Origin of the sequence: Brasilonema sennae CENA114, from assembly GCF_006968745.1 — a bacterium.
GTDB classification, from domain to species: domain Bacteria; phylum Cyanobacteriota; class Cyanobacteriia; order Cyanobacteriales; family Nostocaceae; genus Brasilonema; species Brasilonema sennae.
Genome location: NZ_CP030118.1, coordinates 4,218,653 through 4,449,338, shown reverse-complemented (window position 1 = coordinate 4,449,338; position 230,686 = coordinate 4,218,653). Strand labels below are relative to the sequence as shown.

The window sequence follows — 230,686 nt, the reverse complement described above, 5'->3', positions numbered from 1 at the left end:
TGGCGTGCGATCGATTTTTCTAAATATTTTCCCACAGGATGTTTGACCAGAAAAGAAAGCGATCGCCTTGAATCCAAACTTGGACAAATGACAGCAGCACCTCCAATCTCGCTATCTTCTAGCCCTAAATCCGCATCTTCTTTGACGAGTTCCACCGCAGCCTTAACTGCCCATAGCGCTAATTGTCCACCCAGAGAATACCCCATAAACCAAAATTTTCCTGGGCATCCCATTGCTTTGGCAGTTGCTGCGATGCGAACAAAATCTTCTCCCTCGTACAACCCGTCACTTGTTAACGTTGGCGACAACAGAGCTGTCTTACCATGAGCACGCCAATCAAACAGTACTACAGCATACCCTTGAGCATATGCTTTACGTCCCAATAGCTTGAGGTACCATTGGTTGTCCAAATCGCCTGTAATGCCGTAAGTGGCGACAATAGTGCCATGAGCATTGTCAGGGATGGCTACCCAGCCAAAGATAGGAACCCCTTTGGCACCCACAAATATTTTTTCTTCATAAGGCGGCTCTGGATTTTGTGTTGTACGTTCCCAATCACGACTAGCCCACAAAGCGGTGTAGACAGTCTGGACGGTACCGTCTTGCAAAAACCACGGTGGACTGTAAGAGCAGTAACACATTAGGACAGTTTTTTAGTATAGTTTGGGTTTAGCACCACAATCATTTAATTTTAATGTTTATATTAGATTTAAAATATTTTTTATAATCAATACAGCAATCTTTGTATCTACCAAAGGTTCTTAATTATCCTTAATCAGTAGTAATAAATTTTTAATAATGCCGAGGATTCTTGTCATAGACGATGATGCCGCAATTTCAGAACTCGTTGCCGTCAACTTAGAAATGGCTGGTTATGATGTCAGCCAAGCTGAAGATGGCATCAAAGGTCAGGCGCTTGCTCTCCAGCTACAGCCAGATTTGATTATGCTCGACTTGATGCTGCCTAGGGTAAATGGATTTACTGTTTGCCAACGCCTGCGGAGGGATGAGCGTACTGCCGAGATTCCCGTGTTGATGTTAACGGCTTTGAGCCAAACTCAGGATAAAGTCGAAGGCTTCAACGCTGGTGCAGATGATTATCTGACAAAACCCTTTGAGGTTGAAGAAATGTTGGCACGGGTGCGAGCACTCTTGCGACGTACGGATCGAATTCCTCAAGCTGCAAAGCACAGTGAGATTTTGAACTATGGACCGCTAACCTTGGTTCCAGAACGCTTTGAGGCGATATGGTTCACTCAGACCGTAAAATTGACTCACTTGGAGTTTGAACTTCTACACTGCTTGCTGCAACGCCACGGTCAGACAGTTTCTCCAAGTGAAATTCTTAGGGAAGTTTGGGGTTATGATCCAGATGATGATATAGAAACCATTCGCGTACACATCCGCCACCTGAGAACCAAACTAGAACCTGATCCCCGCCATCCCCGTTATATCAAAACGGTCTATGGTGCAGGTTACTGCTTAGAGTTGCCCAGTTTACCTCAGTCAACTGAAGGTGCTTCTGCAACATCAGGAGTTCAGTAACAATAGCCAAATAAGCGAGATACTGATTCTGCACAAAGCTGATAGATTAACTTGCCCAAAGGTGTCTTTAGATATCGCTTTGGAAGCGAGTCCAAAGGGGGGCGTGGTTTCAGTAGATAGAGGATAAACTCATTCTTGCGCTCCCAAGATAGATTGTTAGCCTCAATTGACTTATCACTTGAGTTGTTCACTCAAAAAATTGACACTCTACGCTACGGAAAATGAGAGAGTGTCAATAGTATGTGGTGTAACCAATTCGTTTGACTCTGCGCGTATCTCCTCTACAGACGCTACTTTGTTAGTCCCAAACGGACACACAGCACGCTTAATCACCGCAAGGCGCTGCTGTAGGCACTCCAGAGAACGGACTATTCACCAAAAGAAGCAGGCGGGAAGGGAGTAGGGCTTCGGCTTCCGCTCAGCCGAACGGAGCATGGGGAAAAAAGAATGATCGTCTATTAACTCTTATTTCCCCCCTGCTGCGGAACGAAGTGGAGCAAGGGTTTGAGGCCCCGTCCATATCGCCAAAGTTGGACGCTTTTAATCAGTCGTAGGTTCAAGCCCCGACTGTATTCCTCTCCCTTGCGCCCCTTCGGGTATCTCCTGCGGAGACGCTACGCGTTCGCCCTCTGGGCGTGCGCTTACGCTTACGCAGTCGCCTGCGGAGGAGCCAGTACTGTAGGAGGGTCTCCCGACAGAGGTATCTGGCGTTGGAAACCCTCCCGCAGCGCTGTCTCACCTACGCCCTGGCCCTGTTGTTAACTTTCCCAAAATCAATAGCCAGGGATGTAAAGCCCTGGCTATAAATGAGGTAAATTACGTGTGAATTTACCTTAGCCTATTCTTTTTTTTACACCCAAGGATTTCTTATGAGTCACAAGGTAGATGCCTAAAACTGATAATCCAACAATACCTGCTGGCTCAGGAGTTTGTTTTGCTGGTGTTATCCGAGTCATTCTGGCATAAATGCCTGCTGTAGTTCTATCACCTTCTAAAACGCTAAATTTGTTAACAGGTGTATTTCCACCGTTTTGGCTAAAGCCAATTAAATTCAGTTGATATTCGTTTCCTTCAAAATTGAAACTGCGAGTACTAAAGTTGTCCTTTATATACACAATATCTGCATCGTCCTCAGGATTGAGTCCTAAGTTCGGTGTATTCACTAGCTGAAAGCCGAAGTTGAAAACTTCCCTGAAAGTACCAGGATTAGTGAATGATAGAGTGAGATTTAAAGGCACGGAATCAACACTCGTGCTTTCCTCAACCTTGCCATTGTAGTACTCTAGATCGCCCACCTTAAACAGCGAACCAACATCGTCTGCCCAAAAAGGATTTCCAGTAAAGGTTAGCTGATTTGCAGGAGTTCCATAGTTGTTTTCAAAATCATCTGGATGAGGACGTCCCCAAGTAAATGAATTCATTCCCACACCGGAAAAAACCGGGTCAGTATTGCTCCCTGGATCAGGTGTTCCCCAGATACCACTCGAGTTGCCTAAAATAGTTAGACCCTGAGCTTGATTGGGGAAACCAAGTGCTGTGATCAAAGTCACAGCAAAAGTAGACAAAGTAGCAGCAAAAACTGAACTTAGTTTCATGGCTAGGCTTTCACTCCTATACAGGAGCTTTTTTCAAATAAGTACCCAGTCTACCTTAATAAATTTATAGAAATTTTGCCAATAGATTAATAAAGTTTTTGTGAAATCTTTGCATAACTTTTTCAAATCTTATCAAAGCAATTTTGTTGGAGTCTTGGTTAGAATTACGAATCGATAAGGGTTTGACAAAATAATTAGTATTAAGAAGAAATCATCCAGCTTCGATTTTATTACTTTGTTATGAAAGAAAATTAAAAATCATACTCAGATAATAGTGAACAGTCATCTGTTATCAGTTCAATCAGCCTTTTTTTTTATAAAAAAATAATTTGTGAGCACTGATTGGCATTTTCCTGTATCCATTAAGAGGATGACATGATAACTACTTGCTGATAACAAATAACTGTTCATTGTGAAAGTGACGCAGTCGTCTTTGTCACAACTTTCTCGTGTTGCTTTTAGGGAGCAAGAGCGTTACCGCGAAGTAAGCTAGCAATTGTCTTAGCTGTAATTTTCATCTGAGTGATGGGATTGGCTGGGACAACTGTCTTATAGAGATAGCTGTCAAAAGTGAGACGTTGGACATCGCGATCATCACACATTTCTACAAAAGCTTCACGGGTGGCGTCAGAACGATAAAATACGGTTTGTAGGAGATCCAGCACCTTGTAGGTGAGTCCGTATTTGCGATCCCAGCGCTTCAAGTACAGCTTCAGATCCGCTTCTGTAGGAATGCGGCTACCACCGTTGGATGTCTCTACGATAGTTTCGGCACACATCCGTCCGGACTTAGCAGCAAAATAAATGCCTTCACCAGACGATTTGGTCACGTAACCAGCAGCATCACCTATCAAAGCGATTCTTCCGACAACGCGACGAGGACGAGGATGTTCCGGAATGGGGTGTGCTTCTACTTTAATAATTTGACCACCAATCAGCTTACGGGCAGCACGGGCACGGATACCAGCTTGCAATTGTTTGATGCGGGCTTTATTAACCTGCATCGTACCAGTACCCACTGCTACGTGGTCGTATTTGGGGAACACCCAAGCGTAGAAGTCAGGAGACACATCGTCGCCGACATACATTTCCGCGAGGTCTTCATAGTAGACCATTTTGTCTTTGGGTAGACGAATACGCTCTTGGAAGGCGATCGCATAATTATAATCCCCAGCATCCATTTCCTTCGCAATGCGGGAATTCGCCCCATCTGCCCCAATAATCACATCTACTTTCAGAGTTTTAGAAATACCCAGAGCACCACCTTCTGTATGATCTAGGTAATGAATGGTATAGGCGTCTGTACTATTGGTGGGAAAATCGAGTTTATGAACAGTGGCATTAATGAGATTTGCCCCTAGTTTTGCCGCACGATCGCGCAGGTAACCATCCAGCACCTCACGGCGGCACATTCCTATATATTCATCTTCATTTACTAGATTGATATCAACCTCACGATTTGAGGGTGAAATCATTTTCATCTTGCGCACTTGACGATCAATGATATTCGGCGGCAGGTCAAATTCACTCACCATGCACAGGGGAATTGCACCTCCACATGGCTTAGCATTGTCTAGCTTGCGCTCAAAGAGGTAGGTTTCAATTCCGGCTTTGGCTAGCGTTTCTGCAGCTGACGAACCAGCTGGACCGGACCCAACAACAGCAACCCGTAGTGTCAAAGGTCTTCTCCCAATCTTGACATTCACCGAGAGAATGGTATCACGCTCTTTTGGCTAATTTCGCGCTATGGTTTCCAGATTTGATAGAAACGCAATGTTCCTTAATATTTCGTAAGAGTTTCAATGCCCTCTGGGCAGGGTGTAAGGGCAAAACAAGTCAAAAGTATCAAGTCATATGTCACGTATTCATCAGCAACAATTGCGTTTTTTCTCAGTTGATGGACAACTTATCCCCACGCCAGAGGAAGCTGCAGCAGAAGCGGAGGCGTTGTTAGCTCGTTATCGCGAACGCTTTGGTGAATTACCTCAGAGTTAGAAGATTATGTTATTTCCTTGGGAAATGAACACTCAACGGTAACCTTCAAGTTACTTTTAGCAGTCCCTTTTGTCACATAAGGTATGCCTGCTTCTCCACCCAATTCGATACCAAACTCTAAAGTCACTTTGTTGACTCCTGGGATGGGAAGTTGCTTAAATGCATTCAGGCTACAAACCGTGTAAGCACGAATCGTGGTATGAATGATCTGAAAATTTTGCACAATTTGCTTGCGCACAGCTTCCGGACTGATTCCCTTGTCAATCAGTGCTTCTTCCTCTTCCTCTGCGGGTTCTTCAGCGATAACTAAGGGAACGTTCACGTCGTCTGTGGCTTCAATATAAATAATCGTGTTGTCATCTAACTGGATGGGTGTAAGTTTAGTCATAGCAAGAATTGCTAATTTCAAAGAATAAAATAAATTATCATAATACTACTGTATTTATACTGAAAAGATTGACTCGATATCGTACAGCCTTCCTGAATAGGATGTAAACACCTTCTTCCTCTTCTCTTTCTTTTCTTGGCGTCCTTGGCGTCTTTGCGGTTCGTTTTTCTATTTTTTGTTCATGATCTATCTAGGATTGCTGTATCTGTTTAATAACTCTATAAAACTGGAGCGAAGCTGTCTTCTATGAGCCGAGACGCTTTGGTAGTTGCAATTAATACTTATAGTTATGAGCGTTTAACTGCTTTGACAGCACCTGCACAAGATGCGGAGGCGATTGCCACTCTCTTACAAGATTACGGCGAATTTAACGTCAAACGCCTACCTGGTGTTAAGGATAAGCAGAATAACACAATTCGCGTTGGTCAGAAAACCCAAGTTACATTAACTCAACTCGAAGAAGCGATCGTCCAACTATTTAAGCCAGAAGGCAAAAATATTCCAGATACTGCGCTGCTATATTTTTCTGGTCATGGATTGCGTAAAAATAAAGGAATTCAGGAAGGCTTTCTCGCTACCAGCGATGTCAACCCAGATTTGGGAAACTGGGGAATTCGCTTGAAATGGCTGCGCGAACTACTGCAAGAAAGTCCAATCAGACAGCAGATTATCTGGTTGGATTGCTGTTACAGTGGTGAGTTGCTGAATTTTGCCGAAGCCGATCCGGGGGATAGGGGAAAAGGAAGAGATAGGTGTTTTATCGCTGCATCAAGAGAGTTTGAGGTTGCTTATGAGACGATTAGTAGCAATCATAGTGTGCTGACAGACGCTTTACTGCAAGCACTTGACCCCAAACGCAATTCCGGCACGTGGGTGACAAATTACACTCTCATTTCTATTCTCAATCAACGTTTACAAGCATTCCCCCAGCGTCCCTTGTTTGCTAATTCCGGTGGTGCAATTAACCTAACACGCATTTGGAAAGCGCCAAATATTGAGTCTAGTCATTCAGTTGTCACGAGTATTTGCCCTTATCGGGGGTTGCAATACTTTGATTGCACTCCAGAAGATGCTCAGTATTTTTACGGTAGACAAGCGTTCACAGACCAACTCATAGAAAAAGTGCGAGCAGGGAATTTCCTGGCAGTGCTGGGAGCATCTGGCAGTGGCAAGTCAAGTGTCGTTAGGGCAGGATTACTTTATCAGTTGAAGTCGGGGCGGCGGTTGTCAGGCAGTGAGACTTGGCAAATCAAGATTTTTCAACCAGGTGAGCATCCACTGCAAAGTTTAGCACTTGCCTTTGTGGATTCGGAGTTATCAGGGATTGATCGGGCATCCCAGTTAGCAAAAGCAGAGGAATTGATTGCCAAGAACGCTGAGGGGTTAAAATATTTGATTGACACTGCGGACAGCAAGCGAGTGCTGCTGGTAGTCGATCAATTTGAGGAAGTTTTTACCCTGTGCAAAGACACAGAACGACAGCAGTTTTTTGAGTGCCTGTTGGGTGCTTTGGAGAAGACAGGCGATAAACTCTGTTTGGTGCTGACGATGCGAGCAGATTTTTTTGGCAAGTGCGCCGAGCAAGAGTATAGCGGACTGGCACAGCAGATTCAGCAAAATTTGGTGACAGTCACGCCCATGAACTCAGAAGAGTTGAGACAGGCAATTGTCGAACCTGCTAAACAGGTAAATTTGGAAGTTGAGCCAGAACTCGTTAACCAAATTCTTGCTGATGTGGAAGGTTCACCAGGAAGCTTGCCGTTGTTGCAATACACACTCAAAGAAATTTGTCAACAACGAGAAGACGAAAAATTAACGCTCTCCACATATACGCGGCTAGGTGGAGTCAAGGGAACGCTGCAAAAACGTGCGAATCAGGTTTATGAGTCTTTATCAACTGAGGAGCAAGTGACAGCAAAGCAGATTTTTCTGGAACTGACACAGCTAGGAGAAGGAACAGAAGATACTCGCAGGCGGGTTTTACAACGAGATTTAGTCACATCGCAGCGATCGCCGACTTTAGTGGAGGAGGTGATTCAAAAGTTAGCTGATGCAAAGTTAGTTGTCACCAGCACCTTAATTGAGAAAGGGGCGAACTCCGGTAAGGTTGCGGTGGTTGATGTTGCCCATGAAGCACTGATTCGCCATTGGTCGCTGTTACGAGCATGGCTCGATGAGAACCGAGACAAACTCAGACAAAAACGCAAAATTGAGACGGCGGCTATTGAGTGGCGAGAGAGGGGAAAGGCGAAGGATTATTTACTGCAGGGAAAACCATTGAAGGAGGCAAGGGCATTTCAGCAAGAGCAAGTTGGAAACTTGACGTTATCGGATTTAGCTCAAGATTTTATTCAGCGAAGCTTGAGACATAAACGGAATAATCGATTCAAGTTTGTTGGACTGGGTTTGATTATTCCCCTGAGTTTAGCTATTTACCTGGGAGTTGTGATTGCAAGAGAGATAAAGATAAACCAACTTCGGGCAACCATCGATGCTGCTGAGGGACGCCCCAATAGTCCGGCAAGAATCCAGGCACTTCAAGAAATGGTAAACCTTGGTGTCTCCCTAGCCAATATCAACCTCAGCGGTGCCAACCTCAGCGGTGCCAACCTCAACCGTGCCGACCTCAGCCGTGCCAACCTCATCAATGCCAACCTCAGCGATGCCAACCTCATCAATGCCAACCTCAGCGATGTCAACCTCATCAATGCCAACCTCATTGGTGCCAACCTCATTGGTGCCAACCTCAGCCGTGCCGACCTCAGGGGTGCCAGCCTCAGCAGTGCCAACCTCATCGGTGCCAACCTCATCGGTGCCGATCTCGGGGGTGCCAACCTCATCGTTGCCAACCTCATCGGTGCCGATCTCAGCGTTGCCAACCTCATCGGTGCCAACCTCAGCGTTGCCGACCTCAGGGGTGCCGACCTCAGGGGTGCCGACCTCAGGGGTGCCAACCTCAGCGTTGCCAACCTCAACGATGCCAACCTCAGCGTTGCCAACCTCATCCGTGCCGACCTCAGGGGTGCCGACCTCAACGATGCCAACCTCAACGATGCCAACCTCAGTGCCAAAAACCTGACTCCTGAACAAGTTAAACTTGCCAAGAATTGGGAAAAGCCGAAATACGATGATGAGTTTCGTACCAAGCTGGGTTTGCCACCGCAGAAGTAGGGACAAAGAACACAGAAGCGATGCCAAAATAGCTATGTCATACGCGCGTTGCATTTATACAGAGAATTTTCTCTCTCCCTATCTCTTTGTCTGTTTCTCTGCGGTTTTTTTTCCCCCTGTTCGCGTTCGCGCAGCGTGTCGCCTTGCGACTCAGCGTGTCCCCTTGGGACATAGGCAACTTAGTATCACAATTGAGGAAAAGTTATTTTATGAGCCGAGACGCTAAGGGAGGAAGCTTGAAACACAGACGGAATCATCGAATCAAGTTCATTGGACTGGGTTTGATTCTTCTGTTGAGTTTAGCTCTTTTCCTGAGAGTTGTTGTTGCAAGAGAAATAGAAGAAATAAACCAACTTCGGGCAACCATCGATGCTGCTGAGGGAAAGCCCAATAGTCCGGCAAGAATTCAAGCACTTCAAAAAATCGTAAGCCTTGGTATCTCCCAAGCCAATGTCAACCTCAGTGGTACCAACCTCAGCCGTGCCATATAGGGGCGATCGCTTGTCATCAAAATCGTCACACCTCAGTCATGGATTTGACATAGCATTTACAAAAGTGTGTTATATCCTAACATTCTATATATAAGATCCCTATTTGATTTTTGCTCAGCTAGGTACAGTTTATGTTAAGCGTTCCCTGTTCCCTATTCCCTGTTAAGCGTTCCCTGTTCCCTACCTCAACGAGTTCGTTTATAAACCAAACCCAATTCCTATATTTGACATTTTGCAAATACGATCAAGCAGATATTAAGTTGCAAACATGATCAAGCAGATGTTAAGTAGCTTAACCTAATTAAACGTAAAATGTCATTAATTCGCTCCACGCTTCGGGTCGAGCTAAGTAATCGCAAAGACTCTATTTTACGCTTTTCAATGTGGCTTTACTTATCAGAATGAATTTAGTGCATAAGTCACTCTTGCTTTCAGCTATGAGATAAGTAGAGGTGTATTAAGAAAATCTTTTTAATATTGTTTTACCCCTGATCACTCCCATGATAACTCATCATTGCAAGTCAGTATCTGTATCACTTATGTCCGCAGATCTACCAATTTGGTCTGTTGTGGAAACTCCGGTGACACTGCATCAGAAGGATCGTAATCGATTCCAGATAGTACTGACTGCACCACCTGTCACAGATTGTGAAATGACAAACTTTTTCAGTCCAGAGAGTATAGGTAGCCAAGAGCAAAGTAATGCTGATGTCAACACCAGTCGCCGAATCTTGTGGTTTGAGATTTCTCCAAAACGAGTCGTCATGACTATGCAAGGTAACGCTCAAATGAGTTACCGTCACATTTGGCAACAGGGCGTTTCTGGCACCACTTACTATTGGTTGCCAAATGATTTGCAACAACAAAATTCACAACAACCAAATAAACCTATTCGCTTGCGGAATTTTACTCGTCATCTAACAGTGAGCGGACACCCTTTACCAGAGAATTTATCTATCGAATATGAATTGTGGGTGGGAGATCTCCTAGTGGGAAGTTATGTTCTAAATTTGAATATTAAACATTAAATCAGTGCACAGTGAACAGTAAACAGTGAACAAGGGGTGGACGAGTCCGTTTCCTGCCTGATAACTGGTAACTGATAACTAATAAAAACAGCTATAACAGGGGCATCTTATAAAAGCATTCACATATTGCCAGATTAGTTGTATATTATAACTCACTAACTTCAAGTGTGAAAACGAATAACTTGACTTAAATGCACTAAAAAAAATATAAAACAACCAGTTAGTGACTTATATGAATTCTGCTATTTCTACTATTTTTGCCATTAGCTTAGGAGCAATCCCAGGTGCCCTAAGTCGTTATTATCTTACTTTATTTTTTGCGTCTCGCTTCGGGACAGCATTTCCTTATGGAACCTTTTTTATTAATATAACTGGAGCTTTTTTGATGGGTTTTTTTACTACCCTTACATCCAAGTTTGGGATTTCTCAGGTTGTGCAATTATTCGTAGCCGTGGGATTTTTAGGTTCATACACTACTTTTTCTACTTATGCCCTAGACACCTCAAATGTGTTACAAGCTAGGGGCTATAAAACAGCTTTACTTTATTGGTTGGGTAGCCCGTTATTAGGATTTATTAGTATAGAACTGGGAATTTGGTTAGGAAGACTAATATAAATTTTGATTCTTTTTAGATTTGGATGTCATTTTTTCACAAGTCTCTTTGCAGATCTCCTGATGAATTATCATTCGTTTCTAATCTGGAAAAAATTAGCGCAGATGACTCCTAACTGAAAACATACCATTCCTAATACAGCACTACAAAACCAGTAGAGCAAACCAATTTCTAAGCTACCTTGTTGAAGCAGCTTGGCTGTATCTAACTCATAAGTTGAAAACGTAGTATAAGACCCTAAAAAGCCGGTGGTGACTAGCAGTCGGGTATCAAGAGAAATTGTTCTTAATGCTCCTATTAACAATGTGGTAAACAAACCCATCACAAAACAACCACTGATGTTAATAATCAGTGTGCTGTAGGGAAATTCTGTACCAAAAAGCTGATTGAACCATAAACCGAGATAATAGCGCGAAAGCGCTCCAGCAATTGCGCCAAGACTGATTGCAACAGCGGCGCGAATGACAGGATTTTGCAGCATAGGAATACATTCAGAATCATAGAATGCTTTTTCATGTTATACAATTTTGTTGCTCAATCCGATACTTGTATTCATGACTGCAAAAATAGCTAAGGAGCAGTGAAGCTCCTGAAATCAGAGGAAAAGCTTCACTACTCCTATACATTTTGTGATTTCGCATCAGAATCCTTCTTTACTGACTATGAAGGATTAGAAGCGGTAACCAACCCCGGCTTGTAAGCTAAGGGCGTCAGAATCACTGCCCCTATAAGCGTCAATACCCCACTTGGCATCACCATAGAGAACGGTGTTTTTCGCAACTTGTGTTTCTGCACCAACAGTTAAGACAGGTGCATTCTTATTTCCCAATTGGCTTGCATAACCTTCATTAGTCTGAAAAGCGTAACCACCACCGATGTAAACGTTAGTGTTTTTCGCGATGGGGGCATCGTATGTTAATGTTGGTATAATTGCCGTTGAATCACCACCAAACAAAACAGAACCGCGAACAGAAACAGGCGCATTAGGAACAGCGTACCGTCCTTGAACATTTCCACCTAATGTAGCTGCATCATTTTGTCTTCCGCCATTGGTGACGCCAGCAGAAACACCAGCACCAACGTAGCTACCGTTCATACCACGTGCTGCAGTTTCTTGAGTTGGAACGTTTTGAGCTGAAGCAATACCTGCAGAAAGAACAACGGAAGCAACAGCAATTGTAGAAGCGAGTAATTTTGTAAGTTTCATAGGTTTCTCTTAACTAGAGTGAATTAGTGCAATCAATGCTTTCTAGTACTAGAATCCCTTTTTTAACAAAATTTAACCTCACGCACTTAGGCGATCCAAGTGGGTGAAACTGTTTCACCCAGCCAGATGAGCTTAAACTCACATATTTGAGGTATAATAGAGAGCAATATTGACACCGTTTCTTTGTGATAGCTTGCGTGGTATAGCGATAGCTGCAATATATTTTACCCCCCCGCTAACGCCGTCCCCGTTATCAAGGCTACGGTGTACACATATCTCGTTCAAAACCTCACCCTCGCTTGAATCGGCGCTAAAATCTTTCCCTCTCCTTAGTAAGGAGAGGGATGCCCGATAGGGCAGGGTGAGGTTTTGCGCGAATGAGTGGGTAATTCAAGAACTTGTGGCTTTTTCCTTTCCCCTTTATAAGGGGAAAGGTGCCGGAGGCGGATAGGGGTAAAGCACGACTATAACAATATTTATCTTCTCAAAAAGCGCTCACGCAGACGAGATACAAAAATCTCGATCTCTGGTAATTTCATCATGGCAACAATCACAGCAAAAACGCCGATGCCAACTAAACCAGCAATAGATATTTGCACCAGTTGAATTTGTAAAGCATCTTCACCTAAAAACTTCTGCAAAACCTCAAGAGTGCCATAGCTTGCTCCTCCACCTACCAAGCTTGCAGTAGCTAAACCTAAAATTGGCAAACTCCACTCGCGCCAACGTAAACCATCCAGCCTGCGATCAAGCAACCATAACAACATTAATAGCGAGATGAAATTCACTCCAACTGTTGCTAGTACCAAACCCGGCGCACCAAAAGGCTTAAACAAAATCCAATCTAGCAAAGCGTTGAATATGATGTTAATCATACTAACGCGAAATGGTGTCTGACCATCGCCCAAAGCATAAAACACGCGCACCAAAACATCTCGCCCCAAATAGACGAACATTCCCAAACCAGAAGCAACTAGTATGGAGGAAACCAGGGCTGAGTCTGTTTGGTTGAAAGCACCACGTTCATAAACCACTCGTACAATGGGGTCAGACAGCGCCATCATTAGCGCTCCCATTGGTAGCATGGTGAAGGCAGTAAGTATGAATCCTTGGCGAATTCGCAATTTTAACTCTGTCCAATTTTCCGGTGCGGCTAGTCGGGAAAATATTGGTAATAAAGGTAACAAAATAATATTAGAAATAATTCCTAAAGGAGTTTGCACCAAGATATTGGAATAACGCAACCCAGAAGGAGCAGAGGGGATGAACGATGCAAAATACATATCTGTATACAGATTAATTTGCAACATCCCAGAAGAAAAGGTTGCTGGTCCCATAATTTTAAGTACATCGCTCACCCCTGGCTGCTTAAAATTAAATCGCAGGCGCAATGTACCTAACCCTGCTCGTGCTTGGGCAATTTGCTGGATCAACCATTGCAGGAATGCTCCGGCTAAGGTACCCCCCGCTAAAACCATTCCGCCTAAAATGGCATATTCAGGAGAGCTAATTTTGCTACCTAGTTGCAGAGCGAGTACACCCAAACCAAGAATTAGAATAATGCTGGAAAATAAAGGACTCAGAGAAAGTAGCCAGTATTGATTCGCTGTGTTGAGAGTCCCAAAACCAATACCAATCAGTCCTGCTAAAACTGCCATTGGTGCCATTATCCGCAGTTGCACAATGGCGCTTTCTTTAATGAATGCTCCGTCACGAACAGTATCCAAACCTGGTGCTACTAAGTCAATCAAGTTAGGAGCAAATATCACCAGGAAAATCGTTACCAAAAGCAGCAAACCACCCACAAGGGTTGTCATTGTTTCCACCAAGGGAGCAGCTTCTTCTTGCTTGCGCCTGGCTAGAACGCTGACGATCGCACTATGGAATGGTCCATTAACCCCACCTAGCAATATTAGCAGAAAACTGGGGATCATGTAAGCGAAGTTATAAGCATCGACAACACCCCCCGCACCAAAAGCGGCGGCGATCGCTTGTTCACGTACCAGCCCAAAAAATTTGCTGATTAACGTAGCAACGGCGATAATGCCAGCAATTCCGGCAAAAGAACGAGAGGTTTTTTGTTCTTGTGTCACAAACAGTACCTGACCACTTTCTGAAGGGGCATATCTTGAAATATTTAACTTGAAATTTAGCAGTTTGTCAGGGTAGTTTGGCAAAAATTAGAAATCTCAGTGTGTGAAATAATTTCTTAATTGACACCAAGCTTGAGGAAAGATAATCCACTTGCCAAAGCGTATTCTAATTTAATGGTACTGTGTAATACGTTGATATCGATGGGAGGCTTGGGATTCGGTCTTCGCGGTTGCAGAGATAGCTCATACCACACAACATCATGCCACGCACCACACTTGTATCCTACACTTTGATATATCCCTATGAACTGGAATCCCATCAGTTTATGAAGCCTTTCACTGGCTGTGTTTGGGAGAGTGACACCTGCGTAGGCGCTGTAGTAACCTTGAAGTACCAGAATTTTAAACAGGGATGTATATAAAGCTCGTCCTATGCCGGAACGACGCACTGCATCATGGATATAAACAGATACATCAACAGCCCACTGATAGGCAGTTCGGTCTCTATGAGGTGTAGCATAAACATATCCTAGAACTTCTCCATCACGTTCGCACACCAGCCAAGGCAACTTCTCTAGGACTTTTGCAATCCGCTGCTGCATTTCATCTAGAGTTGGTGGTTGAACTTCAAAAGACACAGGTGAATACTCGCAAAAAGGGGCGTAAATTTCCAGAACTTGCTCAGCATCCTGTTCAGTAGCAAACCTGATGATGGATGACATAGAAACCACACTCCCTTCTTCTGTTCTTGTTGGAATTATATGGACAGTGTACGATGCAGCAGTAGCAATAATATAAATACCCACCTCCTCCTAAAGTGAGATTTAAAAGTTAGCAAGCAATTAGAGGGTGTATGCATAAAGTCATACCGTTTCACTTTAACGTTGATACATATGGGGAAGTAGGGGGAGTAGGGGGAGTAGGGGAGGCAGTGCGGTCTTGGGGTTTCCCCAAGTGGAGCAACTGCCGTGGAGTGAAATGTATCAGGATTTTCGTGAAAGGGTATCAGTCAAAAACCAAACTGCTATTTTTTCCAAGGTAACTTTGTGCCCATTTCAGTTAACGCAGAGAAGATGAGATAGAGGATGAAAACACTGGCGCTGACAAGAAAAAGAACAACCTCGTTATCCATAATTGAGTCAGAGGGGGTGATGACTAGTACTGATCAAATGACATTCTACCAAAATGAATGCAACTCGGGATTAATAAAAAAATAAGTCAGAATTCAGAATGAACCCGGCCCATTCTGAATTCTGACTCCTGAATTGTGCATGTTCACAAAATTGCTTACACTCTTTGGGTGTGACCTTCAAGACTAGCTTCTAATCATTTGCTGCACTTTTTGCTGAAGCGCCGGATCTTGGCTGATCGCTACTTGAATTTGATTGAAACGTTCTAGCCCTAGCCCTTCCTTTTGCAAAACTTGCTGCATGTTTGTATCAGCTTGTTCCTGAATTGACTTTAAACTTGTGAAAGCTTTTTCATATTGTTGTTTTTCTTGTGATGTCATTGCTCGTTTTAGCTTCTCTGGGGGATTTTGCTGTGATTTATATATTTCCAAAAATCGTTCTTGAGTCAGACCAGACTTATTTATAACGTCCGCCATCTGCTTAACTGCTCCCTGCTTTATCGCTGTGAGCTGTTTTATGGAGTTTGCAAATTTCTGAAGTTCCTCTGGACTAACTTTGGTTTGGGATGTTCCTGGAACTTGAGGGGATGGAGATGAAGATGGAGATGTAGGTTTTGGTGCTTGTGCATGAGCCGACAGGCTGCTGACAAGAAGAAAAACAAAAATATAGCTACCTGTCAGAATTTGCTTAAACACGTTGAGTTCCTCCTTTACAATTTCGGTGTCCGGTGTCAGAAGAGTTTGTTGAATTTCCTCAACTGAGCCTCGGTTTCCATCGATTTTTCCGGCATATCTTTAGGCAGCATTTAGACAGCAAACAAGAGTTACTGTTTATCGCTAACGACTCTGGGTATGCTCTATCCTGGTAAGCGGGTGAAGTACCTACCAATAAAACGGAGCTCAAAGCACTTCTCTTGCGAGATGTTTAACTAGCCGCGACAGGGCAAAAGACTAGCAAATCTTAAGGTGTCATGATTTGGATAACGTCTCCTAACCGAAGTTAGGGGTTTGGTTCACATTCACTCCGTATCACTACGTTTGCGAATGATCCCTGTCTGTTCAATACGGTCAGATAGGTCATTGAGCAATACCATTATACAAAAATGACCTGCAACATTCCGGAAAGATTGACGACTTGTCGAGCTTATATCCTACCACGCCCACGGAGTACCTCTTAGGCTGATCACCCGCTACGAATGGAAAAAACACTCTTTTCACGCCAGAACAAGCGTGTTCAAAGTAGCGTCTGGGTCAGGAGAGGGAGACCCTCATCAAGTACTGGCTCACGCCACATGCACGCCACTTGCTACAACGGGGGGAACCCCCGCACGGTGAGACAGCGCTGCAGGAGGGTCTCCAACGCCAGATACCTGGCTGTCGGGAAACCCTCCCGCAGTACTGGCTCCTCCGTAGGCGACTGCGTAAGCGCAAGCGCACGCTAAGAGCGTTCGCGCAGCGTCTCCGTAGGAGATACGCGTAGCGTCTCCGCAGGAGATACCCGAAGGGCAGTGGCTCCCCTACACCCCTGTGTTTGTTGAAAGAATAACCAAATAACTCCCAAACAGTGCCCACCAAGCTCTTATAAATGCCATCATAGTTATGATTAGAACTCATTGGAGATAAGACAACGGTTTACGCACGCCCTCTAGCACGTTTAATTGAACAACTCCAACGCTTACCTGGAGTCGGTCCTAAAACTGCCCAGCGTCTGGCATTACATATTTTAAAGCGACCAGAAGCAGAAGTTGAGGCTCTGGCGCAAGCTTTGATTGAGGCAAAAAAACAAGTCGGTTTGTGTTCTGTTTGTTTTCACCTATCTGCTGAACCAGTTTGTGAAATTTGCCGCAACCCAAACCGTGACAACACGACTCTGTGTGTGATAGCAGATTCCCGTGACCTGATTGCCTTGGAAAAAACCCGTGAGTTCAAAGGCAAGTATCATGTCTTAGGTGGGGTGATTTCTCCAATTGAGGGCATTGGTCCAGAACAGTTGACTATCCAAGCTTTGGTGCGAAGGGTGAGTCAGCACAAGCCTCAAGAAGTGATTTTGGCAATTAGTCCAAGTGTGGAAGGTGAAACAACAACACTGTACGTTGGTCAATTACTAAAGCCATTTACCAAAGTGACGCGGATTGCTTTTGGTTTACCTGTGGGTGGGGATTTGGAGTACGCCGATGAGGTGACTTTGGCAAGAGCTTTGGAAGGTCGAAGAGAGTTAGATTATTAACCTGTTAAAAACATTCGTTGTGATGCCCTCTTTGAGCTCATCAAAGCCCCTTCTAGCGTTATGAATACAAAAGCGCTTGGGGAACGGTGATAACTCAAATCCTCATTTTCTCAGCATTGACCAAAACGTGGTCACATCAAGATGGCTGACCGCTTTTTCTCTGATTTAGTTCCAACACGCCTGAATGCGTGCAAGCAATCTATCCAAATTGATGGGCTTACGGATAAAATCATCAAACCATATATCTAACTCTTGCATACTACTCATCTGTTGAGTACCTGTAATCAGCAAAATAGGAATGAAAGGTAACTTCTCATTTTGGCGGATACATCGGGCTAACTCATAACCGTTCATTTTAGGCATGATCACATCTGACAAAACTAAATCAGGTGGCGAAGCCTCTATTTTTGCTAAAGCTATATTCCCATTGTTGGCTGTATCAACGTCGTAGCCCTCTTCTTCTAAAGCAGTTTGAAGCAAAGCCAGATTGAGTTCACAATCGTCCACTACTAATATTCGACGACGCCCAGATGATTGCATAGATGCATACCCTTAATTCATGGAATTACAAGATTGTAGTATTTATACTCATAAGATTGAGCTTGACAAAAAATCTTAACATCTAAATCATTTTTTGGATAGGTGGCTAAAGTTTGATCACTTCCGACAAAGTCCAGAGTCAAACTAAAACAACAACAAGTAAGGAGCATTAAATGAGTGACCAGCTACCTACGCAGTTATCAAGGTTACATAACGAGATTTGTACGCCAACTGAAACACACCGGTTTTAGAAGTGAGAGACTCTGACTCCCTTAATACCGTTCACTTTAAGGTTAATACAAATAGCCAGCACCGAAAGCAGAAATTTATCTGGCGGGGGTAAATAATTGTAAAAAAATCATTTGTATCAGGCATATCATTAATTTTTGTATTAAAAATCACAATAAAACTTGACAACTGATAACTGATAACTGTTGAGTAGTGTGTTCAAAATAAACTTGTTTATTGATTGTTAATCATGACGGTGATCACTAGAAAATATGCAATTTATACGTGTCTTCGCTTAATTATTCCTTTTGATAGTTGCAAAAATACTTCTGTAGTCAGATTTGTGATCATAACTTTAATTTCTCCACGAAGATTACAGCATCTTACCCTATTTTCTCGCTATAGTCGTTTTCAGTATTGATGATGCAATTACAGTGGAGCAGTCACGTTGATCAAAATTCACAAAAAGTAGTTCCACCAAACATGACAATTTCCAGTAACATAATTTTGTATTGTTTGAAAACCAATTTAAACTTATTTGACTCAGCCTGAGAAACTGTAAATTGCTAATTTAATTACCCACTTTAACTAACAATACTGGTAACGAGTATGACGCGCTCTCCAAATTCAGAAAATGAACAAGAGCCTAAGAATCGTCGTTTGTGGCTCCTTCTGTTAGGACGTACTAGTATTGTTTTCGGAGTGATTTTATTAGCTGGAATTGCAGGTGGTGTTTTGTGGGCGAGGAACTATGTGTATAAAGATTTGGCACCATTAGTAGAAAAAAATCTTCAGCAACTGGTTGGAAGACCAGTGAAAATAGGAGCAGTTGAGCGATTTTCCCTTTCTAGCCTGAGATTTGGCTCGCTTTCAATACCAGCAACTCCCACAGATCCAGACACCGTTGCAGCAAAAGCTGTGGAAGTAGAGTTCTCCCCCTTGGAAGTTATCTTCAAACGGACATTGGGGTTAAATGTCACTTTAGTTCAACCTAATGTCTACCTTGAACAAGATAAGCAAGGGCGTTGGGTGACAACTCAAATTAAGACAGGAGAAGGAAAAAGTGTTATTCAAACTGAGTTGCAGACACTAAAAATTCAGAATGGGGATGTGGTGTTAGTGCCAAAATCAACACCAAATACACCCAAAGGTTCAGTTGCTTTAGATCAAGTGAGTGGAACTGCTCGATTTTTGCCGAAAAATGAAGGAGTTACCTATGACATTGGTGCTCAACCAACCAGCGGAGGGACAGTTAAAATAAGCGGAGACACACGACTGAAATCACAACAAACGAACCTCAAGGTACAAACGCAGAATTTTCTAGCATCTGATGTTAGTCGATTAATTGAGTTACCAATTGTTTTGGAAGCAGGTCGTGTGGGTGCTGACTTAACGGTACAATTACAGCCGGATCAGCAACAACCCAATAAGCAGGAAATAGCGATTAATGGAACGGCTGTTGCGAATCAAGTCACGGCTCAAGTTCAAAAGGTTCCCCAAAAGTTTATCAATTCCAATGGCAAATTAACCTTCCAAGGGCAGACAATTACTCTAGAAAATCTCAGCACGAACTATGGCAAAGTTCCGACTTTGGTCAATGGATCTCTCAATACTCAAACAGGTTTCAACATTTCAGCTCAGGTAAAGCCGGTTAGTGCGAAAAATGTTCTCGATTCGCTGAAAGTGAATTTACCCGTTCCGGTTGCTGGAGAAATACAATCAAACATTCAGTTGCAAGGATCAATTCAACAGCCAATTTTGAGCGGAACAGCAAGCAACACAAAACCCATTCAAGTTGACCGCGTTGTATTTAAGACTATTAGCACTGGCTTTCGTCTGAGTGTATCTCAAACTGCATCTACTCTTGCCGTTTCTAACCTGCAGATAATTCCTGCAACAGGTGGACAAATTACAGGTGGCGGTGAAATTCCACTCGCAGCTAATCCCCAACAAGGTGGAGCGAAATTTAACATTCAAGCTGAAGGGATTTCAGCAGATGCACTGGCAACTTCGTACGGCTTTACTCCCCCCACAACTATTGGTAATGTATCAGCGAAAGCTGCAATTTCTGGTTCACCAAGCGGTGGTAAACAACCTTTGGTGCTTGATATTGCCAGCGTTCAAGTGACGCCACCAGCCGGAGGACAAGTCACCGCAAACGGTCAAGTTCAACTTGTCCCTCAAGGTAACGTTTCGTTAAATGTTCTAGCTCAAAATTTACCAGGAAATGCGATCGCCCAAGGTTATGGCGTTTCAGTTCCCTTCAATATTGGTGGTATATCCGCCAACGCCAAAGTCTCTGGTTCTCTTGGTTCTGGTTCACTTGGTAAGCAGCCGTTACAAGTCAATATTGCCAGCGTTGAAGCCACGCCAGAAATCGGAGGCAAAATTACAGCAAACGGTCAAGTTGAGTTGGCACCAAAAGGCAGAGTTTCGTTAAATGTCCTAGCTCAAAATTTACCAGGTGATGCCATAGCCAAAGCTTACAAAGCTTCACCCAATTTTACCATTGGTAATATATCAGCAAACGCTAGGACTTTTGGTTCACTTGGCAATCTCCAAACAGTCGCACAGGTGCAAGCACCCACAGCCACTTATCCCACCACTGGGCAAGTTGTTGTAAATCAACAGGGTAATAGTATTGTCTTGCGAGATGCTGTTGCGAAAGTGGCAGGTAGTACAATTAGGGCGAGAGGTCAGCTAACACAAGGTCGCTGGCAAGCTTTTGTTAATGCACAGCAAATTCAATTGAGTCGTTTTGCACAGGTACCACCCCAGCTTCAAGGGGGAGTCTTAAGCAGTGAGTTGAATTTATCGGGAACCACCGCTTCCTTTCAACCGTCAACGATTCGAGCTTCTGGACAAGCAAACCTCAGTGGTGTGGCAGGAGGTACGGTTAACGTCAGAAATATTAATCTTGATAACGGTCGCTGGCAAGCTTTTGTTAATGCACAACAAATTCAATTAAACCGTTTTGCACAGGTACCACCCCAGCTTCAAAAGGGAGTCTTAAACAGTCAATTGAATTTATCGGGAACCACAGCTTCCTTTCAACCATCAACGATTCAAGCTTCTGGACAAGCAAACCTCAGTGGTGTGGCAGGAGGTACGGTTAACGTCAGAAATATTAATCTTGATAATGGTCGCTGGCAAGCAGCTGCTAATATTTCTCAAGTTCAACTCAACCGTTTCTCCCAACAACTGCAAGGACGACTTAATAGCAACTTACAGTTAGCAGGAACAACTGAATCTTTTGCGCTTTCAAATATTCGAGTTGCAGGACAAGTCGGCTTATCACAAGGGTTATCGCTGCTTGCACAACCAATCACAGCACAAGTTCAGTGGAATGGACAACAGATTATTCTTCAACGCGCAACTTCTCCCGGATTGAGTGCTAACGGTGTTGTTGCTGTTCAAGTACCAGAAACGGGTACACCTCAAGTGACTGGTTTCAATCTCAATGTCCAAGCGCGGAATTACAATCTCCAGAAAGCGAGCGGTAATCTTCCTGGTAAGATAGCGCTGAAAGGACAACTTGATTTTACAGGACGAGTCACAGGTACTCCAAGTGCACCATTGCTTGGTGGAAACATCCGGTTGGAAAATTTAAATGTCAATGGTTTAGCGTTTGACCCGACTTTAGCTGGAAACGTAAGATATCAGGGAGGACAAGGAGGACAATTGCGACTGGCAGGTAGGCAAGACCAAGTTGCAGTTGATATTAGTCCGAACAATCGCCCAACTTCATTTTTATTCAAACGTGGTGAGGCAGTTGCAACTGGTAGAACAGAGGGAGACAACTTGCTCGTTAATGTGCGAAGTTTTCCTATAGCTCTTGCTGAGGGATTCATTCCTAACAATACGTTAAAACCTCTAGCAGGACAAGCATCTGCCAATTTAACGGTTAATCTTAATAACTATAGCGCGGCGGGAGATGTGGCGATCGCCGAACCTCGCGTTGGTCGAGTCACAGCAGATGAATTTCGAGGTAACATCAGTTATGCTAATGGTGCTGCTAGCTTAACAAATGGTCAATTGCAAATCGGAGATAGCAGCATTGCCCTGAGTGGAAATGTGCAAACAGGAAACAACCCTCAATTTAAACTCCAAGCTAACTTTGACCAAACGAAAATCCAAAGACTCTTAGAAGCATTCAAAGTTTTTGACTTTGGGGATTTTGGTGGAGGGTTGCAAGGTCCACAATTGGCGGGTTCAGGAGTTTTGCAAACAAAGCCTGTTAGTTTGCCAGATGCAGATTTGCTCACACAGCTAGAGTTTTTCTCAAAAATTCCCACCCCAGTTGCACAACAGCAACAACAGCAAAATCAACCAACAACTTTGCCCACACTAGCAGAATTACAAGGTACTCTTAGTGGAGGAATTGAAGTTGCTGGTTCTTTACAGTCAGGGTTGAATGCTAGCTTTAATTTTGAGGGCAATAACTGGAAATGGGGTGAGTACTCAATAAAAGATGTCATAGCCAGAGGCACTTTTGCAAATGGTATTGTGACACTATTACCCTTGAGTGTGGACTTGAATCCAGGACTTGTAGCTTATTCCGGGCAGTTAGGAACAGAACAACTGTCCGGACAGGTGCGCGTGACAAATTTACCTTTATCACTTGCACAGCCTTTCATAGACAAATTACCAGTTGATGTTACAGGGAATGTGAGTGCTGTCGCTACATTGGGTGGTAATTCAAAAGACCCCAGCGCGATCGGAGAATTGACACTGGTGGATGGTACTATAAATCAACAGCCAGTGCAAACAGGGCAATTAAATTTCAACTATGGCAATGCTCGTTTGAATTTTGGTAGTACCTTGTTGTTAACTGGGACAGAACCTGTTAATCTTACAGGAAACATACCTTTTGCTTTGCCCTTCGCTTCAGTTCAACCAGATAGCGATCAAATCAGGATCAACGCCAAAGTGCAGAATGAAGGATTAGCTCTGTTAAACTTGTTTACCAATCAACAAGTCAGTTGGGTGGATGGTCTAGGGGAAGTTAATGTAGATATTCAAGGAACTTTAAAGCAGCCAATTATTAACGGAGTCGCCAGAGTCGATAATGCGACAATTGAAGCTCAAGCCTTAACCGAACCCTTGACAAATGTAACAGGAACGCTGCAATTTAATGGCGACACACTATTGGTTGAAGGTCTTCAAGGGCAATACAATAAAGGTAACGTGACTGCTGCGGGAATTCTGCCCATTTTTGCAAATCAAGCAGCACAGCAGCAAGCTGCAACAAATCCTCTGACTGTATCGGTGAACAATCTGAATTTCAAGCTTCAAGGGTTGTATGAAGGGGGTGTCACTGGTGATGTTGTCATTGGTGGAACAGCACTATCTCCTAATGTTGGTGGAAAAATTACCCTAAGTGATGGTCAAGTTGTGATTGGACAATCGAATACAGCGAGTACAAAACCATCAGGTACAAAAAAGACAACCGATAATGCAATAAAGACTTTCACCATCCAACAAACACAAACGGGACAAGCTACAACACCTGATAGTCCAACAACAACATATGGTCTTGAACCAGAAAATACACAAGGTAACACCGCAGCCAGTGCCACTCCACCAAATTTACCTATAACGTTTAATAATTTACAGCTTGTTCTAGATAAAGATGTTCGTGTCTCCACTCAGCCTATACTCGGCGGCTTTGTACCAGGAGGTCAACTGAGTCCTTCTATACTCAGCTTTGATGCAAAAGGTGATCTGACTATCAATGGTTCATTAGCCGAACCTCGTCCTCAAGGAGTTATTCGTCTGACGGGAGGACAATTTAACTTATTTACAACTAAGTTTACCTTAGAACGAGGTTATGAACAGACTGCGGAGTTTACGCCCAGTGGAAAACTCGACCCCGACTTAGATGTGCGGCTTGTGGCAATTGTATCGGAGACATCAGGGGGAAGAGGTAGTCGCATTTTGAGTTCTCCTTTTTCTAGCGAAATTAGTATTAGTGATGATGATGAAGATAAGCCTGGAACTTTACGTACCATTCGCGTTCGCGCCAGAGCAACAGGACCAGCGAGTCGATTGTCAGCTGGTAATCTAGAATTAACTAGCGAACCGAACCGCAGTGAGGGAGAAATTATTTCCCTATTAGGCGGTTCTGTTATTAATAGCTTCGCTCAATCAGACGCAACAACTGGAATTGCGACCCTCGCTGGTTCTACTATATTTGGTAGCTTACAAGGAAGTATTACTGCGATCGGACAGGCGATCGGCTTTAGTGAATTTCGTATCTCTCCTACCTCTGTTTCCAAGCAGAGCAAAAATGAATCAGTTCTCGGCTTGACAGCAGAAGGTGTATTTGATTTAAGTAAGAATTTCTCTGTTTCCCTATCACGGGTTTTCTTAGCCGATGAATCTTTCCGTTATAACGTTATCTATCGAGTCAATGATGATGTTCTTGTGCGAGGTTCAACTAGTTTCTCAAGCGACAGTGACAGTCGTTTGCAAGTTGATTATGAGACACGGTTTTAGCCAAGTTTTGGCTCAGGCCCGATCGTGAAATAGTATGCTAAAGCCACAAGGTTTTTAACTTACTTTTTCACAAACATGACAATCACAGTTTCATCGTTGGTACAGCTGTCTTTGGGGAGTATCCCACCAATTTTGCAAGAACATCTTTGTCTGCAGCGAACGAAAGTCTAAACTCCACAGATAAACAATCAACTACTTTCTCCCAGTAGACCTCTCCAAAAATGATTTTTAGTGCAAGCGCGGTAAAGGTTTCATAGCCATTTTTGGAGAGGTCTAGTATAAAAAGTAGTTGAGTCCAAAACTGATGGGGATAACCTCAAAAAGATTATCGGTTAACTTCCTTGCAATTACTATTTTATTTTTGTGCCAATAATTGATTCCTCTTTATCCATTATTAAAAATTTAGAACTATTAATTCTCATAATTTCATAAATTTCTGGCATAAACACAGAACCTAAAGTGGCTACTATATCTGCTATATAAATTTTAAAAGCTAGTGGTATTCTTAAATTCAAATATGATTTTGGCATACTTCTAACATTTAAATACAATTTTTTTTGATTCACGTACCATACCCCAGTAAATTTATTACCTGTTAGAAGTTCTTTAGGTTTAGAGAAAAGGAATGTTTGAATCTTGGTTTGTTCATAAGTCATATCATCTTTAAATTCAATAGTGACTTTTTCCGAAGACGTATTAAAACGCCATTTTCCCAAAAGTAAAATTTCTATTTCTACATCAGAATGCTTACTATTATTCATGTCTATCCTCAAATGAGCTTTGTTTTACTTATCGGTATTATTAAGAAATGTGCGATTAACGGATAAGTACAGTTCAGTTACAAATTTTGACACGAGAAAAGAATAAATGCATCTGCCAAACTAACCAAGATCCGACTCGCCATGCTCCCATAGAAAGGTGTTCTGCAGATGACTTTGGGGATAAATCCAAGGTTGAATGCTCATAGTGCAACCATTGCGCTGGTAGATGTCCTATGGGTGTTGTGGGGGATAATTCAAAAGTTAGTTGATCATAATCTAACCAGTTTCCCTGTTTTCGCCAACCAAGGCGATCGCCGAGTCTCTTTTCTGCTTCATAGTCTACTTGACTACCCATTTCGCTCCAAATAGTTTGCTGAACACTGAAGCCGAAATAACCATGACTGTATTCTTCCCACAGTTGATCAATAGTCTGGAGATCTTTACAAGAAAAGTTATCAATATCTTCCTTATAAACTTCATTCCAATAACTTTTACCTATGACTTTTAGCATTAATGTAGTGGTTTCAATGTCAGCTTCTTTCCACTTCTGCTGGGCAAGAAGACTTTGCAATTTGGTATAATCGATGTTATTTTTCTTTTTAACCCACATTCCGCAGGTGCGATCGTCATTAGTCAGTCTTGTTAATCCAGTACCTTGAGCAGTAGGGAAAGACGTCATAGGAACAAAATTTGTTTCTGCTATCCCTATCTCTTTTCTTCGTTCGGTAAATTGATTGGAGATATAGTTAGATATTGAATTAATGTCTTTGTTTATAGAGAAGAAATTATCGGCTGAATCAAAATTATGAATTTGCCAATCTAGTAATTGACATTGAATAAAAGCATCTTTTAATCTTTCTTTTTTTTCATAACTTGATACCATAAAGTCTAGAAACGTTTCAGAAATTGCGTCAGTTTCTTTTGGAATTAACAAATTAGACTGAGACTCGAAAATATTATCTGCCAATTTTTTAATTTCTCCAACAGTTGAGTAAAAATCTTCATCTACTTTTACGACTTCATCTATTAACGATTGAAAGGGATTAAAGTAATCTTGTAAATATTTTTCAAAATTGATTGCAGTCTCCGCTATTTCTACTATTTCTTTACGAACTTTCTGGGCTTTTCTTTGATATTCGTAAATTTCTTGATAAACTTCCAAATCTTTGGCTACTTGTTGGACAATTTGCTTTTGATTTTTGGTATCTTCTGCCAGAGTTTTCAGTCCTTCACTAAGCAATTTTATTTTTTCTAACATCAAAAAACAAGCATTACTCAAGAGTAAAACTGCTTTAAGATTCTCTTGTCTTTCCCATTTTAATTCATCGAGTATTTTTTGATTTTTATAATTTTTGATTTCTAGTTTTTTTATTTCCTTCTCTAAATTTTCTATTTCAAGGTATTTTTGAATAAACAGTTTTTTCAAATCATCAGTCAGCTTAACCAAAAAAAGTTGATAAGTTACCTTATATTTTTCTAGAAAATAAATAAGATGAGTATAATCTTTTATTAATAGTTGGCTTTCTTTAAAAATTTTATCCTGACTAATTTTTTCTTTCAGCTTAATTATTCCCCAAAGCTGATGATGTCGAACACCTTCTTGAATTAATCTTCGACGTTCTTTAATCTTTTTTTGAATAGCTTTTAATCTGCTATTTTTTATAAGAGGTAATTTGTATGTTCGTTCATAAATCGTAATTTTTTTGTAAGTAACTAGTTGTCTTTGCTGTTTAGTAAGCATGACCTTGATTCTAAAAAAGGTTCTATGGCAAAAATTTGAAGTTCATTTAGAAGCTTGCCATTCAACATGAGCATCACCAGTTTTACTTCTAACAGATTGCAAAGAGTTTTTGCAACAGAACCCTAAACTCTGATCCATTTCAATACGTTGGGATCTTTGTCATAGCGGTAAGTCACGCCATCCTTGGTTGTGATAGTCTTGCCAAGGCTTCCCTTGCTTCTAATGGTGTTTACATTAATGCCTGTTAATTGTTGCATTTCCTGATGAGAAAATCCTGAAATTGTGCTGGTTTCTGGTTGACTTAATGATTGGTCTTGTAGTGAAACATCTATTGTAATTTGAGGGTTGTCGGGAGAGTTAGTAATGATTTCGTTGACTTCTGTAATTTGAGGGTTGTCGGGAGAGTTAGTAATGATTTCGTTGACTTCTGTAATTTGAGGCTTTTCGGGAGGGTTAGTAATAATTTCGTTGGCTTCTGTAATTTGAGAGTTGTCGGGGGAATTAGTAATAATTTCGTTGGCTTCTGTAATTTGAGAGTTGTCGGGGGGATTAGTAATGATTTCGTTGGCTTTTTGAAGGCGATAATCCTGAACAGTCAAAAGTCGCCAACTGGAATCTTGTGAAAGTTCTAAAACCCATTGATGGTAATTAAACAAACTCTCTCGATGTCCGACACTGATAAAAGTTGTTTGAGTTGATTGCAATTGTTCATATAAATTGCCTTCATTTGTCAAATCTAAAGCACTCGTTGCTTCATCTAAAATAGTAAAGCTGGGATGAGTAATCAACAATCGTGCAAAAGCCAAGCGTTGTTGTTCTCCCAGCGATAAAATATTCTCCCAAGCGACTTCTGTATCAAAGCCTTCGACTCGATTTAGCAAGTTTTGCAAGTTGACTTGTTGCAGAACTTCTTCAAGTTCTTGATCGCTCATTTGACGAGTTGTATGAGGATAGAGTAACTGTTCGCGTAAAGTTCCCAAAATTATATAAGGACGTTGGGGCAGAAATAAGAGAGATTCTAGGGGAGGACGTACCAAACGACCAGTTCCTGCGTTCCACAAACCAGCGATCGCTCTCAACAGAGAACTCTTACCTCGTCCACTCGGTCCAACAATCAATAAACCTTCTCCCGGTTGAACAGTAACTGACAAATCTTCGACGATCACCTGTTCATAGTTTGGTGTTTGTAAGGTAACATTCTCAAAAGCCAGACGGTTTTCTTCTATTGTTTGAATGGTACTCACATTCTCTGGCTGTTGCGTAACAGCTTTCAACGCACCAGACAACTCAGCTAAACGTTCAACATAACTGGAAAATCGTCCGGAAGTTGCAAATTCTCTAATTAATTCTGCCATAGCACTGGCAAACAGATTACAAGCTAAACTGGCTTGACCAACTTCTCCAAAATCAATTTCATCTCTAATGTGTAAAGGTCCGAGTACTATAAATGGAAAGATTTGGATAATAGCCTGATATCCTCTGTTAAAAATATCCTGAGTTCTCTCCCAATTAATCTTGCGTTTAGAACTTTGAATAATTTTAGAAAATCTTCGCTGAATGATATTTAATTCTTTTTTTTCTCCCTGAAAAAAAGCTATTGATTCACCATGATTACGAATATGAGTCAGACTGTAAGTATAGTCTGCTTCAAATTCGAGTTCCTCTTGATTAATCTTATTCAATTCTTGAGCCAAGTAAACAGCAATTAAATTGCCTATTATCGTATAAGCAACCAATACAATTGCAACAAATTGGGAAAGAGACCAGAGAATTATTAAAAAAGTAGCCATTTCTAGCACTTTTTCTAGGAAAGTAGCGGAAAACGAGAGAGCATTTCTGGTCAGAGGTTCAATTTCTTGGGAGATTCGTTGATCTGGATTATCAACATCGGATTTAAAGTTGATTTTATAATAAGCACGATGGCTCAAATATTTTGATAAAATATGATTATTTAGCCATTGGTACCAATCAAGAGCGATTTGTTTTCTAACAAATTTAGAAAATCCTACTAAGAGCGTTACGCAGACAAGGGCAGCACCATAAACCAATAACGTATCAACAAATTTCGTAAAATCTTTTTCTTCAACGATGACATCAACCAAATAGCGACTAACGAAGCTATTAAAAGCAGTTACGCCCACAAGTGCGATGATTAATAATATCAGGATAATGAGCATTACCCATGAACGAATCACATCTGAAAATGCTCTTCCTTCTGCCTCTGTTGGATACCAGTAAGCTCCTGTGAGCGCTCTGACATTCTGCCAAAATTGATTAAAACCCGGAGAAGAATCATTCGTTGAAGTTTTCTTAACAAAAGTTGTAGATTGCATATTTTAAAAATTAGTTTAGGCTCAATACAACGATAATTTCCATTAGTTCTTTGGTAAAATTATTTTATGGTGTTTAATAATTCTCTGGCTAAGATTTTTACATTGGGTTCATAAAGCATTCGACCGTGGTTTCCAGGTACAGATATCACCTTGACAGGGTTTTGAGTGTATGCTAGCCATCCCCAATCGGGTAAATCGTAATTGGAAATAGCTTGCAGTTCTTGTAAAACAATTTCATGAATTTCTTGAGCGCGAAATAAAATAATAGGAGCAGAAATTGGATACTTGGGCTGATAATTTGCGTAATTAAGCGTCAGAGCTTTCATCACTTTCATATTAGTTTTTAGTAAAGAAAGAGTTGAGTTTTCCGGTAGAACGTTATGTCGGTATAAATACTCCGCCGCCAAATCCCAACGGGCTTGATCGTCGCTTTGAGCAGCTAAATCATCGTATTTCAAACCTAAAGAAACGCCCTTTAATGCTTCAATTCTTTGAATCAATTGCCAAATCCAATCAATATCTGCTCTATCAGTTATATACTCAGGGTGAGAAACGAGTCCGGCGTCAAAGATAGCCAGTAAACCCACCTTTTCACCTTGCTGTTCTAATTGAGCAGCCATTTCAAAAGCAACAGCACAACCTGAAGAGTATCCTGCTAGTATATATGGACTTGTCGCTTGCTGCTGACGTAATAGCGAAATCAGTTGAGTGGCATGGGCTGGTACTGAATCAGGGAGTGCATTCAGTCCGTCTCTTCCTGGAGTTTCCAGTCCATACACTGGTCGTTCATTTCCTAAATGAATTGCCAAATCTCTAAAATAGAAACCGTGTCCGTTTGCGCCAGGAAGACAAAATAGAGGGACGGCATCTCCTTGAGGTTGGAGTGAGAGTAAATCGGGATGGGACTGTTGAACTTTAGTATTACAAAGTTGTTCTGCTAGTTGAGCAATAGTAGGATTTTGAAATAAACTACTCAAGGAAAGTTCTTGTTCAAACACCTGTTGAATGTTATTGAGTAATTTCATCGCTAATAAAGAATGACCACCCAAGTCGAAAAAGTTATCATGAATGCCAATTTCTTGACGTTCGAGTACAGCAGACCATACTTGTGCTAGCTGTTTTTCCACTTGATTGCGCGGGGCTGTATATGAGCTTCCAACTTCAAAATTGGGAAGAGGTAAAGCTTTACGGTCAATTTTGCCATTGGGAGTTAAAGGCAATTCATCTAGTAAGATGATCTGAGCAGGTACCATGTAATCAGGTAGACGGGATTTGAGGTGATTTTTTAGTTGGGTAGACAAATCAGTGGTCATTCCCGTTACATAGGCAATTAAACTCTGGTTATTCTCAGTTTTATATAAGGTGACAACTGCTTCTTTAACTAATGGATGTTGTAACAAAATTGATTCAATCTCAGCGAGTTCAATTCTAAAACCTCTTAGTTTAATTTGATCGTCAATGCGACCGAGATATTCTAGGTTGCCATCATCTCCCCATCTTGCCAAGTCGCCAGTTTTGTAAATTCGCTCAGTTTTACCAAACAATTCAACTTCAAGAAATTTTTCGGCGGTAATATCAGGACGATTGAGATAGCCTCTTGCTAAACCCACTCCAGCAATACACAACTCGCCAGGTATTCCTGGAGGTAATAGTTGATTATTTGCATCTAAAATATAGATGCGGATATTGGGCAAAGGTTGACCGATGGGCGGTTTTTTGCCATTGGGTTCAACGAGAGCGATACTTGCACAAACCGTAGATTCCGTTGGTCCGTAGGCATTAAAAAAACGCCGTCCTTTTGCCCACCGAATAACTAATTCTGTTGGACAAGCTTCACCAGCAGTAACTACGGTTTGCAAATTAGGTAACGTCGCTTGAGGTAATAGGGATAAGACTGAAGGAGGTAACGTGACATGGGAAATTTTGCGATCGCCTAAAAAATTCACTAAGTCTTGACCAGATAACAAAGTTTCTTTTTTAGCAAGATATAAACAAGCCCCTGCTGCAACTGCAGTAGCAATTTCCCAAATTGAAGCATCGAAGCTGAAAGAAGCAAACTGAAGCAAACGGCTTTGGGGTTGAATTTGCAAAATTTGCTCAACTGCCAAAGTCATATTGACCAGTCCTCGATGCGAAATCATTACCCCCTTCGGTCTTCCAGTAGAACCAGAGGTATAGATCGCATAAGCCAAATCTAGTGGTGTACTTTGAGGACTGGGATTCTGGGTTAACTCTTCGCTAAAAGTTTCCTCATCCAAACAGATAACTTGACAAGTGTGTTCCAGTTGTGATGTGGGTAATTGGTGTTTGAGGAAACTTTGGGTTAGTAACACCGATATCCCAGAATCTTCTAACATGAACCCAATCCGTTCTTGTGGATAATTGGGGTCAATCGGTACATAAGCCCCACCTGCTTTAAGGATACCGAATACACCAATAATCATCTCACTACAACGTTCAACAGAGATACCAATTAAAGTGTCTGGCTTTATTTGGTAATTTTGAATTAAATAATGAGCAAGTTGGTTTGCTTTTTGATTTAGTTGTTGGTAAGTTAAGCTTTGGGATTCAAACACCAAAGCGAGATTATCAGGGTTTTTTTCAACTTGTTGTTCAAATAAGTCAACTAAAGTTTTATCCTGAGGATAATCGGCTTGAGTTTGATTCCAGCATTGTAGTTGCAGCAGTTCCGCCACTGTCATCAAAGGCAAAGTGTTGATCGGTTGGTGCGGATTATCAAGAATTCCCTTCAGTAGAACTTCAAATTGTTCTGCCATCCGTTGGATAGTACTCTTCTCAAAAAGGTCGGTAGAGTATTCCCAAGAGCAATTTAACTGATTGTCATATTCCATGACCAAAAGTGTTAAGTCAAACTTAGCGATCGCACCCTTCACTCCCAGCCATTGAATCTCTAATCCTGGTAAACTCAGGTCTGGACTTTCATTATTTTCCAGCGCGAACATAACCTGGAATAATGGATTATGACTCGTACTGCGTTCTGGTTGTAACTTTTCTACCAGAAACTCAAAGGGGATGTCTTGATGAGCATAAGCATCTAAACAAGAGGAGCGAGTTTGTTGCAGGAACTCGATAAAACTTTGCTCAGGCTTGATTTGAGTACGCAACACAAGGGTATTGACAAAAAAGCCGATTAATGATTCAGTTTGGCTATGGGTACGGTTGGCAATAGGAGAACCTATACACAAATCGTTTTGGCGACTGTAACGATAAAGCAGAATACTCAAAGCTGCCAACAAGGTCATAAATAGACTTGTCCCTTGTTGTTGACTGAAAGTATTAACGGCAGCACTTAATTCCGGCGTGAGAGAGTAGAGATAGCGATCGCCTCGGTAACTTTGCTGTGCTGGGCGAGGATAATCGGTTGGCAATTCCAGTAATGGAGAAGCATCCTTAAGTTGATGTTTCCAATAGTCGATTTGGTTTTCTAATACCTCTCCTTGTAACCAGTTTCGTTGCCAAGCTGCATAGTCGCTGTATTGAATCGGTAAGGGAGGAAGGTTTGGGGTTTGACTTTGGGTAAATGCGGTATAAGCTTGCCGCAACTCACGAACAAATACGCCCATGGACCAGCCATCACTGATAATATGGTGCATATTGATGAGCAAAACATATTTCTGCTCTTGCAATTGCAGCAGTTTTGCTTTAAACAAAGAACCAGTATTTAAGTCAAACAGTTCTTGAGCATGAGCATCGATGAAACGCTGGACGGTTGGGGAACTCGGGGCCCCCTCTGGGGATAAGGGGCAATGAGGATGTTCATCAAGGTTTTGCCAGTCTATTACTGTTAGAACTTCGATTTTATCTAAATCTTGGATCAGGACTTGCGGTTGTCCCGCCACTGTAGGAAAATACATCCTCAGACTTTCATGACGGTTAAGCAGATAAGCCAAACTAGAGTGCAGGGCATCAATATTAAGGTTGCCTTCCAATTGTAAAGCCATCGGCATATTATAAGTAGCTGATGGTCCAGTCAGTTGTGCTAATAGCCAAAGGCGTTGTTGAGCAAAGGAAAGAAATTTCGGGGCATCAGCGCTTAAAGTGGGAATTTCCTCTGCCATAACAGTTTTGGCTTTGGCAGTTTTTAAAAATGCTAATATTTCTGCTTTGTTGTTTTGAATTTCCTGCTTGAGTTCAGGAGTGAGGGCATTTTTGCTAGTACGAATCCGTAACTTATCATCTTCAGCCCAAATTCGGCAGCCTATATTCTGCAAACGAAGCATTAAAGCAACTACTTGCTCTTGTTGTGTCATATGTTGCTAGTGGCGATCGCGTCGCGTACTTTGTTAACTGTTTACCCTTCGGGTTCGCCCTATGGCTAACGCCACGCCTTACGGCTATCGGGTGTGCGCAGAGCGCACGCCTTACGGCGAACGCCAGTCGCCTGACGCCACATTCTTCAACGGGGGGAACCCGACAGCCAGTCGCCCGGGGGGAACCCCAACGCCAGATGCCTGCGACGGGAAACCCGTCTTCAGCACTGGCTCCGCAAGGCGCTGCTCTCCGCACAGAAGTGGCTCCGGAGGGAAACCCTCCCGCAGCGCTGGACTCACCAGATGCCTCTGTCGGGAAACCCTCTGGGTTTGCGTAGCGCCCCCTATGCCTGCGGCACGGCTACGCCTATCGGGGCTAGTTGCACGCCAGTCCCCTGGCTCGGGGGGAACCCGACAGCCAGTCGCCACAACGGGGGGAACCCCAACGCCAGATGCCTGCGACGGGAAACCCGTCTTCAGCACTGGCTCCGCAAGGCGCTGCTCTGGGCACGGGGCTGGCTCCACAACGCGCTTAACCCGACGCCCTTCGGGTTCGCCAGTCGCCTACGGAGGGAGACCCTCCTGCAGCGCTGGTCTCACCAGATACCTCTGTCGGGAAACCCTCATCAAGTACTGGCTCCGCAAGGCACAACTCTTGGCAGCACTGGACTCACTGATAACTGTTCACTGAAAAGCCCCATTTTTCCATAACTCCAATACTTCGTTCGCTGTGAAATAACGTTCTTGTTCTGTAGCCAGTGATTTGATCACAGAGCGCATTTTCTCGTATTGCTCTCTGGGTTGGGGATTGTGTAGTTGTTTTTCAAACAAATATTGGAAATTACTTGCTCCGCTCCATTTGCCGAAAATAACGTTTATGGTGCTGTGAGCAAAAGCATCATAGCTTTTAGGATCAGATAAAAAAGAATTGACGTGAACACCGGTTTCATGGCGTTGAGCAGCTTGAGAGTAGGGGGGAGCGGGACGAACTCCCAATTTTTCAATAAAATCAGTTACAGGGGCGATCGCATCATAGTTTATCCCCTCAACTTCTATACCAAAACGGACTCGCAACCCATTTAACACCTGCTCGATGGCAACATTTCCGGCTCGCTCTCCAATACCGGCAAATGTACCCGATACGAAACTAGCTCCGGCCATCACAGACTGGAGGGTATTTTCGAGAGCCATACCCATATCATTGTGGTAATGTACCCCCAATGTCACTCCTGTAGTAGATTGAAGCAGGTCATTAACCCAGATATAGCTCTTTTCTGGAGTGAGAATTCCCACTGTATCGCAGAGAAAGAAGTTTTCAATGTAAGGGCTGCATGAGCGGATACATTGTACTAAAAAGTCAAAATCAGCTCTTGAGGTATCTTCGCCTGCGAAGTCTACGGTCAGTCCCGCAACCTTTGTGGCATAGTGCAAATGTTCGACAATTGAATCAATAGCATTTTGGCGAATTCTATCGATTACTTTGGCTGGGATGTCATCATCAATGGTTTTTCCTTTAAACTCGCTCATCTGACGAATCTCGGGGTCTCGCAGAAACAACAGTCGGTCAGAAAGAGCATAGAATAGGACGATACGCTTAATACCGCAGTCTTTTACTTGATCGATGAACTTCTTGTTCATCAAAGTAGCCGAAAAAATTAGACTATCCAATCCCTTTGAGATTAATGTTTTAGCTAGTTCAGCTTCTTGCTCACAGATAAAGGGCATAATATCGATTCCATGAACCCCAGTTTTGGCAATTAAATGGGCGAGTTGATGTTTAGTTGGATAAGAGAAAAAAACGCCCGCTTGTTGTTCTCCATCGCGCAGGGTATCATCGTAAATTTTGATAGGAAGGGTTTCCATTGTTTTATACTCCTTAAGAAAGAAAAGATTCAGATTTAGTTTTACTAAACACTACTAGGCCTCTCCTAAAATGGTTATGAAACCTTTACGGGGCTTGCACTAAAAATCGATTTTAGGAGAGGTCTACTGCTGTAATTGGCAATTAATCCTTTTTTAGGTGATACTTCGTCATAGTTCAATTTCCTCTTCGTCTGAGTTTAAAGGTTGCATATCTACGGCGGCGGAATTAATCCAAATGCAGGTATCGAGATAATTCGCTAAATCACTGAGGGTGGGGTACTCAAATACCTTACGCAAAGGTAGTTCTACTTTGAAGGTGTCGCGGATGCGGTAGCATAGTTGGGTGGCTAATAGAGAATGTCCCCCCAAGTTGAAGAAGTTATCATGCCGGGCGATTGCTGCATATTTCAGCAGCTTTGCCCATAATTCGGCAAGTAATTTTTCTGTCGATGTTACAGGCAATTCAATGTCTGTTGATGAAACTGCTGTATTTGGTGCAGGTAAAGCTTTACGATCTACTTTGCCATTCGGTGTCAGTGGTAGTTTTTCTAAGACAGTAAAATGGTTAGGAATCATATATTCAGGGAGATTCTTAGCCAGAAAATCTCGCCATTCGGCTAACAAACCTGGATCTACTTGATTGATGCGATATTGCAACGGTTGGTTAGCGTAATGTTGCCAGGGCTTAAGTTGCAAATTTTGCTCTTGATTAAACCGTGGCAGTGTCACCTGTCCAGGAATCTTCCTTTGAAACACAATATCGTAATAAGCAAACCCTGAGTCACTATATTGTATAAAAGGTGTATAGGGTAAATCTGGTACTAAAGCTCGGAACGCTTCGGGTTCTATCCCTAACTTGGCTTGTGCAACAGCCGCTTTCAAGTCCCAAACAGTACCATTTAATTGAGCAATTTGTTCTAACAGCACCATTTCTGAGGTCAGACGTGCATTGGGAATATCCTTAATGCCTAGTAAATCTGGTTGCTGAGTTATTAAAATTTTCTCGATTTTTTCTAGATTCAACTGTTGGTCTTGCCAATTTAACCATTCAGGTTCTGCAACGGGAGTATCTGTCCGATCCAAGTGTAAAACAACGTCATAACGAAAACGGCTCATTTCCGTTTGCGCATAACCCCGTTGCAATTGAATTTGGACATGACTAATTCGAGGAAATCTTTGTTTGAGGGCGATAAAGAAATCAGGATCAATCAGTAATTCGCCTTCGGTGCGGATGCTTTTTTGAATCTGTTGATGCAAGTCCTTGATTGATAACTCATCCGGGGCACGATAAAACTCAACTGCCGTATGAAAAGCTTCCAGCAGATTGAGATTTCGCACATCCCCAATAAAGATTGCTCCTTGAGTCGTCACAGCGTTAACAGCTCCTTGCAAAACTTCCAAAAAGTAATCCAAGGTGGGAAAATACTGGATGACGGAATTCATGATGACTAAGTCATAAGCATTTGTCTCAATGCCGTCAAACTGGTTAGCGGCACTTTGTTTTAAGGTGACTTTCTCCTTGAGAGATTGCTGTTCTAAATTTTGTTCAATATACTGCAATGCGCCCGCAGAAAAATCTGTACCTAGATAATGCTGACAATGAGGCGCGATTTTAAACAATAACATCCCTGTACCGCAACCAATTTCCCAAACCCGTTTCGGTTCAAGTTCCAAAATTTGGTCAACTGTTGTATCTCGCCATTCCTGCATCGCCGCTTGGGGAATGGGTTCTCCTGTGTAGCTATCATTCCAACCAGCTAAATTGAGAGTTGGATCATCGCTTGGGGCTTGTTGCTGAGAGTAGCTATCATTGAAAACTTGCTGCCACAGTTCAACTTGTTCAGTTTGCAGAGTATTATCTTCAAGGTTGTTATGTGTTGGTGTGGGTACAATATAAGCTAGCAAGCGTTGAGCGATAGCTTCGCTGCTGCGCGGAGCGCAGATCGCATCTTCTGCTGCTTCTACAATCACAACTGCTTGCTGAATTTGGGGATGTTTGGTTAACAAGGCTTCAATTTCACCCAATTCGATGCGAAAACCGCGCAGTTTTACTTGATTATCCATCCGCCCCAGGTATTCTAACTGCCCATCGGGCAACCATCTGGCTAAATCTCCGGTTTTGTACACTCGTTCTGGTTTACCAAATAAGTCCAGAGAAATGAATTTTTCCGCTGTGAGTTCGGGACGGTTGAGATAGCCACGGGCTAAACCAACACCTGCAATACAAAGTTCCCCAGGAATGCCAGCAGGTAGGGGTTGGTTGTGGTTATCTAAAATGTAGATACGTACATTGGCAATTGGCTGTCCTATCAATAAATCGCCCACCAGATCCCTTTTTCCAGTTGCTTCATAGACGCAACACCCCACAACCGCTTCTGTAGGACCATATTCGTTAATCAGGCGGGTATCGCGGGCATGAGTCAACCACGGAATTATTTGGTTGGCGTGTAATGCTTCACCGCCTAAAACAAAGGCATTGACCCGATTTGGCATGAAATCAGGATGAATTTGCTGATTGAGTATTTCCAGATGCGAAGGTGTAATTTTGACTAAGGATAGATGATTGTTTTGTTTGACGATATTTGCTAAGGATTCAATTTCTTGTTTTTCTCTTACCAGGATGGTGGTACGCCCACAAATTAGAGGTAGGTACAGTGAGGTAATCGTTGCATCAAAGCTAAGAGAAGACTGCACAGGTGTACCTTGCCCCTGTGCTACTGCATAGTAGTCTTTAGCCCAGTGTAAATAGTTAGTTAAACCACAGTGTAGTATTTCTACGCCTTTAGGTTGCCCAGTAGAGCCTGAGGTGTAAATCACATAAGCTAAATCATCGAGTTGACTTTGGCAACTAGGGTTATCTGTAGATTGTTTGGCAAAGTTATCCTCATCTAAACATAGTACTTGGTATTGGCGATAGCGAAGCGCTGCGCCCAAGGGGCGATCGCCTTCTTGAATCTCCAATTTATCTTTAAGTTGACTGTGGGTGAGCAATACCTTTGCCCCACAGTCTTCGAGCATAAAACGAATCCGCTCTTGTGGGTAGTTGGGATCAATGGGTACATAAGCCGCACCTGCTTTGAGAATGCCAAACAAGCCAATCACCATTGAGAGCGATCGCTCGACGCAAATTGCGATCAATGGGTTGTCAGACAATTGTTGTTCTGTTTTGAGTTGCAACAAATAATTAGCCAGTTGATTAGCTTTCTGGTTCAGTTCTTGATAACTCAGGCTTTGCTCTTCAAACACCACCGCAATATTATCGGGCGTTTGTGCTACTTGTTGTTCAAACAGAGTCACCAGTGTCTGGTCTTGAGGATAATTGATATCAGTTTGATTCCAAACTCGCAGTTGCTGGATTTCTGGTGTTGTCATCAAGGACAGCTTGCTGATCGGCTGTTGGGGATTTTGAGTAATCACTGTCAGCAAAACTTCAAAGTGTCCCGCCATGCGCCTAATTGTTTCTGCCTCAAATAAATCTGTGGCATATTCCCACATACAGTGCAGTTGGTCGTCTCTTTCGCAAAGATCCAGTGTCAAATCAAACTTAGCAAATGGGAAACTTTGTTCCAAGTATTGAATATCAAGCCCTGGTAAACTAACATTCTTCCCCGCCCCTTCCGCGTTTTGCAACACTATCATCACTTGGAATAAGGGATTATGGCTGAGACTGCGTTCTGGTTGTAATTGTTCTACCAAATACTCAAAGGGAATATCTTGATGAGCATAAGCATTTAAGCAAGTTTGGCGGGTTTGTTGAAGTAACTCGCTAAATCCTTGCTCTGGTTTGACTTGACTCCGCAATACCAAAGTATTGACAAAAAAGCCGATTAACCCTTCTGTGTAGCTATGGGTGCGGTTGGCGATCGCCGTACCAACACATAAGTCTTCTTGACGGCTGTAACGAGATAGTAAAATATTAAAAGCCGTCAACAGGGTCATAAACAAACTAACCCCGTGTTTTTGACTCACTATTTTGAGTTTCTCAGTCAGTTCATTGCTTAAACGATATTCCTCGCGTCCACCTTGGTAAGATTGTTGCGCTGGACGGGGATGATCGGTTGGTAACTCCAGCAAGCGGGGCGCATCGCCTAGTTGTTGTTTCCAGTAATTTTCCTGATTTGATAAAATCTCCCCTTGTAACCAACTGCGCTGCCAAGCCGCATAATCAGTATACTGAATCGGCAATGGTGACAAATTCGGAGCAGAACCCGCAGCATAAGCAGCATAGGCCTGTTCCCATTCACGCTTAAACACGCCCATTGACCAGCCATCACTGATTATGTGATGTATATTAATCAACAGAATATTTTTTTGTTGGCCCAGTTGCAGTAGTTTGGCTTTGAACAGAGAACCAGTATTTAAATCAAAGGGTTCTTGGGCATGGGTATCGGCTAAATGTTGTATAGTTTGTATTTGCGTCTGCGAATCGAGTTCTTGTAAATCTGCGATTACCAGTACTTCTATATCTTCTACATTTTTAACTACTACTTGCGGTTCTCCCTCCAAGGCAGGGAAATAAGTGCCTAAACTTGTATGACGTTGCAGCAAATAAGTTAAACTTGACCGCAGAGCCTCTACATTGAGGTTGCCCTCAAGTTGGAATGCGATCGGCATATTGTAGGTAGCCGAGGTTCCTGTACCTTCAAGTTGGGCTAAAAACCAAAGTCTTGATTGAGCAAAAGACAGAGTTTTAGGTTCATTTTCTGGCTGGGGTGTGATCGCAGGTAAAGCGACACTCGAACCGGCTTTGTCAATTTCCCACGCCAACTCAGACAAAACGCTTTGCTCAAATACCTTGCGAACAGGTAATTCTACCCCAAAACTGTCACGAATCCGAGTGATCAATTGAGTCGCCAACAGCGAATGTCCACCTAATTCAAAGAAGTTGTCTCTACGACCAACAGACTTAACTTTTAACAAACCTTGCCATAAACTAGCCAGTAGTGTTTCTGTAGGAGTGACTGGCATTTCAAAGTCACTTGAAGCGGCTGTATTTGGTGTTGGTAATGCTCTGCGATCTAGCTTACCGTTAGGAGTAAGGGGCAACTTATCCAACACCATAATTTGGCTAGGAACCATATAATTCGGCAGGCGAGTTTTGAGATAGTCCTTAAGTTCACTCCCTAAATTGAAAGATTTTTCCTCTGCCGTGACATAGGCTATTAACCTGGGATTACTATCAGTTTCATATAAAATAACAACAGCTTCTTTAACTGATGGATGTTGCAATAAGAGTGATTCGATTTCACCAAGTTCAATCCGAAAGCCTCGTAATTTAACTTGCTCGTCAATGCGACCTAAGTATTCCAGGTTGCTATCATCACCCCATCTTGCTAAGTCGCCAGTTTTGTAAATTCGCTCGATTTTACCAAATAAATCAATTTCAATAAATTTTTCAGCAGTTAAATCAGGACGATTAAGATAACCTCGTGCTAAACCAACCCCAGCGATGCACAATTCTCCTGGAATTCCAGGCGGTAACGGTTGATTGTGAGCATCTAAAATATAGATACGGATATTTGGTAAAGGTTTACCAATCGATGGTTTTTTGCCATTAGGTTGACAAAGTGCGCTCGCTGCACCAACCGTAGATTCCGTTGGCCCATAGCCATTGAAAAAACGTCTTCCTGGTGCCCATTGTGCCACTAATTCGGCTGGGCAAGCTTCACCACCAACAACTATGGTTTGCAAATCCGGCAAAGGAGCTTGAGGTAATACCGATAACACCGAAGGCGGTATAATCATATGCGAAATCTTGTGATTAATTAAAAAGTCAACCAAGACTTGACTTGGTAACAAAGTTTCTTTTTTCGCAAGATATAAACAAGCACCCACAACGAAGGTAGTAGCAATTTCACCAATAGAGATATCAAAACTAAAAGAAGCAAGTTGAAGGAAACGGCTTTGGGGTTGAACTTGAAAAGTATTCGCTGATGATAAAGCCAAATTGGTCAGTCCACGATGTTCAATCATGACCCCCTTGGGACGTCCCGTCGAACCAGAAGTATAGATGACATAAGCTAAATTATCAGGCGTACTTTGGAGACTGGGATTATTTGTTAACGCAAAAGAAAAATCTGTCTGATCTATACAAATTACTTGACAGGGATGTTTGAGTTGAGTTGTTGGTAATTTCTCTGTTATAAAACTTTGGGTTAACAACAGCGAAGTTCCACTATCTTGTAAAATCCATTGAATCCGCTCTTGAGGATAATTCGGGTCAATCGGTACATAAGCTGCACCTGCTTTGAGAATACCGAGTACCCCAACAATCATCTCCAAGGATCGTTCAACACAGATACCAATTAATGTATTTGGCTGGATTTGATGATTTTGAATCAGATAATGAGCTAATTGATTCGCTTTTTGATTCAGTTGTTGATAAGTTAGATGTTGAGATTCAAAGACTAAAGCAATATTATCAGGGTTTTTCGCAACTTGAGCTTCAAACAGGTCAACCAAAGTTTGATTGAGGGGATAATTAGTTTGAGTTTTATTCCAGATTTGCAGCTGCTGACATTCATCCTCTGTAAGCAACGATAGGGTATTAATAGGTTGGTTCGGATTATCGACAATTCCCTTCAGGAGAACTTCAAAATGTCCCGCCATCCGTTGAATAGTTTTAGCTTCAAACAAATCTGTTGCATATTCCCATTCTCCGATCAATCCCTGAGGTGTTTCTCGAAAAATAAGCGACAAATCAAATAGAGTCGTCGTGTTTTCCCACTCAAAACGAGTCAGAGTTAATCCAGGAATTTCTAATTTCTCTTGAGTTGCATTTTGCAAGCCAAAAGCGACTTGAAATAGGGGATGATGAGAAAGCGATCGCTCTAGACCCAATTCATCAACCAATTTCTCAAAAGGTAAGTCTTGATGGTCATAAGCATCCAGGGTGACTTGCTTCACCCGTTGCAATAATTCTAAGAAAGTTGGATTTCCTTGCAGGTTGGTACGCAAAGCTAAAGTATTGACAAAAAAGCCAATTAGTGGTTCTATTTCTCGACGGTTGCGATTGGCGATCGCAGAACCAACAACAATATCCTCTTGTCCACTGTAGCGCGACAATAACAGCGTAAATGCTGCAAGTATTGTCATAAACAGGGTGGTTCCTGACTCCTGACTTAAACGCTTCAGCTTCTGTGTTAAATCTTGATTGAGTTGCAAAAACTCGCTACGTCCCCTAAAACTTTGCACTGATGGGCGCGGTTTGTCGGTGGGCAATTCTAACAGAGGCGGGACTGCGGCTAATTGTTTTTGCCAGTAATTAAGTTGCTTTTGGAGAACCTCCCCCTGTAACCATTGTCTTTGCCAGTGGGCGAAATCGGCATATTGTAGGGATAATTCGGGTAATGGAGAGGGTTTTCCTGTGCAGAATGCGGTATAAAAGGTGAACAATTCCCGGCGGAATATGTCCATTGACCAGCCATCACAAACGATATGATGGATGACAAGCAACAACAAATGGGATTGGTCAGTTAGTTGCAACAACTTTACGCGCAGCAAAGGTGGATTTGATAAATCAAAGGGTTGTTGCAATTCTTCTGTAGCTAACTGCTGCGCTTTCTTTAACTGGTCTTTTTCTGTTAATTGTCGCCAGTCTAGCACTTGTATTGTCAGCTGAGGATTAGCGTGAATCACCTGTATTGGCGATCCATCGACAACTGAGAAACTAGTACGTAAGACTTCATGACGTTGAACAATTTCTGCGATCGCTTGTTCTAAAGCAGCTCTATTAAGAAATCCGTTAAGTTGCCAGAAAAACGGAACATTGTAGACACAATTTTCGCCCTCTAGTTGATCAAGAAACCATAATCTTTGTTGAGCAAAAGAGAGAGCAAGAGGTTGTTCCCGCGATACGGGTATGAGGGGAGGTGGAGATTGCTGTTGCTTTTTCAGTTTTTGTAGGACTAATTCTCGCTTTTCTGGTGAAAGGGCTTCTAGACGTTTTAGTATATCGCTCATAATGTTATTTCTGAAATTTTAGATTAAAATCATCTTACGAGAATGATCCGATAGCCAAAGATGGGTTTTTAAAACTACTACGTTGGTAAACTTGTTGAATGACCTCAGCTAAACGTTTCATAGCAGTTTCGATTTGTTGCTCGCTTGCTGTCAGGCTAATACGAATACATTGATATTTGTGTGACCAATCTTCCTTTAACCCTGGAAAGAAAAACCTTCCAGCCACAACAATGACACCCACTTGCTTGAGTTCTTGATATAAATCTAAGTCACTGATAGGTAAATTATTAAACCACAACCAAGCAAACATTGCTCCTTCACCACAATGTAGAAACCAAGGTAAATTTTTGGGCATTTCTTGGTCAAGTTTGGCTTCGATGAGTAAAATTTTATTTTTGTAAAAGGGTCTTATAACTTCTGTTGATATGTATTCAAGAGCACCAGAATTAATCGCGCGAGCAGCAATTGCTTGTCCATAACCAGAGGGGTGAAGACATAGATTTGCCTGGAAAGATTCTAGAACTTGAATGATTTTAGAATCTCCAATCGCAACGCCAATCCGCTCTCCTGGCAAACCCGCTTTTGAGAAACTCATGCAATGTACAATATTTTCACCAAAGACGAGTGTCATATCTTTAAAATTTATTGCTGGAAAGGGGGGACCATAGGCAGAATCTATGAACACGGGGATATTGTAGGGTTTAGCAAGAACTGCAATTTTTTTAATTTCATCGTTAGATAAGATATTGCCTGTGGGATTACAGGGGCGAGAGAAGAGGATACAACCCGTATTTTCTGTAATAACTAAGTTGTTGAAGTCAGGGTGATACTTGAACCTGTGAGCTTTGGTATCAATATCTAAAGTTGGTTTATATGAGATTAATGCCTCTGGTACTAAACAAATTCCACCGTAACCTGTGTAGTCAGGACTTATTGGTAAGACAATTTGCTTTAAATCTCCTTTGCTTGTGTAGCCGCCAAACGCATTAGCTGCATAGAAATAAAGCATTTGACTACCAGGAGTGATCAAGATGTTGCTTTCATTTAAAGAAAGTCCGTAGCGACGATTAAAATCTTTGGCGATCGCTTCAATTAATGGAATGTAACCCTGACTTGAACCATAACGACAAACTACTTCGCCATACTCAGAGCTAGCTAAAAGTTCTGCGGTACAGTCACGCCACATCTGCTCAACTTTTGGCAAAAGCACTGGATTTCCAGCACTTAAATTAATAAAATCTTGCTTTTGCTTAGTTTGTAATGTTTCAATAATATCTTTCGATATCGCCTTAATGCCTGTCAGGCTCGACATTTGCACACCAATTTTAGATAAGTTAGGTATCATAATTTTTCTTGTATAATTTATACTCTTCCAAACAGTAATTGCTGTGTAACTTATTCTTCTGATAACTGCTCAACTTCTCCTAAAATCCGTGTTAGGTCATCATTTTCTGCTTGTTCAATCTGTTCCTCAATTATTTTTTGGGCGAGTTCAGCAATTGTTGGATTTTCAAACAAGTAACGCAGAGGAAAATCCAGACAAAAAGCTTCTCGCAATCTAGAAATTACTTGTGTAGCTAGTAAAGAATGTCCCCCCAACTCGAAAAAGTTATCGTGAATTCCAACCTGTTTTAATTTAAGAACTTCAGCCCAAATTGTGGCTAATTCTTGTTCAGTAGGCGTGCGCGGAGCAACAAAATCAACCTCTAGATTTCTTTGGGAAGCATCTGGAGCAGGTAAAGCACGGCGATTTATCTTACCATTAGGAGTCAGAGGGAATTCCTCAAGAAATACGAAAGCCGCAGGAATCATATAATCTGGTAACTTTTCCTTGAGGAAGTTTCGCAGAGTGCTAGCAGTTGGTGGGTTGTCCGTGGTTAGGAGATAGGCAACTAAGTATTTGTTTCCAGGTTCATCTTCCCGTGTAATGACAACAACTTGTTTTATGTCAGAATGTTGATTGAAAACTGCTTCAATTTCTTCTAATTCAATGCGAAAACCGCGAATTTTTACCTGTGTATCTATTCGACCTAAAAATTCCAGATTTCCATCCGGAAGACGGCGCACTAAATCTCCAGTTTTGTAAAGTGTGTCACCCTCAATAAAAGGATTAGGAATAAATTTTTCATGGGTTAATGTTGGTTGATTTAAGTAACCTCTAGCAACACTCACCCCGCCCACAGAAACTTCGCCCGGAACGCCAATCGGAACTCTGTGTAAATCTCTATCTAGTAGATAAACTGTCCTGTCACCGATGGGTTTTCCAATGGGAATTGAATGAACATTTTCAGCAAGTTGTTTGGGAATCGGATAACAACAGGTAAAAACTGTACATTCCGAAGGCCCATAAGCATTAATTATTTGGGTTTCCGGTAATAGTTCTAAAGCGCGACGAACATGAGGCACAGAAACGGACTCTCCGCCAATTAATAGTTGTTTAACGCCTGACAACCCTTGGGGTATGGTATCAATTATCAGATTAAAGAAAGCGGAAGTCAGCCAGAGGATATTAACTTTTTGTGCTTGGATAATCTGACTTAAGCCAACAGGTGTGGGAATTTTACCAGGGTAAAGTATACAACGTCCCCCGTAAAGCAAGGGCGGCCAAAGTTCTAGGGTTAATGCATCCCAGGAAATTGATGAATGTTGTAGCCAAATCTGTTGTGCATCAAGGTGAATGTAATCAACCCCAAACATAAAACCAAGAATGCTACGATGGGGAACTTCTGTTCCTTTTGGTGTTCCCGTTGAGCCAGATGTATAAATTATATAAGCTAAATTTTCTGGATTAACTTCATTGCTTAAATTGTCTTCTTTGTATTGGGCAATGATTTCCCAATCTGAGTCAAGATTCACTACAGTTTGATTGTGGATTGGCAGTAGCTGCTCGCACAAATGAGTTTGTGTTAGTAAGATGGATGCCTGTACATCTTTTAACATAAACTCTAGTCTTTCTGAAGGATAAGCTGGATCTAACGGAACATAAACCCCACCCGCTTTGAGAATAGCGAGTATTCCTATCACCATTAAAAGCGATCGCTCGACACAAATTCCCACCCGTACTTCGGGTTGAACTCCTAGTGATTGTAGGTAATTGGCTAATTGATTGGCACGGTTATTTAACTGCCAATAAGTTAAATATTCTTTTTCATACACAACTGCTACTGTGTCGGGGGTTTTTGCTACCTGTTCTTCAAATAAAACATGAATACACTTGTAATCAATAGAATCTATCTTTGGTTGATTTTCTAGCAGAATTAATTGTTTTTGTTCAGCTGCACTAAGCAGAGATAATTGGGAAATATCTTGTTGTAGATTGGCTGCCATTCCTTGTAGTAATGTCTGGAAATGTCCAATCATGCGCTCAATTGTTTGTTCCTCGAAGCGACTGGTATCATAGATAATCCTGCCAGACAATTGTGATTCAGGATTAACCACTATCGTTAGAGGATAATTCGTGCGTTCAAAACAACGAAGATGACTAATTTCTAAAGTGTTTTTATTTTTCTGTTCAGCAGAATCGAGCGGATAATTTTCAAATACTAAAAGGCTCTCAAACAATGGCATTCCTGGGGGAACATCACTTAGGTGCTGAATTTCCGCCAGGGAGTAGTAGGCATACTGTTCCTGCTCAAATGCTTGGGTTTGTAAATGCTTGAGCCAGGGTAATAATTCTGTCTTTGCTGTAACTTGTACCCGTATGGGGAGAGTGTTGATCAATAGCCCAACCATTGAATCGACTCCCGCTAGGTTCGGTGGGCGACCGGATACAGTTGCACCAAAGACCACATCGCTTTCCCGACTGTAGCGGGAAAGTAGCAACCCCCATGCTCCTTGCACCAAATTATTCAAAGTTAAATGGTGCTGTCGCGCCTCATATTGCAGCTTGTCAGTTACTGTTTTAGATAATTGGAAAACTTTTTCATCATAGGTTTGTTGTTGCCCTGACTTGTCAAAAGTCAATTTATCTACCCTAAAATGGGTAGGAGTTTCAAACCCCTGGAGAATTTGTTGCCAAAAGTTCTTTGCCTGAGCAATATCCTGTTGTTGTAACCAATCAATATACTCTCGATAGGGACGAGCGGGAAGTAGGCGGAAATGTTCGCCTCGTTGATTAGCTTCATACAAAGCTAAAACTTCTTTTAGGACAATCTGCATCGACCAACCATCGAAGAGAATATGATGATGACTCCAGATAAATTGATAAGTTTTTTCCCCAAGTTGGATAATGGTGAAGCGCATTAGGGGAGGTTGAGAAAGATCGAATTCTTTTTGGCGATCGCCTTCTAAAAAATCCTCTAAATTCTGTTGTTGTTCATCGGCTGTTAAATTCCGCCAGTCCAGTTCCACCCACGGGAGTTCCACTTGCTTACTCACCATTTGCAAGGGCTTTTCTATCTCTTCCCAATAAAAGGAACTGCGTAAAACTGGGTGTCGCGCCACAACTTGCTGCCAAGCTTGTTGAAAGCCAGGAAAATTCAATTCTCCAGAAAGAATACAAAGCAATTGCTCAAAATAAATTTCCGATTCTGGTGCATACAGGGTATGAAAAAGCATGCCCTGCTGCATGGGTGAAAGTTCATAAAGGTCTTCGATATTATCCACGAAACTACCTCTTCTTGGTTTTGTCTTTGTTGATTTTGGCTAAGAATTTATCTAACTGTTTTTGACTCAGTTTGGCTGCTGAGAAGTCAGAAGGAGTATGACCGATCGCATCAGGTGATTGACAGTGACCAATCAGGGTTTTTAATGCTTCCATAAACCCCAAAGCCAAACGCTCAATGGTAGTTCTTTGATGAACTTTCTTGCTGTAAGCCCAAGTCATTTCTAATTTTTCTGCGCGAATCAAGCCGCTTATTCCTAACAGGTGGCTGCGCTTATTGAGTAAGCTTTGTTCAGCTTTCAATTCTTTAGCCAAACCCAACACGTCAGATGTCCTAAGCTGATTGAACTGACCAAGGTAGTTAAAACTCACTTGTGCTTGGGGTAGCGCTTGTAGTTTTGTACGTATTGCGGCGTTTTCGTTCAGATATCGCAGTACACCATAACCAATGCCCCGGTTGGGAATACGCCGCAGTTGTTCTTTGACTGACTTTAAAGCCTCTGCTGGATCGTCACTTTCTTCTAGCTGTAACCGAACGGGAAATGAGGTGGTAAACCAGCCTACAGTGCGCGACAAATCCACATCCTCAAATAAGTCTTCTCGTCCATGACCTTCAAGATCAATCAGCAGAGAACGTTCTCCCGTCCATTGGGCAAAGCTTTGTACTAGGGCAGTCAAAAGCACATCATTAATTTGAGTATTGTAGGCAGAGGGTACATCTTGCAATAGGGCGCGGGTTTGTTCTTCAGTTAAAGAAAGTGACACAGAAGCGGTTGAGGCTACGGTGTTATCTTCTTTATTTGAAGGATAGTCAACTGGCAAGGCAGTAACTTTAAAATTATACTCACTGAGCCAGTAATCTAATTCCGTGGCGAGCGCCTCTGATTGTCCATATTCTGTTAGGCGATCGCTCCAATATTGGAAGGAAGTTGTCTTAGGTGGTAGTTTAATAGCTTCACCACGGCTGATTTGCTGGTAAGCAGTAGCTAAGTCTTCGAGCAAAATTCGCCAGGAAATGCCATCTACTGCTAAGTGATGGACGATGAACAGCAACCGACCTGGTTGATTCTTGCCCAATATAAACAGTGCCACTCGGACGATTGATCCAGTAGATAAATCCAAACTAGCCTGTAGTTCAGCATCTTTAGCTTTCATCGCTGTTTGCTGTTCTTCTGGCGAAAGGTGCGACAAATCGATGACGCTCAATGGTACACTTTCCTGGGTAGCGGCGTAAATTTGCTGCCAGTTTTCCCCTTGTTGCACAAACCGCAAACGCAGAGCATCATGATGTAGTAACAATTGTTGTATAACTTGCTGCAATTGCTCATGTGTCAACTCTGGCGGCACTTCCAACATGGTGGACTGGTTAAAGTAATGAGGTTCAGGCAACTTCTGCTCAAAAAACCACTGCTGGATAGGTGTCAACGCCACTAATCCTGTTACTAACCCAAGTTCTGCTTTAACTTGGCGAGTTATACCTGCTACGACAGCTAACTCAGCAATGGTTTGGTACTTGAATAGCTGTTTAGGAGCAATTTGGATACCCGCCTGATTGGCACGGGAAATTATCTGAATGCTGAGGATAGAGTCTCCGCCCAGTTCAAAAAAGTTCTCGTGGATGCCGACTTTTTCTAGTCTTAAGACTTCCGACCAAATCGCCGCTAATTTTTCTTCTGTAAGTGTGCGAGGGGCAATAAATTTCTCTTCGACACTGCGCGAAAAATCGGGCACTGGTAAAGCGCGGTAGTCTACCTTTTGGTTGGGAGTCATCGGCAACGTTTCTAGCAACACAAACGCCGAAGGCACCATGTAATTTGGCAGTTTCTGTTTGAGAAAATGGCGCAATTCATCGGAGGTTGGTTGCGGTTGGTGCGGTACGACATAAGCCACAAGCCGCTTTTGTCCGGGAATGTCAACGCGTGCAATGACGACAGCTTGCAATACTTGTGGATGTTGACGTAGTACCGTCTCAATTTCTCCCAACTCAATGCGGAAGCCACGAATCTTCACCTGATTGTCAACTCGACCGAGATATTCCAGGGTGCCATCTGCTCGAAATCTTGCTAAATCTCCTGTTTTGTAGAGTCGGTCACAGGTTGCATAAGGAATCGGATTCTGAATAAATTTTTCTGCCGTAAGTTCAGGACGCTGCCAATACCCTCTAGCTAAGGAAACTCCACCAATGTGCAGTTCTCCAGGAACTCCTACAGGTACAGGTTGCAGATATTTATCTAAAACATAAACCTGAGCATTGCTTATAGGTCGTCCAATCGAAACGGAAGTAACTGCTGAGGAATTGAGGTACTGTAGGGTGGTGATAACCGTTGCTTCAGTTGGTCCGTAACTATTAAATAATTGCGGTGGATGGGGGATATGAGCCACGCAACTATGCCAATGCTTCACTTTTTCCTGTTGAACTTCTTCTCCCCCAATAATCACAGTTCTCAAACTTTCAGGAACTCGGGAGTCTTGAGGAGTAAGTTCCGCTACCAACTGATGCCAGTATGCTGTAGGCAGATCCAAAACAGTTAACTGCCATTGGTCGCAACATCGCCAAAATTCGTCGCTGGAGTGCAGTATTTCTTCGGTGCGTAGCACTAAGGTTGCACCGACACACAAACAAGGAAAGATTTCTTCAATAGATGTATCAAAGCAAACAGACGCAAATTGGAGAATGCGGTCAGCCGCATTAATTCCATATTCATGAGTAGCGGTCATGACAAAATTCAACAATGACCGATGTTCAATCATCACTCCTTTGGGTTTACCCGTAGAACCAGAGGTATAAATAATGTAGGCAAGATTATTAAGTTGAACGTCACTAATCGGGTTGGCTGTACTGTGTGGCGCGATTACTGGCCAGTCCGTATCCAAACAAACTGTTTTTCCGGTATAATTTAGCAGTTTATTTTGGAATTTATCTTGCGTCAGCAAAATGCCTAGTTGCGTATCTGCGAGAATGTCAGCTAGTCGCTCTTTGGGATAAGCGGGGTCAAGGGGAACATAAGCACCACCCGCTTTGAGAATGCCGAGTAAGCCAACAATCATTTCAAGAGAACGGTCAACGCAGATACCAACTAGGGTTTCTGGTTTGACTCCCAAAGTTTGCAGATAGTGGGCTATTTGGTTAGTGCGATCGCTCAATTCGCGGTAGGTTAATTGTTGACCATCCTGCTCTACAGCTACAGCATCGGGCGTTAACTCTACCTGAGACTCAATCAACTTATGAATACACTCTGTTTGAGTATATTCCCTATAAGTCTGATTCCATTCCACCAGCAATTTTTGTTGATATTGCGTTAACAGAGGTAATTTACCAATCTGTTGCTCTGGATTAGCTACAATCTCTTCTAGCAATTTTTGATACTGCTCTAGCATTTGTTGGATTGTGGCAGCATCAAAAAGGTCGCTGTTATATTCTAAGACTAGGGTAATTCCCTTAGCTCCCGTTTTAGCACCGTTCTGCACGCTTTGTTCAAAACGCGGTATGACCAGGAAATCCAGATCAAACTTGGCGGATTTGTTGCTGATGGGTTCATGCAAGCTGATGTCCAAGCCTGGGAGACTCAAATCCGGCATTGGGGAATCATGGAAGCTGAACATCACTTGAAACAGGGGATTGTGACTCAGGTTGCGTATTGGCTTGAGAACTTCCACCACTTTATCAAAGGGTAGGTCTTCGTTAGCGTAAGCTTCCATTGTCACTTGGCGCACTCGGCCGAGTAACTCCCGAAATGTGGGATTACCGGACAAATCGGTGCGTAAAACCAAGTTATTGACAATCATGCCAATTAACTTTTCTATCTCATGCATCCGTCGATTGGCAACAGCAGTCCCAACGCAAATATCATCTTGCCCAGTGTATCGGTGCAACATGACAAGAAAAGCTGCCAGCATCGTCATGAATAAGGTCACCCCCTCTCGACGACTGAGAACTCTGAGAGATCCACACAAGTCGATGGGAAGTTCCATCCTAATTTGATCGCCTTGGTAAGTTTGCTCTGTCGGTCGCGGGCGATCTAATGGTAATTCTAACAGGGGTGAACTGCCTGATAACTTTTGTTGCCAGTAGGCTAATTGGGCTTGGGCTGCTGCGGTTTTTACCCATTCACGCTGCCAATGGGCAAAGTCCGCAAACTGCAAGCGTGGTTCATTTAGTGGGGAGGGTTTACCCGCACAGAAGGCTTGATACAGTTCCACTAACTCACCCAAGAACACGTTGAATGACCAGCCATCATGAGCCATGTGATGCTCAATGTGGATCAATAGATGTTCTTGATCGCTCAACTTTAATAAAACCCACCTCACAAGGGGTAGTTGATTCATGTCAAAGGGCTGCTGCACTTCTGCCTCAACTAGCTTTTGAGCCTCAGCTTCTTGCTCAGATTCCGGGAATGACTGGAGGTCAATCACTGTGAAACTGATTGGTTGGTGTGGGTTGATGACCTGAAATAGCCGCCCATTTATCGCTGGATAAGTCGTGCGAAAGATTTCATGACGCTGTACAATCTCGTTGAGGCACTGTTGTAAGACTGTGACATCAAGCCGACCTCGAAATCGCATCGTTGCCTGGAATTGGTAGGCACTATTTTCCGGCGCTAATTGCTGGATAAAATACACTCGCTCTTGAGCAAAGGAGACGGGCAAGAGTCCTTCATGGGGAATTCGTTCTATGGCAGGACGTTGCCACTGTTCCTCTTTTTGACCCTGTTCGATGAGTTGAGCTAAACTTTCTATGGTGGGGTTTTCAAAGATTTGGTGAAAGGATAACTCGACCGGTAAAACTTCGCGCACGCGAGAAAGCATCTGAGTTGCAATTAGGGAATGACCACCCAGATGGAAAAAATTATCATTGACTCCAATCTGTTCAAGTCCTAGTAACTCCGCCCAGATGACCGCTAACTTCTCCTCAATTGGGTTACGAGGTGCCACAAAGGTTGCTTCCAAATCGGGGCGTGTGCGATCAGGGGCGGGCAGGTTCCGACGATCCACCTTGCCATTAGGCGTGAGGGGCAAGGAGTCCAAAATCACAAAGGCTGCTGGCACCATGTAATTGGGCAGCTTTTCTTCCAGGAAGCTTTTTAAAGTAGTAGCGTAGGCAAAGCCCGCCGCAGGCATCGCTTCCAGTTTTTGATTAAGGACAATATAAGCAACAAGCCGCTTATCACCAGGTATGTCTTCACGGACGATTACCACTGCTTGAGATACGTCCGGGTGTTGACTCAAAACCGCCTCAATTTCTAAGAGTTCAATACGAAAGCCACGAATCTTTACCTGATGATCGACTCGACCCAAAAACTCAATATTACCATTTGGTAAATAGCGGCCTAAGTCACCTGTTTTATATAATTTTGAATTGCCAAAGGGATTGGGAATAAATTTTTCTTCGGTTAAATCTGGGCGATTTAGGTAACCTCGTGCCAAACCGTCGCCACCAATATATAATTCACCAGGAGTACCAATAGAGACTGGTTGAAGTTTGGAGTTTAATATATATATTTGTGTATTAGATATCGGGCGACCAATTGGGAGATTTGTTGCCCCTTCTGGTACATTTTGCACCAGATACCAACAAGAGAATGTTGTACTCTCAGTCGGGCCATAAACATGTAGCAATCGTTGTGGCAATCCATTTCTCAGAACTGCTTGAACTGACTTGGGATCTACAGCTTCACCACCAAATAGCAAGTATCGCAGGTCTTTAAATACGTGAGGGACAATACTCGCTAACTGATTAAATAAGGCTGTGGTCAAGAATAATACACTGATTTTTTGTTCGTGGATGGACGCGGCAAAATCCTCGGGCGAAAGCACAACATTCTGAGGAATCACCACCAGCCTAGCCCCGTGCAGGAGAGAACCCCAGATCTCGAAAGTGGCTGCATCAAAGGAAGCATTTGAGGCTTGGGCAATGCGATCGCTAGCTGTAAACTGCACGTAATTGGTATTGCATACTAGCCGATTGACAGCCCGATGCGGTACAGCGACTCCCTTTGGTGTTCCTGTAGAACCAGAGGTATAAATCACATAAGCCAGGTTTTCAGGCGTCACATCGCTAGTAGGATTTTCTTGACTCTGGCGGCTAATCGCTTCCCAATCCCTATCCAAACAAACCGTCTTCACCCCGCTTTCAGAAAATTCTTCAACAAACTTTTGCTGGGTTAACAGTACTTGCACTTGTGAATCTGACAGCATAAACGATAAACGCTCTTTGGGATACGTTGGATCTAGCGGCACATATCCTCCACCCGCCTTGAGAATTCCCAACATTCCCACTACCATTTCCCAAGAACGTTCAACGCAAATCCCTACTAGTACTTCTGTCCCTACACCCAAAGATTGCAGATAATGTGCTATTTTGTTGGCTCGGTGATTCAACTGTTGATAAGTAAGTTTCTGCTCATCGAAGACGACAGCAATATTGTCTGGAGTTTTTTCTACTTGTGCTTCAAATAGTTCATGTATGCACAAATGTTTAGGATAATCTACCGTTGTATCATTCCATTCCACCAATATTTTATGTCGCTCCTGCTCAGTTAAGGCAGAAGAATCATCAACAGAATGAGTATAGCCAACCACTATTTCTTGCATAAACTTAATTCAATGGACATCAATATTTCATCTTTGGGATCAAGCAGCAGACAGAATCATTTGAGATTTGAGATTTGAGATTTGCAATTGTTCAATTCAAGTCTACCAGTAATTCACTTAACTCCTGGTTTTTTTCTGTTGATTTTGGCTAGGAATTTGTCAAGTTGTTGTTGATTGAGTTTGGCAGCAGCAAAGTCAGAAGGCGTATAGCCTTGGGACTCTTTTGACTGACAGTGAGTTATTACGGTTTTTAATGCTTCCATGAATCCAAAACTCAACCTTTCAATACTGGATCGTTTGTGAATTTTCTCACTATAAGCAAACTCCATTTCTAACTTTCCTGAGTGAATTAATCCGCTCACTGCCAAGAGATGGCTGCGATTTCCGCGCCTACTCTGTTCTGATTTCCATTCTTTAACGGATCCGAACATCGCAGAAGCAGACAGAACTTGGTCAAATTGACCTAAATAATTAAAACTAACTTCTGCTTGAGGTAAATTCCGGAATTTCTGTTTAACTTCCGGATTTGGATATAAATATCGCAAAATACCATAACCAATACCATGTTTAGGTAGGCGACGCAGTTGTTCTTTAACTAATTTTAAAGTTTCTTCTAACTGTTCAACAGAACTCAGTTTTAATTGCACAGGGAACAAAGTAGTAAACCAGCCTACGGTACGGGATAAGTCTACATCCTCAAATAAGTCTTCTCGTCCATGTCCTTCTAGATCAACAACTAAGGAATTTTCTCCTGTCCATTGGCTAAAGCTTTGTACCAACGCAGTCAACAAAATATCGTTAATTTGTGTGTTGTAAGCAGAGGGAACATCTTGCAACAAGGCGCGGGTTTCATCCTCATTTAAAAAGAGAGTTAGAGAATTAGTTGCAGCTATGGTATTTTCTTCTTTAGCTAAGGAATAATCTCTAGGTAAATAAACAATATTACCCTCAAACTGAGATAACCAATAATTAATTTCTGTGGCAAGAGTTTGTGATTGACTATACGCTTGTAGCTGATTTGCCCACTCTTGAAAAGAAGTTGTTTTCGGTGGCAATTTGATGGCTTCGCCACGGTTAAGCTGCTGATAAGCGGTTGCTAAGTCTTCCAACAAAATTCGCCATGAGATGCCATCTACCGCTAGGTGATGGATAATAATTAGTAGTTGACTTGGTTGATTGATTCCCAGGTTAAACAACGCGACTTTTATAATTTCTCCTGATGACAAATTCAGGCTGGCTTGAAGTTCAGCATCTTTTGTTTTGATTGCGGTTTGTTGTGCTTCGGGAGAAAGTTCGGACAAATCCACAATGGTGAAAGGCACTGTTTCTGGGAGTGGATCGTTAATCTGTTGCGGAGCAACGCTTTTTAGAACAAATCGCGATTCTCCCAAGGGGAGACGTGCAAAGCACGAACGCAAAGTATCGTGATGCGATAATAATTGTTGCACCGCTTGTTTTAATAACTCTGGTTTTGTCCCTGATGGAATTTCTAGTAAAGCTGACTGGTTAAAGTAATCAGCATCCGGAAAATTCTGCTCGAAAAACCAATGCTGGATGGGTGTTAGCGGTACTGAACCCGTGACTACCCCCTGGTTGGCTTTTATTTGACTGGTTGTGCCTACAACAGTGGCTAACTCGGCAATGGTTTGATGCTGAAATAGTTGTTTTGGAATTAGTTGTAACCCGGCTTGATTTGCTCTAGAAATCATCTGAATACTGATGATCGAATCGCCACCCAACTCAAAGAAATTGTTGTGAATGCTGATATTTGGTCGTCTTAATACTTCAGCCCAAATAGCGGCTAACTTTTCTTCTGTGGGAGTTCGAGGAGCAACAAATCCTACCTCTACATTTCTATCAGCAGTATCTGGGGCAGGCAAAGCACGATAGTCTACTTTACCATTAGGGGTCATCGGTAACTGATCCAAAGGGACGAAGGCAGAAGGAACCATGTAGGGAGGCAACTTCTGTTTGAGGAATTGGCGGATCTCGTCAATTTGTACTTGTCCTTGATTTCCCACCATATAAGCTACAAGACGCTTATTGCCAGGATTTTCTTCATGGGCAATGACAACAGCTTGAGCAACCTGCGGATGTTGATTTAAAACTGTTTCAATCTCACCAAGTTCAATCCTAAAACCGCGAATCTTCACCTGAGAATCCATCCGCCCTAAATATTCCAGATTCCCATCAGGTCGATAACGGACTAAATCTCCTGTTTTATATAATTTTGAATTTTGAGATTGCGTCGCTTTGCTCGCAACGCTACGCAATTTTGAATTGTCAAAGGGATTGGGAATAAATTTTTGCAATGTCAATTCTGGACGGTTCAAGTAACCCCGCGCTACACCTGCACCGCCAATATGGAGTTCCCCTGGTACTCCGATAGGAACGGGCTGCAAGTATTGATCTAACACATAGATTTGAACATTATTAATGGGTTTGCCAATAGGAACTTCCTGATGATTAAGGACGTTGTCTGACAACTTAGATAAAGTTGCAACCACACTGGTTTCAGTTGGGCCATAACTATTAACTAACTGCGGATAATTGCCCACCACTTGATGCCACATTGCAACTTTTTCTGGTAGCACTCGCTCTCCACCAAGAATTACCAGTCGTAATGATTCAGGTAATAATAAATTTCCACTGGTTAATTCACTTACCAATAAATGCCAGTAAGCTGTTGGTAAATCCCATACTGTCAATCCCCATTGTTGAGACTGTTGTATAAACGCAGACACAGACTGCAACATTTTCTCGGTACGCAGCACGAGTGTCCCACCGCAACTTAAACAAGGGTAGATTTCTTCTGCAGCGGTATCAAAACTAATTGAGGCAAATTGAAGAACGCGTTCGCTTGCTGTTATTTTATATTGAGCGATCGCTGCTTGCGTAAAATTAACCAAGGATCGATGTTCAATCAGCACCCCTTTGGGCTTGCCTGTGGAACCTGATGTATAGATAACATACGCCAAGTTACTGGGTGCGACCTCATGTACAGGATTTTCTTGACTCTGGTTCGCAGCAATCAAGTCCTTTTGAGTATCTAAACAAACCATTTGTAGGGGATGTTCAGCTTCCAGGGTTGCCCATTGCTGCATTGTCACCAAAATTGGTATTTGAGCATCGTTGATGATTTCAGTCAATCGTTGTGCTGGATAGGCGGGGTCTAAGGGTACATAAGCACCAGCCGCTTTGAGAATTCCCAAAAGTCCCACTATCATCTCTAAGGAACGCTCAATGCAGATTCCGACTAATGTATCAGGTTTTACTCCCAAGTTTCTCAGGTAGTGAGCAAGTTGATTAGCTTGTGTATTTAATTCCTGATAAGTAAGTTTTTGGTTCTCAAATACCACTGCTACTGCATCAGGGGTCAAAACTCCCTGTTCTTCCACTAGCTGATGAATACATTTCCCTTCAGGATAGGCTGTTTTCGTCTGGTTCCACTCAACCAATAATTGCTGCTGCTGTTCGGACGTTAGTAAGGGATACTGCGAAATGGGTTGATCAGGGTTAGCCACAATCCCTTCTAGCAATATTTGATACTGTGCCATCATCCGCTCGACGGTGGCAGCATCAAAGAGGTCGCTGTTATATTCCCACACAAGAGTTATGCCCTCTGTTTCGATTCCCTTGGCTTTGTCTTGGGAATTACGTCCTACTCGTTGTTCAAAACGGGGAATAACAACAATATCCAGATCGAATTTGGCTGATTTATTGTTGAGTGTTTCATGCTGTTTAATGGTCAACCCTGGTAAACGCAATTCAGGTAGGTGAGCATCATGGAAGCTGAACATCACCTGAAATAGGGGATTGTAGCTGAGATTTCTCTCTGGTTTTAGAATCTCTACAACCTTATCAAAGGGTAAGTCTTCGTTAGCATAACCTTCTAAAGTTACTTGACGCACTTGAGCCAGAAGTTCTCGAAAGGTGGGGTTTCCGGAAACATCTGTGCGGAGAACAATATTATTGACAATCATGCCAATCAACCCTTCTGTTTCCCGCCAACGTCGATTAGCGACTCCAGATCCTACACAAAGGTCTTCTTGTCCCGTGTAGCGGTAGAGCATGGTCACGAACACCGCAAACATACTCATAAATAAAGTTACCCCTTCTTGACGACCCATATTTCTTAGGGCTTCGCAGACATCAAGAGGAAGCTCCATCCGCAGCATTCCGCCTTGGTAAGTTTGCTCGACTGGTCGCGGGCGATCTAATGGTAATTCTAGTAAAGGAGGACTGCCAGATAATTTTTGTTGCCAATAGTTTAGTTGGGCTTGTGCTTCCTCCGTTAACACCCACTGTCGCTGCCAATGGGCAAAATCTGCAAACTGAAGCGAGGGTTCAGCTAGGGGTGAGGGTTTTCCTTCAGAAAAGGCTTGATATAGTGTTAATAATTCCCGCAAAAATAAATTGAATGACCAACCATCATGAACCATGTGATGTTCAACATGAACTAACACATGTTCTTGGTGATTTAATTTTAATAATGTCCAACGAATTAAAGGTAATTCACTAATCTTAAATGGTTTTTGAACTGCGATGTCTGTTAATCTTTGAACTTCGGCTTCCTGTTCAGATTTGGAAACACTTTGGAGGTCTATAACTTCTAATTTGACAGGTTGCGGAGGGTGAATGACTTGTACTAGCTTTCCTTCTACAGCCGGAAATGTGGTGCGAAAAATCTCATGACGGCGTAAAATTTCGCTGAGACTTTGTTCAAGAATAGGTATATTCAAATCTCCCTGAAAGCGCAAACTCTCTTGAAATTGGTAAGCAGTCATAGAGGGTGCTAATTGCTCAATGAAATATACCCGTTCTTGGGCAAAGGAAACTCTTAAGTAACCCTTTCTGGAAATTGGCGTAATTTTAGCTTGGGGTGATGGCTGTTTTAATTGTTGTTGTTTAATGACCTGAATTAAGTCATTGATCGTCGGATTTTCCAAGAGTTGCTTAAAGGATAGCTCAACTTGAAAAACGTCTCGTATCCGAGACAGAATTTGTGTGGCGATGAGAGAATGACCACCCAGTTGGAAAAAATTGTCATTGACTCCGATTTGTTTCCATCCGAAAACCTGACACCAAATTTCTGCTAGAGTTTCTTCTTGGGCGTTACGCGGGGCGAGAAAGGCTTCTTGGAGGTGGGGACGTATGGGATCGGGGATGGGAAGTGCCTGACGATCAACTTTCCCATTGGGAGTAAGAGGTAAAGTCTCTAAAGAAATCAAGACGCTTGGTATCATGTAACTGGGTAGCTTGTATTTAAGGAAGCTTTCCACAGTTGTGAGAGTATTCTCCATCAACAGATGGAGAACAAGATAAGCTACCAAACGTTTGTTTCCAGGGGAATCTTCGCGAACAATGACTACGCTTTGAGATACTTGGGGATGTTGATTGAGGACAGATTCTATTTCTCCTAGTTCAATTCTGAAGCCGTTAAATTTTACTTGATAGTCAATACGTCCTACAAATTCTAGGTTGCCGTCTGGTAGATACCGTCCTAAATCACCAGTTTTATATAACTTGGAATTGTCAAAAGGATTTTCAATAAATTTTTCTGTAGTCAATTCTGGACGGTTGAAATAGCCCCTTGCTAATCCAGCACCACTAATGTATATTTCTCCAATTACTTCCGTCGGGACTGGTTGCAGATTTTGATCTAATACATAGACGTGGATATTCTCTCCCATTGGCTTACCAATAGGTATTGCTGTTCCCTCAAGTTGCGTGGTGCTCAAACTTGATAAAGAGCAAAGTGTAGCTTCAATGGTAGTTTCGGTAGGTCCATAGGCATTAATCAACTCAGGAAATTTGCCTACACACTTGAGCCACATCTTAACTTGTTCTGGCAGTACCGGTTCTCCACCAATAATCACCAAGCGTAATGATTCGGGTAATGTTATTTGACCAGTAGCTAATTCATTGACTATTAAATACCAGTAAGCTGTGGGTAAATCCCACACAGTGATTTGCCAATCTTGAGATTGCTGTACAAATGAGGCGACCGAGTTTATCATGTCCTCAGTTCGTAGGACTAAAGTTGCACCACAACTCAGGCAAGGATATATTTCTTCGGCGGCGACATCAAAACTCATCGAACTGAACTGGAGAATGCGTTCGCGAAGCGTACCCGTAGGGTTCTCACACTCAGATATCTTGTATTGTGCGATCGCCATCTGGGTAAAATTCACCAACGAGTGATGTTCAATCATCACTCCTTTTGGTTTTCCAGTTGACCCTGATGTGTAGATGACGTAAGCCAGATTATGAGGTTTTACTGTATTAACAAGAGGGCGATTCCTGCGGAACGCTACGCGATCGCTGTGGTGAAAAATTTCATCTTGTTGGCTATCTAAACAAATTACCTGTCCTGAATAATCAGATATTAAAGTAGACCATTTTTCTTGCGTTACTAACACAGAAATTTGAGCATCTTGTACCATGTAGCTCAATCTTTCTGCTGGATAAGCAGGATCTAGAGGAACATATGCTCCTCCAGCTTTGAGAATCCCCAATAAACCCACTATCATTTCTAAGGAGCGATCTAGACAAATTCCGACTAGTACCTCAGTTCCTACCCCTAGTTCTTGTAGATAATTAGCGAGTAGGTTAGCTTGAAAATCTAATTCCTGGTATGTCAGTTCCTTCTGCCCAAATACCACAGCTATTGCTTGCGGAGTTCGCGCAACTTGGGCTTCAAATAACTGATGAATACATTGTTTCAACATAAGCCAGATATTTTTGCAATAAGGTTCTTCTACTGACCAGAATGCACTCTCCAAGGTAAGCCTAAAAAACCGGGTTTCTGAACGAAATATTAATGTTTTTAGGCTGAGTGATTTGCAAGAAACCCGGTTTTTATTTATCCTGACTTGATAATAGCTTAGTATTTAATCAAGATTGTGACTGATTTTGCCGAGAACAGCAGAGATCGCCACCGTTCTCGGGGAGGCCAAATAGTTTTTGCCTGTTGGATCGCCACTGCGTCCTTTAAAATTGCGATTGGTTGCATAAACTCCTGTTTCTTCTTTGTCCAAAACCCCAAGTCCAGAATTGATACAAGCCCCACAACCTGACTTGAGAATCTGTGCGCCTGCTTGTTCAAAAATCTCAAGATAGCCTAATGCTTCAGCTTTTTCACGAATCTCCACGGAAGCAGGTACAATAAACAAGTTGACTTTGTCTGCTATTTGACGACCCTGCAAAACTTCCGCAGCCTGAGCCAAATCGTAGAGTTTGCCCCCCGTACAAGAGCCAATAAAAGCTTTGGTAATCGGAATCTCCTCTAACTGACTAATCGGGACTACCTGATCGGGTTTCGGGGGGCGGGCGACTTGCGGTTCTAAATCACTGAGGTCAAATTGATACACTCTTTCGTACTCAGCATCTGGATCGGCAAGAATTTCTTCAAATCCTTGTGAAGATCGGCTTCTCACATAGTTCCGAGTCGTGTCATCAGGAACAATCAAGCCACACATAGCACCACACTCAATGGCCATATTGGCTAGAGTTAACCGTTCATCAAAGGGTAGTTGTGCAAGAATTGACCCTCTAAACTCCATGACCTTACTGGTAGCGCCAGCACAGCCGATTTGCCCCAGAATAAACAGGATAATATCTTTAGCGCTGATTTGGGGAGGTAGGGTTCCAGACAACTCGAATACTAGGGTTTGCGGAACACGAATCCACATATCACCCATAGCATAAATATTCGCCATATCCGTCGTGCCTACACCCGTGGAAAAGGCTCCCAATGCCCCATATGTACAGGTATGAGAATCTGTACCAGCAATTATCATTCCTGGTCGGACAAATCCTTTTTCTGGTAGTAGAACGTGGCAGATGCCTGCTGCTTCGCCTGGAGAAACTATATCAAATAAATGGCATGCTTGGTCGTGGGCAAACTGAACCATCTGTTCATACATGAGATGGGCTTTGTTATCAGGACGGATGTCATTAACTTGAATAAAGTGATCTGCTACCAAAACCACCCTTTGAGAATCCCACAACTTTGCCCCTTCTCCATAGTGTTTATAAAATGTCTTGGCTACAGGCGCAGCGACAGCATCGTGGGATAAGGCTAAATCAACCTGGGCAAAAACCACTTCTCCTGGCTGGACGTAGGAATTACCAGAGGCTTTAGCCAAGAGTTTTTCGACTAAAGTCATGGATCGTTCCGGAGTCAGGCTGGGAGGAACGGTAATTTTCCCCTGACGACGCATCTGATTAAAAGGTATCAGCCCACCAACAGCTGATATCGCATCAACTACTGGATTCTGCTGTTTTTCCCCCAGAATTTCTAGGGATAGTCCAATATTAATGCTATTACGGTAAAAAATTTCGGCGAATGATCGCGCCCGAATCTTCTCAATTCCAGCGGCTTTGAGGGCAATAGGGGCAATTTCTCGACTAGAACCACACCCGAAATTTTCTCCGGCTTCAATCACATTATATTTTAGTAGTTCCCCTACTCCAATGAGATGTTCTAAGGCATACTGTTTTAAGTGATCAGGATCATCTGTTGTTCCTCGATTAGCAGGAATAATATCATCGGTATTGATATCATCTCCTAAATGTAAAACCTTATTTGCATGACTCATGAAGTACTCCTAATTCAGAATGTTGCACGGTGGAAAGTTCTTCGAGCAAAAGGTCAACTAAGGTTTCAGTCTTGACAGAAATTTCTGCTCCTTCGGGAGACAAATCAGCTGTTCGATATCCTTTAGCTAAAATTCGGTCTTGTGCTGCAATAATCCGTTGGGCAGCCCCCACTTTTCCCCATTGCTGAAGCATTAAAATACACGCTGCGAGAGTTCCGAGAGGATTCGCAATTCCTTTGCCAGCAATGTCTGGGGCTGTGCCGTGAATCGCTTCGTACAGCCCAAATCCATCAGCATTCAGACTGGCTGATCCTAATAAGCCGATAGAGCCAACTAAGGCACCGCCAATATCGCTCAGAATATCTCCAAACATATTGCCCGCCAAAATCACATCAAATCTCTGAGGATTTAGAACCATTTGCATAGCTAAGTTATCCACCAGCATTGGCTCCACGATAACACCTGGAAACTGTGTAGCTTCCTCTTGCACTAGACGAGTCCAGGGCAAGTGGGGTAAGGCGTTTTCTTTGTGGGCTACGGTGAGTAATCCTCGTCGTTGTTGGGCTTGCTGTAAGGCTTTGCGAGCAATTCGCCGAATCTCTTCATCATAATAGCGCATGGTATGATAGCCATAAGCTCCGTTATCATCGCAAGACCGTCCAGCTGGTCCAAAATAAATCCCACTGACCAGTTCTCGAACGATTAGCATATCGAGTCCTTGAACTTTCTCTGGTCGGAGGCTAGATTTATGTAGCAGACTGTTAACAATACGAATCGGGCGAAGATTGCAAAAAAAGTCGAAGTGCTTTCGCAGTTCTAGCAGTCCTCCAACACTTGTCGCGCCAAATACAATTCCATCAGATCCATCGCATAGTTGGGCAGTAGCTTGAGGGAAGTAAGTACCAAATTGCTCTTTAGCTGCTGCACCAAGCCAACCATAGTCTACCTGCAAAGTAAATCCTTCAAGTTTAGCAACGTGTTGCAGAATTTCTAAGCAAGCTTCCACAACTTCTGGTCCAATCCCTTCCCCAGGAATGGCGACGATCCGATAAGACGGCTTATTTAAAGACCCCATTGTTCCATAACTCCAACACTTCGTTCACTGTAAAATAGCGTTCTTGTTCAGCTTTGGGATTTTTATTGAGCGATCGCTAGCTATTGCTTGCGGAGTTCACACAATTTTGTTTTCAAATAACTGATGAATACGTTGTGACATGAGCTAGAGATTTTTCAAATAAGGGTTAAAGGATGAAAAGTATCAGGGTATAAGATAACCATTGTTTGAGAAACTACTGGAACACTATCAGTTAGATAATTTTGAGTAATGACCTTTGAGTATTTAATCCAGGATAGTTGGACTCAAAGGTCATTATTTTTCAAAAAATGTCGTAGATTAAGTTTTTCTAAACTCTACATCTACATAACTCTACCTTCCTGTACAAGAAAGTTACAAATTGAGCTAACACCTACATAGTGACATTTTAGATGAAGCATCACCGAATTTAATAGTGAAATTATTCTTCAACAATTTCAACTGTCCTTGGTTCATCAGATGGCACAGTATAAGTATTAGTTTCTGAACTAATATGATTTTTCAGTTTGAGTTTTAGTTCGTCTGAAATGGGTAAATCATTAATTTCTTTGAGGAGAAATCTCACGGATTCCGTTTTGCTACGTTCTGCATAAACTGCCTTGAGAATAGCTTCAATTCCATATCCTGCTATAGTATCTCCCAAAACTGTTATTAGACCAAGCAATCCTATACCTCCTACGATGCCAAACGGTCCTCCCACCGCTGTGAGGGCAGCAGCAACAGCAGCTGAACTCCCTCCTGCTGTGGCTGTTAGAATCACGAGAATTATGCCAGGAAGACCCAGACCGGCAAGTTTTTTAACGATTTCATCCATTGGAATTACCTCAAATTTTAGGTTTTGGTTCAAACATTACTCAGGGTATCAAACTGGAGTCTTTGTAAACAAAGAAACCCATTATTAAATCTAGACTAAGCGAGAATAGAGTGACTTACGCTCAGATAGAGTTAAGATTTTAGAAAATTTTCTCTATTTACCCTTACTTGATAGCTTAGTCTTTAATCAAGATTGTGACTGATTTTCTCGAAAAAAACTGAGATCGCCATCGTTTTTGGGGAGGCGAAATAGTTTTTGCCTGTTCGACCGCCACTGCGCCCTTCAAAATTGTCATTGGTTGCATAAACTCCTGTTGCTTGCTCTGATTAAGACTCATACTGTAGTTGAGAACTCTTGTAAAATATGGAATTTAAGACTCAAAGCCAAACCTAGAAACTGTTTTACCTCTGAATTCTGAATTGTTCTATAAAATTTAGTTTGATAAAACACTACACAACTCATCGATGTCTTGGCTCTTTTCGGCAATCAATCGATGGGCTATAACTTCTAGCTTCCGGAGATTCTCCAGTTTTGCATTATCTATTTCTTCCAATTCAGGAGTTAAAAATGTTTGGAAGCGATAATAACTTTTCGTTTCCTTGTTATTAGACTCAAATAATCGTTCTAATTCTCCGGCTACTACTTCACTACCACCGTCCAAAACAATATTTAAAAGCGGTTTTGCCCATTGCAAAAGTCCCCAATTCTTGACATCGTTATAAGGGTAAACACTCGTCAGGGAACCTGTACCTAAGGAAACGACTAAAATATCCTCTGTATTGAGGAGTTGTGTTTTGTCTTGTCTACTAATTTGTGCTTCCACAATCGCCAAATTTGCTGGATTATTAGCTACTAATCCTCCATCAACTAAAGTATAGAAGTTATTGGAATTATGATAACTAGGAATACGATGGGGAGCAAAATAAGTGGGAGTAGCGCTAGTCGCTAGTGCCGCGTCTGTAAGGGTAAAACCTGCGCATAACTTGCGAAAGTTTCGAGATACTGTCTCTTGTTTGTCCAGCTTATTTGTAAAAAATATAGGAATTCGCTGCTCAATATCGTAGCTAGTGACGAAAACTTCTTTCAAACTTTTTTCTAAAGGAGTGTCTCCAAAATATTGCCGGAAAATTTCCTCTCTGCCGTCAGAAGAATATTTTGGCTGGACAAATATATCCTCTAGCTGACCGAGTATTCTTTCAAATAATGGCTCGTAAAAGATTTCACATCCATATTCAAGAAAGATTTGTACAAGTTCCTCTGCACTGTATTGGGCGACTGACAAGTTTTCAGATAGATCTGGTGGAGTTAATCGAGGTTTAGTTAGTCCGAGTGCAAGAATTCCTCCGCTTGAAGTGCCAGCAATTAAATCAAACAAACTAAAAATTGGCTTTTGTGTCCGCTTTTCAATTTCTGCCAGTATGAGTGCTGGAATAATGCCTCGAATACCGCCTCCATCAATGGCAAGTATTTTATATTTGGAATTCGCTGCCGTATTCATGGTTTCTTGAGATTCTTCCTGAGTTAATTTTTGTGCTTGTTTCTGCGGTTGAATAGTGACTAAAACTCCGCTTTGATTCGTTTGGTTTATTTTGATTTCCCCCTCTTTTGGCAAGGAGGTTAGAGAGGTTTGGGCGTTAGTAGATTTTTTCTCTGTCTCTTTTTCTTCCTTTGGTTGATCCTCATCCCCTACCACTGGCGCTAAATCAGTCATCGCTTGAGTGGAGGAATCTTCCTGTAGTACTGCAATTTCTGTTAGAGGGGAAGTGTTCTCTAGACTTGCCGTTTCACCTTGTTTCTCGCCTTCACTGGAGGACTGTGCAAGCGTAAATGGAAGTTCTGCTAAATCCCAAGTGGGATTACCATGCAGCTTTCCATCATAGCCATTTCCAGTTTCGTCTCGGATAGTTGTCCCTTCTGCTTCATTTAATGTCCAGTAAGCTACTAATCCTTCTTCATTTCCAACTAGAGGCTGATAGCGTTGCGTTTGAATTTCTGTTTGGGAACAGGGGTAATTCCAGACGCTAATGTTAGCTAATTGACCTGTGAAAAATATGTTGTTGTGTAAAGTCGCGCCAAGAGTTACAGAACTAGTTGCTTTGTTTAAAAAGGTACCTGTTAAAGAGCCAGCATATTCATGGTCATCAAGATGTATGGTTAGTTGACCTTGATTAAAAACAATAGCAAAGAAGTGCCATTGTCCGACACTTAATTCCCCATTGCCAAAGGTTTTGATCACATTGTCAACTTTCTCATCAATGTATAGATCTAGATTTCCTGACTCACTTATGCCGAACTCAAAATTATCACTGTATCTATCTGAAGAACGGGCAAAAAAAACATTGCGCGTCCCATAAGTGCTGGCTTTGTTTGTTAGTTGATGAGGATTAATCCATCCAGAAATCGTAAAAGCTGAACTCCCCTCAGCAAAAACACCTCCAATATCACTCTTACCAAAATCTATGTAACTCTCCTGACCATCAAATCTTAGAACTAATCGGGTCTCTACTTTGTTTATCACGAGATTTTTTCTCCAAATATGAGTCTATTTTATAGGTTTATCAAATCTAATTTTAATGTTAAATCATACTCTTCAATTGACTCAACTAGTTCCGTTGTATAGCTACACGATAGGAAAAGCGCGTTAAAAACTTCCTCGCTATGTGAGCAATTGCAGCCATTCTACTATAGTTGCGACTTTGCAGACCGGCTCTAGCTGCAAATCAGTTATGGTTTGTAACTATTCTTGTCTTGATTCACTGTTTTAATTATTTTTTAATTCTTTTAAATATCTGCTTAACTGTCTTAACTGTCTTAACTGTCTTAAGTATTGGTACAGTTTTTTTGTGAAGCTCAGGAATTTGTAAGCTGAAGTTGAAAAGATGTTTTAAAATGAGGGGTGTCGTAAGAAACTTCACAAGGGTAATCGTATAAATTTGTAAAATAACAGTTTAGATGGAGGAGAACGAGGGAAAAACTTTATGCGAACGCTTATACTGAGCGCTATGTGCTATCACTAAACACATTGTGATGGTCAGTAACTATTTGAGGTTTTCACGATGAATGTATTTGTTTCATTCGTTAGCAGGCCTGTAATCGCGCCCCTTTTGCGCTCATATTTTGCACCTCTAGGTAAAAATCCAGGCAATGTAAAAAGTGCGCGATAAGGCAACCTGATTTTTCTTGGTTTTTATCGCGTTCATCAAGAATTGTAGTTTAATGACTCAATCTTAAATTACAATTACATCTTTAATATTGGTGCAAAATGTGAGCGATCGCCTTGCTATAAATGGAGAAAATCCAGAGAAGGGTAATTTATAAAGTAAATATAAAGAGATGGCTTTAAAGAAGATGCAATACACCTTTTGGTGTTTGCTTTCCTTTGGAATAGCCCATCATACTTTGTGTGTACAAGATAGAGTGTAGATGACAATAAAAGCCTATAAGACGAATTTGAATGACAGGAAAGGGCAAGTGATAGAACTGCTAATTCTGCTAAAATGGTGGCTGAAAAACTGTGGATATGTGTGAGGTTTAAATGTCATCTCCGACGTTATTCGTACTGTATGGCAGTTAGGTAATCTTAATTTTCAAAGAACGGACTTTAAGAAGGATATACAAGTTAATGCAGTTAGAGAATTCTAATCAACTTTTAGTCAATTTCAGTCAAAAAAGTTTTACAGATAAGGAAATAGAAGTTGCTATCCGAGCCAGTTTGACTATTAATGATTGTGTAGTAATAGAGAGACAAACAAAAAAAAGAACACACGAGTTAGTTGCTTATGTAGTTCCATCAGGTTTATTTGTACCAGAACAATTGTTGTCTCACCTGCAAACAATTCTGCCTACCGAATTGATACCTACAGCATTCGTACCAGTTTCCACCATACCCTTAACAGATGCAGGGCAGGTAGATGAAGTTACTCTAGCTTCTTTAGAAGTGATTGACTCTGACTTAATGCGTCGCATAGAGGAGCAATTAGAGTCATTGTCAGAAATTGAACGTGTTGCAGTGGTTGTTGAACCCCACGTTAAAAGAATTCCTCCCGTACATTTAGAAGATTTACTACTCGAAAATCACGCACTCGCCTCTGAAGATAACCAGCAAAAAGTACAAGCAATTATACCTAGTGAAAAGGTAGAAAATCAAAACTCTGACTCGTCACAAAAGCTAGCTATTAGTCACGGAGAATTACAACAATCCTTCCAAAACACTCCCAAAACTTTAAAAGAAGTACTGCAACGTGCTGCTCAAAGTTTAACTAAAGGTATCATCTACGTTCAAGCTGATGATACTGAAAAAGTTCAATCTTATCGGGAATTATGGCAGGATGCTCAACGGATTTTAGCTGGATTGAGAAACCTAGGACTAAAGCCCCAAGACAAAGTCATTTTTCAACTGGAGGATAATCAAGATTTCATTTGTGCTTTTTGGGGTTGCGTGCTGGGGGGCTTTGTTCCAGTGCCAATCTCCATCGCCTCAACTTATGAGCCAACCAACAGTATCGCAAGCAAACTACAAAATACTTGGCAGATGTTGGGTAAACCTCTTGTACTGACGAGCGCTTCTTTAGCTTCCAACATTGATGATTTATCTAAACTTTTAAATTTAAAAAACTTTCAACTTGCAACTATTGATAAGTTGCGTGAGTACGAAGCAGATTTTAATTTATATCAAAGTCAACCAGAGGATTTAGCAATATTGTTTTTGACTTCTGGTAGCACTGGTATACCTAAGTGTGTGATGCTAAATCATCACAATATATTAAGTATGACGGCTGGCTTAGTTTTAATGGGTAACTTCTCCAGTCAGGAAAGCGTTTTAAACTGGATGCCTTTGGATCATGTTGGGGCGCTAGTGTCTCTCAGTATTATGGCTGTTAGCCTTGGTTGCCAACAAATTCATGCGCCTACTAGTTTGATTGTGCAAAATCCGCTCAAGTGGCTAGATTTGATTGACAAACATCAAGCTACGATTAGTTGGGCACCTAATTTTGCCTTTTCCTTAATTTGTGACCGCGCTTTCGATATCAGTTGCAAAAACTGGGATTTATCTTCAATAAAGTTTGTGATTAATGCTGGCGAGCCGATTGTAACTAAAACAGCGAGGAATTTTTTAAAACTGCTCAAAGGTTACGGTTTCCAAACTAATGCTATTCACCCAGCCTTTGGGATGTGTGAAACTTCTTCTGGTATTACTTATTCTGACAGTTTTTCTCTAGAATATTCATCAGATGATACCTCATTTGTAGAACTTGGACTTCCAATTGCTGGTGCTTCACTGCGTATTGTTGATGAACACGAACAAATAGTTATAGAAGGTAAAATTGGGCGTTTACAAGTAAAAGGTGCATCTGTGACTTCTGGTTACTACCAAAATCCACAAGCAAACCAAGAAGCTTTCAGCCCTGATGGTTGGTTTAACACCGGGGATTTAGGATTTCTCCATCAAGGGCGTTTAACTATTACTGGGCGGCAGAAAGATGTCATTATTATCAATGGGTTGAACTACTATTCCCACGAAATCGAAGCCGCTGTTGAAGAAGTTAAAGGAGTAGAAGTTTCTTATACAGCTGCTTGTGCAGTGAAAGAACCCGGAATAAATATTGATAAACTAGCTATATTTTTCAATACTTCCCTCTCTGTTGATACCAGTTTAGTAGCTCTACTTCAGGAAATTCGCACTTCCGTGATCAACAAGGTGGGAATAAATCCAGATTATCTAATTCCAGTAGCTCAAGAAGTTGTTCCTAAAACCGCCATTGGTAAAATCCAACGCTCTCAATTGAGTCAGCGCTTCAAGAGAAACGAGTTTAAATCCATTATTAAACGAATTGATATATTACTGGGTAACACCAATACCGTTCCTAACTGGTTCTACCGTCAAGTATGGAAGCCCAAATCTCCTATTACTTTTAGTTCTTCTTTAATTGTTATTAATCCTACTCTAGTATTTCTAGATTCTTTCGGGTTGGGGACATATTTATGTCAAATCTTGTCAGAGCAGAACCTGCCATACATCACTGTTTCAGCCGGAGAAGATTTCAAAAAAATTAATCACTCAAGCTACACAATCACTCCAGAAAAACCCAAGGAATACCAACTTTTAATCGAATCCCTAGCAGCAGATAACATTATAATTGGTCAAATTCTTCACCTATGGACTTATGACCAGTATATTGGGGAAGTCGAAAATCAAAAAGCTCTCGAACAAGCACAAGAGCATGGAATATACAGTTTATTGTTTTTGGTTCAAGCTCTAGCCAAAGTTCAGGGTTCTGATAATTCTATTCAATTACTATTTATTTCTTCCCATATTCAATCTATTTGCTCAGATGACCCAACAGCCTATGAAAAATCAGCAGTATTAGGGCTATTGAAAACCATTCCTCAAGAATTACCTTGGTTGAACTGTCGCCATATCGATTTGCCTTTCGCTGAAGTGAAAACAAATGGAGCTTATATCTTACAAGAGATGCAAGTTTCCTCAAAAGAACGAGAGGTTGCCTACAGAAATGGGCAGCGTTTCATTCCTCGTCTAGAAAAAGTTGAATTTACCAGCAAACAGAAATCCTCAATTCCTTTTAAGCAAGGAGGAACTTATTTAATTACCGGAGGACTCGGTGGTATAGGTATTGAAATTGCCCAATACCTGCTGAAAAATTACCAAGCAAGACTAGTGTTGGTTGGCAGAACTGCAATACCTGAAAAAAGTACCTGGAATACCTATTTAGAGAAAGAAGATTCTATTGCACAACGCTTGAAAGCATATCAAAAATTAGAACGGCTGCAAGGAGAGATAATTTACGAAGCTGTTGATATTTGTGACTTAAAACAGTTACAGATAATAGTTGAAAAAGCTAAATCCCGATGGGGTAAGAATCTGGATGGGATAATTCATTTAGCCGGAACTTTCCATGAGCAGCTTGTATTGGAAGAGACTCAAGAGAACTTAGCAGCAGTACTGCGTCCCAAGGTGTTGGGTGCTTGGGCATTGCATCAACTGGTGAAAGACAATAAAGGCAGCATTTTCATCAACTTTTCTTCGGCACACGGTTTTTTTGGTAGCACTGCTGTCAGTGCTTATGCTGCTGCCAATAGTTTTCTTGATCGCTTTTCTCATTACCAAAATTCCAACAGTGAATTAGCGAGCTATTGTATGAGTTGGAGTATGTGGGATGAGACAGGGATGAGCCAGGGATATCAGATGAAGAATCTGATCCGTAGCAAAGGTTTTTATGTGATGTCTTCTTCTCAAGCAATATCTTCGATGCTTACGAGCTTACAACATCAACAACCCCATCTATTGATAGGTTTGGATGGCAGTAACCAAAACATTCAACGTTGGCAATCGTCAGCTTTGAATTTACAGAAGTTAACTACCTATTTCACTGCCAGTAGTAACGAGGTTGTTCAATTACCAGACTTTCAGGTTCAAGACTGCTTTGGAACTGCTTGCAACTATAAATTAGTACAACTGCCCCAAATGCCTTGTCTTGAAAACGGCGAAATTGATCGCGTTCGCCTAATTGGGGGAATTAACACTCAAGAAATTAGGGAGCGAATAGAACCACGCAACGAGATAGAGCTCAAAATTGCTCAATGTTGGCAGGAAGTAATGAGAGTGCCACCTTTAAGCATTCACGACAACTTTTTTGAGTTGGGGGGAAATTCCCTGCTAGCTGGTCAAGTGATTTCTCGATTACGCGAACATTTCTCACTAGAATTGTCTTTACAGCGTTTATTTAAAGCGCCTACTATCGCGACTTTAGCCCAAAGTATTGAGGCGATTCGAGGAGTAACTCAGGACAAGAGTGGATCTATTGAGGCACTTGAAGAAGAATATGAAGAGGTAAGGATATGATCACAGAAGAGTTTTTAGCTAACCTGCAAACAAAAGGTGTAAAAATCTGGATTGACGGAGATCAACTTGGCTGTCGCGCCCCTAAAGGAGTGATGACAGCAGCCATACAGCAGGAACTGCTAAAACGAAAAACAGAAATCCTTGCTTTTCTTAAAGAAGCTCAAACAGCCACACAATCTACCTCTTTCCCCCTAATACCAGTTTCTAGAGATGGGGAGTTGCCTTTATCTTTTGCTCAACAGAGGATGTGGTTTCTTCATCAGTTGGATAAGGAAAGCCCATTCTACAATGAAAGTCTCCAATTACGGATTAATGGCAAGCTTTCCGTGACAGCCTTAGAACAGAGCATCAACGAAATAATCCGCCGTCACGAAGCCTTACGGACTACCTTTACTGTTATTGAGGGCGTTCCTTTTCAAGCGATCTCGCCCACCTTTACCATCACCATACCAGTGGTGGACTTACAAGGTTTAAAAGAAGCTGATATTCAACAAATAGTCACTCAAGAAGTTCGCCAACCCTTTGACTTGGGTATCGCTCCTTTGTTGCGAGCTACTCTACTGCGCCAGGAAGCAGAATCTCACTTGTTAATCTTGACCATGCACCACATCATTACTGATGGCTGGTCAATGGGGATATTCTTCAAAGAGTTAGAAGTCCTTTATGACGCTTTTAGTAAAGGTGAACCAAATCCCTTACCAGAGTTAACAGTACAATACGCGGATTTTGCGCTTTGGCAACGCCAGTGGTTAACTAAAGAAGTTCTAGAAAAGCAACTTGATTACTGGAAACAACAGTTAGTTAATGCACCGCCTTTATTGGAGTTGCCAACGGATTATCCTCGTCCACCAGTGCAGACTTTCTCTGGTGCTACTAAAAAATTTCAACTCCCAGAGCATTTAACTTTCGAGCTGGTAACCCTCAGCCAAAAGTCTGGTGTCACCTTGTTTATGACGCTGCTGGCAGCTTTTGCAGTTTTACTCCATCGCTATAGTGGTGTAGATGATATTTGTATCGGTTCGCCTTTTGCTAACCGCAATCGTCAAGAAATTGACCCACTAATTGGCTGTTTTGTCAACACTTTAGTGTTGCGTACTCAAATCGAAGATAATCCTAGCTTCTCTCAATTCCTCCAACAAGTCCGCTCTGTTGTCTGGGATGCTCACGCACAGCAAGACATACCATTTGAGCAAGTGGTAGAAGCACTACAGCCAGAACGTTCTCTTGGCTACAACCCCCTGTTTCAGGTGATGTTTGTTCTGGAAAATTTCTCGCTCGATACTTTAGAGTTACCTGGTATTAGTCTGACTCCAGAGATGGTAGAACGAGGTACGTCTCAGTGCGATTTGAGCTTGTCGATTTGGCAGACACAAGAGGGATTAATTGGCTCATGGGAATATAACAGCGATTTGTTTGAGGCAGATACAATTGCTAGGATGACAGGTCATTTTCAGACTTTGTTAGAAACAATAGTCAGCGATCCCAATCACAGAGTTGGAAAATTACCTTTGCTAACTGAGTCAGAACGACATCAGTTATTAGTGGAATGGAATAATACTCAGGTAGACTATCCTCAAGATAAGTGTATCCATCAGTTGTTTGAGGAACAGGTAGAGCGCACTCCAAATGCTGTGGCGGTGGTGTTTGACAATCAACAACTCACTTATCAACAATTGAACACCCAAGCTAATCAGTTGGCACATTACTTGCGCTCACTGGGTGTGAAAGCCGATGTGCTGGTGGGTATTTGTGTGGAACGCTCAGTAGAAATGATTGTGGGTATACTGGGCATTCTCAAGGCGGGTGGGGCTTATGTGCCACTTGATCCAGAGTATCCCCAAGAGCGTTTAAGCTTTATGCTTGAAGATACTCAGCTATCAGTGATATTGAGTCAGGAAAAGTTAGTTAGTAAGCTGGGCGATCGCGAAGCGCGGCAGCTATTCGCTGATTGCAAAGCTAGTGTCATTTGCTTAGACTCAAACTGGGATATCATCAATCAACAAACAAAATACAACCCGACTACCAGCATCAAACCTGATAACTTAGCTTATGTAATGTACACAAGCGGTTCTACAGGTCAACCCAAAGGTGTTAGTATTATCCATCGAGGTGTAGTTCGATTAGTCAAACAAACCGACTATATCAGCATTTCTACTCAAGATGTCATTGCACAAGCCTCAAATTACGCCTTCGACGCTGCGACTTTTGAAATTTGGGGAGCCTTACTAAATGGAGCGCGGTTGGTAGGGGTGAGCAAAGAGTTAGCAATTTCGCCCAAAGATTTCGCAGCCTTTATTAAAGCGCAAACTATCAGCGTTTTATTCTTAACAACCGCGTTGTTCAATCAAATTGCTCAAGAAGTACCCTCTGCTTTCAATTCACTACGGCATCTTTTATTTGGAGGCGAGGCTGTCGATCCTAAATGGGTGAAAAAAGTACTGGACAATGGTGCGCCGCAGCGACTACTGCATGTTTATGGACCGACAGAGAATACAACATTTACTTCCTGGTACTTGGTGCAGGATGTTCCCGAAGACGCTACAACTATTGCTATTGGTCGTCCAATTGCTAATACCCAAGTTTATATCTTAGATAAAAATCTCCAGCCCGTAACTGTAGGTGTACCAGGAGAGTTACACATTGGTGGTGCTGGATTAGCACAAGGCTATTTTAATCGTCCTGAAACTACTGCCGAAAAATTTATTGAAATTGAATTATTTAATAAAGTTGAACGCCTCTACAAAACTGGGGATTTAGTACGCTATTTACCAGATGGCAACATTGAATACGTAGGACGCATTGACAATCAAGTAAAAATTCGGGGTTTTCGCATCGAATTAGGCGAAATCGAAACAGTTGTGAGTCAATATCCCCATGTGCAGGCATCTTGTGTTATCGCCCGCGAAGATACTCCTGGGGACAAACGCCTAGTCGCTTACATTGTGCCTCAAAAAGAGCAGACTTGTACTTCGACTTCGCTCAGTACACTTACAGTTAGCGAACTGCGTAGCTTCCTGAAGCAAAAGTTACCAGAGTATATGGTGCCAAGTGCAATAGTGATCCTAGAAGCTCTACCGCTTACTCCCAACGGCAAAGTAGATCGCCACGCCTTACCAGTACCCGATTTCTACAGTGAAGTAGCAGACAAATATGTAGCTCCGCGTACCTCTATTGAAAAAACGTTGGCACAAATTTGGGCGCAAGTGCTAAAAGTAGAGCAAGTAGGCATTCACGATAATTTTTTTGAACTAGGGGGACATTCCCTACTCGCTATCCAAGTCCTGTCAGAGATCAACTCAGCTTTTGGACTTGACCTATCTATACAGATAATGTTTGAGTCTCCCACAGTAGCTGGGATAGCAGCGTACATAGAAGTAGTGGATTTGGTAACACAAAATTTATCAATTAAAGAAGTCGGTAGTGAGGTAGTGGAGTTTTGAGCATGACTAACAGCACCCTTGAATTCATTCGTCACCTGACAAACTTAAGTATTGAACTAGAGGTCGATGGCGAGCGCTTACGTTGTCACGCACCAGAAGGGGCGTTAACTCCAACACTACGTCAGGAAATAGCTGGGCGCAAAACAGAAATTGTGCTGTTTTTACAACAAGCAAAGCAGGTTAAAGCTGCTCATCAGTTGTCGATTCAACCAGTGCCACGCGACGTTGAACTACCGCTATCTTTTGCACAGCAGCGGCTCTGGTTTTTGCACCAGCTCTCACCCGATAGTCGTTCTTATAATATGCTACTCATTCTGCGGCTAGAGGGGTCGCTGAATATAGTTGCACTAGAGCAGAGCCTGGGTGAACTCGTTTGTCGCCACGAGATTTTAAGAACAAATTTTCCCACAGTAGACGGAAAACCTGTTCAGCGAATTGCCCCTTTTACTGCCTTAACTTTACCAGTCTATGATTTGCAGGGGTTGTCAGTTCAGGAACAAAGCGATCGGATTCGGCAAATGGCCAATTCTCAGGCATCTGACCCTTTCGATCTAGCTGTTGGGCCATTAGTGCAATTCACTTTACTCCAACTGAGTAACCAGAAGTATGTACTGCTGTTGAAGATGCACCACATTATCTATGATGGCTGGTCTTTGAACATCTTCAACCGTGAGTTATCGCAGCTATATGCAGCTTTCACTCAAGGATTGCCCAATCCACTACCTGAATTACCTATCCAATACGCTGACTTTGCAGTTTGGCAACGCCAGTGGCTGACAGGCGAAGTCCTAGAACGCCAACTCAACTACTGGCAAAAACAGTTAGCGGGTGTCCCTGGTGTACTAGAACTGCCTACTGATAAACCACGTCCCCCAGTTCAAACCTTCCGAGGTGGAGTTGAGCGTTTTCAACTGGATCATCACCTCACACAACGCCTCAAGCAGCTGAGCCAAGAGTCAGACGCAACTTTATTTATGACTCTACTGGCAGCTTTTTTGGTATTAATTTCTCGTTATAGTGGTCAATTAGATATTGTTGTTGGCTCGGCGATCGCTAACCGCAACAACAAAAGCGTCGAGCAGCTCATGGGATTTTTTGCTAATACCCTAGCATTAAGGGGCGATCTCTCTGGCAACCCCAGCTTTGCTGACTTTTTAGTGCAAGTACGGCAGACAACTTTGTCAGCATACTCCCATCAGGACTTACCCTTTGAGATGTTGGTTGAAAAATTACAGCCTGAGCGAGATTTAAGTCGTAATCCTCTAGTACAAGTGATGTTTGCCCTTCAGAATGCTTCACTGTCTTTTGGGGATTTGCCAGGTTTAACCATCCAGAACATGTCCGCGCCAATTGATGAAATGGTCAGGTTTGACCTGGAAGTGAACTACTGGGAAGTTTCAGGAGGTTTGGAGGGTGTTTGGAGTTACAGTGCTGATTTATTTGATGCAACGACAATTACTCGCATCGCCCAAAATTTTCAAACTTTACTACAAGCAATTGTTGCCAATCCTAAAGAGCGAATTGCAGAATTACCACTGTTGACGACCGCAGAGCGTCATCAATTGTTGGTGGAGTGGAACAACACTCAAGTAGACTATCCTGGTGAGAAGTGTATACATCAGTTATTTGAGGAGCAAGTAGAGCGCACCCCGGATGCTGTAGCAGTTGTATTTGAAAATCAAAAGCTTACCTACCGAGAGTTAAATCAACGCGCTAACAAAATCGCCCATTATCTCAAAACTCTAGATGTGAAACCAGACGTATTGGTTGGGATCTGCATGGAACGCTCTTTAGAGATGGTAATTGGGATATTAGCAATTATTAAAGCAGGTGGTGCTTATGTACCTTTAGATCCCACTTATCCCAAAGAGCGTTTAGCATTTATGTTGGCAGATGCTCAAGTGTCGGTGTTGTTAGTGCAACCACATCTAGTCCCAGAACTACCGCCACACCAAGCGCAAGTAGTATGTATAGACAGCGCCTCTCAAGAGTTTGCTGCTTACAGCCCTCAAAACCCAATTAATGAAGTTACAACAGAAAACTTAGCTTATGTAATTTACACCTCCGGTTCTACAGGAAAGCCCAAAGGTGCAATGAACACTCATAAAGGCTTGTGTAACCGTCTATTATGGATGCAAGATACATATCAACTAACAGCAACCGATAAAGTTTTACAAAAGACACCCTTTAGCTTTGATGTTTCAGTTTGGGAATTTTTCTGGCCTTTATTCACAGGTGCGAGTTTAATTATCGCTAGACCAGGTGGACATCAAGATAGCCGTTATTTAGCCCAACTAATTGCCCAAGAAAAAATTACGACAGTTCACTTTGTTCCCTCAATGTTGCAAGTGTTTCTAGAAGAAACCGAACTAGAAAAATGTGGTAGTATCAAACGGGTAATTTGTAGCGGAGAAGCTTTATCTATTAATTTAGAAAAATGCTTTTTTGAACGATTAAACGCTGAATTACACAACCTTTATGGGCCAACTGAAGCGGCAATTGATGTAACTTTTTGGGCTTGTCAACCCAATAGTAATGAGAAACTTGTTCCTATTGGTCGTCCAATTGCCAATACACAGATATATATCTTAGATAAACATTTACAACCTGTTCCCATTGGAGTTAGTGGTGAGTTACATATTGGTGGTGTGGGATTAGCACGTGGTTATTGGAATAAACCCCAATTGACTCAAGAAAAGTTTATTTCTAGCCCCTTTGAAGCAGGAAAATATTTATATAAAACGGGTGATTTAGCACGTTATCGTTCTGATGGAAACATTGAATATTTAGGCAGAATTGACCATCAAGTAAAAATTCGTGGCTTCCGCATAGAGTTGGGAGAAATTGAGGCATTACTGGCTTCTCACCCAGATGTGTGGGAAAGCGTGGTGATGCTACGAGAGGATGAACCGGGCGACAAACGTTTAGTAGCTTATGTAGTGCCGCAGATTGAACAATCTCCCACAGTCACAGAACTGCGTCAGTTTCTGAAAGCAAAGCTACCAGAGTACATGATACCAAGTGCTTTTGTGCTGCTGCAGTCCTTACCTCTGACTCCCAACGGCAAAGTAGATCGCCACGCCTTGCCAAAACCGGAGTTAGACAGCACACTGCTAGAAAAATTTGTCGCCCCGCGCACACCCATTGAGGAAATGCTGGCACAAATTTGGGCGCAAGTCTTAAAAGTAGAACAAGTTGGCATTCATAATAACTTCTTTGAATTGGGCGGACACTCGCTACTAGCAACACAACTGGTTTCACGCATCCGCAACATTTTCAAAGTAGAACTACCATTGCGTAGCTTGTTTGCCGCAGCCACAGTTGCTGAATTAGCACAAGAGATTGAGCAGTTACAGCAACAAGACTTAGAACTAACTGCCCTACCCATTTTAAGGCGGGCAAGAGATGCAGAATTGCCACTATCATTTGCCCAAACACGGCTGTGGTTTTTAGACCAGTTCGAGCCGAACAGTGCTTTCTACAACATACCCTTTGCTTTGCATATAGTCGGAACTCTGAGCGTGACAGCCTTAGAACAAAGCTTACAAGAAATAATTCATCGCCACGAAGCCTTACGCACCAACTTCATCACAGTTGATGGACAACCAACGCAAATTATTCAAAAACAGACGAATTGGACAGTATGTGTTGTTGAGTTGCCACATTTGCCAACCAGTGAACAAGAAATCGCCACACAGCAATTAGCAAAAAAACAAGCTATTCAACCGTTTGACCTGGCAAACCAAGCATTAGTCAGAGCAACATTAGTAGTGCTGTCCGAGACAGAACACGTTTTATTACTGTGTATGCACCATATTGTCTCAGACGGCTGGTCAATGGGTGTGTTTATCCAAGAACTAGCGGCACTGTACAAAGCTTATTCTCAAGGTCAGCCGTCACCGTTAGCACCACTACCTCTGCAATACACAGATTTCGCCATTTGGCAAAGACAGTGGTTGCAAGGAGACGTATTACAAAGTCAATTGAATTACTGGCAACAAAAACTGGCAAACGCACCAGCTTTATTATCGTTACCCACAGACCGACCCAGACCTGCTGTGCAGACTGACAACGGAGCATATCAAGAGTTTGCACTCTCACAGAAGCTAACTGGTGAACTGACACAACTGAGTCAGCAACAAGGAGTCACCTTGTTCATGACGCTGTTGGCAGCGTTTGATACGCTACTTTATCGTTACACAGGACAAGAAGATATTTTGGTGGGTTCGCCAATTGCTAATCGCGATCGCAGTGAAATAGAAGGGTTAATTGGCTTTTTTGTCAACACTTTGGTCATGCGTTCTAACTTGGCAGGCAACCCCAGTTTTAGCGAATTACTAGGTCGTGTTCGTGAAATGGCAATGGAGGCATACTCTCATCAGCATTTGCCATTTGAAATGCTGGTGGAAGCATTGCAGCCAGAACGGAATCTGGGCCATACACCACTGTTTCAGGTAATGTTTGTCCTCCAGAATGCGCCCACATCCGGAGTAGAACTGACTGGGCTAAGTGTCAGTCCATTCCCAATCAAAGGCGCAAATGCAAGGTTTGATTTAACTTTAATCATGCATAACGCTGCCTCTGGGTTGGTAGGGATTTGGGAGTACAACACTGACTTGTTTGATGCTAGTACCATAGAGCGAATGACGGGTCATTTTGTTACCTTGCTTGAAGGTATTATTGCTAACCCAGAACAGCAAATCTCCCAGTTGCCCCTATTGACACAACAGGAGCAACAAAAGTTACTTGTCGAATGGAACGATACAGGGGTGAATTATCCTTCTGATAAGTGCATCCATCAGTTGTTTGAGGAGCAGGTGGAGCATACACCCAATGCAGTGGCAGTGGAGTTTGAAAATGAACAGCTTACTTACTATGAATTAAACTACCGCGCTAACCAGTTGGCGGACTACTTGCGCTCATTGGGTGTAGAAGCTGATGTCCTGGTCGGTCTGTGTGTAGAGCGTTCTTTAGAGATGGTCATAGGACTACTGGGGATTCTCAAAGCAGGTGGTGCATACCTGCCACTTGATCCTGAGTATCCGCCTGAGCGTTTGAGCTTTGTTTTAGAAGATGCTCAAGTTTCAGTTTTGCTGACCCAGCAGTCACTCGTTGACCGACTGCCCCAGTGTGAAGAAGCAGGGGGGCTCTTAGCAGGGGGCAGGGGGAAAGAGGGGGCCTTGAGTTCTCCTGCCTCTTATCAAGCACAGCTTGTTTGTTTGGATACTGACGCTGAACTGATTTCCCAGTGCAGTCAGGGTAATCTTATCTCCGACGGACAAGCAAATAACTTAGCTTATATAATTTATACTTCTGGTTCTACAGGTCAACCTAAGGGTATAGCCATGAATCAGGTTGCCCTTTGCAATTTGATTATGTGGCATAGGGACAATCTGAAAATTGCTCGTGGAGCAAAAACCCTGCAATTTGCTTCGATTAACTTTGATGTCTCCTTCCAAGAAATATTCACCACCTGGTGTTCTGGAGGCACATTGTTCCTAGTTGGGGAGGAATTACGCCGAGATGCCTCAGCTTTGTTAGGTTTTCTTCAACAAAAAGCTGTTGAAAGACTATTTGTTCCCTTTGTTGCCTTACAGCAACTAGCTGAAGTTGCTGTTGGTAGCGAATTAGTTAATACTCATTTGAGAGAAATCATTACCGCTGGGGAACAGTTGCAGATTACTCCCGCTATTTCTCAATGGTTAAGCAGATTAAATGATTGTACATTGCACAATCATTATGGACCGTCAGAGACCCATTTAGCCACTAGTTTTACTGTGAATAATTCAGTAGAGACTTGGCCGCTACTTCCTCCGATTGGGCGACCTATTGCCAATACACAAATCTATATACTAGATAAATATTTACAGCCTGTACCCGTTGGTGTACCAGGAGAATTGTATATTGCTGGTGTCCTTTTAGCGCAAGGCTATTTCAACCGAAGTGAGTTAACACAAGAAAAATTTATCCCTAACCCCTTTAAAAGAAGCAGGGGAGCAGAGGAGCCAGTGCGTTGCGGAGAGCAGCGCCGTGCGGGGGTTGCCCCAAAGTCTGCCGGGGGAAGCTTCCCCCGGCGAGCTTTGACCCTTGAGGCGACTGCGGAGGGTTCCCAAGGCACGTTTTCGGGGGAAGTTTCCCCCGAAAAGCTGCCGCCCCGTTGTAGCACCTGGCGTGAGCAGAGGAGCAGAGGGGAAACTTTTAATTCTGACCGCCTTTACAAAACAGGAGACTTAGCACGCTATTTATCTGACGGTAATATCGAATACTTAGGACGCATCGACAATCAAGTTAAAATACGCGGTTTCCGCATTGAGTTGGGTGAAATTGAAGCAGTACTAAGCCAACATAGTCATGTGCAGGCATCTTGTGCGATCGCCCGCGAAGATATTCCTGGAAACAAACGCCTAGTCGCTTACATTGTGCCTCAAAAAGAGCAGACACTCACAGTTAGCGAACTGCGTGGCTTTCTGAAGGAAAAGTTACCAGAGTATATGGTGCCAAGTGCAATAGTTATCTTAGAAGCTCTACCGCTTACCCCCAACGGTAAACTAGACCGTCGCGCTTTGCCAGCACCTGATTTACACAGCGAAATTACAGACAAATATGTTGCCCCACGTAACCCAATCGAAGAAATTCTGTCACTAATTTGGGCGCAAGTCCTGAAAATAGAGCAAGTGGGTATTTATGATAACTTCTTTGAACTTGGAGGACATTCGTTACTAGCAACGCAACTAGTTTCACGCGTGCGTACGAGCTTGAAAGTAGAACTACCATTGCGTAGCTTATTTGCTGCACCAACAGTTGCTGCAATTGCGCAATCGATTGGGCAATTGCAGCAACAGGATTTAGAACTCACAGCATCACCCATCGTACCAAGAGCACAGAATGCAGAATTACCACTGTCCTTTGCCCAAACACGGCTATGGTTTTTAGACAAGTTAAACCCGAGCAGCGGCTTCTACAATATACCCTCAGCTTTGCGTCTAGTCGGAACTCTTGAAGTTGCAACGCTACAACAAAGTTTACAAGAAATTATTCATCGTCACGAAGCTTTACGCACCAACTTCATCACAGTTGATGGACAACCAACGCAAATTATTAGGGAACGCTTAACTCTTAACAGGGAACAGGGAATAGTAAGAACTTCAAACCCTCTAGCATTTATACCTTGGACAGTCTCAATTATTGACTGGCAACATCTGCCAACAAGTGAACAAGAAGTTGCTTTGCAGCAATTAGCGCAAGAACAAGCGCAACGACCTTTTGATCTGACAACTGAAGCATTAATCAGGGCAACATTAGTAGTGCTGTCCGAGACAGAACACGCCTTATTAATGTGTATGCATCACATTGTCTTTGATGGTTGGTCAATGGGTGTGTTTGTTCAAGAACTAGCAGCACTGTACAATGCTTATTCTCAAGGTCAGCCGTCACCTTTAACATCACTGGCTGTGCAGTACGCAGATTTCGCAATTTGGCAAAGAGACTGGTTGCAAGGGGATGTATTACAAAGCCAACTGAATTACTGGCAACAACAACTAGCAAACGCACCAGCTTTATTGTCGTTACCCACAGACCGACCAAGACCTGCTGTGCAGACTTTCGCTGGGGCATATCAACAGTTTACACTTTCAGTTGAGTTAACTGATAGATTAGTAAAACTGAGCCAGGAGCAAGGTTGTACTCTGTTTATGACGCTGTTGGCAGCTTATGATACTCTGCTTTACCGCTACACAGGACAAGCAGATATTTTGGTAGGGACACCAATTGCAAACCGCGATCGCAGTGAGATAGAAGGGCTAATTGGCTTTTTTGTCAACACTTTAGTCATGCGTTCTAACTTGGCAGGCAACCCCAGTTTTAGCGAATTACTGGGTCGTGTTCGAGAAGTCGCTTTGGGAGCGTATGCTCATCAGAATTTGCCTTTTGAAATGCTGGTAGAAGCATTGCAGCCAGAACGGGATCTCAGCTATACACCACTATTCCAGGTGATGTTTGCCCTCCAGAATGCGTCCACATCTCAAGTAGAGTTGACTGGGTTGACTGTCACTCCATTGATAACGGAAGGCACAACGGCAAAGTTTGATTTAACTTTAATAATGCAGAACACTGCCACTGGGCTGGTGGGTTTTTGGGAGTACAACACTGACTTGTTTGATGCTAGTACCATTGAGCGACTGACTGGTCATTTTGTGACATTGCTTGAAGGAATTATTGCTAACCCACAGCAGCAAATCTCACAATTGCCACTGTTGACAGCAGCTGAACAACAGCAGTTATTAGTGGAATGGAATGATACTCAAGCAGATTATCCTTCTGATAAGTGTATCCATCAGTTGTTTGAGGAGCAGTGTTTGAGCACACCAGATGCTGTGGCAGTTGTGTTTGAAGATCAACAACTAACCTATGAGCAGTTGAATAGTCGTGCTAACCAGTTGGCACACTACCTCAAGTCTTTGGGAGTGGGAGCAGATGTGCTAGTAGGCATTTGTGTGGAACGCTCAATAGAAATGGTGGTGGGACTACTAGGTATTCTTAAGGCGGGTGGGGCATATCTGCCACTTGACCCTGAGTATCCCACCGGACGGTTGCACTTTATGCTAGAAGATGCTCAAGTTACAGTGTTGCTAACTCAGCAAAAACTCGTTGACAGACTGGCTCAACATCAAGCAAAGCTTATTTGTTTGGATACTGACTGGCAGCTTGTTTCTCAGTCAAGTCAGGATAATCTCATCACTGAAGCACAAGCGAATAACTTGGCTTATGTAATTTATACTTCCGGTTCTACGGGTCAACCCAAGGGAGTGCTGATTGCCCATCAAGCATTGCTGAATTTGGTGTTCTGGCACAAAAGAGCTTTTAACATCACTTCATTAGATAAAGCTACTCAATTAGCAGGAACAGCATTTGACGCTGCGGTCTGGGAATTATGGCCTTACCTAACGGCAGGAGCAAGTATCCACCTAGTCAAACCTCAGCTCCTTAGCTCCCTAGTGAAGCTACGAGACTGGTTGATTTCAAAGAAAATTACTATAAGTTTTCTGCCAACACCATTGGCACAGGAATTATTGTCTTTGGAATGGCCGACTGAAAATTTGGCTTTGCGAACCATACTGACTGGAGGAGATAAGCTTAATCAGTATCCATCAGATTTAATCCCCTTCCAAGTCGTAAATAATTATGGCCCGACTGAAAATACTGTTGTCACAACTTCTGGGCTGGTAGTTGCTAAGGAGCAAGATCAAACTTCACCGACCATTGGACGAGCGATCGCCAATACACAAGTTTACATCTTAGACGAAAATTTGCAACCAGTGCCTGTGGGTGTGCCAGGAGAATTGCACATCGCTGGTGTTGGGTTGGCAAAAGGTTATCTCAACCGTCCCGAACTAACTCAGGAAAAATTTATTACCAACCCCTTTTACAATTCAAAATTCAAAATTCAAAATTCAAAATTATATAAAACAGGAGATTTAGCACGCTATTTACCGGATGGCAATATTGAATACCTGGGACGCATTGACAATCAGGTAAAAATTCGGGGATTTCGTATCGAATTGGCAGAAATAGAAACTCTATTGGGTCAACATGGTGATGTGCAGAACTGTTGTGTCATAGCCCATGAGGAAATTCCAGGGAATAAGCAGTTAGTCGCCTACATAGTGCCACAAAAAGAGCAGACTTGTACTGAGCGAAGTCGAAGTACACCAACCAAGGACGAACTGCGTCAGTTCCTTTCCAATAAACTGCCTGGGTATATGGTGCCAACTGCTTTTGTGATGTTGGAGTCCTTACCCCTGACACCTAATGGTAAAGTAGACCGTCGCGCTTTGCCTGACCCAGATTTACATCAGGAACTGTCAGATTACGTAATGCCAAATACAGAAGCAGAAAAAATCATCGCTGGCATTTGGCAAAAAGCACTACAAGTAGAAAAGGTGGGAATTTACAATAATTTCTTCGAGCTAGGAGGTCATTCGTTACTCCTAGTAAAAATTAATCAGCAATTGCAAGAAGAATTGGGTTTAGAACTATCCATTGTTGATATGTTTAATTACCCAACTATACATAGTTTAAGCCAATACTTAAGTACTAAACTCAAAAAAGAAGATACAATGAATGAAAAAAAATCTCGTAGTCAATCTTATAGTGAAAGTAAAACTTTAAGAAACCAACAATTACAATCCAGGCAACAATATCGCTCTCAGAGAAAAAGGTAAAAATGACAATAAATTCAGTATATAGTAATGAATTTAACAATTCTGAAATAGCAATAATTGCTGTTGCTGGTAAATTCCCTGGCGCAAAAGATGTTGAATCGTTTTGGCAGAATTTACGAGAGGGTGTAGAATCTATATCCTGGCTAACAGATGAAGAATTGACAAAATCTGGTGTTTCTCTCGATTTGCTGAGTAACCCTAATTATGTAAAAGCTAGTGCTGTTATATCAGACATTGAATTGTTTGATGCAAATTTGTTTGCTTATAGTGCCAAAGAAGCTGAGTTAATAGATCCACAACAACGCCTATTTTTAGAATTGGCTTGGGAAGCCGTAGAAAAAGCTGGTTATGATCCACAAACTTATCATGGTTTAATAGGGGTTTATGGTGGTGTAGGGATGAGCAGGTATTTGCTCAATAACCTTTACCCTAATCATCAATTATTAGAAACAACTGATCCGATCCAATTAGGATTTTCCAACGATAAAGATTTTTTACCTACACGAGTTGCATATAAACTTAACTTGACTGGTCCCGCAGTAAATGTACAAACAGCCTGTTCCACTTCTTTGGTTGCTGTTCATGTAGCGTGTCAAAGTCTCTTAAATGGTGAATGTGACATAGCTTTAGCTGGTGGAGTTACTCTCAGCATTCCCCAAAAAATAGGTTATTTACATCAAGAAGGAATGATTCTTTCTCCTGATGGACACTGCCGTGCTTTTGATGCTAAAGCACAAGGAACAATTGCCGGTAGCGGTGCTGGTATTGTGGTGTTGAAAAGATTAAAGGATGCGATCGCCGATCGCGACTACATCCATGCCATTATTAAAGGTTCAGCGATTAATAATGATGGTGCAATGAAAGTGGGCTTCACTGCTCCTAGTGGTAGCGGTCAAGCAGCAGTAATTGGCGAGGCTCAAGCTATAGCTGGTGTAGATGCTGAAACAATTTCTTATATCGAAGCTCATGGTACAGCTACACCTATAGGAGATCCGATTGAAATTGCAGCTTTAACTCAAGCTTTTAGGCAAACTACCGACAAAAAAGGTTTCTGCGCTATTGGTTCGCTAAAAACCAACTTAGGACATTTAGATACAGCAGCAGGTGTCGCAGGTTTGATTAAAACTGTATTAGCACTGCAACATAAAATGCTGCCTCCTAGTTTGCACTTTGAGACACCTAATCCCAAAATTGATTTTGCCAACAGTCCTTTTTATGTCAATACAACCCTGACTGAATGGAAAACAAATAACACCCCTCGCCGTGCTGGAGTTAGTTCTTTTGGTATGGGAGGTACTAACGCTCATGTAATTTTAGAAGAAGCACCTTTGTTGAGGCAGGGGGCAGGGAGCAGGGAGCAGGGGAGAAATTATCAATTGTTGGTAGTTTCGGCTAAGACTGCTACGGCGCTTGAGAAGGCAACAGGTAATTTAGTCGCGCATTTAAAGGAGCATCCTGAGCTTAACTTGGGTGATGTTGCTTACACGCTTAATAGTGGTCGCCGGGGTTTTAATCATCGACGGATGTTAATTTGTCAAGACTTAGAAGATGCTGTCAATGCTCTCAGTAGTTTAGCAGCCCAACAAGTTTTTACTGATTATACAGAGATTACAGAACGGTCTGTTGTCTTTATGTTTCCTGGTCAAGGTTCGCAGTATGTGAACATGGCACGGGAAATTTATCAGACTGAGACAGTATTTAGAGAACAAGTTGATTATTGCTCAGAAATTCTTAAATCCCTATTAGGGGTAGATTTACGTCATATTCTTTACCCCAACAACGAAAAGATTGACGAGGTATCAAAGCTACTTCAACAGACAGCCATTGCCCAACCTGCGCTTTTTGTGATTGAGTACGCTCTAGCTAAATTATGGCAGTCATGGGGAGTCGAACCTGTAGCTGCGATCGGTCATAGTATTGGCGAATATGTAGCAGCAACTCTAGCAGAAGTTTTTTCCTTAGAAGATGCCTTATCTCTGGTAGCAGCACGCGGGGTGATGATGCAGCAACTTCCCACTGGAGCAATGCTTTCTGTTCCTCTGCCCGCAGACAAGATAAAATCCTTATTAGGGCAAGAACTTTCTGTTGCAGCGATTAATCAACCATCGCAGTGTGTAGTTTCCGGTTCAACAGCAGCAATAGATGCACTACAAAATCAGCTTGCTACTCAAGGTATTGAATGTCGCCGTTTGCATACTTCCCATGCTTTCCATTCGCACATGATGGAACCAATCTTAGAGGCTTTTGCAGAGCGAGTCAAAAAAGTTACTTTAAATCCTCCAAAACTTCCTTATATTTCCAACCTTACTGGCACTTGGATTACAGTCACCCAAGCAACAAATCCTGAGTATTACGCTCAACATCTGCGTTCCACAGTGCTGTTTGCCCAAGGTGTAGAGAAATTACTGGCAACACCTGAGCAAATATTACTAGAAGTAGGACCAGGACATACACTAACTACATTAGTCAAAAGACATCCAGACAAAGCATCTGCACAAACGGTCTTAACTTCGGTACGTCATCCTCAAGAAAAGCAATCCGATATTCATGTTTTATTCAACACATTAGGTCAACTCTGGTTGACTGGGGTCAAAGTAGATTGGTTTGGATTCTATACTCACCAAGAGTACTATCGTCTTCCCCTACCGACTTATCCCTTTGAACGCGAACGATATTGGATTGATCCCCCACAAAAAACAGCTTGGGGACAGTTGCAAACTTTACCCACAACATCACAATTATGGACATCGCTTACACAAGCAGGTCAAAAACAAGCGAATACTAGAAATGCAGAACTCAATGAGTTAACATATCAAGAGAACAGACAGTGGTTGGATCGTTTATGCACAGCCTACATTAACTCTGCATTCCAGCAATTAGGAGCTTTTAACAATGCCAAAGAAAAGTATTCTTTGGAGAATTTATTGGCGCAATGCCATATTTCTCCCCGCTATCAGCAATTGTTGTCTAGATGGTTGCAAATATTGGTGGAACAAGGACAACTAGAGCAACAGGAGGAATTATTTACTCGATTAGTGCCATGTTCACAACATTATATTAATGAACATTTAGAACAAGTCCGAGCGAGGTTCGCTTCTACATCTTTAGTAGATTTAGATTTAGTGCAACGCTGTGGTGAAAATTTAGCTGCTATTGTTGTTGGTGAACAAGAACCATTAGAGATTTTCAATGAACTAATTTATCAAAAAGAAAACAACGGTTCAAATATAGAAGGGGAAAACAACGGTTCACATCCAGAATCTTTCTTAAATACTTACTACAACTCTATCTTGCGCTCAAGTTTGGAACAGGTGGTCAAGTCATTACCATCATCTGTTCACCTGAGAGTTCTAGAAATTGGTGGGGGTACAGGTATGTCTACGCAAGCATTATTACCTGTGTTGCCGCCCAAACAAACCAACTATACTTTTACTGATATTGGTAGCGGCTTCCTAACTCAAGCCCAACAGAAGTTTCAGGACTATCCATTTGTCGAATATCGATTACTAGATATAGATAAGTCGCCAACTGAGCAAGGGTTTGAGAAGTATAGCTTTGATGTAGTCATAGCTTCTAATGTGTTACACGCAACTCGGAATATAGATCAAACACTCCACCATGTACGCTCTTTATTAGCTCCTGGCGGCTTCCTCTTAATGTGGGAAATAATTCAGCCGAAAATAGACTTTGATATTAGTTGGGGTCTGCTGTTGAAACCTTTAGACGATAAAAGACGCAGCCCAGGTCAGCCTTTTATCATTAAAGAACAGTGGTTTGAAGCACTACGCGCTCAAGATTTTGTTCAAGTTGCTGCTTTTCCTGAAACTGAAACGTTTGAGCATAAGATTATTATGGCTCAAGCTTCTGCATTAGCTGCATTTAGTACTAAATCTGGGCAAAAAGAAACTGACACCAAATCAGAGGCTTCATTACAAACAAAGCCGGATGTTTTTCAGCCAGAAAAATTGTCTGCACTTCACTCAAGACCTAATTTGCCCAATTCCTATATAGCTCCACGTGATGAGAGTGAGCAAAAAATCGCTGAGATTTGGCAAGAATTATTAGGAACTAAACAGATAGGAATTCATGATAACTTTTTTGATTTAGGAGGAGATTCTTTAATAGCTGTTCAGGTTATATCCCGATTACGCAAGACTTTTTCTATTCAATTAACTGTAGCACTTTTCTTTGAATGTCCCACCATAGCTGAAATAGTACCAAAGCTAGAAAAACAATCAGAACTAGATACCAACTTAGATGCAGATGAAAGAGAAGAAATCGCAATATAAATAAGTAGGTCAACATTGAAAAACGTAAGATAGAGTTTTGGCGATTACTGAGTCCCAAGGGGACACGCTGCGCGAACGCTCTTAGCGTGCGCTTTGCGCTTACGCTTCACTCCATTACGCTCGTAATGACATTTTATGTTTAATTAGGTTGACCTACTTAACAAATAATTTTTTATGACGAATTAAGCTGTTTGGAGGTAAAGTTTCTGTGAATATCAAGCAATGGGTAGCCGACCTTACTAAACAAGGTGTGAAGTTGTGGGTTGACGGTGAGCAGTTACGTGTTAATGCTCCCAAGGGAGTATTGACACCAGAAACTCGTGACTTATTAGCTAAAAATAAAGCAGAACTAATTTTATTGCTAAAAGAACAAAATGCAGACACTGCTACAGATTTACCCCTAATTAAAGCCGAACGTCCTCAGAACTTAGCTCTGTCTTTTGCCCAAGAACAACTGTGGTTATTAAACCAGTTAGAACCAGACAACCCCTTCTACAACGAACAAGCAGCTCTAAAACTTCACGGTCACTTGAACATTGTGGCGCTAGAGCAAAGTTTCAACAAAATTATCTCTCGCCACGAAGCTTTACGTACCAACTTCCGCACCTTCAATGAGCAGCCAGTCCAAGTCATTGCTGACAGCTTAACATTAAGTGTGCCAGTAGTAGACCTTACAAAACTACCTGAAAGTGAAAGAGAAATTGCTTGCCAACAATTAGCGACAAAAGAAGCTAATCAACCCTTTGACCTGGCTAATTCGGCGTTAATCCGAGCTTATGTGGTTAAAATCACTGAGATAGAACACGTCTTTATACTCACAATACACCACATTGTTTTTGATGGTTGGTCAATGGGTATAATCATGCGGGAATTGGCAACCATTTACTCAGCGCTCTGCAATAATTTGTCCCCAAAGCTACCGGAACTACCACTTCAGTTTGCCGACTTTGCGACTTGGCAACGGCAATGGTTGCAAAAAGAAGTACTCCAAACGCAGCTGGATTACTGGAAGCAACAACTCAAAAACGCTCCCACCTTATTAGAATTACCCACAGACAGACCAAGACCAGCGATTCAAACTTACCGGGGTGCAACTCAATATACAAAATTTTCCAATGAACTGGGTGAAGCACTTGCCAATTTCAGTAGGCAAGAGAGAGCCACTCTATTCATGACGCTGTTGGCAGCGTATGTTACCTTACTTTATCGCTATACAGGCTCGGATAACATTGTAGTAGGAACGCCCCTTGCTAACCGCGATCGCTTGGAGCTTGAAGGGTTAGTTGGTTTTTTTGTCAATACTTTGGCATTACATACCGATTTATCAGGCAACCCCAGTTTTCAGCAATTGCTCCGTCGAGTGCGGCAGGTGACACTGGAAGCTTACGCTCATCCAGACCTACCCTTTGAGGAGTTAGTCAAAGCATTGCAGCCACAACGAGACCTCAGCCATACGCCACTGTTTCAGGTGATGTTTGTTCTCGAAAATGCACCCACGTCTGAGGTAGAGATGAGTGGGTTAACTGTCAGTTCATTTGCAACAGAAAGGACAACTGCCAAGTTTGATTTAACTTTATTTATTAAAAACACGACCAGTGGGCTGGTAGCTGCGTGGCAATACAACACTGACTTATTTGATGCGTCTACCATTGAACGAATGGCAGATCATTTTGTGACGTTGCTCGAAAGTATTATTGCTAACCCACAGCAGCAAATTTCTCAATTGCCCCTGCTGACACAAGTTGAGCAACAACAGTTGTTAGTAGAGTGGAACAATACTCAGGTAGATTATCCCCGTGAGAAATCTATCCCTCAGTTGTTTGAGGAGCAAGTGCAGCGTACACCAGATGCTGTAGCTGTGGAGTTTGGTAATCAACAACTTACTTACTACCAATTAAACTGCCGCGCTAACCAGTTGGCGCACTACCTTAAGTCCTTGGGTGTAAAAGCTGATGTATTGGTTGGGTTGTGTGTCGAGCGTTCCTTAGAAATGGTCGTGGGACTGTTAGGGATTCTTAAGGCAGGTGGGGCTTATGTGCCACTTGACCCAAACTATCCTACTGAGCGTTTAGCTTTCATGTTAGAAGATGCTCAAGTTTTAGTGTTGCTCACCCAGCAGCCACTCGTTGACAGACTACCCCAGCATCAAGCACAACTGGTTTGTTTAGATACTGACGCTCCACTAGTTTCTCAGTTGAGTCAGGAAAATGTCATCACAGATGTACAAGCGAATAACTTAGGGTATGTCATTTATACCTCTGGTTCTACAGGTAAACCCAAGGGTGTAGCCATGAATCAGCTTGCCCTTTGCAATCTCATCTTGTGGCAACTTCAAAATCATACTATTTCTACTGGAGCAAAAACATTGCAATTTGCTCCTATCAGCTTTGATGTCTCCTTCCAAGAAATGTTTTCTACTTGGTGTTCTGGAGGCACATTGCTGTTGATTACAGAGGAATTGCGCCGTGATGCCTTGGCTTTATTAGGTTTTCTCCAACAAAAAGCTGTTGAAAGATTGTTTCTTCCCTTTGTTGCTTTACAACAACTAGCTGAAGTCGCTGTTGGTAGTGAATTAGTTACTAGTCATCTACGAGAAATCATTACTGCTGGGGAACAGTTGCAGATTACTCCCGCCATTTCTCAATGGTTTAGCAAACTCAGTGAGTGTACTTTGCACAATCATTATGGGCCATCAGAAACCCATGTAGTCACTACTTTTACACTAACTGATTCAGTGGACACTTGGTCGTTACTTCCTCCAATTGGGAAGCCAATTGCCAACACACAAATTCATATTTTAGATAAATATTTACAGCCTGTACCTATTGGTGTGCCAGGAGAGTTGTACATTGGTGGTGTTTGTTTGGCGCGGGGCTACCTCAACCGTCCAGAGTTAACACAAGAAAAATTTATCTCCAATCCGTTTGAGAAGGTAGGAGAGAGTAAATTTTATAAAACAGGGGATTTGGCACGTTATCTGCCAGATGGCAACATCGAATACTTAGGACGGATCGATAATCAGGTTAAGATACGCGGTTTTCGGATTGAATTGGGCGAAATTGAAGCAGCATTAAGCCAACATAGCGATGTAGAAACATGTTGTATCATTGCCCGCGAAGATACCCCAGGTGATAAACGCCTAGTTGCCTACGTGGTAGCACATCAGGACTGTACACCCACTTTCGGGGGTGAACTGCGGCAATTCCTAAAAGCAAAGCTGCCAGAGTACATGGTGCCAAATGCTTTTGTGATGTTGGAGTCCTTGCCACTAACTCCTAGCGGCAAAGTAGATCGCCGTGCATTAAGAGCACCAGATTTACACAGCGAAATTACAGACAAATATATTGCCCCACGTAACCCAATTGAAGAACTCCTAGCACAAACTTGGGCGCAAGTGCTGAAAGTAGAACTAGTGGGGATTTATGATAACTTCTTTGAACTAGGCGGACACTCGCTACTAGCAACGCAACTGGTTTCACGTATCCGCAACATTTTCAAAGTGGAACTACCATTGCGTGAGTTGTTTGCAAGAGCAACAGTAGCTGAATTGGCGCGATCGCTTGATCAATTACAGCAACAAAACTTAGAACTGTCCGCACCGCCCATTCTACCAAGAGCCAAGAATACAGACTTACCACTGTCATTTGCTCAACAGCGTTTGTGGTTTTTAGATCAATTTGAACCGAACAGCCCCTCTTACAACATTCCTTTGGCTTTGCGTCTAGCAGGAACTCTCAATCAAGCAGCCTTAGAGCAAAGTTTACAAGAAATTATTCATCGCCACGAAGCGTTACGTACCAATTTCGTCAGCGTTAATGAACAACCAACGCAAATTATTAGGGAACGCTTAACAGGGAACAGGGAACAGGGAATAGGGAATAGGGAACAGGAAATAGTAAGAACTTCAGAGCCTCTAGCATTTATACCTTGGACAGTTTCAATTATTGACTGGCAACATCTGCCAACAAGTGAACAAGAAAGTGCTTTACAGCAATTAGCTCAACTACAAGCTATTCAACCGTTTGACTTGGCAAGTGAACCATTACTCAGGGCGAGATTAGTAGTGCTGTCAGAGACAGAACACGTCTTGTTAGTGTGTATGCACCACATTGTCTCTGATGGTTGGTCGATGGGTGTGTTTCTCCAAGAACTAGAAACCCTGTACAATGCTTATTCTCAAGGTCAAACTCCATCTTTAGCGCCACTGCCGATTCAATACGCAGATTTTACCATCTGGCAAAGAGAGTGGTTGCAAGGGGATGTACTGCAAACTCAACTAAGTTACTGGCAACAACAACTAAAAGATGCACCAGCCCTGTTAGTGCTGCCCACAGACCGACCTAGACCTGCTGTACAGACTTTTGCTGGCTCACATCAAGAGTTTGCACTGTCGATTGAGTTAACTGAGAGATTGGTAAAACTGAGCCAGGAGCAAGGTTGTACTCTCTTTATGATACTGTTGGCAGCTTATGATACCTTGCTTTACCGCTACACAGGACAGGAAGATATTCTGGTGGGTTCGCCAATTGCAAACCGCGATCGCTTGGAAGTTGAAGGGTTAATTGGCTTTTTTGTCAATACTTTAGTCATGCGTACCAACTTGGCAAGTAATCCGAGCTTTAGTGAATTACTCACTCGTGTTCGAGACATGGCAATGGATGCCTACGCTCATCAGGATTTGCCTTTTGAAATGCTGGTGGAAGCATTGCAGCCAGAACGGGATCTGAGTCATGCACCATTATTCCAAGTGATGTTTACACTTCAGAATGCGCCCATGTCTCAACTAGAGTTGACTGGGTTAAGTGTCAGTTCTTTTCTAATAGAAAGCACAACAGCCAAGTTTGATTTGAGTTTATCAATGCAGAACACTGCTACTTCGACTACGCTCAGTACAAGTACTGGACTAGTGGGTGTGTGGGAGTACAACACTGACTTGTTTGATGAGCGCACTATCGAACGGATGGCAGAGCATTTTGTGAGATTGCTTGAAGCTATTGTTACTAACCCGCAGCAGCAAATCTCACAATTGCCGCTGCTGAGTGAAGTTGAACAACGACAGTTACTTGTTGAGTGGAACAATACTCAAGTTGACTATCGCATTGACAAGTGTATCCATCAGTTATTTGAGGAGCAAGTGCAACGCACCCCGGATGCTGTGGCTGTGGTGTTTGGCAATCAACAACTGACTTATCACCAATTAAATTGTCGCGCTAACCAGTTAGCACATTACTTGCAGTCCTTGGGTGTAAAACCAGATGTGCTAGTCGGGTTGTGTGTAGAGCGTTCTTTAGAAATGATAGTAGGACTACTGGGTATTCTCAAGGCAGGTGGGGCTTATGTGCCACTTGATCCAGACTATCCTCAAGAACGCTTGAGCTTTATGCTTGAAGATGCTCAAGTTCCAGTGCTGCTGACTCAACAGCAACTCCTGGAAAAGTTACCTGAGCATCAAGCGCAAGTTGTATGTTTAGATTCTGACTGGGAATTTATTTCTGAGTCAAGTCAAGATAATGCGAACGCTGGTGTGCAAGCAAGTCACTTGGCTTATGTGATTTACACTTCCGGTTCTACAGGCAGACCCAAGGGGGTTATGATACCACATGGGGCGATCGCCAATCACTGCGGTACTATTCAACAAGCTTACGCACTTGGAAAGAGCGATCGCGTACTCCAGTTTGCCTCAATCAACTTCGATGCCTCATTAGAACAGATATTTCCTACACTCATAGTTGGCGCTACCTTGGTACTCCGAGGTTCGGATGTATGGACTCCGACAAACTTCCAAAAAATCATATCGGATTTTGGACTTACTGTTGTTAATCTGCCAACTGCCTATTGGCAACAATTAGCCCAAGAGTGGGTCAAAACACAAGTGTTAGATACCAACAGCCAACTGAGACTTGTGGTTGTTGGTGGAGATGCAATGTTGCCCGAAGATGTTGCCATTTGGCAACGAAGCCCAATGTCTTGTGTTCGTCTGGTCAACGCTTATGGTCCGACAGAGACAACCATCACCGCAACCTTGTTTGAAATTCTTCCCCAGTTGCGTGAAGAAATCAATCTGAAAAAAATACCTATTGGTCGTCCCTTGCCTAACAGAACTGTATATATTCTAGACAAGTATTTACAGCCTGTTTCCATTGGTGTACCTGGAGAATTGTACATTGGTGGTGCGTGCTTGGCAAAAGGCTACCTTAACCGCCCAGAACTCACCCAAGAAAAATTTATCCCAAATCCTTTTTCTGATGCTAAATCAGAACGCCTTTACAAAACAGGAGACTTGGCACGTTACCTGAGTGATGGCAATATCGAATACCTTGGTCGCATCGATAACCAAGTGAAAATTCGCGGCTTCCGCATTGAACTGGGAGAAATCGAAGCAGTCCTCAACACCCATCCCCAAATCCAACAAGCCGTAGTCATTGTAAGAGAAGATATTCCAGGTAACAAACGCTTAGTTGCTTATGTCGTTTCTAGTGATGAATCACTCACTATCAACCAACTGCGTCAATTCCTCAAACAACACTTACCAGAATACATGGTGCCCAGTAGTTTTGTCATCTTAGACAAACTACCACTAACACCCAGCGGCAAAATAGACCGCAAAGCATTACCAACACCGGATGGGGAAATTAGCCGGGAACATGAATATGTTGCGCCACGTACAGTTATAGAACAAACTTTAACCAATATCTGGCAACAACTGTTACTTAAAGAAAAAGTCAGCATCCACGACAACTTCTTTGAAATTGGTGGCGACTCAATTCTGAGTATTCAAGTCGTTTCTCGTGCCAAAAACTCAGGAATACAAATCACTCCCAAACAAATATTCCAAAATCAAACCATTGCCGAACTTGCTCAGGTTGCTAATACAACAGTGAGTGTTGAGTGTAAACAAGGAATAGTGACTGGAGTTGCATCCTTAACACCGATTCAACACAGATTCTTCGCACAAAATAAGCAAGAGGCGCACCATTATAACCAATCAGTTTTATTGCAAGTTCCAAATCATCTGCAAAGTGAATTAATTGCAATAGCCGTGAAAAAATTATTAGAGCATCACGATGCTTTGCGTTTAAGATTTACATCCGTTGCAGATGAATATAAACAAATCAATCAAGGGTTAGATGATAACGTACCATTTACCGTAGTTGACTTATCATCAACGCCTAAACAGGAACAACCACAAGCCCTAGAAACAATCGCCACAAAATATCAAGCAAGTTTAAACTTGTCAACAGGGCTGATAATGCAAGTAGTGATGTTTAACTTGGGTGATGAAAGTGATGCCAGGTTACTAATTATTATTCATCATTTAGCAGTAGATGGTGTAAGTTGGCGAATTTTATTATCAGATCTACAAAAAATATATCAACAATTAATTACTCACAAACCGACTAAACTAAGTCCGAAAACAACAGCATTCATTGATTGGGCAGAGAAGTTAAACGATTATGCACAATCAGATCTTGTAAAACTTGAGTTAGACTATTGGCTGAACCAACCTTGGTCTAAGATAACGCCACTACCATCAGATTCTGCTGACATCAAATCAGAAAATACAGTCAGTAATACTGGTCGTGTGTCAGTGAAATTAAGTCAACAAGAAACTCAAACTCTTCTGCTATCAGTAAACGAAGCTTACAACACACAAATTAACGATATACTGCTAAGCGCATTAGTCATTTCAATAGCACAGTGGACTAGAAATTCAACGGTACTAATTGACTTAGAGGGACATGGCAGAGAAGAACTATTTTCAGATGTAGACTTATCACGGACTGTAGGTTGGTTGACCAGTTTGTTTCCCGTATTATTGCAACTACCTGCAATCAACCAACTAGGAGAAATCATCAAATCAATCAAAGAACAATTACGAGAAATTCCTAATCGTGGCATTGGCTACGGTATATTGCGTTACTTGTGTAAAAATACGACTGTTAAGGAACAAATACAGACAATTCCTGCTTCCGAAATTAGTTTCAACTACCTGGGACAATTTGATCAAATACAATCAGAAACAGGTTGGAAATTTGCAACTGAATCTGCAGGAGATATTCACAGCTTAAAGCAAAATCGTGACCATCTCTTAGACATTAATGCTCTAGTAGTAGCAGGTGAATTACAAATTGATTGGACTTACAATAGTCATGTTCATACTCGTGTCACAGTAGAGAAATTGGCACAGAGCTATCTTCAAGCGATCGCGTCAATAATAGAACATTGTCAGTTAGTAGAAAATAGAGAATATACTCCGAGTGATTTTCCAGAAGCACAGTTGAATCAATTACAACTGGATGAATTATTAACTCAGTTCCAAACTAAAAATCTTGAATCAATTTATCCGCTTTCTCCTTCACAACAGGGAATGCTCTTTGAAACTCTAGCTGCTTCTGAGTCAGGGATACATCTTGAGCAGTGCATTTTAAACTTGCAAATTGAAGAATTTGACACCTTAGCTTTTGAAAGAGCTTGGCAGCGAGTCGTTGATCGCCACTCGGTTCTCAGAACAGCCTTTATTTGGGAAAATCAAAATGAGCCACTACAAGTTGTACTGAAGGAAGTGGAGATTTCACTTGAACTACAAGATTGGCGTGGACTTTCTCTGTCCCAGCAGCAAGAAAAATTAGAAACCTATCTTAGTGTAGATCGACTGCGTGGTTTCGAGATGACTGAACCACCGCTAATGCGTTTGGCGCTTTTCCAAGTAGACTCGAATGCTTATGAATTCATCTGGACTTCTCATCACATTCTTACAGATGGCTGGTGCGTGCCTCTCATCTTAAAAGAGGTTTTCGCATTCTACGAGGCATTCAGCAAAGGTCAAGATTTATTACTAGAACCCAGTCATCCCTACAGAAATTATATCGCTTGGCTAAAACAGCAAAATTTGTCGCAAGCTGAAGCATTTTGGCGGAACAAACTTCAAGGTTTTAAAAGCCCAACACCATTAGGAATAGAAGCTGAACCTATTAATTTTTCTGCTGAGGAAAAACGCTACGGTGAACAAACAGCCAGCTTACCAGCTTCGGCAACAGCAGCTTTACAGTCTTTGGTGCGGCAACATCACTTGAGCTTAGGTATTTTAGTTCAAGGCGTTTGGGCTTTGCTGTTGAGTCGCTATAGCAGTCTCGAAGATGTGGTATTCGGCGCGACTTTCTCTGGTCGTCCTCCAGAATTGGTAGGGGCTGAATCGATGTTAGGTTTATTCATTAATACCCTACCAATGCGACTTAAGGTTTCTTCCCAAGCATCACTTTGGTCTTGGCTTAAAGATATCCAAGATCAAAACTTTACGCAACGCGATTATGAATACTGCTCTCAAGGACAAATTCACGAATGGAGTGAAGTACCTGGCTCATTACCCCTTTACGAGAGTCTTCTGGTTTTCCAAAACTATCCAGTCGATTCATCAGCAAAACAGTCTGCAAACCATGACAGAAATCAACCTCAGTCTCGTGCTATTGGCGCACAAACGAAATATGCTCTCACCATTCTAGTTAGCCCAACTTCACAGCTAGAGTTTCGCATTATTTATCAGCGATCGCGTTATGATAATCCAGCTATAACCTTTATTTTGGAACATTTTCAAGCTTTATTGAACAGCATTGTTGACCTTCCAGAGCAGAATCTTGAAACACTAATAGAAAGGATTTCAGCAGAGCAAATTCCGCAAGTTAGACTGCCTGAGAAACTTGTTCAAAAAGAACCGCGAAATGGCTTTAACGAACCTAAAAATCTCTGTGAATTTCAACTGCTACAAATTTGGGAAAACATTCTAGGCATTCATCCTGTCAGCATACAAGATAACTTCTTTGAACTTGGGGGTCATTCCCTTCTGGCTGTGCGTCTGATGTCCCAGATTCAAAAACACTTCCAGATAAATTTACCTTTATCTATTTTGTTCCAATATCCCACCATTGAACAACTAGCACATTTTCTGGATTCTTCAACAGATTCTTTACCTTGGTCTGCCCTAGTTCCTATCAAAACTAATGGTAATCAACCACCTCTATTCTGTGTTCACCCTGGTGGAGGAAATGTTCTTTGCTATCACCATCTTGCCTATTATTTAAATTCAGACCGCCCATTCTATGGACTACAATCTGTCGGTTTAAATCCTGAAAATCCACCTCATACTAGCATTGAACAAATGGCGAGTCACTATATCCAAGAGTTACAAACTGTTCAACCTCATGGTCCTTATTTTCTCTCTGGCTGGTCTTTTGGTGGTTTAGTAGCTTTTGAGATGGCTCAACAACTTTCTCATCAAGGTGAAAAGATAGCTTTGTTGGCTCTACTAGATACTACTCCTCCTTCTCTCAGTTATAAAGGAGAAGTAGACTATGCTTTTCTATTAGTAGAGTTATTTAAAGATAAACTAGACCTCTGTTTAGAAGAACTGCGGCAATATGAACCAGAGAAGCAAATCTTTTATGTTATAGAACAAGCTAAACATAAAAATATATTCTTAGAAGGTGTTGACTTTGATCAAGCTCCTCATCTTCTAAAAATTTTACAGATCAACGCTCAAGCCTTACAAAATTACAAGCCTCAATTTTATTCAGGATCAATTGTTCTATTGAAAGCTAGTGAGACTGATGAAGACTTTGAATATCACTGGAGTGAACTAGTGAAAGATATAGAAACTGTTGTAGTTCCTGGTAATCATCTAAACATGGTGTCACCACCTCAGGTTCAAACCTTAGCTCAAAAACTCGAAAATTTTATTGAACAAGCAAGAAATAAATCAATAGACATTTCGTGAAAAAAATCCAAGAAAGCATTCAATCACTCTCAGATATTTTGGGTGAAATTGAAAATGGTTCAGTTTATTTGAAATTAAATTGTGAGGAACTGCAGTATGGCTACTTCTAATCAGATGAAATCCAAGGTGTGGGAAAACAAGCAAGAGTATTCCTTAAATACAGAATCTTTAAGAATGCTCTTAGAAAACCGAATTCCTTTAATTCGGCTAAAAGAATTTGCTACACCACAAGAGTGTGAGAGTTTAGTAGCTCAAGCTGAATTGTTCAACTTTGACTGCTATCAAGATGTGAATCCCAAGATTGAGCGGATTGGCATCACAGTATTTGAATATAATCGCATTAGTAAAACAGCTTATTTTCAAGCAGTAGAACGCACAACTAAATTAAGAGACTGCATTATGGCAGCGTCTTTCAATCCATTAGAACGCTTAATGGTAAAAATTCGACAGTGTACAAGCGCGACTGTGCGAATTGCTTCAGAACCCTTCTATGGTAGTTATTATGCAGGACTGATCAGAAAAATAGAGCAGGGTACTCAACTTCATATTGATTATGCCCCGTTAGAACAATCTGAATGGGAAGTTGGTACAGTTATTTCTCAGCTTTCCTGGAATTTGTACTTAAAATTTTCTCCTAATAGTCATGGCAAAACACGCGTTTGTGATCGCCAGTGGCAACCAGGAGATGACCAATATAAACTCGATTCCTACGGCTATAGTGATACAGTAATTGCAGATGCAGATACGATCGCTTTCCAACCTTATGTAGGAGATGTATTCATTTTCAATACACGCAATTTTCACACTGTTGAGCCGATGGATGGACAACGTGTGACTTTCACTTCCGCGATTGGATTACTACCTAACGGTGAAATTATTTTGTGGTCTTGAAGCTGGTAAATAAAAAGTAGGAAGCAATTTGGTAAACATAGTGAGGAAGTGATTCATGCCTTTAGCAGCTGTGATGACTGCGCCTAACCACCCAGTTGAAGTGCAACAATTACCAGACCCGATTATAGAAAAGGGTGGAATCATTATTGAAACCTTATATAGTGAAGTTTGTGGAACTGATGTACATTTACTACGTGGGCATCTACAGGGAGTACCATATCCAATCATCCCTGGACACTTCTGTGTTGGTCGTGTGGTAGAAACAGGTGGACTCCTTTGTGATGTCAATGGTAAGTTAATTCAGCCAGGAGACTTCGTCACCTTTCTGGATGTCCACGAAACCTGTTACAACTGCTGGTATTGTCTAGTAGCCAAAGCATCCACTCGCTGTCCACAACGCAAAGTTTATGGTGTCACCTACTCAGCCAAAGAGGGGTTATTGGGTGGTTGGTCTCAACTGATTTACCTTAAACCAGGGGTTAAAGTTCTAACTTTACCCGAAGAAGTCTCACCAAAGCAATTCATTGCTGGGGGATGTGCTTTACCAACTGCACTACACGCTATTGATCGAGCGCAGATTCAAATTGGCGATGTTGTTGTGGTGCAGGGTTGCGGACCTGTGGGTTTAAGTGTGGCAATTTTAGCTTTGCTTTCAGGTGCGGGCAGAGTGATTGTCATTGATAAATTTGAGAGCCGATTAGTAGTTGCCAAATCCTTCGGTGTAGACGAAACTCTTGTAATTAAGGGTGATGAGCCACAACAACATATTGAGCGGGTTTTGGAATTGACGCACGGACACGGTGCTGATGTCACTATTGAAGCCACAGGTATTCCCATTGCTGTCAAAGAGGGCTTGAATATGACCAGAAATGGAGGTCGCTATGTTATTGTCGGGCATTACACTAATACGGGTGAGATTCTCATCAATCCACACTTGGAAATTAATCTCAAACATATTGATATTCGCGGAACTTGGGGAATTGATTTCAGCCATTTTTACAGAATGATTGAATTACTAAAACGCCATAGTGATTCCAGTAAAAATTTTGTTTGGGAAAGCATAATTACTCGTTCATATACATTAGAAGAAGTTAATCAAGCACTGACGGATGTAGAGCAAGGCTCTGTATTAAAAGCTGTGATTCAGCCTAATATTTAAACGTTTATATCATCAATCAACATGAGGAGTATCTATGAATATCACTGTAGAAACTAAATTTAATCAAACTTCAATCAGTCACATTGAACGTATTCATAAACCTTCGCTAGAGAACTTTAAACACACAGTTCTCTCTTATAAATATCCTGTAATTTTTACGGGTATAGTAGCTGAATGGAAAGCATTTTCTTTATGGTCATTGGATTATTTGAATAGCGTTTTAGGTGAAAAAAAAATTAATGCTCGCGTTTCTGATCATCAAATATTTACCTATGATTCAGAGGCGGGAATATACCCTAGCAAAAAAATGAAGTTTACTGACTTCACGGATTGGATTGTGAATAAAAAAAAAGATAACCAATACTATTACATTCAGCAGTATCCAATTCATACTACCTTCCCTGAACTATTTCCAGATATTACAATTCCAGATTTGATTGATAAAAACTTATCCATCGATACTGCTCGTTGGTTGGGTATTACAGAGAAGGAAATTTCAGATTATATTGATAAATACTTATCTCTGAGTACTATTTTCTGGATGAGTACCAATGGCAATATCACGCACTTACATCACGATCCAGTAGAAAGTGTGTTATGTCAAGTGCGTGGTCGAAAGCGAATTTTACTGTTTGAGCCAAAACAAAGTTCGTTTCTATATCCTTTTCCTAAAAATTCAAAAGTACCATTTATGAGTCAATTAAATATTGACCAACCTGATATTGATAAATTTCCTCAATTCAGAAATGCAAAATATATAGAGTGTATCCTAGAACCAGGTGAAATACTATTTTTTCCGTCTTTTTGGTGGCATCAAGTCTACTCTCTTGATGAGCTAAATATTTCTGTTAGTTTCGTTTGGAATACAAAATTGAAAAAGTTTTTTAGACGAAAGATTTTTAAAGAAAACAAATAAATTCAAAAAACTTAGTTTTCATCGATGAGAAAGGTATCAGAAACTACTATTGGCTTGAATAACAGGGAGAAGATATGCTCACAGATTTAAAAATTGCCTTTATCGGGGGTGGCACGATGGGCGAAATGATAATTAATAGATTGTTATCAACAAAAACTGTTGAAAAATCTGAGCGAATAATTGTCAGCGATCCACTGTCTGCACAATGCCTTCATTTGGAAAAAGAATATGGAGTACGTACTACCAACTGCAACATAGAAGCGGTACAAGGCGCATCTATTGTGATATTGGCGGTGAAACCGCAGGTTTTGGCAGAGGTTATGGCTATGCTGAAGGGTAAAATTCCACCTGATGCTTTAGTAATTAGTATTGTGGGTGGAGTGAGTATTTTATCTCTGTGCCAAGGGTTGAATCATGCTGCTGTTGTTCGGACAATGCCGAATATTGCAGTACAAGTTGGCCATGGGACTACGGTGTGGAGTCTATCATCAACTGTGACGGAGATACAGCGATCGCATACTCAAGTCATTCTACAAGCATTAGGCAAAGAATTTGCGACTCAAAATGAACATTACCTTGATATGGCAACGGCGCTGAGTAGTGCGGGGACTGGATTTGTGTTTCTGTACATCGAAGCGATGATTGATGCTGGGGTGAGGATGGGTTTAACTCGGACACAAGCCCAAGAACTAACATTGCATACGATTGCTGGTAGTGTAGAACTTATGTTTCACACGAGTGAACATCCAGCAGTCTTACGAAACAAGGTAACTAGTCCTGGGGGAGTGACTGCTGCTGGTCTTTATGAGTTAGAAAAAGGTGGTATGCGAACTGTCATTTCTAATGCGGTGCTTGCTGCTTTGAGCCGCACTCAAGAATTAGGTAATATGAGTTGAAAAAGTATGCTCGACTAGCAAAGATAAATTTGAGTTGCAAGTGCTGAGTGGAGGTTTCTCATTCCCTACTTGTTACTGATTATTCAGCAGAAAAAAGTAATAAGATTGATAAAAGATTTTAGTTGAATTCCAAAATATGCCAACCCAAGTTGTTCAAGCCCAATCCTCAACAAATGCTTTTACAGATTTTATTCGATTCTGGAAAGATGTAGCAGCCATTGCCCTCCCTTATTGGTATCCAACCAAGCCAGGGGAAAGAGCTTTTTCAGACGTAATTCGTGCTTGGGGAATGCTTCTTCTTCTAATATTGCTAATAATCGCCCTTGTAAGTGCAAATACTTTTAATAGTTTTATTCATCGCTACCTTATCGATGTCATCATTCAAGAGAAAGATTATTCTAAATTTACTTATACTATATCATTTTATGCTGTAGGACTTGTCTTGATAACGCTTTTAGTAGGATTTTCTAAATGGATTAGAAAACAAATTGCCGTTGATTGGTACAAATGGCTTAATAATAAAATTTTAAATCAATATTTTAACAACCGTGCTTATTATAAAGTTAATTTTAAAGCCGATATTGATAACCCAGATCAACGTTTATCCCAAGAAATTGAACCAATTACCAGTAATGCTCTCAGTTTTTCAACTACTTTCCTAGAAAAAATACTGGAAATGACGACTTTTTTAATAATTGTCTGGTCAATTTCCCAACAAGTAGCTGTTGCTCTGCTTGCCTATACAATTATAGGTAACTTAATTGCTATTTACTTAAATCAAGAATTGATTAAAATTAATCAGGCGGAACTCGAATCTAAAGCCGATTATAGTTATTCTCTGACTCATGTTCGCAATCACGCTGAGTCAATAGCTTTTTTTCAAGGAGAAAAACAGGAACTGAATATAATAGAACGCCGATTTAGTAATTTCATAAAAAATACTAAAAACAAGATTAATTGGGAGAGAAGTCAGGACATTTTTAACAGAGGATATCGGGCTGCTATCGAATTTTTCACACTCTTAGTACTTGGACCTTTATTTATTAGAGGTGAAATTGATTTCGGACAAATTGGACAAGCTACTACAGCTTGCTATTTTTTTGCTGGCGCTTTGGAAGAATTAATACGTGAATTTGGCACTTCTGGAAGATTTTCTAGTTACGTTGAGCGTTTATCTGAGTTCTCAGAGGCGCTAGAAGCAGTGACGAAACAACCAGAGAATGTGAGTATTATTAAAACAATAGAAAATAATCATTTTGCTTTTGAGAATGTCACATTACAAACGCCTAACTATGAGCAGGTCATTGTCGAAGATTTATCACTCGCTGTTCAACCTGGAGAAGGTTTATTAATAGTGGGACCTAGTGGTCGAGGTAAAAGTTCTCTGTTAAGAGCGATCGCTGGTTTGTGGAACGCAGGAACTGGTCGTCTGGTAAGACCATCGTTAGAAGAAGTTTTATTTTTGCCCCAACGTCCTTATATAATCTTAGGAACTCTGCGCGAACAGTTACTTTATCCTAATACAAATCGTCAAATGAGCGATGCAGAACTCAAAGAAGTTTTGCAACAAGTCAATCTGCAAAACTTACTTAGTCGAGTCGATGGCTTTGATACAGAAGTTCCTTGGGAGAACATATTATCCTTGGGAGAACAACAACGTCTAGCATTCGCACGACTAATAGTTACTCATCCTAGTTTCACGATATTAGATGAAGCAACAAGTGCTTTGGATTTGAAGAATGAAGGACACTTGTATCAACAGTTACAAGAGACCAAAACAACTTTTATCAGTGTTGGACATCGAGAAAGTTTATTTAATTATCATCAATGGGTTCTAGAACTTTCACAAGATTCTAGTTGGCAACTTGTGACCGTGCAGGATTATCGAACTCAAAAAGCACAAGAAATTGTCACTAATTCCCCTGAAAAAGCTCAAATCACAATAGATGATTCTCCCAAGAATGAATCCCAAATCCAGCAAGAAATAGCAGCAGAAATAGGGACAATTGAAGGGCTTTCTCATAAAGAAATCCAGATATTAACAAACTATTCACTTAGCACCGTTAGAAGCAAGGCAAGCAAAGGTCAATCCATCACTACTAAGGACGGCTTAACTTACTACTATAATAAAGACCCAAAGGTCTTGAAATGGGTGAGAGTTTAGTACCATACTTAGCAGCAACTTCACCAGTGGCATGTTTCCTTAACCCGCTTTTGTCAATAATTAGGGGTGTAAGGGGAGCCAGTGCACAGGCTAAGTTTCCCGCAAAGCGAACCTTCGGTTCGCTTTGCGACTTGTTGCAAGAGCGTCTGGGCAGGAGTTAGCACAAGCGCGTTGTAGGGGGAGTAATTGGTAGGAGTTCAAAATCTTATCTAGCGCAATATTTTCAATAGTGATACCAAATCCGGGTCAATGACCCCCTTTTCCATTAGTCCGCGTAGGCGGTGAGTAAGCGCGCTCTTGGTAGGGTTTCCAACGCACGTTTTCGGGGGAAGCTTCCCCCGAAAAGCTGCCGCCCCGTTGTAGCAACTGGCGTGCGACTTCCAGTCGCCAGGATCAAAAGGGGGTTACAAAAGCGGATTTAGTATGAATGATTAGTCAAGCAATTAGACAATCTCCTCGCTTAACGAGCACCCGCTACATACCAGGCTTGATATGATTTGTCGTTTTGTTAAGAAAGGTTAAAATCTCAGGCAAGAGAGTTACAAAAATTCACAGTGTATTTTGAGAAGAGTTTGCAAGAAGTCTGATACGATAGACCCAAAGATAATTGAGATTATTCTTCATTAAGACAGATGCGTATTCCAGTTGTTTTGACAATTTTTCAGGAGAGAAAGTCATGACTAACATGGCTGTTCAAACTCCTATGTTGATTCCTTGGTGGTCAGCGAATACCTGGTTCACCAACCTCTCAGGCCGACTTTTAGCTGCGGATATTGCTCATGCAGGCAAGATTTGTCTTATGGGCAGGAGCGATAACCTTGTTTGAACTGGTTCCCTTCAATACTGCACAACCAATGTACGACCAGAGCTTGATTCTCTTTTTGCCGCACCTGGTAAGCCTAAGTTAAGGAGCCACTGCCCTTCGGGTATGCCTCCGGCACGGGCTTTGCCGAACGCAGTCGCCTAGGTCGGGAGAGCCGTCATTCGCGCTGTCTCACCGTGCGCGGGTTAAGCGCGTTGAGGAGCCACTGCGTTGCGGAGAGCAGCGCCTTGCGGAGCCAGTCCTGCAGGAGGGTTTCCCTCCGTAGGGATCTGGCGTTGGGGTTCCCCCAAAGTCTGCCGGGGGAAGCAACCCAAGCGGCGAGCTTTGACCGTTGTGGCGACTGCGGAGGGTTCCCAAGGCACGTTTTCGGGGGAAGTTTCCCCCGAAAAGCTGCCGCCCCGTTGTAGCAAGTGGCGTGCATGTGGCGTGAGCCAGTTAGGTGGTGAGCCAGTCGTGCCCGAGAGCGGGAAACCCTTTCCTCAACTCAAAAGCCAACTGGCAATCAACAAAAAAGGTTGATGATTATTAGCAACAACTTATCAAGATAAAAGCAATGCAAACATACGGTAATCGAAACGTCAAATATGATTGGTGGGCTGGTAACGCTCGCTTCGTTAATCTCTCTGGCTTATTTATCGGCGCACATGTGGCGCAAGCTGCACTAACAACTCTCTGGGCGGGTGCATTTACTTGGTTTGAACTCTCTCGATACAACCCTGCGGTACCGATGGGTGAGCAAGGGCTGATTTTGCTGCCCCACTTAGCGACTTTAGGCTTTGGTGTGGGAGAAGGCGGTCAGGTAGTGAATACTTACCCCTATTTCGTGATTGGGGTTTTGCACCTTATCTCATCTGCTGTTTTGGGTGCAGGTGCGCTCTTCCATACCTTCAAAGGTCCTCGGAACTTGAAAGACGCCTCTGGTCGCGCTCGTAAATTTCACTTTGAATGGGATGATCCCAAAAAACTCAGCTTTATCTTAGGACATCACTTGATTTTCTTGGGAGTAGGGGCTTTACTACTCGCGGGGAAAGCAATGTTCTGGGGAGGACTCTACGACTCCACAATTCATGATGTCCGACTCGTGAGTGAGCCTACCCTCAACCCATTTGTTATCTACGGCTATCAAACCCACTTTGCCAGCGTTAACAACTTAGAAGATTTAGTTGGCGGTCATATATATGTGGGTTTTCTGCTCATTGGTGGAGGTATTTGGCACATCCTTACACAGCCTGCTGCTTGGGCGAAAAAGCTTTTAATCTTCTCTGGTGAAGCCATTCTTTCCTACTCTTTGGGTGGTATTGCCTTAGCAGGATTTGTTGCAGCTTACTTTTGTGCGGTGAACACCTTAGCCTATCCCGTGGAATTTTACGGTCCTGTTTTAGAACTCAAATTCGGCGTAACGCCCTATTTTGCCGATAGCGTCAAGTTGGCGAATGGCGCGTACACGTCTCGTGCTTGGTTGGCAAACGCCCACTTCTTCTTAGCTTTCTTCTTCTTGCAAGGACATCTGTGGCACGCACTGCGAGCCATTGGCGTTGACTTCAAACAAGTTGAAAAAGCATTAAATGCTGTTGGTAGTGATACTGCTAGCAGCGAATCGTAAAACTTTATAGATTGTAAGATTTTGGTAGTACTGGTGGGCATTGCCCATGCCCACCTTACTTCACTTCAACAGGTAATTTTTGGGTCAGACACCAGTCATTTAGATTCCCAAAATCTCAGAATGTTCACAAAGGAATTTAATTGTGGCAATTTCTACTGATAAAACCTTTGCAGCATACACAGATTCCCCCTGGTTAATTGGTAATGCTCGTTTAATTGACTTATCTGGTCTGCTTTTGGGCGCTCACGTGGCTCACGCAGGCTTGATTATGTTTTGGGTAGGATCAACGACCATATTAGAAGTGGTACGGTTTATCCCAGGCATACCAATGTATGAGCAGGGACTCACTTTGTTACCCCACTTGGCAACTTTAGGGTGGGGAGTAGGTGCTGGGGGTGAAGTTGTCGATACTTATCCTTACTTTGTCATTGGAATGTTGCATTTAGTCGCATCTGCTGTTTTGGGCGCAGGGGGACTTTTTCATGTGTTTCGCGCCCCAGCTATCTTGAAGGATGCTGGAGGACGGGCAGCAAAATTTCATTATGAATGGAACGATCTCAAGAAATTGGGTTTCATCTTAGGTCATCATCTGATTTTTCTAGGTTTTGGTGCATTGCTACTGGTGCTCAAAGCAATGTTTTTTGGTGGAATTTATGACACCAACATTGGAAATGTCCACCTGATTACCAATCCTACTCTTGACCCAAAGACAATCTTCGGCTACTTAGTTGGCATAAAAGATAGCACCAGGACACTTTTAGGAATGGCAAGTGTTGACAACTTAGAAGATGTTATCGGTGGTCACATTTGGATAAGTTTAATTTTAATTGCGGGTGGTGCCTGGCACATTCTTGTGGCACCTTTTGGTTGGGTTCGGCGAATTTTCCCAATTGCAAATGGTGAAGAAATTCTTTCCTACAGTTTACTAGGTTTGGCTTTGATGGGTTTTATTTCTGCCGTGTTTGTTGGGTATAACACGACAGTTTTTCCGCCAGAGTTTTACGGTAAAGACCGTCTTGGTTCAGCAGATATCCAGTTCTTTTTGGGTGTATTGGCGTTTTCAGGTTTTGTTTGGCATTATTGGCGATCGCGTCAGCAACTAGGGGTGTAGGGGGGTAAGGGTATAGGGGTGTAAGGGATACAATCAGTGGGGGCACCGGATCCTTTCGGTTCCGAGGTAGGGGTGCACCACAAAGAAAACCCTTCCTTCTCCACGCCACATGCCTCAAGTCGCAAAGCTCGCCGGACGGAAGATTCCGCCCGGCAACGCCAGACGCCTCAACGGGGGGAACCCCCGCACGGCGCTGGCTCGACTTTGCGGGAAACCCGCCCACGGTGAGACAGCGCGAATGACGGCTCTCCCGACCTAGGCGACTGCGTTCGGCAAAGCCCGTGCCGGAGGCATACCCGAAGGGCAGTGGCTCCCCTACACCCCTACACCCCTATACCCCTTCTTGGTCAAGCGTGACCTTAATGGATTTTTTCTCAACTACAGCTAAATAAATGTTTCATGCCTGTAGTTACCAGGAGTTAGCTGCAGGCAATTTTTTGAGGTTATTTTTGGGGCTTTACAATTATGCTTACACTTTTTTGCGCTGTATCGGGATGGGCTATTCTGATGTTCTTGATTTGGAATGTCTGGATAACTTTGAAAACAGGAGCAAGTCATCTCAAAACTTTGCACCAAATTCCTTGCTCTGGTTGTGAATATTTTACCAATGACTACCGCCTCAAGTGCACAGTTAACCCAGTGAAAGCATGTTCCCTAGAAGCACTCGGCTGTCTTGACTTTGAACCAAAGACGGATTGTTGTAATGCTAACCAAAAGCGACCCAGAAAGCTGTGTAAATAGCAAAAATCTTAAAAGATGCCAAGTAAATACGCCTTAGCTTACCGGGACTGTCAGGATTGGGAAGTAAAGAGTAAAAGATAATTTCTTTTGACTTTCTCCCTTTGTTTAGTCTCCGATAACAGGAGGTTTCATCTTGACTAGGCTAAAAGTTGGTATTAATGGATTTGGTCGTATTGGGCGTCTTGTGTTTCGCGCTGGGATCGACAACCCTAACATTGAGTTTGTCGGGATTAACGACTTGGTACCACCTGATAATCTCGCTTACCTACTAAAGTACGACTCAACTCATGGAACCTATAAGGGCAATGTTGAGGCAAAGGATGATGGTATCGTTGTCAATGGACAGTTCATTCCTTGTGTCTCAATCAGGAATCCAGCAGAATTGCCCTGGGGTAAATTGGGTGCAGATTATGTAGTTGAATCTACAGGTCTTTTCACTAACCATGAAGGAGCTGCTAACCACCTCAAAGCAGGAGCAAAGCGGGTTATCATTTCAGCTCCCACCAAAGACCCAGACCGAGTTCCTACTTTACTAGTAGGTGTTAATCATCACCTATTTGATCCCGCAAAAGACACCATCGTTTCCAATGCCAGCTGTACCACAAACTGCTTGGCTCCCGTCGCTAAAGTCATCAACGATAACTTTGGGTTAACCGAAGGGCTGATGACCACAGTTCACGCCATGACCGCCACTCAACCTACTGTAGACGGTCCGAGTAAAAAGGACTGGCGAGGAGGTCGCGGTGCGGCGCAGAACATTATTCCTTCCTCTACAGGCGCAGCAAAAGCCGTAGCACTTGTTTTGCCAGAGTTAAAAGGTAAGTTGACTGGTATGGCATTTCGGGTTCCTACCCCTGATGTTTCGGTAGTCGATTTAACCTTTAAAACTGCCAAAGCTACTAGCTACAAAGACATTTGTGCTGCGATGAAGGAAGCTTCGCAAGGAGATCTGAAAGGTATTTTAGGCTACACAGAAGACGAAGTTGTTTCCACAGATTTTCAGGGCGATGTTCGTTCTAGCATCTTTGATGCGGGTGCAGGTATTGAACTCAACTCTAACTTCTTTAAGGTTGTTGCTTGGTATGACAACGAGTGGGGTTACTCGAATCGTGTTATTGACCTCATGTTGTCCATCGCACAGAAGGAAGGTCTTTTGGAGCGTGTGCTTGCTACTGTTGCTTAACAGTTAATAGTTAACAGTTATCAGTTATCAGTAACAACTAATAACTGATAACTATCATTAATCAGCACTGGAACTCGCGACAACAACGGAAAGCAAAAATACCGGGCGAAGTGTAGCGGTTCCTCTTAGGAACGTCCGATTGGCAGCGATGCTCCGGAGGAGCCACCAAAGGCGATTGCGCAAAGCGCAGACGCCAGAGGCGTATCGCCACCCATTATGAATGAAAGAAACATTCTTTCCGTGTTAAGCGTTCCCTGTTAAGCGTTCCCTATTCCCTATTAAGCATCTTTCTTGAAAACTAGTGCCACACAATTCACTCATGAAAATACTATTTTTTAACCAATTTCCAAAGCTGTAACTTTTTCGGGTAAATATTCTCCTCTATCTTGTAATTCTGCTCGTTCTCAAGCTTGGATCGCACTGCTTCCAGGTAAGAATTGTGGGAAGGGTTGTATAGAAACACATCTCTGAAATTATTAGGAATTTGCGGTACCTTTGATTCATTGATCAATTCAAAGCGTACTTTTGGATCAATTTGGTCAATCAGAGAGAATTTATCAGCTAGAAGAGACCAACTTCCCTGACAGGAACTCATCACAAGTGGCTGACTAGATTTGTTGATAATGTCAACCACTTGGGGAGTATAAATGTTTTGATACTTAAGCCACCAAGTTTTTGCTTCAGAACTACTTACACAGGATAGGACTCCAGATGTCAGCAGCACAACCATAACAACTTGCCAAAGCTTTTGTTTCCAGATGTTAACAGAGATGGGAATAATTTGAGTGGCTAGGAGATAAGCAACAGCTAGCTGAATACCTAAATAGAAAGGGATTAAATACCGGGGGGTTTGCGATCGCACCCCTCCAAGAATTAAATCCGGTATTGTTAAAGGTAGCGCTGTCACGCCAATCAATGTTAAGACAAACAACCAAACCCGCTTTGGAGTTTTAAGACAAAGAAAAGAAATCGAATATCCTACCAAAATTAAGATAAAAGGAATCAATAATTTGGTTAGAATTTTCAATTTAGGTTCATGCTCGTAACTGCCTAAATCGTAGCCAAAATCTATGAAAAAATAACTAAGGTTAATAATCCAGTTTTTCATTAAAGTTAACTGGGAAACTTTATCAGATGTCCAGCGTGTTGTATTCTGAGCTTGTGCAAAATTAATAATAATAACCAAAAGCCAGGGTGTGAAGGCTAAAAACCCTAATAAAGAGGCAAGCAGATAAGCAATAACCGTCTTAGTGAATCGAAACTTTTCAGTTGCAACTACATAGATACCATGAGCAATTGTCACCAACGCAGAAAACACAAATGTATACAGCCCTAATACCATACTAACTGCATACATTGCCCAACTGAGCTTTGTTTTTAGTCGCATTGCTCGTAATAATGTTGCGCTTGACAGCAAAATTGTTGAAGTCCACAAACTGTACTCTCGCGCTTCCTGTGCGTATAGCACATGAAATGGCGACACAGCTACCAGTGCAATCGCTACCCATCCCACAAGCGACGAATCAAATAATTCCAGACATAACCAGTAGATGCAAGGGAACACCAACAAGCTACTCAGGGCAGAGAAACTTCTTATTACCGCCACTGAACTACCAAACCATTGCACCCAAAATCGCGTGATTACGTAATATAATGGCGGATGCTGAGGATCTTCTACTGCTAAAGATTTAAGAGTATCTGTTAAGGTTTTCTCTGAAGTGGGATGCTGATACTTCTGTAAATCTTCAACGCCTACTTCTTTACCATTGCAAACTTGCTCGACCACTTCTGACATGGTGTAGCCAAAAATCCGTAATGAGGTAAAAGTCTCATCGTACCAGTAGATTTTTCGGTCAAGATTGACAAAGCGAAAAAACACGCCCAGTATTAATAAGACGATTAGTAAAAACCGTAACCAAGTTGGAGGAAGGACTTTGTTATACATCAGTTCGACCTTCTCATTCTTTTATAAAGAGTGATTGAAAATACAGACTTTCTCTGTCTTTTCAGTTATGTAAGAGATAGCTTTAGTTAAATGTAGCTTTATTTACAAGATACGGGCGTCGTAAATATACGGGATTTTGGTGGCAACTTGGGCAGAAGAAGCTTAAGAAGAACGCAGAACGCACCAACGCATTAAATCCCCCGGATTTTATCCGGGGGATTTAATGCAGACTGAGATTCCTGACTTTGCAAAAGTTGTCGGAAATTTAGTTATTCACGTTTGCGCAGCGTATCTATACGGCTTATGATTTAGGACTGCTATAACTATCATTAATCACCACTAGAACTCGCACCAACAAGAGAAAGTGATTTTCCGATGTCCGTCTGATAAACTTCGTTTAATTCATGAAAATGCTGTTCTACTGTTTTGACTGGTCGCGCCTCTTGCCAAAACTCGGTGAGTAAGTATGGGTTCTCTCGAATAGTACGGAGTTTGGACTCGAAGTCTCCTTCTTTTGAAGGGTCAAAAATGAAAGCTGGATGGCGAACAAACTCCTGTGCACCTCCTCGATTTGAGCAAAGTACTGGCACGCGACAGGCGATAAGTTCAAAAGTAACTTGTGGGAGATTATCTTCCCATTGTGATGGGACAACTCCCAAGTGGATTCCATCCAACATATTGGGAATATTCTCGTATTTGTAACCAGGGTAGAAACGGAAACGGTGAAGAGATTGAGCCAGAGATAATAACCGTCCTTTCTGCTCAATTGACGCTCCCAACTCGACCGAATCATAAATTCGGCTTGCTACAACCAACTCAAGCGAACTTAATTCTTCCTGTGGTAAAGAACGTAGTTCTTCTAACAAGAAGTAGAATCCTTTATCTCTTCTTGCTGGTCCCATATAGATTAATTTAAAAGGCTGCCCTTGAGTATACGTCGCTGGGTTGCTGGGTGGTACTTGAAACTGAGCCGATTGGCTGCCTATATATTTTGTCGTCAATAGAGCTGGGTTCACTCCATACTGCTTATAAATGGCAGTGGTTCGCTCAGAAACAGATAGCGCAACATCAACATAGCGGTTTATAAGAGAAACAATTTCCTCTCGCCGATAGCGGTACAAATCGGCTTGCCGAGGCATATCTGTACTACTCATCTCAAGAGGTTTGTTCAAGGGAGATTTTGTACGAGTTATCAGTTGATACCAAATTTGGCTGTAGATCCCCCTGTAAATTTTTTTAGCTACAGCCACAGGAAGTGATTGCTGATCCTGACCTAGCAAACTTCCTAAATGATTTAGTTTTCTAAGAGTCAGTTCTAAATCTACATGTATTTTTGTGTCTAGGCAGGAAACACAAGCTCTTCCTTCAAGATAATTTGAGCATGGGCTACTTTCTAATTTCCATAAATTAACTTGAGGGCAAACCGACCAATAGTTGTGCAAGCTAAATACCACCCGAGCACCGCTCTCTTTAGCTATCTTAAGGCAAGTAGCAGTTAATCCTTCCAAGTTATGAAAGTGAATAATTTGAAAAGGCCCATGTTCTACTAAAAACTGTTGAAAGTATTTTTCTAACTCAGGATTTTCAACATTTCCTATAGGGTTATCAAAATAAAAGTGAGAAGGGGAGAAAACAGGAGAATTAACTATTGAGAAGGTTGGAACACTAGGATGACGACTGTTACTAACCTGTTTAACGTAAGGTTGTTTCCCAAAAAAGGTGTAGTCAACCCCACTATAAAGAAAATTCACTTCATAGTCACTTTGTTGACTAAAATAATCAATCAAACTCCGGCAGTATATTGATACACCTCCCCCTAAAGATGGTTTTCCAAAGTAAGGATCCCAGTTGTAATAAAGAATTTTGTATGACATTTTAGCCTCCAGTAATGAAAGTCAGCTTGATAAAGGTAATATCGAAATGACATTAAAAAATAATTTCACTATCGTTTGATTCTGTTTCATATAGCAGTCCTAAATCATAAGCCCTACATCTACGCTACAAAAAACGTAAGATTTTCTCCTCTCTTTCTTGGCATCCTTGGCGACGCCAGTCGCCTAGGTCGGGAAACCCTCCTGCAGCGCTGGCTCATCTTGGCGGTTCGATAAATTCTCACAACTCATATAGGATTGCTATAGTTGTAAACGGAATCTTTAATTTATGAAAATCAAATTAATTACATGTGGGAGAATAAATGAGCGTGTGATGTAGACCAGTCTGCTTTAACTAAAAACTTACAGAAGTTTGGCAAACCAGGATTACCAGTACCAAAAAAGTCACCTCCATCTACAACCACAGATACAGCTTCTTGAATATCATCTAGCGTTTCACTATCTGCATGTGATAGATATATCGAAACTAGATACAAGCCATTCACTAAAGGCAAATTTTCTATGCCACAAAGAATATAGCCTTGATCAGAATTAAGAGTCAGATAATCGTTGGTGAAATTACTCCTTAATAACAAGTCAAAGGTACCTCTTTCATCGGCGAAAGCAATACTTACAACTACATTACTCAGACGCTTTCCTATATAGTTTGAATATCCTACTTCAAAATAGTAATTTTTTCCAGATTGTAAAACTTGCTCTTCATGACCTTTTTCATTCAAGATTCTAAAACTAGAAACTCTGACTCTTCCAGAACCAGTGCGATCTCTTCTCTGGTTTAAGGGTAACTCTTGAGCCAGACTGTAAGACTTTTCTAGGTAAACCCTAACAGCTTCTTCTGAAGTCCCATCTACACACAGTGTGCCTTGTTCAAGAAGAATTCCGCGATCGCACAAAGATTCCACCATACTCATGTTATGAGTCACGAATAAAATAGTTCGCCCTTCCTTCGCCACGTTATTCATCTTTCCCAGACATTTCTTTTGAAATTGCACATCCCCCACTGCTAGTACTTCGTCCACAATCAGGATTTCTGGTTCTAGGTGTGCTGCTATGGCAAAAGCAAGGCGTACGTACATCCCAGATGAATAATGCTTCACAGGAGTATCTAAAAACTTCTCCACTTCTGCAAAAGACACAATTTCATCAAACTTCTTTTTAATCTCAGCCTTGCTCATACCCAAAATAGCACCGTTCAGGAAAATGTTTTCTCGTCCTGTTAATTCTTGGTGAAAACCTGTTCCCACTTCCAACAAACTTGCGACTCTTCCGGTAATTAAAATTTGTCCTGTTGTGGGTTCAGTAATCCGGCTTAAAATCTTTAAAAGAGTTGATTTTCCTGCTCCATTGCGACCGATAATGCCAACAACTTCGCCCTGCTTAATATCAAAAGAAACATTCCTCAACGCCCAAAAATCTTCATGATTTGGGTGGGGTATTTTTTTGCCAAAGGGTGTTAGGAGTTTACGACTGATGGCTTTGGTGGTAGTGGCGATCGCATCCCGCAAAGTACTGTTAGCTCCCCGTTTTTGGTGGCTAATTGTATATTTCTTGCCTAAATTTTCAACCCGGACTACATTATCAGACATACTCTCACTCCCTACTTAAATAACATCTGCAAACGTGCGTTCGGTTTTACGGAAGTACCAAATACCACTGGCAAGAAGCAGAGAAGCCAATCCCATAGATAGAATGAATCCCGGCAAGTAGAGTTTTGACTGCCCGCTCAAAATCGCCCAACGAAAGCCATCAATCACCCCTACCATTGGATTCAAAGAGTAGAGTAAGCGCCACTTTTGCGATATCACGCTGCTACTATAAGCGACTGGAGATACATAAAAGCCAAACTGCACAAGAAACGGTACAATATGGCGGAAATCACGGTACTTGACATTCAGCGCCCCTAACCAAAGCCCCCCTCCAATCGCCACTGCAAAGGCAATCAGAATAAAGAACGGTAGCGTCAAGATACGCCAATCGGGCACAAAGTTATACCAAGCCATCAACGCTAACAGGATGATGCCAGAGATTAGAAAATCTACAAAGCTAACAATCACTGAGCTGACTGGCACAATCAAGCGAGGAAAATAAACTTTGGAAATGAGGTGACTACTATGGATCAAGCTGAGACTGCACTCTGTTAAAGAGCTAGCAAAAAATTGCCAGGGCAGCATTGCTGCAAATACTAAAATAGGGTAGGGCACACCCTCCGAGGGTAACTTCGCGAGATTGCCAAACACCACTGTGGAAATAATCATTGCTAAAAATGGTCGAAGCAAAGCCCAAGCAATCCCAATCACAGTCTGCTTATACCGCACCAAAATATCGCGCCAAGCTAGAAAGTAAAACAGCTCTCGATAGCGCCACAAATCTTTCCAATACAGACTTTCAGTTCGACCGGCTTTGATAAGAGTTTTTGTAGTATCCATTTACAAATAACTGTTGGATGCTAGCTATGTAAACACTATTTAGACTTCTGCAAAGCGGAAAAATTCCTGAGATGGTTTATACATGCCATCACAAAACTTCCGATTTGACGTTGGGTAATCAAATCATGATTTAAACTAACAATTAAACAGGTGTTAGACGTATACGCGACATTCACACTTTTGGTTCAAACCTTAATGCAAGAGCGTTATGAAAAAGCTACCTTGATACTGACATAAATTAAACCACTATAAGTAAAATCTCTGCTCCACATGACTTATTTCGTTAAGGTGGCTGATTTAGACTAATCCTCTTTCCTTGAGCCATTCCTTTTAGGAAGGTATTATGGTTAGTTATACCAGTAGGTTTACAGGTATCAAGTCTAGAGAAAAAAATCGAAAGTCTGTATCAGGTAAATTTTTTCGATATTGCCCCCAGTTGGCTAGTTGTATGAATTTGGGTATCCATAAGCTCTGCAGCTTTGCCTAGAGTATTGATATGCTTAAGTATATTGAAAGCTCTTAGTTCCGAGTATATAGCATAATTAAACTTTCAACACACAAATTTGATAAAAATAAGAAATTTCCTAGGAAAACAGAAGCTAGTATTATGAGTCCGGTGAACTGATAAAACCTAACTAGAAACTTTTCATGAGCAACGTTGCGTAGAGCAAAGAGCAGTGGCAGCAATGAGCCTGGTTTTTATCAAATATTTTACGTAAACAACTAACATTTTTTTGAGAAAAGTATCTTGAAAGTCTGAAAATTTATATGTATCAAGTTCTCTTGACAAATTAAAAAGTATCTGAGATTACTTTCAATCTTTACCTACAGTTATATCCAATTACATAGAATTGTAAAATTAGTACATAAAAGTGTATAAATAGGCAGATTGAAAAATCTCTAATATCAAAGTAATTATTACTTAAGGTTTTCTATGGATTCAGGGAGTTGCTTAAAAATATGTCACTTTCCAGTGGATAAAGAATTGGGTTTTAGCTTTTATTGGTAGCTCTTAGAATTCACCCATGTCTGTTAAAGCTCCTAAAACACAATAGTTATGACGACTATATCTATCCCAACAGTCGAGTACCTTCCGATTGCAGACATTTTGATCAATGGTGGTACTCAGTCACGCGTCAAACTCAACTGGGATGTCATTGCAGAATATGCGGAAGCGATAACGTCGGATGCCATCTTTCCCCCAATTTTAGTCTTTTACGACGGCAAGAACTACTGGCTGGCAGACGGTTTCCATCGGCTGCATGCAACTAAAAAAGCTGGGCGTCAGGAGATTGCCGTAGAAATACACCAGGGTAACCGCCGCGACGCTTTGCTGTACTCAGTGGGAGCCAATGCCAATCATGGTTTACGACGTACTAACGCAGATAAACGCCGTGCGGTGAATATAATGCTACAAGATGAGGAGTGGAATCATTGGAGTAATCGCGAGATTGCCAAACGTTGTGGCGTTTCCGAATTTATGGTTCGTCAAATGCGTGAATCTATCTGCGATAAAAACGCAGATACCAAAAAACGCACTGCACAACGCCAAGGAAAAACTTACACACTTGACACCACTCACATTGGCGAGGGAATGACATCGACAAATATTGGAGAATCTTCAAAGCAACATTCGGAGGACGAATGCGAACGGGTGCTTATATGTACAGATAATCCTCAACAAAGTCAATGTGATCACCAAATTGACGTGTTAGTAGGGCAGCCTGATAGTAGCACGTACGTTGCTAATAATGAACAAACTTCCAGCTTTAAAGAGTCGGAGGTACAGCTTTTCAATGGACAATCGTTGACTAATGTACACCAACAACTTGAACATCAGTCTTACGCTACGCCCTCAACAGAAACGATTAACCTTCAAGACATAATAATTAATAAAATTGCAATGGAAATCATACATCTGTCTCCAGAGCAGTTGAGTAAGATCATCTCCACATCTGCTAGCAATGGGCTGAGTAAATTTCATCTCAAAACAATCATTGAAGCAGCTAAACAAGCGCTCAATGAGGGAAACCAACAGGAATACTTTCACAAGAGTTATGCTGTTGTAGGCATGGAGTCACAAGAAACAAAAAGATAGACCTGTGCAGATGCACAATTATAGCTAAACCAAGACAAAGTAACCCAATTTTGTCAAATTATAGACCACTTTCCCCCTATTTATTGATAAGCTGTCTAATGGAAGCCTCGTAAAGTTTTGCGGGGTTTTTTACTGTGATCTTTTCAAGCATTTTTGCAAAAGCTCCAGTCTTTTAGACTGCGGTGACAAAGTGGGTTTGGAAAAAAGTCGCTTTTCAAAAATGATTTGCTATTACATCTATAGCTCCTGGTAAATTTGGTTAAATTTCTATGAAATAATTATTCAATTCAGGAAACATTTTTTTCATTCTATCAACCTCTCTTATCTTAAGAGAAGTCCTGAAACAAAATATAGCAAATTGAAAACAAAAATCAATCATCTGGGTATCAGTAAAATGTTTAGTTTGTAACTTGACTAATATAAATATTTTAGTAAACTATATATTATGAATAAAAATTCATATATTCAAATTCACTAATAGGCTTATACAAAAAGCACAAAAAACTGCTTATTATCATTGCTGAGTAGCTAATAAAACGCTCAATAATGCTTGATAAGGACAGCGAAACCTCCTCAAAGTATAAAGTATAAAGTATAAAAGATGAAGACTACATACAATCTTCTGAAATTTATACTTCATCATTACGGCTAAAATTTGTTCAAACGGTAGCTCGAAATATATTGTCAAACAAGGCAAAAATAACACAGGCTCAGAGTGTTAGTAGCTTAAAGTTCTCTGTGCTGAAGGAGTAAGCCTTGACTTTTTAGTACAGAACGACGGAAAGAAACCTACCATAGCCTGCGGTAAGCCCCTACGCGTCTACGAGGAGCAAAAAGCTTGTGATGTAAATTTATTAACTTTTGACTTGGCAAAAATTAGGTAGTTCAAATAGAAACACGTGGAAAAGTTCCTATTTTTAGAGTCATCAGAGGTCAAAGAATGATAAAGATTATTAATTACATGCTACAAGATTGGCAAGTAAATAAAGAAACAAGCTCCAAATCACGTTTCATCTTATTGATGTTTAGATCTACACAAATACTTGGTAATCTGCCCGTACCTTTTTCTTTTTTTTCTAAGTTTTATAGACTTTTATATCAGTTTTTAATTGAGTGGATATTAGGAGTTGACTTACCTTGGGACACACAAATAGGACAAAATTTAAAGCTATTTCATTGTCACGGTTTGGTCGTCAATCATGAAACAATAATAGGTATGAATTGTATTTTGAGGCATTCAACCACTATTGGAAATAAGATGCTGCAAGATGGTACACCCAGTGGCTCTCCAAAAATTGGAAATAACGTAGAAATAGGTTCCAATGTTGTGATTCTCGGACCGATTACAGTTGGGGATAATGCTGTGATTGGAGCTGGTTCTGTTGTGGTGAAAGACGTTCCTAATCGTAGCGTGGTTGTAGGGAATCCAGCAAGAGTTATTCGCACACTCAACACCCCTTCGTCTTTGATGAACAACGAATTACACCAAGCTTCAGAACTGACATCAGTATCAAATCACTCTAATACCGATAATCTGTATAAATAATTTACTATTTTTGATTAGCAAAATGCTGAGGAAGATCGACAATGCCCAAGGTTTCTGTTGTTATTCCGGCTTATAATGCGATGACTTACCTCCCTGAAACAATGGAGAGCGTTCAGAGGCAGACCTTTAGTGATTTTGAAGTATTAATTATTAATGATGGTAGCGCAGACAACATTGTTGAATGGGTTTCTCAGCTAGTAGATCCACGAGTGAAACTGATTTGCCAAACAAATCAGGGCGTACCATTAGCACGCAACAAAGGTATTGCTAATGCTCAAGGAGAGTATATAGCATTCTTGGACGCTGATGATTTGTGGGAGCCGACCATGCTAGAAAAACAAGTGGGTTGTCTGGAAAATAATCCTACAGTAGGCTTGGTGCATACTTGGATGGCTGTCATTGATGCACAAAGTCAGCCTACAGGTAGAGTCATGATCTCAAATGCTGAAGGTGATGTCTGGAAACAACTAGTTGTACAAAATACAGTACCTTCCTCTTCAGTCATGGTTCGTCGTGGTTGTTTTGACACTGTTGGGGGATTTGACCCAAATTTACGCAATATTGATGATTGGGATATGTGGATTCGCATTGCTGCTCGTTATCCCTTTGCAGTAATCAAAGAACCTTTAATGCACTATCGAATGCACCTAAACAATATGACCAAAAACTGGCAAGTGGTGGAAGAAGCTTTTGAGATGATTATTGAGAAAGCATTCCGCAGTGCACCCCCCGAACTACTGTATTTAAAAAGCCGAAGCTACGGTCATGCCAACATGTTTTTAGCTTGGAAAGCCGTACAAAGTGGTAATAGAAACTACAAGAAGGCGATTCATTTTCAGGAACAAGCGATCGCCCACTTCCCTTTGCTACGTTTCTCGCGCGAGTACTTTCGCTTGAGTTTGGCGATCGCAATGCTGCAATGGTTCGGCTCTAACGCTTACACTAAAATACTGTCGCTGCTTTACGCTTTGCGCCGACGCATATTAAGTCTTACCTAACAACACCGCACTTTTTGGATCAAGTGACTACAAAATATCGAACACTGGTCTTTATAACTTGACATGCGTATTGGCAAACTATCCTAGTTGTTGTTAGCAGTAAAGGAGCATACTCACTTGACGATCAACAAAGCTCGTAAATATACGAGATTTTTACGACAACTAGGGCAAAACAAGCGTCACTTAAGCAATGTAACGCGGGTTTTCTTAACGATATTTTTGGTTAGCTTGCTCTCGTTTCTAAGTTATGGTTCTAGCACCGGCATTATGAGTATGAGCCAGAACACCAACCACATTGCCAAATCTACCACAACTCAGGGCAAACGCGACAAATGGCTGTGGCCTTTCGCATCCAATTCAATATGGAATATGCCGATTGGTTCCCGCGCAGTTTATCGACCAGCAAATATTCAAGAGGCAAAAAATGCCTTAGCAGATGAGGAATACTTCTACAAACTCAAAAGCAGCGATCCCCAACGTCCAGTTTACAGTCCTGGCAATTTTGGACCTGGACGCTGTAAAGGGACTCAATCTATGGGAATTTCACTACCAGTGCCAGACAACTTGATTGTTCCAGATGCCACAAGTCAGCCATATTATACACCCAACAACGCCTCAGCCTTTCTCATGCCCGATGGTAAAACCCTTGAGCAGTTTGAACCACTAGCACGCTGTACAGCAGGAGGATCTGTTCATGGGTGGCGTAACCCTTGGGGTGGCGTTGATATTTATGGTGACGGTATCAAAGGTGGACACCTCGGTTCGGGTCTCTCTTCTATTGGTGGATCTATTCGCAAAGGTGAACTCACAAAAAATCAACCCATCCGCCATGCACTAAAAGTTGTTATCTGGGGAGAAAAATACCTTCACTACTCTCGTACTGTTCCAGGATATCGTTGGCCTGCCTACATTGCCGACAATAACGCCGCCAATCAATATCATGGTACTAACCCCAAATTAGTACAAGGGACACTCTTGGCAATTCCACCCAATGTCACTGCAGCAAAATTAAAACTGCAAACACCAGCAGCTCAAAAGCTGTTTCGAGCATTACAAGACTATGGTGCTTACGTTGTTGATGATGCAGGTTGGGACGCACATTACTTATGTCTAGAAAAAGGAGTTCTTGAAGAATTCCGGGCTACTTATGGTTATGACTTTCAAACTACTAGTGGGAAATTTTACGACGACTTTATGAAATTATTTAAAGCACTTTACATCGTCGATAACAACGCGCAAAAAAATGTCGGTGGAGGTGGAACTCCACGAGTTTCCTTAGCACCCCCCATCGGTAACTGACTTTCTCAAAGGAAAGAGAAATAAGCATTTTCATGGGTTTACGGTAACTCATGATTTACAAATAGGACTTAGGCAAAGTTATGGAAAAACGAACCACAAAGAACGCAAAGGACACGAAGAAAAGAGGTTAAGAAGAATTTTTGCGTAAGTCCTGGCAAATAAAAGTTGATACGCACGTTGCATTCATACAGAAAATTTTCCCTTTCCCTCTCCCTATCTCTTCCTCTGTGTCCTCTGCGCCTCTGCGGTTTTTTTATTCTTTCTCAATACAACGCGCGTATGACCTGAGCTTGCAAATTATTGCTTCTGTTTATAGATATCCAAATACAAAAAAGGTGGAATACTTAAATGTTCGATTACTTAATTGTTGGCGCAGGATTCGCTGGAAGCGTCCTTGCCGAAAGACTAGCAAGTCAGTCTGGAAAAAAAGTTCTGATTGTTGACAAACGTCCTCATATTGGCGGCAATGCCTACGATCACTACGATGATTCAGGCATACTCGTACACAGATACGGTCCCCACATCTTTCACACCAACTCCCGCGAAGTCTTTGAGTATCTTTCGTTCTTCACCGAGTGGCGACCTTATGAACACCGCGTTCTGGCTAGCGTAGATGGTCAACTTGTGCCCATCCCAATCAACCTTGACACCGTCAATCGGTTATACGGATTGAATCTCACCGCGTTCCAACTGGAGGAGTTCTTCGCTTCAGTCGCTGAACAAAAAGACTACATCCGCACCTCAGAAGATGTGGTGGTGAGCAAAGTTGGTCGAGAATTGTACGAGAAATTTTTCCGTGGCTACACCCGTAAGCAATGGGGACTCGATCCATCAGAACTCGACAGATCAGTCACCGCCCGTGTACCTACTCGTACAAACCGCGACGATCGCTATTTCACAGACACTTATCAAGCAATGCCTCTACATGGTTATACGCGGATGTTTGAGAAGATGTTGTCTCACCCCAACATCAAGATTATGCTTAACACCGATTATCGGGAGATTCAAGAGGCAATCGCCTACCGCGAAATGATCTACACTGGTCCCATCGACGAGTTCTTCGATTACTGCTATGGCAAACTTCCCTACCGTTCCCTAGAATTCAAGCATGAAACGCTAAACAAACCTGTGCATCAGCCTGCACCAGTGATAAATTACCCGAACGAACATCCATACACCCGCGTCACCGAGTTCAAGTACCTGACGGGACAGGAACACCTTAAAACTAGTATTGTCTACGAGTACCCGCAAGCGGAAGGAGATCCTTACTACCCCATACCGCGCCCAGAAAACGCTGAACTCTACAAACAATACAAGGCACTAGCTGACGCAACCCCAAGCGTGCATTTCGTGGGACGGTTGGCAACCTACAAGTATTACAACATGGATCAAGTTGTGGCTCAAGCACTCGCAATTTATTCTCAGCTTGTTCAACGGGTACTCATCAAGATTTAACTTATCCGCTGACTATCAAAACACCAACCCGTAGGAGTGTCAACGTATATACACCCGTTGACCTCTGTATCTGTTGTTGTATCGTCTGACTGGTTGAACACGATATCGCCGAACTGGTCGATACACTCGTTGAACACGCGATCGCCGAATTGGTCGAACACGATATCGCCGACGAGGTCCGATTATGATTGTTCTGCGAACTCGGGGTCGTCTGTTATATCTTTGAGCAACGACTAAGGGTTGCTCTCCAACTGTATTTATCTCTGGTTCTGAACTTTGCTGTCCAGAACCATTGTTGAAATGGTTCTCATTTAACTGAGCTGCTTGAACAGATAAAGACGGAGAACCTACAGCAAACACCAATATCGCTGTGGTGAATAACTTCTGTATCCCTTTTGCCTGGAAAATAGGAAGGTAAGACAGGAAAAATTTATTATTAGCCATTGTGAATCTCTTTATTAGGCGAGATACCTAAACATATCGCTAGTTGACACTTTTGCGGAAGCTAGCTTAAGTAAGATTCAAGCCACAGGAGATTCAACCAGAAGAAAGAAATTAAAACTTAACTAGAGGTTGTTGCAGCAACATCTGCTTAAGTAGTGTTAGGACTATCAAGCAATTCTTGTTGTTAACTCTGCCTCAAATATCGCGATGGTTAGCAAAACTATACAAACCCAACCGTTTACCGACCAAAAACCAGGTACTTCTGGACTCAGAAAGAAAGTCTCAGTCTTCCAGAAGCCTCATTACTTGGAAAACTTTGTCCAGTCAATCTTTGACAGCCTGGAAGGATATCAAGGCAAAACTTTGGTTGTAGGAGGCGATGGTCGTTACTACAATCGTCAAGCAATTCAAATTATCCTGAAAATGGCAGCCGCTAATGGCTTTGGGCGAGTGCTCGTCGGTCAAGGCGGTGTTCTTTCTACCCCGGCAACTTCAGCCATTATTCGCAAGTATGACACATTTGGTGGTATAATCCTCTCTGCCAGTCACAATCCAGGTGGTCCAGATGGAGACTTTGGTATAAAGTACAATATTAGCAATGGTGGACCGGCTCCAGAAAAAGTCACGGAAGCCATTTATAGTCGTAGTAAAGAGATTGAGAGCTACAAGATTGTTGAGGCTCCTGATGTTAATCTTGATACTTTAGGAGAGTTCAAGGTCGGCGATATGCCGGTGGAGGTGATTGATTCTGTCGCAGACTATGCAGAATTAATGGAGTCACTGTTTGATTTTGACCGCATCCGCCAACTGGTGACCAATGGAAAGTTCCGTATGTGTGTTGACTCCTTGCATGCTGTGACGGGTCCCTATGCTCATAATATTTTTGAGGAACGTTTGGGCGCACCGTCGGGAACTGTCACGAATGGTAAACCCTTAGAAGACTTTGGCGGTGGACATCCTGACCCCAACCTTGTTTATGCTCATGATTTGGTAGAGATTCTGTTTGGGAACAATGCGCCTGACTTTGGTGCTGCTTCCGATGGAGATGGCGATCGCAACATGATTCTCGGACGCCAATTCTTCGTCACTCCTAGCGATAGCTTAGCTATTTTAGCAGCCAATGCGAAATTGGTTCCTGGGTATAGCTCTGGTTTGACAGGTATCGCCCGCTCTATGCCTACGAGTCAAGCACCAGACCGTGTGGCAAAACAACTCGGTATTGAGTGTTTTGAAACTCCCACAGGCTGGAAGTTCTTTGGTAATCTGTTAGATGCAGATAGAGCAACCCTTTGCGGTGAGGAGAGTTTTGGCACAGGTTCCAACCATATCCGCGAGAAAGATGGACTTTGGGCAGTGTTGTTCTGGCTAAATATTCTCGCAGTACGGAAACAATCAGTAGAAGAGATTGTCACAGAACATTGGCAAACCTACGGGCGTAATTATTACTCGCGTCATGATTATGAAGAAGTTGATAGCGATCGCGCCAACACCCTCATAACAAGTGTGCGTGCTATGCTGCCAACACTCAAAGGAAAGCGGTATGGTTCCTATGAAGTTGAGTACGCTGACGACTTCAGTTACACCGACCCAATAGATGGTAGCATCAGTCAAAAGCAAGGAGTTCGCATTGGCTTCACCGATGGTTCGCGCATTGTCTTCCGGCTATCAGGTACAGGTACACAAGGCGCAACACTCAGGTTATATCTAGAAAGCTACGAACCCGACTCCGCAAAGCAGAATCTTGATCCACAAGAAGCACTAGCGGAACTGATCACGATTGCAGATGATATTGCCCAGATTCATAAGTTGACTGGAATGGATAAGCCAACTGTTATCACCTGATATTAGAAGAAACCTCACCCTCGCTCTTAACGGCGCTAAAATCTTTCCCTCTCCTTATAAAGGAGAGGGATGCCCGACAGGGCAGGGTGAGGTGAGACCAGCGCTGCGGGAGGGTTTCCCTCCGGAGCCACTTCTGTGCGGGGGTTCCCCCCGTTGAAGAATGTGGCGTCAGGCGACTGGCGAACCCGGAGGGTTCCCAGGCGAGGCAAGGAACGAGAAAATCTTTCCCTCTCCTTTATAAGGAGAGGGATGCCCGACAGGGCAGGGTGAGGTTCCCAAGTCTCCTTTATAAGGAGAGGGATGCCCGACAGGGCAGGGTGAGGTTCCCAAGCTCGGCAAGAAAATGTACACTTTTATTACTCGCTAGCTTGTTCAGTAAGCAATTTGCCAAAATAAGACCATCGCATATTGAAAAAACCTGATGTTTGTGGGCAGAGTTCTCCGTAATTGTTACAAAATTCTCAGACTGTTGGGAAATGGTGGTTTTGGTGATACTTATCTGGCAGAAAATTTGGATTTACCAGGACATCCATTATGTGTTGTCAAACATCTTAAACCAAGAGACCCCGATCCAGTTGTTTTACAAATTGCTAGACGACTGTTTGCAAGTGAAGCACAGGTTTTATATAAATTAGGTCATGAAAACAACCAGATTCCGAGACTGTTTGCTCACTTTGAGGAAAATGGTGAATTTTATCTGGTGCAGGAATATGTGGAAGGAAGTGATTTAAGTAGTGAAGTTATAGCTGGTAAGAGGTGGAGTGAACAGGAAGTCACTCAACTTTTGCGAGAGATTTTAGAAATTCTAACACTTGTTCACAAGCAAGATATTATCCACCGAGATATCAAGCCGCAGAATCTCATGCGTCGTCGCGAAGATGGCAAGATAATATTGATTGACTTTGGTGCAGTCAAAGAAATCAGCACTTTAGTAAATATTCAAGGACAAACCAGCGCTTCAGTTGCCATTGGTACTCCGGGTTATGCGCCTAACGAACAAGCTGCCGGATATCCGAAGCTATCGAGTGATGTCCATGCAGTGGGAATGCTGGCTATTTTTGCACTCACAGGTGTAAAGCCTCACGACTTGCCAAGAGATCCCACGAATGGCGAAGTCGTTTGGCGGAATTGGGCAAATGTTAGCGAGAGATTTGCTGATATTTTAACGAAGATGGTGCGCTACCGCTTTAGTGAACGCTATCAGTCAGCAGCAGAAGCGTTGTCAGCACTTCCAGCACCACCAAAACCAAAACCACAACGGACACCGCAGTCAAAATCACAACCAGCATCGCACTCAACACTGCAGTCAACGCTAATACCGCGACGGCAAGTCATTCAAACGTTAGGGTTGATAGGAAGCGGAGTTGGTTTGGCTATTGTCGGACAATGGCTTTTGCAAGGTGGATCCCTACAAACCTTTAATTTTGAAACTGTCACTGTTGATGCACAGGGAAATATTAACAACCGCAGCAACCGTCAGGCGAAATACTTCGCGGAAGACTTGGGGAATCGTGTCACCTTGGAGATGGTACAGATACCAGGTGGTACATTTATCATGGGTTCACCACCAGGGGAAAAACAAAGAGATTTAGACGAAGGACCACAACATCCAGTCACAGTTCCTGGGTTTTTTATGGGCAAGTATGAAGTGACTCAGGCGCAGTATCAAGCAATTATGGGTAACAACCCTTCCAAGTCTAAAGGAGAAAAGCGTCCAGTGGAAAAGGTCACTTGGGATGATGCTGTGGAATTCTGCAAACGCTTAAAGCAGAAGACAGGACGCACCTACAGACTACCCAGCGAGGCAGAATGGGAATATGCAGCTCGTGCAGGAACGACTACACCTTTCTACTTTGGCGAAACGATTACAACTGACTTAGCAAATTACAATGGAACGGATAGTTACGCCTCTGAACCAAAAGGTCAATATCGTCAACATACAACAGATGTGGGGATTTTTCGACCCAATGCCTTTGGTTTATATGATATGCATGGGTTAGTTTGGGAGTGGTGTCAGGATGATTGGCATGACACTTACCAAGACGCACCCACTGATGGTAGTGCATGGTTAACAAATGATAGTACAAAAGTACCAAAAATGCTTCGTGGCGGTTCGTGGAACACCGCTCCGCGGGCTTGCCGCTCGGCGGATCGCCTATGCCGATCCCCCGACGATCGTTACTACGACGAGTTCGGTTTTCGGGTGGTGTGCGTGGTTGCGTGAGGACTTCCTTGCCCTTTACACAACGCTTAATAATTTATTCCTCAACTAACAAGAGTGCTTGGTTCATCACCCGGTCAGATAAATACATCCCACACAAACGCAATTGTTCTAATACCGGACGCGCAGCAGGAATGACTCCTCTTTGTTTGGCGGTAAGAACGATACCTAATGTCCCCCGTACAGGAATACCCAAAGCACCAGCACAGCGACGAGCTGCTAAATCATCTAGAATTACCTCTGTACCAGGATTTACATACCCCCAAGTCAGTACAGCCGATTCCCCTGGACCCAAATCCCAACTTTGAATAACAGCAGGGACAGATGGTGTTTCTTGTACTACCAACTCTTCAGTATTTGTGAGAGCAACTGCTGTCACGTCTGTCTCCCCATATGCTTGAATTTCTGTTGCTACAGCAGCAGGTACAATTATGGATGAACTAATTATTCGTAACAAGTCAAGATAACCCCCCTTAGTTAAAAAAATGAGTGGGGAAGTGTTAATAGCAGGAATTTCAGCCACGGTTTAACTCGCGTTCTAAATCATCAAAGTCAACGGCAAAGACATCAACTTGTTCACGGGCGAGGGCTGCAATAAAGTCCCGGCGGTTTAACCCAGCAACTGAGGCTGCTTTTTCCATTGAGATTTCTCGCTTTTGATACCAGTAAATAGCAGCAGCGAGGCGCATTTCACGTACAAATTCTTCTGGGGGAAGGCGACGGGCGCTAAAAATTTCTTCGGGTAAGTTGATTGTGACTGACGACATAAATTCTGTCCTAAAATGCTGATAGCAATAGACGACACACGCCTGTAGTGATTAGGGGTTCGTTAAGTTTAGTAAGGGCGACTTGGATTTTTTGTAAGTTGGTTTAACTGTTGTCTTGCGATTGTCGTTTCGCTTCGATTAATTCTTCCAATCTGTAAGCCTCATCTACGGTGTAGAATTTTTGATTGGGTTCAGCGTTAATTTTGTTCATTAGCACACGAAAGGCTTCTGTATCATTGCGATGGTCTAACAAATACCGTTTAAGTTCTGACTTGCTCATTGCCATAAAATCAGGCTTACTCATTCGTCGTACCTCCATTTACCGTTACGAGTAATCACGATTCCAGTCTCTTCCCCTGCCAAGATATAAATATTTCCTGTCCGTTCATCCAATCGGACTATAAAAATGGGTAGCAACAACGTTGTCAGGTTTTGACTGAGGATAAAACAGGTTCTGTTCTTCCGTCCAATGAATTTCAGGGAAGATTCTCCCCCGACGTACTGTATGAGTAGACTTTGCTTCAGTCATGCGTTGGTTCTCTGTGTTTTCGCAATACCTATATTTTCCAGCATTTTTCACACTTGTTTACTTTTCCCTTCTCCCGCCGCAGGCGGTTCAAAGATGTATTGCAGGCAGATGCAAACTGCTAAAAAAAATATTCGAGACACAGCACATTAGACAGATGTTCATCAACTAAAACCATCTCATAATTGTTAGTGCCATAACCACTTTAAAAATCAGTTTCTGCTGACTATGAAAATACTGGTACTAAATGCCGGATCGAGCAGTCAAAAGAGTTGTGTGTACGAAATTACGGGTAATACTCTCCCCGAAGAACCTCTCAAACCCCTTTGGGAAGCGAAAGTAGACTGGACTCACCAACAGGGTTTTGCAGAACTCGAAGTCAAAACAGCCAAAGGCGAACAATTACAAGAGAAAATCCCGGCAGACTCCCGAACTCAAGTTATGGCTCATATGCTTGATACGCTGTGCAAGGGTTCTACGCAGGTGATTAGTCAGCCGTCAGAAATTGATGTGGTGGGGCATCGTGTGGTACATGGTGGACAGGATTACCGTGAGAGTGTGGTTATTACTGAGGATGTGAAACAGGCGATCGCCCGCCTTGCAGAACTCGCTCCTGACCATAATCCAGCTAACTTGGAAGGAATAGAAGCCATTGAGCAACACTGGGGAACACTCACTCAAGTAGCAGCATTTGATACCGCTTTTCATTCTCATCTCCCTGATGCCGCAGCCATTTACCCCGGTCCCTACGAGTGGGTAGAGCAAGGTATCCGTCGCTACGGTTTTCATGGCATTAGTCATGAGTACTGTCCTAAGCGTGCGTCCCGCATCCTTGGTCGAGATTTAGCATCTGTGCGGTTAATCACATGTCATTTGGGCAATGGTTGCTCTTTAGCCGCCATTAAAAACGGTCGCAGCATTGACACAACAATGGGGTTCACGCCACTAGATGGATTGATGATGGGCAGCCGTTCTGGTGCTGTTGACCCAGGGATTCTTATTCACCTGTTGCGGCAATCTGATAACTCTGTTGATGAGCTAGCAAAAGTGCTAAATAAGGCTTCTGGCTTACGTGGAATTTCTGGCATCTCTAATGATATGCGAGAAATTAGGGAGGCAATTTCCCAAGGCAATTCCCGCGCCCAACTGGCATGGGATATCTACGTGCATCGCCTGCGCTCTTATATTGGTGGAATGCTTGCTAGCTTAGGGGGATTAGATGCTTTAGTGTTCACCGGTGGTGTAGGCGAAAATAATCCTGAGATTCGCGCCGCAGCTTGTGAAGCTTTTGCATTTTTGGGACTAAAAGTTGACCATGAGAAAAATGCACACAAGCCTGTTGATATAGATATTGCCACTTCTGATTCTAGCGTGCGGGTATTGGTGATTCATACCGAAGAAGATTGGGAAATTGCTTGTGAATGTTGGCTACTGTTGGAAAAAAAGTCAGCTTGAGCGAAAACTTTTGTAAGTTAATGAGATAATCAGGGTTTGAACCGATGTTTTTGGGCTGACCAGAGCGATTGCCCAAAGGGCAGACGCCAAAGGCGTATCGCAAGGGAAAACAGACGCAAGCGGTCGTATCGCTTCCACATCCAAGAGACGTTGCATGCAACGACGAAGCCACTCGCGTGCGCGGGTTAAGCGCGTTGAGCGATGTGGCGTTCTCTACAAAGATTTTTATTCTTCTTCTATAGCCGTTGCCAGGTAGATTAGGACATGAACTAATGAGAAAATACGGACATCACGAGATTTTCAACCCTGTTCCCTGTTCCCTGTTCCCTCTTCTAGCTATATGTCCTAATAGAGTTGGCGACTGCTATAATTTTAAATTGCCCTAATACGACCACTTCCAATTCTGAATTTCCGGCATATCCTCACCATGCTTGCTAATGTACTGATTGTGTTCGATGAGTTTGTCTTGCAGCATCTGCTTAACATAAGCTGCCTTATAACCCAGGTGTGGTACGCGGTTGATCACGTCCATCGCCAGGTGAAAGCGATCTAAACCGTTGATGACGACCATATCAAAAGGCGTCGTGGTGGTTCCCTCTTCCTTGTAACCCCGCACATGCAGATTTGCATGATTCGTGCGGTGGTAACTCAAACGATGAATCAGCCAAGGATAACCGTGAAAGGCAAAGATAATCGGTTTGTCAGTTGTGAAAATACTATCAAAGTCTTTATCGTTGAGTCCGTGGGGGTGTTCTGTCTCAGGTTGAAGTTTCATCAAGTCTACAATGTTTACCACCCGCACCTTCAAGTCTGGGAAGTTTTGACGCAGAATGTCCACGGCTGCTAAGGTTTCCATTGTCGGAATATCTCCTGCACACGCCATCACCACATCTGGCTCACTATCTCGGTCATTGCTTGCCCATTCCCAAATACCGATACCTTTGGTGCAGTGTTTCACTGCTGCTTCCATATTCAAGTATTGCAAAGCAGGTTGCTTCCCAGCAACGATAACGTTGACATAGTTACGGCTTCGCAAACAATGATCAGTCACTGACAGCAAACAATTTGCATCGGGGGGTAAATACACCCGAATCACCTTTGCTTTTTTATTTACCACATGGTCAATGAAACCGGGGTCTTGGTGAGAGAAGCCGTTATGATCTTGTCGCCAAACATGGGAGGTGAGGAGGTAATTGAGGGAAGAAATGGATCTGCGCCAAGGAATGTCAAAGCAACTTTCCAGCCACTTGGCGTGCTGGTTGAACATGGAATCTACAATGTGAATAAACGCCTCGTAGCAGGAGAAGAAGCCATGACGACCAGTGAGAAGGTATCCTTCTAACCAACCCTGGCAACTGGTTTCACTGAGAATTTCCATCACCCGACCTTCAGCAGACAGGTTGACATCATAAGGAAATATCTCAGCTTCCCAAGTCCGGTCTGTTACCTCAAACACAGCATCCAAGCGATTTGATTTGGTTTCGTCTGGACCAAATATGCGGAAGTTGCGAGACTCTAGGTTGCGTTTCATCACATCCCGCAGAAATTTTCCACACACCTTAGTGGCTTCAGCAGTAACTTTGCCTGATTCAGAAACCTCAACGGCATAATTTTCAAACTCAGGCATTTTCAAGTCGCGCAGCAAAAGACCGCCATTGGCGTGGGGGTTATCACTCATGCGTCGCGTTCGTTTGGGAGGCAGTTCTGCTAGTTCTGGAATCAACTTGCCGTTTTCGTCGAAGAGTTCTTCTGGTTTATAACTCTTCATCCACTCTTCCAGAAGTTTGATGTGTTCTGGCTTGCTTGCTAACTCGCCAAAAGGAACTTGGTGCGATCGCCAGAAACCCTCTACCTTCTTACCATCAACTTCCTTGGGTCCCGTCCAACCTTTGGGGCTTCTCAGGATAATCATCGGCCATTGCGGACGCTTAGTAAAGCCGTTGTTACGAGCGTCTTCCTGAATTTCTTTGATTTCGTGAATCACAGTATCCAGAGTCGCCGCCATCAGTTGGTGCATTGTTTCCGGGTCAGACCCTTCGACAAAGTAAGGCTTGTAACCATAGCCGACAAATAAACTCTCCAACTCCTCATGACTCAACCGCGCCAGCACTGTTGGGTTCGCAATTTTGTAGCCGTTGAGGTGGAGAATAGGAAGGACAGCACCATCATACACGGGGTTAAGAAACTTATTCGAGTGCCAGCTTGTTGCCAAAGCTCCAGTTTCCGCTTCGCCATCACCAACAACGCAACCAACAATCAGGTCGGGGTTGTCAAATGCCGCGCCGTATGCATGAACCAGAGAGTAACCAAGTTCACCGCCTTCGTGGATAGAACCAGGAAGTTCAGGAGTGCAATGGCTACCAACACCGCCAGGGAAAGAAAATTGTTTAAAGAGTTTCTTTATCCCCTCACCGTCTTGAGAGATATTGGGATAGTATTCGCTGTAAGTACCTTCGAGGTAAGCGTTTGCAACTATTCCAGGTCCACCATGACCAGGACCAGCAATGTAGATCATATTCTGGTCACACTTTTTGATGATTCGGTTGAGGTGAACGTAGATAAAGTTCAAACCTGGAGTTGTCCCCCAGTGACCCAAAAGTCTGGGTTTGATGTGTTCCAGCTTTAGCGGTTCTTTAAGCAGTGCGTTGTCGAGTAGATATATTTGTCCAACTGAAAGATAATTAGCTGCATGCCAGTAGGCGTTCATCTTTCGCAGTTCTTCACCTGTTAAAGGCTTTGTTTGTGGAGGACTTGCTAGAGTCATATCGAACTCCTTGACAAAAGGATTTTGATGAATTTACCCGTATGAAGTTTAGTTATCTTTGACATGAGGTTCATCTAACTTCTGACCAATCTTGCCAATATTAATTTCAGGAAAGTCGGAAGTTAATGCTCCTGATACCCGCTACTACATTTGGGTAAAGATTGCCTCTTAATTTTTTTTGGGATAGTTTATTCCTTAGAAGTCCCTTAAAAGTTCGTTCTAGTCAGCTTAAAATTTCTGAAGGACAAGCGCGACGAACAGACTATGCATTTTCTAAAGATAAGGCAAAAGCCAATTTTTTTGCTCACAACAGTAGCTGTATTGACCACGCTCACACTGACTAGTTGCGACAGCTTAACCACTAACCAGTATGAAGCCACAGCCCTCACCACTTATACCTGGCAAGTTAAGTATGCCGATGACCTCGCCAATGAACAAGTACCACGCTTTGAAACTTTTGCCACCACTTCCTTACTTAATCGTAACGGCTTGAAGCCAGAAGGAGCAGTGACTGGTCCTGATGATAAGGGTTTATGGTGGTCTAGTTTACCACCGCGACCTTCAGTTGATGAAATCGAACAACGCAAAAAATCTCAAGAGGCAAGTACTCCCGAATTGTTAAAATCTGTGAAGTACGAACTCAAGTATAAAGTGGGAGAGGATCAAAGAAAACTACCCACGAACTATCAGGTTTATCGAGAGGTGGTGAAGGCGTATCCCTCACAGACTTCTTTGCAATTAACTTTGGGATTAAATAATAACTCAGTTGAGAAAGCTGAACCTGTGGGTAGTAAATAAAATTAGCTTATGGGAACACCCTACACTACTTATAAAAACGAGGAATATCACCCGCCTCCGGTACCCTCACGCCAGATGCTACAACGGTCAAAGCTCGCCGCTTGGGTTGCTTCCCCCGGCAGACTTTGGGGGAACCGCAACGCCAGATGCCTCTGTCGGGAAACCCTCCTGCAGCACTGGCTCACGCCACATGCCTCAACGCGGGGAACCCGCGCACGGCAGTGGCTCCCCAACGCACTGGCTCTCCTTTATAAGGAGAGGGTTAGGGTGAGGTAAAGCAGGAATTACAAGTAATTAAGCGGACATGATATTACCAGTTTTCACTGTTTACTGTTAAGCGTTCCCTCTCAAGAGGTTTCCTCTATTGGGAAAACATCGCCCTTTAAGTAGGATTCAAAGTGTTTTTTAAAATACTGAATGCTCGTCATATTCGGTTCATGACTTTCTGTAGGAGCGAATTGATAAATTGGTACTTTTTCCCTTACCAGCTTGACTAAGTTAGGATGAAGTTGCTCAAAAGAATCGACTCTAGATATTGTTGTTTCAAATCTTAATTTAGCTGGATGACCATATCCTAACTTCATCCAAGGCATCCAAGGACAATCCCTCGCCCACTTCGCAGGAGGGACATCAGAAGCATCCGGTCGGCAAATATTTGATGTGAAGTATTCCACTCCATTAAACTTTTCCCCAGGACAATAATCTAAGTATTTACTATCTCCTGCTAACGGATGCGGATATTCCAAAGGTATTTCCATTACAGAGGTGATATATCCGCTGCCTTTGGGTATGACAAATTTCTTTGGTTTGACTGAGCCTTGTACAATTCGGTTAGCAATATGTACGACTGGTACTGCTTGATTTGCTTCTGGTGACTTCCAGTAAGTCAGAATCTCTTGCGTCAGAGGGTCACAAAATAAACCCAATTCTCTATTGATACGATACCCAACTTCGCCGTATTCAGGACTAGGCTTGATAAAGACTTTCGTCGCATTCATGCCAATAATAGAGAACAATATCTTTCTTGGCAAGTCTGGTTTTTCTTGCCACAAAATTTCCCCAGACCAGTTGTAATAAAGCTGTAATCCATGATTTTTTCGATAAAAATCAAGGTTATTAAGTTCGTAGTCATCTAAGTAATCACTCATGTTTGTTCCATTCATCCTCAAAGACTTTTGCTCGCAATTATCACCTAGAGTTTGGTAATGGGGGAAGAGTGATGAAGATTTTTTTTTATGGAGATAAATAATACTCAACGGGAGGAAACGCTTAACCTCAGATCTTGCACCATACTTTTCGTCCGCCAAGAAATAAATTTCTTGGCTCAAAGTCTAAGTGCGTTAAAACGGACTCTTGTTAGTTTTTCAGTCTGTTTTAACAGACTTGGTTTATTAGCCCAGAACTTGAGTTCTGGGCGTACTCAGCCGGAGGTGCAAGATCTGAGTAACGCTTAACAGGAAAAAAGGCTCTTGAAGTGTACCTAGCTTCGCCAAAAATAAAATAGTAGTCCTATAGTTATTAATTGTTAGTTATTAGCCCATAATTTATAATTTTCGTCAATCGTTCTAGATTTTTGGCTTTTGAGTTGTCAAAGGACACTTTGCTTAAGTCAGGGAACCCGGCTACACAAGTGTCCTGCTGTTGACTTTCAACTACACCAGCCACCCTTTTAAGCGTTTGGCTATGTGAGGACGTCGTAACTTTCGCATAGCTTTGCTTTGAATTTGTCGTACTCGCTCGCGGGAAAGATTGAACATAGTACCAACTTCTTCCAAGGTACAAGGTTCACTGGTAATCAAACCATACCGTAGAGAGATGACGTCTTTTTCTCGTGGAGTAAGTACGTCACCTAAAACTTCCCAAATCTCCTGGCGCATCATGCTTTCATTCATTTTGGCTTCTGGAGAGAGGTTGTCTTCATCTTCTAGCAAATCCATCAATTCCGTGTCTTCTTCTTTTCCCACACGGTGGTTGAGGGACAGTGCTTGTCGTCGTAGTTGTTGCAGTTGGCGTAGTTGTGGCGCGGGAACATCCAAAGCTTCTGCCATTTCCTGTTCGGATGGGTTGCGCCCTAGTCTCTGTTTGAGTTCTCGTTGCGCTTTTTTGAGTTTGTTAAGTTTTTCAACAATATGAATTGGTAAGCGAATTGTCCGCGCATCATTAGCTATTGCCCGCGTAATTGCTTGTCTTATCCACCAATAGGCATAAGTAGAAAACTTATATCCTTTATCGGGGTCAAATTTTTCTGTTGCACGATTTAACCCCATCGCTCCTTCTTGAATTAAATCCAGAAAAGGAACTCCCCTATTTAAATATCGTTTAGCAATAGAGACAACCAACCGTAGGTTTGAGCGGATCATTTTACGTTTTGCAACCCGCCCTTGATACAACCGATGTTCCAGTTGTTTTTCTGTCATTCCGAGATGGGAAGCAGCAGTTTCCTTACTCGGTTGATTTTCGAGCTTTTCAAGTAAAGAAGCTTGCAATTCCCTAATTTCTTCCACAAACCGGACTCTACGCGCTAATTCCACCTCTTCATCTGGCTTTAGCAACGGATAGCGAGCCATTTCTTTAAAAAACGCGCCGACAGCATCGTCATACTCGGTTTTATTATATCCTGAAGGACGCGCCGCCGCCATCCGGTCTCCATCGCGATCTTCGGCTTCTATATTTTCTACTACTATTAGGGACTCATCTTCTGCCACTGCATCTAACGTAATAAACAGTTCTTCATTTTCGGCAGCATTTCCCATTGTCTCCATTGTTCCCAATTCAGCTATATTCATAGTTTCCCTCAGAGATTATTGCTCTGTTTGGTACATAGTTAATGACAGCTACTCTGGCGAAGCTTGTTAATTCTCCTCAAAGATAAAGACACCCGCCACATGACAAGATACAAATATTTGCCCAAAAGTTGTGTGATTCTGAACAACAGTATCTATCTGTGATTACTGGAAGCTCATGCTTTGGTAAAAGTGTGTTAAGCGGATGACTTTTAAAAAAATGTCAATACTTACCATAAGTTGGGATCAAAGTAGAAGTACGATCTAACAGGGAACACTCTCACACAAGCCCGTTAATTTTTTATCTTTGGGGTTGGTTCATACTTCATTCTTAACACTTAAACCTCAGTTGATTTCATCTGTAGGTGACAGATAGATACAGTTCTTAACTTATTTTGGTAGTGGCTTCCCATTAACATTTTTTTCAGGCTAATAACACATATGTTGCTTTTTTTATGTTTTAAAAATCTTTCCAACCCTCCTGAATGAAAATTCTCATATTTAACAATTATAAAAACTCATACGCTTATCTCCAAATCCTTAAATCTTTTTGTGTTTTTATTACTTTTCTGACTTTTTATGTCTGGAAATTGGCATTAACTATCTGATTTTTGATGGTGGGATTATGCATCGCTCTTAATCTTTCCCCGAAATCGGCAATCTGGCAAGTAAAACCTTAGCAATATCTTCTCCTGATACAGGATCTCACATACACCTAGGCTTAAATATCTATCAATAGGGGGAAAAGCATTTTTCCCCATTTAGTAATCATAGAAACTTAACTGAAAAAAGCTGGAATTGTCTAATTTCGTTTGAGTTCGCGGAAATATTTCTTGCTTTCTACAGTTAGGAGTATTTTTCTACTAGATTACATAAGACGAAACTTATCAAGTATTATGTCTGTTGGCAGTATTGACAATTACATTTTCGACCAAAGGATGTATATATTTAGAGTTGAGGAATCTTGGTTAAGATAGACAAACTGGTTCTAATGGTGCTCATTGTTATGTCGAAAGTTATAAAAGAATGACTACGGATAAATCCTAAAGATAGAATCAGGATTTTTTTTCCCAAGACTTAATTCGTGACTTATAACTATTTTTCTAAGTGCTTGAGTTATCTGGAGGATTTCAAAGAAAAAGACTTCTTAAGGACTAGGGATTTGGAACTGTTCTGGTAAAGAAAATATCTGTATTATTAGTTCACAAAGTATGTATATGAATGGTGTCAGCTTGTCCTCTTTGATAGTTGCCGAACCTGGTCAATCTTACCAGTCAGAAAAACTAGTGAATCGTTGGATTGAAGTACTAGTAGACTGTCCGGGAGGTTCAGGAGTTTATACATATCGCCTAAGCGATCATTTGGAAGTAAAACCAGGGGATATTTTAAGTGTCCCATTTGGTACACAAGTGTTAGGAGGAATCGCCATTCGTTTTGTAACACAAATTCCAGTAGATTTACCAATAGACAAAGTCCGTAATGTAGAAGATGTCGTCAGTGTAGGTTTTTTTGCCTCGAATTATTGGGAAGTTTTGAATCGAGTTGCATCATACTATTATACACCGCTAATTCAAGTCATACGTATCGCCTTACCACCTGGTTTGTTAGGGCGATCGCAGCGTCGCATTCGCCTCACAAAAAATGACAACAAAGAAACAAACCTCTCATCCCCTTCATCCTCCCTACCCTTCCTCTCCTCACCAGCACAGCAAATTCTCAAACTTTTACAAGCACAAGCAGATGGAGATTACAGTTTCGTCTACCTGCAACGCCAAGTCAAAGCTGCTTACCAAGGTGTACGCGAATTGCAGCGACGGGGAATGGTCGAAAGTTACTTAGAACCACCGCAACTAACTCGACCAAAGCAGCAAAAAGCAGTCACAATGATAGGTGCTACATTTGAACGTGACTTAACCATTCGCCAGCGAGAAGTTTTGGAAGTGCTGCGAAAGCGCGGAGGCGAGTTGTGGCAAAGTGAACTGTTACAAATTTGTAGTGCAAGTACCTCCATCCTTAAGACGTTAGAACAAAAGGGATATATCGTCATCCAAGAACGAGAAGTCTTGCGAACTGCTGCTGTGTTCCCTCCCCTTGGAGATGGTACACAAGGACAGACTCCCGCAATGGATGTGACCAAGATATTAACATCAGCTCAATCGGAAGCGTTAGGGGTCATTACCCATCTAGAAGGATGCGCTACAGTCTTGTTGCATGGTGTCACCGGTTCTGGGAAAACAGAAGTATATTTGCAAGCAATAAGCCCTCTACTAAAGAAAGGCAAGTCTGCCCTTGTCTTAGTACCAGAAATTGGACTCACACCTCAGTTGACTGATCGTTTCCGTGCTCGTTTCGGTAACAAAGTGAGCGTTTACCACAGCGCCCTTTCAGACGGTGAACGTTACGACACCTGGAGGCAAATGTTAACCGGAGAACCCCAAGTTGTCATCGGTACGCGCAGTGCAGTTTTTGCTCCTTTACCAAACTTGGGTTTAATCATATTAGACGAAGAACACGACAGCAGCTTTAAGCAAGATTCTCCCATCCCCACCTACCACGCCCGCACCGTTGCACAGTGGCGAGCAGAGTTAGAAAACTGTCCCCTGGTGCTGGGTTCAGCAACCCCCTCGCTGGAAACCTGGGTGAGTGTGGGGGAAGCTGAGTCCTATGCCCAAAGGGCACGCTACGCGAACGGACACGCTGCGCGAACGGGAGCAGGGGAGCAGGGGAGCAGGGGGAGAAATAACTTCCTCACTCCCTCCCACTCACTACCTCTCTCTTCCCGAACGCGTGTACTCCCGTCCTCTGCCTCCGGTGGAAGTTGTGGATATGCGGCAAGAATTGCAACAGGGAAATCGTTCTATATTTAGTCGTTCCTTGCAATCCGCTTTGGAGCAATTGCGAGAACGTCGTCAGCAAGGAATTTTATTTATTCATCGTCGGGGACATAGCACTTTTGTCTCTTGTCGCAGTTGTGGATATGTTTTGGAATGTCCAAACTGTGATGTGTCGCTGTCCTATCACCATATAGAAGAGAACGCGCCGCAAACACTGCGTTGTCACTATTGTAATTTTGCGCGATCGCATCCCCAAAGCTGTCCAGAATGCGGTTCTCCCTACCTAAAATTTTTCGGCAGTGGTACCCAACGAGTCGCACAGGAGTTAGCAAAACAGTTTCCCCAATTGCGCTTCATTCGTTTTGATAGCGATACCACCCGTACAAAAGGAGCACACCGTACTCTTCTGACACAGTTTGTTAACGGTGAAGCAGATTTGTTAGTCGGTACGCAAATGCTCACCAAGGGATTAGATTTGCCTCAAGTCACACTCGTGGGTGTTGTTGCTGCAGATGGACTGCTGCATTTATCAGATTATCGTTCCAGCGAACGAGCATTGCAAACCTTGACACAGGTTGCAGGACGTGCTGGTAGAGGAGATGAGCCAGGACGAGTGATTGTCCAAACTTACACTCCAGAACATCCTGTGATTGAAGCAGTACAAAATCACGATTATCAGTCTTTTATAGATGCCGAATTGGAACAACGGCAAGCACTCAATTATCCTCCCTATGGGAGATTGATTTTATTGCGCTTAAGCAGTCCTGATCCAATTCAGGTAGAGAACACAGCTGGGATCATAGCAGCAGCTTTGGCGACTCATGAAGGGTTAGACATTTTAGGACCAGCACCCGCTTCTATTTTACGGGTTGCCAATCGTTACCGCTGGCAAATATTGCTAAAATTTGCCCCCAGTGCCTTACCACAGTTGCCAGATTGGGAGGAAGTGCGTCAACTTTGTCCTAAAACTGTCAGTTTAACAATTGATGTTGACCCGTTAAATATGATTTAAGCAAGCCCTGGCTCTAAAGGAATCTTAAAAGCCCCCTTTTTAAGGGGAGGGGGTTGGGGGATCTCTTCTGCGTAAGCCCTAACATAGCAATCCCGTTTAATCTGTGAAATTCTATTTATTCAGATGAAGTGGGGAATCTTGATTGATTACCATATATTAAGAAAAAATAATAAAAACTAAATTAAAAGAACGTCAATTAATTTGATGCAGATCAAGTTGTCAAAACTGCCAAAAAAGAAGGATGATTTGGATTACGTCTGGAAAAATAAAAACCGTCAAAAAACGACTCCACGCTTGAAACAGTTATCAGTTATCAGTTATCAGTTACCAGTTATCAAGTACCACTCGTATCAGTTATCAGGTAGGAAACGGACTCGTCCACCCCTTGTTCACTGTTCACTGTTCACTGTCTCCCCACTGGGAAGCAAATTTTGACGGCAAAACAGAAAAACTAAGAGAGTACCTAGAGTTTTATGAATATCAGCAGTGCAAATACCGCAGTGCAAGTACTGGGTGAGAAATTACCTTTTCCACTCAAGCGCTTGGCTTCTTTGGCTTATAACTATTGGTGGAGTTGGACGAGCGATCGCATCGCGCTGTTCCAAACCATCGATCCTCAAGTATGGGAACGCTGCGGGCATAATCCTGTAGAAATGTTACACTCAGCGACATACGAACGTCTTACCCAGCTTGCTGAAGACCCGTATTATCTCAAGCAAATAGGGTCACTCGTGCGCGAGTTTGACGAATACATGAGCACAAAAGACACTTGGGTGAGTCGGGTTGCACCACAAATTACCCAAGAACATCCCATTGCTTACTTTTGTGCTGAATTTGGCATACATGAATCTTTGCCTGTCTACTCTGGTGGTTTAGGCATTCTTGCAGGTGACCACCTAAAATCAGCATCAGATTTGGGAGTCCCAATGGTTGGTGTCGGCTTGTTGTATCGCCAAGGTTACTTCCGACAACGGTTGAATCGCGGCGGTTGGCAAGAAGATTACTACGTTGACAACCCCTTCTCCCAAATGCCTATGGAGTTAATGAGAAATTGGCACGGGGAACCAATCACGATACAATTGCAAGTTCGCCAACGAATGGTGAGAGTGCAAATTTGGCGAGTGCAAGTGGGGCGAGTGAGTCTTTACTTATTGGATAGCGATCGCCAGGATAATGATCCCATAGACCGCTGGCTAACTGGACACCTGTACGGTGGTAACCAGGAAACTCGCATTGCCCAAGAAGTCGTCTTGGGAATTGGTGGTGTCAAAGCGTTAACAGCCTTGGGGATTCAACCTTCTGTCCATCACCTCAACGAAGGTCATGCTGCATTCTCCACTTTAGAAGTTGCACGCCAAGAAATTGAGCGCACTGGCAAATCCTTCTACGACATCGAAGCCGATGTGCGAAATCGTTGTGTGTTCACCACCCACACACCCGTTCCCGCAGGTCATGATGTCTTCTCACCTGACTTGATAGACTCCTTCTTTGCCCATTACTGGACTCAGCTACGCCTATCCCGCCAGCAATTCTTGGCATTAGGCGCACGCCGACTGGGCGACCCTTGGGAACCCTTTGGCATGACAGTTTTGGCACTACGGATGTGTCGTGCAGCCAATGGCGTCAGCGAATTGCACGGTCATGTTTCTCGTAAAATGTGGACAATTTTGTATCCACAACGTTCTGAAGACAAAGTCCCCATCGGTTACATTACTAATGGCGTCCATGCGCCCACTTGGACTGCTCCCTTAATGGCAGAGCTGTACGCTCAATACTTAGGCGAAGACTGGAAAACTCGTGTCATTGACCCGAAGACGTGGGAGAAAGTTGATAATATTCCAAATGAGGAACTCTGGTGGCGACACTTAGTCTTAAAAGAAAGACTGATTGCCTACACTCGATATAAAGTGAAAAAAGCACGGGAACAACGCGGTGAACAATACCAAATAATTCAAGCGGCAGAAACACTGCTTGATCCCAAAGTGCTGACTATCGGATTTGCCAGACGCTTTAGCCCATATAAGCGCGGTCATCTGCTTTTGCGTGACGCCGAACGGGCAATGAGAATTTTTGGCAATGCACAACGTCCTGTACAAATTATTTTTGCAGGTAAAGCTCACCCAGCTGATGAAGAAGGCAAACGGATTATCCAACGCTTAATGGAATGGTGTCAGCATTCCGCAATTCAGCATCGAGTTGCTTTTATTGAAGACTATGACATTTACGTTGGTCAAAAACTTGTCCAAGGTGTTGATGTTTGGTTAAACAACCCCCGTCGCCCCTTAGAAGCTTCTGGTACGAGTGGGCAAAAAGTCTGCTTTAATGGTGGAATTAATTGCAGCGTCCTCGATGGTTGGTGGTGCGAAGGATACAAAGCAGATGCAAATGGTCAAGGGATAAATGGGTGGGCAATTGGTGAGGATGCTCACACCAGTGATCAAGATTTACAAGATAGCATAGATGCACAATCCCTTTATAAGCTTTTGGAAGAGCAAATAGTCCCCTTGTACTACGACCAAGATGCTAACGGCACTCCTCACGGCTGGGTGCAAATGATGAAGGCATCAATCAAGACGAATGCACCATTGTTCAACACGGATAGGATGATTGCCGATTACGTTTCGCAGGTATACGTCCCAGAAATTGCCACTCGTGTTGGACCGATTTTAGCAAAGGTTCTAGTGTAAGGAATTTTAAGTTTCTTGGTTCAGCTTGTAGGCAGGTTTAAAACCTGCCTTTTTTTTTATTTTATTAATAGTAGAAACAAATTTTCCTATCTTGCTCATAATTGACGTTTTTCTTTAGATTTCCGACTTTTCAAAGAAGTCAGGAATCTTGTTATTCATGAATTGATTTAGTAGGATTGCTATATTTGGATAATAGATTTACTTGTCCTTCAAACAGTGAAAACTGGTAACTGATAACTGATAAATGACAGGCTAAGCCTGGTCTTGGTTCAATAATTCTTTAGTATCAGGAAAGCATCAAAAATGCCCGAACAGAAACTGCCTGACGGTCCTCAAACTCACCCTTTGGTACAGACGCTTCAATGGCTGACTAACCCCTTAGAATACATGGAAGCTTGTGCTCAACGCTATGGTGATCTCTTCACTCTCAGGATTGGTCCAGTTTTTAAGCCACAAGTATTTATAAGTAACCCCCAAGCGATTCAACAAATTTTTACCACTGATCCAAAATTATTGGACTCTGGTGAACCAGCAGGTATTCAATCATCTTTATTGGGGCGACAATCAATGCTGGCGCTAGAAGGTAAGCCTCATCAGCGACAACGAAAGCTGTTGACACCTCCTTTTCATGGGGAAAGGATGCTAGCTTATGGTAAGCTAATCCCCGATATTACCAAGCAAGTGACGAGTCAATGGCAGATTGGCGAACCCTTTTCTGTCCTACCTTCTATGCAAGCAATCTCCTTCCAAGTTATTTTGAAAGCTGTCTTTGGTCTAGAGGAAGGGGCACGTTACGAAAAGCTCAAAGAACTCCTGATTGCAATCCTGAATCCAAAGAGACCTTTGTTGAGAGCTGTCATGCTTCTTTTCCCATTACTCCAACGGGCTTTAGGTCCGTGGAGTCCTTGGAAAAACTTTATGCGCCAAAGACAGCAAATAGATGAACTCATCTACGCCGAGATTCGGGAACGCAAACAGCAACCAGACAATTCATCTCGGAGTGATATTCTGTCTTTGATGATATCGGCTCGCGATGAGCAAGGGCAGCCGATGACGGATGTAGAGTTACGCGATGAGTTGATGACGCTCTTGGTAGCGGGTCATGAAACCACTGCAAGTGCGTTATCTTGGGCATTATATTGGATGCACCATGTGAGCGAAGTGCGTGAGAAATTACTGCAAGAACTGGATAGTTTGGGTGAAAACCCAGATCCGAACGCTATTTTTCGTTTGCCCTATTTAAATGCTGTCTGTTATGAAACACTGCGCCTTTACCCAGTGGCGATGTTGGGATTAAAGCGATTGGTGAAATCACCCCTAGAAATCGGGGGCTATGAGTTTGAGCCTGGTACTCTGCTGATTCCCTCTATTTATCTAACTCATCATCGCGAAGATTTATATCCCAATTCCAAGCAGTTTAAACCAGAGCGTTTTCTGGAACGTCAATTTGCTCCTTCTGAGTATTTGCCGTTTGGTGGCGGTAACCGTCGCTGTATTGGTATGGCATTTGCCTTATTTGAGATGAAACTCGTTTTGGCAACAGTTTTGTCCCGCGTTCAGATGGAACTCGCTGATAGCAAGCTAGTGCAGCCAGAACGTAAGGGTTTTCTGTTAGGACCAAAAGGGGGTGTACGGATGGTGGTGACGGGGAGACGGTCTCAAAATGAGCGTGTTTTGGAGACTAGCTCTAGTTCAGTGTGAAGTATCCCACCGCATTGGTTGCGGGAATTTCGTGGAATCCGTTAAACTTCGAGCTATTTATGGATTAAATGATTATTTAGTATCAGGAAGTACCAAAAATGCCTACTCTTCAACTGCCTGACGGTCCTCAAACTCACCCTTTGATACAGACGCTTCAATGGCTGACTAACCCCTTAGAATACATGGAAGCTTGTACTCAACGCTATGGTGATATCTTCACTCTCAGGATTGGTCCAGTTTTTAAGCCACAAGTATTTATAAGTAACCCCCAAGCGATTCAACAGATTTTTACCACTGACCCAAAACTATTGGACTCGGGTGAACCAGCGGGTATTAAATCACCTTTATTGGGGCAGCAATCAATGCTGGCGCTAGAAGGCAAGCCTCACCGGCGACAACGAAAATTGTTGACACCCCCCTTTCATGGAGAAAGGATGTTAGCTTATGGTGAGCTAATCACCGATATTACTAAGCAAGTGACGAGTCAGTGGCAGGTCGGCGAACCCTTTTCTGTCCTACCGTCCATGCAAGCAATTTCCTTCCAAGTGATTTTAAAAGCAGTCTTTGGTCTCCAGGATAACCCCCGTTATGAAAAATTAAAGGAACTCCTCATAGAGAGGTTAAATCCGAGCAGACCTCTTTTGAGAGCAATCCTGCTTTTTTTGCCGTCACTGCAACGAGATTTAGGTCCTTGGAGTCCGTGGGGGCGCTTGATGCGGCAACAGCAGCAAATGGATGAACTCATCTACGCTGAAATTCGGGAACGCAAAGAGCAACTGGATACATCTCGGACTGATATCCTGTCTTTGATGATATCTGCTCGTGATGAACAAGGTCAGCCGATGACAGATGTAGAGTTGCGCGATGAGTTGATGACGCTCTTGTTCGCAGGTCACGAGACAACAGCAACTTCCTTAGCTTGGGCATTATATTGGATTCACCGTCTGCCAGAGGTGCATAAAAAACTGCTGCAAGAGTTGGATCGCTTAAGTGAAAATCCTGATACGAATGCTATTTTGCGATCACCTTATTTAAATGCAGTTTGTTCTGAAACACTACGTCTTTACCCAGTAGTTTCGACGGCATTAAATCGACTGGTGAAATCACCGCTAGACATCATGGGCTATCAGTTAGAGCCTGGTACTCTGCTGATTCCATCTATTTATCTAACCCATCATCGCGAAGATTTATATCCCAATCCAAAGCAGTTTAAACCTGAGCGTTTTCTGGAACATCAATTTGCTCCTTCTGAGTATTTACCCTTCGGTGGCGGTAACCGTCGCTGTATTGGTATGGCATTTGCCTTATTTGAGATGAAACTGGTTTTGGCGACAGTTTTGTCGCGCGTTCAGATGGAACTCGCTGATAGCAAACCAGTGCAGCCAGTACGTAAGGGACTTCTGTCAGGACCAGAAGGGGGTGTGCGGATGGTGGTAACGGGGAGGCGCTCTCAAAATGAGCGTATTTTGGAGACTACTTCTAGTTCAGTTTGAAGATTGATAGTTTGGGCTGGGATGGCTCAAGCAGAGACAAGCGCATCCATAGAATCAGTGAAAATTTGATATTTTAAGGAGACGGCAAATAGCGATGAAATTTTCTAATTTAGTAGACTTGCTGCACTATCGCTCGCAAAATCAGCCTGACCAAAAAACTTATACTTTTCTCCAAGATGGTGAAACAATAAGCAGCAGTCTGACTTATCAGGAATTAGAACTACAAGCACGGGCGATCGCCGCCTATCTTCAGTCCATAAATGCTACAGGCGAACGAGTGTTGTTACTGTACCCACCTGGTCTGGAATTCATTGCCGGTTTCTTTGGGTGTTTGTATGCTGGGGCGATCGCTATTCCCGCGTATCCACCCCGCCCCAATCAGTCACTTTCCAGACTCGAAGCGATCGCCACAGATGCGGAAGTAAAAGTAGCTTTCACAACTTCTTCTCTATTAGTATATTTAGAAAGCCGCTTTGACGAAAATCCAGAATTGGCAAGAAGGATGCATTTGTTAGCTACTGATAATATTGCCAGTGACCTGGGAGCAGACTGGCAAAAACCGACACTCAGCAGCGATACCCTGGCTTTTCTCCAATACACTTCTGGATCTACGGGGACACCGAAGGGGGTGATGATCGCTCATAGCAATTTGATGCACAATTTGGCTATGAGCCATAAGTCAGGAGAGTTGACCTCCAATAGCCGGACGGTGACTTGGTTGCCATTCGGTCACAATACAGGGTTAATCGTTGGAGTTATACAGCCTGTTTACAGTGATTTCCCAGTTACGATCATGTCGCCACTGGACTTCCTACAAAAGCCTTTGCGCTGGCTAATGGCGATTTCCCGTTACAAAGCGACTCAAAGCCTTGCCCCCAATTTTGCTTATGACATGGCTTGTTTCCAGACAACTGCCGAACAACGGGCAATGCTTGACTTGAGCAGTTGGGAATTGGCTGTTAGCGGTGCTGAACCAGTTCGTGCAGAAACTATTGAGCGGTTTGTCGCCACCTTTACTCAGTGTGGCTTTCGCCGAGAGGCATTTAATCCCGGCTACGGTATGGCTGAGAGCGTTGTCGGTATTTCTTTGGGTTTAAAAAAACAGCCAGCTGTAATCCAAAACATTGAGAAGGCAGCATTTGAGCAAAACCGAGTTGTCGTAGCGGTTGGTGAAAGCGAAAGTACCCAAAAAATCGTGGGTTGTGGTCGCACTTGGTTGGACCAGAAAATCCTGATCGTTAACCCTGAATCCTTAATCCAATGTCCACCCGAAGAAGTGGGAGAGATTTGGGTGTCAAGTCCGAGTGTTGCTCAAGGTTACTGGAATCGACCTGACGCAACCAAGGAAACCTTTCACGGTTACTTAGCAGATACCAATGAAGGACCATTTTTGCGTACTGGCGATTTGGGATTTTTGCTTGATAAAGAGTTGTTTGTTACGGGTCGTCTTAAAGACCTAATCATTATTCGGGGTCGTAACCATTATCCTCAAGATATTGAGTTTACCGTAGAAAAAAGCCATCCCGCACTCCAACCTAGCTGTAGTGCAGCATTTTCAGTGGAAGTGGAGAGTGAGGAGCGATTAGTTATTGCTTGTGAAGTTAAACAGACTTATCTAGAAAAGCTGAATGTGGATCAGGTAGTTGCAGCCATCCGTCAAGCGGTGTCGCAGCAGCATGATTTACAAGTTTATGCTGTCCTGCTGCTAAATACAGGGAGTATTCCAAAGACTGGCAGTAATAAGATTCAGCGCCATGCTTGTCGGGTGGGGTTTTTGGATGGTAGCTTGGATGTGGTGGCTAGCAGCATCCACAAAGAATTTAATGTTATCGAAAGACAAGTCTTCCCAGAGCGAAAAGCGCTGTTGGACACTTCACCAGAAAAGCGTCAGGGGTTGCTGAAATCTCATCTTCAGAATCTGATCTCGAAGATTCTGACAGTAGATCCATCCCAGTTAGACTGGCAGCAGCCTTTAACCAGTATGGGACTCGACTCACTCATGGTGATTGAACTGACAAATCTTCTCGAACAGAGCCTAGGATGCTCCCTTGGTTCAACGGTGATATTTGACTATCCAACTGTGGAAGCGCTTGTTGATTATCTGGTAAAAAAAGTGCTTTCCTCAGAGCCTTCCGAAAGCTCTCAGGCAGAATTACCTCAAGATGATAAGCCAGAAGCTTTGTCTTATTCTGCTTTAGTGGCGATTCAGTCGGGCGGTTCAAAACCTCCTTTCTTCTGCGTGCCTGGGAGTGTAGGAACTACATTCTATTTGCATACTTTAGCACTTCACCTCGGTCAAGACCAACCTTTTTACGGTCTGCAAGCACTTGGACTTGATGATGAAGCACAGCCTTACACAAAAATTGAGGAAATAGCTGCTCACTACATCGAAGCATTACAAAGCATTCAGCCGCAGGGACCATACTTTCTCGGAGGTCATTCCTTCGGTGGTAAGGTGGCGTTCGAGATATCTCAGCAGTTGCTTTCATCTGGGCATCAGGTAGCTTTACTTGCAGTTTTAGACATCCCAGCACCACTTCCCAATCAGCCGATACGTGTTGATTGGGATGATATTCAATGCATGGTTGAGCTTGCCAGTTTATTTGGACGCCTGCTAGGAAAAAAACTGGAGGTATCGTACAATGACCTCGCTCTCCTTGCTCCAGACGAGCAAGTGAATTATGTAGTGGAGCAGTTGAAAATAGTTAATGTGCTGCCTTCTGAGGCAGGGACAAAACAAGTGCGTGGCTTAGTGAAAGTTCTCAAGGCTAACCTTCAAGCTATGGCTAATTATATGCCACAGGAGGTCTATCCGACTCGAATTGCTTTCTTCCGAGCCAACGAGGTTCATCCTTGGGATGCTGCTACTTGGCTTTCTGATGAGGTTCTTAGAGATTCGACTTTCGGCTGGAGCCAGCTTTCTATCGAAGCAGTGGACATCCATTTCGTTCCGGGCGACCATGTAACGATGATGGTTGAACCCCACGTCCAGATTCTAGCCGAACGGCTAAGAGTCAGTCTCGAAAGGGCACAGGCTCATGTGCTTGCAAATGAAGTTCCTGCTTCCTAGTAATCCGACAATAAAAGTTTTAGGGACTGGATGAGGATATTCGTATATATCCAGCCCCACATTCTTATATTCTGCCCAACCTACTTAAGTGTTAAAAACTTATCCAAAGCTGTTATCATACTAGGAGACGCTCGGCGAATATTTGCCACCCACGGCGATCGCCTCTTGCCATTTTCTCAAACCAGCAGAGGGTGTGCGGATGGTAGTGGGGATGCGTCCTCAAAATCAGCGCATACTCCACACTAGCTCTAGTTGAGTGCTAAATTGAACTGCCAACAGGCTGACTAGGTTGCTCTTGACGCACGCGCCTGCCCGTTATCATCATCTTGAACCCAGCCGCAGGGGCGAGAAAGAAACCTCGGCGCTGTGGTTTCACTGGTTGGCTATCAGTCAGCGCTAATTGATAATTTGATACGATTGTCGCCACTACCAGTTTCATTTCAAACATAGCCAATGCCGCACCAACACAGCGACGATTGCTTCCACCAAAAACAAAAAACTCAAATGGAGAGTATTGCCGCTTTAAAAATCGTTCCGGTTTAAACTGTTTTGGTTCTGGATAAAGATCCTCTCGTTGGTGAGTCAGATAAATACAAGGAAGCAGTACGGTATCAGTATCAAAGTGATAGTCTCCCAGCTTTAAAGGAGCTTTCAAAATCCGGGGCCAAGTCAAGAATAATGGCGGATAAATACGCAGTGTTTCTTGACACACAGCAGTCAGATATGGCAGACGAACAATGTCTGTGGGGTCTGGATCTGCACCAAGGCTATTGAGTTCTTGCAGTAGCTTGTCCCGTACCTGGGGCTGATAGTGAATCCAGTATAAAGCCCAGCATAAAGAACTGGCTGTTGTTTCGTGACCAGCTAACAGCAGAGTTATGAGTTCATCGTGCAACTCTTCATCTGTCATCTGCTGATCCTGCTCATCGCGAGCTGAAATCATTAAGGAGAGGATGTCACTGCGTTCAAGGTCGTTTTGTCTACGCCTGTCTTGAATTTCGGCGTAGAGTAGCCGATCAATTTGCTGCTGGCGACGCCGAAAGCTTCCCCACGGACTCCAAGCCCCTAAATCCTTTTGCAAGAACTTAAAGAACAGCATAGACGCCCGCAAAGGAGAGACTGTCATATCCATCATTTCTGCTAGCAGTTGTCTGAGTTCCTCATAACGCGGTCCTTCATTGAGACCAAAAACAGCTTGCAAGATGACGCGCAAACTAATTTCTTGCATGGATTTCCGGACAGAAAAGGGCTTGCCTATTGTCCACTGACTGCTGACTTGTTTGGCGAGGGTGCAAATCAAATCGCCATATGCTTGCATCCGTTCACCATGAAAAGGGGGGGTTAAAAGGCGTCGCCGACGCTGGTGGCTAGATCCATCCAACAAAAGTATAGAGTGTTCTCCTACGACGACTTTTCCCAGCCCATTCCCTCGACCAGAGTCAAACAGTTTAGGATCAGCGGTGAAAATTTCTTGAATTGCTTGCGGATTACTGATGAACACCGCTTTGGGGTAAAGATTTCCCCAACGGGCGGTGAAGAAATCTCCGTAGCGTTGGAAAGACGTTTCCATATAACCTAAAGGGTCAGCAATCCACTGTAATAGCTGCAACCAAGGCGGAGTTTTTGGTCCATCAGGTAATTTGATCATAAATGCCCCTACTTCAATGTCAAAAACTTATCGCTGTTACCATACTAGAAGGCGATCGCCGAAAATTTGCCACCCAATCGATATCAATTTCTCTTAAGATACAAAGGTACATTTCGGTAAAGCTGAAATTGTTTATTCCAGTGATGCTTGCTCAAGTTTATGCAGTGCTTGCTATGAAATGCCACCTGCGGCTTTAATGAAATCAGCTGCTTTTTCGCCAATCATAATGATGGGCGCGTTTGTGTTGCCCCTGACCAGAGTTGGCATGATCGATGCATCCGCAACCCGCAATCCCTTAACCCCATGTACTCGCAGTTCGGAGTCTACCACTGCCATTGGGTCAGTGCCCATTTTGCAAGTGCCAGTCTGATGATGTCCCGTACTGCAAGTTTCCCGGATGTAGGCTTCCAGTGCTGCATCGTTCTGAACACCAGCACCCGGAGCAACTTCCTTACCGCCAAACTCATCAAAAGCACGGGACTGAAACAATTGCCGCATTAATCGAATCCCAGCAACGAGCTTTCGCACATCAGCTTCACTTTGCAGATAGTTCATCCGTATGACTGGAGGGTCTTTGGGGTCAGATGAGCGCAAACTGACACTGCCAATGTTTTGGAAATGAGTCAAAGAGACTACACCCGTGAATCCCCAATCAGGACGGTCATAGCCAGGCGGTACAAATATATCAGGACCGAAGAAGAACTGGACATCGGGTGGAGCCTCCAGGTTGCCCTCGCTATGGAAGAACAGTCCGGCTTCAGACACATTGCTGGTGATGGCAGGGTGTATTTCTTGAGTCGTCTGTTGGGCTACCGGAACGATAAGGTGGTCTTGCAGGTTTTGACCGACCCCTGGCAAATCAGCCACGACAGAAATTCCCAGCCCTTGCAGGTATTCTGCATCGCCAATGCCGGAAAGCAGCAGCAGCTTGGGTGAATCGAACGCGCCCGCACTTAAAATGACTTCCTGGTTAACCCTGACCTGATGCAGCATTCCCTCGTGCAGATATTCCACTCCAACAGCGCTGGTTCCCTCAAACAACAAGCGAGTCACCAACGCGCCTGTCGTTATCGTCAAATTAGGACGCTGGCGAATCGGCACCAGGAAGGCAGCGGCGGTACTGTGCCGTTTACCATCTTTGATTGTTGACTGATAGAGTCCGGCCCCTGACTGCTGCATCCCGTTGAAATCAGGATTGTGGTCATACCCCAGTTCCACACAGGCATCGACAAAGCGTTGGGATACTACACCAGGGGAAATCAAATCAGTGACGCTCAACTCACCATCAACCCCGTGGTAAGCATCGGCACCGCGTTGCTGGTTCTCAGATTTCTTAAAATAGGGTAAAACGTGCTGGTACGACCAGCCGGGATTTCCTAGCGATTCCCAGTGGTCATAATCGTGAGGATTGCCCCGGATATAAATCATGAGATTAATTGAACTGCTGCCGCCCAAAACTTTGCCACGGGGACAAAACATTTTGCGATGATTCAAGTACGGCTCTGGTTCTGAGATATAGCCCCAGTCCACCTCGGAGCCTTGTAGACTGCCGACTTCTGCCGGAATATGAATCTCCGGTTTCGTATCCGGGTTGCCTGCTTCAAGGAGTAACACGGTTGTGTCGCTGTTTTGTGACATTCGGTTGGCAACAACGCAGCCGGCCGAACCTGCACCAATAACAATGTAGTCATACTCAGAATGAACTTTATCCTGGAAACTTGTGCCGGACTTCATATTCTTGGCAATTTTATTGACAATGGATTGTGCTGGCGTTAAGGGTAACTCTACCGTAGCCAATTGCTTTCATGAATGAAATTATGCACAGCAACGCCTGCTTTTTCATACCAACTTGTTACTACTGGGCTGTATAGCCACCATCAATGACTAATTCCGCTCCTGTCATATACTTTGACTCATCAGAAGCCAGGTAAAGTATTCCATAAGCAATATCATCTGGTTTGCCTAGACGTCCTGCGGGGATTCGCTTTTCGTAGTCTTTCAAAACTTCTGTGGGGTTTTCTGTTTTTTTTAAAGGTTCTTCTACTATCGCTGTCCAAATTAAGCCGGGATGAATAGAATTAAAGCGAATATTATTTTTTGCATATTGTATTGCATTCGCTTTAGTCATCAAACGTACTGCACCTTTAGCTGCATGATAGGGTGGATAACCACGTGAACCAACCAGCCCGGCAATTGAGGACAGATTGATAATGCTACCACCACCAGTGTTTAGCATATAAGCGATCGCGTGTTTAGTACAAAGAAAAACCCCATTTGTATTAATTGCCATCACTGTGTTCCATTCTTCTTCAGAAATCTCATGAGTGGGTTTATTGATACCAGCGATTCCGGCATTATTGACTAAAATATCGATTTTTCCCCACTTGCGGTAAACTTCAGCAAATACTTGCTTGACCTGAGTTTCCTGGGAAACGTCTAAATGCCAGTAATCAGCTTCTGAGCCATGACTATGAATTTCTTGTACTAATGTTTTACCTTCATCCGCAAGAATATCTGTGACAGCAACCTTGGCTCCTTCTTTTGCTAAAAGTAGAGCTGTTGCTCCACCAATACCTCGTGCTGCGCCTGTAACAATTGCAACTTTATCTTGGACTCGATTCATAATACCTAAGTATTGCTACTGTGAAATAGTCGTTGCACTGAAATTCCTGCCATCTTTAATGAACGCACGCTTATTTGTGACGCTTAAAGTCAAAACCCCTTATCTATTTATTAAGTGCAAATAAAATCAACTTATGCACTTAATTCTATAGCGGACAAATGTAAATAAATCGTAATTTTTTGACAGAAGGCTTGCAAAATTAACCTACTTTTGCTTTAAACGCCCTCTGCCAAACATATATCTTACTTGAGTGTCAAAAATTTATCCAAAGCCGTCACCATACTAGGAGGCCATCGCCGAACATTCGTCACCCAGTCGATATCCTTGTAACGCGCATCCAGTCCAACTGCTGACACCCAGTTACTCTCCGCTTCACCTTGTTTTCCCTTTTGCCAGTAGGCTGCAGTAATAGCAGCACGTACATCTGCAAAGTTAGGATATTTACGGAGAATGTTCCGCATTTCCCGAATTGCTTCGTCTACTTTACCAGTTTCATAAAGGGCAAGAACATAGTTCGCACGGGCAAAGGCAAAATTCGGGGCAATTTCGTTGGATTTTTTGTAGTCGGCGATCGCCTCTTGCCACTTCCTCAAACCAGCATAGGCATTTCCTCGATTGTTATATGCCATTGCATCTTTGGGGTCAAGTTCTAGAACGTGATTATAATCTGCGATCGCCTCATCCCATTTTCCCAGACCTTCCAACGCCGTACCACGATTCAAGTAGGGGTCAGTTACATTCGGAGCTAATTCTACCGCCTTATTATAATCTGCGAGTGCTTCTTGCAACTTATTTTGACTAACCCTAGAATTTCCTCGATTACTCCAAACCGCTGGATTATCGGGAAATTGCTCAAGAATTTGCGTCCAGTACCGTTCCGCCGTGCCAAAATCACCTTTATTAGTAGCGGCAATTGCCTTATTCGCTAACTCATCGCCTTGCTGTAACTGTTCTGCAGTGAAATTGGGGGATTTTGTTTCTGCTATGGCAACCTCACCCCACCCAAACACCAGCAACAGACTTAGAAAAATAATAATTAGTCTCATCATCTGCGTTTCTCTGCGTCCATCTGCGGTTCCAAATTCAAAACTCATTATCACTGGAAGTGTTGATCAAATTTACGGCAATAATGACAACTGTTCATTTGGAGGTTTAAAACCTAAATGCTTGTAAGCTGTGGGTGTCGCCACTCTACCACGGGTCGTCCGGCTTAAATAGCCAATCTGCATCAGATATGGTTCATACACTTCCTCAATAGTTTGTGTATCCTCACCCGTTGCTGCAGCGATGGTTTCCAATCCCACCGGACCACCATTAAACTGTTCAATAATCACACTCAACATCCGACGGTCTGTCCAATCTAAACCGCAAGGATCAACTTGAAATAGTTGCAATGCTTCTGCTGCAACTTGTTCATTCACCTCATTGAATGATTTGACTTGCGCATAATCACGGACTCGTTTTAGTAATCTATTAGCAATACGTGGTGTTCCCCGCGAACGACGGGCAACTTCTGCGGCACCATCGTCAGTGATATTCGTTTGGAGTAATTGAGCGCTGCGTAAGACAATTTTACTCAGTTCATCAACTTCATAAAATCTCAGTTTTTGAATTAAGCCAAAGCGATCGCGCAACGGTGAACTCAACGCCCCGGCACGAGTTGTTGCCCCAACCAAGGTAAACTTTGATAGTGGTAAGCTGCGAGTCTTGGTGCTAGAACCCTTACCAATCGTAATATCTAAGCGATAATCCTCCATCGCTGGGTATAAAATTTCTTCGCTCATCCGCGACAAACGATGAATTTCATCAATAAACAAAACATCTCCTGGCTTGAGATTCACCAATAGCCCAACAATATCTCTGGGACGTTCTAAAGCTGGCGCACTCGTAATTTTGCAATTTACTCCCATCTCAGACGCCAGTATCATAGCCATTGTGGTTTTCCCCAATCCTGGAGGACCATACAACAGTAGATGATCTAGCACCTCACCCCGAGACTTGGCTGCTTTTATGGCAATATCTAGGACGTCCTTTAAATCTTTTTGTCCGATATAGTCCGCAAATCGTTGTGGGCGTATACTTTCTTCTTGCTTACCTTCATCAACAGCTGCTTCGGGTTGCAAAAGATTCTCTTTAGGAGGCGCTTTCGCCACCTCACGCCGCTGCTTTGGTTCTTTGTTGGGTTCTTGGGGCTGTTTTTTTGAGGAGATAATCGCCATAATGACTGCTATTGATTTTGGATATACGACTTTTGCAGTGTTGAGCGTAAAACGGTAGGGTGAATAAGAATTCAAAATTCAAAATATGTCCTGCGGACACGCTACGCGAACAAAATTCAAAATGAAAGAGTCTTTCATTTTTCCATTTAAATTCCGACTCAAACTGAGGAGGCGGTGCCGTGGGCGGGTTTCCCGACTTGTAAGCGCAAAGCGCACGCCGGAGGCGAACGCGCAGCGTATCCGCAGGAGTTGGCATCTGGCGTACTACGTATAGACGAAGGGGTCAGCGAACCCTTTAATTTACGATAAGTATTCAGTGTTCACAATCCAAGTTCACAATACACAGATTCACGAGCTACACTTTACATTTTCCCTCATACTGTTATTTCCCTGAACCCCTGTTCACGTGCGAAAATGTTGTTTCTGTAATACTCTGGCAAATTTAAAATTTCAGTTTTAGATAATTATCACAGGAGTGTAAAACTACTCATGCTAGCTAAAAGAATCTTACCGTGTCTGGATGTGAAGGCAGGACGAGTTGTTAAAGGAGTTAACTTTGTTAACTTGAGGGATGCAGGCGATCCAGTAGAACTGGCAAAGGTTTACAACGATGCCGGGGCAGATGAGTTAGTGTTTCTAGATATTACAGCCACTCATGAAGACCGCGACACTATTATCGACGTGGTGTACCGAACTGCAGAACAGGTCTTTATTCCCCTCACTGTCGGTGGTGGGATCCAATCCTTAGAAAATGTTAAAAATCTTTTACGAGCTGGAGCAGACAAGGTTAGTATTAATTCTACGGCGGTACGCGACCCAGATTTTATTAATCGAGCGAGTGACCGTTTTGGAAATCAATGTATAGTCGTTGCAATTGATGCCAGACGACGACTAGACCCCAATCACCCTGGTTGGGATGTTTTTGTGCGAGGTGGTAGAGAAAATACTGGTATTGATGCCCTGTTTTGGGCGCAAGAAGTCGAAAAACGCGGTGCTGGAGAACTGCTAGTAACAAGTATGGATGCTGATGGTACTCAAGCTGGTTATGACATAGAGTTGACTCGGGCGATCGCTCAATCTGTACAAATTCCAGTCGTTGCATCTGGCGGTGCAGGCAATTGTGAACATATCTATACCGCACTCACAGAAGCTCAAGCAGAAGCAGCATTACTTGCCTCACTTTTACATTACGGACAGTTAAGCGTAGCTGAAGTCAAGACTTATCTGCGCGATCGCCAAGTTCCCGTCAGAATGTAAGCCTAAGTTGCAACTCTTTGTCAATCTAACCCAAAGAGTAGTTAAAGACATTTTTTGAAAACAGTGTTAATATAAGTTAACAATAATTAATAATTTTAAGACATATGTTGATACCAATTTTAGTTTTTGATGTGGCGCTAGTAGCCTGGTCGCTGCATTTGATGGAAAAAGCATATGAAAGCAAAGAATTTTCTTTAATGTTAGCTGGTACACTTGTTGCCCTAGCAGCAGCGGCTATGTTAGTGGTTTACTTCCTGATGGGGCATTGTATAACCTACTTGCTGCAACTCTCTTAAGTTAGTCATTGCCATTGGCTAGTGGCTCATGGCACTCATTAACAATTGACGAGCAGCGATATTGACAAACAGGATATTGTTAAAGTAGAATAGCAAATGCGTTCTCGTAAATTAAATCCCTAACTAAAAAGGTCTTTAATTTTGAACTTTGTTCGCGTAGCGTGTCCGCAGGACATATTTTGAATTTTGAATTGTTATTTGCGGGGTTATAGCTCAGTTGGTAGAGCACCTCAATGGCATTGAGGGGGTCAGCGGTTCGAATCCGCTTAGCTCCATTTGAATATTAAAGAATTCTTGTCATTTTTAAAGGATTAATGTCTTGACATTTTCCCCACTCTGCCTGATGGCTGAGGGTGACGTCCACAGTATAAGAGTATAAGAAATACGGTGTGAGACAAAATAGATATAGGTTTGTAACTCACTCAGCGAACAAAAACGAGAGATACTCCTATGACAGCACTTACATTAAACCTTAACTCTATAATTAAACTGACTAGAGAGCAGTTTTATCAACTGTGTGAAGAAAACTCCGATTTAAAATTAGAACGAAATGCCCAGGGAGAATTAATTATAATGCCACCGACGGGAGGAGAAACAGGGAGAAGCAATGTTAATTTAATTCTTCAAGTAGGATTATGGAATGAAAAAAACCACGGGGGCGAAGTTTTTGATTCATCAACTGGATTTACTTTACCAAATGGTGCTGACCGTTCTCCTGATGTTTCTTGGGTAGAAAAATCTCGTTGGGATGCTTTGACTAAAGAACAAAAAGAAAAATTTATTCCTCTGTGTCCTGATTTTGTCATTGAGATACTTTCACCTAACGACAGCTTGAAAAAAACTCAGAATAAGATGCAAGAATATATGGAAAATGGGTGTCGTTTGGGTTGGTTGATAAACAGAAAAAAACAGGAAGTAGAAATTTATCGTCCCAAACAAGATGTGGAAGTTTTAAAATTACCTCAAACTCTTTCAGGGGAGGATGTTTTACCTGGTTTTATACTCAATCTACAAAAAATTTGGGGATAATATCATTGCCAGAAACGAAGCGAAAACACTAATTGCTGATGTCAATTGGTGGTTTCAATGGTTATGGTTGTATGCTTTTGTACATCCCAAAACCGGGGAAACTTATTGAAAGATGAGAAAAGCGAACAGACTATGATTACTACAGAAGAAATTACCATCAAAGTGCCGTCTGAGGTAGCAGAGGCATACCGCAATGCCTCTGAAGAAGAGCGTGAACAATTGCAACTCAAGATTGCGGTAATTATGCAGTCTCAATTTACAATTGATAGACAAGAAGCTATCGCCCGTCTAAGAAACACGATGGATAAAGCTAGCCTTGAAGCACAAGAGCGAGGATTAACGCCTGAAATTTTAGAATCGATTTTGAATGATGACGAATAAACAACGGTTTGTTTTTGATACTAACGTATTGATTAGCGCATTTTTGTTTAGTCAAAGCAAGCCACGTCAGGCATTGGATCAAGCTCAAGATATTGGTGTTCTCATATTCTCCAGTTCTGTCTTCTCAGAGTTAAGAGAGGTTTTATATCGTCCTAAATTTGATAGATATCTCACCGAGGAAAGGCGGCAAGAATTGCTAGAGGATTTAACTCAAACCGCTCAGTTTATTGATGTGACTGAACAGATTTCGGAATGCCGAGATCCAAAAGATAACAAGTATCTGGAATTGGCAGTGAGTGGTCAAGCAGAGTGTATTGTTACCGGAGATGATGATTTACTAGTGCTAAACTCATTTCGGGGCATTGAGATTCTGACTGTTCAAGAATTTTTGGCGAGGAACTAGTACCGCTATTAGTTATCAGTTATCAGTTCACTGTTCACTGTTCACTGCGATGCACTGAGCTTGTCGAAGTGTTCACTGCGATGCACTGAGCTTGTCGAAGTGTTCACTGTTATAAGACTGGCGATTATCGCGTAAGAGTTGCAAATTTTTACGGAAAGTGATTGTGTTGGGATGATTGACTCCTAAGCTACGTTCAGCAATTTCCAATGCTTTGATGTAGAGAGGTTCTGCTTCAGTGTACCGTCCAAGGGATTTGTAGAGTGTAGCCAAGTTGTTGTAACTGGTGGCGACAGAGGGATGCTCATCTCCTAGCAGGCGTTGCCTTAGTTCCAAAGCTTTGATGTAGAGTGGTTCAGCTTCTGTGTACCGTCCTTGGGAATCGTAGAGTGCTGCCAAGTTGTTGTAACTGGTGGCGACATCGGGATGCTCTTCTCCTAGGAGGCGTTGGTATAGTTCCAATGCTTTGATTAAAAGTGGTTCTGCTTGGGTGTACCGTCCTTGGGATTTGTAGAGTGCTGCCAAGTTGTTGAAACTTAAGGCGACATCAGGGTGCTCATCTCCCAGCAGGCGTCGTCTTAGTTCCAATGCTTTGATGTAGAGAGGTTCAGCTTCAGTGTACCGTCTTTGGGAATCGTAGAGAAATGCCAAGTTGTTGTAACTGGCGGCGACATATGGATGCTCATCTCCCAGCAGGCGTTGCAACAGTTCCAAAGCTTTGATGTAGAGTGGCTCTGCTTCAATGTACCTTCCTTGGGAATCGTAGAGTGCTGCCAAGTTGTTGTAACTAGCGGCGACATCAGGGTGCTCTTGTCCCAGTAGGCGTAGCCTTAGTTCCAATGCTTTGATTAAAAGTGGCTCTGCATCAGTGTACCGTCCTTGCGAATAGTAGAGGAGAGCCAAGTTGTTGTAACTTAAGGCGATATCGGGATGCTCTTCTCCTAGCAGGCGTAGCCTTAGTTCCAATGCATTGATGTACAGAGGTTCAGCTTCAGTGTACCGTCCTTGGGAACGGTAGAGTTCAGCCAAGTTGTTGTAACTGTTGGCGACATCGGGATGCTCTTCTCCTAGCAAGCGTTGTCTTAGTTCCAAAGCTTTGATGTAGAGTGGTTCAGCATTAGTGTACCGTCCTTGGAAATAGTAGAGGAGAGCCAAGTTGTTGTAACTGGCGGCGACATCGGGATGCTCTTCTCCCAAACGGGATTGTACGACTGATACACATTGCTCTAACCAAGGTTGAGCCAGCGCATACAAACCCTGTCCTTCATAAAATCTACCCAAGCCAGTAAAAACCCAAGGTAAATTTTCATCACTGACTGCATCAGTCAGATTTTGTGCCACTTCTGCTAAATGTGGAATAGCATCTTTGACGGATTCAATATCACGACGGGTTGGCGAATAGGGGATTGTCTTAGCAATCGCGATAAAAGTTTCTGCAAAAGCGCGTTTCATAGGACTTACGCACGCGCTACGAAAAAGAGCGGGTTGAGATTGCTTCCCTTCGCTCGCAATGACAGTAGTTATGTTGTTCGTGCGTAAGTCCTGTTTCAACTCATCAACTTGTTCAGATGCTGCTCGCTTGAGTTTCAAAAACTCCCGAATTAAGGGATGAATTTTGTAGGAATCATCGAAATCTCCACTTTTATCTTCCACCCATTGAATCAAATGACGCTCGTAAAGTTGCCCAACTGCTGTTTCAACTTCACTTGCATCCCAATTCAGCCGAGAAGTTGCAGACTCTACCCATTCCCAAGCAAAAATATCCGGTGCAAATAAGCTTAATAACTCACCGACACGCTGTGTCGTAGCAGCAAGTTCCAGCCAACTTAATTCAAATGCAGCCAGAACCCCAAGCTGTGCTGTACTCAGGGTTTGTTGCAATTGCTTTTGATGGCGGTTTATCGCTTCATCTTGGAGTCGCTGCTGTTTCAGCCGTTGCAACATCTTAGCTAAAGTCCAATGAGGAGGTTTTTTAGCCAAATATCGCCCCACCAATTCCAAACCCAAAGGAAGATATCCCAGCCATTCACACAAGAGTTTCGCTGTTTCCTCTTCCTTTTGCACTCGTCTTTCACCCACCAGCTTTGTCAACAATTGCAAAGCTTCTTCTGGTGACAGCACATCCAGAGATATCTCCTCAATATTAGAATCTAGATTTCGCAACCGTGTTGTCATCAACACACGGAAGCGATGAGCCGTTGGCAGGAACTCTCGACAACTCCCCAAATCTATGATATCATCCAACACCACCAACGCGAGTCCTTCTGTTGGTTGCCAGTGCTGCCAACACCAGTGTACCTGTTCGTTAAGACTCAACAGCCTTCCCCGCAAATCCTGCTGCGGTACTTCCAGATTCATGTACAACTGAGCAAACTGCACTATTTCTGCAGCCAGATTCGATTCTCTGGCATTTAACCAGCAAATCCCACCAGGGTAATCCGCTTGATGTTGACGTGCATATTGCGTTGCGAGTTCGGTTTTGCCAACACCACCCATACCAGAAACCGCAGAAATAGCCACTGCGCCTGGTTGCTGCAACAATTCTTGCAGTAGGGAAAGTTCATGCTGTCTGCCTACAAAGTTAGCAGAACCTTGAAACACAACATTATTTGGGGGAGTTAACTTTGTCCGTTCCCGTTCGGACGACTGCAGTCAAATGTTGAAAGTACTATTGCGTTGGTCAATGGTTTGAGTTTGAGCCGCATTAATAGCTTTTTGGATGTTTTGAATAAAAGCTGGAGCATCTGGATGTTGAGATTTCTCTACAGCTGCTTTTATTTCTTTCAATGCATCAGCTAAATTCAATGGTGGATTAGCTTGTGCTGCTGCTACTAATTCTTGCACAGCAAGATTTACTTGAGGATGAGCTTTAGCTACTGATTCTACCTCCAATACTGCTTTACCATAGTCAAGTGGTTGAGATGGCGCTTTTTCAATAGCAACTACAGTATGGGGAGAGTGTTTTTTGAGGGTGACGAGAAACTCACCAGTTTTATTCCATAGAGTTTCTCCTACCTTTTCGCCCGTTTTTTCTAAAGCCTTAGTCGCAATCACAGTCCCAATTGCGATCGCCCCTGCGGTGAGTGGTTCCATCTGCTACTTTACATATTCGTCTTAATACTTACTTCTGACTACATAACTTGAGTTCGATGTTCCGGAAACGTGGTAAAAAATCTCACAAAAAGTAGGGAGTAAGGGCAACGCCAAGGTGAGCGCTCAGCGGCTCGACTGAGCGGAAGCTGAGCGGCGTCGAAGCTTCGCCGAACGTCCGAACGGTGTAAGGGCTTCGAGCGCAATAACATACAATACTAATGTATTCCCCATTTTCCAGCCGCATGTTTCAGTAATTATGGTAAAAACAATTCAAGCGCGAGATATCAGTCTTTACGATTTAGAAGAAAAATTTGGATTGGAATTAATTACAAGCGCTGATTTTTTTACAGAATGGGTAGAGAACTTACCACCACTGACTGATAGAGAAAGATTCTCTTTGGAACGAGTTAAAAGCAACTATTTCAATTTAACTAAACGTCGCCCAATGTCAGAAGAAGCAGTGAAGATGGTAGTCCTGTCTCCACTGCTAGATTTAGCTGGCTTTTATCAACCATCTTTCGAGATTGAAACCGAAACTTCTACTGAGATTTCTGCTGAAGATGAAAGCATTGTAGTCAAAGGCAATATTGATGTTTTGGTTATACAAAAACGTCTTTGGATCTTGGTTATAGAATCAAAAAGCACTAAATTTGATGTGATAACTGCATTACCCCAAGCACTAGCTTATATGCTTGATACTCCCAATATTGAACAGCCGACTTTTGGGTTACTTGTCAACGGTAGAGAGTTTGTTTTCGTAAAATTAGTTCAGCAAGAAAAACCAAAATATGCTCGTTCTTATGCTTTATCAATAGAGAAAGAAAGTGAACTACAACAGGTTTTAAGTGTATTAAAACTCTTGAGTGAATTAATACTTAGTCAGTAGGACATAACTAAAATTTTCTAGAGTATAAACTAAAACACATCTAACTTGCATAATTTAAAATTTTGATAAAAAGTATCAAGCTCTTTTATCTCTTACTCTGCTTCCTCTGCGCCTCTGCGGTTTAAAATGCAAATTAAATGTGGAACAGCTTAGAGTGTCACGATTGGAGGTTAAGTCACAATAGAGACAATCCCCGCTTCTCGGAACCACCGCGAGTTATCTCCTTGTTGCAAATCCGCCTTCCGTAAATATAACACCAGAAAAATTACTCATAAAATGCTAACTTGGGAAACTAGGACTTAATTCCTCTTGCCCATTTTTCCGCAAATTCACCCCATGCCATATTTGACTTCAGCTAGCGAAATGCGTTCTCTTGTTGCTGAATATACTCAAGCTCATACTTTGTGGATTGATACAGAAATCGCAGAATACAAAAGTCGTAGTCCGAGACTATCACTGATTCAGGTATTAGATGATCCAACAGACTTGAGTGGCGAACACACCCATATTTTAGATGTACTCAATCATCCTGATATTGTGGCTGAGTTCATTGACAAAATTATGCTCAATCCCCAAATTGAAAAAGTTTTTCATAATGCTAACTTTGATGTGAAATATCTGGGTAACAAAAAGGCTACAAATATCACTTGCACTCTGGAAATGGCAAAAAAAATTCCCTACTATGCCTTACCAGTACCTAACTACCAATTAAAAACATTAGCAGCAGAACTTTGTGATTTTAAGAATATAGAGAAACAAGAACAAACCAGCGACTGGGGAAAGCGACCACTCACAGAAGAACAAATAGAGTATGCTTACCTAGACTGCATTTATCTTGCTCAAATCCATCAACGTTTGATAGAATTAAACAAAGAAATTAATCCAGAGCCTACCACAGAAAACCTAACATCACTGAATGCAAGATATGCACAGCTTGAGCAACAATGGAAACTCATAGACTCGGAATTCGCGCATTTACAAGAGCGAATAAAAAAAGCTATGCTTGCTCAGAATCTACCAGAAAGTTCCTACTTCAAGCTTTCTTCCTCTGAGCGAAAAACAGTGAAGGTAGCATTTGTAGAACTCGCAAAGCTAGTACAAACTCAAGACATAGATTTCGATTTTCCAATTACACTAACTCAAAAGCTACAAAAAGATTTAGGAGAAAATTTGGAACAATTGTCTGTAAATATTGAGAAAACCACTGCTTGGCGACTGATTCCCAAAAATCAAGAAAGTCACGAAAATACTGATGAGTGATGAACAGTTATCAGTTATCAGTTACCAGTTATCAGTTATCAGTTTACTGTTCACTGTTTACTGTTCACTGTTAAGCGTTCCCTATATTTCTTCAAAGGATGACTGGTAAAGAATGAAAGCTGTCTGCATAGCTGCGTTTACCGCATTTGTCGCCCTTACAACCGTTTCCTGTAGTAACAGTGACGATGTTTTAGTAACAGAAATTGGAGTTCGTCCTATTGGACGCCCTGTAGCAACACCATCTCAATCTAAAGACTTTTATATTGAAGGCCAGTATCAGCAAATTAAAGGGGATTCACAAGGAGCGATCGCTTCTTATACCAAAGCAATTAACCTCACTCCCAACTATGGAACTGCATATAACAGTCGGGGACTTGCTCGCTTTGATATAGGAGATCAGCAGGGGGCGATAGAAGATTACAACCAAGCGCTGAGCATAAATTCTAACGATGCTCAAGCTTATAATAATCGAGGAAATGCTCGCGCCGCACAAGGAGACAGAGACGGAGCGATAGACGATTACAGCCAAGCGATTCGCCTCAATCCTAAATATGCTGTTGCTTACAATAATCGAGGTAATGCTTTTTCAACAAATAAAGATAAAAACCAGGCGGTAAAGGATTACAGCCAAGCGATTCGCCTCAATCCTCAATATGCTGTTGCTTACAACAATCGAGGTAATGCTCGCAGTGCTCAAAAAGATATAGAGGGAGCAATCACAGATTATAACGAAGCGATTCGTCTTGCTCCTAATTTTGCCGCAGCATACAATAACCGAGGAAATGCCTATGCTGCGCTAGGTGATAAAGAAAAAGCTAGGCAAGACTTGCAGCGAGCAGCAGAAATCTTTGATAAACAGAATAATAAAATACTCTATCAACAAGTGATGAATAATATTCAGGAGTTAGGGCAGTAGGGCTAGACGCTTTCAAGTATTTAGAACAACACATTGGATTACGTTACAGAAGAGATTCAGATAACTGCTGAGCAAATTAATCAGTTACATGAGATGCTGGTTGATTAATTAGTTTTTACTGACAAATGTCTGTTCTTTCTTCTGTATCTATCACTGTTCCAGGCACAACTGCCAATTTAGGACCAGGTTTTGATTGTATTGGTGCGGCTCTAACGCTGTACAACGAGTTTAAGTTCACTCGCCTTGATATACCGCCTTACCTTGAGGGAGTGAAAATTACTGTCACAGGTGCGGAGGCTGAACGAGTTGTCACTGATGAAAGTAATTTGCTCTATCAAGCGTTTGTGAAATTTTATCAACACACAGAGCAGACACCGCCACCTGTAGAGATTGAGATTCATCTTGGTGTTCCACTGGCGCGGGGTTTGGGGAGTTCGGCGACAGCAATTGTCGGTGGGTTGGTTGGTGCGAATTTGTTGGCGGGGGAGCCTTTGAGCCAGTTGGAAGTGATGGAGTTGGCGATCGCTCTAGAAGGACATCCAGATAATGTGGTACCAGCTTTGTTGGGAGGATGTCGGTTGGCGGCGACGGGGGTAGAAGGTGAACCGCAGAGGCACAGAGAGCACAGAGAGTGGGAGGTTTGTGAGGTTCCTTGGTGTGAGGAGATTGTACCAGTCGTGGCGATTCCAGATTTTGAGCTTTCAACAAAGCAGGCGCGTCAGGTTTTGCCTACTGAGGTAAGTCGTGCGGATGCGATTTTTAATGCGGCGCATCTGGGGTTGTTGTTGCGTGGTTTGGAAACTGGCAAGGGTGATTGGTTGAGGGCTGCTTTGCAAGATAGGTTGCATCAGCCTTATCGAAAAGCATTGATTCGAGGTTACGATGCGGTGTATTCTGCTGCTGTTGAAGCTGGTGCTTATGGGATGGTGATTAGTGGTGCTGGTCCAACATTGTTGGCTTTGACGGATAAGGCGCATTCTCAAGCTGTGGCGCAAGCGATGACAGCAGCTTGGATGGAGGAGGGAATAAAACCAGAGGTGCGATCGCTCTGTGTTGATACTCAAGGGGCACAAATCAATTCAAAATTCCAAACTATAAATTAAATTTTACACTCTGAAACTTTTGCTGATATGTCAACCGTATTTATCAGATAGTTATAGGTAACTATCTCTGTCTTTTTATTTAAGTACTGAGCCTTTAACTAGCACCGTTACACACTCGCAACGAATCAAACAAACACCATCCCCCTTCTTCCCTGTTCTCTATTCCCGGCTCCCGGCTCCCTGCTCCCGGCTCCCGGCTCCCTGCTCCCGGCTCCCTGTCTTTCCCACAGAACCCTCCTAGGGCAGAGTTAACATAACAAATTGTGACGGTGGCTGTTGCCACCTTTTTTGTTGACTTAGCAAAACTTTACAATTAGAATGGATTTGCTTCCAAAAATAAGTATTTGTTACTAATGAAATCTAAAGATTTGGTTTTGATAGAGAAATGACGTTCACAAAAGTATGAACAACTTAATATAATGTAATTAAAATAAAAACGTAAAGTGATTGTCACCTGATAGAATATGTTTGATTTTCCTTGGTTAACAACCATAATTTTATTGCCGATAGTGGCTGCTACAGCCATCCCCCTAATCCCAGATAAAGAAGGCACAACTCTCCGCTGGTATGGTTTGGGAGTCGCCTTTACAGACTTTGCCCTGATGATTTATGCTTTTTGGCATAACTACGATTTTCAAAGCTCTGCATTCCAACTGGTTGAAAAATATTCTTGGATTCCTCAAATAGGTTTGAATTGGTCTGTAGCGGTTGATGGGTTATCGATGCCATTGATATTGTTAACAGGCTTGATTAACACACTCGCAGTATTCGCGGCTTGGAAAGTAACTACCAAGCCGCGTTTGTTTTATGCTCTCATGCTGGTGATGTACAGCGCCCAAATTGGCGTCTTTGTTGCCCAGGATTTACTGTTGTTCTTCTTGATGTGGGAAATCGAGTTGGTACCTGTGTACTTGCTGATTTCTATCTGGGGAGGAGAAAAGCGCCGCTATGCAGCTACCAAATTCATTCTCTACACTGCTGCTGCATCAATATTTATCTTGGTAGCGGGCTTTGCAATGGCATTCTCTGGAGACAGCGTTACCTTCGACATGGCAACTTTGGGAATGAAGGAATATCCCAAAGCATTTGAACTTCTAGTTTATGTGTGTTTCTTGATTGCTTTTGGTGTCAAGCTGCCGATTTTCCCTCTGCACACCTGGTTACCTGATGCTCACGGTGAAGCCCCAGCACCTGGTTCGATGATTTTGGCTGGTGTTTTGTTGAAGATGGGTGGTTATGCACTTATCCGCATCAACGTGGAGATGTTACCCAACGCTCATGTTTACTTCGCTCCAGTGCTAGCAATTTTAGGTGTCGTAAACATTGTCTACGGTGCTTGCTGTGCCTTTGCTCAAACGAATCTTAAGCGGCGCTTGGCTTATTCGTCTGTTGCTCACATGGGGTTTGTCCTGATTGGTATTGCTTCCTATACAGACTTGGGCATCAACGGCGCAATGCTACAGATGATTTCTCATGGTTTGATTGCTGCAAGCTTGTTCTTCCTCTCTGGCGTGACTTACGAGCGCACTCACACCTTGATGATGGACAAAATGGGTGGCATAGCAAAAGTCATGCCCAAAACCTTTGCTCTATTCACTACGGCTGCAATGGCTTCTCTGGCGTTACCAGGGATGAGTGGGTTTGTCGGTGAGTTGATGGTTTTTCTCGGAATTGCCACAAGCGATGTCTACAGCTCTAGCTTCAAGGTTGTCGTCGTGCTACTCTCAGCTGTTGGTGTGATTCTGACTCCGATTTATTTACTCTCAATGTTGCGCGAAGTCTTCTACGGTCAGCAAAATGAAGAGTTAGTGCTGGATGCAGTGGTACTAGATGTTAAACCACGCGAACTGTTCATCACTGCTTGTTTGATACTTCCCATCATCGGTATCGGCTTCTATCCTAAGGTGGCGATGCAAACATACGACGTGAAGACTATGCAAGTCGCAACTCATGCTCGTCAAGTTCTACCAGTTGTTGCACAGCAGCAACCAACAAGTTTATATTCCCTTATATTTACCGCACCAACACTGGCTAGTTCAGAAGTTCCAGGTTTGGTTAATATTGCTGAGTAATATCTGTCCCCACAGGAGTGGGACTGTTAAAGAATCCTAGAATGATCATACAGGGGGTGATTCAGCAATCACCCCCTAAAATTTAGTAATAAAGTCACATCAGCTCATGACTTTAGTCCCATGTAATTCCTCAGTAGAATTTTTAGTATTAATTCGGCATTAACATCAAGCACTCAAAACCTGACCCGAATTAAATCTGGGTTAGGTTTTTTTTGTAGTTCGATTGTCCCTGACTTTTTTTTATACTTACAACACCCCGTGCAACCGCACAGCGATCGCCTGCTTTTAGTCTAAACTCCAGTTCATAAACACTCCTGGTATGTTGGGCAACTTTATTGGCTGGTGTAAGTTCTTTCACATCAAGGTTAAGCAGACTCAGCAGAAAATATTTTTGTCGGGGAGTCAGGGTATAAAGCTCGTCGATAAAATCTTTCTTAATGCCTAGAATATCGCAAACAACATCCCAGTTTATTTTGTATTCCCGTTCAAAAACACCTGCCAGGGACAACCAACTTCTCAAGGAGCATTTTGTTCAAATCTCAATTTTGAGCTTTTGATGTAGTCTTCATCAATCTCAAAAGCCAACCAGCGTCTTTGTAAGGTTTCTGCAACTCGACCTGTCATGTTAGAACCCGCGAAAGGTTCTAAAACAATATCGCCCGGTTCTGTACAAAGGTTGATGACAAACTCTGGTAATGCTTGAGGGAATCTTGCCGGGTGTGGCTTCAAACCTTCTTCTTTGCAACGCCGTTGATAATAATCCTTAGAAGCAGTATTCGATGCAGAAATCACATTTACAGGCTGGACTAAATCTTCAAATAAAATTTCTTGTATAAGAGTCGGTTGCCCTATTTCTTCTTTATCTGTACTGCAACGTCCATCAATAATATTCGGGGGGATAGCCCCTCCTCTGTCGTTCCCAAATTTATCGGAAATATCATGACCCGATGGTCTAACTTTGGGCTTGTATCCATTCTTAATCAGGTTTTTCATCGCATCGCTATAAGGCTTTAAAACCCTTCTATTGTTAGCTTTAGGATGTGGTTCTTTTGACAGCCACCAAATTGTATTTACCGAATCTTTAACTCTTTCCCTGCGAACTGTTACCCATTCAGCAGGGGTGGGAAGTTTAGCTGGATTATACCAATATAATTCTTGTGCCAGATAAAACCCTATTCCGCCTTTTTCTTTCGGTTTGCACAGAGCAACAACTAATTCAAAATGGTAAAGAGAGCGAACTGGCATCCCCTTAATCCAACTGCCACCAATATCAATAAACAGTGAGCCTGTTGGTTTTAGAATACGGTGAAATTGTTTTGCAAAATTTTTAAACCATTCGACATATTCGTCGGCGTCAACATTTCCGTATTCTTTTTTACGAACAAGTGCGAATGGTGGAGATGTACAAATTAGGTCGATACTGTCATCGGGAATACCTGCCATTAATTCCAGGCTGTTTCCCAAATAAGTAGCACCAAATTTTGTTTCGTAGTAAGAGTTACAATTAAGTCTCATATAAACTTTGTTAGTACTATTGTACGCTTCACGAAGACAGCATTATCCATAAAAGCATAAGTTTTCCAACTGTGAACTATTTTTTTGATCAATTTGCTGGCTCAATAGGGTGATTGGTACACCTACCCAACCTCCCAAAACTCAAAGGAATTTCTCCAGGTTGCAAACAAAGTTAACCCCGCAAACGTAGAATCCCATACCCTGTCGTTAAAAAAGGTACAAAAATTCCCAAGTTTCGACGCTCAAAAGTCACGTAATTTCTAAGCTTTGCTTTTTACCTTACTTTTTTATACAACTCAGCGGTGCTGAGTCATTTTTCATGCTTTAGTTTAAATTCCAGTTACTTGATATGACAAATCAAAAAAGTGCATGCAATGGAAAAGACCTCATTATCTACGGTCTTCTAGTTCTAATCTATATAAGCCATACCAGTGACGAACTGCAAGCCAGATGACTGAAAGCAAGCCTGCAAGGCTAAGAGTAAGACCGCTAAATGGTACTAATAATCCAAAGACAGGGAGCACAGTACCAGCAATTGTACAGATCAGGGCAGCTAGAGAAACACTGCGATTTTTTGACCCCAAACCCCATGTCAATGCTAGTAAGACAAGCGAAATGAAAGTCCAAGCTAGCTGAGGATTTATGAAGCGACTGAGATAAGTCAAACTCAGCAAACAAGCAAAGAACACACTACCTGCAATTGCCACATTTGTCAAGCTCACGGGTAGTGATAAATACAGCAGCAATATCCACCAGAAAAATATTGTCGGTGCTAGTAATAGTAGTCGGGGTAGGACACCAGTGTGACGAATAGGGTCAGTGTAGGTGTATACTCCAAATGGGTTCTTGACTGAAACATTATCGTCAAAGAGCCAAGTAAATTGAGTTCCTTGTCTGTCATTTTTTATCTCATTGGGTATGATACCGCTGGCAAAATCTGCTCCAGGGAAGTTGGCGATGGCTAGCAGACGGAAGTTAGAAAGCAACTGCCCATTTGAGCTATAAACCCAGCGTGGTGATCCTTGTGCTTTATAAGTGACTCTTAGACTCGTTTCTTGTCCCGGTTGTAGTTGAAAAGGAAAGCTATAGTCACCAGGATTTGTTTGTGGAAGTCTAGTACCGTCACGCTCTACTTTATAACTTTGCAATAAGGAGTAACCAATGAGTGGTGATGCTTCAAAGAAAAAACTATTAATATCTTTGAGTTGGTTAACAACTTTATAGTCAGCAGTGTAGTCTATTTTATAAATTGCCCGACGACCTCGAACATCTGGGCTTTGGTCAATCTTAACTTGAATTTGCGATCCACTTAATGTTAAGAAACGGCTAATCTTTCGTTTTTCATTTACCTTGACTATCTTGCCATTCACTTGAGTGGTGTATGCATATGGCTCTTCAGTCATGTATCGTATTTGAGGCGCTATTTGTTCTAACCTTTCACCAGCGACACTCTCGGCAACTTGAGCCACCTTTGCCTGTTCCCAATGATGGTAACGATTGCTCAAAGTTGAACAAAGAAAAAACCCTCCCACCAGCAAAACTAACACGAGGGTTAAATGCTGTAATCCCCGCAATAGTTGAGAGTAACTAACTGCCCACTCTCCAATCAAAATCTCTTGCTGTTGTTGATTTTGACGTAGGGCAAAGCTCAACAAAGCAATTGCAATTCCCAAAGCGAAAACCAGAAATACTAATAACAGTGAACCTTTAAGTAGATGCGTTCCAAATTGCATCAGTTCGCTAGGATGCGTTAAATCGGGTAATCCTGGAATGCCTTGGGCAGATTCAGACATGGGGGAGTGTTGGAAGAGTTTGGAGATTCTGACTGAGAAAATCTCCTAAAAGTTTCTTACCAAAAGTTAGGCTTTATCTTCATCCAGGATTGTTCCTTCTAGATTTGCATCATCCAAGTTGGTTTGGTTTAAATTCGCTTCATGGAGTTCTGCATTCTTGAGATCTGCTTGGCTTAAATCTGCTTTAGCTAAGTCAGCATGACTGAGATCTGCTTCAGTTAGAGAAACTGCATTGAGGTTAGCTTCTTGTAGATCGGCTTCGCGCAAGTTGGTATTAATTAACTTTGCGATCGTCAAATCAGCTTCACTCAAATTGGCACCGTCCAAAATTGCTCCTTCTAGAATAGCTCCATCTAGAATAGCTCCATTCAAATTAGCTTGTGTGAGATTTGCCTGATTTAGATTGGCTCCATTTAAGTCTGCTTCAATTAAGCTTGCTTGACTGAGATTAACCCTGCTTAAATCAGCTCCATCGAGAATGGCTCTGTCTAAAATAACTCCACTCAGATCAGCTCCTTCCAAGAATGCTTCGCTCAGGTTTGCTGAAGTAAAATCTCTTTTACCTGCAGCGTATTGTGCCAATAATTCATCTGCTTTCATTGCTTTGCCTCCAACAAGTTTTTACTTCTTTTGTCAGCTACATTAGCAATTTTTTTAGGGCAGAGTATCCCTCTGCCCTCGAAGATGAAACTAATTAACTTTTATTTTCATTTTCAAGCTGCTTGGTTCCCACCAGAAAGTCTATATCTTCCCTTGGCAGTTTGGCAGACAAATCCTTGTCTCCTGGAAGAGGAAACTTAACTTCAAACCCATCTTGATCGCATTCTTCAACCTTTCCTACTAAACCTTCTTTCAAATTCTCGTCTATATCGCGATTTAGTCCAACTAGATCGTCTTTCTCAATAGGTGTTGAGTTGTTATTCTCATTAGGCGTCATATTTCCGACCTCCAGTTACTACTAACTATTAGAGTGGGCTAGCCAATGCTTTCGCAAAGTATTTTATTAAAGTATCCTATGTATCATGACGCATTGTTGCAAAATTCACTTCCTACCTTTGCCCGATATTGACGCTTTGTACCTTGCCTAGAGATATACGAAGAAAGGAAGAGTTGATACAATACGGTTCGGATAAGCACCCTAACAGAAACCCCGTAACTTCTGCGAAACCGGGTTTCTACGCATGCGAACTACCCTTAACCGAACCGTATTGAGAGCTGATATGCAGCGTATTAATCTAAACTCTTTTAATAATGAGAGTTTGAATCAAGTCTTTTGATTAGCTGATTTAAACCGACCTGCGACGAATTCTCGCTTTTCTAAATGCTTGCTTTTGCGTCCGGTAACACGTTCGCGCCACATCCGAAAGCTGGATGCTTTCATTTCACGGCGCATGAGGGCAATGACTTGCTTTTCTTGCAAACCGAATTGTTTTTCAATTGCCTCAAAAGGAGTCCGGTCTTCCCATGCCATTTCGATAATACGGTCGATGATTTCGGAATCAAGTAATGGTAGTTTCATTGGTGGTTAACAATGTTCATAAGCAAGATTTGCCAAAAAAATCAGGGCAACTTTGGAAAAATCCAAAATTACCCTGAATATTACAAGTCAAGAATGAGGATAGAAAAGTTTTGTATTCATTCCTCACTCTTAACTCCTCACCTTTTAAGCAAACGTTGCAGTTTTCACATCGTTGTTTGCCAGTAGTTCTTGCAATTCCTCAGCGTCCACAGTTTCCTTATCAACCAGCATTTGCGCGATTTGGTCAAGAATGTGGCGGTTATTTTCCAACACTTCTTTGGAGCGTTGGTAAGCTGTTTCTACCAGTATGCGGACTTCTTCATCAATAGCAGCAGCAGTTTCTTCTGAGAAGTCGCGTTCTGCCATGATATCTCGACCGAGGAACATGTTACCTTGCTGACGACCAAGGGCAACTGGACCGAGGCGATCGCTCATTCCAAAGCGTGTTACCATCTGACGGGCAACACGAGCAACTTGTTGCAAGTCTTGAGCCGCACCTGTGGTCACTTCTTCGTCACCAAAGATGATTTCTTCAGCAAGACGACCACCTAATGCAACAGCCATCTGATTTTCCAGATAAGAACGGCTGTATAAGCCAGTGTCCATCCGGTCTTCACTGGGGGTAAACCAAGTTAAACCACCAGCTCTACCACGAGGAATAATGCTAATCTTCTGCACGGGGTCATAGTCTGGCATCAAAGCACCGACAAGGGCGTGACCTGCTTCGTGATATGCTACGAGTTCTTTGCGTTTTTCGCTCATAACTCGGTCTTTTTTCTCTGGACCTGCTAACACGCGGTCGATCGCATCGTTAATTTCATCCATCGAAATTTCGGTTAAATTTCGACGTGCAGCCAAAATCGCAGCTTCATTAAGCAAGTTGGAAAGGTCTGCACCTGTGAACCCAGGAGTACGACGGGCAATTCTTTCTAAGTCCACATCTTTTGCCAAGGTCTTACCACGGGCATGAACTTTGAGAATTTCCACACGTCCACCATAATCTGGGCGATCTACAACGACTTGACGGTCGAAGCGACCGGGACGCAACAGCGCTGCATCTAGAACGTCGGGACGGTTGGTAGCAGCAATGATGATAATACCTGTGTTACCTTCAAAGCCGTCCATTTCTGTGAGTAACTGGTTGAGGGTTTGTTCCCGTTCATCGTTACCACCGCCTAAACCAGCACCCCGCTGACGACCGACTGCGTCAATTTCATCGATGAAGACGATACAGGGGGCATTTGTCTTTGCTTGCTCGAACAAGTCGCGGACACGGGATGCGCCAACACCCACGAACATTTCCACAAACTCAGAACCAGAGATGGAGAAGAAGGGGACACCAGCTTCACCTGCGACTGCACGCGCGAGCAGAGTTTTACCAGTTCCTGGAGGTCCAACCAACAGTACGCCTTTGGGAATTTTTGCACCAACAGCCGTAAAGCGGTCAGCGTTTTTCAAAAAGTCTACGACTTCGTTGAGTTCTAGCTTCGCTTGGTCAATACCAGCAACATCGTTAAATGTCACTTGGGTTTGTGGTTCCATTTGCACTCTGGCTTTGGACTTACCAAAGTTCATCGCTTGGCTACCAGGACCATTTTGAGCGCGGCGGAGCAAGAAAAACAAACCAACTAAAAGTAATACAGGGAAAAATAAGCTGCTGAGTGCCTTAAACCAAAATCCTTCGTCGTTTTGCGGCAAAACACTAATATCTACACCGTTTTGGGTAAGGGTGTTAATAAGGTCAGGGTCGTTAACCAGAGTCACCAGCTTCTTGGTACCATCTGTAGGCGTCACAAGAGCTGTAGATCTATCTGCACTTAAACTAACTTTGTTTACTTTACGATTTTGAACTTCTTGAATAAACTGACTGTATCGCCATGTCTCCCGACTTGGTTGTTTTTGGTCAAAAAACGCTGTTCCTAGCGCAATCACTACAATAAACAGCAGTGCATACAGCCCCGCATTTCTCCATCGTTTGTTATTCACCGAGGTTCATCCTCCTACATCTGGTTTTGTGCGATAAGCCGATAGCGTTTGCGCAGCGTCCCTCTTAGGGACTAGGGTGACGTTAGTCATAGGCTTTAAGCTCCGCTTATCGCTTGGGTGTCTGTTTGACAGTTCGACTAAGAGTGAAAATAAAGCTTGCGCTCATTTTCATAAAAAAGCCCTAATTTTTTAATGTCCACATCCTGCTCTTGTCCATGCCTACTAGGAGGGTTCAAGTGAGACAGCGCTGCAGGAGGGTTTCCAACGCCAGATGATCCACTTGGGGAGACCCCAAGACCGCACTGGCTCCTCCGTAGGCGACTGCGAACCCGAAGGGTAAGACAGCGAGACGCATTTAGTAAAGATAGGCTTTTCTTAGAATTATGTTAACTTATCTTAACGTATAACAAATTTTGCACCTACAATGCTAAAAAAATATTTGCAGTTCTTTAAAACAGGGATGGTGGGGATTATATTCTAGCTTTCCTGAATGCCAGATAACCGTGCGAAGCGGGATAATTTCTACAACACTGTTGCTGTAGGCAATTGCCTCAAACCCCTTGACTAACTCTGGTGTCCAAGGTTCCTCAGGAACTTGGTGCTGCTTTTTCAAAAGCCAGTCTACAAGTTCTCCTCGCACGACTCCCGGCAAGATTTCTGCTGTTAAGGGCGGCGTCCACCAACAACCATCTCGCCACCCCCAGAGGTTACCCGTACTTGTTTCTAGCCAATTTCCCGCAGTATCTACCAAAATGACTTCTTGGGCATCTAATTTTTGAGCGCTAGCTTTTGCTAACCATGCGCTGAGGTAGTTACCTGTTTTATGAGACGGTAAACTGCGAGCAAACTCAGGAACTGCTAAAGTTGCTATTAAACCATTTTTCTGGTTTTCTGTCAAGTTATTTGGCAGCAATCTTCCCGTTATCCACTCACGTCCATTAGGAAATATGGCGATTCTGAGAACAGGGAAGTGCGTCATCATAATTTCTGCTCCTTGACGCAATCGCTCCTCATCTGGTGTTTGCCAACCAAAGGTTTGTAAACTAAATTTTAGGCGATCGCAATGTGAGCGCCAGTGAGTTAATCTACTATCGAGCGAGTTATTGTAAACTCGCAGTGTCGTGAAAACAGTTGCTCCGTAGAGTAACCCAGGATCGTCAATTTCTAATTCTAGAGTTCGAGACTCAATTAATTTACCGTTATACCAGTAAATAAATGTACCTCCTTTGAAAGTGGTTACTCCCGAACCGCTCTAACATTATCTATAATAATTTACTCCTCTGTCTATGTTCTAGTAGTCCACCACATCAACTACGCGTACGACACATCTGAGTCGCTTTGCGACACGCACTCGCGTTGAGTAAGTTGGAGTAGTTTACTCAATTGGTTATCACGGATACAGCTAAATTCTAAACAATTCAGCTAAAGTCTTGGAAAACAGTTTTGCTTAGCTCATAGAAACATGCTTATACGTCCAGATTTTTCCGAACTGGACGTATAAACCTTCTTAATTTTAGTGTAGAGGTTTGATCCTCTCAAATCTGTGGCAGATAGATCTGCTGCACAAAAGTCTATCCCACACCTTACATCTTGCATCTGGTAAAACAAATGTCAAAGTTATTACATATTATTATGTGACTTGGCTGTCGTCCGCCTAGGACTGTAAGTCTCAGGATAGATAATAGGCGAAGTCAATTAAAATGGAACGGCACTTGCTACAATCGGAATCTACGGGAAACCTAGCCAAGCACTGCCTCGCTGCAACGCACTGCTTCCTCACTTTCCACACCAGAGACGAAGTTTGACAGCTTGTCTTTTGACAAGTTGTCTGACTAATCGTAAGTTGACACAACTGCTACTAAAGTTTGGTCAAAGTTGGGTGCTGTGAGGTATAAAATGAAATTTAGTTTCCTGATTTATCAAGTTATATTAATTAACTTTGCTTTAGCTCCTGTCACATTTGCACAAGAAAATAATTTCGAGTCAAAAAAGACTTCTATAAAAAAGACATCAGAAATCCCATACTTGAATGAGATAGAAAAACCATATAGAAGTGCAGAATTACTAACTCAAACACCAATTCCATCTAAAAAACCACAAACAACTGGAAATCCAGAACCAAATTCCACAACAAACGAGTCAAAACCCACAGTTGAAAATGAGGGCGCAATTATTATAGATGTGACAGGGAAGAAAGATGACCTTCCTCAGTCTACTCCGACATATGTGATTGAAAAAGAAGAAATCCAAAAACAAGGTGCGACAAGTGTATCTGATGTGTTGAAAAAATTACCTGGATTTGCTATCAATGACTCAGGTCATGGTGCAGATATTCACACAGGTACATACTATCGCGGAGCCTCGATTAACCAATCTGTATTTCTCATTAATGGCAGATCTATTAACTCTAATGTCAACACATATCATGGTGCAACAGATTTAAATAGTATTCCTGTAGAAGCTATTGAACGAGTAGAGTTGTATAGTGGTGCAGCTTCTACTCTCTACGGCTCCTCAGCTTTTGGAGGAGTTGTTAATATCATCACCAAAGAAGGTAGTACGGTTCCTCGCTTCAATGCTACAGCTGAATTTGGGGATTTGAATTTTAATAATCAACAATTAAGCTATGCAGGTTCAACTGGCTCTTTAAGATATAATTTCAGCTTTGAAAGGTCTTTTCTTGATAACCGTTACCGCGTTCCTGTTGGTGCAGCAAATCGTGATGCCCGAGGGTATTTCTTTAATGCAGATACAGCTAACAGCACATATTTTGGTCATCTTGCTTTTGATGTAGATAATAGAAATACTCTTAGTTTAGATGTAACTACACTTAGCAGTCGTAAGGGATTAATTTATTTTGGCTTTCCTTTACAAAGAGACCGATTAGATCATGATGGTTTAAATATTGGTTTTGCTTGGAAAACTCGCCTTAGTAATGATAACAGTTCTGTTGTGACAACGACACTAGGTTATAACCAAGATTACTTCAATACTTACGGTCCTAGCAGCCAATTTTATCGTACAGGGACTTTAGATACACAATTATATACAGCTAGGATAGACCATGCGTGGCAACTCACTCCAAATTATAAATTGCGCTGGGGATTAGATTTACAAAACACAGATTTAACTGGTGATGTATTGAGTACAGTTCCTAACCGAGTCGCCTTAAATGGAAATGAAAACGAAAGTTTACTAAATACCGCATTATTTGCTGTTAATACTTTGAATATCACCGATAAACTTCAGGTAGATTTGGGGTTGAGACAAAGCTTTGATAGCAAATTTGGTAATTATTTCAACCCAAGCGTGGGATTTAAATATGATATTTCTCCTGCTTTAGCTGTGCGAGGAAGTTGGGCAGGAGGACAACGCAATCCAGGTTTGGATCAGTTGTATGTTTATGATACGGTACATGGATGGCTACCTAACCGTGATTTAAAACCAGAAACTGGCTCATCTTGGACTGCGGGAGTTGATGTCAAACTGTTGGAAAATTTAATAGGACAGTTTACTTATTTCGGCAGTAGTTTAGATGATCGCTTAGGAGTCGTAGAAGGAAAATGGGCAAATATTGGGTTAGTTGACACAAATGGTTTAGAGGCGGCGCTACGGTTGAACATTGGTTCTGGATGGTCAACTTTTGTCAATTACACTTACACAGATGCGAAAATACAAACAGGACCAGAAAAAGGGTTACAGCTGGGTTTAATTCCCTACTCTGTTGCTTCTGCTGGTATTGGTTATGAAATTGCAGGCTGGCAAGCTAATTTATATGCTACTTACTATGGTGGCGCTCGTCGAGCCATATACACAAGAGTTGGAGAGACAGCTACAGATTTTTCGCCTTCTTTCTTTAATTTAGATTTTAGCGCTCGCGTTCCTGTGACGAAAAATTTAGGGTTGACAGTTTATTTAGAGAATTTACTCGATGAACAATACGAGCGAGTCAATCGTATCTATAGCCCTGGATTTACTTTTCGCTTAGGTTTAACAGCTAATATTTAGCTCATATCTTGCACCTATCCGTAGAAAACCGTACAACCTAAAAAGATATGCGATAAAGCTACATGATTTTTATTGGTTTTTCTCACTCAATAAAGGATTTTTTGTTGAATACTGAGTGACTAAATACCATGAATCTTTCTTGGTGCAAGATGTGAGTAGACATTTCAAAGATGTGATTGATAAATAAGTTTCACAGAATCAAGGAAATGTTCTGTCTCAGGTTTCATAGTATTAAAACTTCCATAACCTTCGCTATCAACTATATAGTTTCCTGATTCAAGCTGAGTCATCAACCAATTTAGAAATGACTCAAAATCATCTGCTAAAACAAATTTAACGTCTTCATCTCTACCAAAATTTATAACTTGCCCCACTCTACCCCTCTCTGCTGGGTCAAAATCTATGCCTATGTGGTTTCCACCCCAATCGTGAACAAATGGAATCCACTTCTTGTTGATATATATTTCTTTGACTTTTCCAGGTATATGAGATTTCCCGCCAATCTCCTCATTTATTGTCTCATCTACATCAATTATGTCTGACCATGTTTTCCACTGCTCAAATATTCCTTCCAAAGAAAGAAATTCAAGACCATAAAAAAGTCCGGTAGTCTTACCCTGCTGACCATTATGCCACTTATAAAATTCTCTAAATGACATTGGTAGCTGAATTCCTATTTGATTTTCTAAAGATTCAATTTCGCTTTCAGTCGCTCCAGGGTTCAAATCCGCCAACACTTTCGGTAGATGCTCATTAAACCATATTTCAATTCTATTTAGTATCTCTTTCATATCTTGATCAGCAGAAAGTGGTTTGTTAGTTTGCGCTATTTGCGCTCTTTACGGCTTGCTCCAACTTCTTGACTTTAATTGACATTATAGTTGGATAAACTATTAAAAAGATTGTCAGTAGTACAAGCAACAGAATATAGGACTCATATTTGATTTTTGTTGGCATAGCCTGCGCTCTGCGCTTAAAAAACTCCGTACACTTTCTATTCCCTATTCCCTGTTAAGCGTTAAGCGTTCCCTACCTCCACGAGTCAATTCATAAATCAAACCGGATTCCTATACTCAAATGATGTTTAATTCACATAAACTATAGCCGAAGTGCTACACGTCGCGTACCTCGACTCAATCCCAACCATAATCGTGATTTTCCTAAATTGCCCCTGATAAGAACGATGTTCACACTTTCCCATTTAGGTTAAAATTTCCAGTATGAGAGCAAAAATTGAAAACGATGTGCTTTTTCTTCACCACGAGGATGTGCCAGAGTATAAAAAAGGCGGTTCCGTGGTGAGGAATAGTTATTTTTGGGCGTTGCGTTCAATCGCTGGTAGAGCTTCGCGTTATGGTGATTGGGAATATGAGCCTGAGGTTTGGTTCGCATTGACGCGGATGCTGTTATCCTTCGCTGAATCTGGATACTTAGGATTAAAAGAAACTGTGCTGGAGTTTCCTCTATCTCAAGGGGGAATTCCTGATGTGCTGCGAGATGTTTCCACTTGGGAATAGATAAAACTGGAGGCTGAGCCTGGTGAAAATTCATTTTCAGGCTGAGTCTGTAAACAAGGAGAATGTAGCAACCTTTACATAAAAAGTTAATATTAAATTCATTCCAAAGTATAGACATTAAAGGTGCAAAACAAGCTACGCTTGTTTTGCACCCTGAAAAAAAATTAATCTACTGGGGAGTTAGAATTCTCCAAAACTTTGACGTTTTAAAATACCCGATGTGCTACGAAATATGTCAACTTGGGAATAGGATAGAACTGGAGACTGAGCCTGGTAAAATTCATCTCCAGGCTACAGCCCAAGAATGATCATAACGGGAAGAATGTAGCGCCATTTACAGAGAAACTTAATATGACATTTATCCAAAAGTAGATATGTTTAAGGGGCAAAACTAGCTACGCTAGTTTTGCCCCCGTGCCAAAAATTTAATAGATTAGAAAGTTATGGATAAAAGCTCTGAAGAATACAATCAGTTTATTGAAGAATACGAGAAAATGTTAGAGCACTATGCACGTTGTTCACAATATCTTACAGCCATAAAAACTTCAAAAGATCCAAATACTGGAGTCGCCGCAGTATACGATAAGGCTCTAAAAGCACACATAGACGCCACAAAATCATACAAAAATTTACTTGCAATCTATAAAGAGTTACTCCATAAATGGCTTTTAGTAGCGCAATCCTATCAGAAAGATGAAGAATTTAAATAGGCTCGAATACCATTTCAGGAATGAGTAGCTTGTCTTTGTCTGAATTTACAAGTTTACCTATTCCTAAAAAGTGCCCATCTTCATGGTAAACTCGTAAAAACTCTAGTAAATTTTCTAAAACATTGAAAGTTATAGGAATACGTTGACCTTGACACCATTTCTGTGCTGATGTTGGTGGTACGGTGATGAAAGGAAGATGCTGTAGTGGTGCATCAGGAGCAAGGGGTTGAAATGTCCCAGCTTGCAACTGTGCTTCTAAGTCAGTCAAGGTGATGCTATTAGCTAGGTGAAATCCACTGCTTTGTGTTCGTGTTAAAGCAGCGAGAGTTCCACCAGTTTGTAAGATTGTTCCTAAGTCACGGGCGATCGCCCGAATATATGTTCCCCCACCACAGGCGATCGCCACATCCAATTCCGTGAACTCCTCCTCTCGCCAGTCCAAAACTTCAATTTTAAAAACCTCCACTATCCGCGCGGGTACTTCTACATCTTCCCCTTTGCGTGCCAAGTCGTACAAGCGTTTTCCTTGGACTTGAATGGCGCTGTAAATAGGAGGAATTTGTTCAATTTTGCCCACAAATTGTTGCAATGCAGATTTTACTCTTTCTAAACTTAACCCGGTGCAAGGTTGTGAGGTGATGACTTCACCTTGCAAATCATCGGTTGTTGTACGCACACCCAAACGAATTGTCGCTTTGTAAGCTTTTTCTCCTGGAAGATATTGTAATAGACGAGTTGCTTTTCCAAGAGCGATGGGTAACACTCCTGTTGCTGCAGGATCTAAAGTTCCTGCGTGCCCGACTCGCTTGATGCGCAAAAATTTGCGTGTTTTGGCTACACAGTCGTGGGAAGTCCAATCAAATGGTTTGTTGAGATTGAGGAAACCTTGCATATGAATTGTGAATTTAAGAGGGAACAGGGAACAGGGAACAGGGAACAGGGAACAGGGAACAAGTGTGTGATTGTCTCGTTGTGTGCGTATTTTCTCATTAGTTCATGTCCTAATCTATCTGGCAATGCTATAAGAGAGACTCTCAAAACATCCGAAAAATACCGATTTGTTAACCGCACAAGGCGCGAAGAGTGCGGTGTGGATGTTCCTCCCGCACTCTTCGCGGTGGGCGCACCAGAACGCAGAGAAAATACGCAACGCTTTGTCAGAGATAATTTTAGAGCATCGAAGGGAGTAAGTTTAGGTTAACGAGTTTTTCCTAAAGCAATAGTAACCGAACCTGTGACAACTAAAACGGCTCCTATGATTCCGAGAGCGGAAATGTTTTCCGGTAAAATGACAGTTGGCATTATGACTGATACAATCCAAACTGATATTAAAGTAACAATAGGAGCTAATGCCGAAACTGCACTAACACGTGAAGCTTCCAAATGTTCTAAAGATTCAGCAAAAGCACCATAAGCAATGAGAGTATTCAAAGCACAAAAAAGTAATATACTCAAATGGAAAAAATTGAGTTGACAAATTGCTTTTGGGTTAGCAAATGGAGTGAATAACAAAGCACATCCTCCATAAATCATGAGCATGATGCTAAAAGAAGATAAAGATTGCAACAACTGCTTTTGTGCCAAAGCATAAAAAGTCCAAGTGGCTGCACCAAAAACAATCAAACCACTACCTACAAGATATTGACCATGAGCTGTCACTAAATTTTTTAATTGTTCATGAAAAAAGAGAGTGAATCCTACAATAAGAATCCCTACACCAATCCACTGAAGTAGAGTATAGCGTTCTCTAAAAAGAAATAAACCACCAAAACCCATAAGTAGGGGAGCCAACTGAATAATAACTTCAGCGTTAGCGGGTGTAGTCAGTGCTAAACCTTGGGTGAAAAAAATATAGTTACCTGCTAAGCCAAGAGTGGCAATTACTAGTAATATCCAAGAAGTGGAACGCAATCTGAAAAGGGGTGGTAATTTTCTTTGCCATCCTAAATAAACAGCTAACAAGACAAACGATACCAAGAAGCGAAACCAAATAATGGTGTAGACATCAAGTACTTTTAGAGTTAAAACCAAGGCTATCGGTAGAATTCCCCACAAAAAAACGGTCACTAACGATAATGCTAAGCCCAAGCGCCAGCGACCGGAAGTTGTATGCATGTTATTTATTAGTTATGAGTCATTCATCAAAAAACAAAACCTTAAATCAGTACCAGGCGTCAGTTGCTGCGAGTGTTATATCGACGGTTACCCAAGCAAAAAAGCACTCTTTACTGATAACTGATAACTGTTAACTGTTAACTGTTAAAAGAAATCAGCCATCCAAGGGGATGCGCCAGAAAATATTTGAGTCGCTGCAAACATTGCTGTTTCTGTAGCATCAAGTTGTCCTGCAAGTTGCAATTGTTGCGGGGTAAATAAGCCTGTGTAGAGAGGTGCTAATCCTCTAATATCTAGCTTCATTTCGCCTTTTCCTCCACTGGTAACTTCACCGCGTCCATTGGCAACAGACAGAATAAATTTACCATTATTTTCAGCGAGTAAGTCATCTTGGATTTCCAAGTGCAGTTCTGCTTGAATTCCTGGTGGATAACCACGCTTTTCTAGCGCTTTGACGACATCAATCACGCGCAGCATCCAATAGCTAGTGGATTTTTGCTTGGCGGTTTGCTCTGGTAAGAGTAAAGTTAGAGATTCCGTAGCAGAACCTTTCCATCGCACATTTTGAATTTGAGAGCGATGCTTGGCAAGAAAATTCCAAAAAGTTTGTGCTGCAGCGGTTGTCATAACTACAAAATCTCTGACTTTTATAAAAGAGCCATCCTGATCTTGGTGCTGACTGATGATGATGTAACCTTGGGGTTGTTCTGCACAACCAATAAGATAGGTGTAAATTCCTTCCTTCTCATCTGGTTTGAATATACGCTCCCAGAGACTTTGATCTCGCTCTACGAATCCATTGTTGAGCTTTGCTTGCTGCTGATAGAGTTCATAAAAAATTTCATGATTACCTACAACAGCACCAATTGGTAGTGACTGTTCCTTCACTAAAATGCTTTGAGTAGGAACTTCCCAAATAGAAGAGATACCCCCCTGTTCATACCCTGCTTTTCGGTATACACGTTGAGTCGCTGGATAGAGAGTGGAGATGGGTACTCCCTTGGCGTGGAGTTCTTTAACAGTGTGCTGCATCATAGCTAATGCTACTCCACCTCCACGATGTTCCGGAGCAATACCTACTGCAGCTATTCCCGCCATAGGTACACGTTCACCACCCCACCACTGAGGCATCAGGATAATCCCTAGTCCACCAGCAACTTCTTCACCTACACGAATAACACGGAAGTTTTCTAAACCAATGGAGTTGAAGAAAATTTCGCTCCCACCTGGCGACATCAGAAAACACTGCTCAAGAATATTCCCCAGCCGCTGAATGTCCTCTTTGATAAGTTGGCTGTATTCAAATTTTGGCATCATAATTGTACACCTCCTAAGACGAAAAAACTACAATTATACTACACTTAAGAGTCGTGTTAACGCCTCACCCAAAAGGTTTACCTAAATAAAGGAAGTTTTTTGGCTTTAATACCAATTCAATAAATAGATTATTATAGTTTTATTGTTTTAGGCATAAGGTAATATCATATAACTTTTATCATCGCTTCGCTCCTCTGGGTGTGGGGTGTAGGGTGTCAGGTGTGGGGGAATATTTGATGTTTTGTACACTCCACACCTAGGAGCAATGGGGTCTAAAACCCCACCGTCACTTGCCCTTCGGGCTCAAATTCAAAAAAGGTCAACGGGTGGTGTTTACGATTGGTTGGGGTTTGAATACCAATACATTCGACCCCTACACCCTATTCGATAATGTCTTTCTTAATATTTGCAACTAATAATATCTATGATCTCTCAATAAGAAAAGTCATAGAAAACGTTTGTTATAAGTATTAGTAAAATAGTATTGTTGAATCAATTTAGAACTTATATAGAACAGCTACATACTTATTTGAAAGATTGGCGTACATTATTATAGAGTACATTTTGTAACCATTGTGCAAGAAGATTGAGTTGCTCATATGTGCGCACAAGACGTTTACCCTCAATGTGAACTTCTGTGGTTGGGTAATTTTGAATGATTTCAATCAATGACACTTTTTTGTCTTTACTAGCTGACAGTACTAAAGATGATCGCAAAGCTTGTCTGTCTGCGTTCCCTGAGGGAGTATGAATTGTCTGACTAATCTGGTCTAATAAAAATATACCAATACGATTATTCAGTACACGATCCAACGTCACTGGGTTAGCATTAACTTCTCGTGTTAAGGTATTGCGAACTGGTTGAGGGTCTTGATCGGCTTGATTAAAGAAGAACCTTAGCTTTTGCGAAAGCTCTCCAGTTTCAGCTAAGGCTGTTAGTTCACTTACTGGTACTGTTTCACGAAATATACCATACTTAAAAACAACAGTTTCAGCCGCGATCGCACTGTTAATATAAAAGACACCACTAACAAATGTGAGTAAAGGAAAAGTGCTTTTTAATATAGAAACAAGGTATTTCATTATTGGATTCTTTATTCTCTCTTAAATAAAATTTATTTGATAAATATTTAATGTTACAAAATATGACTAATAAACGGTTCAATAATTTTTCACTTTTTAACCAGATGTTAATTTGTAATTCTTCTATATCCTTTTATGTTTTCAAGTTAAGAGATGCTGTTTGATAAAACATCTCCCAAAAGTTATACATGCTCTACCAACTGATACCTTTTCATATGGAATTGGTATAAGTTTCTTTTAACCTGTAACATCCAATTCTTTGGCATTCAGACGACTTAGAAAAGTACGTAAGCGATCGCTTTCTGGATGAGAGAGAACTTGGTGAGGCGATCCTTGTTCTACCACAACACCTTGATCCAAAAAGATAACTCGATGCGCCACCTCACGGGCAAATTGCATTTCATGAGTGACAACGACCATCGTCATACCCTCTGCTGCTAATTGTTGCATGACTTGCAACACTTCACCCACAAGTTCCGGATCTAAGGCGCTGGTTGGTTCATCAAAAAGCATAACTTGGGGATTCATACACAAACTGCGGGCAATAGCGACTCGTTGCTTTTGTCCTCCTGAAAGTTGTTCTGGATATGCAGATGCTTTGTCAAAAAGTCCAACTTTTTCGAGATAAAGTCCTGCCAATTGTGCACTTTCTTTCGCTGATTTCCCCAGCACTTGACGCGGCGCAAGTGTCAGATTTTCTAGTACGCTTAAATGAGGAAACAGGTTAAACTGCTGGAAAACCATGCCGACTTGTGTTCGCAGTTGCCGTAGTTGCCTGTTGCTAAAATTCGGTTGTGATACATCAACATTGTTGACTAGTAAACGCCCAGAATCAATCGCTTCCAAACGGTTGAAGCAGCGGAGTAAAGTACTTTTGCCACAACCAGAAGCACCAATGACTGCGACGACTTCTCCTCGTTCTATCTTGCCAGTAATCCCCTTGAGAACTTTTAGGGAACCATAACTCTTTTCAATATTTTCAAAGACAATTGCAGAGGAGGAGTTGTCCATTTTCGATATCTGTTGCACTACAAATTATTATAAGAACTCATTGCTCGCTTCTGTAATACCTTAAAATTTGATTTTTAGAACATATAATTTCTGTTATCAATAATTTATTTGGCAAAAAACCATGTTCCAGCCAAAAGTGACGCGATCTGCGCGGAGCGCAGCAGCTAAGCTATCGCGCAAAGCACCGGCTCTTATGGGGCGATCGCATTTCATAAAATATTTCTTAACTGGTTTAGGTACGGCTGCGATTTTGTCAGCTTGTGAAAATTCAGGTAGCAATACTAGCAGTACTTCTAAGGGTAATTCACAAACAGCTACAGCAGGAAAAACAATTAAAGTTGCTACAGAACCTGCTTTTCCGCCGTTTGAGTCCAAAGGTTCGGGCAATGAACTCGTAGGCTTTGATATTGATCTGATCAAAGCAGCGGGACAAGCAGCTGGATTAACGATTGAGTTCCAAAGTCTACCTTTTGATGGTATAATACCAGGACTTCAAGCAAATACTATTGATGCTGCTATCAGTTCAATTACTATCACCCCAGAACGCGCCCAAGCAGTGTCTTTTTCTCGACCTTATTTTAGAGCAGGGTTGGCGATCGCAATCCGCCAAGACAACACAACTATCACCAACCTAGATAGTCTCAAAGGCAAGAAAATTGCTGTCCAAATTGGCACAACCGGATCTAAAAAAGCCAAAAGCATCTCTGGTGCTCAAGTTCGGGAATTCGACTCTGCCCCTTTAGCCTTGCAAGAATTGGCAAATGGTAATGTAGATGCTGTCATCAACGATGCTCCTGTGACAATAGAAGCGATCAAGAGTGGTAACATCAAAGGTCTAAAGGTAGTTGGTCAACTGCTCACCGAAGAATACTATGGTATTGCCTTGCCAAAAAATTCTCCCAACCTCAACGCCATCAACACAGCTCTTGCAAAGATAATTTCAGACGGTACTTACGCGCAAATTTACAAGAAGTGGTTCAATACAGAACCTCCGCAACTACCAGAGACTGCGCCAGCTTCTACTTCTTGAGGGAAGGAGGGAGGGACACACAGAGGGAGGTGAAAATTCCTAACTAGTGACTAATGACTAATGATTAATGACAGTCCTGATGAGTTAACTTTCAGATTTACGCACAAAAAAAGTTACACTATCAAAGAAGTGGAAATGTCCCAGAAAAGAAAAAGCGGTCAGCTATGTTAAACTGACTGCTTAGTGCTATTTTTTATTGATCTAACCAGTTAACCAGCCCAAGTGAAGTAGCGCCTCCTACAAGGTGAGCGCCAATCAGATTGACGTTTGCCAAAACTACAAAAAGATCTAGGGAACGAATGACATTTTCCGGTCTATAGACTGCTACTCCTTGAGGCAGAGCTAGAGATTTCGATAATACAGCAATAACGGTCACTTCAGATGCTAAAAAAGCTAACAATAGCCCTATCAAACTAACGATTAATCCAATTTGTAATACTTGAATTACGTCCTCTTTCCTTGGATGTAATTCACGATTAGGCGACTGTAAAAGTTTGTCTAAACGCCTGTAGCGGTTGACCCAATAGACCCTGAAACACAGCACTAAAATTCCAATAATACCCAAAAAGACTCCAAACCCCATGACCGAATTCGTCGTTGTTTGGACAGTGGAATTACGGCTAAATATAGCCAACGCCAAAGCCAAGCCAGAAACAGCGCCTAGTGCTAACTGTACCCAGAAGCTAATCGGTCTTACTACGCCGAAGGTGGCTGCAAATCGTTGTTTACTCGGTGTAGGTAAGTAGGAATTTAAGTCATTTGACATATTCGTTCTCCTTAAGCCTGATAAACTATCTTTTGATTTTTGAAAATAGTCTTACTTCGGTAATTTTGGGCTTGACATAGCGCCTTAAGTAGTGAAAAATTGTCTACTTGTTGCCTGCTAATGCCGCAAATGCCAGCCCCCTAATAGGTAACATTAGGGGAGCAACAATCATGGCACCTATAATCACAGCCGCACTATTGGAGAGTAGTCCAAAGGTGGCAATGGCGCAGGAGCCGACAATCAACACAAGATAGTTAATATCTAGGGTTGATTCTTCTAGTAGCCCAAGTTGCATTTCCTCTAGCTTTTCTGGTTCGGGTTTTCTCCTGCTAAGATTACTAAAACGGTTGTGAAGATTCCTGTGCAAAATCCTCTCCTTCCATAATTAAAAGCCTATTACCAACAATTAAGCGATTATCTTTTAAGTTATTCTCTCCCTTAAGTATTATTCTTGCTTTATCCTCACAACCTGAAAACTTGGGATTAAGCCGAATGGCACTAAGGTTAAGATGCGATTTCCATCAATTGCTAGCCCAGTTTCGTCACGACAATCCGGATTACGGCATTGTTGACCTTAAGGCATATTGTCGCGATCATAAATATGTGCATGAGACGATAAAATTGCTTACACAAAAACAATCGCCAATTTTATTGGCCCAGATTTTCCACAAGATATCTTGTTTGGGTTGCATCCATAAAGCTGAACCCTGTGTCCACCCTTCGTAATTGGCGAAGGTATTGTTGTACCAACTTACTTAACAATGATTCAAAGTTTAACTATCATTCTCAACGCCCTACCAAATTTACTTGTTGGTGCTGTCGTCACACTTGAGATTACCGCGCTTTCAGTTGTTTTTGGTATGATTGGCGGTTCGTTGATCGGAATTGCCCGACTTTCGCCCCTTGTACCCTTGCGCTGGATAACTCGCGCTTATGTTGATTTTTTTCGTGGTACGCCTTTGCTTGTGCAGATTTTTATGATTTACTTTGGTTTGCCAGCACTGGCTCAAAGCATTGGCATACCTCTGCGTTTTGACCGTTTACTTGCTGCTGTGGTTGCTTTGAGTCTCAACTCTGCTGCATATATAGGTGAAATTGTTCGTGCTGGAATTCAATCTATTGAACCAGGACAAGCAGAAGCCGCAAACTCGCTGGGTATGAGTCAAGTGCAAACCATGCGCTACATCATCTTTCCCCAAGCGTTGCGCCGCATGATTCCACCACTAGGAAATGAATTTATTACCTTGCTTAAAGATACCAGTCTGGTAGCAGTTATCGGCTTTGAAGAATTATTTCGACGCGGTCAATTAATTGTAGCTGACACTTATCGTTCTTTCGAGATTTACACTGCAGTTGCTTTGGTTTATCTGGTTCTCACCTTAGCAGCATCCCAATTTTTCTCTCGTCTAGAAGTTTGGATGAACCCAATCAAGCGTAAGAAAGCAAGCCAAAAAAGATTGAGTTCACCATAAGTTATATTTGGGCTATTTTTGACAGTCGCCTCTGGTTTTTAACTTTCCAACACATTTAAACCTGCTTCCTTTTCTATTCTGTCTAAAGCCCTCTTCGCTTTTAAAACAACTCGCAAATAAGCTATCTGATTACTCCAAGCCAAACGAGGTAACAGGGGTGCTTGAGAGTCTACCTGAGTTTGGGAGTCAGTAATAGTTGTATTTTCTTCAGACATGATTAATGAGTTGTTAATGAAGGAAGTGATAATTCTTGTTGCCAACTTTGTGACCATTGAATGCGATCGCCACTAAACTGAAGTGGATCATTGACTGGCAAAGGAGCATCAATAGCTTCCTCAACCAGAGCAAACTCGCCATTATCAAACGGGTTTCCCTGCGCCTTATGTTGGAGAAACACTCGCTCGCGAACACCGCGTTTTGCTTGCGTTAAAGCACGGTGATGACAGTAAGGATTATTACCTCTTTTGTCAAAGAAAACATGAGCAGTCCAAGAGCAACCACCACGACAGAGTTGAGCAAATTCACAAGTCTTGCAGAAACCCCAAAGATGATCTGTCCCTTTAGGAGTATCAGCTCCGAGATTAAATCGTAATTCCTCTGCCTCTTCAATGATTGTTCGCAGTGAGTGGTCGCGGATGTTACCTCCGGTGTATGCGGAAGTCGGCAGTGAAGGACAACCTTTGATTGCACCATCGGCTTCAATGCCCAAAGTAGCCAGTCCGGCGTTGCATCCCTGCCAGAAAGCCCAAGCATGTCCTCCCCGCAGCAGTCGTTCGTAGGGACCGTAATAGCCGATATTGTTGCCTGGCTGCACCTGCACTCCTTCTTCCTGGGCGCGTTGAGCAACACGAGCTATCATTGGATAGACATCTAGCAGTTCATATGGTTGCAGTAGAATATCACTATTATCCGCTGCATTTCCCATTGGCACTGTTAACTGAATCTGCCAAGCAAAAATGCCAGCATCACGGATACGCTCGTAGATTTGGGGAAATTCCGGTGCAGATAGGCGATTGATTTGAGTGTTGCAGCCAAAGATAATACCAGCTTCCTTAAGATGGCTCATGGTCTTAAACGCCCATTCCCAAGAGCCTTTTCTACCCCTGAGGCGATCGTGAGTCGCTTCTAAGCCATCAACCGAAACAGACACTACACTAATTCCAGCTTCTTTCATCCGGCGTGCTGTATCCAAGGTGATACCATAACCACCAGTCGTCATCCCACAACGCATTCCAGCATTGGTAATCGCAGAGGCAATTTCCAACCAATCAGGACGGAGAAAAGCCTCACCCCCAATTATGGTGACTTCTGTAATCCCGACTTCCGCCATTTGTTTGACTAAATCAAGGGCTTCTTCTGTCGAAAGTTCTTTCGCCCTTGTGTGCCCAGCACGAGAACCGCAGTGCTGACAAGCTAAATTGCACTTCAGCGTTATTTCCCAAACCGCATAACTGATTCTGCGATAGGTCATTGAAATATCCTCAGCTAATTTATTCAGATAGGGACGGACTTACTTGCGTCCGTCCCAAGAAACTTAAGCTTATTACTTAAACTTCCTTGAAATTATTCTTCTAGCCGTACCACAACTCCATATAGAGGCCGAATAACAGGAGTGCGCAGCCATAGCTCAGATCGCGCAGCAATCCCACCAAAAATAGTTACCAATTCTTTTTCGTCTAACTCTGCCAGTTCGTCCTCATCAGCACTTAACTCCAACAGTTCGGCTGTATATTCTTTCAACTCTTCTTGGGTGAAATCATAGCCAGCACTTTTAACCGTTTGGCTACATTCATCCTTAGTGTTAGCTCCTTGAACTTGGGTACGAAAAGCTTCGTCAGTTCCTAGTCTTTCGTAAAATGCTTTGACGTTTTCTAGAGACATAATTCCTCTTAGGATGAGTTAAATACAACTAGTGCGATTACGCAACCATGCTGCAATAAATATTTCAGCATTCTGCCGTGCTGCACTAATAGTTTTGCTTAACCAGCCGTCAGTTTTACGACGGCATCAATTGTTTTCTACTGCTTAAGTGAAAACATGTAAGCAGTATAACATTGTTAATAATTTTCTCACCTAGACAGTTTAGATTCAATGCCTCCTGCCAATAAGCTAATATCAAGCCAAATGCTAGGTCATTGAAATACCCTCAGCTAATTTATTCAGATAGGGACGGACTTAACTGCATCCGTCCCAAAAAACACAAGCTTATTGCTCAAACTTACTTAAATTTCATCTGCTGGCCTTATAACTCCATATAAAGGCTGAACAACTCCATATAAAGGCTGAGCAATGGGTGGCTTAATGGGTGGCCACTTAATGGGTGGCTTAATGGGTGGCCGACCAATGGGTGGTTCATAAATGACTCCATACAGCGGCTGTGCAATAAATCCACCAAAAACAGTTGCCAATTCTTTTTCGTCTAAATCTGCCAGTTCGTCCTCATCAGCAGCTAACTCTAACAGTTCGGCTGTATATTCTTGCAATTCTTCTTGGGTGAAATCATAGCCAGCACTTTTGACCGTTTGGCTACATTGATCCTTACTATTAACCCCTTGAATTTGGGTACGAAAAGCTTCGTCAGTTCCTAGTCTTTGGTAGAATGCTTTGACGTCTTCTAAAGACATAATTTCTCCTGGGATTACTTAAATTTTAGCTAGTGCCATCAAGCAAAACAGAGTGAGGGGGTCGCAGTCTTGGCGGTTCCCGTCGATTGCGAACCCCCGAACCCGGAGGGCTAAGCTGATAACATCTAGTTTTGAGCTTTCAAAAACTCAACACATTTCTTCAAATAGGGACGGACTTACCTGCATCCGTCCCAAAAAACTTAAGCTTATTGCTCAAGTTCCTTAGAGTTATTCTTGCGATAGGACAACTCCATATAAAGGCTGAACAATGGGTGGCTTAATGGGTGGCAACTTAATGGGCCACTTAATGGGTGGCCACTTAATGGGTGGTTCATAAATGATTCCATACAGCGGCTGCGCAACAATTCCACCAAAAACAGTTGCCAATTCTTTTTCATCTAAATCAGCCAGACCATCCTCATCAGCAGCTAACTCTAACAGTTCGGCTGTATATTCTTGCAATTCTTCTTGGGTGAAGTCATAGCCAGCACTTTTGACTGTTTGGCTACATTGATCCTTACTATCAACCCCTTGAATTTGGGTACGAAAAGCTTCGTCAGTTCCTAGTCTTTGGTAGAATGCTTTGACGTCTTCTAGAGACATAATTTCTCCTGGGATTACTTAAATTACAGCTTGAGATGGGTAAAATGCGGGCGCAGCCTGACACATTTTACCCATCTCAACTAGTGCCATCAGGCAAAACAGAGTTACACTCATAACATCTGGTTTTGAGCTTTCAAAAACTCAACAGATATTTCTGCCGTACTGCACTAGTAGTTTTGCTTAAACAGTCGTCAGTTTTACTACTGCATCAATTTTTCTTTATTAGTTATAGAAAGTACTGGAGCAATAGAATTACTGACTGAGTAATCTTCTCACCCAGACAGTTTCCATTCAACATGTCTTAATGATTTTTCAATTTTTGTCTACTGCAAAGATGCTAATATCAAGCAAAATGTTACATACCAGGCTTGATAGAACGTGCTGAGCGCAGCCTGTTCCATAGGACATAGGGACGAGAGTTCGGGAAGCAGTCCAAACAATTAGTGTCCAAACGAACCCCACATTAACACCACTTGTTTCCCGATCACAACCAACGCAACGCCAATCATTGCAATCAGCGTCACTTTACCACCAGGAACAAGCGGTTGACTCATGCTATTTGATTGTTCCTGCTCTTGACGTTGCTTCCAAGTCATCAATGCCGGAATAATTCCACCTAAAACTGAAATACTGAACGTTCCAGCATAGTCTAGAGCAGCCAAGAAGATGCTAGGATTAAGCGCCCCAAGACTCATAGGCGGAAAAAGAATCAGTGAAAAAAGCGGTAGACGTTTAGCAGGCTCATTAGATGCTGAAATATCTTTGAACAAATCCAGCAAGCCATACACAAATCCAATAAATGATGTGACAATTGCAAACTCAGAGAAAACGGACACTAACACTCCTAACCATTCTCCTGCACCACCATCACGCAGAATTTGCAGTGGATCAAAAACAGTTCCGCCACCAGAAGTGCCTTGTAGCATATCAGTGCTGACGCTTCCCAAAATCACGGCATTCCAAGCCAAGAACATGATTAAGGGAATCGCAGAACCAATGAAGATGGACTGACGTATTTTACGGACATCACCTTCGAGTTGAGTGACAACTGTTGGCACAACGTTACTGTAAAAGAGCGCCACAAACATCACTGAAACGGCTGCAGGAAGCGCACTCCAATCTTGAAATGAGAAAGAGGAAGTCTTAAGCTGCGTTCCTGCCAACACTAATAGTCCAACAAATGAAACAAGGACAATCGCTACAAACGCGCTGTTTAATTTCTCTACAAATCTTTCTCGCCCAAGGTACATGATGCCACCAAATACCAGAGTGAACGCCGTTGTCCCCACCCAAGCAGGCAGATTATTCTGCACACCTAACACTTTTTCAACAGCAGATATTAAAATCTTTCCACCTTGGCTAACATAAGCAACAAGCAAGGCATAGTGCAAGAACAGATACGCACCACCAGCAAAGCGCGCACCCAGCTTCCCAAGCGTCCTCTCAACCATCACCAACAAACCTGAACCCGAACTGCCGACAAGACGCATCGTGTTTAAAGTTACCTCTGCAATCAGAAGACCTGAAACTAAAGTGTAGAGCCAAACACCAACAAGTAGAACTGTCGATGGTACAACACCAGATGGCAGAGTTACCGCAGGTAATGCGAGGATACCAGCACCAACTGTCGTTCCAGCGACAAGTGCAGTACTTCCTAAAACACTACCTGGTTGATGATTGAGTTTATTTCCATAGAGTTCAAGGTTAGAAAATAGTCGAGTGAGTTGTGAGGTATCCGAGTTGAGAACTGCCTTCATATCGGTCTTGTTAAAATACGCGCATTCTGAAACAATTTGTAACTTAACATAAAATAATGTAAATTATTTTAGCAAAAACAGTTATTTTTATCACCCTGGTGCTTGTGATCACTGCTATTTTCAAAGGCTACGCTGTTTGACGAGATGTTTTATAGATCAAACCAATTTAACCAACCGTCCCAACTTTGCACGATTTCTGCAAATTTTGCATAACCACCTGCTCTAGGATGAGCACCATCATTGTTTCTTGCTTCATCTTGCCAAATATTTGACTTTTGCAAAATAGGAAAAATATCTAGATAAGGTATATTGAGTTGATCACAAACCACAGCAAACTGTTTAGATAAATTCACTATTCTGTGGTCTCTTCCATCCTGTTCTTCATCTGCACATGGTGGTGGACCAACCATTAAAACAGGATACAACTGTTTAGCTGTACTCAAAATACTGCGGACATTTTCTATTGAATCTGCTAATTCAACACGAGGTTTACCATTTATCAGTGTTGTATCATTCACTCCAAAAGAAAATACAACTCTGCCATCATACTCTTTTGGTAAACGATAAGAAACTTCTTTTAACCAACGTTGTCTTAGCTGTGTACTCGTTTCCCGCCTAACTCCTAAATTATAGAAGGTGATATCATAGCCTGTTCTCGCAGCATGAACACAGATTCTTCCAGTCCATCCAAGAAACTCAGGATCACCAGTACCGTTGACAAATGATTCACCAAGGAAGCAAATCCTGATTTGTGGTCGATATTTTGACATAACTCAATCGAAATTCCATCTTTGGAGCGTAAGCCAAAGGTAGGCGACCTCCGTTAGGCTTTTGCTTATATCCACGAGGAAATTTTAACCGAAATTTGTGCAAATTTTAACTTAACTTTTGCTCTTAGTACCTTACTCTATCTAAGGAATAATACTAAATCTGAGTCATGCCCACTTTTTTCACTAGTCAGTGTGCGCTTCCTTCGCGCATACGCTGACTAATCTCGTATAGCCGCACTATGCAAGGGTTAAGAGAGGGTTATGATAGCGGATTTAATATAACTGTGATAAAATACGGAAAATCGATAGATTTTTAGCAATATGCAAAATCATCAATAAATATTCCACAAAACAAGTCAGTCTAAAACTGTCATTCAAAACAAAATCAACAAAACCTGAGAATTCCAGTCGAGAGCGAGAATCCTTGCAAGGTACTTCACGGTACTGATTTTTTGTATATTTTGTTTTTCGTCAATCAGGATATGTCCATGGAAATACTGACAGCAGAAAATTTAGATTTTTTGTGTGGTGGTTATTACTAAACATTTGAGGATGAAATTAATGTTTAAGGCGATCGCGTGTACTTGGATACTCCTTATTATTGGTGACTTCCTTTCTACTTTTTGCTATCACGTACCTGAACACGTTTTTGGTATCCTTCACTTACGAACTCACCACTCCTACAAAAAGAGTTTTCGCCATTATGCCATCCTAACTTTTAATTCCCAAGTTCTTCTGGATGGTATTTTGGGTGCTTTACCTTACTTACTCGTAGCAGCAGTTCTATGGTCTTTTTCCCCGATTGGTGTTGTGTGTGGGCTGCTGTTTGGTCAGTTTCATGTATGGTGGAGACACACGACTACCTTGGGTTGGCAAACTCCAAAGTTAGTAGAGATTTTATGCCGAATTCTGTTTATCACGACTCCAGAAAGACATTGGGAACATCACCAAAAAACTAACCAGGGTTATGGCGATATTTTCACATTTTTTGAACAGCCAGCTAAAGGCTGGTTGCGTTTGTTACGTCTGTTGAGGTTGCGTTTCTCGCACTCGCTTGTATCTCAATGATATTGAGGTTTTATTAGAGAATTTGAGATAGGAATTTGCGAGTGCGCAGATAAGCGCAGCGTGTCCCCTTGGGACTCAGCAATCGCAAGGATTTCGTGCATTTTACATTCTGTTACAGAGTTCGGTTTATTTGTACCGACTTACTTAACTCAATCGAAATTCCATCTTTATTCTTTTTGCATTGTCTGCATTTAAGTTGCGAGCACCTCAAGTTTTTCTAGGAATAGTTGACTTGACTGACTCACGCTCGTGTAATCTCTCAAACCATTCTCTCAAATGAGGGTACTCAAGAAGCCAATCCTCATTTAAGCGCAGGCTGTAGTAACCTAGAGAACATAACGCTGCTACGTCTGCTACAGTCCAACTTTCGCCGCCTAACAAATATTTAGCAGTTCGCAGTTGTTCTTCAAAAATTGGTAAAAGGCGATTAATTAATGTTTCATATTTTGTCCGATAATAAGTAGGAGCTATATCGCCCGTCAAGTTTAATACCCACAGATTGATAACATTCTCACCTAAAGTATCTGCCAGTTCTTCCCATTTACGACACTCAAGTTTTTGACGAGGAGCGCTTGGATAAAAATTTGGTTGTGGATAGGTTTCGTCTAGATACTCTGCAATTAGTGTTGAGTCCCAAATAGCTGTGCCATCTTCATCCACAAAAACAGGTACTTTAGCAATGGGATAAATTTTGATAAATTCAGGGGGTTTATTAACTAAATTAATTTCAATTAGTTCACATATCAAATTTTTCTCTGCCAACAATATTCGGATCTTTCGAGAAAAATGTGATTGCTGATGATAATATAATGTTCTCTTCATAAGATTTCTTTTTGCTCGAATTTGTGTCTAATATCAATTTACATTCAAGCAGCATAGAAAAGAGCTTCAAGAATAAAGTTATATAAAATCAACAAATAAATAACACACTATAACGTGAGATTACTGAGAACATCATGAAGGCGATGCTCCAGCAGGGTTACGGCGATATTTTCACATTTTTTGAACAGCCAGCAAAAAGCTGGTTGCGTTTGTTACGTCTGTTAAGACTACGTTTCTCGCACTTACTTGTGTTTCAATGATATTGAGGTTTTGTTAAAGAATTTGAGATAGGAATTTGCGAGTGCGATCGTGCTTGGGACTTTGAAAGAAAATACTTGGTGTGGCTTCCTCTACAATCGTACCGCTATCCATTAAGATCACGCGGTCAGCAGCTTCGCGAGCAAATCCAACTTCATGGGTGACAACAACCATTGTCATACCATCAGCAGCAAGGGTTTTGATAACGTCCAAAACCTCCCGCACCATCTCCGGATCTAAAGCGGAAGTGGGTTCATCAAAAAGCATAACTTTAGGCTGCATAGCTAATGCTCTTGCAATAGCTACTCGTTGCTGCTGTCCACCTGACAACTGTCCTGGATATTTCTGTGCTTGTTCCAAAATTCCGACTCGTTCTAGCAACTGCATCGCCGTTTCTTCTGCTTTGACTTTGGTCCACTTGCGCACCCAAGTTGGTGCCAAAGTGATATTTTGCAATACTGTCAAATGAGGAAACAAGTTGAACTGTTGAAACACCATCCCGACTTCTCGCCGAATTGCCTCAATATTTCGTAGGTCATTCGTAAGGTCAATTCCATCAATTTCAATTCGTCCCTGTTGATATTCTTCTAAAGCATTAAAGGTGCGAATAAAAGTCGATTTTCCCGAACCAGAAGGTCCCATCAGTACTACGACTTCTCCACGATTAACAGTTAAGCTAACCCCTTGGAGAACGTGAAACTTACCATACCACTTGTGGATATCTTGGGCAATAATAATAGGCTTTTGTTGGTTCATAATTATTTTTTCATGAGTTATTAGTTAAAAGTTCTACTCCATTTTCTCACTTTTATTATGACTCATGAGATTTGAGCCGACGATCACTTCTGTGAGTCGGGTTGATTGAAGCCATTACTTGGAGAAGAAATTTTAAAACCGGGTGCTGTGTAGTCTTGAGAAAGATAGTTTTCCGGAATGGTGATCTGATTGCCATCCCGGATCGCATAGTATTGAGGCGAGAGGATTTCAATGCCTGCTTCGTTACACTTGTCTTGGATGTTCTGATGCAATTCTGAGTAGATTCTTGCCATGATGTGGGGTTTTTTAGTGTGGGCATTCAACTCATAGCTAACATAGAAATCATCTAAACTGGTTTGTAACACGAACGGTGTAGGATCTTTCAAGATGTGTTGAGTGGCAAGAGCTGCGTTAATTAAGACTTCGTGGACTTTTCGCCAGGGTATGTCATAACGCAGTGTTAATTTTGTGTGCAAAACAAGCGGTGTGTCGGAGTCTTGAACTAAGGCGCTATAGTTAGTCACCTGGCTATTGAGAACTGTTGAATTGGGAATTGTGATTACCACATTCTTGACAGTACGAATCCGCGTTACCAGAAGTGTCTTTTCTGCAACATCTCCAATAGCATCGCCAATTTTGACGCGATTACCAACCTGAAACGATCGCGTGTAAATGAGAATTACGCCAGCAACAATGTTTGCAACCGCAGCGGAAGAACCAAGTGACAACAAAAGCCCCAGAAAAATAGAAATACCTTGAAATGCAGGAGATTTTGCTCCAGGTAGATAAGGAAACACCACCACTGCTGCCAAAGCGATAATTAAAAATGTTGCTAACTTGTAGGTGGGTTCTGCCCACTCTGGATAAAACCAGGGGAAAGTCCTATCCCTGCCTAAGGCTTTGAGAACCAGCCGGGTAAAGCGAAGGATATAGTAAGTAACAACGATAATCACAGCAATCATCAACAATTTTGGGAGATAGGCTAAAAAACCCTCCCACGCACTCTTAACAGCAACAACCAGGTTGTTAACTATGACGCCTTCCAATCCCCTTGTCCAAGGGAAGAAGCTGATAACAAGGGTGAAATAAACTGCTAGAATACACAGCCAGAGAGCTAGGCGAACTAACTCAGCGAAGCGAGTCAGTAGAGAGGCAACCTGAGCTTCAGATAGCAACTCAAAATTGTCGATTCTCATCGCTGGAACTGTTTGTTCATGATGATTAAGTCTGGCAAAAATTCGTGCGAAGCCCTGATTAAGTAATTTAAATAGAATTAATAAAGTAATCGTGGCAATGACGCTGTAAAAAACTCCAAACAAGATGTACTTTAAGCTATGTTCTTGTCTATATTTTTTAATCACAGTTTGAATCTTGCTAGTATACTCACGCGCAAGTTCTTGTCTAAGTTTGCCTGCGGCTTTAGCATCTGCCTCTGTAACTGTAAAAAGTACTTTTTCTCCTGCTAATATATTGACACTATTTTCTTCTTCCTGAGTCTTCAGCGCCGTAACTGGAATAGATACATCCTCAGCTAGGGCTTGGAGTCTAGTGTTGACTGCTTGCGAGCGCTCTGCTACTGAGAATGATCCAATTCGTGCCTGGATTACAAAAATTTGATCATCCCCCACAACGACAGGAATTCCATCAACTGGATTACCATTTGTAGCATTTGTTTGAGAATAAGCAAAGGGTACTGCTGTAATCGTCACAAATACTGCCAGGACTAAGGAAATGAATTCCATTAACTGCTTTTTCAAGCTAAGTCTCATTTTTTATAAAAAGTTTAGAGTTTGTTTTTAAAGTAATAGTACTCTCAAGAATACAGGAAACAGTGAACACAACAGAAGAGGAATTGTGTTTCTTTTCCTTTTATATCATTGTTTGAACTCGATATGGTTAATTATAAGCTTCAAAATTATAGTCATATACCTCATTTTTCTATTACCTTTGACCCACACCCAATTCCTTTTCTAAGCGTCGAGAAGCTAGCGACATGGAATAGCAAAAGACCCAATAAATAAATGCAATGAATAAATAGACTTCTGCATAGCGGGCAATAAATTGAGGTTGAGCCAGGATAGCACGAGAAATTCCTGTTAATTCCAATAATCCAACAATTGATAACAAAGAAGTATCTTTAAACAAACCAATAAATTGACCAACAAGGGCTGGAATAACAGCACGTAGCGCTTGGGGAAGAACAATGAGTAAAACTGTTAAAGGAGCATTCAACCCTAGTACTTTAGCAGCTTCAATTTGTCCGCGTGGAATTGATTGAAGACCACCACGTACATTTTCTGCTAAATAAGCAGCACTAAAGAAAATTAAACCAGCAATTCCCCTTAGGACTCTGTCTAAACGGTATTCTACTGGTAGGAACAAGGATAACATCACTTGAGCAAAGAACAAAACTCCAATCAGTGGCAGTCCTCGGATAATTTCAATGTAGAGGATACTAAACCAACGCACAACAGGTAGCTGACTCTGACGCCCTAATGCTAATAAAACACCCAAAGGAAAAGAGAGAACAATACTAATTACCGCCATCACCAAAGTCAGCAACAAACCATTCCACAAATTGCTTTCTACTGGTTGCAGTCCAAAGCCTCCCCCAATTAGCCATAGGATAATTGGAAAAGAAAGCGCCCACCCAAAGGGTAACCAACTGTTCATTTGACGGGGTAAGCGTTTCGTAAAAGTTCCCCATGACAAACCAAAAAGACCGAGGATAATAAAGAGTGCTAGCCACAACCGCCAGTAAAGTTGTTGTGGGAAACGACCAACAAAAAATAAAGATAAGTTAGCTGTGATAACTTGCCATTTTGCTTGAGTCAATACCCAAGTCAGAATACCTTTGATACCAAAAAAAAGCAACCATAAACAGACAACAGTGAGAATACTGTTGTACCAGTTATTAAATAGATTTTTCTGTAGCCATTGTAAGATAGTGGGTTTTTGACTTTTAAAAGAACTCATTTTAAAAAACTCATCTTTCCTTGAGTTGCACGCTACGGTTTAACAAATTCATCCCTGAAGAGATGATCAGGCTAATGGTCAGATAGGTAACCATAATTAACAGAATAACTTCTACAGATCGACCTGTTTGGTTAAAAGTTGTGGAGGCGACAAAGTAAATATCAGGATAGCCGATCGCAATTGCTAAACTAGAATTCTTCGCTAAATTAAGATACTGACTGGTTAATGGTGGAATAATCAGCCGCAAAGCTTGGGGAAAAATCACTAGCCGTAACATGAGATTCGGCTTAAAACCTAATGCTCGTGCAGCTTCCCATTGTCCTTTAGGAACTGATAAAATTCCCGCTCTCACAATTTCGGCGATGAAGGCACCAGTGTATAGTGTTAGTCCTAAAATGAGTGTTGATAATTCAGAAGAAAGTTCTATTCCAAAAGGAAGGGTAACTCCTCGATTATTAATATTTATAAACCCAAGTAGGGAAATTTGATTTTCTGTTTTTGGCAAAGTGAGGAAAACCGCAAAGTACCAAAAGAACAATTGCAGAAGTAAAGGTGTATTGCGTAAGATTTCGACATACACTAGAGCTAGCTGACGTACTAACCAATTATCCGATAGCCGCCCCACTCCCACAGTAATACCAATAATTGTTGCCAAAATAATACCAAAAACTATAACTCGCAATGAGTTGACTAGTCCAACTAATAAAGCACGGCTGTAGGAGTCAGAAGATTTATAGGGAATGGGGGTTTCGCCAATATCGAAGGATGCTTGGAATTGTAAAAAATCAAATCCTAACTGGAGACCTAGCCGGTGGAGATTATATATTAGGTTGTGCCATAGTATCATCACGATTATGGCAACTATGAACGCGGCTATTACCTGACCGAGAATAGGAAAAAACTTTCGGTTGCGCCAAATTGGAGTCATAGTAAAACAGTGAACAATGAACAGTGAACAGGGAACAGCGGAGTCAGTGAACAGTGAACAGTAAACAGTTAACAAAAGAAACAGATCCGTATTTTATGTTGTAACTGATAACTGATAACTGATTTATCGGAAGGGTGGAGCGTAAAGAATACCACCTTGATTCCAAAGTTTGTTTGGACCACGTTCCAGTTTTAATTCAGAGTTTTTCCCTAAATTCCGCTCGTAAATTTCACCATAGTTGCCTACGTTTTTGATAATATGAACTACGAAGTCGTTTGTTAAACCCATGCCTTTACCAAGGTTACCTTCTGTACCTAGCAAGCGCTTCACTTCTGGGTTATTACTGTTGGCTAATTGACCAACATTTTGGGAGTTGACTCCGAGTTCTTCTGCATTGATAAGAGCAAAAATTGTCCATCTCACCATATCAAACCATTTGGAATCTCCATTGACTACAGCAGGTGTAAGAGGTTCTTTTGACAGCACAGTCTCTAAAACAACATGATCATCCGGTTTAGATAGGGTGGTGCGACGGGAAACGAGTTGAGAACGATCTGCAGTGACGCCTTCGCAGCGACCTTGCTCGTAGGTGGCAAAAACCGTGTTAGCATCTTCAAAGACCAAAGGCTTGTAGTTAACACCGCGTTGCCGCATTTGGTCTGTCAGGTTTTGCTCGTTGGTGGTTCCTGTCCCGATACAGATGGATTTGCCCTTGAGGTCTTCTAGCTTCTGAATACCACTATTTTTTTTCACCATTATGCCTTGACCGTCGTAAAATACCACGGCAGTAAATTTTATACCTATAGAGGTGTCTCGGCTCATACTCCAAGTGGTATTTCGGCTGAGGATATCTACTTCGCCCGTTTGCAAGGCTGTAAAACGTTCTTTGGAGTTTAAGTTGCGGAAGTCTACTTTGTTGGGGTCATTAAAAATTGCTGCGGCGATCGCCCGACAAACATCCACATCCAGCCCTGCATATTCACCGTTAGACTTAACATAGCTAAATCCTGGCAATTGTCCGCTGACACCACAGATGAGCTTACCACGGCTTTTGATTGTATCCAACAGACTTCCACCACTTCCTCCTATTTGTCCAGCACAAGCACTCAGTGAAAAGACTAGGGGTAAAGTAGCTAGCAGTGATAACCCCCGTTTGAGCTTCAACATTTACCAATTTTCTCCTCTGCTCAATAAAGACTAAGATACTTTATTGTTTCCTAAATGGTTGCAGAGGTGAGCTGTTTATACTGGAAATGTTATGGCAAGCTATGTACGCTCTCTATGCCAGCTAAAGATATTTACCATTATGCGGTGAGAAACGCTCTGGAAAAAGAAAGTTGGAACATTACCGCATCAGATGATTTAAGCATTAATATATAGCAATCCTACTGAGTTGTGAAAATTAACGAACCGCCAAGACGAGCCAGCGCTGCAGGAGGGTTTCCCGACCTAGGCGACTGGCGTCGCCAAGAGCGCCAAGAAAAGAAAAAGAAGCTTATGCGCAAGCGCAGGCACTTTCACAAAAATGATTTAGGACTGCTATAGATGAACCAAAGTAAGAAACCAAAAATCGCAACTTATGGAAAGCTTAGAAAAAGTAAGTTTAGAGAGTACAAGACTAATTCTCCAAGCGATTTCGCTGGAATACACAGAAGATGTGTTTCGGGAATTCACAAGCGAAATTACCACCTTTATGTATCCGAAACCAGCTGACAATATCAGTGAAACCGAGAAGGTCATCAAAGGTATGATTCAACAACGAGAAAAGAAAACTGACCTAGTGTTGGTAATTCTCAAGAAGGATACTTTGGAGTTTTTAGGAATTTGCGAGGTTGGTGCTATTGAAACTGATATACCGGAGTTAGGAATTTGGATAAAAAAATCAGTTCACGGTAATAGTTTTGGTAGAGAGGCAATTTATGCATTGAAAGACTGGGTGGATAAGAATTTGGAGTACAAATATCTTTCCTATCCTGTTGATAAAAGAAATATTCCCAGTCGGAAAATTGCGGAAAGTTGTGGGGGTAAAGTATTTCGCGAGTTTCAACAGACTAACAAGAGCGGTAATCTTCTCGATGAGGTTGAATACAGGATTTATAAATAAACGACATGTTCTAAACTAAAACTAACGTCGTAAACGCTAAAAAAAACATTATGAACATTGATAAACGCTCTTTTTCATAATTTTTTACTGAATGTGCTTGTTTCATATTTTGCGGGAGCGTTAATCGCGCCCGTGGTTGGCTCAGATCTTGCACCTCGACTTTAGTACGCCTTGAACTTCAGTTCAAGGCTCATAGCCAAAGTCCGTTAAAACGGACTCAAAGATTTACCCAGTCCGTTTTAACGGACTTGAACTTTGAGCCAAGAAATTTATTTCTTGGCGGACGAGAATTCTAGTGCAAGATCTGAGGAGACGCATTCGTCTAATATTCACTCTAGACGAACGCGAACACGTGAAACCAATGATGGTACTTCAAAAATTGATTTTTGCAGCCAGACTTTTCAAATCTGGTACTTCCAAATCTGGTTTACCTTGAGCAGGTAAAGCAGCTCCCGAACCTTCTTGCCCTAATCTACGATTTACCCAAACTGTCGATAACCCAAGGGAATTTGCCGGAACAATGTCGTGGTAAACACTACAAGCGACGTGCAGGATTTTTTCAGAGGGAATGCCGATTTCTGCGAGACGGGCGATCGCCACGTGAAAATTTTGCACAGAAGGTTTATAGCTTTTCACTTGCTGTGCAGTCACAACCTCATCAAACTTAACTTGCAGATGTTTTGCACTGAACGCAAATAGGTCATCGTCAACATTAGAAATAATTGCCAGCTTCAATCGCCGTTTCAATGTCTTAAGAGCTTCAACAGTATCAGCAAAAGGTTGCCAATCCTTGACAGAATCAGCAAGTGCATTTAACTCCCCAGAAGAAGGCGTAAATCCAAATTGTTCTCCAAACTTTTGCACAACCCCCTTGAGAACATCTTTGTAATTACGGTACTCTCCCTGCTCAAGACTAGATTCAAAACGAGCGAACCACTCAAGGATTTCGTTCTCACTCAATTGAATATGATGAGACTGCAAAACTGGTTGCAACGCCTCCAGTACACCTTTTTCCCAATCAATCAAAGTTCCATAGCAGTCAAAGGTCAAGACTTCATATTGATTCAGGTTAATCATGGTTTATGCTCCCTAGCTCAATGCTTTGTCAGCTGAATTTTGTTTTTCTATTTCTTGCAGGTGTTCGACGAGTGCTTTACCATCTGTATTGTGATTTCGGGCGATTAGCTCTGCTCTTGACGCATCGCCTGAGCAAATTGCATTTACCAATTCCCGGTGCTGCTCTATGATGTCATCTAAATCTGGGTGCAGCGCATTGCAGGAAATGATGTAAAGACGGATTTGCTGTTCAACAATCTTGTACTGCTCCTGTAACCGCCGATGACCAGCAAGTTGAATAATTGTTTTATGTAGAGCAAAGTCTCCATCAGCCACTTCGTTCCAACTGTTTTTCTGGGCTGCTTTGACTAATTGCTGCAAGGCAGCATTGAGTTGTTTTGCCTGACTCGGTGTGATTGCAGCAGCTGCGAGTCTCGCCGCCAAACTCTCAAGTGCACTCCGTAGCGTATAAAGCTCCCAAGCATCCTGGGAACTCAATCCCGAAACAGTACAACCTTTGTAGGGGAGCTGTATAACCAAGCCTTCATAGGTTAACTGTTGCAATGCTGAGCGTATAGTTGCACGACTTAGATTAAATTCCTTTGCCAGGTTGATTTCTAGCAAACGACTACCCGGTGCAAGTGTACCATTGAGAATTTGTTCTCGAATGACATCAGCTGCTTGAACATCTAAGCTTCGAGGTATGACAACAGGCTTGGGTTGGTTCTGTTTCATTGTGATTGTCGTAAATATACGAACAAGTTGAGCCACAGTTACAAATCTGCAACTTGTGGTTTGATTGCAAACTATTCATACTTTGACTCTAAACGTCAAATTGTAGATTGTCAACAATCGACAATCTACAACTGAAATTAAGCTTATTTTGTGGAAGTCCTTGTCACTAAAATCTCTGTAGTAGCTTGATAAAAGCCACACCAATAAATAAGCCCGAAAATTGCGCCAAATAACCAACACTTATGGGGTTAACGCCACCAGGAATATTCAAACTCCCAATTCCGTAAGAAATCTGCTGCACAAACCACCAAAATAAATAGAAATAAGCTGGTACTTGTATGGGAAGAAACACAATCAAAAGGGGCAGAATAGTGTCAATTTTTGCTTTAGCGAACTTAAAGACATAAGCTCCTAAAATAGCTGTAATCGCCCCATTTGCTCCAATCAATGGCACAGCCAAACTCGGTTCAGCTAGAATTTGGATGAATCCGGTAAGAATGCCAGAAACTAAGTAAAATACTAAAAATCGTCCGTATCCCAGAATGCTTTCAATCGTTTTACCAAAAACCCACAAAAATATCAAATTCCCTAAAATTTGGCTAAAACTGCCATGAAGGAACATTCCTACAAGCAGTGAAGTCAAACTCTTGAGCACAACTATCCAAGCAGCTGGGTTTCCAGCAAGTGCATTTGCAAAAGCTGCACTGATTTGTGCGGGAACGACGCCCCAGCCATTGACAAAAATGCCCAATGTACCACCAAGCTCAAGTGTCAGTTCCCATAAAAATAGACCAATGTTAATGCCAATAAGACAGTAAATAATTATTGGCTTTCTCCGTTTGAAAAAGTAAATGCGATCGCTAATAGGAATCATATCAATAAGTCATCAGTTACATAGTTATTCTCTTTATCTGGCTTATCCCCTTATCGACCCTTAACAGAAGCTGTGGCAAGATTGGAATCAGACTGTACTACATGAAACTAGGCTAACCAAATGTTGGGAACCATACTTGTTGGACGATACCAAATTATTAGTCACTTGGGAGGAGGGGGATTTGGTGAAACTTTTGTTGCTTGTGATACTCAATTACCTGGTTCTCCTCAATGTGTCGTCAAAAAACTCAAGCCCCAAGCTAGTGACCCTGATACTTTGCAAACAGCCAGACGCTTATTTGATACAGAAGCGAAAGTTCTGTATAAATTAGGCATTTATGACCGCATTCCTCAACTTCTAGCTTACTTTGAGGAGAAACAAGAATTCTATCTCGTACAGGAATTCATAGAAGGTCATGACCTCAGCCAAGAAATCATACCAGGAAAACCCCTAAATCAAGACCAAGTTATTTGTCTTTTAGAAGAGATTTTAGAGATTTTAGATTTTGTCCATCAGCAGCAAGTTATTCACCGTGACATCAACCCACGAAACATCATCAGACGCAAGCTGGATGACAAGTTAATTTTGATTGACTTTGGCGCTGTCAAACAAATCACTACCCAAGTCATTGTTCCTAGTGGAAAAACCAAATTTACCGTTGCGATCGGTACTCCAGGGTATACTCCCAGCGAACAAGCACTGGGAAATCCAAAATTCACTAGTGATATCTATGCTTTAGGGATACTTGGCATAGAAGCACTCACGGGATTATCTCCTGAAGAACTAGAAAAAGATACAGAAACTGGTGAGATTGTATGGCAAAAACACACCTCGGTCAGTCAGGATTTTGCCAAAGTTTTAAATAAAATGGTATGTTATGACTTCCGGGAACGTTATTCTTCTGCAAAACTTGCCCTACAAGGTTTGAAGGATTTAAAAAACTCAAAATCTCAGATGATGACATTGAGTTTTGGTATACCAAAGCATAATATAAAGAAAAATTTACAGAAAATTAATCCACCTAAAAAAAAGGACATAAAAAAGATTTTAGTGGGCATAGGTTTAATTGGGATAGGTGTAGGAGCATCTATATATATTGCTCATGCGATCAATTCTGTGAATGCTACTGAATTGTATAAGCAAGCCAATACCCTATATGAGTTACAGCGTTATCAAGATGCTTTATCAACATATGCAAAAGCGGTTAACATCAGACCAGATTACGCTCAAGGATGGAATGGACAAGGTAAAACTTTGTATGAATTGAAAAAATTTCAAGACGCACTTGCAGCTTATGACAAAGCAATTCAAATAGAACCAGATTATTTAGAAGCTTGGAGTGGACGTGGATTTGCATTGAATAAGTTGCAAAGATACCAAGAAGCGATCGCCTCTTTTGAAAAAACATTGCTTTTGCAAAAAAACTCTCCGGAAGTCTGGAATGCAAAGGGAGAAGCTTTAGCTAAATTAAATGAGTATGACCAAGCACTGAAATCTTATGAGAAAGCCATTGAATTGAATAAAGAATATTATGAAGCGTGGTACAATAAAGCATTGTTGCTACAAAATTTAAAACGTTACGATGAGGCAATAACAGCTTATGATAAAGTACTTGAGTTCAAACAAGACTATGAAAGAGCTTGGTATAACAGAGGCAACGTTTTAGTTAATTTGCAACGCTATCAAGATGCAGTTGCAGCGTATGAAAAAGCAGTCCAATATAAACCTAGTTTCTACCAAGCTTGGTTATCTAGAGGTAATATACTTATCAAATTGCAACGTTATCCAGAAGCGCTTGAATCTTTTCAGCAAGTCATTAAATCTAATCGTAGAAATTATCAAGCGTGGTATGGTAGTGGATGGTCACTACATCAAATGAAACGCTATGAAGAAGCAGTTTCATCTTATAGTAAGGCAATTGAATTAGACCGTAGAAATTATCAAGTCTGGTATAGCCTAGGAAATTCACTCTACAATTTAAATAAATACCAACAGGCAATTTCATCTTATAATAAAGCAATTAATTACGATTCTAAAAATTACGATATTTGGTATAGCAAGGGTAATGCCCTGTATAATCTGAAACGTTATAAAGAAGCCATAGCTTCATACGATCAGGTTATTAAACTAAAGCCAGATTATCAACCAGCAATAAACGCCCGCAATCAAGCACAACAACAGGTACCACAGGTTCTCGTTCCAAGTCCTGAGTCTATCTTGAAAAATCCATAGCCGAAAGTTTTTTAATTCTTTCTTCTTGACTTTTGAGCCAAGACTTATCTTATATTCACCTCTTCCATTTGGTGACTTAGGTCAAAAGATTCTAAATTCCTAGCAGAATTGCTGCTGCTCAATGGTTTTTTCATATTTGTAAAAGCTGCTGCTTTTGATGAAGCTATTTTTTGATTTTTAGCTTGCACAATCTGTTGTTTTTGAGTATATTCAACAAGTTTCACTTGAGCTGTAGCATATACAGGAGTATCTTTGGGAACCTGTTGGAGAAATTGAACAGCACTTTTGAAATCTCCCTCTGCTGCTTTGTTGTAAGCTTTCTGTAAGAAGTAAGCTGCTCTAACACTCTTTTTGTGGTTATACTCAGCCAACTTTTGTTGAACTATTGCCCCTGCGGAGCTTTCTTCCGGAATTTGACTCAGATAATCTAAAGCGCTGCTGAAATCTTTTAATGATGCTTTTTCATAAGCCTTGGTTAATAAATCCTGAGTTTGTGCCTCAATATTGACTTGTGCTTGTTGAACTAATTTATCTGTTTTTGTTTGCCAATATAAGATATCAGGAAGTTGAGAGGTTGCACGCAATACATCTGACCAACGATTCTCTTGAAAGGCTTTTTCTGCGGCTTGGTATTGTTGAGTAGCATTCTGCCATTGCTTTTGCCATTCTTCAATACTGGCTTGTGCGTCAGGATAGACATTACTATTCGAGGGAATTGATTTGGCTAGAGCAATTGCTCCGTCCAAATCTCCTGATTGATATTCTTCAGTTGCTTTATATAGTGCTTCTTTTTCTGAATAGGTTGGAGTGTTATGTATGATAAAGTAAGTTCCAAATCCCATGACCAAAGAATTAGCAACCAACCCCACTTTCATTCCTGTCAAGAGTGGAGAGGAATTTAGAGATATTGAATGTTTAGGGTTAGTATTTAACTTACTTTCTGGCTGATTTTTTTCACAGTCCTCTTCAGAAACGGTAAAATCGACATCTACAATGTACGAGTATTGAGTTTCAAACGGCATTTGCTGAAGCGCCCGTAATGCAACACGGGCTGATTGGAATCGCTCTTCGTAGTTGTAACGAGTCATTTGGGTGATAATCGCAGCCAAATAATCGCTAACTGGTGTGCTTGCAGAACGCCACAGAATCTCATTAGTTTGGGGATCTACTTTCAGTTGCAGCGGTGTCACCCCGGTCAAAGCCTGAATGGCAATCATTCCTAAAGAATAAATATCGCTATTAGGTTGTGTTAGACCAATAAATTGCTCTGGTGGTATATAACCCAGTGAACTGACGGGAATGCTATCTAAAGGTAATATCTCATCAATGATTTCAAAATCGATTGATTGAATTGAACCAAAATCAATCAGAACTAACTTGTTATCACAAGCACGTCTGATTAAGTTTTCTGGCTTTATATCACAGTGAATAACACCTTGAGAGTGAACAAAGTCTAAAATCGACAGAACATCTTGTAAAAAGTTGATAACCTCACTTTCACTCCAGAAATGACCCAAATTGAGATTGATGGGAAGTTCCGCTGTGAGTGCGTGTCCTTCTACAAACTCTTGCACTAAGTAGAATCGCTCATGTTCTTCAAAGCACGATATCAATTGAGGAATTTGCTTATGGTGTCCCAATTGTCTCAGTGTTTCAGTTTCTGTAATAAATCTTAACCTCAGAGTTTGTAAGTAGCTTGGTTGGGAACTGATAACCTTGAGCTGTTTAATAACATATTTGGGATTCTCTAAATTCTCAATGTCTACAGCGATGTATGTTTCGCCAAACACCCCTGCACCCAGGGCTTGGACGACTTGGTAACGTCCTTGTAGTACTTTACCGATCATGTGGTTAGTCATTAGCTAGTTACTTAGTCACTGCTTATATAGGTTTTCTAAAATTGCCTCTTATTTCCGGAACCCTGATTCAATTAAATGAAAGGAGCACTGAATATAGCCCTGAGTGGTTAAATAAGAGTTTTCTTTTTCTACGTATTGCTACTTATTTCATTTTTTTTTTAGTTATTTAAAAAACATAATAATTTAGATTATCCTAAAATATGAAATAGCGCCACTGCTGTCAAGCACTGGCAATATTACTAATCTGCAGTGTGTGCCAGTTAATGTATCTGGTCTAAGCAGTATTCCTACTGTAAAGATTTATTGTCAAGTTCCTCTTCATCTACTTGAGAACTTCCTTGCAATGGCTGGACGATTCGTTGTATTGCCTGTTGAATAAAAATCTTAATAAATTCATCGCGGCGATTGAGTTGAAACTGTCGCTGCACAACTTCGGTGATTCCCCCGTCACCCCAATCTTGATCCTGGCGAAAATACTCAATAAAACTCTTCCCAGCAATTCGCGTCAAATAAGCGGCTGTCACGCCTTGAATTGCTCTACCAACAATAAAAGTGGCGACATTAAGCTGCAAGGCGGTAGTAAGTAACTGTAATGCTCCCTTGACTATCCCCAAACTAGCAAGAGTTTTTGCCAAAGACAGCGCCAATTCCTTTGCATTCTCCATATTCAACTCACAGCCGTAAACTCTGCCAATTTCCACCACCATTTGAGCATTGACAGCTGCTGTTGCTAGCAAATCAACCACTGGTAGAGGCGTCACCGAAACCACACCAGCACCAATCCACTGAAACCGATCCACAATTTTGTCAGCTTGACGACGACGCTGAGTATCGATGAGTTTCCGCGCTGATTCTCCCAGTCGTACGGATTGTAATAGGATGTTATCTGCTACTAAGTCTTCACCCTCTGCCCGTAAAATCGCTGCCATTCGCCGGACTAAAGGTAAGATATCAGGCTCAGGTTGGAAAATTCCCCCATTTTCTAGTTCTGCAGATTGGGGATTTGCGGCGATCGCCACCACATCACTCGGTGCAATAAATCCCCGCACTTGTTGACGCAACCTCGCCAAAATCGCTTCTTTGTCCTCGTCTGTATACAAATCGCTTTTATTGAGGACAAGCACAGATCGTTTACCAATTTGAGCCAATGCTCGTAACGGCTCAAATTCGGACATCCGTATGTCATTATCCACCACAAACAACAGTAAATTTGCTTCTGTCGCCACCTCTCGCGCCAGTTGTTCCCTTTCGGTTCCCGCCACCCCTGCTTCTAAGATACCTGGTGTATCCGTAATTAAAATCCTGCGTTCTAATCCCTTCAACCTCAGACAATAAGTTTCTCCAACCTGAGTCGTTCCCATTGCTGCATCAACCTTACCAACCACACGTCCCATCACCGCATTCACCAGGGAGGTTTTACCAGCACTCCCAGTTCCAAACACGACAACTTGAATCTCACCGCGAGCCAAATAAGTCTCAATCTCCCGCGACTTACTCAGTAAAGCTTGGCGTGTCACTTCATCTTGAATTTGCGCAACTTGTTGCTTGACAGCTTCTAAAGTAGAAGACGCAGCCTCAGATTTCGCAGCAGGAACTTCTACACTTGGGCGTTGTTTGCGCTGACGCCGTTGATTCTCGCCTCGCCGAATCACGAACACAGAATAGATAAACGCCGCGATTAAGGCTCCGATCAGGAGAATCAGCAAAAACAACAGCAAATTACCCAGCAATGGCGCAGAATAGGAAAATTGCCAATAAAGCCGACTGAAAGAATCAATCAGCCACAGACTCAGTCCGAGAATGACAATGAGACCAACGATCAGCGTGATAATACGTGACAGAGGCATGGTTGGTAAGAAAAGCGTGGATAAGTAGCCAGATGCTTCTCATGTTAATGGTTTCAGTGTTTTTCGCCACAGTGTGAACAAAGTTATTTTGTTGAACTCAAAACCGAGCTTGTATAAAATTTAGCGTACAAAAATTTGATATAATTCATTTTTTATTCAGAACAAGCTTTATTTGTAAAACTTAAGCAGCAAGTACCACCATAATACCAATTCAAAATTCAAAATTCGTCTTGAAAAGTTTGCGCGTCCGGGTTTCCCGGCGCAAAACTTTTCGCAAAATGAAAAAAGCCAGACATCACAAGGGTTTGCAAGTGTGTATCTGTCGCATTCTTTTTTCAAATTGGTATAACTTGGAAAGTTTTATCAGTTACCAAGTACCCGCAGTTACCAAGAGAAAATACGGATCTGTTTCTTTTGTTCACTGTTCACTGTTCACTGTTTGACTCTGACTGGGATATAACGAGTGTTCCACCAACTTAGTATTCGACAAAAAATTATCTGTGGGTATGTTATTTCCTTTGGGATTGCTGTTGTGGGAACAACGGTGGGGTTGGTGATAGGCGATCGCTACTTCCAACATGCTAGACAACAGATGATAATGGCAGACCAGGAAGAATCTTTATTGAATAAGTTGCAAATATTGTTGTTGGAAATCGACACTAATCAGCAAGAACAAGTATTTTTGTTAGAGCAAAAAGCTGTACAACAGAAACATTATCAGATTGAAGTATGTCTTAAGGAAACTGAAACGTTATTGAATGAGTTGGGAGAATTTAGCAAAACTAACTCGCAAGGGGATTTGCAAGCTTTGCTCAATAAGTATGACAGCGTACTAACAGAGTATATTCGGCAACTGCGAGTCCTGCTACAGCAAATTTCCTCCCTTAGCCCCAATTCACAGAAAGTTTCAAAAGCAAGGGAACTTATCTGGGAATTTAATCAAATTAAAGCAACACTGAAGTTTTATCAATTTACCCACGAATTAAACAACTTTGCCATATTAGTTCGCCAGCGTGAGGACAAAGCTGATGTCGTTTCAAATGATACTTATGTACTAAAAGGGCTAATTATTATCTGTAGTATGTTGCTGTCAACAGTACTGGCGACCATTTTTGCCTTATATACAAGTCGTGCGATCGCTCGTCCCCTGAAAGCAGTAACAGACATTGCTCAACGCGTTACCCAAGATGCCAATTTTGATCTACAAGCGCCTGTGACAACAAAAGATGAAATCGGCGAGTTAGCCACCTCTGTCAACCAACTTATCCAACAAGTCAAGCAACTTTTAGAAGAACAAAAAGCCGAAACTCAAGCGCGACTAATTCATAGCGAGAAAATGAGCAGTTTGGGCAAAATGTTGGCTGGTGTCGCTCATGAAATCGTCAATCCTGTGAATTTTATTTCTGGTAACCTTGTACACGCGAAAAACTACGTTGATGATCTCTTAGCCCTACTGCAAACATACGAAGTTGAAGTTCCTAACTCCCCCACCGCCGTAGAAGTATTAGCAGAGGACATAGATTTAGAATTTCTCAAAGCTGACTTGCCAAAACTCCTAAATTCAGTAGAATTTGGGGCTGAACGTATCCACGAAATTTCCCGAAGCTTGAAAGACTTTTGCCGTCTGGATGAAAGAGAAGTTCAGCTAGTTGACATACACGTATGTATCAACAGTACGCTGTTAATTCTACAAAACCGCTTAAAAACCGGTATCAGTGTTATGTGTCACTACGGTGATATTCCACCCATTCCAGGCTATACAGGACTACTGTATCAGGTGTTCATGAATCTCTTGAGTAATGGGATTGATGCTGTAGAGGAAAAGTCTGCTCTGGGTTCGGAGTTTTCTCCTACAATTACGATAAATACCGAACGCCAGGACAATAATTGGGTGAAGATAACAATTGCAGACAATGGCTCAGGTATTGCACCCCAAAACCAAGATAAAATTTTTGAAATGTTTTTTACGACCAAACCGCGAGGTCTTGGTACTGGATTGGGTTTATCAATTAGCTATCAGATTATTGTTGAAAAGCATCTTGGCGAAATAACTTTCAAGTCTGAGTTGGACAAAGGTACAGAGTTCACTATTTCTCTACCTATTGATAGAAGTTCACCACCGCTATTGGGCTTACAAGCTTGAGATATAGGACTCATCTTTGATTTTTGACGAAGCTAGGTACACTTTCTGTTAAGCGTTCCCTACCTCCACTTTGTCTATTCACTAAATTAAACCGGATTCCTATAGAAAAACCTTATTTTTTACTAAATACTTCGGAACAAGTCGTCGCTGGTGTGTCAGAATTTGGTTTTGTAAGGATGAGTACACAGGGAGAAAAAGCTCATGGGACTTTTTGACCAAATTATCGGTGCAATTGGGAATTCTAGTCAGCAAGGGAATATGGGTCAGATTGGGAATATCCTCAACACCGTACAGCAATTAAGCAATAATGCTGGTACAGACCCCTCCACAATGCAATCCGTTTTGGGTATTGTTGGTGGTCAGGTACGTTCAGCTTTACAACAGAAACGAGATACAGAAGGTCCGGAAGCAGCGCAAGAGGTCGTAAATCAGTTTGGCGATACTTCCCCTAATCCCCAAGCTGTTAACTCTCTTTTTGCTCCTTTTGTGCAGCAGCAGTTGGCTAATACTGTTGCCCAGCGCACAGGGTTGAATGCAGGAGTGGTTCAACAATTACTACCAAGTGTGGTTCCTTTGATTCTGAATGTATTAAGAACTGGCGCAAGTTCTCAAAATTCTCAAGCAGGAGGAAATCCAGTACTGAATTCTTTTCTCGATGCAGACGGCGATGGCGATGTTGATATTTCTGATATCATGCAAATGGCTAGCCGGTATCTGGGTAGGTAATAGAGAAATGCGAATTTCTCATTGCTAATAAGTAGGGTAGGTATGAGTAATGCCCAACGCCCTTCGGGTTCGCCAGTCGCCTAGGTCGGGAAACCCTCCTGCAGCGCTGGTCTCACCAGATGCCTAGGTCGGGAAAACGCCAGGTGCTACAACGGGGGGAACCCCCCGCAGTCGCCACAACGGGGGGAACCCCCCTCCGGGTTCGCCAGTCGCCTAGGTCGGGAAACCCTCCTGCAGCGCTGGTCTCACCGTAAGGCGCTGCTCTCCGCAACGCACTGGCTCCCCTCCTGCAGCACTGGCTCCCCTACACAGGATGTTTAGTCTTTTTCTGGTGGTAAGTCTACACTGTAGAGAGTTTTACCTTCCAAGTTCACCAATGCAACTCTCATCACCTCTGTATAACCATCAATTTTGACAGTACCAAAGAATTGGAAACCCTCACTTGGAGGTCGATTTGCTTTCAAATCTTCAGGTATACCTAGGAACTTCACCTCTGGACCAAAGGTATTGTCGAGTTTGTTTGGTCCAAACGTACCAGAGTTGAGAGGACCTGCGACAAACTCCCAGAAGGGTTTGAAGTCTTGAAACTGTGCTTTGTTGGGGTCGTAATAGTGTGCGGCGCAGTAATGTACGTCAGCAGTTAACCAGACAACATTCTTGATATTCTTTTCTTTGATGAACCGTAGTAAATCAGCAAGTTCTAGTTCCCGTCCCAAGGCTGGACCATCTGAGTTCGCTAAGTTTTCAAAGTTGGTGGGACCATCTGGAACGACTAGTCCAATAGGCATGTCACTTGCAATGACTTTCCATGTTGCTGTTGATTTCCGCAATTGGTTTTTCAACCAACGCACCTGTGCATTGCCTAAAAATGCCGTTTCTGCACTTTGTTCTGTCTGACGATTGGTTGTGTTTGGCCCCCGGTAACTGCGTTCATCTAGCATGAAAATTTCTAAGTTAGGACCATGCTTAAAAGAACGGTAAATTCTGGTTGGATCATCAGCATTGATCTGAATTGGTACGTATTCTAAAAATGCTTGATTTCCTCGCTGTGCTAACAAGGATACGTCCTTGACTGTGTAGCGACTATCATCAAGTATCTCGCCTGGATACCAGTTGTTTGTGACCTCATGATCGTCCCATTGCGCTAGTATGGGTACTTCAGCATTAAAGCGACGGACGTTTTCATCCAATAAGTTATATATATAGTTACCACGAAATTCTGCTAGGGTTTCAGCAACTTTTGATTTTTCTGGTGTGGTGATATTTTTCCAGATACTACCGTTATCTAGCTTGACTTCCGCTTGAATCGGACCATCGGCATAGATATTATCACCAGAATGAATGAAAAAGTCTGGCTTGAGACTCCGCATAGTCTCGTAAATCTTCATTCCACCAAAATCTGGATTAATACCCCATCCTTGACCAGCAGTATCCCCTGACCAAGCAAAGAATACATTTTGCCGATATGCAGCAGGAGTTCGGAAAGTACCCTGGACAGGGGCGCTGGAAATTTTTGTATCAGATAAATCCCGGAAAGTCACCCGGTAGAATATTTGCTGATCTGATGGTAAATCTTTGAGATAAACCCGTGCTGTATAGTCGCTGGCATCTATTGCAGTTGGTCCAACAACACGCTGTGCGCCACGGAAAGATTCATCAGTTGCATATTCTACAATCATTCGGGCTGGGCGATCGCTCCGACTCCAAACAACAGCTCTATTCCCATTGATGTCACCACTAGCCACTCCATAGGGTATGGAGGGACGTGCTTTCTCAGGTGTGATGATAGCAGGTGCTTGAGCAAAACCTGTTGATTTTGAGAAAACGTTTGTCGCAATAATTCCACCACTGGTGATCGCTGAAGTTAGCAAGAACTGGCGACGGTTGAGCTTGAGTGAAGAATTAAATTTCATAAAATTAAGAATTGGTTAAAGTTGCTATTTGGAATTGAATGAACATCAAGTAATGTATTACAGCAAAGACATTTTACGAGTTATATCTAACGTCTACGCGCTTTGCCCTCCAATCCTATAAACTTTATTTAGCGTAGACTTTAAAATTTAACTGAAAGCGAAAAAATGAAAACAAGCATCAATCTCAAGAACAAATATCAGGTAATACCTTAAACCAGATTAATAACTTATTAAGTTATCATTAATGTGTCCCCATTCATATCAAATGGAATTGCTTGATACTCACAATAATTCGATTGACAGCACTTCGTCAATGCCAAAATTTATAACCGTTTCTTAACCTGATTTGCCTAGAAATTTAACCTAATATCTTGATAAGCTTTAGAAAAAAACTCTTTTATTTTCACTTTTTTCACCAAGGTAAGCGGCTACCATCCCAGGAAAAAAATTGCCCGCTATCCCCATCCTGAAGCTGTTCGATGACAGCGAATAATTGATTAACTGTGCGTTCCACTGAAAACAATTTTTCAGGAGGTACATTTGCCTGAAATGGACGAGAAAGGCGTGTATCAGTTGTCCCAGGATGTAACATAACTATCACAGTCTTGGGACTCGTTCTTCTATACTCAATAGCCGCTGTTCGCATTAACATATTGAGTGCAGCTTTGGAGGCTCGATACCCATACCATCCTCCTAGTTGGTTATCACCAATACTACCTACCTTAGCAGAAATACTGGCGAAAACACTGCGCTCATGATGACGGAATAAAGGTAACAGGTGTTTGGCAAGCAGGATAGCCCCAATACTGTTGACTTGGAAGTAGCGGATCAAAGACTCTGAATTGATACGTTTTAAACTTTTTTCTGGTTGCAAAGCACCCTCATGCAGCAATCCCACACAGTTAACAACTAAATGCAACTTGTTAACTGCTGCACTTATCTTTTGAACAACATCAATAATCTGCGACTCATCAGTAATATCCATCGACAGACAAGTTAATTTGTCTGGATATTCGCCTTCAAGAGTTAATAAATCAACAGCGGATTCTGGCTGACGATAAGTCGCATAGATTTTGGCAAACCTGTCATCTTGCAGTAATTTTTGCACAAAACCTAAACCAATGCCTTGGCTTGCTCCTATGATGAATGCGTTAGCGTTGTTAAGTTCTTGGAGAAAAGACATTTGTTTATATTCACAAACTTTGTAAATCAATATAAATCATTTTCATGCTATAATTTTCACATCATTTTTATTTCTTTGCTGTTGAACCGCATGGAAATCACAAAATTATCCAGTGAAGAACAAGTACGTGTTCCTGAATCTTAGCGGGAAGCTCATCACTAAAAAGTTGGTCAAGAACTCATCGCTATTGATATGGGTGATGGAATTCTTCTCAAGCCAAAAAAAGTTTTTCCAAAAATTAAATTAGATGATGTCGGAGATTGCTTAAAATATCAAGGCAAGCCCAAGAGTCTTGAGGATATGGATAATGCTATCCGCCAAGGTCTAGAAAAGTTATGGCATGATAGCAACGGATGACTTTAAACCCCAGATGCACACAGAGAAACGCAGACAAATTAAACGATTAATGTTAGTAAAACAAAGAGCCTTTGCGGTTTTAAGACTGTCAAGGCTCTTTATTTTAGTTGTTATTAACTTAACGGTTCAATTCGATATTAGATGTGGTACACTGTTGGGGACTTGACTGGGGTCTGATCGCAGTAATGTAAAAGGTTGACACTCCTAAGAATAAAACGGCGATCGCGCCTCCCCATAACCAAACAATGCCTCTTTTTTGCTTAGATATGTTGGATGCGTTAGATTGAGTAACTTGCTCTATTTCTATAGGAGTCTCGGGAGGAGTAACTTGCTCTATAACTGTGGGGGCGTAAAGCTTCAAGCAGTAGTCTAATGTAGCAGGTAGGGATGTTTCGTCTAACTCTCGCCACTCGACTTGATAATTGCCATTTCTAAAAACATTCCCATACAAAACTCCATGCTTGTTTTTGTGATTTCGCAAATTGAAAATAACCTTATGCGTGAGGTAGACAGCCACGCTGGGATCATCTCCAATTGGTCTTTCTTTAGGGTCAAATCCTCTGAATTTTAGAAATTCAATTGCTTGTTCTAACGTCACCGTTTTTCAACCTTACACTGTTTACAAAAGTAGACAGAATTTCATACTGGTAGTTAGTAACCTCTTCGTCCCAATCAACTAGGTGAGACTGTGGAGTCATTCCCCAAACGTCTTGGATGATCTGCTCGGTACTTCTGCCAAGAGATTTTTGATGTCTAACTAACTCTTCATCATTTTGAATAGCTGATTGAATTTTTTTATTATCCCGAGCTTTTTCGACAAAAGCTTTTGGTCGCTCCAACAATCCTTTGACTCGCGTTGTAACTGGTATCAAGTTTTGCGGTGTGTGAATATTGATCTGATTGTTGTATTCCTTAGTGCCTTTTTTCTCAGGCTCTCTGTCCATGTTAATAGTAGTAGTGTAGGAAGCAGCATTCCCAGAATCTGTTGTGATAACAGTTAAGATCCAGGGAACGTCCAGTTTGAAAAGTTTAGCAGCCCATTCTCTTATAGTGATCTCCTTGTTATACTCTGATCCAAAAACACTTCTGGCTTTTGGTTGCAACTCTTCCCAGGTAGAAAGCTCGATTACTGATTCGCCAAGGTGAGCGACATTCTTTTCGATGGCATAACGAAGCTTATTCCACCACTTCCCAAGCGTCCCATAAATTGCTGGATCTGCGACTTCATCACTCTGTAGATAAAACTCTTCAAACTCGTTTGGGTCTACTAAGCGCAAGCTTTCATATACTGCTGGTGTAATTTGGGCTTCTCGTAACTTTTCTTCAATAAGGGCGATCGCTTCTTCATTTTCGGAGTCTGTCCCTTTCAATATCGCCGCAATATCTTCCAACACGATTTGAGGATTTTCACCCCCTTGTTCACAAAAAAGACGAACCACCTTTTTGCAGAATGGACGACGGTTTGAAAACAAATAATCAACTTGATTCAGAGTTGACACTAATCCTCTCCCAAAAATGTACTCTATGTAGAGTACATTTTTGAAAAAGTAAATTACGGAAAATATGCCAAAACATCCATCACAAAAAGTTTGGCAAAAGACGCACAAGGATAAAATTGATCAATACCAAAGGAAATATCTAGACAACAAGGTAAGGATATGTGTAGTTTTAGACAAGGAACTGGTAGGGCAAATTGATAGAGTGAAGCCATCAGACCAGACTTATGCATCCTGGATAAAAAGAATATCGCGGGACTGGCTGAGTCAACACACGGTAAATTCGCTTTTACCGAATAATTGAAGGTAATGTTGTGGGCGCGTTGCAGACGAAGCGACGAGCGCAGACGCCAAGGGCGTATCGCTTTTTCCGCTTTTGCAGCCAGTCTTTTAATTGTTCGTTCTTATTGTCGCATAGATTTTGGCAAACCTGTCATCTTGCAGTAATTTTTGCACAAAACCTAAACCAATGCCTTGGCTTGCTCCTATGATGAATGCGTTAGCGTTGTTAAGTTCTTCGAGAAAAGACATTTGTTTGCTTTAATTAAGAAAATATCAATCTTTTTAATATTAGGAATCATGAAGGTTGGGTAACTAAATCACAACAGGACACCCCAACCCACAACTTGAGTTATTCCGTGACTAACTAGAGACAGATTTATTATTCACTTCCCACTCCTCTCTATGTTTTTTCAAATTGACAATATATTGCTTCATCATATGATCGCCCAAAAGGTCAGCGCGATCAAATAGACCTCCAGTTGTCAAAGAACCTGGGGCTATTTTTAACAAACTATCTAAATGTCCAGCTATCCTATCAAGCCATTTATCGGCAATACCTAAACCCTCGTCATGAAGAACACCATCTTTGTCAAAATACTTCAAATGTCCAACGTGGTAATAGTCAACCATTGTGTGGACATTAACTATATTTAGCTTATGAGAGCGGGGCAGATATTTAACAATATTGGGGATTTTAACAGAAATATCCGATTGACTCAGAGGAAGAAAAGGCACAATATCATTATTATTAGCAAAACGAAATGTCTGGCTTACAAACCTCTTGTTAAAAGCTTCAACAAAGTCCTCACTACCAACTTTAGGTTGTCCATAGTTATATAACCCATTAGGGACAATGTTGAGTTCAAACAGACAATGAGCAGTAGCCATGACTGCTAAACCAGCTCCTAAACTATGTCCTGTAAACCACAGAGTTTTGTCTCCTTTATTTTTAATGTAAGGCTCTATCTTATCCCAAATTGACATCAGAGCGTAATATATTCCAAAATGTACGCCGTAACCTCCAGGTCCTTTAGTACGCTGTATGATTTGGGAATCTGTTAGCCAATCTATCCTTTCTTGAGAACCGCGAAAACCAATAATCACTACCTCTTGATTTTCTAGTACGATCGCTTGGGTATCTGTTAAACTCCAAGTATCACTGTCAAACCAATTTAGCTTTGTTTTATCTAGAGCCAGATCTGCAACATGAAATTTTGAAATCCAACCTGGTACATCTTTTTGAAGGTTTGGATTTAGTTGTGTCCCATTTTTATAAGCTAAGGAAGAAATCAGTCCCAAAGTGTAGGCATTATTTGGGTGATAGCCAACTGCTTGTGGCTGAAAGTAAAAAGGCTCATCCTGCAATGTCTCCATCACGTTTTGCTGATTGGTGATGAGTTGTTTCAATTTATTAAACATGACAAATCCTTGTAATGAGTTGCGTTTAAATTAGTATTCCCCTATACGCTCAACTTATAGGATTTTAGTGATATCATGTTTGCCTAATTACTTACAATAAAAAGACCTCACCCCCTTCCCCTCTCCTTACTAAGGAGAGGGGTGCCCGGAGGGCGGGGTGAGGTTCTTCGTTTTTTATAAGTGTTCATTCGAACATGATATTACTTACCAATACAAAACTTACTAAAAATCCGGTCTAGAACAGATTCCGTCACTTCTTCGCCTGTTATTTCCCCTAAAGCATGAATCGCGTCTCGTAAGTCAATTGTCCAGAAATCAAGAGGTAACTGCTGGGCAATTGTTAGCTGTACTTGTTCTAGGGATGTTTTTGCTTTTATCAATGCGGCTGCTTGTCTTTGGTTAATTGCTAAATCTAAGTCTGCGGCTTGCACTTTGCCTGATTTGACTTGTTCTAAGATTGCAGTTTCTAGAGCATCAATACCTTGGTTTTGAGCAGCGGCTGTTTGGACAATATGGTTGATACTTGTTGGATATTGCACCTTTTCTGGAGATGCTAAGTCAACTTTATTAATCACCAAAATTAAGGGACGATGTTGCACTTGAGAGTAGATTTCTTGGTCTAGTGCTGTCCAACCTGCTGTGGCGTCAATGGTCAAAAGCACTAAGTCGGCTGCACTAGCTGCACGGCGCGATCGCTCAACCCCTATCTTTTCTACTTGGTCTTGTGTTTCCCGAATTCCTGCCGTATCCAATACCTGCACGGGAATTCCGCCGACAACTAACTGCGATTCCACCACATCGCGGGTTGTCCCAGGCAAATCGGTGACAATGGCTCTATCGCTTCTACTCCAAGCATTCAACAAACTTGATTTTCCGACATTCGGACGCCCAACGATCGCCACTTTTAAACCTGTCCGCAGCAGTTCCCCTTTATCCGCAGTTGCAAGAATCTGGGAAATTTCTGCTGAGACTCTCTCAATTTCTGATATGATCACTTTATCATCCAGCGGAGCTAAGTCTTCCTCAAAATCTATCCTCGCTTCAATTTCTGCCAAGATATCTAAGGCGATCGCCCGTAGCTGACGAATAGGAGAAGCTAATTTCCCTTGTAAACCAGCGAGTGCTGTTTGTGCAGCTTGAGGCGATCGCGCTCCTACCAAATCCGCTATACTTTCTGCTTGAGTTAAATCTAGTCGTCCATTCAAAAACGCCCGCAAAGTAAATTCTCCTGGTTGTGCGAGTCTTGCACCATTTTCCAAACACAGTTGCAAAACTTCTTGCACCACCATAATTCCCCCATGACACTGGAATTCCACCACATCTTCACGGGTGTAGGAACGGGGTGCTTTCATAATCAGCAAAAGTGCTTCATCCACCAATTGCTGCGTTTGGGGATGCCGGATGTAACCATAAAGAATGCGGTGACTTTCCCATACTTGATGCCCTGGTGCACAGAAAAGAGTTTGGGCGATGTGGATTGCTTGTGAACCAGAAACGCGGACAATGCCAACACTACCCTGCTGGGGAACAACAGCAGTGGCGATCGCGGCAATGGTTCCAGTAGTAGCAAAAATTTCTGACATTTGCGCCCTTTTAACCAAGACATAGAATTTATTTGGAATCTCTTCTCGATTGTAGAGACTTCGTATGATACGCTTGCTGTTTACCTTCAATTTTATAAGGAGGGGTGGCTGAACCCCCAACCCAGCAAAACCTCACCCTGCCCTATCGGGCATCCCTCTCCTTATTAAGGAGAGGGAAAGATTTTAGCGCCGATTCAAGCGAGGGTGAGGTTTTGAACCAGATGTGTGTACACGGTTTCACCTAACCTGATAGAAATATCCCCCCAACCCAGCAAAACCTCACCCTGCCCTATCGGGCATCCCTCTCCTTATTAAGGAGAGGGAAAGATTTTAGCGCCGATTCAAGCGAGGGTGAGGTTTTGAACCAGATGTGTGTACACGGTTTCACCTAACCTGATAGAAATATCCCCCCAACCCAGCAAAACCTCACCCTGCCCTATCGGGCATCCCTCTCCTTATTAAGGAGAGGGAAAGATTTTAGCGCCGATTCAAGCGAGGGTGAGGTTTTGAACCAGATGTGTGTACACGGTTTCACCTAACCTGATAGAAATATCCCCCCAACCCAGCAAAACCTCACCCTGCCCTATCGGGCATCCCTCTCCTTATTAAGGAGAGGGAAAGATTTTAGCGCCGATTCAAGCGAGGGTGAGGTTTTGAACCAGATGTGTGTACACGGTTTCACCTAACCTGATAGAAATATCCCCCCAACCCAGCAAAACCTCACCCTGCCCTATCGGGCATCCCTCTCCTTATTAAGGAGAGGGAAAGATTTTAGCGCCGATTCAAGCGAGGGTGAGGTTTTGAACCAGATGTGTGTACACGGTTTCACCTAACCTGATAGAAATATCCCCCCAACCCAGCAAAACCTCACCCTGCCCTATCGGGCATCCCTCTCCTTATTAAGGAGAGGGAAAGATTTTAGCGTTGATTCAAGCGAGGGTGAGGTTTTGAACAATGTGTATATAAAAAAGCAAATGATTTAAATAAAATTATGCAATTGTTAACGCCACGCTCCGCTATCACATCCCCTCTCCTTACTAAGGAGAGGGGCGGTTTTGGCGTAAGCCAAAGCCGGGGTGAGGTTGGTGCGAGATTTATAAGCAACCAGGCAAACTTGATATAATCCCCTCAACCCCCTTTTTAACTCTGTCGCCGCAGGCGTTCTGATCTTAACCGAACTGTATTGCTTCATCCCCTCTTTGTGCAACACCAGAAAAAGATTGTATAATTACCTAAAAAACCCGAAAAATAAGGTGCGAGATTTGTATCATATTCTAACAGCACTTTATCAATGCGTGATTTATGCCACCACAAGATTACTCAGGGCAAAATCTTAGAGGGCGATCATTCAAAAATCGTACAGACTTGATAGGGGCGAACTTTAGCGGTGCAGATATCCGAAGCGCCGATTTTAGCGGTGCCAACCTCACAGGTGCTAACTTCAGTCATGCCAAAGCGGGACTGCAAAAGCGTTGGGCTATTTTCCTGGTTGTTGTTTCGTGGTTGTTGTCGGGAATATCAGGATTTTTCTCTAGTTTTGCTGGCGTTATTGTGGCGATCCTACTATTTGACTCAAGTAAGAACCATTTAAACCAAATAAGTTATCATATCGCGGGCTTGGGTGCTATTGTTATTATTGTTATATTCTTTCTCGTCACAATTCGCCAAGGAATACAAGCGGGCTTCGCCTTCGCCGTAGCCTTCGCCGTAGCCTTCGCCGTAGTCTTCGCCGTGGTCGGCGCCGGAGCCGTAGCCGCAGCCGCAGCCGCAGCCGCAGCCGCAGCC

142 protein-coding genes, 1 tRNA gene and 9 pseudogenes (1 of these 152 only partly in view) are annotated in these 230,686 nt (G+C 42.3%); 65 read left to right on the top strand and 87 right to left on the bottom strand.

Features of this window, described 5'->3' with window-relative positions:
• A protein-coding gene (locus tag DP114_RS18695) for a YheT family hydrolase (protein WP_171976817.1) crosses the window boundary here: on the bottom strand, positions 1 to 641 show its 5' portion. The gene continues 433 nt to the left of window position 1, outside the view; the window shows 641 of its 1,074 coding nt (coding positions 1-641); its start codon is at positions 639 to 641; the stop codon falls past the left edge of the window.
• A 157-nt stretch (positions 642 to 798) separates the two neighbouring features.
• On the opposite strand from DP114_RS18695, the gene DP114_RS18690 reads away from it, so the two are divergent.
• The gene (locus tag DP114_RS18690; protein ID WP_169263989.1) at positions 799 to 1,545 is read left to right on the top strand and encodes a response regulator transcription factor; all 747 of its coding nucleotides are present in this window, start codon (positions 799 to 801) and stop codon (positions 1,543 to 1,545) included.
• Positions 1,546 to 2,378: 833 nt separating this feature from the next.
• Here DP114_RS18690 and DP114_RS18685 read toward each other — a convergent pair.
• Positions 2,379 to 3,140 (bottom strand): choice-of-anchor K domain-containing protein, encoded by a 762-nt coding sequence (locus DP114_RS18685; protein WP_171976816.1) that lies wholly within the window; start codon positions 3,138 to 3,140, stop codon positions 2,379 to 2,381.
• Positions 3,141 to 3,598: 458 nt separating this feature from the next.
• Positions 3,599 to 4,819 (bottom strand): geranylgeranyl reductase, encoded by a 1,221-nt coding sequence (gene chlP, locus DP114_RS18680; RefSeq protein WP_171976815.1) that lies wholly within the window; start codon positions 4,817 to 4,819, stop codon positions 3,599 to 3,601.
• 175 nt (positions 4,820 to 4,994) lie between these two features.
• Between chlP and DP114_RS18675 the strand changes: the two genes are divergently transcribed.
• A complete protein-coding gene (locus DP114_RS18675; RefSeq protein ID WP_246162577.1) occupies positions 4,995 to 5,135 on the top strand; it encodes a hypothetical protein in 141 nt (46 codons plus the stop codon).
• Between the two features lie 4 nt (positions 5,136 to 5,139).
• On the opposite strand, the gene DP114_RS18670 is transcribed toward DP114_RS18675, so the two are convergent.
• The gene (locus DP114_RS18670; RefSeq protein ID WP_169263986.1) at positions 5,140 to 5,523 is read right to left on the bottom strand and encodes a CU044_2847 family protein; all 384 of its coding nucleotides are present in this window, start codon (positions 5,521 to 5,523) and stop codon (positions 5,140 to 5,142) included.
• A gap of 246 nt (positions 5,524 to 5,769) precedes the next feature.
• Between DP114_RS18670 and DP114_RS18665 the strand changes: the two genes are divergently transcribed.
• The 4 genes from DP114_RS18665 to crcB (DP114_RS18650) all read left to right on the top strand — a co-directional run bounded on the left by DP114_RS18665 (position 5,770) and on the right by crcB (DP114_RS18650) (position 10,829).
• Positions 5,770 to 8,694: an nSTAND1 domain-containing NTPase gene (locus tag DP114_RS18665; RefSeq protein ID WP_171976814.1), complete on the top strand. Its 2,925-nt coding sequence runs from the start codon at positions 5,770 to 5,772 to the stop codon at positions 8,692 to 8,694.
• 209 nt (positions 8,695 to 8,903) lie between these two features.
• Positions 8,904 to 9,185 (top strand): hypothetical protein, encoded by a 282-nt coding sequence (locus tag DP114_RS18660; RefSeq protein WP_171976813.1) that lies wholly within the window; start codon positions 8,904 to 8,906, stop codon positions 9,183 to 9,185.
• A gap of 500 nt (positions 9,186 to 9,685) precedes the next feature.
• Positions 9,686 to 10,213, top strand: a complete 528-nt coding sequence (locus tag DP114_RS18655; RefSeq protein WP_171976812.1) for a hypothetical protein — start codon at positions 9,686 to 9,688, stop codon at positions 10,211 to 10,213.
• A 232-nt stretch (positions 10,214 to 10,445) separates the two neighbouring features.
• Entirely contained in the window at positions 10,446 to 10,829 is a 384-nt protein-coding gene (gene crcB / locus DP114_RS18650; protein WP_171976811.1) for a fluoride efflux transporter CrcB, read from the top strand.
• 68 nt (positions 10,830 to 10,897) lie between these two features.
• Here crcB (DP114_RS18650) and crcB (DP114_RS18645) read toward each other — a convergent pair whose 3' ends face one another.
• The 5 genes from crcB (DP114_RS18645) to DP114_RS18625 all read right to left on the bottom strand — a co-directional run bounded on the left by crcB (DP114_RS18645) (position 10,898) and on the right by DP114_RS18625 (position 15,952).
• Complete coding sequence (gene crcB, locus DP114_RS18645; RefSeq protein ID WP_171976810.1) at positions 10,898 to 11,308, bottom strand: fluoride efflux transporter CrcB; 411 nt, start codon at positions 11,306 to 11,308, stop codon at positions 10,898 to 10,900.
• A 189-nt stretch (positions 11,309 to 11,497) separates the two neighbouring features.
• Entirely contained in the window at positions 11,498 to 12,034 is a 537-nt protein-coding gene (locus DP114_RS18640) for an outer membrane beta-barrel protein (RefSeq protein ID WP_171976809.1), read from the bottom strand.
• Positions 12,035 to 12,510: 476 nt separating this feature from the next.
• A complete protein-coding gene (murJ, locus tag DP114_RS18635) occupies positions 12,511 to 14,127 on the bottom strand; it encodes a murein biosynthesis integral membrane protein MurJ (RefSeq protein ID WP_169268926.1) in 1,617 nt (538 codons plus the stop codon).
• Between the two features lie 116 nt (positions 14,128 to 14,243).
• Positions 14,244 to 14,849 carry an arsinothricin resistance N-acetyltransferase ArsN1 family B gene (locus DP114_RS18630; protein WP_169268925.1) on the bottom strand — a complete coding sequence of 202 codons (606 nt, stop codon included), beginning with the start codon at positions 14,847 to 14,849 and terminating at the stop codon, positions 14,244 to 14,246.
• Positions 14,850 to 15,442: 593 nt separating this feature from the next.
• Positions 15,443 to 15,952 (bottom strand): DUF4168 domain-containing protein, encoded by a 510-nt coding sequence (locus tag DP114_RS18625; protein WP_169267553.1) that lies wholly within the window; start codon positions 15,950 to 15,952, stop codon positions 15,443 to 15,445.
• Between the two features lie 916 nt (positions 15,953 to 16,868).
• Between DP114_RS18625 and recR the strand changes: the two genes are divergently transcribed.
• On the top strand, positions 16,869 to 17,483 hold the full coding sequence (recR, locus tag DP114_RS18620; protein WP_169267734.1) for a recombination mediator RecR: 615 nt from the start codon (positions 16,869 to 16,871) through the stop codon (positions 17,481 to 17,483).
• 165 nt (positions 17,484 to 17,648) lie between these two features.
• Here the strand turns inward: recR and DP114_RS18615 are convergent, their stop codons facing one another.
• Entirely contained in the window at positions 17,649 to 18,023 is a 375-nt protein-coding gene (locus DP114_RS18615) for a response regulator (protein WP_169267729.1), read from the bottom strand.
• Between the two features lie 837 nt (positions 18,024 to 18,860).
• Between DP114_RS18615 and DP114_RS18610 the strand changes: the two genes are divergently transcribed.
• The gene (locus DP114_RS18610) at positions 18,861 to 24,749 is read left to right on the top strand and encodes a translocation/assembly module TamB domain-containing protein (RefSeq protein WP_171976808.1); all 5,889 of its coding nucleotides are present in this window, start codon (positions 18,861 to 18,863) and stop codon (positions 24,747 to 24,749) included.
• A 350-nt stretch (positions 24,750 to 25,099) separates the two neighbouring features.
• Here DP114_RS18610 and DP114_RS18605 read toward each other — a convergent pair whose 3' ends face one another.
• From DP114_RS18605 to DP114_RS18590, 4 genes are all read right to left on the bottom strand, one after another.
• Positions 25,100 to 25,510, bottom strand: a complete 411-nt coding sequence (locus tag DP114_RS18605) for a hypothetical protein (protein ID WP_169267731.1) — start codon at positions 25,508 to 25,510, stop codon at positions 25,100 to 25,102.
• A gap of 73 nt (positions 25,511 to 25,583) precedes the next feature.
• Complete coding sequence (locus DP114_RS18600) at positions 25,584 to 27,251, bottom strand: GUN4 domain-containing protein (RefSeq protein WP_171976807.1); 1,668 nt, start codon at positions 27,249 to 27,251, stop codon at positions 25,584 to 25,586.
• A 122-nt stretch (positions 27,252 to 27,373) separates the two neighbouring features.
• Complete coding sequence (locus DP114_RS18595) at positions 27,374 to 29,584, bottom strand: ABC transporter ATP-binding protein/permease (protein ID WP_171976806.1); 2,211 nt, start codon at positions 29,582 to 29,584, stop codon at positions 27,374 to 27,376.
• 59 nt (positions 29,585 to 29,643) lie between these two features.
• Positions 29,644 to 33,855, bottom strand: coding sequence for a non-ribosomal peptide synthetase (locus tag DP114_RS18590; RefSeq protein WP_171976805.1), 4,212 nt, complete (start codon positions 33,853 to 33,855; stop codon positions 29,644 to 29,646).
• Between DP114_RS18590 and DP114_RS18585 the strand changes: the two genes are divergently transcribed.
• On the top strand, positions 33,849 to 34,193 hold the full coding sequence (locus tag DP114_RS18585; protein WP_171976804.1) for a hypothetical protein: 345 nt from the start codon (positions 33,849 to 33,851) through the stop codon (positions 34,191 to 34,193). The two genes, DP114_RS18590 and DP114_RS18585, sit on opposite strands and share 7 nt — an antisense overlap.
• A complete protein-coding gene (locus tag DP114_RS18580; protein ID WP_172195116.1) occupies positions 34,159 to 34,566 on the top strand; it encodes a hypothetical protein in 408 nt (135 codons plus the stop codon). Before DP114_RS18585 ends, DP114_RS18580 begins: the two co-directional genes overlap by 35 nt.
• On the opposite strand, the gene DP114_RS18575 is transcribed toward DP114_RS18580, so the two are convergent.
• From DP114_RS18575 to DP114_RS18530, 11 genes and pseudogenes are all read right to left on the bottom strand, one after another.
• Complete coding sequence (locus DP114_RS18575; protein WP_171976803.1) at positions 34,540 to 35,718, bottom strand: 2-isopropylmalate synthase; 1,179 nt, start codon at positions 35,716 to 35,718, stop codon at positions 34,540 to 34,542. The two genes, DP114_RS18580 and DP114_RS18575, sit on opposite strands and share 27 nt — an antisense overlap.
• A 168-nt stretch (positions 35,719 to 35,886) precedes the next feature.
• A complete protein-coding gene (locus tag DP114_RS18570) occupies positions 35,887 to 43,680 on the bottom strand; it encodes a non-ribosomal peptide synthetase (protein ID WP_171976802.1) in 7,794 nt (2,597 codons plus the stop codon).
• Between the two features lie 34 nt (positions 43,681 to 43,714).
• Positions 43,715 to 45,025 (bottom strand): valine--pyruvate transaminase, encoded by a 1,311-nt coding sequence (locus DP114_RS18565; protein WP_169265346.1) that lies wholly within the window; start codon positions 45,023 to 45,025, stop codon positions 43,715 to 43,717.
• Between the two features lie 50 nt (positions 45,026 to 45,075).
• Positions 45,076 to 48,285, bottom strand: coding sequence for a non-ribosomal peptide synthetase (locus DP114_RS18560; protein WP_171976801.1), 3,210 nt, complete (start codon positions 48,283 to 48,285; stop codon positions 45,076 to 45,078).
• Between the two features lie 4 nt (positions 48,286 to 48,289).
• Positions 48,290 to 54,874 (bottom strand): non-ribosomal peptide synthetase, encoded by a 6,585-nt coding sequence (locus DP114_RS18555; RefSeq protein ID WP_171976800.1) that lies wholly within the window; start codon positions 54,872 to 54,874, stop codon positions 48,290 to 48,292.
• A gap of 113 nt (positions 54,875 to 54,987) precedes the next feature.
• Positions 54,988 to 61,602 (bottom strand): annotated as a pseudogene (locus tag DP114_RS18550) (amino acid adenylation domain-containing protein); the annotation flags it as partial.
• Between the two features lie 165 nt (positions 61,603 to 61,767).
• A complete protein-coding gene (locus tag DP114_RS18545; RefSeq protein WP_246163368.1) occupies positions 61,768 to 63,045 on the bottom strand; it encodes a 3-isopropylmalate dehydratase large subunit in 1,278 nt (425 codons plus the stop codon).
• 132 nt (positions 63,046 to 63,177) lie between these two features.
• A pseudogene (locus DP114_RS36360) lies at positions 63,178 to 63,321 on the bottom strand (3-isopropylmalate dehydratase); the annotation flags it as partial.
• A gap of 139 nt (positions 63,322 to 63,460) precedes the next feature.
• Positions 63,461 to 64,552 (bottom strand): 3-isopropylmalate dehydrogenase, encoded by a 1,092-nt coding sequence (gene leuB, locus DP114_RS18540; RefSeq protein ID WP_169265343.1) that lies wholly within the window; start codon positions 64,550 to 64,552, stop codon positions 63,461 to 63,463.
• A gap of 439 nt (positions 64,553 to 64,991) precedes the next feature.
• Positions 64,992 to 65,384 carry a hypothetical protein gene (locus tag DP114_RS18535; RefSeq protein ID WP_169265342.1) on the bottom strand — a complete coding sequence of 131 codons (393 nt, stop codon included), beginning with the start codon at positions 65,382 to 65,384 and terminating at the stop codon, positions 64,992 to 64,994.
• 433 nt (positions 65,385 to 65,817) lie between these two features.
• Entirely contained in the window at positions 65,818 to 67,902 is a 2,085-nt protein-coding gene (locus tag DP114_RS18530) for a patatin-like phospholipase family protein (protein ID WP_171976797.1), read from the bottom strand.
• 1,104 nt (positions 67,903 to 69,006) lie between these two features.
• On the opposite strand from DP114_RS18530, the gene DP114_RS18525 reads away from it, so the two are divergent.
• The 11 genes and pseudogenes from DP114_RS18525 to DP114_RS35105 all read left to right on the top strand — a co-directional run.
• A complete protein-coding gene (locus DP114_RS18525; protein WP_171976796.1) occupies positions 69,007 to 73,245 on the top strand; it encodes an SDR family NAD(P)-dependent oxidoreductase in 4,239 nt (1,412 codons plus the stop codon).
• Positions 73,242 to 76,685, top strand: a complete 3,444-nt coding sequence (locus DP114_RS18520) for a non-ribosomal peptide synthetase (RefSeq protein WP_171976795.1) — start codon at positions 73,242 to 73,244, stop codon at positions 76,683 to 76,685. The genes DP114_RS18525 and DP114_RS18520 overlap by 4 nt, the downstream gene beginning before the upstream one ends.
• Before the next feature lie 2 nt (positions 76,686 to 76,687).
• The gene (locus DP114_RS18515; RefSeq protein WP_171976794.1) at positions 76,688 to 86,905 is read left to right on the top strand and encodes a non-ribosomal peptide synthetase; all 10,218 of its coding nucleotides are present in this window, start codon (positions 76,688 to 76,690) and stop codon (positions 86,903 to 86,905) included.
• Between the two features lie 2 nt (positions 86,906 to 86,907).
• Positions 86,908 to 91,194: a type I polyketide synthase gene (locus DP114_RS18510; RefSeq protein WP_171976793.1), complete on the top strand. Its 4,287-nt coding sequence runs from the start codon at positions 86,908 to 86,910 to the stop codon at positions 91,192 to 91,194.
• 208 nt (positions 91,195 to 91,402) lie between these two features.
• Entirely contained in the window at positions 91,403 to 101,962 is a 10,560-nt protein-coding gene (locus DP114_RS18505) for a non-ribosomal peptide synthetase (RefSeq protein ID WP_171976792.1), read from the top strand.
• Positions 101,963 to 102,058: 96 nt separating this feature from the next.
• Positions 102,059 to 102,853, top strand: coding sequence for a 2OG-Fe(II)-dependent halogenase WelO5 family protein (locus tag DP114_RS18500; RefSeq protein ID WP_171976791.1), 795 nt, complete (start codon positions 102,059 to 102,061; stop codon positions 102,851 to 102,853).
• Between the two features lie 55 nt (positions 102,854 to 102,908).
• A complete protein-coding gene (locus tag DP114_RS18495; protein ID WP_171976790.1) occupies positions 102,909 to 104,012 on the top strand; it encodes a zinc-binding dehydrogenase in 1,104 nt (367 codons plus the stop codon).
• Between the two features lie 34 nt (positions 104,013 to 104,046).
• Entirely contained in the window at positions 104,047 to 104,928 is an 882-nt protein-coding gene (locus tag DP114_RS18490; protein ID WP_171976789.1) for a cupin-like domain-containing protein, read from the top strand.
• 74 nt (positions 104,929 to 105,002) lie between these two features.
• The gene (proC, locus tag DP114_RS18485) at positions 105,003 to 105,824 is read left to right on the top strand and encodes a pyrroline-5-carboxylate reductase (protein ID WP_171976788.1); all 822 of its coding nucleotides are present in this window, start codon (positions 105,003 to 105,005) and stop codon (positions 105,822 to 105,824) included.
• A gap of 136 nt (positions 105,825 to 105,960) precedes the next feature.
• Positions 105,961 to 107,988: an ABC transporter ATP-binding protein/permease gene (locus tag DP114_RS18480; protein ID WP_171976787.1), complete on the top strand. Its 2,028-nt coding sequence runs from the start codon at positions 105,961 to 105,963 to the stop codon at positions 107,986 to 107,988.
• Positions 107,989 to 108,673: 685 nt separating this feature from the next.
• Positions 108,674 to 108,890: pseudogene (locus tag DP114_RS35105) on the top strand (chlorophyll a/b binding light-harvesting protein); the annotation flags it as partial.
• 106 nt (positions 108,891 to 108,996) lie between these two features.
• Here DP114_RS35105 and DP114_RS18470 read toward each other — a convergent pair.
• Complete coding sequence (locus DP114_RS18470) at positions 108,997 to 109,173, bottom strand: hypothetical protein (protein WP_171976786.1); 177 nt, start codon at positions 109,171 to 109,173, stop codon at positions 108,997 to 108,999.
• A 191-nt stretch (positions 109,174 to 109,364) separates the two neighbouring features.
• Between DP114_RS18470 and DP114_RS18465 the strand changes: the two genes are divergently transcribed.
• The 3 genes from DP114_RS18465 to gap all read left to right on the top strand — a co-directional run bounded on the left by DP114_RS18465 (position 109,365) and on the right by gap (position 113,449).
• Positions 109,365 to 110,414, top strand: coding sequence for a chlorophyll a/b binding light-harvesting protein (locus tag DP114_RS18465; RefSeq protein ID WP_169267358.1), 1,050 nt, complete (start codon positions 109,365 to 109,367; stop codon positions 110,412 to 110,414).
• Positions 110,415 to 110,556: 142 nt separating this feature from the next.
• A complete protein-coding gene (locus DP114_RS18460) occupies positions 110,557 to 111,525 on the top strand; it encodes a chlorophyll a/b binding light-harvesting protein (protein ID WP_171976785.1) in 969 nt (322 codons plus the stop codon).
• An 874-nt stretch (positions 111,526 to 112,399) separates the two neighbouring features.
• Entirely contained in the window at positions 112,400 to 113,449 is a 1,050-nt protein-coding gene (gene gap, locus DP114_RS18455; protein ID WP_171976784.1) for a type I glyceraldehyde-3-phosphate dehydrogenase, read from the top strand.
• A gap of 328 nt (positions 113,450 to 113,777) precedes the next feature.
• On the opposite strand, the gene DP114_RS18450 is transcribed toward gap, so the two are convergent.
• From DP114_RS18450 to DP114_RS18435, 4 genes are all read right to left on the bottom strand, one after another.
• The gene (locus DP114_RS18450; RefSeq protein WP_169267361.1) at positions 113,778 to 115,394 is read right to left on the bottom strand and encodes a glycosyltransferase family 39 protein; all 1,617 of its coding nucleotides are present in this window, start codon (positions 115,392 to 115,394) and stop codon (positions 113,778 to 113,780) included.
• A gap of 329 nt (positions 115,395 to 115,723) precedes the next feature.
• Positions 115,724 to 117,268, bottom strand: a complete 1,545-nt coding sequence (locus DP114_RS18445; protein ID WP_171976783.1) for a glycosyltransferase — start codon at positions 117,266 to 117,268, stop codon at positions 115,724 to 115,726.
• 302 nt (positions 117,269 to 117,570) lie between these two features.
• Positions 117,571 to 118,872 carry an ABC transporter ATP-binding protein gene (locus DP114_RS18440; protein WP_171976782.1) on the bottom strand — a complete coding sequence of 434 codons (1,302 nt, stop codon included), beginning with the start codon at positions 118,870 to 118,872 and terminating at the stop codon, positions 117,571 to 117,573.
• A 15-nt stretch (positions 118,873 to 118,887) separates the two neighbouring features.
• On the bottom strand, positions 118,888 to 119,712 hold the full coding sequence (locus DP114_RS18435) for an ABC transporter permease (protein ID WP_169267364.1): 825 nt from the start codon (positions 119,710 to 119,712) through the stop codon (positions 118,888 to 118,890).
• 1,057 nt (positions 119,713 to 120,769) lie between these two features.
• Between DP114_RS18435 and DP114_RS18430 the strand changes: the two genes are divergently transcribed.
• From DP114_RS18430 to glf, 5 genes are all read left to right on the top strand, one after another.
• Positions 120,770 to 121,810, top strand: a complete 1,041-nt coding sequence (locus tag DP114_RS18430; protein WP_169267365.1) for a ParB/RepB/Spo0J family partition protein — start codon at positions 120,770 to 120,772, stop codon at positions 121,808 to 121,810.
• A 940-nt stretch (positions 121,811 to 122,750) separates the two neighbouring features.
• On the top strand, positions 122,751 to 123,356 hold the full coding sequence (locus DP114_RS18425; RefSeq protein ID WP_171976781.1) for a serine acetyltransferase: 606 nt from the start codon (positions 122,751 to 122,753) through the stop codon (positions 123,354 to 123,356).
• A gap of 41 nt (positions 123,357 to 123,397) precedes the next feature.
• Complete coding sequence (locus DP114_RS18420; RefSeq protein WP_171976780.1) at positions 123,398 to 124,354, top strand: glycosyltransferase family 2 protein; 957 nt, start codon at positions 123,398 to 123,400, stop codon at positions 124,352 to 124,354.
• A 117-nt stretch (positions 124,355 to 124,471) separates the two neighbouring features.
• Complete coding sequence (locus DP114_RS18415) at positions 124,472 to 125,653, top strand: hypothetical protein (protein ID WP_246162576.1); 1,182 nt, start codon at positions 124,472 to 124,474, stop codon at positions 125,651 to 125,653.
• A gap of 348 nt (positions 125,654 to 126,001) precedes the next feature.
• Complete coding sequence (gene glf / locus DP114_RS18410) at positions 126,002 to 127,108, top strand: UDP-galactopyranose mutase (protein WP_171976779.1); 1,107 nt, start codon at positions 126,002 to 126,004, stop codon at positions 127,106 to 127,108.
• A 39-nt stretch (positions 127,109 to 127,147) separates the two neighbouring features.
• Here glf and DP114_RS18405 read toward each other — a convergent pair whose 3' ends face one another.
• On the bottom strand, positions 127,148 to 127,552 hold the full coding sequence (locus DP114_RS18405) for a hypothetical protein (protein WP_171976778.1): 405 nt from the start codon (positions 127,550 to 127,552) through the stop codon (positions 127,148 to 127,150).
• Positions 127,553 to 127,759: 207 nt separating this feature from the next.
• On the opposite strand from DP114_RS18405, the gene DP114_RS18400 reads away from it, so the two are divergent.
• Together DP114_RS18400 and DP114_RS18395 are read left to right on the top strand one after the other, a co-directional pair.
• Positions 127,760 to 129,394, top strand: coding sequence for an alpha-D-glucose phosphate-specific phosphoglucomutase (locus DP114_RS18400; protein WP_171976777.1), 1,635 nt, complete (start codon positions 127,760 to 127,762; stop codon positions 129,392 to 129,394).
• A 421-nt stretch (positions 129,395 to 129,815) separates the two neighbouring features.
• Entirely contained in the window at positions 129,816 to 131,618 is a 1,803-nt protein-coding gene (locus DP114_RS18395; protein WP_246162575.1) for a bifunctional serine/threonine-protein kinase/formylglycine-generating enzyme family protein, read from the top strand.
• Positions 131,619 to 131,652: 34 nt separating this feature from the next.
• Here the strand turns inward: DP114_RS18395 and DP114_RS18390 are convergent, their stop codons facing one another.
• From DP114_RS18390 to DP114_RS18375, 5 genes are all read right to left on the bottom strand, one after another.
• On the bottom strand, positions 131,653 to 132,138 hold the full coding sequence (locus tag DP114_RS18390; protein ID WP_169268886.1) for a PIN domain-containing protein: 486 nt from the start codon (positions 132,136 to 132,138) through the stop codon (positions 131,653 to 131,655).
• Positions 132,131 to 132,382 carry a UPF0175 family protein gene (locus DP114_RS18385; RefSeq protein ID WP_169268885.1) on the bottom strand — a complete coding sequence of 84 codons (252 nt, stop codon included), beginning with the start codon at positions 132,380 to 132,382 and terminating at the stop codon, positions 132,131 to 132,133. The genes DP114_RS18390 and DP114_RS18385 overlap by 8 nt, the downstream gene beginning before the upstream one ends.
• Positions 132,383 to 132,485: 103 nt before the next feature.
• The gene (locus DP114_RS18380; RefSeq protein WP_169268884.1) at positions 132,486 to 132,686 is read right to left on the bottom strand and encodes a DUF6887 family protein; all 201 of its coding nucleotides are present in this window, start codon (positions 132,684 to 132,686) and stop codon (positions 132,486 to 132,488) included.
• A complete protein-coding gene (locus DP114_RS36355) occupies positions 132,683 to 132,799 on the bottom strand; it encodes a DUF6888 family protein (RefSeq protein WP_407650776.1) in 117 nt (38 codons plus the stop codon). The genes DP114_RS18380 and DP114_RS36355 overlap by 4 nt, the downstream gene beginning before the upstream one ends.
• Entirely contained in the window at positions 132,768 to 132,911 is a 144-nt protein-coding gene (locus DP114_RS18375) for a hypothetical protein (protein ID WP_169268882.1), read from the bottom strand. The genes DP114_RS36355 and DP114_RS18375 overlap by 32 nt, the downstream gene beginning before the upstream one ends.
• A gap of 225 nt (positions 132,912 to 133,136) precedes the next feature.
• On the opposite strand from DP114_RS18375, the gene DP114_RS18370 reads away from it, so the two are divergent.
• Positions 133,137 to 134,363, top strand: coding sequence for an acetate kinase (locus tag DP114_RS18370; RefSeq protein WP_171976776.1), 1,227 nt, complete (start codon positions 133,137 to 133,139; stop codon positions 134,361 to 134,363).
• Between the two features lie 382 nt (positions 134,364 to 134,745).
• Here DP114_RS18370 and DP114_RS18365 read toward each other — a convergent pair whose 3' ends face one another.
• Complete coding sequence (locus DP114_RS18365) at positions 134,746 to 137,127, bottom strand: phosphoketolase family protein (protein WP_171976775.1); 2,382 nt, start codon at positions 137,125 to 137,127, stop codon at positions 134,746 to 134,748.
• A 264-nt stretch (positions 137,128 to 137,391) separates the two neighbouring features.
• Between DP114_RS18365 and DP114_RS18360 the strand changes: the two genes are divergently transcribed.
• Positions 137,392 to 137,925: a hypothetical protein gene (locus tag DP114_RS18360; RefSeq protein WP_171976774.1), complete on the top strand. Its 534-nt coding sequence runs from the start codon at positions 137,392 to 137,394 to the stop codon at positions 137,923 to 137,925.
• Positions 137,926 to 138,272: 347 nt separating this feature from the next.
• Here the strand turns inward: DP114_RS18360 and DP114_RS18355 are convergent, their stop codons facing one another.
• Positions 138,273 to 139,073, bottom strand: coding sequence for a DUF1838 family protein (locus DP114_RS18355; protein ID WP_171976773.1), 801 nt, complete (start codon positions 139,071 to 139,073; stop codon positions 138,273 to 138,275).
• Positions 139,074 to 139,577: 504 nt separating this feature from the next.
• A complete protein-coding gene (locus DP114_RS18350) occupies positions 139,578 to 140,711 on the bottom strand; it encodes an RpoD/SigA family RNA polymerase sigma factor (RefSeq protein ID WP_169267194.1) in 1,134 nt (377 codons plus the stop codon).
• Between the two features lie 1,208 nt (positions 140,712 to 141,919).
• Between DP114_RS18350 and priA the strand changes: the two are divergent.
• The 5 genes and pseudogenes from priA (at position 141,920) to DP114_RS18325 (ending at position 153,505) form a co-directional block, all read left to right on the top strand.
• Positions 141,920 to 144,554: pseudogene (priA, locus tag DP114_RS18345) on the top strand (primosomal protein N').
• A gap of 473 nt (positions 144,555 to 145,027) precedes the next feature.
• On the top strand, positions 145,028 to 147,241 hold the full coding sequence (glgP, locus tag DP114_RS18340) for an alpha-glucan family phosphorylase (protein WP_171976772.1): 2,214 nt from the start codon (positions 145,028 to 145,030) through the stop codon (positions 147,239 to 147,241).
• Between the two features lie 303 nt (positions 147,242 to 147,544).
• Positions 147,545 to 148,942 carry a cytochrome P450 gene (locus DP114_RS18335; protein ID WP_171976771.1) on the top strand — a complete coding sequence of 466 codons (1,398 nt, stop codon included), beginning with the start codon at positions 147,545 to 147,547 and terminating at the stop codon, positions 148,940 to 148,942.
• A gap of 98 nt (positions 148,943 to 149,040) precedes the next feature.
• On the top strand, positions 149,041 to 150,435 hold the full coding sequence (locus DP114_RS18330; RefSeq protein WP_171976770.1) for a cytochrome P450: 1,395 nt from the start codon (positions 149,041 to 149,043) through the stop codon (positions 150,433 to 150,435).
• 94 nt (positions 150,436 to 150,529) lie between these two features.
• A complete protein-coding gene (locus tag DP114_RS18325) occupies positions 150,530 to 153,505 on the top strand; it encodes an AMP-binding protein (RefSeq protein WP_171976769.1) in 2,976 nt (991 codons plus the stop codon).
• Positions 153,506 to 153,764: 259 nt separating this feature from the next.
• On the opposite strand, the gene DP114_RS18320 is transcribed toward DP114_RS18325, so the two are convergent.
• The 5 genes from DP114_RS18320 to ruvB form a co-directional block, all read right to left on the bottom strand.
• Positions 153,765 to 155,150 carry a cytochrome P450 gene (locus tag DP114_RS18320; RefSeq protein WP_370469288.1) on the bottom strand — a complete coding sequence of 462 codons (1,386 nt, stop codon included), beginning with the start codon at positions 155,148 to 155,150 and terminating at the stop codon, positions 153,765 to 153,767.
• A 174-nt stretch (positions 155,151 to 155,324) separates the two neighbouring features.
• On the bottom strand, positions 155,325 to 156,887 hold the full coding sequence (locus DP114_RS18315) for a GMC family oxidoreductase (RefSeq protein ID WP_171978232.1): 1,563 nt from the start codon (positions 156,885 to 156,887) through the stop codon (positions 155,325 to 155,327).
• Positions 156,888 to 157,008: 121 nt separating this feature from the next.
• On the bottom strand, positions 157,009 to 157,776 hold the full coding sequence (locus DP114_RS18310) for an SDR family NAD(P)-dependent oxidoreductase (protein WP_171976767.1): 768 nt from the start codon (positions 157,774 to 157,776) through the stop codon (positions 157,009 to 157,011).
• Positions 157,777 to 158,018: 242 nt separating this feature from the next.
• On the bottom strand, positions 158,019 to 158,825 hold the full coding sequence (locus DP114_RS18305) for a tetratricopeptide repeat protein (protein ID WP_169267201.1): 807 nt from the start codon (positions 158,823 to 158,825) through the stop codon (positions 158,019 to 158,021).
• 69 nt (positions 158,826 to 158,894) lie between these two features.
• Positions 158,895 to 159,995 carry a Holliday junction branch migration DNA helicase RuvB gene (ruvB, locus tag DP114_RS18300; RefSeq protein ID WP_169267210.1) on the bottom strand — a complete coding sequence of 367 codons (1,101 nt, stop codon included), beginning with the start codon at positions 159,993 to 159,995 and terminating at the stop codon, positions 158,895 to 158,897.
• A gap of 489 nt (positions 159,996 to 160,484) precedes the next feature.
• Between ruvB and hisF the strand changes: the two genes are divergently transcribed.
• The 6 genes from hisF (at position 160,485) to DP114_RS18270 (ending at position 163,361) form a co-directional block, all read left to right on the top strand.
• Positions 160,485 to 161,252 carry an imidazole glycerol phosphate synthase subunit HisF gene (gene hisF / locus DP114_RS18295; protein ID WP_169267202.1) on the top strand — a complete coding sequence of 256 codons (768 nt, stop codon included), beginning with the start codon at positions 160,485 to 160,487 and terminating at the stop codon, positions 161,250 to 161,252.
• Between the two features lie 104 nt (positions 161,253 to 161,356).
• Positions 161,357 to 161,548, top strand: coding sequence for a hypothetical protein (locus tag DP114_RS18290; RefSeq protein ID WP_169267203.1), 192 nt, complete (start codon positions 161,357 to 161,359; stop codon positions 161,546 to 161,548).
• 202 nt (positions 161,549 to 161,750) lie between these two features.
• Positions 161,751 to 161,823 (top strand) — tRNA-Ala (locus DP114_RS18285).
• Between the two features lie 175 nt (positions 161,824 to 161,998).
• On the top strand, positions 161,999 to 162,577 hold the full coding sequence (locus DP114_RS18280) for a Uma2 family endonuclease (protein WP_171976766.1): 579 nt from the start codon (positions 161,999 to 162,001) through the stop codon (positions 162,575 to 162,577).
• A gap of 132 nt (positions 162,578 to 162,709) precedes the next feature.
• Positions 162,710 to 162,958, top strand: coding sequence for a hypothetical protein (locus DP114_RS18275; protein ID WP_171976765.1), 249 nt, complete (start codon positions 162,710 to 162,712; stop codon positions 162,956 to 162,958).
• Positions 162,948 to 163,361 carry a putative toxin-antitoxin system toxin component, PIN family gene (locus DP114_RS18270; RefSeq protein ID WP_171976764.1) on the top strand — a complete coding sequence of 138 codons (414 nt, stop codon included), beginning with the start codon at positions 162,948 to 162,950 and terminating at the stop codon, positions 163,359 to 163,361. The genes DP114_RS18275 and DP114_RS18270 overlap by 11 nt, the downstream gene beginning before the upstream one ends.
• 72 nt (positions 163,362 to 163,433) lie before the next feature.
• Here the strand turns inward: DP114_RS18270 and DP114_RS18265 are convergent, their stop codons facing one another.
• Positions 163,434 to 165,959: a tetratricopeptide repeat protein gene (locus DP114_RS18265; protein WP_256379269.1), complete on the bottom strand. Its 2,526-nt coding sequence runs from the start codon at positions 165,957 to 165,959 to the stop codon at positions 163,434 to 163,436.
• Positions 165,960 to 166,010: 51 nt separating this feature from the next.
• Complete coding sequence (locus DP114_RS18260; RefSeq protein WP_171976763.1) at positions 166,011 to 166,451, bottom strand: hypothetical protein; 441 nt, start codon at positions 166,449 to 166,451, stop codon at positions 166,011 to 166,013.
• Positions 166,452 to 166,707: 256 nt separating this feature from the next.
• On the opposite strand from DP114_RS18260, the gene DP114_RS18255 reads away from it, so the two are divergent.
• The 5 genes from DP114_RS18255 to DP114_RS18235 all read left to right on the top strand — a co-directional run bounded on the left by DP114_RS18255 (position 166,708) and on the right by DP114_RS18235 (position 172,688).
• Entirely contained in the window at positions 166,708 to 167,337 is a 630-nt protein-coding gene (locus DP114_RS18255) for a type I restriction endonuclease (RefSeq protein WP_171976762.1), read from the top strand.
• Positions 167,338 to 167,673: 336 nt separating this feature from the next.
• Positions 167,674 to 168,597 carry a ribonuclease D gene (locus DP114_RS18250; RefSeq protein WP_171976761.1) on the top strand — a complete coding sequence of 308 codons (924 nt, stop codon included), beginning with the start codon at positions 167,674 to 167,676 and terminating at the stop codon, positions 168,595 to 168,597.
• Between the two features lie 112 nt (positions 168,598 to 168,709).
• A complete protein-coding gene (locus DP114_RS18245) occupies positions 168,710 to 169,513 on the top strand; it encodes a tetratricopeptide repeat protein (protein WP_169263422.1) in 804 nt (267 codons plus the stop codon).
• A gap of 125 nt (positions 169,514 to 169,638) precedes the next feature.
• Positions 169,639 to 170,616, top strand: coding sequence for a homoserine kinase (gene thrB, locus DP114_RS18240; protein ID WP_171976760.1), 978 nt, complete (start codon positions 169,639 to 169,641; stop codon positions 170,614 to 170,616).
• 464 nt (positions 170,617 to 171,080) lie between these two features.
• Positions 171,081 to 172,688 carry an NAD(P)H-quinone oxidoreductase subunit 4 gene (locus DP114_RS18235; protein WP_171976759.1) on the top strand — a complete coding sequence of 536 codons (1,608 nt, stop codon included), beginning with the start codon at positions 171,081 to 171,083 and terminating at the stop codon, positions 172,686 to 172,688.
• Positions 172,689 to 172,878: 190 nt separating this feature from the next.
• On the opposite strand, the gene DP114_RS18230 is transcribed toward DP114_RS18235, so the two are convergent.
• The 8 genes from DP114_RS18230 to DP114_RS18195 all read right to left on the bottom strand — a co-directional run bounded on the left by DP114_RS18230 (position 172,879) and on the right by DP114_RS18195 (position 180,714).
• Entirely contained in the window at positions 172,879 to 173,208 is a 330-nt protein-coding gene (locus DP114_RS18230; protein WP_169263419.1) for a hypothetical protein, read from the bottom strand.
• Positions 173,205 to 174,203 (bottom strand): DNA-methyltransferase, encoded by a 999-nt coding sequence (locus tag DP114_RS18225; RefSeq protein WP_169263418.1) that lies wholly within the window; start codon positions 174,201 to 174,203, stop codon positions 173,205 to 173,207. Before DP114_RS18225 ends, DP114_RS18230 begins: the two co-directional genes overlap by 4 nt.
• 389 nt (positions 174,204 to 174,592) lie before the next feature.
• Complete coding sequence (locus tag DP114_RS18220; protein ID WP_171976758.1) at positions 174,593 to 175,996, bottom strand: hypothetical protein; 1,404 nt, start codon at positions 175,994 to 175,996, stop codon at positions 174,593 to 174,595.
• Between the two features lie 66 nt (positions 175,997 to 176,062).
• Complete coding sequence (locus DP114_RS18215; protein ID WP_171976757.1) at positions 176,063 to 176,596, bottom strand: pentapeptide repeat-containing protein; 534 nt, start codon at positions 176,594 to 176,596, stop codon at positions 176,063 to 176,065.
• 94 nt (positions 176,597 to 176,690) lie between these two features.
• A complete protein-coding gene (locus DP114_RS18210) occupies positions 176,691 to 176,933 on the bottom strand; it encodes a hypothetical protein (protein ID WP_169263415.1) in 243 nt (80 codons plus the stop codon).
• Between the two features lie 327 nt (positions 176,934 to 177,260).
• Positions 177,261 to 177,515, bottom strand: a complete 255-nt coding sequence (locus DP114_RS18205) for a TIGR03643 family protein (protein ID WP_169263414.1) — start codon at positions 177,513 to 177,515, stop codon at positions 177,261 to 177,263.
• A 144-nt stretch (positions 177,516 to 177,659) separates the two neighbouring features.
• Positions 177,660 to 179,501: an ATP-dependent zinc metalloprotease FtsH3 gene (gene ftsH3 / locus DP114_RS18200; protein ID WP_169263413.1), complete on the bottom strand. Its 1,842-nt coding sequence runs from the start codon at positions 179,499 to 179,501 to the stop codon at positions 177,660 to 177,662.
• A gap of 427 nt (positions 179,502 to 179,928) precedes the next feature.
• The gene (locus tag DP114_RS18195) at positions 179,929 to 180,714 is read right to left on the bottom strand and encodes an aminotransferase class IV (RefSeq protein ID WP_169263448.1); all 786 of its coding nucleotides are present in this window, start codon (positions 180,712 to 180,714) and stop codon (positions 179,929 to 179,931) included.
• Positions 180,715 to 181,397: 683 nt separating this feature from the next.
• Between DP114_RS18195 and DP114_RS18190 the strand changes: the two genes are divergently transcribed.
• Positions 181,398 to 183,509 carry a TonB-dependent receptor plug domain-containing protein gene (locus DP114_RS18190; RefSeq protein ID WP_171976756.1) on the top strand — a complete coding sequence of 704 codons (2,112 nt, stop codon included), beginning with the start codon at positions 181,398 to 181,400 and terminating at the stop codon, positions 183,507 to 183,509.
• Positions 183,510 to 183,673: 164 nt separating this feature from the next.
• Here DP114_RS18190 and DP114_RS18185 read toward each other — a convergent pair whose 3' ends face one another.
• Positions 183,674 to 184,300, bottom strand: coding sequence for an SMI1/KNR4 family protein (locus tag DP114_RS18185; RefSeq protein ID WP_171976755.1), 627 nt, complete (start codon positions 184,298 to 184,300; stop codon positions 183,674 to 183,676).
• Positions 184,301 to 184,729: 429 nt separating this feature from the next.
• Here DP114_RS18185 and DP114_RS18180 point away from each other — a divergent pair, with 429 nt between their 5' ends.
• Together DP114_RS18180 and DP114_RS18175 are read left to right on the top strand one after the other, a co-directional pair.
• Entirely contained in the window at positions 184,730 to 185,026 is a 297-nt protein-coding gene (locus DP114_RS18180) for a hypothetical protein (protein ID WP_171976754.1), read from the top strand.
• 443 nt (positions 185,027 to 185,469) lie between these two features.
• A complete protein-coding gene (locus tag DP114_RS18175; protein WP_171976753.1) occupies positions 185,470 to 185,736 on the top strand; it encodes a hypothetical protein in 267 nt (88 codons plus the stop codon).
• Here DP114_RS18175 and truB read toward each other — a convergent pair.
• Positions 185,729 to 186,628 carry a tRNA pseudouridine(55) synthase TruB gene (truB, locus tag DP114_RS18170; RefSeq protein WP_171976752.1) on the bottom strand — a complete coding sequence of 300 codons (900 nt, stop codon included), beginning with the start codon at positions 186,626 to 186,628 and terminating at the stop codon, positions 185,729 to 185,731. The genes DP114_RS18175 and truB overlap by 8 nt on opposite strands.
• Here truB and DP114_RS18165 point away from each other — a divergent pair, their 5' ends adjacent.
• On the top strand, positions 186,629 to 186,937 hold the full coding sequence (locus DP114_RS18165; protein WP_169263407.1) for a hypothetical protein: 309 nt from the start codon (positions 186,629 to 186,631) through the stop codon (positions 186,935 to 186,937).
• On the opposite strand, the gene DP114_RS18160 is transcribed toward DP114_RS18165, so the two are convergent.
• From DP114_RS18160 to DP114_RS18145, 4 genes are all read right to left on the bottom strand, one after another.
• Entirely contained in the window at positions 186,934 to 187,851 is a 918-nt protein-coding gene (locus tag DP114_RS18160; RefSeq protein ID WP_171976751.1) for a DMT family transporter, read from the bottom strand. The genes DP114_RS18165 and DP114_RS18160 overlap by 4 nt on opposite strands.
• A gap of 144 nt (positions 187,852 to 187,995) precedes the next feature.
• Positions 187,996 to 189,168: a GNAT family N-acetyltransferase gene (locus DP114_RS18155; protein WP_171976750.1), complete on the bottom strand. Its 1,173-nt coding sequence runs from the start codon at positions 189,166 to 189,168 to the stop codon at positions 187,996 to 187,998.
• 525 nt (positions 189,169 to 189,693) lie between these two features.
• Entirely contained in the window at positions 189,694 to 190,251 is a 558-nt protein-coding gene (locus tag DP114_RS18150) for an alpha/beta hydrolase (protein WP_169263405.1), read from the bottom strand.
• 237 nt (positions 190,252 to 190,488) lie between these two features.
• The gene (locus DP114_RS18145) at positions 190,489 to 191,262 is read right to left on the bottom strand and encodes an amino acid ABC transporter ATP-binding protein (protein WP_169263404.1); all 774 of its coding nucleotides are present in this window, start codon (positions 191,260 to 191,262) and stop codon (positions 190,489 to 190,491) included.
• Between the two features lie 193 nt (positions 191,263 to 191,455).
• On the opposite strand from DP114_RS18145, the pseudogene DP114_RS18140 reads away from it, so the two are divergent.
• Positions 191,456 to 192,286, top strand: a pseudogene (locus DP114_RS18140) (basic amino acid ABC transporter substrate-binding protein); the annotation flags it as partial.
• Between the two features lie 199 nt (positions 192,287 to 192,485).
• Here the strand turns inward: DP114_RS18140 and DP114_RS18135 are convergent.
• Complete coding sequence (locus DP114_RS18135) at positions 192,486 to 193,058, bottom strand: DUF3611 family protein (RefSeq protein ID WP_169263403.1); 573 nt, start codon at positions 193,056 to 193,058, stop codon at positions 192,486 to 192,488.
• Positions 193,059 to 193,167: 109 nt separating this feature from the next.
• Positions 193,168 to 193,425: pseudogene (locus tag DP114_RS18130) on the bottom strand (DUF389 domain-containing protein); the annotation flags it as partial.
• Between the two features lie 403 nt (positions 193,426 to 193,828).
• On the opposite strand from DP114_RS18130, the pseudogene DP114_RS18125 reads away from it, so the two are divergent.
• Positions 193,829 to 194,530: pseudogene (locus DP114_RS18125) on the top strand (amino acid ABC transporter permease); the annotation flags it as partial.
• 38 nt (positions 194,531 to 194,568) lie between these two features.
• On the opposite strand, the gene DP114_RS18120 reads toward DP114_RS18125, so the two are convergent.
• From DP114_RS18120 to DP114_RS18090, 7 genes are all read right to left on the bottom strand, one after another.
• Positions 194,569 to 194,745 (bottom strand): hypothetical protein, encoded by a 177-nt coding sequence (locus tag DP114_RS18120; RefSeq protein WP_169263401.1) that lies wholly within the window; start codon positions 194,743 to 194,745, stop codon positions 194,569 to 194,571.
• A gap of 2 nt (positions 194,746 to 194,747) precedes the next feature.
• On the bottom strand, positions 194,748 to 196,001 hold the full coding sequence (locus DP114_RS18115; protein ID WP_171976749.1) for a nif11-class peptide radical SAM maturase 3: 1,254 nt from the start codon (positions 195,999 to 196,001) through the stop codon (positions 194,748 to 194,750).
• Between the two features lie 92 nt (positions 196,002 to 196,093).
• Positions 196,094 to 196,411 (bottom strand): Nif11-like leader peptide family natural product precursor, encoded by a 318-nt coding sequence (locus DP114_RS18110; RefSeq protein ID WP_171976748.1) that lies wholly within the window; start codon positions 196,409 to 196,411, stop codon positions 196,094 to 196,096.
• A 341-nt stretch (positions 196,412 to 196,752) separates the two neighbouring features.
• The gene (locus DP114_RS18105) at positions 196,753 to 197,154 is read right to left on the bottom strand and encodes a Nif11-like leader peptide family natural product precursor (RefSeq protein WP_171976747.1); all 402 of its coding nucleotides are present in this window, start codon (positions 197,152 to 197,154) and stop codon (positions 196,753 to 196,755) included.
• 228 nt (positions 197,155 to 197,382) lie between these two features.
• Positions 197,383 to 197,757, bottom strand: coding sequence for a Nif11-like leader peptide family natural product precursor (locus DP114_RS18100; RefSeq protein ID WP_171976746.1), 375 nt, complete (start codon positions 197,755 to 197,757; stop codon positions 197,383 to 197,385).
• Positions 197,758 to 198,197: 440 nt separating this feature from the next.
• Complete coding sequence (locus DP114_RS18095) at positions 198,198 to 199,514, bottom strand: amino acid permease (protein ID WP_171976745.1); 1,317 nt, start codon at positions 199,512 to 199,514, stop codon at positions 198,198 to 198,200.
• Positions 199,515 to 199,663: 149 nt separating this feature from the next.
• Positions 199,664 to 200,284: a GDSL-type esterase/lipase family protein gene (locus DP114_RS18090; protein ID WP_171976744.1), complete on the bottom strand. Its 621-nt coding sequence runs from the start codon at positions 200,282 to 200,284 to the stop codon at positions 199,664 to 199,666.
• A gap of 561 nt (positions 200,285 to 200,845) precedes the next feature.
• On the opposite strand from DP114_RS18090, the gene DP114_RS18085 reads away from it, so the two are divergent.
• On the top strand, positions 200,846 to 201,352 hold the full coding sequence (locus DP114_RS18085) for a sterol desaturase family protein (RefSeq protein ID WP_171978229.1): 507 nt from the start codon (positions 200,846 to 200,848) through the stop codon (positions 201,350 to 201,352).
• Between the two features lie 207 nt (positions 201,353 to 201,559).
• Here DP114_RS18085 and DP114_RS18080 read toward each other — a convergent pair whose 3' ends face one another.
• Positions 201,560 to 202,174 (bottom strand): glutathione S-transferase family protein, encoded by a 615-nt coding sequence (locus DP114_RS18080; protein ID WP_171976743.1) that lies wholly within the window; start codon positions 202,172 to 202,174, stop codon positions 201,560 to 201,562.
• A gap of 155 nt (positions 202,175 to 202,329) precedes the next feature.
• Here DP114_RS18080 and DP114_RS36350 point away from each other — a divergent pair.
• A pseudogene (locus DP114_RS36350) lies at positions 202,330 to 202,434 on the top strand (fatty acid hydroxylase); the annotation flags it as partial.
• A 13-nt stretch (positions 202,435 to 202,447) separates the two neighbouring features.
• Here DP114_RS36350 and DP114_RS18075 read toward each other — a convergent pair.
• From DP114_RS18075 to DP114_RS18055, 5 genes are all read right to left on the bottom strand, one after another.
• Positions 202,448 to 203,188: an amino acid ABC transporter ATP-binding protein gene (locus DP114_RS18075; protein ID WP_169263394.1), complete on the bottom strand. Its 741-nt coding sequence runs from the start codon at positions 203,186 to 203,188 to the stop codon at positions 202,448 to 202,450.
• Between the two features lie 83 nt (positions 203,189 to 203,271).
• Positions 203,272 to 204,930 carry a mechanosensitive ion channel family protein gene (locus DP114_RS18070; protein ID WP_246162574.1) on the bottom strand — a complete coding sequence of 553 codons (1,659 nt, stop codon included), beginning with the start codon at positions 204,928 to 204,930 and terminating at the stop codon, positions 203,272 to 203,274.
• Positions 204,931 to 205,129: 199 nt separating this feature from the next.
• On the bottom strand, positions 205,130 to 206,164 hold the full coding sequence (locus DP114_RS18065) for an amino acid ABC transporter permease (protein WP_171976741.1): 1,035 nt from the start codon (positions 206,162 to 206,164) through the stop codon (positions 205,130 to 205,132).
• Between the two features lie 10 nt (positions 206,165 to 206,174).
• Positions 206,175 to 207,092, bottom strand: a complete 918-nt coding sequence (locus DP114_RS18060) for an amino acid ABC transporter permease (protein WP_169263391.1) — start codon at positions 207,090 to 207,092, stop codon at positions 206,175 to 206,177.
• Between the two features lie 123 nt (positions 207,093 to 207,215).
• Entirely contained in the window at positions 207,216 to 208,259 is a 1,044-nt protein-coding gene (locus DP114_RS18055; protein ID WP_171976740.1) for an amino acid ABC transporter substrate-binding protein, read from the bottom strand.
• 54 nt (positions 208,260 to 208,313) lie between these two features.
• On the opposite strand from DP114_RS18055, the gene DP114_RS36075 reads away from it, so the two are divergent.
• From DP114_RS36075 to DP114_RS18040, 3 genes are read left to right on the top strand one after another with little or no spacing between them, the layout of a single operon-like run.
• Complete coding sequence (locus DP114_RS36075; protein ID WP_318284124.1) at positions 208,314 to 208,472, top strand: element excision factor XisH family protein; 159 nt, start codon at positions 208,314 to 208,316, stop codon at positions 208,470 to 208,472.
• Positions 208,473 to 208,487: 15 nt separating this feature from the next.
• A complete protein-coding gene (locus DP114_RS18045; protein WP_171976739.1) occupies positions 208,488 to 208,637 on the top strand; it encodes a hypothetical protein in 150 nt (49 codons plus the stop codon).
• A 34-nt stretch (positions 208,638 to 208,671) separates the two neighbouring features.
• Entirely contained in the window at positions 208,672 to 209,196 is a 525-nt protein-coding gene (locus tag DP114_RS18040; protein ID WP_171976738.1) for a GNAT family N-acetyltransferase, read from the top strand.
• A 372-nt stretch (positions 209,197 to 209,568) separates the two neighbouring features.
• Here DP114_RS18040 and DP114_RS18035 read toward each other — a convergent pair whose 3' ends face one another.
• The 3 genes from DP114_RS18035 to DP114_RS18025 form a co-directional block, all read right to left on the bottom strand.
• The gene (locus tag DP114_RS18035) at positions 209,569 to 210,273 is read right to left on the bottom strand and encodes a haloacid dehalogenase type II (RefSeq protein ID WP_171976737.1); all 705 of its coding nucleotides are present in this window, start codon (positions 210,271 to 210,273) and stop codon (positions 209,569 to 209,571) included.
• Positions 210,274 to 210,285: 12 nt separating this feature from the next.
• Positions 210,286 to 210,987: a GntR family transcriptional regulator gene (locus tag DP114_RS18030; protein WP_169263386.1), complete on the bottom strand. Its 702-nt coding sequence runs from the start codon at positions 210,985 to 210,987 to the stop codon at positions 210,286 to 210,288.
• Positions 210,988 to 211,153: 166 nt separating this feature from the next.
• Positions 211,154 to 211,861: a rhomboid family intramembrane serine protease gene (locus DP114_RS18025; RefSeq protein ID WP_169263385.1), complete on the bottom strand. Its 708-nt coding sequence runs from the start codon at positions 211,859 to 211,861 to the stop codon at positions 211,154 to 211,156.
• A gap of 120 nt (positions 211,862 to 211,981) precedes the next feature.
• Between DP114_RS18025 and DP114_RS18020 the strand changes: the two genes are divergently transcribed.
• Positions 211,982 to 214,093: a tetratricopeptide repeat protein gene (locus DP114_RS18020; RefSeq protein ID WP_169263384.1), complete on the top strand. Its 2,112-nt coding sequence runs from the start codon at positions 211,982 to 211,984 to the stop codon at positions 214,091 to 214,093.
• Positions 214,094 to 214,137: 44 nt separating this feature from the next.
• Here DP114_RS18020 and DP114_RS18015 read toward each other — a convergent pair whose 3' ends face one another.
• Positions 214,138 to 215,952 carry a serine/threonine-protein kinase gene (locus DP114_RS18015; RefSeq protein WP_169263383.1) on the bottom strand — a complete coding sequence of 605 codons (1,815 nt, stop codon included), beginning with the start codon at positions 215,950 to 215,952 and terminating at the stop codon, positions 214,138 to 214,140.
• A 287-nt stretch (positions 215,953 to 216,239) separates the two neighbouring features.
• Positions 216,240 to 217,799: a YcjF family protein gene (locus tag DP114_RS18010; RefSeq protein ID WP_171976736.1), complete on the bottom strand. Its 1,560-nt coding sequence runs from the start codon at positions 217,797 to 217,799 to the stop codon at positions 216,240 to 216,242.
• A 463-nt stretch (positions 217,800 to 218,262) separates the two neighbouring features.
• On the opposite strand from DP114_RS18010, the gene DP114_RS18005 reads away from it, so the two are divergent.
• Together DP114_RS18005 and DP114_RS18000 are read left to right on the top strand one after the other, a co-directional pair.
• A complete protein-coding gene (locus tag DP114_RS18005) occupies positions 218,263 to 219,942 on the top strand; it encodes a sensor histidine kinase (RefSeq protein WP_246162573.1) in 1,680 nt (559 codons plus the stop codon).
• A 201-nt stretch (positions 219,943 to 220,143) separates the two neighbouring features.
• Positions 220,144 to 220,668 (top strand): DUF937 domain-containing protein, encoded by a 525-nt coding sequence (locus DP114_RS18000; RefSeq protein WP_169263381.1) that lies wholly within the window; start codon positions 220,144 to 220,146, stop codon positions 220,666 to 220,668.
• A 317-nt stretch (positions 220,669 to 220,985) separates the two neighbouring features.
• Here DP114_RS18000 and DP114_RS17995 read toward each other — a convergent pair whose 3' ends face one another.
• Both DP114_RS17995 and DP114_RS17990 read right to left on the bottom strand, forming a co-directional pair.
• Positions 220,986 to 222,581: an alkaline phosphatase D family protein gene (locus DP114_RS17995; protein WP_171976735.1), complete on the bottom strand. Its 1,596-nt coding sequence runs from the start codon at positions 222,579 to 222,581 to the stop codon at positions 220,986 to 220,988.
• Positions 222,582 to 222,993: 412 nt separating this feature from the next.
• Positions 222,994 to 223,764 carry an SDR family NAD(P)-dependent oxidoreductase gene (locus DP114_RS17990; RefSeq protein WP_171976734.1) on the bottom strand — a complete coding sequence of 257 codons (771 nt, stop codon included), beginning with the start codon at positions 223,762 to 223,764 and terminating at the stop codon, positions 222,994 to 222,996.
• A gap of 192 nt (positions 223,765 to 223,956) precedes the next feature.
• On the opposite strand from DP114_RS17990, the gene DP114_RS36070 reads away from it, so the two are divergent.
• On the top strand, positions 223,957 to 224,121 hold the full coding sequence (locus DP114_RS36070) for a hypothetical protein (RefSeq protein WP_318284123.1): 165 nt from the start codon (positions 223,957 to 223,959) through the stop codon (positions 224,119 to 224,121).
• Between the two features lie 118 nt (positions 224,122 to 224,239).
• Here the strand turns inward: DP114_RS36070 and DP114_RS17980 are convergent, their stop codons facing one another.
• The 5 genes and pseudogenes from DP114_RS17980 to mnmE form a co-directional block, all read right to left on the bottom strand.
• Entirely contained in the window at positions 224,240 to 224,719 is a 480-nt protein-coding gene (locus DP114_RS17980) for a hypothetical protein (protein ID WP_169263378.1), read from the bottom strand.
• Positions 224,697 to 225,620 (bottom strand): hypothetical protein, encoded by a 924-nt coding sequence (locus tag DP114_RS17975; RefSeq protein WP_169263377.1) that lies wholly within the window; start codon positions 225,618 to 225,620, stop codon positions 224,697 to 224,699. The genes DP114_RS17980 and DP114_RS17975 overlap by 23 nt, the downstream gene beginning before the upstream one ends.
• A 399-nt stretch (positions 225,621 to 226,019) precedes the next feature.
• Positions 226,020 to 226,148 (bottom strand): annotated as a pseudogene (locus DP114_RS17970) (cell-cell signaling protein); the annotation flags it as partial.
• 111 nt (positions 226,149 to 226,259) lie between these two features.
• Positions 226,260 to 227,318, bottom strand: a complete 1,059-nt coding sequence (locus tag DP114_RS17965; protein WP_171976733.1) for a lipase family protein — start codon at positions 227,316 to 227,318, stop codon at positions 226,260 to 226,262.
• 200 nt (positions 227,319 to 227,518) lie between these two features.
• Positions 227,519 to 228,901, bottom strand: coding sequence for a tRNA uridine-5-carboxymethylaminomethyl(34) synthesis GTPase MnmE (gene mnmE, locus DP114_RS17960; RefSeq protein WP_171976732.1), 1,383 nt, complete (start codon positions 228,899 to 228,901; stop codon positions 227,519 to 227,521).
• A gap of 1,302 nt (positions 228,902 to 230,203) precedes the next feature.
• Between mnmE and DP114_RS17955 the strand changes: the two genes are divergently transcribed.
• A partial coding sequence (locus DP114_RS17955; protein ID WP_172195241.1) for a pentapeptide repeat-containing protein occupies positions 230,204 to 230,686 on the top strand: 483 nt, incomplete at its 3' end.

Excerpts from the sequence above, each read along its gene's own strand:
- DP114_RS18015 (WP_169263383.1), bottom strand. The coding sequence starts at position 215,952 with ATGACTAACCACATGATCGGTAAAGTACTACAAGGACGTTACCAAGTC.
- DP114_RS18210 (WP_169263415.1), bottom strand. The coding sequence starts at position 176,933 with ATGACGCCTAATGAGAATAACAACTCAACACCTATTGAGAAAGACGAT.
- DP114_RS17995 (WP_171976735.1), bottom strand. The coding sequence starts at position 222,581 with ATGAAATTTAATTCTTCACTCAAGCTCAACCGTCGCCAGTTCTTGCTA.
- DP114_RS18070 (WP_246162574.1), bottom strand. The coding sequence starts at position 204,930 with ATGGAATTCATTTCCTTAGTCCTGGCAGTATTTGTGACGATTACAGCA.
- DP114_RS18400 (WP_171976777.1), top strand. The coding sequence starts at position 127,760 with ATGGTTAGCAAAACTATACAAACCCAACCGTTTACCGACCAAAAACCA.
- DP114_RS17990 (WP_171976734.1), bottom strand. The coding sequence starts at position 223,764 with ATGTCTTTTCTCCAAGAACTTAACAACGCTAACGCATTCATCATAGGA.
- DP114_RS18440 (WP_171976782.1), bottom strand. The coding sequence starts at position 118,872 with ATGTCTGATAATGTAGTCCGGGTTGAAAATTTAGGCAAGAAATATACA.
- ruvB (WP_169267210.1), bottom strand. The coding sequence starts at position 159,995 with ATGGCGATTATCTCCTCAAAAAAACAGCCCCAAGAACCCAACAAAGAA.
- DP114_RS18000 (WP_169263381.1), top strand. The coding sequence starts at position 220,144 with ATGGGACTTTTTGACCAAATTATCGGTGCAATTGGGAATTCTAGTCAG.
- DP114_RS18670 (WP_169263986.1), bottom strand. The coding sequence starts at position 5,523 with ATGACTAAACTTACACCCATCCAGTTAGATGACAACACGATTATTTAT.
- DP114_RS18385 (WP_169268885.1), bottom strand. The coding sequence starts at position 132,382 with ATGTCGTCAGTCACAATCAACTTACCCGAAGAAATTTTTAGCGCCCGT.
- DP114_RS18150 (WP_169263405.1), bottom strand. The coding sequence starts at position 190,251 with ATGAAATACCTTGTTTCTATATTAAAAAGCACTTTTCCTTTACTCACA.
- DP114_RS18375 (WP_169268882.1), bottom strand. The coding sequence starts at position 132,911 with ATGACTGAAGCAAAGTCTACTCATACAGTACGTCGGGGGAGAATCTTC.
- DP114_RS18590 (WP_171976805.1), bottom strand. The coding sequence starts at position 33,855 with ATGACACAACAAGAGCAAGTAGTTGCTTTAATGCTTCGTTTGCAGAAT.
- DP114_RS18605 (WP_169267731.1), bottom strand. The coding sequence starts at position 25,510 with ATGAATAATAGTAAGCATTCTGATGTAGAAATAGAAATTTTACTTTTG.
- DP114_RS18065 (WP_171976741.1), bottom strand. The coding sequence starts at position 206,164 with ATGAGTTCTTTTAAAAGTCAAAAACCCACTATCTTACAATGGCTACAG.
- DP114_RS18325 (WP_171976769.1), top strand. The coding sequence starts at position 150,530 with ATGAAATTTTCTAATTTAGTAGACTTGCTGCACTATCGCTCGCAAAAT.
- DP114_RS18060 (WP_169263391.1), bottom strand. The coding sequence starts at position 207,092 with ATGACTCCAATTTGGCGCAACCGAAAGTTTTTTCCTATTCTCGGTCAG.
- DP114_RS18095 (WP_171976745.1), bottom strand. The coding sequence starts at position 199,514 with ATGAAGGCAGTTCTCAACTCGGATACCTCACAACTCACTCGACTATTT.
- DP114_RS18035 (WP_171976737.1), bottom strand. The coding sequence starts at position 210,273 with ATGATTAACCTGAATCAATATGAAGTCTTGACCTTTGACTGCTATGGA.
- DP114_RS18380 (WP_169268884.1), bottom strand. The coding sequence starts at position 132,686 with ATGAGTAAGCCTGATTTTATGGCAATGAGCAAGTCAGAACTTAAACGG.
- DP114_RS18055 (WP_171976740.1), bottom strand. The coding sequence starts at position 208,259 with ATGTTGAAGCTCAAACGGGGGTTATCACTGCTAGCTACTTTACCCCTA.
- DP114_RS18080 (WP_171976743.1), bottom strand. The coding sequence starts at position 202,174 with ATGAAGAGAACATTATATTATCATCAGCAATCACATTTTTCTCGAAAG.
- DP114_RS18565 (WP_169265346.1), bottom strand. The coding sequence starts at position 45,025 with ATGATACCTAACTTATCTAAAATTGGTGTGCAAATGTCGAGCCTGACA.
- DP114_RS18490 (WP_171976789.1), top strand. The coding sequence starts at position 104,047 with ATGAATATCACTGTAGAAACTAAATTTAATCAAACTTCAATCAGTCAC.
- proC (WP_171976788.1), top strand. The coding sequence starts at position 105,003 with ATGCTCACAGATTTAAAAATTGCCTTTATCGGGGGTGGCACGATGGGC.
- thrB (WP_171976760.1), top strand. The coding sequence starts at position 169,639 with ATGTCTGTTCTTTCTTCTGTATCTATCACTGTTCCAGGCACAACTGCC.
- DP114_RS18105 (WP_171976747.1), bottom strand. The coding sequence starts at position 197,154 with ATGTCTTTAGAAGACGTCAAAGCATTCTACCAAAGACTAGGAACTGAC.
- crcB (WP_171976810.1), bottom strand. The coding sequence starts at position 11,308 with ATGCTGCAAAATCCTGTCATTCGCGCCGCTGTTGCAATCAGTCTTGGC.
- DP114_RS18360 (WP_171976774.1), top strand. The coding sequence starts at position 137,392 with ATGCATTTTCTAAAGATAAGGCAAAAGCCAATTTTTTTGCTCACAACA.
- glgP (WP_171976772.1), top strand. The coding sequence starts at position 145,028 with ATGAATATCAGCAGTGCAAATACCGCAGTGCAAGTACTGGGTGAGAAA.
- DP114_RS18395 (WP_246162575.1), top strand. The coding sequence starts at position 129,816 with ATGTTTGTGGGCAGAGTTCTCCGTAATTGTTACAAAATTCTCAGACTG.
- glf (WP_171976779.1), top strand. The coding sequence starts at position 126,002 with ATGTTCGATTACTTAATTGTTGGCGCAGGATTCGCTGGAAGCGTCCTT.
- DP114_RS18425 (WP_171976781.1), top strand. The coding sequence starts at position 122,751 with ATGATAAAGATTATTAATTACATGCTACAAGATTGGCAAGTAAATAAA.
- DP114_RS18690 (WP_169263989.1), top strand. The coding sequence starts at position 799 with ATGCCGAGGATTCTTGTCATAGACGATGATGCCGCAATTTCAGAACTC.
- DP114_RS18040 (WP_171976738.1), top strand. The coding sequence starts at position 208,672 with ATGGAAAGCTTAGAAAAAGTAAGTTTAGAGAGTACAAGACTAATTCTC.
- DP114_RS18525 (WP_171976796.1), top strand. The coding sequence starts at position 69,007 with ATGCAGTTAGAGAATTCTAATCAACTTTTAGTCAATTTCAGTCAAAAA.
- DP114_RS18280 (WP_171976766.1), top strand. The coding sequence starts at position 161,999 with ATGACAGCACTTACATTAAACCTTAACTCTATAATTAAACTGACTAGA.
- DP114_RS18160 (WP_171976751.1), bottom strand. The coding sequence starts at position 187,851 with ATGCATACAACTTCCGGTCGCTGGCGCTTGGGCTTAGCATTATCGTTA.
- DP114_RS18675 (WP_246162577.1), top strand. The coding sequence starts at position 4,995 with ATGTCACGTATTCATCAGCAACAATTGCGTTTTTTCTCAGTTGATGGA.
- DP114_RS18290 (WP_169267203.1), top strand. The coding sequence starts at position 161,357 with ATGTTGATACCAATTTTAGTTTTTGATGTGGCGCTAGTAGCCTGGTCG.
- DP114_RS18405 (WP_171976778.1), bottom strand. The coding sequence starts at position 127,552 with ATGGCTAATAATAAATTTTTCCTGTCTTACCTTCCTATTTTCCAGGCA.
- DP114_RS18420 (WP_171976780.1), top strand. The coding sequence starts at position 123,398 with ATGCCCAAGGTTTCTGTTGTTATTCCGGCTTATAATGCGATGACTTAC.
- DP114_RS18520 (WP_171976795.1), top strand. The coding sequence starts at position 73,242 with ATGATCACAGAAGAGTTTTTAGCTAACCTGCAAACAAAAGGTGTAAAA.
- DP114_RS18610 (WP_171976808.1), top strand. The coding sequence starts at position 18,861 with ATGACGCGCTCTCCAAATTCAGAAAATGAACAAGAGCCTAAGAATCGT.
- DP114_RS18335 (WP_171976771.1), top strand. The coding sequence starts at position 147,545 with ATGCCCGAACAGAAACTGCCTGACGGTCCTCAAACTCACCCTTTGGTA.
- DP114_RS18615 (WP_169267729.1), bottom strand. The coding sequence starts at position 18,023 with ATGCAATCATCTGGGCGTCGTCGAATATTAGTAGTGGACGATTGTGAA.
- truB (WP_171976752.1), bottom strand. The coding sequence starts at position 186,628 with ATGCAAGGTTTCCTCAATCTCAACAAACCATTTGATTGGACTTCCCAC.
- DP114_RS18330 (WP_171976770.1), top strand. The coding sequence starts at position 149,041 with ATGCCTACTCTTCAACTGCCTGACGGTCCTCAAACTCACCCTTTGATA.
- DP114_RS18355 (WP_171976773.1), bottom strand. The coding sequence starts at position 139,073 with ATGAGTGATTACTTAGATGACTACGAACTTAATAACCTTGATTTTTAT.
- DP114_RS18250 (WP_171976761.1), top strand. The coding sequence starts at position 167,674 with ATGCCATATTTGACTTCAGCTAGCGAAATGCGTTCTCTTGTTGCTGAA.
- DP114_RS18115 (WP_171976749.1), bottom strand. The coding sequence starts at position 196,001 with ATGACCTATCGCAGAATCAGTTATGCGGTTTGGGAAATAACGCTGAAG.
- DP114_RS18145 (WP_169263404.1), bottom strand. The coding sequence starts at position 191,262 with ATGGACAACTCCTCCTCTGCAATTGTCTTTGAAAATATTGAAAAGAGT.
- DP114_RS18305 (WP_169267201.1), bottom strand. The coding sequence starts at position 158,825 with ATGATGAGACTAATTATTATTTTTCTAAGTCTGTTGCTGGTGTTTGGG.
- DP114_RS17965 (WP_171976733.1), bottom strand. The coding sequence starts at position 227,318 with ATGTTTAATAAATTGAAACAACTCATCACCAATCAGCAAAACGTGATG.
- DP114_RS18185 (WP_171976755.1), bottom strand. The coding sequence starts at position 184,300 with ATGAAAGAGATACTAAATAGAATTGAAATATGGTTTAATGAGCATCTA.
- DP114_RS18445 (WP_171976783.1), bottom strand. The coding sequence starts at position 117,268 with ATGTCATACAAAATTCTTTATTACAACTGGGATCCTTACTTTGGAAAA.
- DP114_RS18175 (WP_171976753.1), top strand. The coding sequence starts at position 185,470 with ATGGATAAAAGCTCTGAAGAATACAATCAGTTTATTGAAGAATACGAG.
- DP114_RS18100 (WP_171976746.1), bottom strand. The coding sequence starts at position 197,757 with ATGTCTCTAGAAGACGTCAAAGCATTCTACCAAAGACTAGGAACTGAC.
- DP114_RS18665 (WP_171976814.1), top strand. The coding sequence starts at position 5,770 with ATGAGCCGAGACGCTTTGGTAGTTGCAATTAATACTTATAGTTATGAG.
- DP114_RS18190 (WP_171976756.1), top strand. The coding sequence starts at position 181,398 with ATGAAATTTAGTTTCCTGATTTATCAAGTTATATTAATTAACTTTGCT.
- DP114_RS18510 (WP_171976793.1), top strand. The coding sequence starts at position 86,908 with ATGACAATAAATTCAGTATATAGTAATGAATTTAACAATTCTGAAATA.
- DP114_RS18495 (WP_171976790.1), top strand. The coding sequence starts at position 102,909 with ATGCCTTTAGCAGCTGTGATGACTGCGCCTAACCACCCAGTTGAAGTG.
- DP114_RS18215 (WP_171976757.1), bottom strand. The coding sequence starts at position 176,596 with ATGAAAGCAGATGAATTATTGGCACAATACGCTGCAGGTAAAAGAGAT.
- DP114_RS18020 (WP_169263384.1), top strand. The coding sequence starts at position 211,982 with ATGTTGGGAACCATACTTGTTGGACGATACCAAATTATTAGTCACTTG.
- DP114_RS18435 (WP_169267364.1), bottom strand. The coding sequence starts at position 119,712 with ATGGATACTACAAAAACTCTTATCAAAGCCGGTCGAACTGAAAGTCTG.
- DP114_RS18350 (WP_169267194.1), bottom strand. The coding sequence starts at position 140,711 with ATGAATATAGCTGAATTGGGAACAATGGAGACAATGGGAAATGCTGCC.
- DP114_RS18180 (WP_171976754.1), top strand. The coding sequence starts at position 184,730 with ATGAGAGCAAAAATTGAAAACGATGTGCTTTTTCTTCACCACGAGGAT.
- DP114_RS18600 (WP_171976807.1), bottom strand. The coding sequence starts at position 27,251 with ATGCTTACTAAACAGCAAAGACAACTAGTTACTTACAAAAAAATTACG.
- DP114_RS18310 (WP_171976767.1), bottom strand. The coding sequence starts at position 157,776 with ATGAATCGAGTCCAAGATAAAGTTGCAATTGTTACAGGCGCAGCACGA.
- DP114_RS18220 (WP_171976758.1), bottom strand. The coding sequence starts at position 175,996 with ATGTCTGAATCTGCCCAAGGCATTCCAGGATTACCCGATTTAACGCAT.
- DP114_RS18660 (WP_171976813.1), top strand. The coding sequence starts at position 8,904 with ATGAGCCGAGACGCTAAGGGAGGAAGCTTGAAACACAGACGGAATCAT.
- hisF (WP_169267202.1), top strand. The coding sequence starts at position 160,485 with ATGCTAGCTAAAAGAATCTTACCGTGTCTGGATGTGAAGGCAGGACGA.
- DP114_RS36075 (WP_318284124.1), top strand. The coding sequence starts at position 208,314 with ATGGTTGCAGAGGTGAGCTGTTTATACTGGAAATGTTATGGCAAGCTA.
- DP114_RS18640 (WP_171976809.1), bottom strand. The coding sequence starts at position 12,034 with ATGAAACTTACAAAATTACTCGCTTCTACAATTGCTGTTGCTTCCGTT.
- DP114_RS18165 (WP_169263407.1), top strand. The coding sequence starts at position 186,629 with ATGAATTGTGAATTTAAGAGGGAACAGGGAACAGGGAACAGGGAACAG.
- DP114_RS18500 (WP_171976791.1), top strand. The coding sequence starts at position 102,059 with ATGGCTACTTCTAATCAGATGAAATCCAAGGTGTGGGAAAACAAGCAA.
- DP114_RS18515 (WP_171976794.1), top strand. The coding sequence starts at position 76,688 with ATGACTAACAGCACCCTTGAATTCATTCGTCACCTGACAAACTTAAGT.
- mnmE (WP_171976732.1), bottom strand. The coding sequence starts at position 228,901 with ATGTCAGAAATTTTTGCTACTACTGGAACCATTGCCGCGATCGCCACT.
- DP114_RS18430 (WP_169267365.1), top strand. The coding sequence starts at position 120,770 with ATGACGACTATATCTATCCCAACAGTCGAGTACCTTCCGATTGCAGAC.
- DP114_RS18120 (WP_169263401.1), bottom strand. The coding sequence starts at position 194,745 with ATGTCTGAAGAAAATACAACTATTACTGACTCCCAAACTCAGGTAGAC.
- DP114_RS18655 (WP_171976812.1), top strand. The coding sequence starts at position 9,686 with ATGATAACTCATCATTGCAAGTCAGTATCTGTATCACTTATGTCCGCA.
- DP114_RS18225 (WP_169263418.1), bottom strand. The coding sequence starts at position 174,203 with ATGAGACTTAATTGTAACTCTTACTACGAAACAAAATTTGGTGCTACT.
- DP114_RS18595 (WP_171976806.1), bottom strand. The coding sequence starts at position 29,584 with ATGCAATCTACAACTTTTGTTAAGAAAACTTCAACGAATGATTCTTCT.
- DP114_RS18580 (WP_172195116.1), top strand. The coding sequence starts at position 34,159 with ATGCCTCTGTCGGGAAACCCTCTGGGTTTGCGTAGCGCCCCCTATGCC.
- DP114_RS18090 (WP_171976744.1), bottom strand. The coding sequence starts at position 200,284 with ATGTCAAAATATCGACCACAAATCAGGATTTGCTTCCTTGGTGAATCA.
- DP114_RS18535 (WP_169265342.1), bottom strand. The coding sequence starts at position 65,384 with ATGGATGAAATCGTTAAAAAACTTGCCGGTCTGGGTCTTCCTGGCATA.
- DP114_RS18075 (WP_169263394.1), bottom strand. The coding sequence starts at position 203,188 with ATGAACCAACAAAAGCCTATTATTATTGCCCAAGATATCCACAAGTGG.
- DP114_RS18370 (WP_171976776.1), top strand. The coding sequence starts at position 133,137 with ATGAAAATACTGGTACTAAATGCCGGATCGAGCAGTCAAAAGAGTTGT.
- DP114_RS18270 (WP_171976764.1), top strand. The coding sequence starts at position 162,948 with ATGACGAATAAACAACGGTTTGTTTTTGATACTAACGTATTGATTAGC.
- DP114_RS18235 (WP_171976759.1), top strand. The coding sequence starts at position 171,081 with ATGTTTGATTTTCCTTGGTTAACAACCATAATTTTATTGCCGATAGTG.
- DP114_RS18030 (WP_169263386.1), bottom strand. The coding sequence starts at position 210,987 with ATGAAACAGAACCAACCCAAGCCTGTTGTCATACCTCGAAGCTTAGAT.
- DP114_RS18450 (WP_169267361.1), bottom strand. The coding sequence starts at position 115,394 with ATGTATAACAAAGTCCTTCCTCCAACTTGGTTACGGTTTTTACTAATC.
- crcB (WP_171976811.1), top strand. The coding sequence starts at position 10,446 with ATGAATTCTGCTATTTCTACTATTTTTGCCATTAGCTTAGGAGCAATC.
- DP114_RS18630 (WP_169268925.1), bottom strand. The coding sequence starts at position 14,849 with ATGTCATCCATCATCAGGTTTGCTACTGAACAGGATGCTGAGCAAGTT.
- DP114_RS36070 (WP_318284123.1), top strand. The coding sequence starts at position 223,957 with ATGGGTGATGGAATTCTTCTCAAGCCAAAAAAAGTTTTTCCAAAAATT.
- DP114_RS18255 (WP_171976762.1), top strand. The coding sequence starts at position 166,708 with ATGGTAAAAACAATTCAAGCGCGAGATATCAGTCTTTACGATTTAGAA.
- DP114_RS18135 (WP_169263403.1), bottom strand. The coding sequence starts at position 193,058 with ATGTCAAATGACTTAAATTCCTACTTACCTACACCGAGTAAACAACGA.
- DP114_RS18155 (WP_171976750.1), bottom strand. The coding sequence starts at position 189,168 with ATGATGCCAAAATTTGAATACAGCCAACTTATCAAAGAGGACATTCAG.
- DP114_RS18110 (WP_171976748.1), bottom strand. The coding sequence starts at position 196,411 with ATGTCTCTAGAAAACGTCAAAGCATTTTACGAAAGACTAGGAACTGAC.
- DP114_RS18275 (WP_171976765.1), top strand. The coding sequence starts at position 162,710 with ATGATTACTACAGAAGAAATTACCATCAAAGTGCCGTCTGAGGTAGCA.
- DP114_RS18025 (WP_169263385.1), bottom strand. The coding sequence starts at position 211,861 with ATGATTCCTATTAGCGATCGCATTTACTTTTTCAAACGGAGAAAGCCA.
- DP114_RS18010 (WP_171976736.1), bottom strand. The coding sequence starts at position 217,799 with ATGCCTCTGTCACGTATTATCACGCTGATCGTTGGTCTCATTGTCATT.
- DP114_RS18245 (WP_169263422.1), top strand. The coding sequence starts at position 168,710 with ATGAAAGCTGTCTGCATAGCTGCGTTTACCGCATTTGTCGCCCTTACA.
- DP114_RS18575 (WP_171976803.1), bottom strand. The coding sequence starts at position 35,718 with ATGGAAACCCTTCCTATCAAAATTTACGATGATACCCTGCGCGATGGA.
- DP114_RS18555 (WP_171976800.1), bottom strand. The coding sequence starts at position 54,874 with ATGCAAGAAATAGTGGTTGGCTATACTCATTCTGTTGATGATTCTTCT.
- DP114_RS18685 (WP_171976816.1), bottom strand. The coding sequence starts at position 3,140 with ATGAAACTAAGTTCAGTTTTTGCTGCTACTTTGTCTACTTTTGCTGTG.
- DP114_RS18315 (WP_171978232.1), bottom strand. The coding sequence starts at position 156,887 with ATGAAGTCCGGCACAAGTTTCCAGGATAAAGTTCATTCTGAGTATGAC.
- DP114_RS18480 (WP_171976787.1), top strand. The coding sequence starts at position 105,961 with ATGCCAACCCAAGTTGTTCAAGCCCAATCCTCAACAAATGCTTTTACA.
- leuB (WP_169265343.1), bottom strand. The coding sequence starts at position 64,552 with ATGGGGTCTTTAAATAAGCCGTCTTATCGGATCGTCGCCATTCCTGGG.
- DP114_RS18465 (WP_169267358.1), top strand. The coding sequence starts at position 109,365 with ATGCAAACATACGGTAATCGAAACGTCAAATATGATTGGTGGGCTGGT.
- DP114_RS18085 (WP_171978229.1), top strand. The coding sequence starts at position 200,846 with ATGTTTAAGGCGATCGCGTGTACTTGGATACTCCTTATTATTGGTGAC.
- DP114_RS18260 (WP_171976763.1), bottom strand. The coding sequence starts at position 166,451 with ATGGAACCACTCACCGCAGGGGCGATCGCAATTGGGACTGTGATTGCG.
- DP114_RS18570 (WP_171976802.1), bottom strand. The coding sequence starts at position 43,680 with ATGAGCGATATACTAAAACGTCTAGAAGCCCTTTCACCAGAAAAGCGA.
- DP114_RS18205 (WP_169263414.1), bottom strand. The coding sequence starts at position 177,515 with ATGAAACTACCATTACTTGATTCCGAAATCATCGACCGTATTATCGAA.
- DP114_RS18365 (WP_171976775.1), bottom strand. The coding sequence starts at position 137,127 with ATGACTCTAGCAAGTCCTCCACAAACAAAGCCTTTAACAGGTGAAGAA.
- DP114_RS18545 (WP_246163368.1), bottom strand. The coding sequence starts at position 63,045 with ATGACTTTAGTCGAAAAACTCTTGGCTAAAGCCTCTGGTAATTCCTAC.